Annotated in this window: 221 protein-coding genes, 2 tRNA genes and 1 pseudogene (2 of these 224 cut by a window edge); 123 read left to right on the top strand and 101 right to left on the bottom strand. The window is 65.1% G+C overall.

Annotated features, from left to right (window positions below):
• Positions 1–277: the 3' portion of a CopD family protein gene (locus tag SAMIE_RS16205; protein WP_066700762.1), read on the top strand. 164 nt of this gene lie to the left of the window's left edge; only the last 277 of its 441 coding nucleotides appear in the window; its start codon lies off the left edge, out of view; its stop codon occupies positions 275–277.
• A gap of 104 nt (positions 278–381) precedes the next feature.
• Here the strand turns inward: SAMIE_RS16205 and panC are convergent, their stop codons facing one another.
• Positions 382–1,227, bottom strand: coding sequence for a pantoate--beta-alanine ligase (panC, locus tag SAMIE_RS16200; RefSeq protein ID WP_066700801.1), 846 nt, complete (start codon positions 1,225–1,227; stop codon positions 382–384).
• 108 nt (positions 1,228–1,335) lie between these two features.
• On the opposite strand from panC, the gene SAMIE_RS16195 reads away from it, so the two are divergent.
• The 12 genes from SAMIE_RS16195 to SAMIE_RS16140 all read left to right on the top strand — a co-directional run bounded on the left by SAMIE_RS16195 (position 1,336) and on the right by SAMIE_RS16140 (position 14,295).
• The gene (locus SAMIE_RS16195; RefSeq protein WP_066700763.1) at positions 1,336–2,142 is read left to right on the top strand and encodes a division plane positioning ATPase MipZ; all 807 of its coding nucleotides are present in this window, start codon (positions 1,336–1,338) and stop codon (positions 2,140–2,142) included.
• The gene (locus SAMIE_RS16190) at positions 2,142–2,555 is read left to right on the top strand and encodes a DnaJ domain-containing protein (RefSeq protein ID WP_066700764.1); all 414 of its coding nucleotides are present in this window, start codon (positions 2,142–2,144) and stop codon (positions 2,553–2,555) included. Before SAMIE_RS16195 ends, SAMIE_RS16190 begins: the two co-directional genes overlap by 1 nt.
• On the top strand, positions 2,552–3,928 hold the full coding sequence (gene pgmG / locus SAMIE_RS16185) for a phosphoglucomutase/phosphomannomutase PgmG (RefSeq protein WP_066700765.1): 1,377 nt from the start codon (positions 2,552–2,554) through the stop codon (positions 3,926–3,928). Before SAMIE_RS16190 ends, pgmG begins: the two co-directional genes overlap by 4 nt.
• 392 nt (positions 3,929–4,320) lie before the next feature.
• Complete coding sequence (locus SAMIE_RS16180; RefSeq protein WP_066700766.1) at positions 4,321–5,622, top strand: OmpP1/FadL family transporter; 1,302 nt, start codon at positions 4,321–4,323, stop codon at positions 5,620–5,622.
• Positions 5,623–5,674: 52 nt separating this feature from the next.
• Positions 5,675–6,832: a flavodoxin-dependent (E)-4-hydroxy-3-methylbut-2-enyl-diphosphate synthase gene (gene ispG, locus SAMIE_RS16175; RefSeq protein WP_066700767.1), complete on the top strand. Its 1,158-nt coding sequence runs from the start codon at positions 5,675–5,677 to the stop codon at positions 6,830–6,832.
• Positions 6,833–6,848: 16 nt separating this feature from the next.
• Complete coding sequence (locus tag SAMIE_RS16170) at positions 6,849–7,745, top strand: DMT family transporter (protein ID WP_066700768.1); 897 nt, start codon at positions 6,849–6,851, stop codon at positions 7,743–7,745.
• Positions 7,742–8,239 (top strand): GNAT family N-acetyltransferase, encoded by a 498-nt coding sequence (locus SAMIE_RS16165; RefSeq protein ID WP_066700769.1) that lies wholly within the window; start codon positions 7,742–7,744, stop codon positions 8,237–8,239. The genes SAMIE_RS16170 and SAMIE_RS16165 overlap by 4 nt, the downstream gene beginning before the upstream one ends.
• A 227-nt stretch (positions 8,240–8,466) precedes the next feature.
• Positions 8,467–10,791, top strand: coding sequence for a DNA translocase FtsK (locus SAMIE_RS16160; protein ID WP_066700770.1), 2,325 nt, complete (start codon positions 8,467–8,469; stop codon positions 10,789–10,791).
• Positions 10,792–11,040: 249 nt separating this feature from the next.
• On the top strand, positions 11,041–11,676 hold the full coding sequence (locus SAMIE_RS16155) for a LolA family protein (protein ID WP_066700771.1): 636 nt from the start codon (positions 11,041–11,043) through the stop codon (positions 11,674–11,676).
• 260 nt (positions 11,677–11,936) lie between these two features.
• Positions 11,937–12,734, top strand: coding sequence for an exodeoxyribonuclease III (locus tag SAMIE_RS16150; RefSeq protein ID WP_066700772.1), 798 nt, complete (start codon positions 11,937–11,939; stop codon positions 12,732–12,734).
• Positions 12,734–13,795, top strand: coding sequence for a GTP cyclohydrolase II (ribA, locus tag SAMIE_RS16145; protein WP_066700773.1), 1,062 nt, complete (start codon positions 12,734–12,736; stop codon positions 13,793–13,795). Before SAMIE_RS16150 ends, ribA begins: the two co-directional genes overlap by 1 nt.
• Entirely contained in the window at positions 13,792–14,295 is a 504-nt protein-coding gene (locus SAMIE_RS16140; RefSeq protein WP_066700774.1) for a L,D-transpeptidase family protein, read from the top strand. The genes ribA and SAMIE_RS16140 overlap by 4 nt, the downstream gene beginning before the upstream one ends.
• Here the strand turns inward: SAMIE_RS16140 and SAMIE_RS16135 are convergent.
• Positions 14,292–17,054 (bottom strand): [protein-PII] uridylyltransferase, encoded by a 2,763-nt coding sequence (locus SAMIE_RS16135; protein ID WP_066700775.1) that lies wholly within the window; start codon positions 17,052–17,054, stop codon positions 14,292–14,294. The genes SAMIE_RS16140 and SAMIE_RS16135 overlap by 4 nt on opposite strands.
• 9 nt (positions 17,055–17,063) lie before the next feature.
• A complete protein-coding gene (gene mutS, locus SAMIE_RS16130) occupies positions 17,064–19,712 on the bottom strand; it encodes a DNA mismatch repair protein MutS (RefSeq protein WP_066700776.1) in 2,649 nt (882 codons plus the stop codon).
• Positions 19,713–19,855: 143 nt separating this feature from the next.
• Here mutS and SAMIE_RS16125 point away from each other — a divergent pair, with 143 nt between their 5' ends.
• The 4 genes from SAMIE_RS16125 (at position 19,856) to SAMIE_RS16110 (ending at position 24,931) form a co-directional block, all read left to right on the top strand.
• Positions 19,856–22,117 carry an NADP-dependent malic enzyme gene (locus tag SAMIE_RS16125; protein ID WP_066700777.1) on the top strand — a complete coding sequence of 754 codons (2,262 nt, stop codon included), beginning with the start codon at positions 19,856–19,858 and terminating at the stop codon, positions 22,115–22,117.
• A gap of 39 nt (positions 22,118–22,156) precedes the next feature.
• Positions 22,157–22,651: a flavin reductase family protein gene (locus SAMIE_RS16120; RefSeq protein ID WP_066700778.1), complete on the top strand. Its 495-nt coding sequence runs from the start codon at positions 22,157–22,159 to the stop codon at positions 22,649–22,651.
• Between the two features lie 85 nt (positions 22,652–22,736).
• Complete coding sequence (locus tag SAMIE_RS16115) at positions 22,737–23,717, top strand: polysaccharide deacetylase family protein (protein ID WP_066700779.1); 981 nt, start codon at positions 22,737–22,739, stop codon at positions 23,715–23,717.
• The gene (locus SAMIE_RS16110) at positions 23,714–24,931 is read left to right on the top strand and encodes a carboxylate--amine ligase (protein WP_066700780.1); all 1,218 of its coding nucleotides are present in this window, start codon (positions 23,714–23,716) and stop codon (positions 24,929–24,931) included. Before SAMIE_RS16115 ends, SAMIE_RS16110 begins: the two co-directional genes overlap by 4 nt.
• Here the strand turns inward: SAMIE_RS16110 and SAMIE_RS16105 are convergent.
• A complete protein-coding gene (locus SAMIE_RS16105; protein ID WP_066700781.1) occupies positions 24,897–25,448 on the bottom strand; it encodes an arsenate reductase/protein-tyrosine-phosphatase family protein in 552 nt (183 codons plus the stop codon). The two genes, SAMIE_RS16110 and SAMIE_RS16105, sit on opposite strands and share 35 nt — an antisense overlap.
• 200 nt (positions 25,449–25,648) lie before the next feature.
• Here SAMIE_RS16105 and SAMIE_RS16100 point away from each other — a divergent pair, with 200 nt between their 5' ends.
• Positions 25,649–26,947: a chloride channel protein gene (locus SAMIE_RS16100; protein ID WP_233423675.1), complete on the top strand. Its 1,299-nt coding sequence runs from the start codon at positions 25,649–25,651 to the stop codon at positions 26,945–26,947.
• A gap of 29 nt (positions 26,948–26,976) precedes the next feature.
• Here SAMIE_RS16100 and SAMIE_RS16095 read toward each other — a convergent pair.
• Positions 26,977–27,068, bottom strand: a tRNA-Ser gene (locus SAMIE_RS16095).
• Positions 27,069–27,297: 229 nt separating this feature from the next.
• Between SAMIE_RS16095 and SAMIE_RS16090 the strand changes: the two genes are divergently transcribed.
• Entirely contained in the window at positions 27,298–28,092 is a 795-nt protein-coding gene (locus SAMIE_RS16090) for a DUF1134 domain-containing protein (protein ID WP_066700783.1), read from the top strand.
• 4 nt (positions 28,093–28,096) lie between these two features.
• Here SAMIE_RS16090 and dinB read toward each other — a convergent pair whose 3' ends face one another.
• The 4 genes from dinB to SAMIE_RS16070 are packed head-to-tail and all read right to left on the bottom strand — an operon-like array spanning position 28,097 to position 30,972.
• On the bottom strand, positions 28,097–29,179 hold the full coding sequence (gene dinB / locus SAMIE_RS16085; RefSeq protein WP_066700784.1) for a DNA polymerase IV: 1,083 nt from the start codon (positions 29,177–29,179) through the stop codon (positions 28,097–28,099).
• Positions 29,180–29,223: 44 nt separating this feature from the next.
• On the bottom strand, positions 29,224–29,829 hold the full coding sequence (locus SAMIE_RS16080) for a hypothetical protein (protein WP_126516875.1): 606 nt from the start codon (positions 29,827–29,829) through the stop codon (positions 29,224–29,226).
• A gap of 49 nt (positions 29,830–29,878) precedes the next feature.
• Positions 29,879–30,406: a DUF177 domain-containing protein gene (locus SAMIE_RS16075; protein ID WP_066700786.1), complete on the bottom strand. Its 528-nt coding sequence runs from the start codon at positions 30,404–30,406 to the stop codon at positions 29,879–29,881.
• Positions 30,403–30,972, bottom strand: coding sequence for a ubiquinol-cytochrome C chaperone family protein (locus SAMIE_RS16070; RefSeq protein ID WP_232037283.1), 570 nt, complete (start codon positions 30,970–30,972; stop codon positions 30,403–30,405). Before SAMIE_RS16070 ends, SAMIE_RS16075 begins: the two co-directional genes overlap by 4 nt.
• Before the next feature lie 123 nt (positions 30,973–31,095).
• On the opposite strand from SAMIE_RS16070, the gene SAMIE_RS16065 reads away from it, so the two are divergent.
• Positions 31,096–31,611 (top strand): outer membrane protein assembly factor BamE, encoded by a 516-nt coding sequence (locus tag SAMIE_RS16065; protein WP_066700787.1) that lies wholly within the window; start codon positions 31,096–31,098, stop codon positions 31,609–31,611.
• Between the two features lie 81 nt (positions 31,612–31,692).
• On the opposite strand, the gene SAMIE_RS16060 is transcribed toward SAMIE_RS16065, so the two are convergent.
• The 3 genes from SAMIE_RS16060 to SAMIE_RS16050 form a co-directional block, all read right to left on the bottom strand.
• Positions 31,693–32,145 carry a MarR family winged helix-turn-helix transcriptional regulator gene (locus SAMIE_RS16060; protein ID WP_066700788.1) on the bottom strand — a complete coding sequence of 151 codons (453 nt, stop codon included), beginning with the start codon at positions 32,143–32,145 and terminating at the stop codon, positions 31,693–31,695.
• A gap of 121 nt (positions 32,146–32,266) precedes the next feature.
• Positions 32,267–32,569: a hypothetical protein gene (locus tag SAMIE_RS16055; protein ID WP_066700789.1), complete on the bottom strand. Its 303-nt coding sequence runs from the start codon at positions 32,567–32,569 to the stop codon at positions 32,267–32,269.
• A gap of 24 nt (positions 32,570–32,593) precedes the next feature.
• Complete coding sequence (locus SAMIE_RS16050) at positions 32,594–35,461, bottom strand: M16 family metallopeptidase (protein ID WP_066700803.1); 2,868 nt, start codon at positions 35,459–35,461, stop codon at positions 32,594–32,596.
• A 209-nt stretch (positions 35,462–35,670) separates the two neighbouring features.
• Between SAMIE_RS16050 and clpB the strand changes: the two genes are divergently transcribed.
• The 4 genes from clpB to tnpC all read left to right on the top strand — a co-directional run bounded on the left by clpB (position 35,671) and on the right by tnpC (position 40,936).
• The gene (gene clpB / locus SAMIE_RS16045; RefSeq protein WP_066700790.1) at positions 35,671–38,250 is read left to right on the top strand and encodes an ATP-dependent chaperone ClpB; all 2,580 of its coding nucleotides are present in this window, start codon (positions 35,671–35,673) and stop codon (positions 38,248–38,250) included.
• Positions 38,251–38,366: 116 nt separating this feature from the next.
• Positions 38,367–38,780, top strand: coding sequence for a transposase (locus SAMIE_RS16040; protein ID WP_062346444.1), 414 nt, complete (start codon positions 38,367–38,369; stop codon positions 38,778–38,780).
• Entirely contained in the window at positions 38,777–39,148 is a 372-nt protein-coding gene (gene tnpB, locus SAMIE_RS16035; protein WP_062346440.1) for an IS66 family insertion sequence element accessory protein TnpB, read from the top strand. Before SAMIE_RS16040 ends, tnpB begins: the two co-directional genes overlap by 4 nt.
• Positions 39,149–39,442: 294 nt before the next feature.
• The gene (gene tnpC / locus SAMIE_RS16030; protein WP_066522435.1) at positions 39,443–40,936 is read left to right on the top strand and encodes an IS66 family transposase; all 1,494 of its coding nucleotides are present in this window, start codon (positions 39,443–39,445) and stop codon (positions 40,934–40,936) included.
• An 84-nt stretch (positions 40,937–41,020) separates the two neighbouring features.
• Here tnpC and SAMIE_RS16025 read toward each other — a convergent pair whose 3' ends face one another.
• Complete coding sequence (locus SAMIE_RS16025) at positions 41,021–44,080, bottom strand: TonB-dependent receptor domain-containing protein (RefSeq protein ID WP_217998376.1); 3,060 nt, start codon at positions 44,078–44,080, stop codon at positions 41,021–41,023.
• A 327-nt stretch (positions 44,081–44,407) separates the two neighbouring features.
• Here SAMIE_RS16025 and SAMIE_RS16020 point away from each other — a divergent pair, with 327 nt between their 5' ends.
• The gene (locus tag SAMIE_RS16020) at positions 44,408–44,959 is read left to right on the top strand and encodes a hypothetical protein (protein ID WP_408641244.1); all 552 of its coding nucleotides are present in this window, start codon (positions 44,408–44,410) and stop codon (positions 44,957–44,959) included.
• Here SAMIE_RS16020 and SAMIE_RS16015 read toward each other — a convergent pair whose 3' ends face one another.
• From SAMIE_RS16015 to xseA, 3 genes are read right to left on the bottom strand one after another with little or no spacing between them, the layout of a single operon-like run.
• Complete coding sequence (locus SAMIE_RS16015; RefSeq protein WP_083952445.1) at positions 44,960–45,808, bottom strand: M23 family metallopeptidase; 849 nt, start codon at positions 45,806–45,808, stop codon at positions 44,960–44,962. It abuts the gene before it with no gap.
• Positions 45,805–46,017 (bottom strand): DUF2093 domain-containing protein, encoded by a 213-nt coding sequence (locus SAMIE_RS16010; RefSeq protein ID WP_066699798.1) that lies wholly within the window; start codon positions 46,015–46,017, stop codon positions 45,805–45,807. The genes SAMIE_RS16015 and SAMIE_RS16010 overlap by 4 nt, the downstream gene beginning before the upstream one ends.
• A gap of 19 nt (positions 46,018–46,036) precedes the next feature.
• Positions 46,037–47,515, bottom strand: coding sequence for an exodeoxyribonuclease VII large subunit (gene xseA / locus SAMIE_RS16005; protein WP_066699799.1), 1,479 nt, complete (start codon positions 47,513–47,515; stop codon positions 46,037–46,039).
• Positions 47,516–47,522: 7 nt separating this feature from the next.
• Here xseA and purD point away from each other — a divergent pair, with 7 nt between their 5' ends.
• Positions 47,523–48,800: a phosphoribosylamine--glycine ligase gene (purD, locus tag SAMIE_RS16000; RefSeq protein WP_066700021.1), complete on the top strand. Its 1,278-nt coding sequence runs from the start codon at positions 47,523–47,525 to the stop codon at positions 48,798–48,800.
• Between the two features lie 64 nt (positions 48,801–48,864).
• Positions 48,865–49,401 (top strand): hypothetical protein, encoded by a 537-nt coding sequence (locus SAMIE_RS15995; RefSeq protein WP_066699802.1) that lies wholly within the window; start codon positions 48,865–48,867, stop codon positions 49,399–49,401.
• 5 nt (positions 49,402–49,406) lie between these two features.
• On the opposite strand, the gene SAMIE_RS15990 is transcribed toward SAMIE_RS15995, so the two are convergent.
• The 7 genes from SAMIE_RS15990 to SAMIE_RS15960 all read right to left on the bottom strand — a co-directional run bounded on the left by SAMIE_RS15990 (position 49,407) and on the right by SAMIE_RS15960 (position 55,108).
• Positions 49,407–50,453, bottom strand: a complete 1,047-nt coding sequence (locus tag SAMIE_RS15990; protein WP_066699804.1) for a LacI family DNA-binding transcriptional regulator — start codon at positions 50,451–50,453, stop codon at positions 49,407–49,409.
• Positions 50,454–50,525: 72 nt separating this feature from the next.
• The gene (pal, locus tag SAMIE_RS15985; protein ID WP_066699806.1) at positions 50,526–51,041 is read right to left on the bottom strand and encodes a peptidoglycan-associated lipoprotein Pal; all 516 of its coding nucleotides are present in this window, start codon (positions 51,039–51,041) and stop codon (positions 50,526–50,528) included.
• A 98-nt stretch (positions 51,042–51,139) separates the two neighbouring features.
• Positions 51,140–52,474 (bottom strand): Tol-Pal system beta propeller repeat protein TolB, encoded by a 1,335-nt coding sequence (gene tolB / locus SAMIE_RS15980; protein WP_066699808.1) that lies wholly within the window; start codon positions 52,472–52,474, stop codon positions 51,140–51,142.
• Positions 52,471–53,448, bottom strand: a complete 978-nt coding sequence (locus tag SAMIE_RS15975) for a cell envelope biogenesis protein TolA (RefSeq protein WP_066699809.1) — start codon at positions 53,446–53,448, stop codon at positions 52,471–52,473. The genes tolB and SAMIE_RS15975 overlap by 4 nt, the downstream gene beginning before the upstream one ends.
• Before the next feature lie 18 nt (positions 53,449–53,466).
• A complete protein-coding gene (tolR, locus tag SAMIE_RS15970; RefSeq protein WP_066699811.1) occupies positions 53,467–53,943 on the bottom strand; it encodes a protein TolR in 477 nt (158 codons plus the stop codon).
• Positions 53,943–54,647 carry a protein TolQ gene (gene tolQ / locus SAMIE_RS15965; protein ID WP_066699813.1) on the bottom strand — a complete coding sequence of 235 codons (705 nt, stop codon included), beginning with the start codon at positions 54,645–54,647 and terminating at the stop codon, positions 53,943–53,945. Before tolQ ends, tolR begins: the two co-directional genes overlap by 1 nt.
• Complete coding sequence (locus SAMIE_RS15960) at positions 54,644–55,108, bottom strand: YbgC/FadM family acyl-CoA thioesterase (protein WP_066699815.1); 465 nt, start codon at positions 55,106–55,108, stop codon at positions 54,644–54,646. Before SAMIE_RS15960 ends, tolQ begins: the two co-directional genes overlap by 4 nt.
• 180 nt (positions 55,109–55,288) lie before the next feature.
• Between SAMIE_RS15960 and SAMIE_RS15955 the strand changes: the two genes are divergently transcribed.
• Positions 55,289–56,167 carry a 3-hydroxyacyl-CoA dehydrogenase NAD-binding domain-containing protein gene (locus tag SAMIE_RS15955; RefSeq protein ID WP_066699817.1) on the top strand — a complete coding sequence of 293 codons (879 nt, stop codon included), beginning with the start codon at positions 55,289–55,291 and terminating at the stop codon, positions 56,165–56,167.
• A 7-nt stretch (positions 56,168–56,174) separates the two neighbouring features.
• Here the strand turns inward: SAMIE_RS15955 and pspF are convergent, their stop codons facing one another.
• Positions 56,175–57,206: a phage shock protein operon transcriptional activator gene (gene pspF, locus SAMIE_RS15950; RefSeq protein WP_066699819.1), complete on the bottom strand. Its 1,032-nt coding sequence runs from the start codon at positions 57,204–57,206 to the stop codon at positions 56,175–56,177.
• A gap of 186 nt (positions 57,207–57,392) precedes the next feature.
• On the opposite strand from pspF, the gene SAMIE_RS23450 reads away from it, so the two are divergent.
• The 7 genes from SAMIE_RS23450 to SAMIE_RS15920 all read left to right on the top strand — a co-directional run bounded on the left by SAMIE_RS23450 (position 57,393) and on the right by SAMIE_RS15920 (position 59,830).
• Positions 57,393–57,566, top strand: coding sequence for a hypothetical protein (locus tag SAMIE_RS23450; RefSeq protein ID WP_162849078.1), 174 nt, complete (start codon positions 57,393–57,395; stop codon positions 57,564–57,566).
• An 86-nt stretch (positions 57,567–57,652) separates the two neighbouring features.
• Positions 57,653–58,321, top strand: coding sequence for a phage shock protein PspA (gene pspA, locus SAMIE_RS15945; protein ID WP_066699821.1), 669 nt, complete (start codon positions 57,653–57,655; stop codon positions 58,319–58,321).
• 4 nt (positions 58,322–58,325) lie between these two features.
• Complete coding sequence (pspB, locus tag SAMIE_RS15940) at positions 58,326–58,592, top strand: envelope stress response membrane protein PspB (protein WP_066699822.1); 267 nt, start codon at positions 58,326–58,328, stop codon at positions 58,590–58,592.
• Position 58,593: 1 nt separating this feature from the next.
• Complete coding sequence (pspC, locus tag SAMIE_RS15935; protein ID WP_066699823.1) at positions 58,594–58,968, top strand: envelope stress response membrane protein PspC; 375 nt, start codon at positions 58,594–58,596, stop codon at positions 58,966–58,968.
• Positions 58,969–59,007: 39 nt separating this feature from the next.
• The gene (locus SAMIE_RS15930) at positions 59,008–59,289 is read left to right on the top strand and encodes a hypothetical protein (protein ID WP_066699825.1); all 282 of its coding nucleotides are present in this window, start codon (positions 59,008–59,010) and stop codon (positions 59,287–59,289) included.
• Between the two features lie 25 nt (positions 59,290–59,314).
• Positions 59,315–59,566, top strand: coding sequence for a hypothetical protein (locus SAMIE_RS15925; protein ID WP_066699827.1), 252 nt, complete (start codon positions 59,315–59,317; stop codon positions 59,564–59,566).
• A 30-nt stretch (positions 59,567–59,596) separates the two neighbouring features.
• A complete protein-coding gene (locus SAMIE_RS15920) occupies positions 59,597–59,830 on the top strand; it encodes a hypothetical protein (RefSeq protein ID WP_066700023.1) in 234 nt (77 codons plus the stop codon).
• Positions 59,831–59,872: 42 nt separating this feature from the next.
• Here SAMIE_RS15920 and pheT read toward each other — a convergent pair whose 3' ends face one another.
• The 6 genes from pheT to rpmI form a co-directional block, all read right to left on the bottom strand.
• A complete protein-coding gene (pheT, locus tag SAMIE_RS15915; RefSeq protein ID WP_066699828.1) occupies positions 59,873–62,302 on the bottom strand; it encodes a phenylalanine--tRNA ligase subunit beta in 2,430 nt (809 codons plus the stop codon).
• Positions 62,299–63,390 carry a phenylalanine--tRNA ligase subunit alpha gene (pheS, locus tag SAMIE_RS15910; protein ID WP_066699830.1) on the bottom strand — a complete coding sequence of 364 codons (1,092 nt, stop codon included), beginning with the start codon at positions 63,388–63,390 and terminating at the stop codon, positions 62,299–62,301. The genes pheT and pheS overlap by 4 nt, the downstream gene beginning before the upstream one ends.
• A 5-nt stretch (positions 63,391–63,395) precedes the next feature.
• Positions 63,396–63,776, bottom strand: a complete 381-nt coding sequence (locus tag SAMIE_RS15905; protein WP_066699832.1) for a GIY-YIG nuclease family protein — start codon at positions 63,774–63,776, stop codon at positions 63,396–63,398.
• A 54-nt stretch (positions 63,777–63,830) separates the two neighbouring features.
• Positions 63,831–64,445 carry a LysE family translocator gene (locus SAMIE_RS15900; protein ID WP_066700025.1) on the bottom strand — a complete coding sequence of 205 codons (615 nt, stop codon included), beginning with the start codon at positions 64,443–64,445 and terminating at the stop codon, positions 63,831–63,833.
• A gap of 85 nt (positions 64,446–64,530) precedes the next feature.
• Positions 64,531–64,893: a 50S ribosomal protein L20 gene (gene rplT / locus SAMIE_RS15895; protein ID WP_066699834.1), complete on the bottom strand. Its 363-nt coding sequence runs from the start codon at positions 64,891–64,893 to the stop codon at positions 64,531–64,533.
• A gap of 13 nt (positions 64,894–64,906) precedes the next feature.
• Positions 64,907–65,110, bottom strand: a complete 204-nt coding sequence (gene rpmI, locus SAMIE_RS15890) for a 50S ribosomal protein L35 (RefSeq protein ID WP_066699836.1) — start codon at positions 65,108–65,110, stop codon at positions 64,907–64,909.
• A gap of 205 nt (positions 65,111–65,315) precedes the next feature.
• Between rpmI and SAMIE_RS15885 the strand changes: the two genes are divergently transcribed.
• A complete protein-coding gene (locus tag SAMIE_RS15885) occupies positions 65,316–66,188 on the top strand; it encodes a hypothetical protein (RefSeq protein ID WP_066699838.1) in 873 nt (290 codons plus the stop codon).
• 18 nt (positions 66,189–66,206) lie between these two features.
• Here the strand turns inward: SAMIE_RS15885 and SAMIE_RS15880 are convergent, their stop codons facing one another.
• Positions 66,207–67,013 (bottom strand): inositol monophosphatase family protein, encoded by an 807-nt coding sequence (locus SAMIE_RS15880; RefSeq protein WP_066699840.1) that lies wholly within the window; start codon positions 67,011–67,013, stop codon positions 66,207–66,209.
• Positions 67,014–67,089: 76 nt separating this feature from the next.
• On the opposite strand from SAMIE_RS15880, the gene SAMIE_RS15875 reads away from it, so the two are divergent.
• Positions 67,090–67,326: a hypothetical protein gene (locus SAMIE_RS15875; protein WP_066699842.1), complete on the top strand. Its 237-nt coding sequence runs from the start codon at positions 67,090–67,092 to the stop codon at positions 67,324–67,326.
• A 6-nt stretch (positions 67,327–67,332) separates the two neighbouring features.
• On the opposite strand, the gene SAMIE_RS15870 is transcribed toward SAMIE_RS15875, so the two are convergent.
• A complete protein-coding gene (locus tag SAMIE_RS15870; protein WP_066699843.1) occupies positions 67,333–68,268 on the bottom strand; it encodes a ribose-phosphate pyrophosphokinase in 936 nt (311 codons plus the stop codon).
• Positions 68,269–68,394: 126 nt separating this feature from the next.
• Between SAMIE_RS15870 and SAMIE_RS15865 the strand changes: the two genes are divergently transcribed.
• Together SAMIE_RS15865 and gltX are read left to right on the top strand one after the other, a co-directional pair.
• Positions 68,395–70,050 carry an NAD+ synthase gene (locus SAMIE_RS15865; protein ID WP_066699845.1) on the top strand — a complete coding sequence of 552 codons (1,656 nt, stop codon included), beginning with the start codon at positions 68,395–68,397 and terminating at the stop codon, positions 70,048–70,050.
• Positions 70,047–71,375, top strand: coding sequence for a glutamate--tRNA ligase (gene gltX, locus SAMIE_RS15860; protein WP_066699847.1), 1,329 nt, complete (start codon positions 70,047–70,049; stop codon positions 71,373–71,375). Before SAMIE_RS15865 ends, gltX begins: the two co-directional genes overlap by 4 nt.
• On the opposite strand, the gene SAMIE_RS15855 is transcribed toward gltX, so the two are convergent.
• From SAMIE_RS15855 to hemC, 4 genes are all read right to left on the bottom strand, one after another.
• Positions 71,372–72,118, bottom strand: a complete 747-nt coding sequence (locus tag SAMIE_RS15855) for an esterase/lipase family protein (RefSeq protein ID WP_232037282.1) — start codon at positions 72,116–72,118, stop codon at positions 71,372–71,374. The genes gltX and SAMIE_RS15855 overlap by 4 nt on opposite strands.
• 131 nt (positions 72,119–72,249) lie before the next feature.
• Positions 72,250–73,161 carry a hypothetical protein gene (locus SAMIE_RS15850; RefSeq protein WP_066699848.1) on the bottom strand — a complete coding sequence of 304 codons (912 nt, stop codon included), beginning with the start codon at positions 73,159–73,161 and terminating at the stop codon, positions 72,250–72,252.
• A complete protein-coding gene (locus SAMIE_RS15845; RefSeq protein WP_066699850.1) occupies positions 73,158–73,829 on the bottom strand; it encodes a uroporphyrinogen-III synthase in 672 nt (223 codons plus the stop codon). Before SAMIE_RS15845 ends, SAMIE_RS15850 begins: the two co-directional genes overlap by 4 nt.
• Positions 73,826–74,752 (bottom strand): hydroxymethylbilane synthase, encoded by a 927-nt coding sequence (hemC, locus tag SAMIE_RS15840; RefSeq protein WP_066699852.1) that lies wholly within the window; start codon positions 74,750–74,752, stop codon positions 73,826–73,828. The genes SAMIE_RS15845 and hemC overlap by 4 nt, the downstream gene beginning before the upstream one ends.
• 44 nt (positions 74,753–74,796) lie before the next feature.
• Here hemC and tsaD point away from each other — a divergent pair, with 44 nt between their 5' ends.
• The 3 genes from tsaD to SAMIE_RS15825 are packed head-to-tail and all read left to right on the top strand — an operon-like array spanning position 74,797 to position 78,365.
• Complete coding sequence (gene tsaD / locus SAMIE_RS15835) at positions 74,797–75,831, top strand: tRNA (adenosine(37)-N6)-threonylcarbamoyltransferase complex transferase subunit TsaD (protein WP_066699854.1); 1,035 nt, start codon at positions 74,797–74,799, stop codon at positions 75,829–75,831.
• A complete protein-coding gene (locus tag SAMIE_RS15830) occupies positions 75,828–76,799 on the top strand; it encodes an NAD(P)H-dependent glycerol-3-phosphate dehydrogenase (RefSeq protein ID WP_066699856.1) in 972 nt (323 codons plus the stop codon). Before tsaD ends, SAMIE_RS15830 begins: the two co-directional genes overlap by 4 nt.
• Positions 76,800–76,844: 45 nt before the next feature.
• On the top strand, positions 76,845–78,365 hold the full coding sequence (locus SAMIE_RS15825; protein ID WP_066699857.1) for a lipopolysaccharide biosynthesis protein: 1,521 nt from the start codon (positions 76,845–76,847) through the stop codon (positions 78,363–78,365).
• Positions 78,366–78,386: 21 nt separating this feature from the next.
• Here the strand turns inward: SAMIE_RS15825 and SAMIE_RS15820 are convergent, their stop codons facing one another.
• Positions 78,387–79,388, bottom strand: coding sequence for an adenosine kinase (locus tag SAMIE_RS15820; protein ID WP_066699859.1), 1,002 nt, complete (start codon positions 79,386–79,388; stop codon positions 78,387–78,389).
• Between the two features lie 108 nt (positions 79,389–79,496).
• Between SAMIE_RS15820 and SAMIE_RS15815 the strand changes: the two genes are divergently transcribed.
• Both SAMIE_RS15815 and SAMIE_RS15810 read left to right on the top strand, forming a co-directional pair.
• The gene (locus tag SAMIE_RS15815) at positions 79,497–80,156 is read left to right on the top strand and encodes an EI24 domain-containing protein (RefSeq protein WP_066700027.1); all 660 of its coding nucleotides are present in this window, start codon (positions 79,497–79,499) and stop codon (positions 80,154–80,156) included.
• A complete protein-coding gene (locus SAMIE_RS15810) occupies positions 80,153–80,518 on the top strand; it encodes a hypothetical protein (protein ID WP_066699861.1) in 366 nt (121 codons plus the stop codon). Before SAMIE_RS15815 ends, SAMIE_RS15810 begins: the two co-directional genes overlap by 4 nt.
• A gap of 165 nt (positions 80,519–80,683) precedes the next feature.
• On the opposite strand, the gene queG is transcribed toward SAMIE_RS15810, so the two are convergent.
• Positions 80,684–81,709 (bottom strand): tRNA epoxyqueuosine(34) reductase QueG, encoded by a 1,026-nt coding sequence (gene queG, locus SAMIE_RS15805; protein WP_066699863.1) that lies wholly within the window; start codon positions 81,707–81,709, stop codon positions 80,684–80,686.
• A 43-nt stretch (positions 81,710–81,752) separates the two neighbouring features.
• On the opposite strand from queG, the gene SAMIE_RS15800 reads away from it, so the two are divergent.
• From SAMIE_RS15800 to msrB, 3 genes are read left to right on the top strand one after another with little or no spacing between them, the layout of a single operon-like run.
• Entirely contained in the window at positions 81,753–82,727 is a 975-nt protein-coding gene (locus SAMIE_RS15800; protein ID WP_066699866.1) for an ABC transporter ATP-binding protein, read from the top strand.
• Entirely contained in the window at positions 82,724–83,914 is a 1,191-nt protein-coding gene (locus tag SAMIE_RS15795) for an ABC transporter permease (RefSeq protein WP_066699867.1), read from the top strand. The genes SAMIE_RS15800 and SAMIE_RS15795 overlap by 4 nt, the downstream gene beginning before the upstream one ends.
• A gap of 18 nt (positions 83,915–83,932) precedes the next feature.
• A complete protein-coding gene (msrB, locus tag SAMIE_RS15790; RefSeq protein WP_066699868.1) occupies positions 83,933–84,409 on the top strand; it encodes a peptide-methionine (R)-S-oxide reductase MsrB in 477 nt (158 codons plus the stop codon).
• Here the strand turns inward: msrB and SAMIE_RS15785 are convergent.
• From SAMIE_RS15785 to htpX, 11 genes are all read right to left on the bottom strand, one after another.
• Complete coding sequence (locus tag SAMIE_RS15785; RefSeq protein ID WP_066699872.1) at positions 84,396–86,150, bottom strand: hypothetical protein; 1,755 nt, start codon at positions 86,148–86,150, stop codon at positions 84,396–84,398. The two genes, msrB and SAMIE_RS15785, sit on opposite strands and share 14 nt — an antisense overlap.
• A complete protein-coding gene (locus SAMIE_RS15780) occupies positions 86,128–86,514 on the bottom strand; it encodes a GtrA family protein (RefSeq protein WP_066700029.1) in 387 nt (128 codons plus the stop codon). Before SAMIE_RS15780 ends, SAMIE_RS15785 begins: the two co-directional genes overlap by 23 nt.
• A gap of 16 nt (positions 86,515–86,530) precedes the next feature.
• Positions 86,531–88,075 (bottom strand): NAD(P)/FAD-dependent oxidoreductase, encoded by a 1,545-nt coding sequence (locus tag SAMIE_RS15775; RefSeq protein ID WP_066700031.1) that lies wholly within the window; start codon positions 88,073–88,075, stop codon positions 86,531–86,533.
• Positions 88,076–88,232: 157 nt separating this feature from the next.
• Positions 88,233–88,565 carry a UrcA family protein gene (locus tag SAMIE_RS15770; protein ID WP_066699873.1) on the bottom strand — a complete coding sequence of 111 codons (333 nt, stop codon included), beginning with the start codon at positions 88,563–88,565 and terminating at the stop codon, positions 88,233–88,235.
• Positions 88,566–88,734: 169 nt separating this feature from the next.
• Complete coding sequence (gene purH, locus SAMIE_RS15765) at positions 88,735–90,324, bottom strand: bifunctional phosphoribosylaminoimidazolecarboxamide formyltransferase/IMP cyclohydrolase (RefSeq protein ID WP_066699875.1); 1,590 nt, start codon at positions 90,322–90,324, stop codon at positions 88,735–88,737.
• Between the two features lie 97 nt (positions 90,325–90,421).
• Positions 90,422–92,188 (bottom strand): heparinase II/III family protein, encoded by a 1,767-nt coding sequence (locus SAMIE_RS15760; protein WP_066699876.1) that lies wholly within the window; start codon positions 92,186–92,188, stop codon positions 90,422–90,424.
• Positions 92,185–92,847, bottom strand: a complete 663-nt coding sequence (gene rpe, locus SAMIE_RS15755; protein WP_066699877.1) for a ribulose-phosphate 3-epimerase — start codon at positions 92,845–92,847, stop codon at positions 92,185–92,187. The genes SAMIE_RS15760 and rpe overlap by 4 nt, the downstream gene beginning before the upstream one ends.
• Positions 92,848–92,937: 90 nt before the next feature.
• Complete coding sequence (locus SAMIE_RS15750; protein WP_066699879.1) at positions 92,938–93,426, bottom strand: diguanylate cyclase; 489 nt, start codon at positions 93,424–93,426, stop codon at positions 92,938–92,940.
• 51 nt (positions 93,427–93,477) lie between these two features.
• Complete coding sequence (locus tag SAMIE_RS15745) at positions 93,478–94,779, bottom strand: RsmB/NOP family class I SAM-dependent RNA methyltransferase (protein ID WP_066699881.1); 1,302 nt, start codon at positions 94,777–94,779, stop codon at positions 93,478–93,480.
• A 25-nt stretch (positions 94,780–94,804) separates the two neighbouring features.
• A complete protein-coding gene (locus SAMIE_RS15740; protein WP_066699883.1) occupies positions 94,805–95,113 on the bottom strand; it encodes a hypothetical protein in 309 nt (102 codons plus the stop codon).
• On the bottom strand, positions 95,113–96,045 hold the full coding sequence (htpX, locus tag SAMIE_RS15735; protein ID WP_232037281.1) for a zinc metalloprotease HtpX: 933 nt from the start codon (positions 96,043–96,045) through the stop codon (positions 95,113–95,115). Before htpX ends, SAMIE_RS15740 begins: the two co-directional genes overlap by 1 nt.
• Positions 96,046–96,148: 103 nt before the next feature.
• Here htpX and SAMIE_RS15730 point away from each other — a divergent pair, with 103 nt between their 5' ends.
• From SAMIE_RS15730 to SAMIE_RS15720, 3 genes are all read left to right on the top strand, one after another.
• Entirely contained in the window at positions 96,149–96,322 is a 174-nt protein-coding gene (locus tag SAMIE_RS15730; RefSeq protein WP_083952449.1) for a DUF1674 domain-containing protein, read from the top strand.
• Positions 96,323–96,485: 163 nt separating this feature from the next.
• A complete protein-coding gene (locus tag SAMIE_RS15725) occupies positions 96,486–96,929 on the top strand; it encodes a hypothetical protein (RefSeq protein ID WP_066699889.1) in 444 nt (147 codons plus the stop codon).
• Positions 96,930–97,007: 78 nt separating this feature from the next.
• Positions 97,008–97,883, top strand: a complete 876-nt coding sequence (locus SAMIE_RS15720; protein ID WP_066699891.1) for a UTP--glucose-1-phosphate uridylyltransferase — start codon at positions 97,008–97,010, stop codon at positions 97,881–97,883.
• A 60-nt stretch (positions 97,884–97,943) separates the two neighbouring features.
• On the opposite strand, the gene ssb is transcribed toward SAMIE_RS15720, so the two are convergent.
• The 5 genes from ssb to SAMIE_RS15695 form a co-directional block, all read right to left on the bottom strand.
• Positions 97,944–98,525 carry a single-stranded DNA-binding protein gene (ssb, locus tag SAMIE_RS15715; RefSeq protein ID WP_066699893.1) on the bottom strand — a complete coding sequence of 194 codons (582 nt, stop codon included), beginning with the start codon at positions 98,523–98,525 and terminating at the stop codon, positions 97,944–97,946.
• 26 nt (positions 98,526–98,551) lie between these two features.
• On the bottom strand, positions 98,552–100,408 hold the full coding sequence (feoB, locus tag SAMIE_RS15710; protein ID WP_066699894.1) for a ferrous iron transporter B: 1,857 nt from the start codon (positions 100,406–100,408) through the stop codon (positions 98,552–98,554).
• Entirely contained in the window at positions 100,405–100,686 is a 282-nt protein-coding gene (locus SAMIE_RS15705) for a FeoA family protein (protein ID WP_066699895.1), read from the bottom strand. Before SAMIE_RS15705 ends, feoB begins: the two co-directional genes overlap by 4 nt.
• Positions 100,687–100,768: 82 nt before the next feature.
• Complete coding sequence (locus tag SAMIE_RS15700; protein WP_066699897.1) at positions 100,769–101,425, bottom strand: COQ9 family protein; 657 nt, start codon at positions 101,423–101,425, stop codon at positions 100,769–100,771.
• Between the two features lie 10 nt (positions 101,426–101,435).
• Entirely contained in the window at positions 101,436–102,317 is an 882-nt protein-coding gene (locus SAMIE_RS15695; RefSeq protein ID WP_066699899.1) for a DMT family transporter, read from the bottom strand.
• A gap of 73 nt (positions 102,318–102,390) precedes the next feature.
• Here SAMIE_RS15695 and SAMIE_RS15690 point away from each other — a divergent pair, with 73 nt between their 5' ends.
• The 8 genes from SAMIE_RS15690 to SAMIE_RS15655 all read left to right on the top strand — a co-directional run bounded on the left by SAMIE_RS15690 (position 102,391) and on the right by SAMIE_RS15655 (position 110,362).
• Positions 102,391–103,473: an alkene reductase gene (locus SAMIE_RS15690; RefSeq protein WP_066699901.1), complete on the top strand. Its 1,083-nt coding sequence runs from the start codon at positions 102,391–102,393 to the stop codon at positions 103,471–103,473.
• A gap of 44 nt (positions 103,474–103,517) precedes the next feature.
• Positions 103,518–103,991, top strand: coding sequence for a hypothetical protein (locus SAMIE_RS15685; RefSeq protein ID WP_174522218.1), 474 nt, complete (start codon positions 103,518–103,520; stop codon positions 103,989–103,991).
• Positions 103,988–104,980, top strand: coding sequence for a bifunctional diaminohydroxyphosphoribosylaminopyrimidine deaminase/5-amino-6-(5-phosphoribosylamino)uracil reductase RibD (gene ribD, locus SAMIE_RS15680; protein WP_267886505.1), 993 nt, complete (start codon positions 103,988–103,990; stop codon positions 104,978–104,980). Before SAMIE_RS15685 ends, ribD begins: the two co-directional genes overlap by 4 nt.
• Positions 104,981–105,013: 33 nt before the next feature.
• Positions 105,014–105,625: a riboflavin synthase gene (locus tag SAMIE_RS15675; RefSeq protein WP_066699905.1), complete on the top strand. Its 612-nt coding sequence runs from the start codon at positions 105,014–105,016 to the stop codon at positions 105,623–105,625.
• 70 nt (positions 105,626–105,695) lie between these two features.
• Complete coding sequence (gene ribB / locus SAMIE_RS15670) at positions 105,696–106,985, top strand: 3,4-dihydroxy-2-butanone-4-phosphate synthase (RefSeq protein WP_066699910.1); 1,290 nt, start codon at positions 105,696–105,698, stop codon at positions 106,983–106,985.
• A 10-nt stretch (positions 106,986–106,995) separates the two neighbouring features.
• Positions 106,996–107,421, top strand: a complete 426-nt coding sequence (gene ribH / locus SAMIE_RS15665) for a 6,7-dimethyl-8-ribityllumazine synthase (RefSeq protein WP_066699912.1) — start codon at positions 106,996–106,998, stop codon at positions 107,419–107,421.
• A gap of 333 nt (positions 107,422–107,754) precedes the next feature.
• Entirely contained in the window at positions 107,755–108,858 is a 1,104-nt protein-coding gene (locus SAMIE_RS15660) for a mannose-1-phosphate guanylyltransferase/mannose-6-phosphate isomerase (RefSeq protein WP_066699913.1), read from the top strand.
• Positions 108,859–108,871: 13 nt separating this feature from the next.
• Complete coding sequence (locus SAMIE_RS15655; protein WP_066699914.1) at positions 108,872–110,362, top strand: phosphomannomutase; 1,491 nt, start codon at positions 108,872–108,874, stop codon at positions 110,360–110,362.
• A 28-nt stretch (positions 110,363–110,390) separates the two neighbouring features.
• Here the strand turns inward: SAMIE_RS15655 and SAMIE_RS15650 are convergent, their stop codons facing one another.
• From SAMIE_RS15650 to SAMIE_RS15635, 4 genes are all read right to left on the bottom strand, one after another.
• Positions 110,391–111,074, bottom strand: coding sequence for an energy transducer TonB (locus SAMIE_RS15650; RefSeq protein ID WP_066699916.1), 684 nt, complete (start codon positions 111,072–111,074; stop codon positions 110,391–110,393).
• A gap of 186 nt (positions 111,075–111,260) precedes the next feature.
• Positions 111,261–112,526, bottom strand: coding sequence for a DUF445 domain-containing protein (locus SAMIE_RS15645; protein WP_066699918.1), 1,266 nt, complete (start codon positions 112,524–112,526; stop codon positions 111,261–111,263).
• A 65-nt stretch (positions 112,527–112,591) separates the two neighbouring features.
• Complete coding sequence (locus SAMIE_RS15640) at positions 112,592–115,753, bottom strand: efflux RND transporter permease subunit (protein ID WP_066699920.1); 3,162 nt, start codon at positions 115,751–115,753, stop codon at positions 112,592–112,594.
• A 72-nt stretch (positions 115,754–115,825) separates the two neighbouring features.
• The gene (locus SAMIE_RS15635; protein ID WP_066699921.1) at positions 115,826–116,995 is read right to left on the bottom strand and encodes an efflux RND transporter periplasmic adaptor subunit; all 1,170 of its coding nucleotides are present in this window, start codon (positions 116,993–116,995) and stop codon (positions 115,826–115,828) included.
• 254 nt (positions 116,996–117,249) lie between these two features.
• On the opposite strand from SAMIE_RS15635, the gene SAMIE_RS15630 reads away from it, so the two are divergent.
• Positions 117,250–117,498, top strand: a complete 249-nt coding sequence (locus SAMIE_RS15630; protein WP_066699922.1) for a GlsB/YeaQ/YmgE family stress response membrane protein — start codon at positions 117,250–117,252, stop codon at positions 117,496–117,498.
• Positions 117,499–117,570: 72 nt separating this feature from the next.
• On the opposite strand, the gene SAMIE_RS15625 is transcribed toward SAMIE_RS15630, so the two are convergent.
• From SAMIE_RS15625 to SAMIE_RS15615, 3 genes are all read right to left on the bottom strand, one after another.
• Positions 117,571–117,828, bottom strand: coding sequence for a GlsB/YeaQ/YmgE family stress response membrane protein (locus SAMIE_RS15625; RefSeq protein ID WP_066699923.1), 258 nt, complete (start codon positions 117,826–117,828; stop codon positions 117,571–117,573).
• A gap of 223 nt (positions 117,829–118,051) precedes the next feature.
• Positions 118,052–118,351: a CtrA inhibitor SciP gene (gene sciP, locus SAMIE_RS15620; RefSeq protein WP_009820412.1), complete on the bottom strand. Its 300-nt coding sequence runs from the start codon at positions 118,349–118,351 to the stop codon at positions 118,052–118,054.
• A gap of 104 nt (positions 118,352–118,455) precedes the next feature.
• Positions 118,456–118,755: a hypothetical protein gene (locus SAMIE_RS15615; RefSeq protein WP_066699925.1), complete on the bottom strand. Its 300-nt coding sequence runs from the start codon at positions 118,753–118,755 to the stop codon at positions 118,456–118,458.
• 162 nt (positions 118,756–118,917) lie between these two features.
• Between SAMIE_RS15615 and mnmA the strand changes: the two genes are divergently transcribed.
• The 6 genes from mnmA to thiL all read left to right on the top strand — a co-directional run bounded on the left by mnmA (position 118,918) and on the right by thiL (position 124,491).
• Positions 118,918–120,024 carry a tRNA 2-thiouridine(34) synthase MnmA gene (mnmA, locus tag SAMIE_RS15610; protein WP_066699927.1) on the top strand — a complete coding sequence of 369 codons (1,107 nt, stop codon included), beginning with the start codon at positions 118,918–118,920 and terminating at the stop codon, positions 120,022–120,024.
• Between the two features lie 86 nt (positions 120,025–120,110).
• On the top strand, positions 120,111–121,061 hold the full coding sequence (locus SAMIE_RS15605; RefSeq protein ID WP_066699929.1) for an alpha/beta hydrolase: 951 nt from the start codon (positions 120,111–120,113) through the stop codon (positions 121,059–121,061).
• Positions 121,062–121,113: 52 nt separating this feature from the next.
• Positions 121,114–121,776 carry an ATP phosphoribosyltransferase gene (gene hisG / locus SAMIE_RS15600; protein WP_066699931.1) on the top strand — a complete coding sequence of 221 codons (663 nt, stop codon included), beginning with the start codon at positions 121,114–121,116 and terminating at the stop codon, positions 121,774–121,776.
• Positions 121,766–123,055 carry a histidinol dehydrogenase gene (gene hisD / locus SAMIE_RS15595; protein WP_066699933.1) on the top strand — a complete coding sequence of 430 codons (1,290 nt, stop codon included), beginning with the start codon at positions 121,766–121,768 and terminating at the stop codon, positions 123,053–123,055. Before hisG ends, hisD begins: the two co-directional genes overlap by 11 nt.
• A gap of 21 nt (positions 123,056–123,076) precedes the next feature.
• On the top strand, positions 123,077–123,523 hold the full coding sequence (gene nusB, locus SAMIE_RS15590) for a transcription antitermination factor NusB (protein ID WP_066699935.1): 447 nt from the start codon (positions 123,077–123,079) through the stop codon (positions 123,521–123,523).
• Between the two features lie 53 nt (positions 123,524–123,576).
• Positions 123,577–124,491 (top strand): thiamine-phosphate kinase, encoded by a 915-nt coding sequence (thiL, locus tag SAMIE_RS15585; protein ID WP_066699936.1) that lies wholly within the window; start codon positions 123,577–123,579, stop codon positions 124,489–124,491.
• Between the two features lie 97 nt (positions 124,492–124,588).
• Here the strand turns inward: thiL and SAMIE_RS15580 are convergent, their stop codons facing one another.
• Together SAMIE_RS15580 and SAMIE_RS15575 are read right to left on the bottom strand one after the other, a co-directional pair.
• Positions 124,589–125,218 (bottom strand): DUF1345 domain-containing protein, encoded by a 630-nt coding sequence (locus tag SAMIE_RS15580; RefSeq protein WP_066700035.1) that lies wholly within the window; start codon positions 125,216–125,218, stop codon positions 124,589–124,591.
• A gap of 41 nt (positions 125,219–125,259) precedes the next feature.
• Positions 125,260–125,838, bottom strand: coding sequence for a peptidase S14 (locus SAMIE_RS15575; protein WP_408641243.1), 579 nt, complete (start codon positions 125,836–125,838; stop codon positions 125,260–125,262).
• Between the two features lie 131 nt (positions 125,839–125,969).
• On the opposite strand from SAMIE_RS15575, the gene ruvA reads away from it, so the two are divergent.
• The 3 genes from ruvA to SAMIE_RS15560 all read left to right on the top strand — a co-directional run bounded on the left by ruvA (position 125,970) and on the right by SAMIE_RS15560 (position 129,479).
• Positions 125,970–126,578: a Holliday junction branch migration protein RuvA gene (gene ruvA, locus SAMIE_RS15570; protein ID WP_066699938.1), complete on the top strand. Its 609-nt coding sequence runs from the start codon at positions 125,970–125,972 to the stop codon at positions 126,576–126,578.
• Positions 126,575–127,597 (top strand): Holliday junction branch migration DNA helicase RuvB, encoded by a 1,023-nt coding sequence (ruvB, locus tag SAMIE_RS15565; protein ID WP_066699939.1) that lies wholly within the window; start codon positions 126,575–126,577, stop codon positions 127,595–127,597. The genes ruvA and ruvB overlap by 4 nt, the downstream gene beginning before the upstream one ends.
• Before the next feature lie 139 nt (positions 127,598–127,736).
• Complete coding sequence (locus SAMIE_RS15560; RefSeq protein ID WP_066700036.1) at positions 127,737–129,479, top strand: AMP-dependent synthetase/ligase; 1,743 nt, start codon at positions 127,737–127,739, stop codon at positions 129,477–129,479.
• 4 nt (positions 129,480–129,483) lie between these two features.
• On the opposite strand, the gene SAMIE_RS15555 is transcribed toward SAMIE_RS15560, so the two are convergent.
• The 5 genes from SAMIE_RS15555 to SAMIE_RS15535 form a co-directional block, all read right to left on the bottom strand.
• Positions 129,484–129,804, bottom strand: coding sequence for a HigA family addiction module antitoxin (locus SAMIE_RS15555; protein WP_066699941.1), 321 nt, complete (start codon positions 129,802–129,804; stop codon positions 129,484–129,486).
• Positions 129,776–130,057: a type II toxin-antitoxin system RelE/ParE family toxin gene (locus SAMIE_RS15550; RefSeq protein ID WP_066699943.1), complete on the bottom strand. Its 282-nt coding sequence runs from the start codon at positions 130,055–130,057 to the stop codon at positions 129,776–129,778. Before SAMIE_RS15550 ends, SAMIE_RS15555 begins: the two co-directional genes overlap by 29 nt.
• A gap of 108 nt (positions 130,058–130,165) precedes the next feature.
• Positions 130,166–132,349: an excinuclease ABC subunit UvrB gene (gene uvrB, locus SAMIE_RS15545; protein ID WP_066699945.1), complete on the bottom strand. Its 2,184-nt coding sequence runs from the start codon at positions 132,347–132,349 to the stop codon at positions 130,166–130,168.
• A gap of 40 nt (positions 132,350–132,389) precedes the next feature.
• Complete coding sequence (locus tag SAMIE_RS15540; RefSeq protein ID WP_066699946.1) at positions 132,390–132,821, bottom strand: hypothetical protein; 432 nt, start codon at positions 132,819–132,821, stop codon at positions 132,390–132,392.
• Positions 132,808–133,815 (bottom strand): LysM peptidoglycan-binding domain-containing protein, encoded by a 1,008-nt coding sequence (locus SAMIE_RS15535; RefSeq protein ID WP_066699948.1) that lies wholly within the window; start codon positions 133,813–133,815, stop codon positions 132,808–132,810. The genes SAMIE_RS15540 and SAMIE_RS15535 overlap by 14 nt, the downstream gene beginning before the upstream one ends.
• 139 nt (positions 133,816–133,954) lie before the next feature.
• On the opposite strand from SAMIE_RS15535, the gene SAMIE_RS15530 reads away from it, so the two are divergent.
• A complete protein-coding gene (locus SAMIE_RS15530) occupies positions 133,955–134,503 on the top strand; it encodes a DUF3617 domain-containing protein (RefSeq protein ID WP_066699950.1) in 549 nt (182 codons plus the stop codon).
• Positions 134,504–134,652: 149 nt separating this feature from the next.
• On the top strand, positions 134,653–135,156 hold the full coding sequence (locus tag SAMIE_RS15525) for a DUF3617 domain-containing protein (protein ID WP_066700038.1): 504 nt from the start codon (positions 134,653–134,655) through the stop codon (positions 135,154–135,156).
• Positions 135,157–135,160: 4 nt separating this feature from the next.
• Here SAMIE_RS15525 and SAMIE_RS15520 read toward each other — a convergent pair whose 3' ends face one another.
• The 6 genes from SAMIE_RS15520 to SAMIE_RS15495 all read right to left on the bottom strand — a co-directional run bounded on the left by SAMIE_RS15520 (position 135,161) and on the right by SAMIE_RS15495 (position 141,668).
• Positions 135,161–136,336 carry an MBL fold metallo-hydrolase gene (locus SAMIE_RS15520; protein WP_066699952.1) on the bottom strand — a complete coding sequence of 392 codons (1,176 nt, stop codon included), beginning with the start codon at positions 136,334–136,336 and terminating at the stop codon, positions 135,161–135,163.
• Between the two features lie 137 nt (positions 136,337–136,473).
• On the bottom strand, positions 136,474–137,835 hold the full coding sequence (locus SAMIE_RS15515; protein WP_066699954.1) for a methyl-accepting chemotaxis protein: 1,362 nt from the start codon (positions 137,833–137,835) through the stop codon (positions 136,474–136,476).
• A gap of 103 nt (positions 137,836–137,938) precedes the next feature.
• The gene (locus SAMIE_RS15510; protein ID WP_066699955.1) at positions 137,939–138,994 is read right to left on the bottom strand and encodes a DUF3667 domain-containing protein; all 1,056 of its coding nucleotides are present in this window, start codon (positions 138,992–138,994) and stop codon (positions 137,939–137,941) included.
• Positions 138,995–139,063: 69 nt separating this feature from the next.
• Positions 139,064–139,303: a hypothetical protein gene (locus SAMIE_RS15505; protein ID WP_066699956.1), complete on the bottom strand. Its 240-nt coding sequence runs from the start codon at positions 139,301–139,303 to the stop codon at positions 139,064–139,066.
• 104 nt (positions 139,304–139,407) lie between these two features.
• A complete protein-coding gene (locus SAMIE_RS15500) occupies positions 139,408–140,928 on the bottom strand; it encodes a fumarate hydratase (protein WP_066700040.1) in 1,521 nt (506 codons plus the stop codon).
• Between the two features lie 80 nt (positions 140,929–141,008).
• Positions 141,009–141,668: a glutathione S-transferase family protein gene (locus SAMIE_RS15495; protein ID WP_066699957.1), complete on the bottom strand. Its 660-nt coding sequence runs from the start codon at positions 141,666–141,668 to the stop codon at positions 141,009–141,011.
• 446 nt (positions 141,669–142,114) lie between these two features.
• On the opposite strand from SAMIE_RS15495, the gene SAMIE_RS15490 reads away from it, so the two are divergent.
• Positions 142,115–144,052: a ribonucleoside-diphosphate reductase subunit alpha gene (locus tag SAMIE_RS15490; protein WP_408641242.1), complete on the top strand. Its 1,938-nt coding sequence runs from the start codon at positions 142,115–142,117 to the stop codon at positions 144,050–144,052.
• Positions 144,053–144,155: 103 nt separating this feature from the next.
• Positions 144,156–144,548, top strand: coding sequence for an endonuclease domain-containing protein (locus tag SAMIE_RS15485; RefSeq protein ID WP_232037279.1), 393 nt, complete (start codon positions 144,156–144,158; stop codon positions 144,546–144,548).
• Positions 144,549–144,559: 11 nt separating this feature from the next.
• Here SAMIE_RS15485 and SAMIE_RS15480 read toward each other — a convergent pair whose 3' ends face one another.
• On the bottom strand, positions 144,560–144,823 hold the full coding sequence (locus tag SAMIE_RS15480; protein ID WP_066700044.1) for a DUF2171 domain-containing protein: 264 nt from the start codon (positions 144,821–144,823) through the stop codon (positions 144,560–144,562).
• A 101-nt stretch (positions 144,824–144,924) separates the two neighbouring features.
• Between SAMIE_RS15480 and SAMIE_RS15475 the strand changes: the two genes are divergently transcribed.
• The 4 genes from SAMIE_RS15475 (at position 144,925) to SAMIE_RS15460 (ending at position 147,325) form a co-directional block, all read left to right on the top strand.
• Positions 144,925–145,977, top strand: coding sequence for a ribonucleotide-diphosphate reductase subunit beta (locus tag SAMIE_RS15475; RefSeq protein WP_066699960.1), 1,053 nt, complete (start codon positions 144,925–144,927; stop codon positions 145,975–145,977).
• Positions 145,978–146,061: 84 nt separating this feature from the next.
• Entirely contained in the window at positions 146,062–146,322 is a 261-nt protein-coding gene (locus SAMIE_RS15470) for a hypothetical protein (protein WP_066699962.1), read from the top strand.
• Between the two features lie 24 nt (positions 146,323–146,346).
• On the top strand, positions 146,347–146,535 hold the full coding sequence (locus SAMIE_RS15465; protein ID WP_066699964.1) for a hypothetical protein: 189 nt from the start codon (positions 146,347–146,349) through the stop codon (positions 146,533–146,535).
• Positions 146,536–146,815: 280 nt separating this feature from the next.
• Entirely contained in the window at positions 146,816–147,325 is a 510-nt protein-coding gene (locus SAMIE_RS15460) for a glycine zipper 2TM domain-containing protein (protein WP_066699966.1), read from the top strand.
• A 42-nt stretch (positions 147,326–147,367) separates the two neighbouring features.
• Here SAMIE_RS15460 and SAMIE_RS15455 read toward each other — a convergent pair whose 3' ends face one another.
• The gene (locus SAMIE_RS15455) at positions 147,368–147,715 is read right to left on the bottom strand and encodes a hypothetical protein (RefSeq protein WP_066699967.1); all 348 of its coding nucleotides are present in this window, start codon (positions 147,713–147,715) and stop codon (positions 147,368–147,370) included.
• A 140-nt stretch (positions 147,716–147,855) separates the two neighbouring features.
• Here SAMIE_RS15455 and SAMIE_RS15450 point away from each other — a divergent pair, with 140 nt between their 5' ends.
• The 5 genes from SAMIE_RS15450 to SAMIE_RS15430 all read left to right on the top strand — a co-directional run bounded on the left by SAMIE_RS15450 (position 147,856) and on the right by SAMIE_RS15430 (position 150,898).
• Complete coding sequence (locus SAMIE_RS15450; protein ID WP_066699969.1) at positions 147,856–148,236, top strand: RidA family protein; 381 nt, start codon at positions 147,856–147,858, stop codon at positions 148,234–148,236.
• A gap of 14 nt (positions 148,237–148,250) precedes the next feature.
• Positions 148,251–148,607: an ArsC family reductase gene (locus SAMIE_RS15445; RefSeq protein ID WP_066699971.1), complete on the top strand. Its 357-nt coding sequence runs from the start codon at positions 148,251–148,253 to the stop codon at positions 148,605–148,607.
• A gap of 38 nt (positions 148,608–148,645) precedes the next feature.
• On the top strand, positions 148,646–149,641 hold the full coding sequence (locus SAMIE_RS15440) for a glycerophosphodiester phosphodiesterase (protein WP_066699973.1): 996 nt from the start codon (positions 148,646–148,648) through the stop codon (positions 149,639–149,641).
• A 45-nt stretch (positions 149,642–149,686) separates the two neighbouring features.
• Positions 149,687–150,106, top strand: a complete 420-nt coding sequence (locus tag SAMIE_RS15435; RefSeq protein ID WP_066700046.1) for an RrF2 family transcriptional regulator — start codon at positions 149,687–149,689, stop codon at positions 150,104–150,106.
• A gap of 132 nt (positions 150,107–150,238) precedes the next feature.
• Positions 150,239–150,898 (top strand): MBL fold metallo-hydrolase, encoded by a 660-nt coding sequence (locus tag SAMIE_RS15430; RefSeq protein ID WP_066699975.1) that lies wholly within the window; start codon positions 150,239–150,241, stop codon positions 150,896–150,898.
• Positions 150,899–150,902: 4 nt separating this feature from the next.
• On the opposite strand, the gene SAMIE_RS15425 is transcribed toward SAMIE_RS15430, so the two are convergent.
• Positions 150,903–151,331: an MAPEG family protein gene (locus SAMIE_RS15425; protein WP_066699977.1), complete on the bottom strand. Its 429-nt coding sequence runs from the start codon at positions 151,329–151,331 to the stop codon at positions 150,903–150,905.
• A gap of 210 nt (positions 151,332–151,541) precedes the next feature.
• Here SAMIE_RS15425 and rpmF point away from each other — a divergent pair, with 210 nt between their 5' ends.
• The 5 genes from rpmF (at position 151,542) to SAMIE_RS15400 (ending at position 154,565) form a co-directional block, all read left to right on the top strand.
• A complete protein-coding gene (gene rpmF / locus SAMIE_RS15420; RefSeq protein WP_066699979.1) occupies positions 151,542–151,721 on the top strand; it encodes a 50S ribosomal protein L32 in 180 nt (59 codons plus the stop codon).
• 67 nt (positions 151,722–151,788) lie between these two features.
• Entirely contained in the window at positions 151,789–152,814 is a 1,026-nt protein-coding gene (gene plsX, locus SAMIE_RS15415) for a phosphate acyltransferase PlsX (RefSeq protein ID WP_066699984.1), read from the top strand.
• Positions 152,811–153,779, top strand: a complete 969-nt coding sequence (locus tag SAMIE_RS15410; protein ID WP_066699986.1) for a beta-ketoacyl-ACP synthase III — start codon at positions 152,811–152,813, stop codon at positions 153,777–153,779. Before plsX ends, SAMIE_RS15410 begins: the two co-directional genes overlap by 4 nt.
• A gap of 89 nt (positions 153,780–153,868) precedes the next feature.
• A complete protein-coding gene (locus SAMIE_RS15405) occupies positions 153,869–154,165 on the top strand; it encodes an integration host factor subunit alpha (protein WP_066699991.1) in 297 nt (98 codons plus the stop codon).
• A gap of 67 nt (positions 154,166–154,232) precedes the next feature.
• The gene (locus SAMIE_RS15400; RefSeq protein ID WP_066699993.1) at positions 154,233–154,565 is read left to right on the top strand and encodes a MerR family transcriptional regulator; all 333 of its coding nucleotides are present in this window, start codon (positions 154,233–154,235) and stop codon (positions 154,563–154,565) included.
• Between the two features lie 7 nt (positions 154,566–154,572).
• On the opposite strand, the gene SAMIE_RS15395 is transcribed toward SAMIE_RS15400, so the two are convergent.
• The 3 genes from SAMIE_RS15395 to SAMIE_RS15385 all read right to left on the bottom strand — a co-directional run bounded on the left by SAMIE_RS15395 (position 154,573) and on the right by SAMIE_RS15385 (position 156,200).
• Positions 154,573–154,977: a hypothetical protein gene (locus SAMIE_RS15395; RefSeq protein WP_066699995.1), complete on the bottom strand. Its 405-nt coding sequence runs from the start codon at positions 154,975–154,977 to the stop codon at positions 154,573–154,575.
• 61 nt (positions 154,978–155,038) lie between these two features.
• Positions 155,039–155,761: a hydroxyacylglutathione hydrolase gene (gene gloB / locus SAMIE_RS15390; RefSeq protein ID WP_066699997.1), complete on the bottom strand. Its 723-nt coding sequence runs from the start codon at positions 155,759–155,761 to the stop codon at positions 155,039–155,041.
• Positions 155,762–155,765: 4 nt separating this feature from the next.
• Positions 155,766–156,200 carry a VOC family protein gene (locus SAMIE_RS15385; protein WP_066700002.1) on the bottom strand — a complete coding sequence of 145 codons (435 nt, stop codon included), beginning with the start codon at positions 156,198–156,200 and terminating at the stop codon, positions 155,766–155,768.
• Between the two features lie 104 nt (positions 156,201–156,304).
• On the opposite strand from SAMIE_RS15385, the gene SAMIE_RS15380 reads away from it, so the two are divergent.
• A complete protein-coding gene (locus SAMIE_RS15380; protein WP_066700004.1) occupies positions 156,305–157,012 on the top strand; it encodes an SIMPL domain-containing protein in 708 nt (235 codons plus the stop codon).
• 3 nt (positions 157,013–157,015) lie between these two features.
• Here SAMIE_RS15380 and SAMIE_RS15375 read toward each other — a convergent pair whose 3' ends face one another.
• The 3 genes from SAMIE_RS15375 to SAMIE_RS15365 all read right to left on the bottom strand — a co-directional run bounded on the left by SAMIE_RS15375 (position 157,016) and on the right by SAMIE_RS15365 (position 158,997).
• Positions 157,016–157,261: a hypothetical protein gene (locus tag SAMIE_RS15375; RefSeq protein WP_066700006.1), complete on the bottom strand. Its 246-nt coding sequence runs from the start codon at positions 157,259–157,261 to the stop codon at positions 157,016–157,018.
• Positions 157,262–157,351: 90 nt separating this feature from the next.
• Positions 157,352–158,242, bottom strand: coding sequence for a tetratricopeptide repeat protein (locus tag SAMIE_RS15370; protein ID WP_066700008.1), 891 nt, complete (start codon positions 158,240–158,242; stop codon positions 157,352–157,354).
• Positions 158,242–158,997, bottom strand: coding sequence for an alpha/beta fold hydrolase (locus tag SAMIE_RS15365; protein ID WP_066700010.1), 756 nt, complete (start codon positions 158,995–158,997; stop codon positions 158,242–158,244). Before SAMIE_RS15365 ends, SAMIE_RS15370 begins: the two co-directional genes overlap by 1 nt.
• A 124-nt stretch (positions 158,998–159,121) precedes the next feature.
• Here SAMIE_RS15365 and SAMIE_RS15360 point away from each other — a divergent pair.
• The 3 genes from SAMIE_RS15360 to SAMIE_RS15350 all read left to right on the top strand — a co-directional run bounded on the left by SAMIE_RS15360 (position 159,122) and on the right by SAMIE_RS15350 (position 161,731).
• Positions 159,122–159,208 (top strand) — tRNA-Leu (locus tag SAMIE_RS15360).
• Positions 159,209–159,374: 166 nt separating this feature from the next.
• Positions 159,375–160,598: a tyrosine-type recombinase/integrase gene (locus SAMIE_RS15355; RefSeq protein ID WP_066700011.1), complete on the top strand. Its 1,224-nt coding sequence runs from the start codon at positions 159,375–159,377 to the stop codon at positions 160,596–160,598.
• Between the two features lie 122 nt (positions 160,599–160,720).
• Positions 160,721–161,731 carry a hypothetical protein gene (locus SAMIE_RS15350; protein ID WP_066700013.1) on the top strand — a complete coding sequence of 337 codons (1,011 nt, stop codon included), beginning with the start codon at positions 160,721–160,723 and terminating at the stop codon, positions 161,729–161,731.
• Here the strand turns inward: SAMIE_RS15350 and SAMIE_RS24160 are convergent.
• From SAMIE_RS24160 to SAMIE_RS15315, 6 genes are all read right to left on the bottom strand, one after another.
• Positions 161,728–161,928 (bottom strand): DUF6961 family protein, encoded by a 201-nt coding sequence (locus SAMIE_RS24160; RefSeq protein WP_408641241.1) that lies wholly within the window; start codon positions 161,926–161,928, stop codon positions 161,728–161,730. The two genes, SAMIE_RS15350 and SAMIE_RS24160, sit on opposite strands and share 4 nt — an antisense overlap.
• Complete coding sequence (locus tag SAMIE_RS23580) at positions 161,922–162,503, bottom strand: thermonuclease family protein (protein ID WP_174522214.1); 582 nt, start codon at positions 162,501–162,503, stop codon at positions 161,922–161,924. The genes SAMIE_RS24160 and SAMIE_RS23580 overlap by 7 nt, the downstream gene beginning before the upstream one ends.
• 200 nt (positions 162,504–162,703) lie before the next feature.
• A complete protein-coding gene (gene istB / locus SAMIE_RS15335) occupies positions 162,704–163,432 on the bottom strand; it encodes an IS21-like element helper ATPase IstB (RefSeq protein ID WP_054590669.1) in 729 nt (242 codons plus the stop codon).
• Entirely contained in the window at positions 163,419–164,933 is a 1,515-nt protein-coding gene (gene istA / locus SAMIE_RS15330; protein WP_030093251.1) for an IS21 family transposase, read from the bottom strand. The genes istB (SAMIE_RS15335) and istA (SAMIE_RS15330) overlap by 14 nt, the downstream gene beginning before the upstream one ends.
• 311 nt (positions 164,934–165,244) lie before the next feature.
• Positions 165,245–166,594, bottom strand: coding sequence for an IS1380-like element ISSp1 family transposase (locus tag SAMIE_RS15320; RefSeq protein WP_013039775.1), 1,350 nt, complete (start codon positions 166,592–166,594; stop codon positions 165,245–165,247).
• A 143-nt stretch (positions 166,595–166,737) separates the two neighbouring features.
• Complete coding sequence (locus tag SAMIE_RS15315) at positions 166,738–167,304, bottom strand: lytic transglycosylase domain-containing protein (protein ID WP_408641267.1); 567 nt, start codon at positions 167,302–167,304, stop codon at positions 166,738–166,740.
• Between the two features lie 162 nt (positions 167,305–167,466).
• Between SAMIE_RS15315 and SAMIE_RS15310 the strand changes: the two genes are divergently transcribed.
• The 9 genes and pseudogenes from SAMIE_RS15310 to SAMIE_RS15270 all read left to right on the top strand — a co-directional run bounded on the left by SAMIE_RS15310 (position 167,467) and on the right by SAMIE_RS15270 (position 178,370).
• Entirely contained in the window at positions 167,467–168,375 is a 909-nt protein-coding gene (locus SAMIE_RS15310) for a DUF7146 domain-containing protein (protein ID WP_066704285.1), read from the top strand.
• A gap of 74 nt (positions 168,376–168,449) precedes the next feature.
• Complete coding sequence (locus SAMIE_RS15305; RefSeq protein ID WP_126516872.1) at positions 168,450–170,669, top strand: strawberry notch-like NTP hydrolase domain-containing protein; 2,220 nt, start codon at positions 168,450–168,452, stop codon at positions 170,667–170,669.
• 90 nt (positions 170,670–170,759) lie between these two features.
• Entirely contained in the window at positions 170,760–171,992 is a 1,233-nt protein-coding gene (locus tag SAMIE_RS15300; RefSeq protein ID WP_066704301.1) for a site-specific integrase, read from the top strand.
• A complete protein-coding gene (locus SAMIE_RS15295; protein ID WP_066704304.1) occupies positions 171,989–173,344 on the top strand; it encodes a tyrosine-type recombinase/integrase in 1,356 nt (451 codons plus the stop codon). Before SAMIE_RS15300 ends, SAMIE_RS15295 begins: the two co-directional genes overlap by 4 nt.
• Entirely contained in the window at positions 173,341–174,345 is a 1,005-nt protein-coding gene (locus SAMIE_RS15290; protein WP_066704306.1) for a tyrosine-type recombinase/integrase, read from the top strand. Before SAMIE_RS15295 ends, SAMIE_RS15290 begins: the two co-directional genes overlap by 4 nt.
• A gap of 84 nt (positions 174,346–174,429) precedes the next feature.
• Positions 174,430–174,756: pseudogene (locus SAMIE_RS24155) on the top strand (strawberry notch-like NTP hydrolase domain-containing protein); the annotation flags it as partial.
• 145 nt (positions 174,757–174,901) lie between these two features.
• Positions 174,902–176,449 (top strand): tyrosine-type recombinase/integrase, encoded by a 1,548-nt coding sequence (locus SAMIE_RS15280; protein ID WP_016510927.1) that lies wholly within the window; start codon positions 174,902–174,904, stop codon positions 176,447–176,449.
• Entirely contained in the window at positions 176,443–177,357 is a 915-nt protein-coding gene (locus SAMIE_RS15275) for a tyrosine-type recombinase/integrase (protein WP_007015935.1), read from the top strand. Before SAMIE_RS15280 ends, SAMIE_RS15275 begins: the two co-directional genes overlap by 7 nt.
• Positions 177,354–178,370 (top strand): tyrosine-type recombinase/integrase, encoded by a 1,017-nt coding sequence (locus SAMIE_RS15270; RefSeq protein ID WP_126516871.1) that lies wholly within the window; start codon positions 177,354–177,356, stop codon positions 178,368–178,370. Before SAMIE_RS15275 ends, SAMIE_RS15270 begins: the two co-directional genes overlap by 4 nt.
• Here SAMIE_RS15270 and SAMIE_RS15265 read toward each other — a convergent pair.
• The gene (locus SAMIE_RS15265; protein ID WP_232037276.1) at positions 178,360–179,664 is read right to left on the bottom strand and encodes a hypothetical protein; all 1,305 of its coding nucleotides are present in this window, start codon (positions 179,662–179,664) and stop codon (positions 178,360–178,362) included. The two genes, SAMIE_RS15270 and SAMIE_RS15265, sit on opposite strands and share 11 nt — an antisense overlap.
• A gap of 312 nt (positions 179,665–179,976) precedes the next feature.
• Between SAMIE_RS15265 and SAMIE_RS15260 the strand changes: the two genes are divergently transcribed.
• From SAMIE_RS15260 to SAMIE_RS15250, 3 genes are read left to right on the top strand one after another with little or no spacing between them, the layout of a single operon-like run.
• Positions 179,977–181,668 (top strand): strawberry notch C-terminal domain-containing protein, encoded by a 1,692-nt coding sequence (locus SAMIE_RS15260; RefSeq protein WP_232037431.1) that lies wholly within the window; start codon positions 179,977–179,979, stop codon positions 181,666–181,668.
• A gap of 53 nt (positions 181,669–181,721) precedes the next feature.
• Complete coding sequence (locus tag SAMIE_RS15255; RefSeq protein WP_066704113.1) at positions 181,722–182,135, top strand: MbcA/ParS/Xre antitoxin family protein; 414 nt, start codon at positions 181,722–181,724, stop codon at positions 182,133–182,135.
• On the top strand, positions 182,132–182,866 hold the full coding sequence (locus SAMIE_RS15250; protein ID WP_066704115.1) for an RES family NAD+ phosphorylase: 735 nt from the start codon (positions 182,132–182,134) through the stop codon (positions 182,864–182,866). The genes SAMIE_RS15255 and SAMIE_RS15250 overlap by 4 nt, the downstream gene beginning before the upstream one ends.
• A 67-nt stretch (positions 182,867–182,933) precedes the next feature.
• Here the strand turns inward: SAMIE_RS15250 and SAMIE_RS15245 are convergent, their stop codons facing one another.
• The 5 genes from SAMIE_RS15245 to SAMIE_RS15225 form a co-directional block, all read right to left on the bottom strand.
• A complete protein-coding gene (locus SAMIE_RS15245) occupies positions 182,934–183,548 on the bottom strand; it encodes a DUF6933 domain-containing protein (protein ID WP_232037275.1) in 615 nt (204 codons plus the stop codon).
• A 123-nt stretch (positions 183,549–183,671) separates the two neighbouring features.
• Entirely contained in the window at positions 183,672–185,096 is a 1,425-nt protein-coding gene (locus tag SAMIE_RS15240; protein ID WP_126516869.1) for an SAVED domain-containing protein, read from the bottom strand.
• Positions 185,086–185,550: a Mov34/MPN/PAD-1 family protein gene (locus SAMIE_RS15235; RefSeq protein ID WP_066704120.1), complete on the bottom strand. Its 465-nt coding sequence runs from the start codon at positions 185,548–185,550 to the stop codon at positions 185,086–185,088. The genes SAMIE_RS15240 and SAMIE_RS15235 overlap by 11 nt, the downstream gene beginning before the upstream one ends.
• Complete coding sequence (locus SAMIE_RS23805) at positions 185,528–186,439, bottom strand: HesA/MoeB/ThiF family protein (RefSeq protein ID WP_232037430.1); 912 nt, start codon at positions 186,437–186,439, stop codon at positions 185,528–185,530. Before SAMIE_RS23805 ends, SAMIE_RS15235 begins: the two co-directional genes overlap by 23 nt.
• Positions 186,440–187,212: 773 nt before the next feature.
• Positions 187,213–188,295: an SMODS domain-containing nucleotidyltransferase gene (locus tag SAMIE_RS15225; RefSeq protein ID WP_197724640.1), complete on the bottom strand. Its 1,083-nt coding sequence runs from the start codon at positions 188,293–188,295 to the stop codon at positions 187,213–187,215.
• A gap of 294 nt (positions 188,296–188,589) precedes the next feature.
• Between SAMIE_RS15225 and SAMIE_RS15220 the strand changes: the two genes are divergently transcribed.
• Entirely contained in the window at positions 188,590–189,111 is a 522-nt protein-coding gene (locus tag SAMIE_RS15220) for a ParB/RepB/Spo0J family partition protein (protein ID WP_269472495.1), read from the top strand.
• 61 nt (positions 189,112–189,172) lie between these two features.
• Here SAMIE_RS15220 and istB (SAMIE_RS15215) read toward each other — a convergent pair whose 3' ends face one another.
• Complete coding sequence (gene istB / locus SAMIE_RS15215) at positions 189,173–189,955, bottom strand: IS21-like element helper ATPase IstB (RefSeq protein ID WP_126516718.1); 783 nt, start codon at positions 189,953–189,955, stop codon at positions 189,173–189,175.
• Entirely contained in the window at positions 189,945–191,468 is a 1,524-nt protein-coding gene (gene istA, locus SAMIE_RS15210; RefSeq protein ID WP_126516717.1) for an IS21 family transposase, read from the bottom strand. Before istA (SAMIE_RS15210) ends, istB (SAMIE_RS15215) begins: the two co-directional genes overlap by 11 nt.
• Before the next feature lie 223 nt (positions 191,469–191,691).
• On the opposite strand from istA (SAMIE_RS15210), the gene SAMIE_RS15205 reads away from it, so the two are divergent.
• From SAMIE_RS15205 to SAMIE_RS15175, 7 genes are all read left to right on the top strand, one after another.
• A complete protein-coding gene (locus SAMIE_RS15205) occupies positions 191,692–192,693 on the top strand; it encodes an NAD(P)H-dependent flavin oxidoreductase (protein WP_066701917.1) in 1,002 nt (333 codons plus the stop codon).
• A 2-nt stretch (positions 192,694–192,695) separates the two neighbouring features.
• Positions 192,696–193,331, top strand: coding sequence for a TetR/AcrR family transcriptional regulator (locus tag SAMIE_RS15200; protein ID WP_066701919.1), 636 nt, complete (start codon positions 192,696–192,698; stop codon positions 193,329–193,331).
• 447 nt (positions 193,332–193,778) lie between these two features.
• On the top strand, positions 193,779–195,098 hold the full coding sequence (locus SAMIE_RS15195) for an LLM class flavin-dependent oxidoreductase (RefSeq protein WP_232037274.1): 1,320 nt from the start codon (positions 193,779–193,781) through the stop codon (positions 195,096–195,098).
• 56 nt (positions 195,099–195,154) lie between these two features.
• Entirely contained in the window at positions 195,155–196,492 is a 1,338-nt protein-coding gene (locus SAMIE_RS15190) for an MFS transporter (protein ID WP_232037273.1), read from the top strand.
• Between the two features lie 22 nt (positions 196,493–196,514).
• A complete protein-coding gene (locus SAMIE_RS15185; RefSeq protein WP_066701926.1) occupies positions 196,515–197,258 on the top strand; it encodes a hypothetical protein in 744 nt (247 codons plus the stop codon).
• A 138-nt stretch (positions 197,259–197,396) separates the two neighbouring features.
• Positions 197,397–199,565 carry a TonB-dependent receptor gene (locus SAMIE_RS15180; RefSeq protein WP_083952566.1) on the top strand — a complete coding sequence of 723 codons (2,169 nt, stop codon included), beginning with the start codon at positions 197,397–197,399 and terminating at the stop codon, positions 199,563–199,565.
• Positions 199,566–199,608: 43 nt separating this feature from the next.
• Entirely contained in the window at positions 199,609–200,076 is a 468-nt protein-coding gene (locus SAMIE_RS15175) for a zinc-binding metallopeptidase family protein (RefSeq protein ID WP_066701935.1), read from the top strand.
• 104 nt (positions 200,077–200,180) lie between these two features.
• On the opposite strand, the gene SAMIE_RS15170 is transcribed toward SAMIE_RS15175, so the two are convergent.
• Genes SAMIE_RS15170 through SAMIE_RS15160 form a run of 3 tightly spaced genes read right to left on the bottom strand, consistent with a single transcriptional unit; the run spans position 200,181 to position 203,984 of the window.
• Positions 200,181–201,608: an aldehyde dehydrogenase family protein gene (locus tag SAMIE_RS15170; RefSeq protein WP_066701937.1), complete on the bottom strand. Its 1,428-nt coding sequence runs from the start codon at positions 201,606–201,608 to the stop codon at positions 200,181–200,183.
• Positions 201,609–201,631: 23 nt separating this feature from the next.
• Positions 201,632–202,936 (bottom strand): aspartate aminotransferase family protein, encoded by a 1,305-nt coding sequence (locus SAMIE_RS15165; RefSeq protein WP_066701939.1) that lies wholly within the window; start codon positions 202,934–202,936, stop codon positions 201,632–201,634.
• A gap of 55 nt (positions 202,937–202,991) precedes the next feature.
• Positions 202,992–203,984, bottom strand: a complete 993-nt coding sequence (locus SAMIE_RS15160; RefSeq protein WP_066701941.1) for a phosphotransferase — start codon at positions 203,982–203,984, stop codon at positions 202,992–202,994.
• Between the two features lie 245 nt (positions 203,985–204,229).
• Here SAMIE_RS15160 and SAMIE_RS15155 point away from each other — a divergent pair, with 245 nt between their 5' ends.
• The 5 genes from SAMIE_RS15155 (at position 204,230) to SAMIE_RS15135 (ending at position 211,924) form a co-directional block, all read left to right on the top strand.
• On the top strand, positions 204,230–206,341 hold the full coding sequence (locus tag SAMIE_RS15155; RefSeq protein WP_232037272.1) for a hydantoinase/oxoprolinase family protein: 2,112 nt from the start codon (positions 204,230–204,232) through the stop codon (positions 206,339–206,341).
• Complete coding sequence (locus tag SAMIE_RS15150) at positions 206,338–208,047, top strand: hydantoinase B/oxoprolinase family protein (protein ID WP_083952568.1); 1,710 nt, start codon at positions 206,338–206,340, stop codon at positions 208,045–208,047. Before SAMIE_RS15155 ends, SAMIE_RS15150 begins: the two co-directional genes overlap by 4 nt.
• Before the next feature lie 10 nt (positions 208,048–208,057).
• Complete coding sequence (locus SAMIE_RS15145) at positions 208,058–208,816, top strand: SDR family NAD(P)-dependent oxidoreductase (protein WP_066701945.1); 759 nt, start codon at positions 208,058–208,060, stop codon at positions 208,814–208,816.
• Positions 208,817–209,022: 206 nt separating this feature from the next.
• The gene (locus tag SAMIE_RS15140; RefSeq protein WP_066702017.1) at positions 209,023–210,759 is read left to right on the top strand and encodes an acyl-CoA dehydrogenase; all 1,737 of its coding nucleotides are present in this window, start codon (positions 209,023–209,025) and stop codon (positions 210,757–210,759) included.
• Between the two features lie 40 nt (positions 210,760–210,799).
• Positions 210,800–211,924, top strand: coding sequence for an MDR/zinc-dependent alcohol dehydrogenase-like family protein (locus tag SAMIE_RS15135; RefSeq protein ID WP_066702019.1), 1,125 nt, complete (start codon positions 210,800–210,802; stop codon positions 211,922–211,924).
• Positions 211,925–211,940: 16 nt separating this feature from the next.
• Here SAMIE_RS15135 and SAMIE_RS15130 read toward each other — a convergent pair whose 3' ends face one another.
• Positions 211,941–212,654: a TetR/AcrR family transcriptional regulator gene (locus tag SAMIE_RS15130; RefSeq protein ID WP_126516868.1), complete on the bottom strand. Its 714-nt coding sequence runs from the start codon at positions 212,652–212,654 to the stop codon at positions 211,941–211,943.
• A 54-nt stretch (positions 212,655–212,708) separates the two neighbouring features.
• Here SAMIE_RS15130 and SAMIE_RS15125 point away from each other — a divergent pair, with 54 nt between their 5' ends.
• From SAMIE_RS15125 to SAMIE_RS15090, 8 genes are all read left to right on the top strand, one after another.
• The gene (locus SAMIE_RS15125; RefSeq protein ID WP_083952570.1) at positions 212,709–213,173 is read left to right on the top strand and encodes a nuclear transport factor 2 family protein; all 465 of its coding nucleotides are present in this window, start codon (positions 212,709–212,711) and stop codon (positions 213,171–213,173) included.
• 2 nt (positions 213,174–213,175) lie between these two features.
• Positions 213,176–214,021: an ergot alkaloid biosynthesis protein gene (locus SAMIE_RS15120; RefSeq protein ID WP_066701951.1), complete on the top strand. Its 846-nt coding sequence runs from the start codon at positions 213,176–213,178 to the stop codon at positions 214,019–214,021.
• 24 nt (positions 214,022–214,045) lie between these two features.
• Positions 214,046–216,280, top strand: coding sequence for a TonB-dependent receptor (locus tag SAMIE_RS15115; protein WP_066701954.1), 2,235 nt, complete (start codon positions 214,046–214,048; stop codon positions 216,278–216,280).
• Positions 216,281–216,547: 267 nt separating this feature from the next.
• Positions 216,548–217,744, top strand: coding sequence for an acetyl-CoA C-acyltransferase (locus tag SAMIE_RS15110; RefSeq protein WP_066701957.1), 1,197 nt, complete (start codon positions 216,548–216,550; stop codon positions 217,742–217,744).
• Positions 217,745–218,008: 264 nt separating this feature from the next.
• Positions 218,009–218,728 carry a helix-turn-helix domain-containing protein gene (locus SAMIE_RS15105; protein ID WP_066701960.1) on the top strand — a complete coding sequence of 240 codons (720 nt, stop codon included), beginning with the start codon at positions 218,009–218,011 and terminating at the stop codon, positions 218,726–218,728.
• 355 nt (positions 218,729–219,083) lie between these two features.
• Positions 219,084–221,153, top strand: a complete 2,070-nt coding sequence (locus SAMIE_RS15100) for a TonB-dependent receptor (protein ID WP_066701963.1) — start codon at positions 219,084–219,086, stop codon at positions 221,151–221,153.
• Between the two features lie 88 nt (positions 221,154–221,241).
• Positions 221,242–222,588 carry a spinster family MFS transporter gene (locus tag SAMIE_RS15095; protein WP_083952571.1) on the top strand — a complete coding sequence of 449 codons (1,347 nt, stop codon included), beginning with the start codon at positions 221,242–221,244 and terminating at the stop codon, positions 222,586–222,588.
• A 65-nt stretch (positions 222,589–222,653) separates the two neighbouring features.
• On the top strand, positions 222,654–223,770 hold the 5' portion of the coding sequence (locus SAMIE_RS15090) for an alpha/beta hydrolase family protein (protein WP_083952572.1). It continues 140 nt past the right edge of the window; the window shows 1,117 of its 1,257 coding nt (coding positions 1–1,117); the start codon lies at positions 222,654–222,656; its stop codon lies off the right edge, out of view.

Below are 223,770 nucleotides of genomic sequence, written 5' to 3'. Positions count from 1 at the left end.
CCTGCTCAGGATCATCCTCAATCCCTCGCTGGTCCTCGTCTGGCTCTTCGGCCTCATGCTGATGGTGGAGATCGGCGCATGGCACTTCGGCTGGTTCCACCTGAAGCTGCTCTTTGTGCTGGGCCTGTCGGCCTATCATGGCTGGATCGCGGGCTATGCGAAGAAGCTGGCGCGGGGCGAACGGCCGCTCACCGACCGCCAGCTCCGGATGCTGAACGAAGTGCCGGGCATCGCCGCGGCCGTCATCGTCATCGCGGTGATCGTCAAGCCCTTCTGACCGCCTGTCCTAGCCGCACCCGTGCTGGTAAAAGGGTGGCACAGCTTTGCGATAGGATCGCGCCCGCGCAACTTTATGTCAAAACTTGCGGGAAATATGCGAAGCTAAGCGGGATCGACCGCGATATTGTCGATGAGCCGCGTCGTGCCCAGCTTGGCCGCGCCCAGCAGCCGGCCGGGGCGATCCGCGACATGCATCGGCTCCAGCGTCGTGGCGTCGCACAGCGTCACATAGTCTATGGGATCGAATCCATGCGCCGCCAGCGTCGCCACCGCTTTCGCCAGCGCGCCGTCCACCGGATCGCCCTTCTCGATCTGCCGCTTGGCCTCGCCCAGCGCCCTCGGCAGCGCGAGAGCCGCCTTGCGTTCGTCTTCGCTGAGATACGCGTTACGGGATGAGAGAGCGAGGCCGTCCTCGGCCCGCTGCGTCGGCAGGCCGACAATCTCGATCCCCATATCGAGGTCCGCCACCATCCGCCGGATCACCGCAAGCTGCTGATAATCCTTCTGCCCAAAGATCGCGACATCGGGCCGCACCTGGTTGAACAGCTTGGTGACGACCGTCGCCACCCCGTCGAAATGCCCCGGACGCGCCGCCCCGTCCAGCCCCTCGCTCACCCCTGAAACGCCGATATTGGTGGCAAAGCCCTGCGGATACATGACCTCCACCGGCGGCGCCCACAGGATGTCGACTCCTGCGGCGGTCAGCATCTGCGCGTCCTTCGCCTCGCGCCGGGGATAGGCGTCCAGATCCTCGTTCGGCCCGAACTGTTTGGGATTGACGAAGATCGACACGACGACATGCCGCCCGTGCCGCCGCCCTTCCTCGACCAGCGCCATGTGTCCGTCATGAAGCGCGCCCATGGTCGGCACCAGAACCAGCGGTTTTCCGTCGCTTTTGAGAGCCTCCACGGCGGAGCGGAGGGCGGGGACATCACGCAGCGTTTGCACGGGGAGAACGGCTCCGATAAGGGCAGGGGTCAAGGGGCTGTCCTGCTAAGGCATGGGCGGGCAGGACCGTCAACACAGATTGCGATAACAGGGATCATCAGGCGACCAATGGCCAACGCGCAGCCGCACCTCATCGTCTTCGCCAATGAAAAGGGCGGCACCGGCAAGTCGACCACGGCGGTCCACACCGCCATCGCGCTGACCGCGCTCGGGCACCGCGTCGGCATGATCGACCTCGATCCGCGCCAGCGCACCGTTACCCGCTATATGGAGAATCGCGCCGAAACCGCGCGGCGGCGCGGTATCGACCTGCCCGCGCCCGACTTTGCAGTGCTGAAGGGCGACAGCATCGACGCGCTGGAGGCGGAATCGGCGGCGGTCGGCGATAACAGGGACTTTCTGATCGTCGATACGCCCGGCCGCGACGACGCCTTCGCGCGCCATATGGCCGCGCGCGCCAACACGCTGGTCACGCCGATGAACGACAGCTTCGTCGACTTCGACCTCATCGGGCAGGTGGACGCCGAAACCTTCAAGGTCCGCCGCCTCTCCTTCTATTCCGAACTCATCTTCGAAGCGCGCAAGACCCGCGCCAAGGCGGACGGCGTCTCGATCGACTGGGTCGTGCTGCGCAACCGCGTCCAGCATCATGACGCCCGCAACAAGAAACGCGTGGGCGACGCGCTCATGGAACTGTCCCGCCGCGTCGGCTTCCGCGTTATTCCGGGGCTGTCGGAACGCGTCATCTTCCGCGAGCTTTTTCCCTCGGGCCTGACCCTGCTCGACAAGGGGCATCTGGGCGACCTTGGCGTCAGCCACATCGCCGCGCGGCAGGAACTGCGCGAGATGGTGTCGGGCCTTGCGCTGCCGACGCGCGAGGGCGCGTCCTCAATGGACCTGCTCGGCGCGGCCTGATGGGCCTGCTGGCGCTGCTGCTCGCGGGCCTTGCGGTCTGGCTGATCTGGACGGGGAAGCTCCAACGCATGAGCGCAAAGGATGGCATGGTGCTGGGGGCGGCGCTGGTCGGCGCGGTGATGGCGGCGAAGGGCAAGCCGGTGATCGGCGCGCCGCTGCTGCTCGGCGCTGCGCTCTTCTTCGCCAGGCAGGGCAGGCGCCGCATCGCACCTGCCGCCCCGCCCCGCGCCGACACCGTGGCGCAGGCGCGCGCGCTGCTGGGTGTCGCGCCCGACGCGAGCGCCGCCGCCATCCGCGCCGCGCACCGCCGCCTCATCGCGTCGGTCCATCCCGACAAGGGCGGCACCGAAGCGCTCGCTGCGCAGATCAACGCCGCGCGCGACATCTTGCTCGCCGACCGCGCGGAACCGTGAGCCATAGTTTCCATCCCACCCTGCTCCGCGAATATGATGTGCGCGGCACCGTGGGGAAGACGCTGCACGAGGCCGACGCATGGGCGCTCGGCCGCAGCTTCGGCACCGTCATCGCGCGCGCAGGCGGACGCCGGGTGGCAGTGGGCTATGACGGACGGCTGAGTTCGCCCATGCTGGAAAGCGCGCTGGTCGAAGGGCTGACGCAGACCGGCATCGACGTGCTCCGCATCGGCCTCGGCCCGACGCCGATGCTATATCATGCCGAAATGACGGGCGATGTGGACGGCGGCATACAGATAACCGGCAGCCATAATCCCGCCGACCAGAATGGCTTCAAGCTGGTGCACGCCCATGCGCCCTTCTTCGGCGCGGACATCCAGCGGCTCGGGCAAATGGCGGCGCAGGGCGACTGGGAAAGCGGGTCGGGTCGCGCAACCGGCGTCGACATGCTCGAAACCTATGTCGACCGGCTGATGCAGGGTTTCGATGGCCGTCCGCTTCGCATCGGCTGGGACACGGGCAGCGGCGCCGCCGGTCCGGCGGTCGAGCAACTGGCGCAGCGCCTGCCCGGTGAGCATCATCTGCTCTTCACCCGTGTCGACGGTCACTTCCCGCATCATCATCCCGATCCTGCCGTGGACGCCAACCTTGCCGATCTGCGCGCGCTGGTCCTCTCAAAGCGGCTCGATTTCGGAGTGGCCTTCGACGGCGATGGCGACCGCATCGGCGTGATCGACCATCAGGGCCGCGCCATTGCGGGCGACCGGCTGCTCGGCATCTTCGCCGCCGATATGCTGCAAAAGCACCCCGGCGCGGCGATCGTGGCCGATGTGAAGACCAGCCAGGCGGTGTTCGACCGCATCGCCACGCTGGGCGGGCGGCCCGACATGTGGAAGGCGGGGCACAGCCATATCAAGTCCAGAATGAAGCAGATTGGCGCGGCGCTGGGCGGCGAAACGACCGGGCATCTCTTTTTCGCCGACGATCATCCGGGCTATGACGACGCACTCTATGCCGCCGTCCGCCTGATCCGGCTCCTGTCCGCTGCGCGATGCCCGGTCGCGGCTCTGGCCGACGCGATGCCGACCGGCGCGATCACTCCGGAACTGCACATTCCCGTCCCCGACGAGGAGAAATTCGGCATCGTGGAACGCGTCGCCAGCCGGTTGCGAAGCGCGGGCGCGGACATGGTGGAGCTGGACGGCGTGCGCGTCCGCACCGCCGATGGCTGGTGGCTGCTGCGCGCGTCCAATACGCAGGGCGCACTGGTCGTGCGCGCGGAGGGCGATGATACCGCCGCCCTGATTCGTCTGCTGGCGGAACTCGATTCGCACCTGTCCGCCGTGGGCCTTTCGCTGCCCGACAGGCACTGAAAGAGGCAGGTCGAAAAGTCTTTCGCCGCAACTTTCCCTTACGGAAACCGGTAAATTGTAAAGTGATTGCAACAAACGCAACCGTGCCCGCACTTTTCGCATTTGCGGCGAAGCACGCTGCACCGCAAAAGGAACGGGCCTTTCAGGCATCCTCTCCTAAAACTTCAAGGCCGCCTTCCGAGGCGGCTTTTTTTTGCCTTTTTTCCGCGATCCTCCACGGCGCAGCCGTAGCGTAACTGTCACGGCGCTCCGGAAAAGCGGCATGTCCGCCCGGCACGGGCACTGGAAATTAACCTTATTTTTGCTAAGCGGCGGGCCATAGAACCGGGTCGCGCCCTTTCGACGCGCCACCGGACCGCACGATAAGAGTCGCCTTCAGCAGAGGATCTGCCATGTCCCTTCGCCACCGTTTCGTCCCCAGCCTGCTCGCCACGCTCGCGCTCGCCGCGCCGGGAAGCGCCCTCGCCGGCGGCTTCTACCTTCAGGAACAGTCGCCCATCGAAACCGGGCGCGCCCTGTCCGGCGGCGCCGCGGCGGGCGATGACCCCTCCACCATCTATTTCAACCCCGCCGCGATGACGCAGCTTCAGGGTATCCAGCTTTCGGCGGGCGCGTCCGCCCTGATGGCGTCGGCGCATCAGACCAATCGCGGCAGCTACCGGTCGATCCCCGGCCTGCCCGTGCGCGCTCCGATCACGGGCAATGACGGCGGCAACCCCTTCGACAGCGTCATTCCGGTCCCCAGCTTCTACGCCAGCGCGCAGGTCAGCGACCGGCTGTGGCTGGGCCTCGGCGTCAACGCGCCCTTCGGCCTGAAGCTTGAATATGATGACGGTTTCTTCGGCCGCTACGACTCGCTCTACACCGACCTCAAAACCTATAATATCCAGCCGTCCTTCGCTTATAAGCTGACCGATGGCCTGTCCGTGGGCGGCGGCGTCGACGTGCAATATGTGAAGGCGACGCTCACCAACGCCCTGCCGCAGCTTTCGCCGCTGGCGCCCGCCGACGGTTTCGCCAGCCTCAAGGGGCATGACTGGTCGGTCGGCTGGAACGCAGGCGTGTTCTACACCACCGGCGACACCAATTTCGGCGTCCATTTCCGCAAGGGCATCAATCAGCATCTGGAAGGGACGCAGACCGTTTCCGGGCTGCTCGGCCCGATCGCGGCGGGCAATGGCAGCTTCGCCGCCACCGCGCCGCTCAACCTGCCCGACATCGTCACCGTGTCGATGATGCACCGGCTGACGCCCGGCCTGCGCGCGATGCTGACGGGCAAATGGTATAACTGGTCGAAGTTCAGGGGTATCGCGGTCACATCGGCGACTGGCACCACCAACAAGGAACTGGACTATCGCGACAGCTATTCGTTCAGCGCCGGTGCCGAATATGATGTCAGCCCCGCGCTGACGCTGCGCGCGGGAACGATGTTCGACCGCACGCCCACCAATCCGCAGCATCTGACGACCCGCGTGCCCGATGGCGACCGCGTGTGGCTGACCGGCGGGGCGACCTTCAACATCTCGCCCGCCGCTGCGCTCAACCTCAGCTACGCGCATACCTTCGTGGAAAAGGCGAACATCATCCGCCCCGACAGCTATTATCCCGCGCCCGCCACCGTCACGGCGACGACGCTGGCACAGACCAGCGGCAACGCGGATCAGGTCGCGGCATCGGTGACGCTGCGCTTCTAATCGGCGGCGGGAATCTCTATAGGGGCTTCGTAGCTTACGGAGCCCCTTTTCCATGTCCGATCATAATCCCGGCCTTCGCCCCTGGCGCGACATTGCCCGCCGCCAGAGCCGTCAGATCATGGTCGGCAATGTGCCGGTGGGCGGCGGCGCGCCGGTCACGGTCCAGACCATGACCAACACGCTGACGCATGACGTCCGCGCGACCATCGACCAGATCCGCCGCTGCGAGGAAGCGGGCGTGGACATCATCCGCGTCTCCTGCCCCGACGAGGAATCGACCGCCGCCCTGAAACAGATCGTCCGCGCCGCCCGCGTCCCCATCGTCGCCGACATCCATTTCCACTACAAGCGCGCGCTCGAAGCCGCCGACGCAGGCGCGGCCTGCCTGCGTATCAACCCCGGCAACATCGGTTCCGAGGCGCGGGTCAAGGAAGTGGTGGACGCCGCCAAGGCCAATGGCTGTTCGATCCGCATCGGCGTCAACGCCGGGAGCCTCGAAAAAGACCTGCTCGAAAAATATGGCGAGCCTTGCCCCGAAGCGCTGGTCGAATCCGCGCTCGATCATATCAGGCTGCTCCAGGATCAGGATTTCCACGAATATAAGGTTGCGGTGAAGGCCAGCGACGTGTTCCTCGCGGTCGCCGCCTATATGCAGCTCGCCGAAGCCGTCGATTGCCCGCTGCACCTTGGCATCACCGAAGCGGGCGGCCTTATCGGCGGCACGGTCAAGAGCGCCATCGGCATCGGCAACCTGCTCTGGGCCGGCATCGGCGACACGATCCGCGTCTCCCTCTCCGCCGAACCGGAGGAGGAAGTGCGCGTCGGCTATGAAATCCTCAAATCGCTCGGAATCCGCACCCGCGGCGTCAAGGTCATATCCTGCCCGTCCTGCGCGCGGCAGGGCTTTGACGTGATCCGCACCGTGCAGGCGCTGGAAGAGCGGCTCCAGCATATCCACACGCCCCTGTCGCTCTCCGTCCTCGGCTGTGTGGTCAACGGTCCCGGCGAAGCGCGCGAAACCGACATCGGTCTCACCGGCGGCGGCGCGGGCAAGCATATGGTCTATCTTTCGGGCCTCACCGATCACACCGTGCAGAACGAAGGCATGATCGACCATATCGTCGCGCTCGTCGAAGCGAAGGCGGCGGAGATCGAAGCCGCGAAGCTCGAAGCCGAAACCACCGACGCGGGCAAGGTGGCGGCGGAATAAGGCCGCGTCCTCCACCATGTCCTCGCGCGGTTTCGCCATTCCCTTTGCCGTATGCTGTATCGGCGTTGCGCTGTTTTCCGTGATGGATGCGGCGATGAAGGGTCTCAGCCTCTCCATCGGCCTGTATAATGCGCTGTTCTGGCGGGCGGTCGCGGGCACGGTCATGGGCGCTGTGCTGATGCTGCTGGCGCGCCAGCGCTGGCCAGTCGCGGCGGTGCTGCGCATTCACCTGCTGCGCGGTGTCGTGGTGGCGGCAATGGCGCTGCTCTTCTTCTGGGCGATCATGCGCCTGCCGCTGGCCGAAGCCATCGCCCTGTCCTTCATCGCGCCGCTGATCGCGCTCTACCTCGCCGCGCTGTTGCTGGGGGAGAAGGTTGGCCGGCAGGCGATCGGCGCGTCGCTGCTCGGCCTGCTCGGGGTCGGAGTCATCCTGTCGGGCCGCCTGCAGGGCCGTTACGAACCGGACGCTCTGCTCGGCGCGCTGGCGGTGCTGGCGTCGGCTGTGCTCTTCGCGTGGAACCTCATCATCCAGCGGCGGCAGGCGCAGGTCGCGTCCCCCATCGAAGTCGCCTTCTTTCAGCATCTGGTGATGCTTGGCGCGTTCGCGCCGGGCGCGGCGCTGTTGCTTGCGCCGCCGCCGTTGAAATCCGTTCCTCTTGTCGTTCTGGCCGCCGCGCTCGCCTTCACCTCGCTCGCCTCGCTGGCCTGGGCCTATGCGCGGGCGGAGGCGCAGCGGCTCATTCCGGTGGAATATAGCGCTTTTCTCTGGGCCGCGATCATGGGCTGGCTGGTGTTTGGCGAGCGGCTCACCTGGACGACGCTGGCGGGCGCGCTGCTGATCGTCGCCGGTTGCCTGATCGCCGCGCGTTCGAAACCGGCGGATCTCGCCCATGTGGAGGCGGGGGCGGCATGAGCGGCGTCACGATCCGCGATGCGCGACCCGATGATCTCGACACGATCATCGCCTTCATCCGCGCGCTTGCGGACTATGAACGGCTTGCCCATGAAGCGAAGGCGGATCGCGATATGCTGGCCCGCCACCTGTTCGGCCCGCGTCCCATGGCGGAGGTGCTGATCGCGGATCATGAAGGCGCGGCGGTGGGCTTCGCGCTCTTCTTCCACAATTTCTCGACCTTCGAAGGGCGGCCGGGCATTTATCTGGAGGATCTGTTCGTCCGCCCGGAAGCGCGCGGTCTCGGCGCGGGGCGAGCGCTGCTGGCGCGCCTCGCGACCCTTGCGATCGAGCGCGACTGCGCCCGGCTCGAATGGTCGGTGCTCGACTGGAACGCGCCCGCCATCGCCTTTTACCGCGCTATCGGCGGGCGCGCCATGGACGAATGGACGGTGCAGCGGCTGGACGGCGAAGCGCTGGTCGCTCTTAGCTCTTCTGCCAATCCTCGACGCTGAGGGCGATCAGCGTTGCCGCAAAGAAAGCCAGCGCGGCAAGGACGAGGACGGGGTAGACAGTGGCGATCATCGGTCGGCTCCTTTGACGCGGGTCTACCGCCCGGCCCATGGTGCCGCGATACGCATTGTTACGGATGCCGCGACGAACCGCCCGCACCCGCACTTGACGGCGACTCCCGCCTCGGCGCATTGTGCCGGACAGAACATTTAGGGGACATGGGGCAGTTATGGCCGTCGGCCGCACCGTCAAGAGACAGCCGGAATGGCGCGAGATGCTCAAGCGCAGCCTCATTCGCAGCGGCGCGCTGATCGGCGCGCTGGCGCTGATCGCCGCGACCCTGTTCGTCGCGCTCGCGCTGCTCAGCTATGCGCCCAGCGATCCGTCGATGAACACCGTGGCGGGCGATCATGTCGCCAACATCATGGCGCAGCCCGGCGCGTGGGCCGCCGATTTCCTGCTCTGGCTGCTGGGCGTGCCCGTGGCGCTGATCCTCCCGCTGATGGCGATCACCGCGCGGCGGCTGTGGGGCGATCAGGACATGAGCGGTTGGAAGGGGCAGTTCGGCAAGAGCTTAATCGGCATCGCGCTTATCGGTATTGCGCTGGCTCTGTTCCAGACCGAGCCGCTGGTCGGCCTGCCCGCGGGCTGGGGCGGCGTCATCGGTCTCGTCACCGCCAAGGGGATCGCCAGCCTGACCGCGCAGGCGCCTGCCGCCGCGCCGTGGATCAGGGGCGCGCTCGTCATCGCCGCTCTGATCGCCGGTTTCTTCGTCTGGTATCGCAGCCTTGCGCTCGAAAAGCCGATCATCGCCCTGCGCCGACCCAGCCTCCCGCGCCTCGGCCTGCCGCGTCCGGCCCTTGCGCTGGCAGGCTCCCCGCCGCGCGACGATCTGTTCGACGAGGATGACGAACCGGCGGAGCGCGTCATCCCCCCGCGCAGGCAGGTGATGAACGAACCCAAGCCGCCGATCACGATCCAGTCGCCCAAGCCCGCCCCGGCGCAGCGCGCCATGGCGCCCGTCAGCCAGGACGATCTGTTCGGCCACAGCTCGCTGCCCTCGCCCGACCTCCTCAATCCGATTCCCGCCAATCAGGGCGGCAAGATCGACAAGGCCGCGCTGGAACGGAACGCTCGCCTGCTCGAATCGGTGCTCGACGACTTTCATGTGAAGGGCAACATCACCGAAGTGCGCCCCGGCCCGGTCGTCACCATGTATGAACTGGAACCCGCGCCCGGCATCAAGGCAAGCCGCGTCATCGCGCTGGCCGACGACATCGCGCGCAACATGTCGGCGCTGTCGGCGCGCGTCGCGACCATTCCCGGCCGCACCGTCATCGGCATCGAACTGCCCAACGCGCACCGGGAGGGTGTGTCCTTCCGCGAACTCATCACCTCCGAACAGTTCGCGCAGGAAGCGACGCTGCCGATCATCCTCGGCAAGAATATCTCGGGCGAACCGATCATCGCCGATCTGGCGCCCATGCCCCACCTGCTGATCGCGGGCACGACCGGATCGGGCAAGTCGGTGGGCCTCAACGCCATGATCCTGTCGCTGCTCTACCGCATGACGCCCGATCAGCTACGGCTCATCATGATCGACCCCAAGATGCTGGAACTGTCGACCTATGACGACATCCCGCATCTGCTCTCGCCCGTGGTGACGGAGCCGGCCAAGGCGATTCGCGCGCTCAAATGGGCGGTGGAGCAGATGGAGGACCGCTATCGCATGATGGCGTCCATTTCCGTCCGCAACCTCGCCAATTATAACGAAAAGGTCCGCGCCGCGAAGGCGAAGGGCAAGCCCCTGGGCCGCCGCGTCCAGACCGGCTATGACGGCGAAACCGGCAAGCCGATCTACGAGGAGGAGCAGCTCGATTTCCAGCCGCTGCCGCAGATCGTCGTGGTGGTGGACGAACTGGCCGACCTCATGATGACGGCGGGCAAGGAAGTCGAGTTCCTGATCCAGCGCCTCGCGCAGAAAGCGCGCGCCGCGGGCATTCACCTGATCCTCGCGACGCAGCGCCCGTCGGTCGACGTCATCACCGGCGTCATCAAGGCTAACCTGCCGACCCGCATCAGCTTCTTCGTCACGTCGAAGATCGACAGCCGCACGATCCTCGGCGAACAGGGCGCGGAGCAACTGCTGGGCAAGGGCGACATGCTCTACATGCACGGGGGCAAGGGGCTGATGCGCGTCCATGGCCCCTTCGTGTCCGATGACGAGGTGCGCGTGGTCGCCGATCACTGGCGCGCGCAGGGCCAGCCCGACTATATCTCCGCCGTCACCGAAGAGCCGGAGGAAGGCAGCTTCGCGCTCGATGGCGTCGATCTGGGCGACGACAGCCCCGACGCGCAACTGTTCCGCAAGGCCTGCCAGCTCGTGTTCGAGAACCAGAAGGCGTCGACGAGCTGGCTGCAGCGCCAGCTCCGCGTCGGCTATAACAGCGCCGCGCGCCTCATCGAAAAGATGGAGGAGGAAGGGCTGGTCGGCCCCCCCAACCATGTCGGCCGCCGCGAAGTTCTGCGCGACGAGAATGGCAACCCGCTCTGACGGGGCGATTGCACATTGCGCAACCGGAACGACGTTCTTCGCATTTGCGGCATGGCCGATGCCCGCGCATAAGGAACGGGCCTTTCAGGCATCCTCTCCTAAAAACTTTCCGGCCGGTCCTCGTGACCGGCCTTTTTTTGTCGCTCGGGTCGCCGAAGGAATGTTGTCGCAACGGAACGACCGGGTTCACAACGGGTTCAATCGCCACGACATAGAACCCGCTTTCTGAACAACATGGAGTCGATCCCGATGAAGCGCATGACCGCGCCCCTCCTGCTCGCGCTTGGCGCGCCCGCCCTGACGCTGGCAGGTGCCGCCATCGCGCAGCAGCAGACCCAATCCGATCTCGCGAAGGTGCAATCCTATATCCGCGCCGTCACCACCATGACGGCCGATTTCAGCCAGACCGACCGCAACGGCCAGACGCTGACCGGCCAGCTGACGCTGAAGCAGCCGGGCAAGATCCGTTTCCAGTATCAGAAGGGCGTTCCGCTCCTGATCGTGGGCGATGGCAAGGCGCTGACCGTCATCGACTATGAAGTGCGGCAGGTGCAGCGCTGGCCCATCGGCAATTCGCCGCTCGCCGCGCTGATCGACCCGTCGAAGGATCTGTCGAAATTCGGCAAGGTCGTCCCGACCGACGATCCTGCGATCCTGAGCGTTCAGGCACGCGATCCGCGCCGCCCGGAATTCGGCACGATCACGATGATCTTCCGGCGCGACGCGGCCAGCCCCGCGGGTCTTCAGCTCTACGGCTGGGTGGCGCTCGATTCGCAGAATAATCGCACCGCCGTCCGCCTCACCGGCCAGCGCTACGGCGTGCCCGTCGCCGATTCTGCGTTCCGCTGGACCGACCCCCGCCCGCGCGGCCGTTCGGCCGGATAGACGGAGCCTCCGGAAAGACGAACGGAAAAAGGGCGGTTTTCGTTCATCCAGCGCTCATACGAGTGGCGCTATTCAGATCTCCACGACGCGAGAGACCACCGGGATTTCCCCCCTGTTACCCGGTTTCCCCCTCCCGTCGCAAAGCGCTTCAAGGGCGCGATCGAGACCCCCGTTCCATGCCCCCGGAGCGGGGGTCTTACTTTGTCCCCTTCCCCTGCGACCGCTTGCGCAACGAAGCGCGCAACCCTAGTTGGCTTGGCATGGCCGACACGCTCTCCATCTGCTCCTGGAACATCAACAGCGTCCGGGCGCGCATCGACATTGTCGAACAGTTGCTGCGCGACGAAGCGCCGGACATATTGTGCCTTCAGGAAACGAAGGTCGTGAACGACATTTTCCCGGCCGCGATGTTCCGCCGCATGGGCTATGTGCATCAGGTGCTGAACGGCCAGCGGATGCATCATGGCGTCGCGATCCTGAGCAAGGTGCCGATCCACGAGGACGACCGGTTCGACTGGCAGGCCAATGGCGAGGCGCGCCATGTCGGCGTGCGGCTCGATAACGGCGTGCGGATCGAGAATGTCTATGTGCCCGCAGGCGGCGATGTGCCCGACCGCACCGTCAATCCGAAATTCGGGCAGAAGCTCGATTTCCTCGAACGCATGATCCAGTGGTCGGCCGCGCTCGACAACAAGCCGACGATTTTGACCGGCGATTTCAACATCGCCCCGCTCGAATGCGACGTGTGGAGCCACAGGCAGTTGATCGACGTGGTCAGCCACACGCCGGTCGAATGCGAAATCCTCGGCCGGCTTCAGGCCTCGAACGACTGGGTGGACATCGGCCGTCACTTCCACCCCGCGCCCGCGCGGCTCTACACCTGGTGGAGCTATCGCGCGAAGGACTGGGCCGCGTCCGACCGGGGGCGGCGGCTCGATCATATGTGGATGACGCGCGACGTGGCGGACAGGGCGGTCAGCCACCGCGTCGTCGAACCCGCGCGCAGTTGGGTGAAGCCGTCGGACCATATCCCCATCATCACCGATTTCGTCTTCTGATGAGCGGTCGCGCCGCCGCCCGCGCCATCGACGCGCTGCGCCGCGGCTGGCCGATCCGGCTGGCCGCGGATGACGGCGCCCTGCGGCTGATGGCGGTGGAGGGCGCGGACGCGGTGACGCTGGCCGGGTTCGACCCCACCGGGTGCGCCGACATCCTGATTTCGGCGGCGCGCGCCGAAACGCTCAAGCTCGCCAACCAGCTCGCCGCCGCCGATCCCGACCTTCCCGTGCTGGTCGAGCGGGCGCCCTGGATCGACGCCGATGTCGCGACCGCCATCTCCGACCCGGTGCTTGACCTCGCCTCCCCGCTCAAGGGACCGTTCCGCGCGCTGCCGCTCGCCGCGCCGGACGCCGCCAGGGCGGCGCTGCGCCTCGCCAGGCTGGCGGGAATCCTCCCCGCCTTCTTCGTCACCGCCGAAGACGGCCCGGTCGAGGCGGAGGCGAGCGCACAGGATGTCGCGGCCTATGACGATGCCGTCCACCTCGCCGTCGCCACCCGCGCGCGGCTGCCGGTCGACGCCAGCGAAAGCGCGGAGATCGTCGCCTTCCGCAGCCCCGACGAACCGCGCGAGCATGTCGCGCTGGTGGTCGGCAGGCGCGATGCCACGCCGCCCGTCATCCGCATCCACAGCGAATGCCTGACCGGCGACGTGCTGGGCAGCCTCAAATGCGACTGCGGGCCGCAACTGCATCAGGCGCTGCACCAGATCGCCGACGCGCGCTGGGGCATCCTCCTCTATCTGCGGCAGGAAGGGCGCGGCATCGGCCTCGTCAACAAGCTGCGCGCCTACGCGCTTCAGGATCAGGGGTTCGACACCGTCGACGCCAATGTCCGGCTGGGCTTCGCCATCGACGCGCGCGATTTTTCGGTCGCAGCGCGGATGCTCGACCTTCTGGGCGTGCGCGAAGTGCGGCTGCTCACCAACAATCCGAACAAGGTCGCGGGGCTGGAAGCGGCGGGCATCCGCGTAGCGGAGCGGCTGCCGATCATCCTGCCCGCCAATCCGCACAATGAACGCTATCTCGCCACCAAGCGCGACCGCACCGGCCACCAGCTATGACCATCGTTCAGGTGGAAAGCGCAGCGGGCCGCCTGACCTTCGGCGATCTCGTAATGCCCTGCGCCATCGGCCGGGGCGGGTCGTGCGCTGCCGACGCGAAGCGGGAAGGCGACGGCTGCACACCGCTCGGGCGCTGGCCGATCCGTGCCGTGCTGCTGTGTCCCGGCAAAGTCGCGCCACGCGAAATCCGCCTGCCATGGCGCTGGGTGCGGGTCGGGGACGGCTGGTCTGACGATCCCGCCGATCCCGCCTATAACCGCCCTGTCCGCCTGCCCCGCGCCTTCTCCGCCGAAAGCCTGATCCGCGCCGACGCCGCCTATGACGTGATCGTCGTCCTCGGCCACAACGACGCACCGCCCCGGCCCGGCAGGGGCAGCGCCATCTTCTTCCACCTGTCCGAAGGCCGGCCCACCGCAGGCTGCGTCGCCGTTGAGCGGGAAGACATGCTGCGCTTGCTGCCGATGCTGCGGCCCGGCGATGCGATGGAGATTATGGCCTAGGCCATCTCCAGCGCCTGCCCGACTTCGCCGCCCGCCGCTTCCAGCAGGCGCCGTTCCAGCGTCTGCAGCCGCGCCTTGCTCTCGATCTTTCCGCCGATGAGGTCGGTGACATAGAAGGTGTCGACCGCGCGCTCGCCATAGGTGGCGACATGCGCGCTGTGCACCGTGACCTTCGACTGGAACAGCGCGTTGGCGAGGCTGAAGAGCAGCGCCGGGCGGTCGCGCGCGTTCACTTCCACCACCGTGAACCGGTTCGACGCCTTGTTGTCGATCAACACATTGGGTTCGATGCGGAAGGCTTCGGCGCGGGTGCGGGGCAAGGGCCGCGCCGACAATTTGGTGATGAGGCGGTGGCGGTTCGACAGCGAATCCTCAATCGCGTTGCGGATGCGGTTGAGCTGTTCGGGGCTGTGAAACGCGCCACCGAACGGGTCCTGCACCAGGAAATTGTCGATGGCGACGCCATCGCGCGTGGTGTGGATGCGCGCGTCGATGATGTTCCCGCCCGCCAGATGGATGGCGCCTGCGATGCGGTAGAACAGGCCCGGATGGTCGGCGGCATAGACAGTGACGAGCGTCGCGCCGCGCTGCGGATAATAATGCGCCGCGATCGAGAGCGGCGCATCGCCCGACGCCAGAATATGCTGCGCATTGTGGATCAGAATGTCTTCCGGCTCGGCGATCCAGTAGGATTCGGGCAGCCGCGCGCTGAACGCGGCGAAGTCCGCCTCGTTCATGCCCAGCGCCGCGCGCAGCCCCTCCTGCTTGGCGATGACACGCTCGCCCCGGCCCTTCTGCTTGTGGCCGAGGCGCAGCACTTCCTCCGCCGATTCGAAAAGGTCGCCCAGCAACTGCCGCTTCCAGCTATTCCACACGCCCGGTCCCACCGCCCGGATGTCCACGACCGTCAGGCACAGCAGCAGACGCAGCCGCTCGGGGCTCTGCACCACGTCGACGAAATCGAGGATCGTCTTGTAATCGGCCAGATCCCGCTTGAATGCGGTCGCCGACATCAGCAGGTGATAGCGCACCAGCCACGCGACCGTCTCGGTCTCAGCGGGCGTCAGGCCCAGACGCGGGCAGAGATGTTCGGCCACTTCCGCGCCCAGCACGCTATGGTCGCCGCCCCGCCCTTTCGCGATGTCATGCAGCAGCACCGCGACATAGAGCACGCGCCGCGACAAGATCTTGCCCATGAGTTCGGTCGCGAGCGGGTGATCGGTGTCGAGGTCGCCCTTCTCGATCCGCGCCAGCAGGCCCACTGCGCGGATGGTGTGCTCATCGACCGTATAATGATGATACATGTCGAACTGCATCTGCGCGACGACGCGGCGGAAATCGGGCACGAAGCGGCCGAAGACGGTCGATTCGTTCATCCAGCGCAGCACCGTCTCGGGGTCGCGGGGCGACGTAAGCACGTCCATGAAAGCGGCGTTGGCGCGCGGGTCGCGGCGCACCTTTGCGGTGATGAGACCGGCGTCCCGGCTCGCCGCGCGCATCGCGCTGGGGTGGATCTGGAGGCCGTGGCGGTCGGCCACCGCGAAAATCTCCAGCAGGCGCACCGGATCGGTCTGAAAGAAATCCTCGCTCGGTAGCGCCAGCCGCCCCCGCTCCAGCACGAACCCGTCGAGCTTCTTGGGCCGGCGGAAGATGGCGGGAATGTAACGCCGTCCCTTCGGACCCATCTGGTCGTCGAGATGCGCGAGGAACACGGCGGTTAGGTCGCCCACCGTCTTCGCGTTCAGGAAATAATAGCGCATGAACCGCTCGACCCCGGATCGCCCCGCACGCGCGGTGAAGCGCATCCGGGTCGCGATTTCGAGCTGAAGGTCGAAGGTCAGCCGGTCCTCGGCCCGGCCCGTGATGGTGTGCAGATGACACCGCACCGCCCAGAGGAAATCTTCCGCCTTCTGGAACTGGCCTAGTTCGCTCTGCGTCAGCAGCCCCACATCCACCAGTTCGGCGACGGACCGGACGCGGTTCACATATTTGCCGATCCAGAACAGCGTGTGCAGATCGCGCAGGCCGCCCTTGCCTTCCTTGACGTTCGGCTCGACGACATAGCGGCTGTCGCCCATGCGCTTGTGCCGCTCGTCGCGTTCCTCCAGCTTTTCGGTGACGAAGGCGCGGGCATTGCCCTGCATGACTTCCGCGTCGAAACGGGCCGACGTTTCCTCGTAGAGCGCCCTGTCGCCCCAGACATAGCGCGCTTCGAGGAGAGCGGTGCGCACGGTAAGGTCGCTCTTGGCCATCCGCATCGTTTCATCGACCGAGCGGCTGCTATGCCCGACCTTCAGACCCAGATCCCAGAGCGAATAGAGCATGGATTCGATCACCTGCTCGGTCCATCCGGTGGGCTTCCACGGGGTGATGAAGCCGATGTCGACATCGCTGTGCGGCGCCATTTCGCCCCGGCCATAGCCGCCCACCGCGATCAGCACGATGCGCTCGCCCGTGCTGCGGTTGCCCGCAGGATAGAGGTGATGGGTCGTCGCGTCGTAGAGCAGGCGCAGGATCTGGTCGATCAGGAAGGCGAAGGCGCTCACGCTCTCGCGCCCGCGCGTCGGCCTGGCGTCCAGCCGCCGCGCGATTTCCGCCCGCCCTTCCTCCAGCGCGGCCTTGAGTTCGCGGACGATCAGGCCGCGCAATCGCATGGCGTCGCCCTCATGGTCCTGCGCGAGGGCGTTGATCCTGTCGGAAATGGCCCGCCGGTCGATGATGGCGCGACGCGCGCCGAGGGCGGGAAACTGCATGACCATGGACCTTATCTAGTCATGCTGCCGCTGCGCGACCAGTTGTTTCAGCCGATAGATGTGATCGAGCGCCTCGCGAGGCGAAAGCGCATCGGCGTCGATCGCGTCGATGGCGGCCAGCAGGGGGTCGGCCTTTTCCTCCTCCTGCGCGGCGGCGGCGGCAAAGAGGGGCAGGTCGTCCAGTCCCGCCGCGATACCGCCGGTCTTCGCCTTGCCCGCTTCCAGCCGCGCCAGCACGTCCTTTGCGCGCCTGAGCACCGCAGGCGGCAAGCCCGCCAGCCGCGCGACGGCAAGGCCATAGCTGCGGTCCGCCGGACCCTCCGCCAGTTCATGCAGCAGCACAAGGTCGCCCTTCCACTCGCGCGCGCGGACATGGTGGAGCGAGAGCGAGGGCAAAGTCTCGGCCAGCCGGGTCAGCTCGTGATAATGGGTGGCGAACAGGCATCGGCAGCGATTGACCTCGTGCACCGCCTCCACCACTGCCCATGCGAGCGCGAGGCCGTCATAGGTCGATGTGCCGCGACCCACCTCGTCCAGAATGACGAAGCTGCGCTCCGTTGCCTGTGCGAGGATCGCGGCGGTCTCCACCATCTCGACCATGAAGGTGGAGCGGCCCTTCGCCAGATTGTCCGACGCGCCCACACGGCTGAACAGCCGGTCGACCAGCGTCAGCGTCGCCGATCCGGCGGGCACATAGCCGCCCGCCTGCGCGAGAATGACGATCAGGGCGTTCTGCCGCAGGAATGTCGATTTGCCGCCCATATTGGGTCCGGTGACGAGCCACAGACGGTCGCTTTCCGACAGGCGGCAGTCGTTGGCGACGAAGGGTTGGCCCTCCCGCCGCAGCGCATCCTCCACCACGGGATGCCGCCCGCCCACGATGTCGAGGCACTGGCCCGCCCCGTCCGCAGCGACGAAATGGGGCCGCGTCCAGCCGCCTTCCGCCGCCCGTTCCGCCAGCGCTGCCGCCACGTCGAGCCGCGCCAGCGCGTCGGCGGCGCGGGCGATGTCGCTCTTGCGGTCGAGCACCGCTTCGATGAGAGTCTCCAGATGTGCGGCTTCGGCGACCAGCGCATGCGCGCCGGCCTGCGCGACGCGCCCGGCTTCCTCATGCAGGTCGATGGAGTTGAACCGCACCACCCCCGCCAGCGTCTGGCGATGGGTGAAGCCGCTGTCCGCCGCCATCAGCGCATCGGCGGCACGGGCGGGCACCTCGACATGGTAGCCGAGCACGCCATTATGCCGGATCTTGAGCGAGGAAATCCCCGTTTGCTCGCGATATTTCGCTTCCAGCGCCGCAATGGCTCTCCGTCCATCGCCCGCCATGCGCCGCAGTTCGTCCAGCGCGGGATCGAAACCATCGGCGATATAGCCGCCATTGCCGGTCTCGGTGGGCGGCGCGGGCACCAGCGCGCGGGTGAGCGCATCGACCAGCGCCCCATGCCCGTCGAGCGCCGGGAGCAACTGCGCCAGCAGCGGCGGCATATCGGGCAGCCGCCCCAGCCGCTCGCGCAGCAGCCGCGCTTCGCCAAGCCCGTCGCGCAATTGCCCCAGGTCGCGCGGGCTGCCGCGTCCCACCGCCACGCGCCCCAGCGCCCGCCCGATGTCGGGCAGCGACCGCAGCGCGCCGCGCAGTTGATCGCGCAGCCCCGGCTCGTCGTGGACCATCTGCACGAGGCCCAGCCGCGCCTCGATAAGCGGCAGGTCGAGCAGCGGCGCGGACAGATCCTGCGCCAGCAGTCGCGCGCCCGCGCCCGTCACCGTGCGGTCGATGGCATGCAGCAGGCTCCCGGCGCGCGTTCCCCCGGTCGTGGCGACGATTTCCAGACTCTCGCGCGTGGCGGCGTCGATGGCGACATGCGCGCCGTTCGCCTTGCGCAGCGGCGGCGCGAGGAAGGGGAGCGTGCCCTTGCCCGCATGGTCGAGATAGGCGACGAGGCCGCCCATCGCCGCCAGCTCCGCCCGCCCGAACTGGCCGAACCCGTCGAGCGTCGTCACCCCGAACAGCCGTCTGAGTGCCTCCTCGGCCCTTGCGCTCGAAAAGGCGGCGCGGTCGAACGGATGGCAGTCGGGCAGATCGAATGTCGATCCTTCCGCCACCACCGTTTCGCTGGGGCGCAGCCGCGCCAGTTCGGCGGCTAGGTCGCTGATTGGGCAGCACATGGTTTCGAACCGGCCGGTCGAAATGTCCGCCGCAGCTATTCCGACCTCGCCCGATCCGTCACCCCCCACCTGCGCCAGCGCCACGAGCAGATTGTCGCTCCGGCTGTCGAGCAGCGTCTCCTCGGTCAGCGTGCCCGCCGTCACATAGCGCACGATGGCCCGCGCCACGAGCGCCTTGCCGCCGCGCGCCTTGGCCTGCGCGGGCGTTTCGGTCTGTTCGGCAATGGCGACGCGGTGGCCGCTCCTGATGAGCCGCGCGAGATAGCTTTCCGCGCTGTGCGCCGGAACGCCGCACATCGGGATCGGTTGCCCCTCATGCTCGCCCCGGCTCGTCAGCGCGATGTCGAGCGTGGCGGCCGCCATCCTGGCGTCGTCGAAGAACAGTTCGAAGAAATCGCCCATCCGGTAGAAAAGCAGGCAGTCCCGTGCCTCCGCCTTCAGCGCCAGATATTGCGCCATCATCGGGGTGGGCTGTGTGCTGCTTTCGGACGGGGACGCCATGGGAGAAGGCCGATACCGCGAAGCGGCGGGCGAGGCCAGAGCCTCGGGGCCGCATGGCCCGCGAAATTTGCGCTTCTCGCACTTGCCCACAGGATGATCTTGCCGCTAGGGCCAGCCCCATCGTTCCGACACAGGGGTGCAGCATGACCGACACGTCCAGCGTGGAATTTTCCGAGCGCGAGGCGCTGTTCTTCCACTCGACAGGTCGCCCCGGCAAGATCGAGATCATCGCGTCGAAGCCGATGGCGACGCAGCGCGACCTCAGCCTCGCTTACTCGCCCGGCGTCGCCGTTCCCGTGCGCGCCATCGCGGCGGACCCGGCTACCGCCTATGATTACACGGCCAAGGGCAATCTGGTCGCGGTCATTTCCAACGGCACGGCGATCCTGGGCCTCGGCAATTTGGGCGCACTCGCGTCCAAGCCGGTGATGGAGGGCAAGGCGGTGCTGTTCAAGCGCTTCGCCGACGTGGATTCCATCGACATCGAACTCAAGACCGAGGATGTCGACCGCTTCATCGACGCGGTCGAACTGATGGAGCCGAGTTTTGGCGGCATCAACCTTGAGGACATCAAGGCGCCCGAATGCTTCGTTATCGAAACGACGCTCAAGGAACGGATGAACATTCCGGTCTTTCATGACGACCAGCATGGCACCGCGATCATCGCGGCGGCAGGTGTCCTCAACGCTGCGCTGCTGACGGGCCGCGACATGAAGGACATGAAGGTCGTGGTGAACGGCGCGGGTGCAGCGTCGATCAGTTGCACCGAACTCATCAAGGCGCTGGGCGTGCGCCACGACAATGTCATCATGTGCGACAGCAAGGGCGTCATCTATCAGGGCCGCACCGAGGGCATGAACCAGTGGAAGTCCGCCCATGCGGTAAACACCGACGCGCGCTCGCTCGCCGAGGCGGTGAAGGGCGCGGACGTGTTCCTCGGCCTTTCGGTCGCGGGCGCGATGACGCCGGAGATGGTGAAGTCCATGGCCGATCGGCCGATCATCTTCGCCATGGCCAATCCGGACCCGGAAATCCTGCCCCCGGTCGCCAAGGCCGCACGCCCCGACGCAATCGTCGCGACGGGCCGGTCGGACTTCCCCAATCAGGTCAACAACGTCCTGGGCTTCCCCTTCATTTTCCGCGGCGCGCTCGACGTGCGGGCGACTGGCATCAACGAGGCGATGAAGCTCGCGGCGGCCAAGGCCATCGCCGAACTCGCGCGTGAATCGGTGCCGGAGGAAGTGGCCAAAGCCTATGGCCGCGCGCACAGCTTCGGTCCGGACTATATCATCCCCGCGCCCTTCGACCCGCGCCTGATGGAAGTCGTCCCCGCCGCCGTCGCGCAGGCGGCGATGGAATCGGGTGTCGCGCAACGCCCGATCGAGGACATGGCGGCTTATCGCCAGTCTTTGAAAGCGCGGCTCAACCCCACCACTTCGGTGCTGACCAGCGCCTATGAGATCGCCAAGGCGCATCCCAAGCGCGTCGTCTTCGCCGAAGCGGAGGAGGAAGTGGTGCTGCGCGCCGCCATCCAGTTCCGGGAGCTGGGCTATGGCATCCCCGTGCTGGTCGGACGCGGCGAGGTGATGGACAGGCTGCGCGCGCTCGGCGTGCGCGATCCCGAGAGCTTCGAGCTGCACAACAGCGTCAATTCGCCGCTCGTCCCCGACATGGTCGACCTGCTCTATGCCCGGCTCCAGCGGCGCGGCTATCTGCGTCGCGACTGCGAGCGGATGGTGAACCGGGATCGCAACATCTTCGGCACGCTGCTGGTGAAGATGGGGGTCGCCGACGCGATGCTGACGGGCATGACGCGCCCCTATGCCCAGACCCTGCGCGAGGTGAAGCGGGTGATGGACCCGGCGGCCGGCCGCACTCCTTTCGGCATTCACGTGATGGTGGCGAAGGAAAAGACGGTGTTCCTTGCCGATACGACCGTCAACGAACGTCCGACCGCCGCCGAACTGGCCGACATCGCAGAAGGAACGGTCGCCGTTGCCCGGCGCATGGGCCACGACCCGCGCGTCGCCTTCCTGTCCTACTCCAATTTCGGCAATCCGCCCGGCAGCTTCCTCGACAATGTCCGCGATGCGGTGAAGATCCTCGACAGCCGCAACGTCGATTTCGAATATGAAGGCGAAATGACGCCCGACGCGGCGCTCAACCCCGCCGTCATGAAGAGCTATCCGTTCAGCCGCCTGTCCGGTCCCGCCAACGTCCTCGTCATGCCGGGGCTGCAATCGGCCAACATATCGGCCAAGCTGCTTCGTGAACTGGGCGGGACTTCGCTCATCGGGCCGCTGCTGGTGGGGATGGAGAAATCGGTGCAGATCGCCACCATGGCGTCGAACGCATCGGAACTTCTGACGCTCGCGGTGCTGGCGGCAGGCGGTATCGCGCTATAGAAGCGTCGGGCGCCGATAATTGAGCGTGCGGAGTGACATGTGAGCGAAGCGGGTTTCGACAGTGCGACCTTCCGGCGGGTGCTCGGCCATTATCCCACCGGCGTATGCGTCATCACCGCGGTGGAGGAAGGCGGCGCGCCGCTGGGCATGGTCGTCGGTTCCTTCACATCCGTGTCGCTCGACCCGCCGCTGGTCGCCTTCTTTCCGGCGAAAAGCTCCTCCACATGGCCCCGTATCGAAAAACTGGGCCGTTTCTGCGTCAACATCCTCGCGGCGGACCAGCTATCGCTCTGCCGCCAGATCGCCAGTCCGGGACCGGACAAGTTCCGCGACATCGCGCATCGCGCGTCGGCCAACGGATCGCCGATCCTCGACAATGTCGTCGCGTGGATCGACTGCACGCTCGATGCCGTTCACGAAGCGGGCGACCATCATATCGCGATCGGCCGGGTCGCCGCGCTGGAGGTCGACCGGGCCGAACGCCCGCTGCTCTTCTTTCAGGGCAGCTATGGCGAGTTCGCCTTGCTGGACTGACGCGATGCGGACATGGACCGGACATATTACCCGTCCTTAACCCTCGTGGAGTAAAGCAGGCGTCCGTCCGCTCCCGGAATCGTCCATGACCGCGCTCCTCGTCACCGTCGACACCGAATTGTCCGCCGCCTTCCAGCGGCGCGGCATGTCGCTTGAGGACAATCTGCGCCGGTCCATCCGGGCGGAGGCGGGCGGGCAGGAGACGGGCATCGGCTGGCAGATGGCGGTGCTGGAGCGGCACGGCCTCACGGGCGTCTTCTTCCTCGATCCGCTGCCCGCGCTGGTGCATGGTCGGGCCTTCCTGCACCCCATTGTCGATGCGATCCTCTCGCGCGGCCATGAGGTCCAGATGCATATCCACACCGAATGGCTCGAATGGGCGGCGGAGTCTCCGGTCGAAGGGCGACGGGGCCGCAACATCGGCGACTTCAGCCTGCCCGATCAGATCGCCCTGCTCGGCCTCGCGAAACAGTGGCTGGAGGAAGCGGGAGCGCCGCCGATCCGCGCCTTTCGCGCGGGCAATTTCGGCGCCAGCGACGACACGCTGCGCGCGCTCGCGCATATCGGCGTCACTTGGGACAGCAGCGTCAACCCCGCCTATCTCGGTCGCGAATGCACCATAGCCGCCGATCCCGCGCAGATCGCGCCGCAGCTTTTGCAGGGCGTCGTCGAACTGCCTGTCTCCGGCATCGCCGACCGTCCCGGCGGCTTTCGCCCGGCGCAGGTCTGCGCGATGTCGGCGGCAGAGATGCGCGCGGGCCTTGCCCACGCAATAGCGGAGCGGCATCCCGCCTATGTCGTCGTGACGCACAGTTTCGAAATGCTCTCGCGCGACCGGCGGCGGCCCAATCGTGCGGTGATGAACCGGTTCGAAAGCCTGTGCCGCAGCGCATCTGCGCTTCCCGGCGTTACCGGCGCGGGCTTTGCCGATCTCGATCCGCAACTGGCGAACCTGCCTGCGCGCCCGCTCACCCGCGCCGCGCCGAACGCGCTCCGCACCGCGATGCGGCAGGCGCAGCAGGCATGGGCGACATGGCGTTACGAACACCGGCTGGTGCCTGAGTGAGCCAGCATCCCGTCGCAATCCTAATCGGCATGGAAAACGCCATCGCGCTCACCGTCGTGCGCGAGCTGGGCGCGCATGGCGTGCCGGTCCATGGCGTCGCGCGCTCGCCCGATTCGATCGCGCTCGCCTCGCGACACTGCCGCGACTGGTCGCTGCGGCCGCAGGGCGATCCGGCGGACTGGCTGCCCGACCTCATCGCCCGCACCGGCGCACGGGCGGTGCTGGCGATTTCCGAGGGCGATCTCCTCGCTCTGTCCGCGCTGCCGCCCCGCATCGGCGATTGCCACATCCTCGTCCCCCGGGCCGAGCCGCTCGCCAGCGTCATCGACAAGCGCCGCACGCTCGACATCGCGCAGCGCATCGGCCTGCTCGTTCCCCAGACCTGGCAACCGCAGGCTGGCGAAGATTTCGCCGCCCGCGCAGAGGCGATGCGCTATCCGCTCGTCGCCAAATGGGCCAACCCCCCCGAAGTCATGGCCGATCTGGAGCGTGCGGGTCTGGAATGGGTCAAGACCGGCTATGTCCACACGCCGCGCGAACTGCTGGCGCTGCTCGACCGCTATGCTCCGATCGGGCGCTGGCCGCTTATCCAGCAATATTGCGGCGGTGTCGGGCTGGGCCAGATGCTGTTCATGGCCGAAGGGCACGCCACCCTGCGGTTCCAGCACCGCCGCCTGCACGAATGGCCGCCCGAAGGCGGCGTATCGACGCTGTGCCGTGACGAGCCGAAAGGCGATCATACCGCGCAGATGGACCTGTCCGAAAAACTGCTGCGCGCGCTCGACTGGAGCGGTCCGGCGATGGTCGAATATCGGCATGAGCCGGACACCGGCCGTTACTGGCTGATGGAAGTCAATGGCCGCTTCTGGGGAAGCCTGCCGCTCGCCCATCATAGCGGCGCGCATTTCGCGTGGGAAGCCTATCGCCGCGCCGTGCTCGGTCAGAAGGATGCCGCGCCTTCTCCGCGCGAAGGCGTCCGCGCCCGCTATATGGTGCCCGAAACAAAGCGTCTGGCGCGCGTGCTGCTGACGCCCGACCGCATCGGCGATCCCTTCTTCCGCCTGACGCCGCTCGCCGATCTCGCCGCCTATCTGCTGGGCTTCCTCGATCCGCGCAGCCGCTACTATGTCTTCGCCCTGTCTGATCCCCGGCCGTTTCTGCGCGACATCGTGCAGATGGTCAGGAAAGCCGTGCGCCGGGATAGTCGCGGATAAGCCGCTTCACCGCCCGTTCGATCCGCGCGAGGCATGTCGCCATGTAGCGGTCGTCGAGACCGTAGGGATCGTGCAGATGCGGCAGTCGCGGCTGCGCCCAGTGGCCCAGGAGCTGGCGCGGCAGGTGGCCAAGGCGCGGGTCCGCCGCCAGCCGGTGCATCTGCCGCACCTCCATCGCCAGCAGAAGATCGCCTTCGCACGGTTCGAAATCCATGCGATCGACCGCGCTATGACCCTCCATCTCATAGCCCAGCGTGCGGGCCGCGACGATTGCAGGACCGTGCGCGGGGCGACCCGTGTCCGTCGACAGACCGAAGGACGCGCTTTCCATCCCCTCTGCCTGCGCCACCGCGTCGGCAAAGGCGCTGCGGCAGATATTCCCCTGACACACGAACACGAGCCGCCGCACCGCCTCCGGCTCGGCCGGGGACAGGGCCGCCAGACCCCAAGCGGTCTGCGGGTAGGACAGCGCCAGCCGTACGAGTCCACGAAATGTGCCGAAGGAAGATCGCATCATCGCTGGTCAGAACCGGCCTTTTCTCATGTCTTGGGGAACCGCTCTAACATCTGCGCGGATCGGTTGCCATTGACGCTTTTGTAACCCCCGGCCTTGCAGCGGCGAGGTTTCATCTGCGGTCCCGGTGCGTTAGGGGGAAGGGCGCGCGATATCTGCTCGTCTCCCGTGATGAGCGAAGTCGGCGCATCCCAGGAAGGATGATGATGCGAGCCTCTCCGCACAAATTCGACCGCTTTCGCGTCCTGCTGCGCCGCCACGGTCCGCAGGCGCTGGTGTGGCGGCGGCGGATCGCGATTTTGGGCGGCGCGATTCTCGTCGGCCTCGTCGCTCTCCTGTTCGCGCGGCTGGCGGACGAGGCGGGGGAGCTGTTTCTGCGTTTCGCGCGCCGCTGGTGGTGGGCGCCCCTCGCCGTGACGCCGATCGGCTTTGCCGGTCTTGTATGGCTGACGCGCAGGATCGCTCCTGCCGCAGCCGGGTCAGGTATTCCGCAGGTGATGGCGGCTTCGCGCGATCCCGTTTCAGGACTTGATCGCCTCGTGTCGGCGAAGACCGTGATCGTCAAGCTCGCGCTCACCTTGTCGGCTCTGTTGCTGGGCGCCTCGGTCGGACGGGAAGGTCCAACGGTTCAGGTCTCCGCAGCGATCATGGCCTATGCTCACCGGCTGATGGGTATCCCGTTACGCGCCTCCGTCTATATTGCAGGCGGTGCGGCGGGCGTGGCGGCGGCGTTCAATACCCCTCTCGCCGGCGTCGCCTTCGCCATCGAGGAACTGGCCGCCGCTTATGAACAGCGTATGACGCTGCTGGTGATGGCGGCGGTGCTGATCGCGGGCATGGTCAGCCTCGGCGTTGCGGGGGACTATGTCTATTTCGGCGTGATGCATCAGACCCTGGGGGTACGCGAGGCAATAGTCGCAGCCCCTGTCGCTGGTATATTGGGCGGTCTGGCGGGCGGCTCATTCTCGCGCGCGATGCTGGCTGCGGGACGCGCGACATGGTCGCCTATTGCATGGCTGCGGGCGAGGCCCGTGCGTTTCGCCGGATGTTGCGGGCTGGTGGTGGCGCTGCTGGGCGTTTTCACCGGCCTCACATGGGGCACGGGCTATCAGACCGCGAACGCGATGATCGCCGGATCGGACGTGCCCTTCTGGTTTGGCGGCGCAAAGTTCGCCGCCACGCTGGCGACGGCGGTTTCGGGACTGCCCGGCGGCATCTTCGCCCCATCGCTATCGGTGGGAGCGGGCGTTGGCGACATGCTGCGCAGCATCTTCCCCTCCTATCCGCCCGGCGCGATCGTTCTGCTGGGCATGATCGGCTATTTCACCGGGGTGGTGCGCGCACCGCTTACCGCCGTCATCATCATATCGGAAACGACCGCCAGCCGAGGCCTGCTCCTGCCTCTGCTCGCGACCGCCCTGATCGCCGATTTCGCCGCGCAACTGGTGTGCAAGGACCGGCTCTACCACAGCCTGTCGCAACGGTTCGCGCCACCTGCGTAACCGGAAAATCAGAGGACTACGGAAAAAGGTGGCGGAGACGGAGGGATTCGAACCCTCGGTAGCCCCTTAAGGCTACGACGGTTTAGCAAACCGCTGGTTTCAGCCACTCACCCACGTCTCCGCACGGATTTGCCCGCAAGCGGACAGTGGCTAGGGCGCGGCTATAGCGGGGGCTTTGCGGCATGGCAACGGTCCTGCAATGCGATTTTTCATGGGCGGCCTCGACGGCAAAAACATCGGACCGGCGCAATCGCGACTCGGATCGGCTTTCGTTCATTGCGGTTTCAGCTTCCTTCCCGCTATTCTGCGGCGCAGGAATGACGAAGCGGGCTTTGCGGGGAGTAACGACAATGATGGGCATCACCGGGCGCGCGGGGTCGCATATGGCGCGGGCGGCACTCTGGGCAGGCGCGCTGGCGGGCCTTGCCTTCAGCCCGCTAGCGGGCGCGCAGGTGCGCACTGTCGATCCCAACACCGCCATCGACGCCGATCTCGCGCCGCCGCCCCCGGCACGTTCTGCGCCCACTGATCCGGGCGTCGATCCCACCGTCCGCCGCGAGCCTGCCGCTCCTGCGCCTCAGCCAGCACCTTCGGGCAGCGCCACCACTGCTACGGGCGCTCCGGTCACGCAGAATTCCCCGCCAGCCGCCATCGCGCCGGGCGATTCCTACCAGCAGGACGATCTGATCGGCGCAGCCGAAGGCGTATTCGGAAAGGGTGCGGAAGGGCTGGCGGGTATCATCGAGAAAATCCTGAAGGATCAGGGCCGCCCCAACGCCTATATCGCCGGGCGGGAGGCATCGGGCGCCTTCGTCGTGGGGCTGCGTTATGGCTCGGGCACGCTGACCCACAAGATCGAGGGCAAGCGGGAGGTCTACTGGACCGGGCCGTCGATCGGCTTCGATGTGGGCGGCAACGCGTCCAACACCTTCGTGCTCGTCTACAATCTCTACGACACGCAGGATCTCTACCACCGTTTCCCCGCAGCGGAAGGCACCGCCTATCTGGTGGGGGGCTTTACCGCCAGCTATCTGCGCTGGGGCGACGTAGTGCTGATCCCCATCCGTCTTGGCGTCGGTTACCGGCTGGGTGTCAATGCGGGCTATATGAAGTTCACCGAAAAGCGGAACTGGCTGCCTTTCTGACCGCCTAGAGCGAAAGGGCCAACTGCGCGCCCGCTTCTTCGGGCGCGTCCTCGCTCTCCAGATTGTGAACGCCGAGGCCCAGCAGCCGCGCACCCATGCGCAGCGGCAGTTGCGCCAGCAGAAGGTCCTGCCCCGTCTGCGCCAGCAGGTCCGGCGACCGCACCGGTGCTGGAAAGCTGCGCGACCGGGTGATGATGCGGAAATCGGCGAACTTGATCTTGAGCACCACGGTGCGGCCCCATGCCTCCGCTTTCTCGATCCGGCCCCACAGATTGACGGCGATCCGGTCCAGTTCGGCCGCCAGAGCGGCCCCGTCGGTCAGGTCGTCGAAGAAAGTATCCTCCACGCTCACCGACTTGCGCCCCTCGCGCTCGCGCACCGGGCGGTCGTCCTCACCCCGTGAGGCACGATAATAATAGCCTGCCGCGCTACCGAAATGCGCCTGGAGAAACGCCATGTCGCGCGCTCGCAAGTCCGCGCCCGTCTCTATACCCAGCGCCTGCATCCGCTGCGCCGTCACCGGCCCGACGCCATGGATGCGCCGCACCGGCATCGCAGCGATGAACGCCGCGCCTTCATGCGGACGCACCACGCAGATGCCGTCCGGCTTGTTCTGGTCCGATGCGAGCTTGGCGATCAGCTTGTTGTAGGAAACGCCCGCCGAAGCGGTGAGGCCGGTTTCCTCGCGGATCATCCGCCTGATCTCCTGCGCGACCTGCGTCGCCGATGCGATGCCCGGTTTGTTGACCGTCACGTCGAGATAGGCTTCGTCGAGCGAAAGCGGCTGGACGATGTCGGTGAACCGGCTGAAAATCTCCCGCACCTGATGCGACACCGCGCGATACACGTCGAAGCGCGGCTTCACGAACAGAAGCTGCGGGCACAACCGCCGCGCACGTCCGCCGGGCATGGCGGACCGCACGCCATATTTGCGCGCTTCGTAGGAACAGGTCGCCACCACCCCGCGCGGCCCGCCGCCGCCCACCGCGATGGGCAGCCCGCGCAGCGCCGGGTCGTCGCGCTGCTCGACCGACGCGTAGAATGCGTCCATGTCGATATGGATGATCTTGCGCGGGGCCGACTCCATGGCGCTTCTTCATGCCACAGCCGGGAACGAAAGGGAAACGTCGGTCAGCGCAGCAGCCGCAGATTGTCGAGCAGCGATTCCAGATGCGCCCGGCTGACCCGGCTCCACACATTATAGGTGCAGGTCTGCCCGCCAACCCGCAGATAGGCGACCGACTGCTGGCCGTAGCCCTCGGGATTGTCGGGCGGATAAGGCTCCGCGCCAGACAGGCCGTATCCGGCGAAGCTGGGCGGGGGCAGAGCCGGGACGTCCTTCATAAGCGGCCATTGCCGGGTCAGCCGCGCGCGCTGGATCTCCGCCGATGCTGCGTCGCCAGGCAGGATGCCCGGTCCTGCAAAGCCATAGGCGCTGCGCAGCCCCGGCCGGTCGAACGCCACGCCCCACCCGCCGCTGAAATCCGCCCGCCGCGCGGCGCCCCCGCCGCCCGCATCGCTGACGAGGGCCAGCGGCGCGCATCCGGCCCCGTCCGTCGCCTTCGCCCATTCGGCGCGCGCAATCCGTTCGCCGATCAGCGGTGCGGGTGCATCCGGGCGCGGGAGGGCCGGGGCCACGACGGAATTTTCAGCCGCCGGGGCCGGATTGCCGCCCGGTTCGTCACGCGCCGGGGGCGCCGCCCGATCGCAGGCCGCCAGCGCCATTATCATCGTCATCGCCCGCCACGTCATCCCCAAAGGACGCAGCGCGCGGCGTCGGGTTCCGTCAGCCCTTGTCCTTCAGCGCCAGCAGCGCGGCGAACGGACTCGCCTGCTCCTCGCTCAGCACGCCAGCGTCTTTCAGATAGGAGTCGGCGTCCGGGGCGCGGGGAAAGGGCGTCATCGCCAGCGCCATCGTCTCGGCGATGGCCTCGCCCATGTCGATGGCCTGACCGTCATAGCCGATCGTGTCGACATCCTGCGCGTCGAGTTCCAGTTCCTCGCCCTCGGGCAGGTCGTCACCCGTCTCCACGACGAAGCGCAGCGCGAAATCGGTGTAGATGGTTTCGGGCACCGGCTCTCCCGTCGCCACGCAGGGCTGGGCGAGGACGGCCCGCATACGCCCGCGCGCCAGTATCGCGTCCGTCTCCTCGGTCAGGCCATAGTCCGCTTCCAGACGGTCGAGCGAAGACAGGCCGAAACGCCGGGCCAGCGCTTCCCGCTCCGCCGCGTCGGCCGCGATATGCGTCTCGACGCTCATCCGCCGGACCTGATCCACCTTCACGATGCGGGAAAATTCGGGCGCGCCCGTCATCCTATGTCTCCCGCCAGCATCGCGTCGCGCGTCAGGCAGCCGAGCCGTGTCCAGCGGCTACGCAGCGCGCCTTCGACATGGTCGAGCGCATCCTGCGCCACCGGCGCGCCGCGGTAGAGGTTGCGGCGCAACGCGTCGGGCAAATCCCCGCCGCCCTCCAGCGCGGAACGATAGGCGCTGATGCGTCCGCCCAGCGCGCTCATCATCCGCCCGATATGCTTGCCCACGACCACGTCGCCAATTCCTTCCTGCCGCAACTGGCCGTCCATGTCGTCGACGAACAGTTCGGTCAGCCACACCGATTCCTGCGCCGCGCCCTGCTGTTCCAGCCGCATGAGCGCGAGCGACAGGACTGCGACGATCATGTCGAACCGCCCGTCCATCGTGTCGGGAACCGCGCCTTCGACATACCAGTGGGGCTGCCGTCCCTCGCGCACGACGGCCTCATAAAGCGGACGCAGCCCGCCGCGCGGATCGGCGCGACCTATCAGGCGCTGGAGGAAAGAAGGGGCGGACGGCATGGCGGACAACTTTTCGTCAGGGTTCATACAGGTGGCGCGGCGCATGGGACGGCCTGCCGCCCCTTGTGGGCAGCCGCGCAATTCCATATTGATCGCTGCGTCGCCCGATGCAATGGCGACATCGCAAGTTTCGCAAAGGACAGGCGGGCGCGCCCGCAGGAGACATTCATGCCGCAGTTCAGCCGCCATAGCCGCCACGGGCGTCTCTTGATCGCCGTCGGCCTCAGCGCGATGCTGCTCGGCACATCCGCCTGCACCCGCATCCGCACGCACCAGGGTTATCAGGTCGACAAGCTGCTGGTCGATTCGGTGCAGCCGGGCATCGACAACCGCGCGTCGGTCGAAGGAACGCTGGGCCGTCCCAGCTTCGTGTCGCAGTTCGGCGAGCAGGACTGGTATTATGTCTCGCGCACGATGCGCTCGCTCGCTTTCTCCAATCCCAAGCCGGTGGAACAGACCGTGCTGCGCGTCCGCTTCGATCCGGCGGGCAATGTCGCGGCGGTGGACCGGATGGGGCTGGAGCAGGTCGCGCGCATCTCGCCGTCGGGCGACAAGACGCCGACGCTGGGCCGCCATCGCAGCCTGTTCGACGAAATCTTCGGCAATATCGGTGCGGTCGGCGCGGGCGGCATGGGCGGCGCGGGCGGCGGCAGCAACACCGGCGGCGGTCCGAACGGCAGCTAGAGCATTTTCGAAGCGGACGGACTCGTCCGCTGGCTCGGAAAATGCGGCAAACAGGAACCCCGAGCGCGTTTCGCAGGAGGTTCAGGGCCGACCCTTGCGTTCGCGTTCCATCATGCGCGCGCCGATCAGGTCGAGCATGCCCGCGGTCAGCTCGACCGCCTCGTCGGGAACATCGCTCAGGATCGCCTCGCGCAACGCTTCCAGCTTTTCCTCGATACGCCCGACCAGCGCCTCACCCGCGTCGGTCAGGCCGATCAGGTTGGACCTTTTGTCCTCCGGATGCTGAACCCGGTGGATCAGCCCTGCGCCCTGCAACCGGTCGAGCGTGCGGACGAGCGAAGGCTGCGCCACGCCCAGCGCTTCGGCCAGCTTCGCCTGCCGCGCAGGACCGTCGTCCCGGATATGGACAAGGCACCATCCCGCGCTGTTGGACATGCCCAGTTCGCTGAGTGTCTCGTCTGCCAAGCGTCGCCATTGGCGCGCCACGGCGGTGATTTTGTGGCCGAGCAGGCGGCGGTGATCGTCGATAGCCATAATCATTAGGTAGCTAGCTAACGATTATCGTTCAATATGCGTTTGGCTGTCTACTTCGCTGTCTCAAAAAAAGCGCCCCGGCCTTTCGAACCGGAGCGCCTTGAACGCCGCAAGGGTAGGGTCAGGCCCGCCGGGTGCCGTTGAACGCCGACGCACCGAACGCGCCAAGCTGCATCGTGCCGCTGATCTGGTCCCCCGACACTTCCGCCTCGCATTCCAGCGTCATCGGCATCGGCATGGTCATTTCCATCTTCCAGGTCAGTCTGTTGCCCGTGACCTGACCATCGGTCACGTCGAGCGATCCCATCATGCCTGCAAAGGTGCCGTTGAAGCGATCCCCGCTGCTGATGACCGTGAACACGCCCTTCTGGTCGCCCATCGGAGTCTTCGCGACGCAATCATAGGCGCCATCGACTTCAGCCATGTCTCATTCTCCTTTACGTGGGCGTCAATCCGCCAATGTGCCCGTTTCCACCGGCAGGCCCACCGCGTCAAGCTGCGGCCGCACCAGCTTGGCGTCGCCCACCACGACCCAGATCAGCCGGTCGGGGTTGATCGCCTCGCGCGCCGCCCTGTCGAGGTCGGCGGCGGTCATCGCGCGATAGGTTTTGGGCAGCGTCTCGTAATAATCGTCGGGCCGCCCGATCAGGTCGTTGCGCATCATCGCCGACAGCAGCTCCGATGACGTCTCGAAACTGCCGGGCAGGGAAAGGATCTGGCTGTTGATCGTCTGGTTGCGCTCGGCCTCGGTCGTGCCCTTCGCGGTCAGAAACTCGCTGATGTCGTTGCGCGCGGCAACGATGGACTCGCCTGTCTTGTCGGTCTGCACCGGGGCGTAGACCAGCAGCGGGATCGTGTCCCTGACGCCCGGCAGCGCGGTTCCGGCATAATAGGCCCAGCCCTTCGTCTCGCGCAGGTCCATGATGAGCCGCGACGATGTCGAGCCGCCCAGCACCTCGTTCGCTGTCTGGAGCGTCACCGGATTGTCGGTGCCCTTCCTGTCGGTCAGGAGACCCGCGAGGATCATCGACTGCGGGCTTTGCGGCTTGTCGATAAGGACGATCCGCGCCGGGCGCATCATCCGGTCCATGCGGAACGTCTTGACGCCCTTCGCCTTCGCCGGCGCTTTCCAGTCGCCGAAACGCTTTTCGAGCAGCGGCATCAGTTCGCCGAGCGTCGTATCGCCCGCTGCGAAGATCGTCGCATTGTCGGGCCGCAGCCATGTATCGTGGAACGCGGTCAGGTCCGCCCGCGTCACCGCCTTCACCCCGGTTTCGGTGCCGGAGCCGGTGAAGGGGATGCCATAGGGGTGCGCCTGCCCATAGAGGAGCGGGGGCAGCATCCGCTGCGCGATCGCCATCGGCTCGGTCTTTTCCGCCGCGATCCGGGTCAGCACCTGCCCGCGCAGCCGTTCGACCTCCTCGGGCTTGAACGCCGGGTTGCGGATCACGTCCGCCAGCAGGCCCAGCGACGCGTCGAGATTGGGCTTGAGCGCGAACAGGCCGACCGTGGTGCGATCCATGCCATTCGCCGCGCTGATCGTCGCGCCCAGCCGTTCCTGCTCCTCGGCGATCTGCTTGCCGGTGCGGGTCGTCGTGCCCTCATCGAGCAGCGCGGTGGTGAGGCCCGCCGTGCCCAGCTTCGCCTTGTCGTCCGCCGCATTGCCTGCGTCGAACGCCACGGAAACGCGCACCGTCGGCACCGCAGTCCGCCGCGCGAACACGACCTTGATCCCGTTTTTGAGGGCAGCGCGCTCGACATCGGGGAAGTCCAGATCCTTGACCGGTTCGATCGCCGGTTCGGCGATCTTGGTCGGTGCGGGGGGTGTCGCTGCCGCCGGAGCTGGGCTGCCGGGCTGCTGGAAATAGGCGGGATGGTGCGTCGCATTTCCCGCCAGCGCATTGTCCGCAGCGCTTCTTTCCCCCGGAGCGACGGTCAGGCGCAGCACCGGGCGGCCCAGCCATTTGCGCGCCGCCGCGCTGACGCTTTCGGGCGTCGCGGCGGCGTAGATGGCGAGATCCTTCTTATATTTCGCCGGATCGTCGGAATAGACCGCCCCTTCGGCCAGCGTCACCGCCTTGCCGGAGAAGCCGCCGACCTTCTCCAGCCCTGAAATCGTCCCCGAAGCCTGACTTGTCGCCGCCCGCAGCACTTCGTCCGCGCCCGGCCCCTTCGCCAGATAATCGGCAAGCAACTGGTCCAGCCGCCTGCCGACCGCCACCGGGTCCGTCCCCGGCTTCACGTCCACCGTGATTTCGGCGATGGAGAGCTTCTCGAACGGCTGGATGCTGGCCTTCACGCCGACGGCGACCTTCTCGTCGCGCACCAGCACATTGTCGAGCCGCGAGGAGCCGAGACCGCCGAACACCGCCATCGCGATGTCGAGCTGCGGCAGGTCGGCCGAATTGACGCCCGGCACGATCCAGTTGCGATAAAGCCGCGTCGCCGCGACATTGTCGTGCATCGTGACTTCGGCATCCCTGGGCAGTGTCGGCACGGCGGCATCGACATCCCTGGGCGCGGGACCGGCGGGGATGTTGCCGAACCATTTGCCGACCTTCGCCTTAGCGGTCGCGACGTCGATATCGCCCGCCAGCACCAACACCGCGTTGTTGGGGCCGTAATGCGTCTTGAACCAGCTCTGCACATCGGCAAGGCTGGCGGCGTTGAGATCCGCCATCGACCCGATGGTCGAGTGGCGATAGGGGTGCCCCTCGGGCAGCAACGCGGCAAGCTGCGCATATTCGACGAGGCCGTAAGGCTCATTCTCGCCCATGCGCTTTTCATTCTGCACCACGCCGCGCTGGGTATCGAGCTTCACCTGCGTCACTGCGCCCAGCAGATGCCCCATACGGTCGGATTCGAGGAACAGCGCCCGGTCGAGTGCTCCGGTCGGCACGGTCTCGAAATAATTGGTGCGGTCGAACCAGGTCGTCCCGTTCCAGTCGGTCGCGCCAATGTCCTCCAGCCGCCCGAAAAAGGGACCGTCCGCATTTTCCGAGCCATAGAACATCAGATGTTCGAACAGATGCGCAAAGCCGGTCTTGCCCGCCGGTTCGAAGCGGGAGCCGACATGATACCAGACGGACACGGCGACGATCGGCGCCTTGCGGTCGGTATGGACGATGACGCGCAGCCCGTTGGACAGGTGAAATTCCTCATAGGGAATATCGACCTTCGACACGAGGCTGGAGAGCGGAGCGGGCGCGGCCGACGCTGTGGCGCTTTGTGCAAGCGCCTGCGTCACCGGTGTCAGGGCCAGCGCGGACAGGCCGACCGTCAGGGTGAGGCGGCGGGACAGGGGGGACAGGATCATGAAGGCCTCTTGCATCAGCGTGGGGACCGGCACGGCGACGGACGCGCCGTGAATGGCCGCAGCATAGCGGGGCCAGACGTCTGCGCAACAAGGATAAGTTTCCTCCGCCTTGCGGATCGCCGCCCCTGCGATCATTATCTTGCCCGGACCCTTGTGTTGTTTTTTGGCAACACTACATCCACGGCATTCCAAATCTGATTGGGACTGCGATGAACCTCGAAAAATTCACCGACCGCGCCAAGGGCTTCCTCCAGTCGGCGCAGACCGTGGCTATCCGGATGAGCCACCAGCGGATCAGCCCGGAACATCTGCTGAAAGCATTGCTGGAAGACGAACAGGGTATGGCGTCGGGCCTCATCAGCGCGGCGGGCGGATCGCCGCAGGTCGCGTTGCGCGATACCGATGCCGCGCTGGCGAAAGTCCCGTCCGTTTCCGGCAGCGGCGCGCAGCAGACCCCCGGCCTCGACAATGATGCGGTGCGCGTCCTCGATACCGCCGAACAGGTGGCGCAGAAGGCGGGCGACAGCTTCGTCACCGTCGAGCGGCTGCTGCTGGCGCTCACCCTCGCGACCACGACCGCCGCTGGCAAGGCGCTCGCCGCCGCCGGGGTGAAGGCCGACGCTCTCAACGCCGCGATCAACCAGTTGCGCGGTGGCCGCACCGCCGACACGGCGGGCGCGGAGGACCGCTACGATGCGCTCAGGAAATTCGCCCGCGACCTGACTCAGGCGGCGAAGGATGGCAAGCTCGACCCGGTCATCGGCCGTGACGAGGAAATCCGCCGCACCATCCAGATCCTCGCCCGCCGCACCAAGAATAATCCCGTCCTGATCGGCGATCCCGGCGTCGGCAAGACCGCCATCGCCGAAGGGCTGGCGCTGCGCATCGCCAATGGCGACGTGCCCGACACGCTCAAGGACCGCACCCTGATGGCGCTCGACATGGGGTCGCTTATCGCGGGCGCCAAATATCGCGGCGAATTCGAGGAGCGGCTGAAAGGCGTGCTCGATGAGGTAAAGGGCGCGGAAGGGCAGATCGTCCTGTTCATCGACGAGATGCACACGCTGATCGGCGCGGGTAAATCCGAAGGCGCGATGGACGCGGGCAATCTGCTGAAACCCGCCCTCGCGCGTGGCGAGCTGCACTGCATCGGCGCGACCACGCTCGACGAATATCGCAAATATGTCGAAAAGGACCCCGCGCTCCAGCGCCGGTTCCAGCCCGTGTTCGTCGGCGAACCCACGGTGGAGGACACCATCTCCATCCTGCGCGGCATCAAGGACAAATATGAGACGCACCACGGCGTCCGCATCGCCGACAGCGCGATCGTCAGCGCCGCGACCCTCTCCAACCGCTACATCACCGACCGATTTCTGCCCGACAAGGCCATCGACCTGATGGACGAAGCGGCAAGCCGCATCCGCATGGAGGTGGAGAGCAAGCCCGAAGAGATCGAAAATCTCGACCGCCGCATCATGCAGCTCCAGATCGAGCGCGAGGCGCTGCGCAAGGAAAGCGATCAGGCGTCAAAGGACCGGCTGGCCGCGCTGGAGGGCGATCTCGCCAATCTGGAACAGCAGTCAGCCGAACTGACGGCGCGCTGGCAGGCGGAAAAGGACAAGATCGCAGGCGAAGCGAAGCTCAAGGAGCAGCTCGACGCTGCGCGCATCCAGTTGGAGCAGGCGCAGCGATCGGGCGAATATGCCAGGGCGGGCGAGCTGCAATATGGCACGATCCCGACGCTCGAAAAGCAGTTGGAAGAAGCGCAGTCCGCATCCAAGGGCGCGATGCTGCGCGAGGAAGTCACGAGCGAGGACATCGCCGCCGTCGTCTCCCGCTGGACCGGCATTCCGGTCGACCGGATGCTGGAGGGCGAGCGCGAGAAGCTGCTCGCGATGGAGGCGGAACTGGGCAAGCGCGTCATAGGGCAAGCCGATGCGGTGAAGGCCGTGTCGACCGCCGTTCGCCGCAGCCGCGCTGGCCTGCAGGACCCCAACCGCCCGCTCGGTTCCTTCCTCTTCCTCGGCCCCACGGGCGTCGGCAAGACCGAGCTGACCAAGGCGCTCGCCGGTTTCCTGTTCGACGACGACAGCGCGATGGTGCGCATCGACATGAGCGAATTCATGGAGAAGCACAGCGTCGCCCGCCTGATCGGCGCGCCTCCCGGCTATGTCGGCTATGAGGAAGGCGGCGTCCTGACCGAAGCCGTCCGCCGCCGCCCCTATCAGGTCGTCCTCTTCGATGAAGTGGAAAAGGCGCATGGCGACGTGTTCAACGTGCTGCTTCAGGTGTTGGACGACGGCCGCCTGACCGATGGGCAGGGCCGGACGGTGGATTTCACCAACACGATCATCGTGCTGACCTCCAACCTCGGCAGCCAGTATATCGCGGCGCTGGGCGATGACGATCCGGTGGAGAAGGTCGAGGATCAGGTGATGGACGTGGTGCGCGCCCATTTCCGGCCCGAATTCCTCAACCGGCTGGACGAGATCATCCTCTTCCATCGGCTGGGCGCGAGCCATATGGCGCCGATCGTCGACATTCAGGTCGACCGCATCGGCAAGCTGCTGAAGGACCGCAAGATCAGCCTCGATCTGACGGAAGGCGCGCGCGCCTGGCTGGGGCGGGTCGGTTACGATCCGGTCTACGGCGCCAGACCCCTGAAGCGCGCGGTCCAGCGCTACCTGCAGGACCCGCTCGCCGACCTCATCCTGCGCGGCGAAGTGCCGGACGGATCAACGGTCAGGGTCGAGGATGGCGATGGGGCGTTAAGGCTGGAAGTGGTATAAAAAAAGGGCGGCTCCGGATGGAGCGTATCCGTCATCCCAGACCCACGTGGCGTAGATGGCCATGAGCTTTGAGTGTCCCGCGTGCATATCGCGTAATTTGATTCGGCGGGGTGACTGTGGAGCAAGAGATCGACGGCAGTGGCGGCGTGGAGAACGGGCGCCGACGGCGCTGGACGCTGGAAGAGAAGCGCGCGGTGGTGGAGCTGTCGCTCGATCCGGCGTGCAGCATGGCGGAGGTGGCCGCGTGTTTCGATGTCCTTCCGGCCCAGATATATGCCTGGCGCCGCGAGTTGCGCGAGATGGCGGAGGACGCGGCGCGCGAGGACAGGGCGATGTTCCTGCCGGCGGTCATCGAGCCGACATCGGTGCCGGCGGTGCTGCTCGAACCGGAGGCCGCGAACGCGCGGCTGCTGCCGGACGCGGTGGTGCAGGTCGCAATGGAAGTGCGCGGCGTGCCAGTGATGGTCGCCCACGGCGCAAGTTCGACGCTGGTCGCCTCGGTAATCGCAGCGCTGCTGAGGGCGCGATGATCGGGCCGGGCAGCGACGCCAAGGTGCTGATCTACACCAAGCCGATCGATTTCCGCTGCGGCATCGACACGCTGGTGGCCAAGGTCCAGCACGAGTTGAGCCAGGATCCGTGGCGCGGAGTCGCCTATATTTTTCGTTCCAAGAGGAAGGACAGGCTGAAGATTCTGTGGTTCGACGGCACCGGCATCTGGCTGATGACCAAGCGCGCCGAGGCCGCCGAAGGATTCGCCTGGCCGCCGGCGGTCGATGGCAGTTTTTCGATCACGGCGGCGCAGATGGCAGCACTCACCTCGGGCATGGACTGGCGTCGGCACCGCGCGCCAAGGCGCGTAAATCCGCCTAAAATCGAGGGTTTCGCTGATGCGTGAGATAGTCGCGACAGGCCGAGTCAACTGCGCTGGACGCGTCGTTACGCATGTGATTCGATGCCTGCCATGGACCCGCTGACGGCCTCCTGCAAAGACCCAGTTGCGCTGCTCGCGACCATCGCGAAGCTGACCGCCGAGGCGGCCGAACGCGACCAGCAGATCGTTCGCATCAACGCCGAGAACGAGGCGCTCGCCCGCGCTGCGGCCCAAGCTGAGGCGCGCGAGATCATCGCGCTCGCCACCGCGAAAGCGGCCGAACACGCCGCCGTCATCGCCGAGGCGAAGGCCGCCGAGATGGAGGACGCGCTCGCGGCCGCCCGCGATGAGGTCAAGCGCCTCAACGACATTCTCGACCAGTTCAAGCGCCACCGTTTCGGCCAGAGCGCCGAGCGGCTCGATCCCGACCAGTACCAGCTCGTGCTCGAAGAGCTCGAAGCTGCCTTGTCGCGCGCCGAGGCCGGGCTCGAAGCGCTGATCGACCAGGCTGACGCGACCGGCGAGACAAAGCGCCGCCGCCGCAACAACCGTGGAGCGCTGCCCGCCCATCTCGAGCGTATCGAGCAGGTCGTCGACATCGAAGACAAGCAGTGTGCCTGCTGCGGCAACGATCTTCATGTCATCGGCGAGGACGTCACCGAGCGCCTCGACGTCGTGCCCACCATCTTCCGCGTGCTGGTCACCCGCCGTCCGCGCTATGGCTGCCGCGGCTGCGACGAGGGCGGCGTCACCCAGGCGCCGGCGCCAAGCTTCATCGTCGATCAGGGCCTGCCCACCGACGCGCTCGTCGCCCAGGTCATCGTCGCGCGCTACGCCGATCACCTTCCGCTTTACCGGCAAGCCCAGATCTACGCCCGCCAGGGGATCGATCTCGACCGGGCAACGCTCGCCGACTGGGTCGGGCGCGTCGGATGGTGGCTGACTCCGCTCAGGCAGCATCTGCTCGCCGAGCTGCGAAGTTCGGTGAAGCTGTTCGCCGACGAGACGCGCATGCCCGTGCTGGCGCCCGGGACCGGCAAGACCAAGAGCGGCCAGCTGTGGGCCTATGCCCGCGACGATCGGCCATGGGGCGGACTCGCGCCGCCCGCCGTCGTCTACATGTACGCCGCCGGCCGCGGCGGCATGCATCCGATCGACCATCTCGGCGACTTCGCCGGGGTGCTCCAGGTGGACGGCTATGCCGGCTACAATGAGATCAAGCGCCGCAATGGCGTCACCCTCGCATTCTGCCTGCTTCACGCGCGGCGCAAGTTCTACGATTTCCGCGAAAAGGAGCCCGTTGCCGACGAGGTGCTCCGTCGCTTCTCGGCGATCTACAAGATCGAGGCGACGCTCAGGGACACCTCGCCCGAGGCGCGGTTCGAAGGGCGGCAGCTGATACTGAAGCCGCTGTTCGATAACCTGCGCGACTATCTCTCGAAGAACCTCGGCCGGTTCAGCGCCAAGGGCAAGATGGCCGAAGCGATCAACTATATGCTCAACCACTGGCAGCAGCTCACCTATTGCCTGCTCGACGGCCGCGTCGAGCTCGATACCAACACGGTCGAAAGAAGCATCCGCCCGATTGCCCTGTCGCGCCGCAACTCGTTGTTCGCCGGCAGCGATGCCGGGGCAGACAATTGGGCGGTGCTCGCCAGCCTTCTCGAAACGTGCAAACTCTCGGACGTCGATCCGCTCGCCTGGCTCACCGCCACCCTCACCAAGCTTGCCAACGGTCATAGCAACAAGGACCTCGATTCCCTCATGCCCTGGCACTTCCCCAAGATCGCCGGGCGCAACGCCCCCTCTTAAGACGCTTGACCGGCACGTTTCCGCCACGTGGGTCTGGGATGACGGATACGATGGAGCCGCCCCTTCGTCCGATCTTTAAGTTGCTTAGAACTTCACGCGGACGCCGGTGTAATAGCGGCGGCCGATGGGATCGTAGGTGCTCGCGTCGGTCTCCGCTCCCGTCGTGTTGAACGGCAGGCCGGTGATGATCGGCGGCGGCGAGGTATTCAGGAGATTATTCGCACCGAAGAAGAACTCGAAATTGTCGCCCGGGGTGAACTTGATCTGCCCGTCGAGGTAGAATTTCGACTTGATGCGATAATTGCTCGAGTGAATGTCCGTATCGCCCCGCGAACCGATGATGAACTGGTCATCAAGATAGGCCTTGCCGATATAGGTGCCGGTGAACGTGACGCCGAAATCCTTGTTGATCCAGCCCAGAGCGCCGGTTGCGCGATCCTTCGAAGCGCCGCTTTCGCCCGCAAAGTTGTCGCGGCCTGCACCGGGCAGAGGGATCACATAACCCTTGAACACATGGGTATAGGAAACATTGAAATTCGCCTGACCGCCCGCCACATTTTGCGAGTAGCCCAACGTCACGTCGAGACCAGAGGTCCGCAGGCCACCGCTGTTGAACAGTGTCGTGTCGATGAATTCCAGCGACCCGGCGCTATTCGCACCCGCAACGGCCTGACGACGCGTGATGAAGCTGCAATAGTCGTCATTGCCCGCATTATAGCACTGCGACAGGATGAACGAACGCGGCAACTGCGTGATCGCATCCTTGATCTTGATGTTGAAGTAATCGACCGTCAGCGTCAGGTTACGCAAAGCATCGACCGAGCGCGGATTGATCGCCACGCCTACCGTCCAGGACTTTGACTGTTCTTCATTCAGATTCGGGTTCGTATTGTTGAACCCGCTGATGCCCTGAATATCGGCCTGGTTGACCACAAACGAACCATTGGCAGCGATGTTGGCGCGAACACCTACATTGGCAAGGCACTGTGTCGCCAGCGTGCCCGTGCTGGTCGCAGTGATGCCGTCGCAGGGGTCGCTCAGATCGCTGGGGTAATCCTGGCCAGAGCCGCCGTAGAGTTCACTAACGTTGGGAGCACGGGTCGACTGGGAGTAGGTGCCGCGGAAGCGAATATCCTGCACCGGCGCCCACAAAGCGGACAGGTTATAGCTATACACCGTGCCGACCGTGGAATATTTCGACACGCGGCCAGCCGCGCTGAGTTCCAAACGGTGGAAGAAGGGCGTGTCCGCCAGAATCGGCAAGCGGATTTCGCCATAGCCTTCCCAGACATGGAACTGACCGTAGGTGTTGGCCAGCTTGTTGCCGCCGTTCAGGCCTGCGTTGGTCAGAGCGTCAAACACCTGCTCCGACTGTTCCTTACGATATTCGGCGCCGATGGCGATACCAATGTCGCCCGCCGAAAGGCCCGGCAGACTGCCCACGATGCTTGCACCGGCAACACTCTGGGTCGTGAGGCTGGTCACCGAGCTTGGCGCGATGATGTAATTGATCGCCTCGGGGCTGAGAGCGTTATAGCCGAAGATATTGGCAGGTGCGCAACCCTGGGCACGCGCCTGCGCATCCGCGCAAATGGCATCGGTGGTGCTGCCGTTGCCGTTCAGGTCGTAGACGTCCTGAACCGCATTCAGAGCGTTGGCGAAGTTGAGAACATTGACCTGTCCCTGGTTCTGCTGCGACTCGCGGGTTTGGCCGTAATTATAATAGGCCTCGTAATTCCAGCGATCCGACAGCGCGCCATTGACACCGGCCACAATGCGGAAAGTGTCGCGGTCGACGCTGCTGCCGCGGTTGCCGAACTCGGACAGTCGTTTGGTAAAGCCGATGTCACGCAGACCGTCGCCCGTCGTGTCCGTAGCGGCATTGTAGATCGCCAGCGGCACGAGCGGATTGCGGGTCAGAACCGAAGCGCCCGTTGCAGGATTGATCGACAGCCCTTCGATGTTGAAACGACCACCGGTCGCCGGGAAAATCCCGTTCGGTCCAGCCGAATCCATCGGGAATGGCTCAAGTTCCGTCCGCACCTTCGTGGAAGCGTAGTTGCCTTCGAGGAAGACATTGACCGAGTCCGAAATCTCATAATGAGCATTCAGGGCCAAGAGATAGCGTTCCGTCGGGATCGCGATGGTGCGATATGCCGAACGATTGAAGCCATCCGCCGCACGCGTGGCATTTCCGTTGGTCGAAAAGCCCTGAATCAGGTTGTTGTTCTTGTCATATGTAAACTGCTGGGCCTGAGTAGTCTGCGTCGCCTGCGGTCCGACGAAGAAACGGCCTTGAGGCGCGAAGCTCGAATAATAGGGCGCGTAAGGCTCGAAGATCTGATCGACATCGCAGTTTACATAAACACAACTGATCTGATCGATCGCCGAACGCGAGCGGCCGCGCGAGAACACTGCGCCCTGCTTCGTATAGCCGGCGTAAACCAGCACGTTGCCCTTATTGTCGTCGAAATTGCCACCCAGCATCAGGTTGAATTCGCGCTGCGAGTCATCGCCATGCTCCGAAATGCCGGTGCGCGCGCTGGCTTCGATTCCCTGATAGTCCTTTTTGAGCGTGATGTTGACCACACCAGCAACCGCGTCCGATCCGTAGACAGCCGAAGAGCCGCCCGTCAGGACGTCGACCCGATCGATGAACTGGGTCGGAATGCTGTTGAGGTCGACCGTCGAGGTACCGGGAACACCGGCGACGAACCGGCGGCCATTGACGAGAACCAGGGTGCGGTCCGACCCCAAATTGCGCAGATCGACCGTTGCAACGCCCGCGCTCGAGGTGGAGAAGTTTGAATTGTTACGGCTGATTGCAGGTGTGCCGAATGCCGGGTTGCGGAGCAGCGTTTCCTGAAGGTTGATCGCCCCGGTCGACCGGATGACTTGGTCGGTCACGACCTGAATGGGGTTGGGCGCATCGATAACGGGAGTCGCAATGCGCGAGCCGGTAACGACGATGGTGTCACTGTCCGCCGCATCCGCGCCTTGCGGTGCATCCTGTGCGAATGCCGCGCTGGCGATCAGCGACGCGCTCAGGATCGCCGGAGCGGCGCTGGCACGCAGAAGTGCCCTTTTCGAAAATGTTTTCACAGTCCAGTCCCTTGCTCTGGAGTTTGGCAGATGGTCTGCCACTTGAGTGGCCCAAATGGAGGGATTAAGGTGCCCGACAGCGATCCTCCCATATGGATCGGGCGAAACTGCAAGGGGTTCGACGCCCTGTAAAGCAGGCGAAAAGACCGTGGTCCGCTTTTGGGCAGCCATGTATCAAAAATGCAACAGCGGTCGCGCTGCCCCTATTGGGCTGCATCCGTAAGATAATTGCCCGGTCTGCCTACGCAATGTAGTAAAGATGCAGCAGCCGAGGGCATGATGATGATTGCTGAAATGGTTCTGCCGGATACGAGTTGACGCATTCACCGGTCGGTGCATTGTGGCATTCAGCTCATGTCGGGGGTGCAGATGATGAATAGAACGGGCCGGTTGGTAGCGGCGATAATGGTGGCCGTGGTTGCAACGGGCGGCGCGACCGCCGCACCCAAAACGCAGCAGCCGCGAGCGGCGATTTTTACGGACCTGCTCCAGTGCAGGGGAATAGCGGATAATGCCCAGCGCCTTGCCTGCTTCGACCGGCAGGTGGGAGAGATGGACGAGGCCGCCCACCGTGACGAAGTCGTCGTGCTCGACAAGACGGAACTGAAGAAGACGCGCAAGACCCTGTTTGGCTTTTCCTTCCCGAAACTGCCCTTCCTGGGGGGAGGCGAAGAGGATGAGGCGCAGGCGAAGGAAGAGGGCTTCAGTCATATTGAAGCGATGATCGGGTCACTACGCAGCCTTGGCTATGGCAAGTGGCAGATCGGGCTGGAAGACGGCGCTCAGTGGACAACCACGGAAGCGATTGCGGGCCCCACTCCAAAGATCGGACAGAAGATCGAGATTCGCCGCGCGACGCTGGGCAGCTTCCTGGGCAAGATTGATGGCGGTCGCGCGGTGCGGATGAAGCGGGTAGGCTGATTACCCGCTTTTCCCCATCGGCCCCGCCAACAGCATCGGGTCGATCCGCGCGTCGTTCCATTTCATGCCCCAGTGGAGATGCGGTCCGGTGGCTCTGCCCGTCGCGCCGATTGCGCCGATCGGCTGCCCCTGACGGACATGATCCCCGAATTTTACGTCGATCCGCGAAAGATGCAGGAAGGCGCTGTTGAGGCCATGGCCATGGTCGATCATCAGCAGATGGCCTTCCAGCGTGAAGGGCTTGTCGACGGCGGCCAGGATCACCACGCCATCGGCCGGGGCGACTACCGTTTCTCCTGTCGCGCCAGCCACATCGACGCCGCTGTGGTAGGCGCCGGGCGTTCCCTGATAGATGCGCTGCGATCCGAATAGCCCGGATATGCGCCCGATCCGCGGCCAGACGAAGGATTGGCGCCATCCCTGCGCATCGGTCACGATCCTGCGGGCGGACGCGATGGCGTCCAGTTCGGGCCGCCTCAGCGCCAAAAAGCTCTCATTGTCCTTCGTCGGAAGGAGCGGCGCGTCGATCCTTTCCAGACGCCACTCGCGAGGGGGAATGCCGATACTCTGGTCGAGCGTGCGCCCGTCCCGCAACCGGGCGCGAAGCCGCGCGACGGGCGGTGCATCGCGATCGAAGGCGATGATGAACCGGCCGTCGGCGGCCACCGGCACGGGTCTGTCGTCGAGCAGCAACTCCACGGTTCCCTCCGGTGCCTGGCCCGTCAGAACCGCGCCTTGCCCCGGCTCGCCGGAGAGGTCGAAAAGGTCGGCGCGCTGCTGCGGGAGAGCCGCGCTCGCTGGAAGAAGAAGGGCGAATGCGGCGGCGATGCCCAGGACGCCACGCTTCATGGGATCGTGCCGGCCTTCCGCTCCGCCTGCGTGGAGGCTTCGGCGCTGGCATAGGCCTCCTGTCGCGCCACGCTCCAGTAGCGCAACTGATCGAGCGCGATACGCTGGCCCGTCACGGCGCAAAGCACATGATCGCCCGCCTGTAGCACACGGAAGCTATAGGGCAGATAGTGGAGCCGGGCGGGCCGGTCGCGATTGGACATCAGCATGGGGCGGTCCTGGGGTGGGTCATCGAGAAAACAGGTCCTGCTGCGATTGATCGGGCCGGTCGGGCGGCCGGCGCGGAGGGCGGGGCGAAGCCGGAGAGGTGCGCGCCGCGCTGCCGTCCACCACCGCGCCGACGGTGCCGTCCTGAAAGTGCAGAGTCACTTCCCCCGCCGTCCGCGCCGCCCCGACGCTGCGCACCACATGGCCGCTCGCCATCACCCGCGCATAGCCGCGCCGCAACGGCAGGTCGGGGTCGAGCGACGCGAAATGACGCGACACCCGGTCGAGCGCGGTGGCGCGGTCGGCCAGCGCGCGGGTCAGATAATCCGGCCTCGGTTTCAGCCGGTCCAGCCGCTCGCCCGCCCGGCGCAGATACTGGAGCAGGAGTGGCGGCCGGAGCGCTGCGCCCGCCTCGCTCAGATGCGCACGGGCCTCGGTCAGCCGGTGGCGCAGCCCATGCTGTAACCGCAGGCTGGCGTCGTCGAGCCGCTGCCGCTGGGGGCTGAGCAGCGTTTCTGGCGTAGGCATCAGCCGCGCCTGCATCTCCAGCCGCTCGCGCGCCTGCGCTGCGTTCCGGCGGACGGCGCGACCCGCGCGCAGGCCCGCCTCGCCAAGACCCGCCAGCAGTTCCGCCCGCACCGGCACCGCCATTTCCGCTGCCGCTGTGGGCGTGGGCGCGCGCCGGTCGGCGGCGTGGTCGCACAGCGTCGTGTCCGTCTCATGCCCCACCGCCGAGATGATCGGAATCGTGCAGTCGGCTACCGCGCGCACCACGATCTCCTCGTTGAAGCTCCACAGATCCTCGATCGACCCGCCGCCCCGCGCGACGATCACCAGATCGGGACGGGGGAAGGGGCCGCTCCCGTCCATGGCGGAAAAGCCGCGCACCGCCGTCGCCACCTGTTCCGCCGCGCCCTGACCCTGAACCAGCACGGGCCAGAGCAACACGTCGGTCGGGCAGCGATCCGACAGGCGATGCAATATGTCGCGGATCACCGCGCCCGTTGGCGAAGTCACGACGCCGATGGTACGCGGCAGGAAGGGCAGCGGCTTCTTGCGCTCCGGCGCGAACAGCCCTTCCGCCGCGAGCTTGGCCTTGAGCTTTTCCAGTAGCGCCATCAGCGCCCCTTCGCCCGCCAGTTCCATGCGGTCGATGACGATCTGATATTTGGAACGGCCGGGATAGGTGGTGAGCTTGCCGGTGGCGATCACCTCGACCCCGTCCTGCGCCGCAAAGGCCAGCCGCTGCGCACCGCCCTTCCACATGACGCCGTCGATGACGGCATTGTCGTCCTTCAGGCACAGATAGAGGTGACCGGACGCCGCGCGCTTGAACCCCGAAATCTCGCCGCGCAGCCGGACATGGCCGAACCGGTCCTCGACCGTGCGCTTCAGCGATGCCGACAATTCGCTGACCGTCAACGGCGGCGCGTTGTCGCCGGGACGCTCCTCGGCTAACAGGCGGCCCGAACTGTCATAGGCATCATCATCCGGGGACATGGGCGAAATGAACATCCTTCTGCTTGGCGGCGGCGGCCGCGAACATGCGCTGGCGTGGAAGCTGGCGCAATCGCCCCGGCTTTCGACCCTTTATGCCGCGCCGGGCAATCCGGGCATAGCCCAGCATGCGCAACTGGTCGACCTCGACGCCACGGATCATCGCGCGGTGCTCGATTTCACCGTGCGTCACTCCATCGGTCTCGTCGTCATCGGCCCGGAAGCGCCGCTGGTCGATGGTCTCGCCGACAACCTCCGCACCATCGGCGTCCCTGTCTTCGGTCCCGGCAGGAAGGCCGCCCAGCTTGAAGGGTCGAAGGGCTTCACCAAGGATCTGTGTCAGCGCGCCGGCATTCCCACCGCAGCCTATATCCGCGTCACCAGCAAGGATGGCGCGATCGCCGCACTCGACGATTTCGCGCTGCCTGTCGTCATCAAGGCGGATGGGCTTGCGGCGGGCAAGGGCGTCATCATCGCCCAGACCCGCGACGAAGCGCTGGCCGCGCTGGACGAAATGTTCTCCGGCGCGTTCGGCGCGGCGGGCGAGGAAGTCGTGCTGGAGGAGTTCATGACCGGCGAGGAAGCGAGCTTCTTCGCTCTGACGGACGGCGCCTTCATCCTGCCTTTCGGTTCCGCGCAGGATCACAAGCGCGTGGGCGACGGGGACACCGGTCCCAACACCGGCGGTATGGGCGCCTATAGCCCCGCGCGCGTCCTGACCCCCGAACTTGAACGACAGGTCATCGACACGATCATCCGCCCGACGGTCGATACGATGGCGGCGGAAGGCATGCCCTATTCGGGCGTCCTCTATGCGGGCCTGATGCTGACCAGGGAAGGACCGAAGCTGATCGAATATAATGCCCGTTTCGGCGATCCGGAATGCCAGGTGCTGATGACGCGCTTCGACGGCGATCTGGTCGAGCTGCTGCTCGCGGTGGCGCAGGAGAAGCTGGCGGAACACGGGCCGGTGAAGCTGGCGGACCGCACGGCGCTCACCGTCGTGATGGCGGCGAACGGCTATCCCGGCACGCCCGAAAAGGGCGGCGCGATCGAAGGGATCGACGCAGCGGAAGCGACGGGGGTGAAGGTTTTCCACGCGGGCACCGCGCAAAAGGGCGGCGTGCTGGTCGCGAACGGAGGACGGGTGCTCAACGTGACCGCGAGCGGCGCATCGGTGGCGGAAGCGCAGGCCGCCGCCTATGCCGCCGTCGATGCCATAGATTTCCCGACCGGCTTCTGCCGGCGCGACATCGGCTGGCGCGAAGTGGCGCGCGAACGCACCTGATGCCCTTGCGTTGAGGCGCGCGACATCCTTAGATACCGAAGTAACGGACAAGGGGAGACGAGCGGTGCAGGAATTCTTCGTGGACTATGGGCTGTGGCTTCTGGTCGGCCTGCTGATCGTCATCGCCCTCGTCTTCCTGCTGTCGGGCAGGCGCAAGGATGAGGTCGCCTCCGAAACGCCTGCCCCCCCTGTCGATAGGGTGGAAGCGCCCGAAGCCGGGCGAGTGGCGGAAGCCGCCGTCACGCCGCTGACCGAACCGACGGTCGAGCCGGAGCCTGCGCCTGTCGCGGTTCAGCCCGAACCTGCCCCGGCTACCGCGCCCATGGCGGCGGCGGAATCCGTCCCTGCTCCCTCCAGCGACACGGTCGACGACCTGCTGAAGCTCAAGGGCGTCGGGCCGAAACTTCGCACACTGCTGATCGAGCTGGGCGTCACACGCTACGCCCAGATTGCCGCCTGGTCGGACGCGGACATCGCCGCTGTCGATGCGCGGCTCGGCAGTTTCAAGGGTCGCCCGGTTCGTGACCAGTGGGTCGATCAGGCAAAATATCTCGCCGCCGGCGACACTGCGGGCTTCGAGGCCAAATACGGGAAGCTCTAAGAGCGTCAGTGCCGGGCGGGGACTGCGTCCGACTGACGGCGGATGAGCTGATAGTCGAGCTTCACCTTGCCGATAATATCCTCCGCCCCGTCATCCTGACTGCGAAAGCGCATCGCGAGCAGGCCGATCGCTTCCCGGCTCATGTCCCGGATGGGCTGGCGGATGGTGGTCAGCGCTGGCCAGATCGCACTGGCGAGGGGCGTATCGTCGAACCCGCAGATGCTGATGTCGGCGGGCACGTTGATGCGCCGCTGATGCGCCACCGTGATCGCCGCCGCCGCCATGTCGTCGTTGCAGGCGAAAATGGCTGTGGGCCGCTGTTCCAGTGACATCAGCCGGTCTGCGGCATCCAGCCCCGAACGATAGCTGAAATCGCCCGGCACGATCAGGTCTGGGTCGAGGTCCAGCCCATGCTGGGCCAGCGCGTCGCGAAACCCCTGCACCCGCCGCGCATTGGCGCGGTGGCGGGGGTTGCCCTCGATGAAGGCGATCCGCTTGTGCCCCAGTTCGATGAGGTGCCGCGTCAGATCATAGGCCGCATGGCGATCGTCCGTCCCCACCGCCAGCATCTCGGGCGCGTCACGGTCCGGGGCGACCGACACGACGACGATGTCGCGCGCGCGCAGTCCCTCGACCAGTTCTTCCCAGTCGCAGAGGGGCGGGGGCAGGATCACGCCTGCGACATGCGCCTGCGCCACCTGATCCACGATCTCGCCCGCAAAAGCGCCCGGCGCGCATTGCTCGACGACCAGATGAAGGTGCCGGAGCGGTGCTTCGCTGAGCGCACCCAGCAGCAATTCTCCGAGATAGGCGGATGTCGTGCTGTTGCTGTGGAGCAGTGCGACGCGGCGGTCCGCGCTGCCGGCCAGCGCCCGCGCCGATGCGTTGGGCACATAGCCCAGCGCCCGCACCGCTTCCTCGACGGCTCGCCGCGCCTTGTCGCTCACCAGCGCCTTGCCGTTGATCGCGCGGGATGCGGTCATGACCGATACCCCCGCATGGGCGGCGACATCGCGGATCGTGGGGAGTTTGGCAGTCGGCGGCTTTTCCATCGCTCCCGTTCCTAGCGCGGAACGGGAGCGAGGCAAATCATCCTTGTGGATCGCGGGCGCGGGCGCGCCGGATCAATATTGAACCGTAACCGTCACGGCCCGGCGGTTCTGCGCCCAGGCGGCTTCATCCGACCCCAGCGCGGCGGGCCGCTCCTTGCCGTAGCTGACAGTGGTCATGCGGCTGGGCGCGACGCCGAGCGAGGCCAGATAATTTTTGGCAGCATTGGCGCGGCGTTCACCCAGCGCGATATTATAGTCGCGCGTGCCGCGTTCGTCGGCATGACCCTCGATCGTGACGCGCACGGATGGGTTCTGCTGCAGCCATGCGGCCTGACTCTGGAGCGTCGCCTGATCCTCGGCGTCGACATCATATTGGTCGAGGCCAAAAAAGATGCGGTCCGATGAGACGGAAGCCACGAAATCTTCCTGGCTGCCTTTGCGGACGCCCGTCGTCGTGCCCGATCCGATCGACGATCCGGCGCCAGCGGTATCGCCGGGCGGCGGCGGCAGTTCCTTGGGCGGTTTCTTGGAACAGGCGGCCAGCGCGACGATGGCGGTGGCCGCGATCAGGGTCCGGGACAATTTCATCGGGGTCTCCTCTTCAACATGGTGGCCGCCCGCAGGGACATGCCATCGTCGGCAAAATGCGTCGGGCGGTCAAGCCGCGCGGGGTGGTAGTCGTCGGTTCAGGGCAGCAACGGTCCCCACGCCGGGTCCGATCCGCTGAGCGGGGTCGGGATGCGCCGTTCGTTGACGCCTGTCAGGTCGACCTGCCACACCTGACTGCCGCCGTCCCGGCCGGGCGTGGTGCGGAAAAATTGCAGCACACGGCCATTGGGCGACCAGGTCGGCTGCTCATCCTGCCACCCATTAGTCAGGATGCGCTCATTGTCCCCGGTGGGGGTCATCACTGCGATCTTGAAATCGCCCGACAGCTTGGTGAAGGCGATCAGGTCGCCACGCGGACTCCATTCGGGCGTCGCATAGCGGCCGCCGCCATGGCTGATGCGCCGCTGGCTGGAGCCATCCGCGTTCATGATGTAGATCTGCTGTCCGCCCGACCGGTCGCTTTCGAAGACGATCTGGCTCCCGTCGGGGGAGAAGCTGCCGCCCACATCGATGCCTGGCGACGTCGTCAGCCGCACCGGCGTCCCGCCGCTGGCGGAAATCCTGTAGATGTCGGTGTTGCCCGCCACCGCCATCGAAAACAGGATCGTCCGCCCGTCCGGCGACCAGCGGGGCGCGAAGGTCGCATTGTTGCTTTCCGTCACCAGCTTCTGCTGGCCCGACCCGATGTCATAGATGTAGATGCGCACCCGGCTGCCCAGATAGCTCACATAGACGATGGACTTATAGTCCGGCGAAAAGCGGGGCGTCAGCGCGAGTGACTGGCCGTTGGTGATGAAGCGGTGGTTCGCGCCATCCGAATCCATGATCGCGAGCCGCTTGGTGCGGTTCCCCTTGGGACCGCTTTCGGCGATATAGGCGATGCGGCTGTCGAAGAAGGGGCTTTCGCCCGAAAGGCGGGCGTAGATGGCGTCGGCGCATTTATGCGCTGCCCGCCGCCAGTCGCGCGGCGAAACCACATAGCCCTGCCGCGTCAGTTCCTGCTTCAGGGCGACGTCATAGAGGTAACAGCCGACCGTGATGTCGGCTTCCCCGCCGCTCGTGCGCACGAAGCCCTGCACCAGCGCCTGATAGGCTCCCCATTTGTCATAGGCGGGGTTCGTCACCTCCGGGAAGGCGACGGCGGGAAGGCCGTCTGGCCCCGAAGGATCGAACAGCCCCGATCCTTTGAGATCCGACGCGATCACCTCGGCGATCTTGCGGCCCAGATCGGTGGAGCTTCCCGCCGGCGTATCCACTTCCTGCTGGGCGGGGAGCGGGGGGACCGCGATCTTGAGGTTGCTGTCGATCTCGCCGGTCACATCGACCGACAGTTGCGCCATGGCGGGCGCCGCGACCAGAGCGGCCAGCAGGGCGGCGGCCAGCGACAGGCGGTGCCAGAAATTGCTCTTCATCGGTTCAGCCTCGCGTCAAAGCGGAGTGGCCGCAGCCATTTCCATTTGTCATAAAATTCACCGGGTAAATTCCGGAAGGGCGACGCCAGTTTCACCGCCTGTATCGCGCGCTCGGCATGGAGCTTGGCCTGCGGCTGGTTGCTGGCGGTGACGCCCTGCTGGTCGATCACCTCGGGTGTGCCGATGACATTGCCACTCTGGTCCAGCCGCACTTCCAGCAACGTTACCAGCCTGTCCGCGTCGGCGCCCGATGGAGGGCGCCAGTGCGGTTTCAGTTGACGCCGGATTTCCGCGTCCAGCGCGGCCTTCTGCTGCGGTCCCATCGCCGCGGCGGGCGGTGGCGCGGCTTTGCGCGGCGCGTCGTCATTGGTGTCGATGCCCTTGAGGAAATCCTTGCCCAAAAGCGAACCGCGCGGCTTGTCGGCTTTCCCCTTGCCGGAGGGCGCAGCCGCTGCCTTCGGCGTCGGCTTCGCCTTGCTGTCGCTGGTCTTGGCCGGTGCGGAAGCCTTGGCATCGCTTTTTGCCGGTCTGGACGGAGCGGGTGCCGCCGCCTTTGGCTTATCAGGCGCGGGCTTTGGCTTTGCGGGAGCCTTCGCAACCTCCTTTTTCGGGGGAGCGGGCTTTTCCCTCGGCTTAACCGGCTCCTCCTTCACCACCTTTCTGGGCGGCGGGGGAGGGGCTGGCGTCGGTTTGGGCTGCGCCTTGGGCGGAACGGGCTGCGGTTCCGGCTCCGGAGCGGGTTTTGCGTCCTCGGTCGGTCCCTGCTCGGGCGCGACGCTTGGCGGCGGCGGCTGGGTCGAGACCTGGGGCGCAGTCGATTGCAGCGCCACATCGTCCACCAGACTGACGTCCATCGGCGGCGAATTGAGCCTGAGCGGATTGGGCGTCGCGAGGAACCCGGCCGACAGCAGCCCGAACAGCAGGACATGCCCCGCCGTCGCGACGCCCAGACCGATCTTTTCCGCGCGCTCCATCATTCCGACCTATGGCCCCTATTCTGAACCGCTGCTGACACCGCCGGATGCGCCGCCGCTCTCACCGCCGGTGCTGACCAGCGCGACCTTGTTGAGGCCCGCGCGGTTGAGTTCGCCCATCACGCGCATCACCCGTCCGTAATCGAGCGCAGTGTCGGCGCGCAGGAAGATCTGCGGCGGCTCGGCCTTGCCCGCGTTGGCGGCCATGATCTCGGCCAGCCGGTCGGGCAGGTCGGCATCGCTGATCTGCGCTTCGTCGATGAAGAGGCCGCCGTCGCGGTCGATCGACACCACGGTCGGCTTGGCGTCGGCATCCAGCCCCTTGGCGCGCGTTTCGGGCAGGTTCACCGGCACGCCCGTCACCAGCAGCGGCGCCGTCACCATGAAGATGATGAGCAGCACCAGCATCACGTCCACCAGCGGCGTCACATTGATGTCCGCCATCGGCGCGCGCCCGCGCCCTCGGCGGCTGGAGGGCGGTCCTGACATCGCCATCAGCGCTGGGCCTCAAGCTCGCGGCTGAGCGTCGCATAGAATCCGTCAGCGAAGCGCGTCAGCCCGGATTCAAGCCGATTGATGCCATGGCTGAACCGGTTGTAGGCGATCACCGCCGGGATCGCGGCGAACAGGCCGATGGCCGTCGCGAACAGCGCTTCGGCGATGCCGGGCGCCACGACCGCAAGGCTGCTGTTCTGCTCCGCCGCGATGGAGGTGAAGGCGCGCATGATGCCCCACACCGTGCCGAACAGGCCGACAAAGGGCGCGACCGATCCGATGGTCGCCAAGATGTTCAGCCGATCCGACAGCCGATCAACTTCCGCCGCAATGGCGCTCGCCATCGACGTGGAGAGCCGGTCGCGCGTGCCTTCCCGGTCGATCACCCGCTGCGCGGTCGAGCGCCGCCATTCGGTGACGCCTGCCGCCATCACCTTGGCCGCAGGAAAGTCCGTCTTGCCGCGCGTCTCGTAGAAGCGGTCAATGTCTTCCGCCTTCCAGAAATCGGCCTCGAACGCGCGGCTTTCCCTGCTGGCCCGGCGCAGGGTCACGGAAAAGCCGATGATGATCGCCCAGGTCCAGATGCTGGCGAGCAACAGACCGATCATCACGCCCTTGACGACGATGTCGGCCTGAAGAAACAGCGCAAGCGGGGAGAGGGTCGCGGCGTCGGTCATCGCGCCGGCGGGCAGGTGGAGGCTCATGGGTGGATGTCTTCCCCTTGGCAAAGGCGGGTGTAGATGTCGGTCCAGTCCCTGGGCTGACGCTGCGGGCGGCCCTGCGGCGTCAGCCAGGCTACGGTGATGCGGGCGTCGGTCAACTCTTCCTCACCGCGCATTACCGACTGCTGAATGGTGCAGATCGCTGCCTTCACTTCGGTCACGCGGCTGACGACGGTCAGGTCATCGTCCAGCCGGGCCGGGCGGCGATAGCGGATGGAGAGGTCTGCGACAGCGTAGACACCGCGCCCGCCCTCATGCTCCCCGCGCTGGTCGATGCCCGCAATGCGCAGCATGTCGGACCGCGCCCGCTCCATATAGCGCAGATAATTGGCATGGTAGACGAGGCCTGACAGGTCTGTGTCCTCGAAATAGACGCGCAGCGGGAAGTGATGCACTGCGGCCACGAAGCGTCCGGACGCGGGCATCAGGGTGGGCAGGGACATGCGGCGGCTTTTAACCATGGCGCAGGCATGACGCAAAGCGGGAAATCAACGAACTGGCGCGATCGACCGGCGCCTCGCCCGCTCTTCCCCCTCCCGAAACTGGCAGGGGCTTTGCCTCTGGCAGCCCGCCGTTCATCGCGCTATGGGCGGGCGCGACATGCAAATGAAGGGAGATACGGGATGGCGGATTTTCAGACGATCGGCGTGATCGGCGCGGGCCAGATGGGGATCGGCATCGCCCAGGTCTCCGCGCAGGCGGGCTATGACGTCATCCTGTCCGACATCGACCTGCCCCGCGCCGAAAAGGGCAAGGCGAATATCGCGAAGCTCCTGTCCCGCTCCGTCGAAAAGGAAAAGATCAGTCAGGCGGACGCGGAGGCAACCCTCGCGCGCATCACGCCCACGGGCGATGTCGCGCCACTCAGCGCAGCGCAGTTCGTGATCGAGGCCGCGACCGAGCGCGAAGAGGTGAAGCGCGCGATTTTCGGCAATGTGGGCAAGCTGCTCGGCCCCGACGCGGTGCTCGCAACCAACACGTCCTCTATCCCGATCACCCGGCTGGCGCAGGCCGCGCCCGACGCGGGCCGCTTCATCGGCGTCCATTTCTTCAATCCGGTGCCGGTCATGGCGCTGGTGGAAGTCATCCGCGGCCTTGCCACCACGCCTGCGACGGTCGCTGCCGTCGAAGCCTATGCAAACCGGATCGGCAAGACTGTCGTCCATGCCTTCGACGCGCCGGGCTTCGTCGTGAACCGCATCCTTCTTCCTATGCTCAACGAAGCGGTGTTCGTGCTGGGCGAGGGCGTGGGGAGCGTCACCGACATCGACCAGGGCTGCAAGCTTGGCCTCAATCATCCGATGGGACCGCTGACTCTGCTCGATTTCGTCGGCCTCGACACGGCGCTCGAAGTGCTAAACGTCCTTCGCGACACCACCGGCGATCCCAAATATCGCCCCGCGCCCCTGCTGGTGAAATATGTCGAGGCGGGCTGGTATGGCCGCAAGACCGGGCGCGGCTTCTACGATTATTCGGGAGCCGAGCCGGTCCCGACCCGCTGATCCCCGGTCACGCCGCGCTCAGGCCGTGTTTCTTCATGCAGTGGCGTAGCTGGTCGTAGGTGAGGCCAAGCCCCTTCGCTGTCGCGCGCTGGTTGTAGCGATGCCGTTCCAGCGCGGCGCGGACGATGGCAGCCTCGTGCGCGTCCACCGCCGCGCGCAGGTCGCCGATGGCGTCGAGCGTCGGGGGCACAGACGGCGTCGCTGACGATGCAGGAGCGCGGGCCGCAGATGGTTCGTCCCCGCGTGGCATCAGGGGCTTGGGCTTCCATGGCGACGCGAAGGGATCGAAGGTGATGTGGCTGATCGGGCGCGCCGGTTCGTCCCAGCGATAGACCGCGCGTTCGACCACGTTGCGCAGTTCGCGGACATTGCCCGGCCAGTCATGCGCTTCCAGTTCGGCGGCGCAGACGGCGGAAAAGCCGGGCCATTGCGGCCAGTTGAGTTCCGCCGCCATGCGCCGCCCGAAATGGTCGGCCAGCACGCTGACATCGCCTTCCCGCGCGCGCAGCGGCGGTAGCGTAATCACCTCGAAACTCAGCCGGTCGAGCAGATCGGGGCGGAAGCGTCCGGCGTCGGCGGCGGCAGGCAGATCCTCGTTGGTCGCGGCGACGATCCGCACGTCGACCGTCACTGGCCGCGATGCGCCGATCCGCGTCACCTCGCCATATTCGATGACCCGGAGCAACCGCTCCTGCGCTGCCATCGACAGCGTTCCAAGCTCGTCCAGAAAGAGCGTGCCGCCATCCGCCTCCTCGAACCTGCCCGGCCGCGCGCGCGTGGCGCCGGTGAAGGCGCCCTGCTCATGGCCGAACAGTTCCGCCTCGATCAGCGTTTCGGGAAGCGCGGCACAGTTCATCACGATCAGCGGCTCGCCCCAGCGCGGCGACAGGTGGTGCAGCCGCTCCGCGATCAGTTCCTTGCCGGTGCCCCGTTCCCCGATCACCAGCACCGGCCGGTTGAGTTCGGCGGCGCGCCCCGCCAGCTCGACCGCATCGAGGAACGCGAGGCTCTGCCCTACGAACTGCGTATTTTTCTCCATGGCCTAACTTATGGTGAAATTTCCCACTCCTTGGCAAGCGGCATCTTGGCATAGCGCCCTGTCGAGGTGCCAAAATGGCGGAAATCTGCGCTTTGGACGCAATTGGCACGGCGTCTGCAAAGCTATGGACAATCCGCACTGAAACAGCGGAACTCACATGAAGGCCAAGGTTCAGGGAGCAAGACTATGGAAAAGCAGACCCACAATGTTCGCGAAATCGGCCAGTTGATGTCGGTCGCCATCGCCGCCGTCCTGTTCGGATCGACCATGATCCTGTCGGCGGTCGGCCCGGCCCGCGCCAGCGAAACCCCCGCTCTCGCAAGCCATAACAGCCCGGCTTCCGTCCGCTATCTGGCGTAAGGAAGCAACCCCCGGCCGGGGCGGGAAGCCCCCTCTCGCCCGCCCCGGTACCCGACACGCAAGACACCATCAGGAGTGACGTTCAAATGGGTATTTTCTCCCGCACCCGCGACATCATCGCCGCCAATGTGACCGACCTTCTCGACAAGGCGGAAGACCCCGCAAAGATGATCCGCATGATCATCCTCGAAATGGAGGAAACGCTGGTCGAAGTGCGCGCGTCCGCCGCCCGCACCATCGCCGATCAGAAGGAAATGCGCCGCCACATCGCCAAGCTGACTGCGCTGCAGGATAGCTGGACCGACAAGGCGCAGCTTGCCCTCAGCAAGGATCGCGAGGATCTGGCCAAGGCGGCGCTGGTCGAAAAGCAGAAGGCCACCGACATGGCCGAGCAGCTCAACCATGAGATCGCGACGCTGGACGAGGCGCTTGCCGCTTCGGAGCAGGACATCGCCAAGCTCCAGGCCAAGCTGCGCGAGGCGCGCGCGCGCCAGAACAGCATCGTCACCCGGATGCAGAGCGCCGAAAACCGGCTGCGTGTGCGCGAGGCCTATGCGGGCGAGAAGGTCAACGAAGCCTTCGCCCGCTTCGACATGCTGGAACGCCGCGCCGACCTCGCCGAAGGCCGCGCCGACGCGCTGGGACTGGGCCAGCAGCCCAAGACGCTGGAAGAAGAGATTGCCGAGCTGAAGGCGTCCGACAAGGTCGATGCCGAACTCGCCGCGCTCAAGGCCAGCATGAACAAGGGAGCCTGATCCGATGGAAGACATACTGGTCCCCATCTTCATCTGCGGCATGCTCTTCATCGGCATGCCTTGGCTGATCTTCCACTATGTCACCAAGTGGAAGCAGGCGCCCAAGATCACCGACGAGGATGAGAAGCTGCTGGACGAACTCCACCTTCTCGCCCGCCGTCTCGAGGAACGGCTCCAGACGATCGAACGGATCGTCGCCGCCGACAATCCCGATTTCCGCCCTTCGCGTCCGCAGGAGACGGACGAATACAGCTTCGACCGGAGGAACTGACATGAGCGCCCGCCGCACCAAATTCTATCTCGACAAGGCTAATGGCAAGTTCATGGGCGTGTGCTCCGGCATCGCCGACTATACAGGGATCGACGTGGTCTGGGTCCGGGTCGCGATGTTCCTTTCCTTCTTCATCATCGGCTGGACGCTGCTTGCCTATTTCGCCATCGGCGTGATCGCGGACAGCAAGCCCACGGGCCTCTATGCCGACCGCGACGACCAGAAGTTCTGGCAGGGCGTGCGCGCCAATCCGGCGCGCTCCACCCGCGATGTCCGCGCCAAGTTCCGCGACATCGACCGCAGGCTGGCCGACATCGAAATCTATTACACCAGCCGCAACACGCGCCTCGCCGACGAGATCGACAGCCTGCGCTGATCGACCGCGACGGGGGGAGAATAAACAGGGAGAACGAGCATGAACTGGATGTGGCTTGTGCCGATCTGCGCGTCGATCGCGATAGGATCGGTGCTCAACACCTGGATCAGGGCGAGGCACGGCTATCCGCTGGAGGATAATGAGGGGAACAGCGTTCATCGAACCGACCCCGACGCCGGTCGAAAAATCGACCTTCTTGTCTGCGAAAACGAAAAGCTGACGGGCCGCATCGGCCGCCTGGAGGAACGGATCGCGGTGCTCGAACGGATCGCCACAGATCCCGCGGCCCGCACCGCCCGCGAAATCGACGCGCTGCTCTGAACTGGCGCGCAAGGGAGAAAGACATATGAACCCGTTTGAAATGGTCGTCGCCATCATCGCTATCGTCGGCATCGTTCAGGTCGTGAAGGCAAAGATGGGCGTCGTGCGCCGCGACAAGGGTGAGGATTTCATTCACCGTGGTCCCGATCCCGAAGCCGAACGTCTGCGCGCCGAAGTGAAGGCGCTAAAGGACCGTGTCGCCGTGCTCGAACGGCTCGCGACCGACAGTTCCACCGCGCTGGAGCGGGAATTCGACAAATTGCGCGACCGCGACTGACGGCATCGTGCATCTGACAGGGAGGCAATGATGCAAGACCCCTATCTCTACATCACTCTGGCGACCACCGGCCTTGCCGGCACCGCCATCGTTGCGGTCGCGGCGCTGCGGGGCTGGAATGGCTGGCTGGACTATAAGCGCGCCGAACTGGTCCGCTATCCGCAGGAAACTGCGCCGCCCTCGGCCGTCGCCCGGATTGAGGTCGCCGACCTCAAGGAACGTATCCGCAAGCTCGAAGCGATCGCCGCGGGCGTCGATCTCTGACCGGACGGGGGACACGCCCCCGTCCGGACCGGGAACGGGCGTTCAGGCCCGCAGGCTTCCGCCCAGCTTCTGCGCTGCCTTGACGATCGCAGCGCTGATCGCTTCCAGCTCGTCCTGACCGAAGCTCTTGTCGCCCGGCTGCAACGTCACCTCGACCGCCAGCGACTTCTGGCCATCCTCCACGCCCGGCCCCACGAACACATCGAACAGGCGCACGTCGACGATGCTCTTCTTTTCCGCGCCCCTGACCGCGCGGACCAGCGCATCGGCCTCCACATCGACGGGCAGGAGGAAAGCGAAGTCGCGCTTTACCGCCTGGAGTGCCGGGGGGGCATAGGGCGCGCGCAGCGATCCGCTCCGCCGTTTGGCCGGGACCGCGTCGAGGAAAATCTCGCCCGCCACCACCGTGCCGGTCAGCCCGAACTGTTTGGCAAGGCCGGGGTGCAGCACGCCATATTCGGCCAGCACCGCCTTTGGTCCCAGCCGCATCGTGCCCGACTGGCCGGGGTGATAGGCGGCCGAGGCTTCCCCGAAATTCTGGAGATTGGCGACCGGCGCACCCGCGGCGCTCAGCAGCGCGAGGATTTCACCCTTGGCGTCGAATGCGTCGAAGCCCTGTGCCTTGCCCGACCGCCAGCCGCGCGGAGTCTTTTCTCCCGCCAGCACGAAGCCGACGGTCGCCCGCTCGCCCTGCGCGAAATAGCGGCGGCCGACTTCGAACAGCCGCACCGACGATGCGCCGCGATCCATGTTGCGCCGCGTTGCCGACAGGAGGCCAGGCAGCAGCGAAGGGCGCATGACCTTCAGGTCTTCGGAAATCGGATTGGCGAGTGTCCAGTGACCGCCGCCGACGCTCTCCGCCTCCTTTTCGGAAAGGAATGACCAGTTGACCGCTTCGGCCAGACCGCGCGCCGCCGCCGTCCGCCGCACGCGCCGCTCGACAAGCTGCTCGGGCGTGGCGGTGGGGCGCGCGACGCCCGGAGCGCGGGGAAGGGGCGTGGAGGGCACATGGTCGAGTCCGACGATCCGCACCACTTCCTCGACAATGTCGGGCCAGCCATCCACGTCGCGCCGCCAGCTCGGCACGGTGACGGTCCAGTCGCCAGCCACGCTGACCGGCATCCCATCCTGATATTCGATGCCCGCCGCGTCCCCGCTGACGGCAAAGCCCAGCTTCTCGAGGATGCGCTTCTGCTCGTCGGCGGGCACGTCCACACCGGCGAGCGCGAGGCACTGGTCGGGCCGATAGGCGACGGTCTTCGGCGCCACCGGCGGGGCGCCCACGCGGGTCGCCTCGCTGGGCGTGCCGCCGCACAGATGCGTCACCAGGAAGGTCGCGATCGACAGTCCGTCGTCGAGGAAGGCGGGATCGACGCCCCGCTCGAACCGCCCGCGCGCGTCGGACGTGAGGCCGAGCTTCTGGCCTGTCACCGCGATTCGCTCCGGCGTGAAATAGGCGCATTCGATCAGCACGTCGGTGGTGCCGTCCTGCGCGCCCGAATGTTCGCCGCCCATGATGCCGCCGATGTCGTGCACCGCTTCGTCGTCGGCGATGACGGTCATGGTTTCATCGACGCTGTAGGTCTTGCCATTCAGTGCCAGCACCTGTTCGCCTGCGCGGCCCTTGCGAGCCACGAGGCCGCCCTTGAGAGTGCCGAGGTCGTAGACGTGCAGCGGCCGCCCGAGGTCGATCATGATATAGTTGGTGATGTCGACCAGCGCGCTGATCGGCTTCTGGCCGATGGCCTTCAGCTGCTTCGCCATCCATTCGGGCGACGCGCCGTTCTTCACCCCGCGCACGACGCGCGCGTAAAAGGCGGGGCAGCCTTCGGCGTCCTCGATGCGGATGTCGGGACCGGGGCCTTCGCCCGCAATCTCTGGCACGATGATGTCGTTGAGCGTGCCGAGACCTGCCGCTGCCAGATCGCGCGCGATGCCGCGCACGCCCATGCAGTCCTGTCGGTTGGGCGTTACCGACACGTCGATCACCGGATCGTCGAGGCCCGCCCACTGCGCATAGACCTGACCCACCGGCGCGTCGTCCGCCAGTTCGATGATCCCGTCATGATCCTCGCCCAGTTCCAGCTCGCGATAGCTGCACATCATGCCGTTGGATTCGACGCCGCGGATCGCGGTCTTCCTGAGCACCATGCCGTTGACCGGCACCACCGCGCCTTCGACCCCGAACACGCCGACCAGCCCCGCGCGCGCGTTCGGCGCGCCGCAAACGACCTGAAGCGGATTGCCCCCATTCAAATCAGTGCCATGATCGACGGTCAGCACCTGCAGCTTGTCCGCCTGCGGATGGCGCTCGGCCGTGAGCACCTTCGCGATCCTGAATGCGCCCAGCTTCTCGGCCGGATTCTCGACGCCCTCGACCTCAAGCCCGATGGCGTTCAGCGTCTTGAGGATCGTGGGCAGCTCCGCATCCGTGACGAGATGCGTCCTGAGCCAGCTCAGCGTGAACTTCATGCGCCCACTCCCCCGCTCAGCGTCGGCACATCCAGCGCCGAAAAGCCGTAATGGCGCAGCCAGCGCAGGTCGCCGTCGAAGAAAGCGCGCAAGTCGTTCATCCCATATTTGAGCATGGCGAGCCGGTCGACGCCGGTGCCGAAGGCGAAGCCCTGCCATTCGTCCGGGTCCAGCCCGCATGCCTCGATCACCCGGCGGTTGACCATGCCGCTGCCCAGCACTTCCAGCCAGCCGCCATCGGTCGCATCGCCGTCACCGCCGATGATCCGTTGCCCGTTGACGAGCGTATAGCCGACATCGACCTCCACCGACGGTTCGGTGAAGGGGAAATAGCTCGGCCGCAGGCGCAGGACGATGTCCTCCCGCTCGAAGAAGGCCTTGAGGAATGTCTCCAGCGTCCATTTGAGGTGGCCGAGGGTGATGCCCTTGTCGATCACCAGTCCTTCGATCTGGTGGAACATCGGCGTATGGGTGGCGTCGCTGTCGCTGCGATAGACGCGGCCCGGCGCGATGATGCGGATCGGCGGCGGCTGGCTCATCATCGTGCGGATCTGCACCGGCGACGTATGCGTGCGCAGTAGCATCTTGGTTCCGGTTTCATCGTCCGGGAAATAGAAGGTGTCGTGCATCGCCCGCGCCGGATGCGTCTCGGGAATGTTGAGCGCGGTGAAATTATGCCAGTCGTCCTCGATCTCCGGCCCGGTGGCGACGGAGAAACCCAGATCGGCGAAAATTTCCGCCATCTCGTCCATCACCTGACTGACCGGGTGGACGCTGCCCTGCGGTTCCGCATCGGCGGGGAGGGTCATGTCGACCTTTTCCGCCGCCAGCTTCGCGTCCAGCGCCGCCTGCTCCAGCGCCGCCTTCCGGTCCGTGATCGCCGCCGTCACGCTTTCGCGCAGATCCTGGATCGGCGGCCCCTTCTCCAGCCGCTCGTCGGGCGACATGGGGCCGAGCGTCTTGAGCAGGCCCGTGACGACCCCGTTCTTCCCCAACGCGCCCACCCGCAGCGCCTCCAGCGCGTCGAGCGTGTCGGCGGCGGCGATGTCGGCGATCAGGCCAGCTTTGAGATTGGCGATATCGTTCATAAAAGTCATTCCCGCGAAGGCGGGAATCCATCTCCCGCGCTATCCGATGCTGGCGGCGTTTGATCGGCGCGCCTGCTCCCTAATGGCTCAAAACCGAAATCAAGGGCCAAATCACGCCAATTGGGATTGTTCCGCTCGATCATGTTGATCTTCCACTGCCGATTCCATTTCTTGATCTGCTTTTCCCGCCTTATTGCCTCCTCCATGGAACCGCCGCTCTCGAACCATACCAACCGGTGCACGCCGTAGTCGCTAGTGAAGCCTTCAATCAAGCCGGAACGATGCTGGTGAAGGCGTTGAGCAAGATTTGACGTGACGCCGACATATAGCGTGCCGTTTTTGTGGCTGGCGAGCAGGTAAACGGTCGGATCGAAGTCGCTTTGCATGGTTAGGTCCGGAGATGGATTGCCGCCTTCGCGGCAATGACGATCATGAGGAGACTAAGCCCGCGCCCCCAGCAACGCGCCGCCAAAGCCGATGAAGAGCAGCCCTGTGCCCCGGTTGAAGAGCCGCTGCCGGTTGGCCGGCTCAAGCCAGCGGGCGAGGCGCGCGCCGCCCAGCGCGTAGACGCCGTACCAGAAGCTTTCGATCACCACGAAACTCGCTATCAGGATGGCGAGCTGAAGCCAGAAGGGGCGGTCGAGCACGATGAACTGGGGGAAGAGCGCGGCGGCGAAGATGATGAGCTTGGGATTGGAAAGCCCCGTCAGCAGTCCGGTCGCGTAGAGCGCGCGGTCCGACCGCACCGGCCTTGCCTCGACGCTCCCGCCCACCGGCGCGCGCCACGCCTTGATGCCCAGCCACAGGAGATAGGCGACGCCCGCATAGCGCAGCACGTCGAACAGGCGCGGCGAAGCCTTGAGCAGCGCGCCGAGGCCCAGCGCCGACGCCACAAGGCACAGCAGCACCGCGCTCATCAGGCCTGCCATCGTGCTTGTCGCCTTGCGCGGGCCATGGGCGATGCTCTGCGTCATGACATGCAGCATATTCGGCCCCGGCGTCGCCGAAATCAGGAAAACCGCCGTGACATATATCGACCAGAGATGCAGCGACATGGGTTTCCCCCCAACCTGCGATAACAAAAAGGGCGCCGGAAGCATCTGCCCCGGCGCCCCTTTGACGATCCTGCGACCGGTCCGGTCAGGCTGCGGGCAGCGCAGCCTTCGCCTGGGCGACGATGGCGCTGAACGCCTCGCCTTCGTGCATCGCGATGTCGGCCAGAACCTTCCGGTCCAGTTCGACGCCGGCCAGCTTCAGGCCGTGCATGAACTGCGAATAGGTCAGGCCTTCGGCGCGGACGCCCGCGTTGATGCGCTGAATCCACAGACCCCGGAAGGTCCGCTTCTTCACCTTGCGGTCGCGATAGGCGTATTGGCCGGCCTTTTCGACGGCCTGGCGCGCGACGCGGATGGTGTTCTTGCGACGGCCATAATAGCCCTTCGCCTGATCCAGAATCCGCTTATGCTTCGCCTTCGTGGTTACACCACGTTTGACACGTGCCATGGGTCAGAACTCCTTACTTGAGGCCGTAGGGCGCCCACAGGCGCACATGGCCGGCATCGGCGTCCGACAGGACGGACGTGCCGCGGTTCTGACGGATATATTTCGCGTTGTGGCTGATCAGGCGGTGACGCTTTCCAGCGACGCCGTGCTTGACCTTGCCGGTGGCGGTGAACTTGAAGCGCTTCTTCACACCGCTCTTGGTCTTCATCTTGGGCATTTTCGTCTCCTTTTTCAGCGCGACGATTACGAACAGCCACGGCAGCCCTAGTTAGCCGGGCGGTTCTTCCGAATATCGCGAAGGGCGGCCCTTAGTGGCCCTGTCCCCAAAAGGCAAGCGATTCGGACAGACTTCGGCCTTGTTTAGGCCTTGAAGCCCCTGAGGCCCAACGACATACTTGGCCAGACTTAAGGGGGGCGGGCATATGACGATCGTCAAATGGACAAGCATATTGATCCTTACGATCATCGCCGGAATCTTGCTAAGCCAATGGCTCATCGACGAATCCGTGCGGCAGGTTCCTGTCTGCGCGCGACTGGCAGACCCCGCCTTTGGTCGATGCCTGCAAAATGCCGAGTTGGCAGTAGCGCAGGGTGAATCGAGAATTACGGCGATCGGCATCGCGGTCGCTATCATTTCCACCGTGGCGCTCATCGTTACGATTGCCTTGACGGCGCAGGCTACCGCGGCGGCGACCAGAGCCGTTGAATTGGCCAATGAGGAAATCAAGCAGTCGAAATATGTCTCGAGCCTGGAGCTTCGCCCTTATCTCATCCTGGAAGACGTCGCGATCAGATATTATTGCGACATCGGCGGACCTGTCACCGGCTGGTCAGTGGCCATAAAAATGCAGAACGCCGGTAGCACTCCAGCCCGTTATGCCGTTTCCCGCACACAATGGCAGATATTTGATGTTAAGCCCCCGGGCAATTTCGCATTCCCTTGGAGCGGCGACGTCGAAGATTATTCGCTGGTCGGACCCGGGGGCAATATAACCGGAAACACCGAAATCATTCCCGCAGAGGTCATTGACCGCGTCATAAGGGGCGAGCAGCGTCTTCATGTGTGGCATTGGATCGAGTATCAAGGTTTCACGCCTAATGAACGGTATCGCACGGAAACCCATGTTCAGATGACGTTGTTTGCGGGCACGTCGCAGTCTCGCGATCTTAAATTCAACGCCAATCTCCATCCGCGCCACAACGGAATGGATGAAGATTGCACGTGTCCACTTGTCACTCCCTACGTCACCAAAGCCATGCGCCGTTCAACTCCGGTATCGGAACATACGGCCTGACCTATCTGGTTTCGGTGTTTAATGTGGCGCGTGCCCCGCGCTCTGGATCGCTTCGAGCACGTCCTCCAGCCGCGCCGGGTCGCCGAGCGCGAGCACATGGCCTTCGCTCTCCGCAGTCAGCGGCTCGCCATTCCAGTCGCACATCAGGCCGCCCGCGCCCTCCACCACCGGCACCAGCGCGGCGAAGTCGTAGCTCTGGAGGCCCGATTCGATCACGATGTCGAGGAAACCGGACGAAAGCAGCCCGTAATTATAGCAGTCTCCGCCATAGACCGGTCCCTGCCGCGGCGACCCGCCCGATATGGCGGCCACCAGTGCCAGATAATGCGGCACATCGGCGTCGGCGAACAGATGCGGGCTGGTGGTGGCGATGCCCGCGCCTTCCAGTTGGCGGCAGGCGCGCGTGCGCACGGGCTTGCCGTTGAAGGTCGTGGGCTGCCCGCTCATCCCGGCCCAGCGCTCCCGCCCGATCGGCTGGTCGATGATGCCGATCGTCGGCCAGCCGCCCTGGGTGAGGGCGATCAGCGTGCCGAAGATCGGCCGTCCCGCGATGAAACTGCGCGTCCCGTCGATGGGATCGAGTATCCACACCCGCTCCGCATCGGCGCGCACCGATCCATATTCCTCCCCGACGATGCCGTCGCCGGGCCGCTCCCTTTCCAGGATCGCGCGGATCGCCGCCTCTGCCGCACGGTCGGCCTCCGTCACCGGCGATTTGTCCGCCTTCATCTCGACATCGTAACGCGCGCGGAAAAAGGGGCGGATCGCTTCGCCCGCAGCGTCGGCAAGGCGGTTGGCGAGGGCAAGGTCGTCGCGGCTGGTCATGAGCCAACGCCCTAGCGGATCGGTTAAGCCTTCCGCAACCCGGCCGTTCTAGCGTCTGACGGGAAAGGGGCGGGCAATGGCGCTTGTCGGGTGGATATTGAGTTTCGCGGCGCTGTTCGGCGGGCTGGCGCTGCGGCAGGATATGCCGCTGGGCGGTTCCGACACGCTGTCGAACCTGCTCATCGGCCTGTCGGTGCTGTCCTGCCCGATGCTCTGGCAGGACAGGCCGCTGGGCGTTTCGCGCGGTCAGCGGATCGTCGCCGCGCTCATTCTCCTGTGCGCGACGCCGCTGCTGCTGATGCCGGCGGCCTGACGCGCCTCAGTCGAACAGGCTCGAAACGGAACTTTCGTCGGCGATGCGCTTGATCGCCTCGCCCAGCAGCGGGGCGATGGGCAGGTGGCGGATACGCTTCGCGCCGTTCACCGCGTCGGTGCCCTGAATCGAATCGGTGATGACGAGTTCGAGCAGGTCGGACGCCTCGACCCGAGCCACCGCCCCGCCCGACAGCACGCCATGGCTCACATAGGCAATGACGTCTTCCGCGCCCGCGCCCTTCAGCGCATTGGCCGCGTTGCATAGCGTGCCCGCCGAATCGACGATGTCGTCGATCAGCACGCAGAAGCGGCCCTTCACGTCGCCGATGATGTTCATGACTTCCGATTCGCCAGCCCGCTCGCGCCGCTTGTCGACGATGGCGAGGGGGGCGTTGTCGAGCCGCTTGGCAAGCGCGCGAGCGCGCACCACACCGCCCACGTCGGGCGACACGACCATCAGGTTGCGGTCACCGAAGCGCGCCTGAATGTCCGCCGACATGACCGGCGCGCCGAACAGATTGTCGGTCGGAATGTCGAAAAAGCCCTGGATCTGCCCGGCATGGAGATCGACCGACAGCACCCGGTCCGCGCCTGCCGTGGTGATGAGGTTGGCAACCAGCTTGGCGCTGATCGGCGTGCGGGGGCCGGGCTTGCGGTCCTGCCGCGCATAGCCGAAATAGGGGACGACCGCCGTGATCCGCTTGGCCGACGCGCGTTTCAGCGCGTCGATCATGATGAGCAGTTCCATCAGATTGTCGTTGGTCGGATAGGCCGTCGACTGAATGACGAACACGTCCTCGCCACGCACATTCTCGTGGATTTCGACGAACACCTCTTCGTCGGCGAAGCGGCGCACGCTGGCGTCCGTCAGGGGAATTTCGATATAGTCGGCGATGGCGGCCGCGAGCGGCTTGTTGGAATTGCCGGTCATGAGCTTCATGGCCAAGACTCCCCGAATGACGTGACGGATTGATGACGCTGCGCGAGACGCGGCCCCTTTAGCGGCGGGATGCCCGGGTGGAAAGGCGTTTTGCGCCGCTGTCGAAAATCGACTAGGGCGCGGCCCATGACCGACAAACTCGTGATCGCGCTGGCGCAGACCACTCAATGCGTGGGCGACCTCGCCGCCAACGCCGATGCGATGCTGGAATGGCGCGCGCGGGCGGTGGGCGCGGACCTCATCGTCTTTCCCGAACTGCAACTGATCGGCTATCCGCCCGAGGATCTGGTGCTGAAACCCGCGCTGGTGGACCGCGCGAACGCGGAACTGCACCGGCTGGCGCAGGCGACGGCCGATGGCGGCCCGGCGATGCTGGTAGGCACGGTGGTCGCCTCGCAGGGCGTGCTCTTCAATGTCGTCGCCCTGCTGGAGGACGGTGCCGTCACCGCGATCCGGCAGAAGCGCGAGCTGCCCAATTATGGCACGTTCGATGAGAAGCGCCTCTTTGCCCCTGGCCCGCTTCCTGCCCCGATTCCGTTCCGGGGCGTTCAGATCGGCGTTCCGATCTGCGAGGACATCTGGTTCCCCTTCGTCACCGCGCATCTCAAGGCGCAGGGCGCCGACATCCTCATCAGCCCCAATGGCAGCCCGTTCGAGGTCGACAAGGACGACCGTCGCCTCAACGCCGTCGCCGGAACGCGGGTGCGCGAAACCGGCCTCCCGCTCGTCTACCTCAACCGCGTCGGCGGGCAGGACGAACTGGTGTTCGACGGCGCGTCCTTCGTGATGAACGGCGACCTTGGCATCGCGCACCAGATGCCCGACTGGGAAGAAGCGCTGACCCTCACCCATTGGGAAAAGCGCGAGGGGGCGTGGACCTGCCTGCCGGGCGAGCGTCACGAACTCGATCCGCGCCCGGCCGATATCTACAACGCGATGGTTCTGGGCCTGCGCGACTATGTGAACGGCAACCGCTTTCCCGGCGTGGTGCTCGGCCTGTCAGGCGGCATCGATTCCGCCCTGTCCGCCGCCGTCGCGGTCGACGCGCTGGGGGCGGACCGGGTCTGGTGCGTCATGATGCCGTCGCGCTTCACCTCGCAGGACAGTCTGGACGATGCCGTCGAATGCGCGCGCCTGCTGGGTGTCCGCTATGACAGCATCCCCATCGAACCGGCGGTCGGCGCGTTCGATACCATGCTCGGCCCCCTGTTCGAGGGCCGCCAGCGCGACCTTGCCGAGGAGAATATCCAGTCTCGCATCCGGGGCGTGACGTTGATGGCCCTCTCCAACAAATTCGGCCACATGCTGCTCACGACCGGCAACAAGAGCGAGATGTCGGTCGGCTACGCCACCATCTATGGCGACATGGCGGGCGGCTATTCGGTGCTGAAGGACGCTTACAAGACCACCGTCTTCGACCTTTGCCGCTGGCGCAATGCGCATGTCCCCTCGCTCGGCCTCGGACCTTCGGGTCCGGTGATGCCCGAGCGCGTCATCACCAAGCCGCCCAGCGCCGAGCTGCGCGACAACCAGCGCGACGACGACAGCCTGCCGCCCTATGAAGTGCTCGACCCCATTCTCTACGGCCTTGTCGAAGAGGAGCTGTCGGTCGATCAGCTCGTTGCGCGCGGTTTCGATCGCGACACCGTCGCCCGGATCGAGCGGTTGCTCTATGTCGCGGAATATAAGCGCCGCCAGTCGCCCCCCGGCGTCAAGCTCGGCACGCGCAATTTCGGGCGCGACCGCCGCTATCCCATTACCAACGCGTTCAGAACGACATGACCGTCATCACCCGCTTCGCCCCGTCGCCGACCGGGCATCTTCATGTCGGCAACATCCGCGCCGCGCTTCACAACTGGCTGTGGGCGAGAAAGTCGGGCGGGCGTTTCCTGCTTCGGCTCGACGACACCGACCTTGAACGGTCCCGGCCTGAATATGCCGACGCGATCCGCGCCGACCTGACATGGCTCGGCCTGCATTGGGACGGCGAGGAAAGGCAATCCGATCGCTTCGCCCCCTATGAACAGAAGTTCGAGGCGCTGAAGGCGGCGGGCCGCGTCTATCCGGCCTATGAAACCGCGCAGGAACTGGACCTGCGGCGCAAGGTGCTGCTGGGGCGCGGCCTGCCGCCGGTCTATGACCGTGCGGCCCTGTCGCTGACGCCGGAGCAGATCGCGGCTTATGAAGCCGAAGGCCGCGCGCCGCACTGGCGTTTCCGGCTCGATCATGACCGGCCCATCGTCTGGACCGACCTCATCAGGGGCGAGCAGCGTTTCGATCCGAAACTCCTGTCCGATCCCGTGATTCGCCGCGCCGATGGCTCATGGCTCTATATGCTGCCCTCGGTGATCGACGATGTCGCCATGGGCGTGACGCATGTGCTGCGTGGCGAGGATCATGTGTCGAATACCGCGACGCAGATCCAGATGTTCGAGGCGATGGGCGCGCCGCTGCCATCTTTCGCGCACGAAGCGCTTCTGACCGGGAGCGAGGGCAAGCTGTCCAAGCGGCTCGGCTCGCTCGGCGTCGCGCATTTCCGGGAGCGGGGGATCGAGCCGATGGCGATCATTTCCCTGCTCGCGCGCCTCGGCAGTTCGCAGCCGATAGAGCCGTTCGCCGACCGGACGCCGCTGGTCGAGAGCTTCGACTTCGCCCATTTCGGCCGCGCGCCCGCCCGCTTCGACGAAACCGAACTTGCGACCCTCAACCAGAAGATCGTCCATCTGCTGCCTTATGAAGCGGTGGCGGATCGCCTGCCGCAGGGCATGGACGCTGCCGCATGGGACGCGATCCGCCCCAATCTGGAGACGGTGGCGGGCGCGGCGGACTGGTGGCGGATCGTCACCGGGCCGATCGACCCTCCGGAAGCGGAGGCTGACGATCGCGATTATCTGGCGGCGGCGCGGGACATCCTGTCTGAGGCATCCTTCGACGCGGACGTGTGGCGCCGTTTGACCGACGCGCTCAAGGATCGCACCGGACGGAAGGGCAAGGCTCTGTTCCTGCCGCTGCGCCGTGCGCTTACCGGACTCGATCACGGGCCGGACATGGCGCGGATGCTCCCGCTGATCGGCAGGGACGAAGCGCTGCGGCGGCTGTCCGCCTAGGCCATCGTCTCCAGCGCCCTGCCGACTGCAAGGATTCCCTCCGGCGCGGCGGCAAAGCCCATATGGGTGCAGTCGACCTCGATCGCCTTGTCCCGCTCCCCTGCGCGGCCTCTGGCGCATTCGGGTAGGATCACCCCGTCCCGTCGTGACCAGAGCGCGATGGTGGGCACGGGGGGCTTTTCCTCGCGCGTGCAGGGGAAAGGCGGACGGTCCACCGGAAAGCCCGAAACGAGCTGGTAGAGCCGCCATGCGTGATTGGCGCGCGGATCGCCTGAAAAGGGGGTTCCCATCGTCACCACGCCGCCGACCTTTTCCGGCGCGAACTTCGCATATTCGCGCGCATAAAGCCCGCCAAGGCTCCAGCCCACCAGAGTCACCGGCGCGCCGGTCCCCTGCCGGATCGCGTCCACGCGCGCGTCGATCTTTTCCAGACTGTCGGGACGCGGCCCGAAATTCCTGCCCATTCCCCAGTCATAGGCGTCGAAACCCGCCATGGTGAGGATATGCCGCATCCATCCCATCCGCTGTTCCGACGCCATGAGACCGGGGATTAGCAGCACCTGCCGCCCATCGCCCCTGATCTGCGAAGCCAGCGTCGCAGCCTGCGCGCGCGTGCGGGCAAGGTCGAAGGGCACGCCCAGATTGCCGATCAGATGCTGGACGGGCGGCACCAGCGTCGGGCGCGGTCCGCGCGCGAAGCGATCCTTCCAAAATCGGCTGGCATGTTGAACGGCGGGCAGCACGGCGACGACAGATCCTCATGACCCGTGCCTTGAGCGGGCGACGGGCAAAGATGACAATGTCGTGACAAACGCACCCTGCGTCCATCGGTTTCGGCGACCGCGATAAACGGTTCGTCGATTGTGACAGCGTTTTAAGGGGCGAGCGGTGAGGTCTGCGAAACTGCTGCGCCTTCGGCGCTCCGGAGCTGCCGGGGTTCCAATATGGCCGCCGTTTCGATGAGGTCGAGCGCCCGCCGCGCCTCCATGTAGCGCCGCGCCGCCTGCACCCAGCCGTCCGCGACGCGGCTTCCCGGCATGCGCTCCACTTCCGCCAGCGCCGCGCCGACGCGCCCGCCGTCGATGTAGCGCAGCGCGCGCTCCATCGCGACTTCGGGGCGGGGGGAGGGCGTGGCTTCGCGGCGGATCGTCATCAGCTCCCGCGCTTCCCTCTCCACCATGTCCCACCAGCTCGCGCCCGCCGGCGGCTTGGTCAGCCGGTCCGCGATGCCGGCCAGCCCTTCGCGCAGATCGGTGAGCGTGATCGGTTCACGTGCGGCATTGATGATCGCGGCGACCGCGCGGGGCTGCGCCTGCCCGAAGCGCAGCCGCAACTGCCCCTCGATATAGCCGAGCGGCTGCCCGCTATCGAGCGCGCGCCGGGCGGCGAAGGCGACCAGCAGCCCTTCGGCGCGGGCGGCATTACCAGACGCCGCCTGCGCTTCGACCATGATGCGGTTGAGCCTTTCCTCCAGTTGCACGACCCGCCCGTCCAGTATCTGCCCGGCCTCGGGCGACAGTGCCGCGCTGGCGGCGCTGCGCGCGGGGACGGCGGAGGGCGGCGAGGCGGGGGTGCGCTGGGCGGCGGCCTGCGGCTGTGCGCCGCGCTGCTTCTGGATGAGGGGCCAGACCCACAGGGTCGCGGCGACGCCCACGATGAAGGCCAGCAGCGTCAGGATGATGATCGGCACCGCGCTTCGCCTGCGTGCCGGGACGGCCACGGCAGCGCCGACAGCCTCCTCCTCCTCGCTCATGCCGACCCTTTCGTCACTCATCTGCTCAGTCATTCGCACAATCGGCGGGCAAGGGCCAGCATCTCGTCATCGCGCGGCCGGGCGGGGTGCGTCACGCTCGCCCAGCCGTCGCCGCAGACGCGGGCGGCCGCCGCGCCGATCGCTACGATGTGGAGACCGGCACGGGTCTCTTCGGGAAACTGCTCCGCCACCCGTTCCCCGGCGCGCGGGGAATGGACCAGCAGCACCGATCCCGGCACCGCGTCCGCTTTCAGAGCCGGGGCGGGCGGCAGCGCGATCATGCTGTAGACCGCCACGCGCGTTACATGCAGCGGCCCTGTTTCCATCGCCGCCACGGTGGTGCCCGACAGATGCAGCACCCGGCTGCGCCTTTCGTCGGCGATGCGGCGGGCTATGGCGCTGCCGTCTTCCGATCCGCTCGTCACGGCCGCAAAACCCGCCTCTTTCATCGCCTGCGCCGTCGCCTCGCCCACCGCATAGGCGGGCAGCGCCCGGTAGTGGTCGAGGCCCGCGCCCGCCAGCCGCACGCCATTGGCGCTGGTCAGCAGCAGTGCGTCGAAATGCTCGGGCGGCGGGGGTGTCCACGCGACCGCCTGCGGCGCGAAGAGCGGATGCACCGCCACGTCCAGCCCCATCGCCCGCGCCCCATCCGCCGTGCGCGAGGCGGCAGGCTCGGGGCGCAGGACGATGACCCGGCTCACCCCTCGAACAGCGCCCGCAGCGCGGGGCTTGCGCGGTCCAGCAGAGCGCGCCCGACCGCCTGCGCCGCGGCCCGGTCGGCGCGCGGCAGCCAGCATTCCTCGCGCACCGTCTCGGTCCCGTCGGGACTGATGATCTCTGCGCGCAGATGAACCTCGTCGCGCCGCATCAGCCCCAGCGCGGCGATCGGCGAATGGCAGGTGCCGCCCAGCGCCTCCAGCACCGCGCGCTCGCTCATCACGCAATCGAAAGTGTCGCCGTCGTTGATCGCGGCCAGCGCTTCCATCACCGCCCGATTGTCGCCCAGCGTCTCGATACCCACCGCGCCCTGCGACGGCGCGGGCAGCATCATTTCGACCGGGAGCGCGGCGCCCACACCCTGCTGCTCCAGCCGGTCGAGGCCCGCCGCCGCCAGCAAGGTCGCATGCACCTCTCCCGCCGCCAGCTTGGCGAGGCGGGTCGCGACATTGCCGCGGAACAGCGTGATGGTGGCGTCGGGCCGCAGCCTTTTCACCTGCGCGGCGCGGCGCGGAGAGCTGGTGCCGACCAGCGGCCGGTCTGGCAGCGCCTCGAAACTGTCCGCCCCGATCAGCCGGTCGCGCACGTCCGCGCGGGGCAGCATCGCGGCGATCCGGAACTCCGCCGGACGGATCGTCTCGACATCTTTCATGCTGTGCACGGCAAAGTCGATCGCGCCCGACACCAGCGCCCGGTCCAGCTCCTTGGTCCACAGCGCCTTGCCGCCGATGTCGGCCAGCGCGCGATCCTGAATGCGGTCGCCGCCGGTCTGAACCGTCACGATCTCGATGGCGTCCCCGCTCCAGCCATGGGCGGCCATCATCGCCTGTGCGGTCATGCGCGCCTGCGCCAGCGCGAGCGGCGATCCCCTGGTGCCCAGGCGCAACGGTCGGTCGGTGAAAAGCATATGCGGCTTGCTCTACTGCCCGGCGGCATTAGATGGAAGCGGCAATGACCGTCATTCTGGGCCTGGAATCGAGCTGCGACGAAACCGCCGCCGCGCTGGTGCGCGCGGACGGGCGCATCCTCGCGCACCGGCTCGCCACGCAGGAGGAAGCGCACCGTCCCTATGGCGGCGTGGTGCCCGAAATCGCGGCGCGCGCACATGTCGAGGTGCTGACCCCGCTGGTCGAGGCGGCGCTCGCCGATGCCGGGATGACGCTGGCAGACGTCGATGTCATCGCCGCGACGGCGGGTCCGGGCCTCATCGGCGGAGTGATGGTCGGCCTCGTCACGGGCAAGGCGCTGGCCCATGCCGCGGGCAAGCCGCTGATCGCGGTCAATCATCTGGAAGGCCACGCCCTCTCCCCCCGCCTCGCCGACCGCAGCCTGCAATTTCCCTATCTGCTGCTGCTCGTGTCGGGCGGCCATTGCCAGTTGCTCCATGTGAAGGGGCCGGGCAACTATACCCGCCTTGCCACCACCATTGACGATGCGGCAGGCGAAGCCTTCGACAAGACCGCCAAGCTGCTCGGCCTCGGCTATCCCGGCGGGCCGCTGGTGGAGAAGGCGGCGGCGCAGGGCGATCCCAGGGCGGTGCCGCTTCCCCGCCCGCTGGTCGGCACGGACGAACCGCATTTCTCCTTCGCGGGTCTCAAGAGCGCGGTGATGCGCGCGGCCCAGTCGGGCAAGTATCGCACCGAAGACATCGCCGCTTCCTTCCAGCAGGCGGTGATCGACTGCCTGATCGACCGGACCCGGCGCGCGCTGGGACGCAGCGAGGGCGTTACCGCGCTGGTCGTTGCGGGGGGTGTCGCCGCCAACGGTCCGATCCGCGCCGCGCTCGAAGCGCTGGCGGCTGGCCATGACCTGCCTTTCGTCGCGCCGCCGCTGTGGCTGTGCACAGACAATGCGGCCATGATCGCATGGGCGGGGGCGGAGCGTTATGTGGCAGGGCTGATCGACGATCTGACGGTCCCGGCCCGCCCGCGCTGGCCGCTCGACCCGGCGGCGGAAAAGGCGCGGGGAGCAGGGGTAAAGGCATGAAGGCAGGGGTCATCGGGGCAGGGGCGTGGGGCACCGCGCTGGCGCAGCTCATGGCGGCGGACGGACGCGATGTGGCGCTCTGGGCGCTGGAGCCGGAGGTCGTCGACGCGGTCAACGGCCGCCGGGAAAATCCGCTCTATCTGCCGTGCATCGCGCTCGCCCCCACGATCCGGGCGACCGGTGCGATGACGGACCTGTCGGACTGCGACCTGCTGCTCGTGGTCAGCCCGGCCCAGCATCTGCGCGCGGTCGTCGCGCAGGCTCCGGCGGGCCTGCCGCTGGTCCTGTGTTCCAAGGGGATCGAGGCGGGCACCGGCCTCCTCATGTCGCAGGTCGCGCAGGACGCGCAGCCTTCCTCGCCCATCGCCGTCCTGTCCGGCCCTACCTTCGCGCATGAGGTGGCGAAGGGATTGCCGACCGCGATCACGCTCGCCTGCGAGGATCGGGATCTGGGTCAGCGGCTCGCCGCGCGCATCGCCCGCCCGTCCTTCCGCCCCTACCTCTCCGACGATGTGATCGGTGCGGAGATCGGCGGCGCGGTCAAGAACGTCCTCGCCATCGCCTGCGGCGTCGCAGAGGGCGCGGGCCTTGGCCTCAACGCGCGCGCCGCGCTCATTTCTCGCGGCTTCGCCGAAATGACTCGGTTCGGGCTGGCGCGAGGTGCGCGGGCGGAGACGCTGGGCGGGCTTTCGGGTCTGGGCGACCTCGTCCTCACCTGTTCGTCCACCAATTCGCGCAACTTCTCGCTGGGGAAGGGGCTGGGCGAGGGGCAGAGCGCGGCGGACCTGCTCGCCAACCGCCGCACCGTGGCGGAGGGCGCGCATACCGCGCCCGTGCTGCGCGATGCCGCCCGCGCCGCCGGGGTCGAAATGCCCGTGGTGGAAGCGGTGTGCGCGCTGCTGGCCGATGCCGCGCCGCTGGGGCAGGTGATCGACGCGCTGCTCGCGCGCCCGCTGCGTCCCGAATAAGCCGTCGCGCATTCGCCCGAAACACCCTACAAGCCGTCCGCAGCGATGACCCAGGCAGAACAGCCCCTCACGGCGACGGATCGCACCCTTCCTGACGACCGGGACGATATTGCCGCACTGGCGAAGGGCGGGCGGACCAACATCTTCGGCTTCCTGCTGCGGCTGGCCGCGCGCCTGCCCTTCCTGTTCATCGCCGGACGCTGGTATGGCGCGGATGCGCTGGGACGCTTCGCCTATGCGGTGCTGGTGGTGGAGTTCGTGGCGCAGATCGCGACGCTCGGCCTCAAACGCGGCCTTGCCGGGGCGCTGGTGCAGACCGAGCGGCCCCATAGCCATGTCGTGACCGACGCCATGGTCGTGACGCTGCTTGCCGCGCTGCTGGGATCGGCGCTGCTCGTCGCCTTTCCGCAGGCGATGTTTCCGAACAGCGCGATCAACGGTCTCGACCGGCTGCTGGCGCTGACCGTCATCGCGGTCGCCGGATCGGACGTGGCGCTCGCGGCCTGCGCCTATCGCTTCGATGTCGGCGCGACCGTGCGCGCGCGCGCCGTGATCGAGCCATGGACGATCAGCATCGGCGCCTTCGCTTTCGCTTTCTATTCGGAGCGCGACGGCCTCATCCTCTCCTACGCCGTGTCGATGATCGCGGCGCTGGTCGCCTCGCTCATTCCGATGACGCGCCATTATGGCGTGCCGCGCGGCTGGCGGCCCGATCGTCTGCGGCTCTGGCGGCTGGCGCGGCGCAACCTGCCGCTCGCCGCCGCCGACGGGGTGGAGTGGGGATCGCGGCGGCTCGACATGGCGATCCTCGGCCTTTTCGTCAGTCCGGCGGTGATCGGCGTCTATTATGTGGCGCAGCAGGTCGCCTCGCTGCCGCAGAAGCTCAAGACCAGCTTCGACCCGATCCTCGGGCCGGTCATCACCCGCAACCTTGCCGAAAACAACCTTGCCGCCATCGCCCGGCAGGTCAGTCAGGTGGGCTTCTGGATCATCGCCGCGCAGGCGGGCATCGCGCTGGCGCTCGGCATTCCGGGCGAAGCGGTAATGGGCCTCGTCGGGCCCCATTTCGTCGGAGGCACGGGCGCGCTCGCCTTCCTGCTGCTGGCCGAAGTGGTCGCGGCGACGGCGGTGGTCAGCGAATCGGCGCTCGTCTACATCGCCCGGCACCGCAACCTCATGATCTCGCTCGTCATGATCGGATTGCAGGCGGCGTTCAGCTTCGCCCTGATCCTCGGCGCGCGGCGCCTGGGGCTGCCGGTCATGTGGATCGCCGCCGCGCCCGCGCTGGCGCTCTGCATCGCGCTCGGCATCAGCGCGCTGGTGAAAGCGCGGCTGCTCTCGCGCCTGCTCGACGCGCCGGTCAATGCGTGGCGCTGGCCGCTGCTGATCGCGGCGGGGGTCGCCTGCGTCGTCGGCGCGGCCTTCGTGTCCGTGCCGCCGCATTATGAGTGGGTCGAGCTTGTCTTCGGCGTCTGGGCAATCCTAGGCGCCTATGGCGTCGTCATCTGGCGCTGGGGCTTCGGCCCGGAGGATCGCACCCTGTTTCGCAAACAGAAGGCGGCGTAAGAAAGCCGCCCTCCCCTGTCGTCAGGCGAACAGGCGGTCGCGGATCACCACCAGATCGTCTTCGGGCCGCGCGCCCCAGTGCGAGATGACCTCCGCCGCCGCCGCAGCGCCGAGCGCGAGGCAGTCGGCGACCGGACGGCCGTCGATATGCGCGGCGAGGAAGCCGGACGCGAACAGGTCGCCCGCGCCTGTCGTATCGACGATCTGGCTGACCGGCGCGGCGGGCGCTTCGTAGCGAACGCCATCGACGATCGCGACCGCGCCCTGTTCGCCCCGGGTCGACACCAGCACCGGCACCTTGTCCGCGAAGCGCGCAAGCGCGGCGTCGAAATCGTCGACCTGCGCCAGAAAGCCGATTTCCCCTTCGTTCGAGAAGAGAATGTCGATCAGCCCCTGTTCGATGAGGGCGAGGAAGTCGGCGCGATGCCGGTCGATGACGAAATTGTCGGACAGGGTGAAGGCGACCTTGCGGCCCGCGCCCTTCGCCGCGTCGATGGCGGCGCGCATCGCGGCACGGGGCTGCTCGGGGTCCCAGAGATAGCCTTCGAGATAGAGGACGCCCGCCGAGCGGATCATGTCGAGGTCCAGCGCGGCTTCGGGCAGGAACTGCGACGCGCCGAGGAATGTGTTCATCGTGCGCTGCGCATCGGGCGTCACGAGGATGAGGCAGCGGGCTGTGGGCACGTCGCCCTGCATGACCGGCGTGTCGAACCGGATGCCGAGCGCGCGCACGTCATGCGCGAACACCGCGCCCAACTGGTCGTCATTGACCTGCCCGATGAAGCCGCACTTCTTGCCCAGCGCCGCAAGGCCCGCCAGCGTGTTCGCCGCCGATCCGCCGCTGATCTCCTTGGCCTGACCCATGTCGGCATAGAGGGATTCGGCCATCGCCGCGTCGATGAGCTGCATTCCGCCCTTGGTCAGCGCATGTTCGGCAAGAAAGGCGTCGTCGCTGCGCGCGAGGACATCGACGATGGCGTTGCCGATGGCGACGACGTCGAGAGTGGGGGCGGAAGCGGTCACGCAATGTCCTTCGGATGATGGCAGGAATTTTGCCGTCTCTATCGGCGGCGGCAGGTGGGCGCAACGCCGCTGATTGACGGCGGGGACGGGCAGGCGGATAGAAAGGCGATGGTTCTGAACGCTGCCCTGCGCTCCATCCCTTCGATTTTTCAGGGTGCGGCGCTGCGCCTGCTGGGCAAGACCTTGCTGCTGACGCTACTGCTGTTCGTGGCGCTGGCGGCGGGGCTGTGGGCGGCCGTCCACGAACTGCGCCTGTGGTTCGGCTGGGGCGGCGGCGGCGCGGCGGAGGCGACCGCCACGGCGGTGGCGCTGGTCGCGGCGGGCTGGCTGCTGTTCCGCGCGACCGCGATGGCGGTCATGAGCCTGTTTGCCGACGACATCGTCGAGGCGGTGGAGCGCGCCGACTATCCCCATGTCACGCCCCGCCCGGTGGGCTGGGCGGCCAGCATCCGGCTGGCGCTGCGGTCGGCGGGACGGGCTATCGGCTGGAACCTGATCGCGCTGCCTGCCTATATCCTGCTGCTGGTGACGGGCGTGGGGACGGTGGGGCTGTTCCTTGGCCTCAACGCCTATCTGCTAGGGCGGGACATGGCGGAACTGGTCGAGCCGCGCCATCCCGCACTGCCGCCCATCGGTCGCGGCAGCCGGTGGCTCATGGGCCTCGTTTCGGCGCTTCTGTTCCTCGTCCCCGTCCTCAACCTGCTTGCGCCGGTGTTCAGCGCGGCTATGGCGGTGCACATGCTGCTCGGGCGAAAGACACGGCCATGATCCCATTCCGGCTCCTGCCGCTGCTGGCGTTCAGCGCCCTCGCCGCCTGTGGCGGCGTCGTGCCGGAGCCGGGCTATACCCCGCCGCCCGCCGGGCCGCCCGCCAGCGCTTTCCTGAAGCAGGGGCCGCTGCTGGGATCGGATGCGAAGGCGCTGACCCACCTCTTCGGCCAGCCGCGCCTCGACATCCGGGAAACGACCGTGCGCAAGCTGCAGTTCGCCAACGGGCGCTGCGTGCTCGACGCCTATCTCTATGCGCCGGGCCAGGGGAAGGAGCCGGTGGTGACGCATGTCGATGCGCGCACGCCTGCCGGAGCCGATGTCGATCCGGCGGGCTGCGCGGCGGCGCTTCAGGCGAAATAGGCGGCGCCGACGCGACACTTGGCCGCGGCCGAAGTTCACACCGTTGTCGGGCTGTGCGGCGACGGAAAACCGCGCTTTTCGTGGGAGAACGCGCCTTCGACGCGCCACCCGCGCGCCGCCGAAGCACCATCGACGCGCCAGTGAAGCGACAGCGAGGCGACAGGATCAGGGCGTCAGCCGCTCCACCGCCCAGCGCGCGGCTTCGGCCACCGCCGGGTCGGGATCGGCGACGAGCGGCGCGAGGCGCGGGATCAGCGCGGGATCGCCGCTGTTGCCTGCGGCGATGGCGGCGTTGCGCACCATCCGGTCGCGCCCGATCCGCTTGATGGGGGAGCCGGAGAAAATCTCCCGAAAGGCCGCATCGTCGAGGTCGAGCAGGTCGGCGAGCGCGGGCGCGGCGAGCTCCGCGCGGCCAAGGAATGCCCGGTTCGCCGCGCCCATGTCCGCGAACTTGTTCCATGGGCAGACGGCGAGACAGTCGTCGCAGCCATAGACGCGGTTGCCGATGCCGGGGCGCATATCGTGCGGGATCGGCCCTTTATGTTCGATGGTGAGATAGGAGATGCAGCGCCGCGCATCGACGACATAGGGCGCGGGGAAAGCATCGGTCGGGCAGGCGCTCTGGCAGGCGGTGCAACTGCCGCAATGGTCGCTTTCGGGCGCGTCCGGCTCCAGCGCGATCTCGGTATAGATGGCGCCCAGGAACAGCCAGCTTCCGTGCGCGCGGCTGACGAGATTGCTGTGCTTGCCCTGCCAGCCGAGGCCCGCGCCCTGCGCCAGCGGCTTTTCCATGACGGGCGCGGTGTCGACGAAGACCTTGAGCGCCGTCGATTGCTGATCGACCAGCCAGCGGGCGAGCGCTTTCAGCGCCTTCTTGACGACATCGTGATAGTCCCTGCCCTGCGCATAGACGGACACGCGCGCGCGCTCGGGCACGTCCGCCAGCGCCAATGGGTCGCGGCCCGGCGCATAGCTCATCCCCAGCATGATGACGCTGCGCACATCGGGCCACAGGCCGCGCGGCGACCCGCGCTGCTCGGCCCGCTCCTCCATCCACAGCATGTCGCCATGATGCCCCGCGTCGAGCCAGTCGCGCAGCCGCTCCCCCGCGCCCGGCGCGGCGTCGGCGGGCGCGATGCGGCAGGCGGCGAAGCCCAGCCGCGCAGCCTCGCTTTTCAGCCGCTGTTCCAAGGTTTCTGTAGGCACGGGCACGGGTCCGGATTATCAGGATGGGATGATCGGCGATACCCCGGCCCCTGCGGCAGCCCCCTATTCCGGAAACGCGGTCGAAGGCCATGGCCTTGTCAAGAATTTCGGCAGCTTCCGCGCGGTGGACGGCATCGACATCGCGGTGCCCGCCGGCACCATCTACGGCATTCTGGGGCCGAATGGCGCGGGCAAGACGACTTTGCTGCGCACGCTGCTCGGCATCGTCGATCCGGACGAGGGGCATCGCACGCTGCTGGGCGCGGACCAGCCGCTGCGCATGGCGCGGCAGGTCGGCTATCTGCCCGAGGAGCGTGGCCTCTATCCGTCGATGAAGGCCTTTGAGGCGATCGCCTTCATGGGCGCGCTGCGCGGCCTGCCGCTTGCCGAGGGGCGCAGAAGGGCGAAGGCGATGCTGGAGGGGCACGGCATGGGCGCGTCCGTCGACAAGCCGATCCGACAGCTTTCCAAGGGCATGGCGCAGACGGTGCAACTGTTCGGCACCATCATCCACGAGCCGCGCCTGATCGTGCTGGACGAACCCTTTTCCGGTCTCGACGCCATCAATCAGGAGAAGCTGGAGGCGCTGATCCGCGAACAGGCGCGGCGCGGCGTCACCATCCTTTTTTCCACCCATGTCATCGCCCATGCCGAACGGCTGTGCGAACGCATCGCCATCGTCGCGGGCGGGCGCATCCGGTTCGAGGGGACGCCGGGGGAAGCGCGCGACCGGCTGCGTCCGCAGGTGCGGCTGCGCACCCGGACCATCGACGGCGCATGGCGGCGGGCGCTGCCGCCCGACACGATGGCGGAGGACGGCGCGTGGCATTTCGCCCTGCCCGACGAGGGGATCGAGCCGCTGCTGCGCGCCCTGATCGACGATTCGGCGGGGATCGAGAGTCTGTCGATCGAGCGGCCGGGGCTGCACGACGCCTTCGTCGCCATTGCGGGGGCGGACGCGGCGCGGGCGATGGATGCGCCGCGCGAGGGGGAGGACACATGACCGCATTGTGGCGCGCCGCCTTCGTCATCGCGCGGCGGGACTTCACCGCCGTGGTGTTTTCGCGCACCTTCCTCTTCTTCCTTCTGGGGCCGCTGCTCCCGATCCTCATCGGCTTCGCTTTCGGCGGATTGGGCGACAAGATCAGCAGCACCGACCTGCGCCCCGTGATCGGCGTCGCCATGCCCGCGCAGGACAATGCGGCGTTCGGCCGCGCGCACGGGCGGCTGGCCGAACGGATGGGGGATAAGGCTCTCGCGCGCATCCGCCTGCTTGCGCCGGCGAACGATCCGCGCGGTCTGCTCGCCCGGCCCGACAGCGGCGTGGTGGTCATCCTGACCGGCACGCTCGCCCGCCCGCTGCTGACCGGCAAGGCGGAGGATCTCGACCGGTTGCAGGGCGATGTCAGCCTGATCGCGACGGCGGCTCTGGCGGAAAGGACGCTGCATTTTGTTCCCGTCGCGCGGCAGGAGGTTGCGACCAGCATCGGCGCGCAGGCGCAGGGTCGGCTGCTGATCGGGCGGGTGGCGCAGGTCATCATGTTCTTCCTCACCATCCTGCTGGCGGGCATGATCCTGTCCAATCTGGTCGAGGAAAAGACCAACAAGATCATCGAGATACTGGCCGCCGCCGTGCCGATCGACGCGATCTTCCTCGGCAAGCTGATGGCGATGCTGGCGATGAGTTTCGTCGGTATCGCCTTCTGGGGCAGCGCCGCCTTCGCCGTTTTCGCGGCGCTGGGCGGGCATCCTGCTGCGCTGCCCGAACCTGCGGTGGGCTGGCCCGCTTTCCTGATCCTCGCGGTGCTCTATTTCGCGATGGCCTATACGCTGCTCGGTTCGCTGTTCCTCGGCATCGGGGCGCAGGCGGCGACGGTGCGCGAGGTGCAGACGCTCAACATGCCGATCACCATGGGGCAGATGCTGATCTTCTTCTTCGCGAGCTATGCGGTCGAGCATCCCGGATCGCATGCGGAAATCGCCGCCTGCATCTTTCCGTGGAGTTCGCCCTTCGCGATGATCGTGCGCGCGGGGCAGGAGTCGGCGCTGTGGCCGCACCTCGTCGCGCTCGTCTGGCAGGCGCTGTTCGTCGGCCTCATCATCCGGGTGGGCGTGGTCCTTTTCCGCCGCCATGTGATGCAGTCGGGCGGGCGCTGGTGGAAGAATCTGTTCAGGCCGGCGACAGGGTAAGTCGGGCATATCCGCCCGATGAACCGGCGGCATTTTCTGGCAGGACTGGCGGGCGGCGCGGGCGCGCTGGCGCTGTGGCAGGCGCTGCCGGGCGAGGCGCGCGCGGCCTTCCCCTATCGGCTGACGGACGCGGAATGGCGCAAAAAGCTCAGCCCCTGGGCCTATAAGGTGCTGCGCCAGCAGGCGACCGAATATCCCTATAGCAGCCCGCTCAACACGGAGCATCGCAAGGGCGTCTTTTCCTGCGCGGGATGCGGGCAGAAGCTGTTCGACGCGAAAACCAAGTTCGACAGCGGCACCGGCTGGCCGAGCTTCTGGGCGCCGCTGCCGCGCGCGGTGGGAACGAGCCGGGACTTCGACCTCGGCTACCCCAGGACCGAAGTCCATTGCGCGCGGTGCGGCGGCCATCTGGGCCATGTGTTCGACGATGGGCCAAAGCCGACGGGCCAGCGTTACTGCATGAACGGCGTGGCGATGGCGTTCACTGCTGCCTGATGCGGTAGAGGCGCAGGGGCGCTTTCACCGGCACCGGCTCCAGCCATTCGGGCGCCTGTCCCCGCGCCAGCGCGGCAGCCAGTCCGCGCGGATTTTCCTTCGCATAGCCGCGTAGCTCGGTGAGGCCGTCGCACGCCACGACATAGGCGGCGCCGGTGCGGCCGATGACGCCGCGCGCGGCATCCGGCGCATCGACGAAGCCGTCGATCACGGCGGTGATGCCCGCCGCGTTGCGATGATGCGCGGTGCCGATGACGCGGTGGCGCGTCTGGACGAGGATGTCCGGTCCCATGTCGAGCGGCGCGAACAGCGTCGCGGGCGGCAGGCCCTTAAGCGGCGCGAGCACGCGCGCAGCGCGGCAGTTGACCGCAGACTTGCCCGGATCGTCCTTCGCGGTGACGGCGGCCCATGCGGAGCAGAGGCCGACCGGCGTCAGCAGCATCAGCGCGACCGATCCCGGCACGCGCACCCAAGCGCGGCTGTCCGCCTGCGCGTGGCGGAAGGCCGTGAGGATGGCCCAGGCGATGCCGGGCAGCGCGAAGACATGGGCGACCGACAGCGCGCGCATCACCATGACCGACACGGCCGTCGCGCCCGCGAGGAGCGCGGCGACCACCAACCAGCGCGCGCGGCTTTCGCCCTGCGCGCGGTGAGCGGCGAGCAGCGTCGATGTCATGCCCAAAAGCGCGGGCAGCAGGATGACGCCCTGCAGCGCGCGGCTCTGTTCCCAGACCGGGCGGCCCTCCATGACCTGCAGATACCAGAGGCGGTAGGCGACCGGGCCGAGCGCGGCGAAGGGATCGCCGGTGAGGCAGGGGCCGCCGGTAATCGCGAAGAGCGCCAGCGCCGCGCCGCCGCCGAGCATGGCGACGGTCAGGCGGCGGGGGGCGCTGTGCAGCCCGGCCACCCTTGCGGCGAGCGCCACCGTCGCCGCCATCAGCGCGAGCGGCCAGACATAGGCGGCGGACAGGGCATCGCAGGCGCGGGTGAGCGCGGCGTCCGGCCCCCGCAGCAGGACGAGCAGCGGCAGAGCGCTCCCGCCCAGCGTGACGGCATAGGCGACGAAGCGCGGCGCTTCGTCCCGTGCGACCCAGTGGCGCAGCGCGAAGATCGCGCCGAACAGCGCCGCATAGGGCAGCGCCTCGCTGGAAATCTGGAGCCAGAGAGCGACCGCCAGCCCGGCGACGATCCCGCCGCGCCGGGCGCGCGAATCGAGTGCGCCCGCCAGAGCCACCGTCGCCAGCAGGATCTGCCAGCCATGATGGTCGATGCGCAGCGGCGTGAACTGGACGAGGACGGTCGGCGTCGCGCAGAGCAGAACGACTGCGCCCAGCGCGATCCGTTCCCCCGCCAGCCGCCGCGCGGCGACGAACAGCGCCGCCACAAGCCCGCCCAGCAGCAGCAGCGGCGTCAGGATGAGCGCGGCCAGTTCCGCTCCCGCGCCGCCCAGCAACAGGCGCAGCATCAGGATGAGCGCGGCGATGGGCATGTCGACGATGCGGCTCCAGTGCATCGGCCCGCCGAAGGGCGGATTGACCCGATGCTGGCTCACGTCCCAGAAGGCCTGTCGGCTGATCCAGTCGCGCACCTGCGCCAGCCGCATCGCATCGTCCGGGTCTTTGAAACCCAGCGCGGCATAATCGCTACGGAACAGCCACAGCATGACCGCGCAGCAGGCGAGCCACGCGATCAGCGCCCAGACGGCGGGCCTGCGAACCTCAGGCGCGGGCGAAGACGCCATAGCGGCGGATCGCATAGACGGCGAGGAAGCTGACCGGCACGGCCAGCGCCCTGGCGGTCGCGGGCGGCAGGCCGAGGGCGGTGAAGCCGCCGACAAGCAGGGTGGTGACGGCAAGGCCGACGAGCGCGCTGAGGGCAAAGCCGGCGCATTGCGCGGGCGAGGCGTCGCCGCCGCGCAGGAAGACGAAACGGACGCTCAGCAGCCAGTGGAGCAGCAGACCCGCGCAATAGCCCATCGCCGCCGCGCCCATCGGCCAGACGCCCGCACGGCTCATGCCCAGAAAGACGAGGAAATCGCAGGCCAGCGCGCAGACGCTCGCCATCAGATAGCGCGCGAAGATCATCTTCGGCAGCAGGATCGCCATCGCCTTCGCCATGGGATCAGGCGGCCCGGAGCCGCGCGGGCACGGCGCGCACGCTGTTCAGGGCAGCCTGCGCATCGGCGTCGGCCGCGATCTGGCCTTCATCGCCCGCCTCATGATATTCGGCGTCCTCGTTGACGCTCCATACATCGTGGATGCGCGCCCCTGCGACGATGTTGCGGACGGTCAGCATCGCCGTCATCATCGCATGGTCCTGATTATTATAGCGGTGCATGCCGTTGCGCCCGACCATGTGGAGCGTGGGATAGCGCGCCTCCAGTTCAGTGCGCATGGCGAGCACATTGGCGGCATAGGCGTCATCGTAGACCGGATAGGCCTTTTCCTGCCGCACGACCGCGCCGCCGACCACATCGCCGGGCTGGCACAGACCCAGCGTCGCCATTTCGCGCGTGGCGAGCGCGATGAGATCCTCGTCGGAAGAGGCCCACAGGCCGTCGCCTTCGAAGCAGAAATATTCAAGGCCCACGCAGGCGAGACTGGAGTCGGGCACCATTTCAGGCGACCAGCTCCGGAAATTCTGGATGCGGCCGACCTGCACCTTCGAATCGTGGATGTAGATCCAGTTGTCAGGGAAAATATCCTCGCCCTTCACCATCAGCGCGACGGTCAGGAAGTCGCGATATTTGAGGTCCATCGCTTCAGGCAGGGTCGCGGGCAGCGGATGGATGCGCGCGGCGAGTTCCCGCATCGGCGCGGAGGAGATGACATGGGCGGCGTTGATCGTCACGTCGCCGTCCGGTCCCTGCGCCACCAGCCGCCAGCGGCCGTTCGCCTGATCCTCTTCCAGCCGCTTGAAGCTGTGCGCCATCAGCACGCGGTTGCCGCCCGCCACCACGTGATCGCGCGCGGCGTCCCACATCATGCCGGGGCCAAGGCGCGGATAGCGGAAGGTTTCGAGCAGCGTCTTGGTCGCCATGCCGTCATTGGGCTTTTTGTTGAGGCCGAGGCTGCGCTTGAGCCCGTCCTTGACCGCGCCCCAGAGCGACAGACCCTTGATGCGCTGCGCCGCCCAGTCCGCCGACATCTCGTCGCAGGGCATGCCCCACACTTTTTCGGTGTAGGTTTTGAAGAAGATCGAGAAAAGCCGGTGACCGAAGGCGTTGACGGTCCAGTCCTGGAAGGAGCGGACATGGCGGTTGGGAAACAGCTTCGCCTTCGCGAAACTCGCCATGCAGAGGGTCGAGCGCCAGACGCCGAGGTTCCACAGCGCCTCGAACGCGCGCAGCGGATAGCTGTAGAATTTGCCCTCATAATAGATGCGGCTCATGCGCGGGCGCTGGATGAAGTCGTGCGGCAGGATCTCGTTCCACAGATCGACGACCTGCTGCGACTTGGAAAAGAAGCGGTGCCCGCCAATGTCGAAACGGAAGCCGTCATGCTCCACCGTCCGGCTGATGCCGCCGACATAGGTCGGGTCTTTCTCGATCACCGTGACGGAAAGACCCTGTTTGGTCAGGAGATAGGCGGCGGTCAGCCCCGCCGGGCCCGCGCCGATGATGGCGACATCCACGGCGGCATCCACGGGGCGTTCGGTGCGCGGCATGACAGGCTGGTCCTCGGGCTGGTCCTTCATGCCTGCCGGAGTGAAGGAAATCCTCTAAGGACTGGTTAATGGCCGGTAAGGATGGCGCGCTCGTCCAAAAGGAAAGGGCCGCTCCGCCGGTGCGGAACGGCCCTTGATCCTGCGCGAAGGCGCTGCTTCAGCCGAAGCGCTGCGCCAGCGTGTTGAGATCGCTGCGCGCGCCGCCGATGGCTTCGCCATAGCAGGTGCGGTAATCGTTGGTGACGGGCATGATCGAACCGCTGACATAGCCGCAGACCTGCTTCGACGCGCGGATCAGACGATAGTCGGCGCGGCGCAGATCGGACTGATTCGCAAGGTTGAGGTCGGTCAGCGACACGGTGACGGAGCGGGTCTGCGCGCCGGTGCTGCCATCGACGATCACGTCCATGTCGGTGCTGCCGGCGCTCGCGATGCCGGGAAGCGAAAGGGCGAGAGTGGCGGCCATCGCCACCAGCATCTTCTTGGTCATCCAAAATCTCCTGTCGAACGAATGTTTCGCCCCACGTCTGACATGGAAGCAGGGTCATGCCCTAAATAAGTGCACGCCCTGTGCTTGAAAAGAGGCCACTTTCAAGAAAATGGCGGTTTTCCGCGCTTTTTGCGCCTGCGAAGATTAACGGTGCAGGCGGATCAAGGACTTAGTGGCGGAAATGCCGCATGCCGGTGAAGACCATGGCGAGGCCCGCTTCGTCCGCCGCGGCGATCACTTCGTCGTCGCGGATGGACCCGCCCGGCTGGATCACGGCGGTGGCGCCCGCCTCGACCGCCGCCAGCAGCCCGTCGGCGAAGGGGAAGAATGCGTCGGACGCTACGGCCGAGCCGATGGTGCGCGGCTGCGCCCAGCCCGCTTTCTCCGCCGCGTCCTTCGCCTTCCACGCGGCGATGCGCGCGGATTCGAGCCGGTTCATCTGGCCCGCGCCGACGCCTGCGGTGCTGCCGTCCTTCGCATAGACGATGGCGTTCGACTTCACATGCTTGGCGACCGTCCAGGCGAAGAGGCAGTCGCTGAGTTCCTGATCGGTGGGCGCGCGCTTCGTCACTTGCCTGAGCTGCTCGCGCGTCACGCGGCCATTGTCGCGGCTCTGCACCAGCATCCCGCCCGCGATGCTCTTCATCTGGAGGCCGGGGCGTGCCGGATCGGGCAGGTCGCCGGTCAGCAGCAGGCGCAGATTCTTCTTCTTCGCGAAGATCGCCTTGGCGTCCTCGTCCGCGTCGGGCGCGGCGACGACTTCGGTGAAGATGCCGCTGATCGCTTCGGCGGTGGGGCCGTCGAGCGGGCGGTTGACCGCGATAATGCCGCCAAAGGCCGACACGCTGTCGCAGGCGAGCGCCGCCTCATAGGCTTCGATCAGCGTTTCGCCGGTGGCGACGCCGCAGGGATTGGCGTGCTTGACGATCACCACGGTCGGCGGCCCGTCGCGGAACTCGCTCACCAGTTCGAGCGCGGCGTCGGCGTCGTTGTAGTTGTTGTAGCTCAGTTCCTTGCCCTGCACCTGCCGCGCCTGGGCGATGCCGTTCGCCGAAAGGCCGACCGGCAGATAGAGCGCGGCGGACTGGTGCGGGTTCTCGCCATAGCGCAGCGTCGCGTCCAGCCTGCTGGAGACCGAGAGGCTTTCGGGGAAGGCCATGCCCTGATCGGCGAAGGCGAACCAGCTTGCGATCGTCGAATCATAGGCGGCGGTCGCCGCATAGGCCTTGGCCGCCAGCATCCGGCGGAAATCATAGCTGGTCGCACCGGCCTTTTCGGCCATTTCCGCGATCAGCCGGGCATAGTCGGCGGGATCGGTGACGATCGCCACGCTCTCGTGATTCTTGGCGGCGGAACGGACCATCGACGGCCCGCCAATGTCGATATTCTCGATGATCTCCTCGCGCTCCGCGCCCTTCGCGACGGTCGCGGCGAAGGGGTAGAGGTTGACGACGACGAGGTCGATCGCGCCGATTGCGTGCTCGTCCATCGAGGCGACATGTTCGGCATTGTTCCGCACCGCGAGCAGGCCGCCATGCACCTTGGGATGCAGCGTCTTGACCCGCCCGTCCATCATCTCGGGAAAGCCGGTGAGGTCGGAAATATCCTTCACGTCGAGACCCGCCTCGCGCAGCGCCTTCGCCGTGCCGCCGGTCGACACCAGCTCCACCCCGTGCGAGCCGAGCGCCTTGCCAAGCTCCACAAGGCCGGTCTTGTCGGACACGGACAGAAGGGCGCGCTTGATGGTGACGTCGGTCATGGAAGGGCTTTCTCCGGAGGGGCAGGCTGGCTTGCGCGGTCCCTTAAGGGCAGATCGGGCAAAAATACAGTCCCGGATGTGAGGGGACGGCCCCTCTTCACCCCATCCGCTTGAACAGCCAGCCGATGTTCGATCCGCCGGGCAGCGCTTCGCCGGTCACGACGAGCTGGCGCGTGGGATGGGGGCGCCCGTCGCCGTCGACCCAGAGGCTTTCCTCGACGCTCAGCACGCCCGCGCCGGTGCGGAACTGCCACATCACGCCCGAATCGATGCGCAGCACCGCGCCCTGACTGTCGGCGGTCAGCGTCGGCTCGACGCCGGGCGCAAGGTGGAAGCGGAGCTGCACCGGCTGGCGCTGCGGCTTGCGGCGGCGCTCGGCGGGGGTGAGCATGTCTTCGCCGCGCACTTCGCGCCCGTCGCCGCTCACCATCAGCAGGCGGCGGTGGACATAGCCCATGCGCCGGACATAGCCGTCATGGCTGATGTCGATGCGGCTGCCATTGTCGGTTTCCTGCCGCGTCAGTTCGACCTCGGTGACGCCCCTGCCCAGCGTGCCGTCGGGCAGCAGCGCGGTCGAATTGCTGTCGTTGAGCACGAGAGTGCTGTGCGCGGCGGTGGTGCGCAGCCCCTGCGCCAGATCGCGCGGCACCCATGCGCCTTCCAGCGCCGCGCCGCCGCAGTTGACGATGAGGCGCTGCGACCCGTCGCTGATCTCGACCGCGCCGGTCGAGGCGCAGCCCGCCGCCGCCAGATGCGCGACCGGCGGGGGCGCGGCATCGACCTGCACGACGGTCGCGCCCGCCGCGATCCGCTGATAGCCCCAGTCGCGCGCCTGCCGCAGCGGACGGGCGCGCACCCGGCTTGCCTCCACCACCGCGCGCACGATGTCCGGGGCAATCGCACCCGCCCCCTGCCAGCTTCCGAGGCCACCGTCGCCATGGGCGAGGCCGAGCAGCGCAGGGACCGCGCGCGTCAGCGCGTCGGCGATGCAGGGCGGCGGCGTTTCGCGCCGCACCTGATAGACCGCCTGCACCATGGTGAGCAGCATCACCGCTTCCATCTGCGCCAGCGGGGATCGCGACACGATGCCGCCATCGGCGTGGAAGCCGCTGTCGATGGCGCGCTTCATCCCCGCCTCGCCGAAGATGCGGCGCGCTTCGCCGCCGGGGATCAGCAGCGCGGCAGCGAGGATGCCGCCCCATGCGGCAAGGCGCGGCAGGCCCATCGGCGCCTTGTCGGCGCTGCGGTCGAGATGCCGGGCGGTGCGGGCGATGCAGTTGAGCACGAGCGAGCGGTAGACGAGATCGCCTGACGACAGGATCAGCGGCGCATGCGCGGTCCAGAACAGCAGTCGCCAGCCCGCATTGTCCGCCCGCCATGCCGGTTCGCTGGGCGTTTCATGATGCGCGTCGAGCCATTTGCGCATGATGCTTTCGGCGATGGGCGCGCCCTGCTCGCGGTTGGCGCTGGCCGCCAGATCGCGCAGCCAGCGGAAGCCGTGCAGATAGTCGGTAAAGGGGGCAGGCAGGTCGGTGCGGGCGAAATCGAGCGAGGCGATAATCTGCTTCTGCCCCCGGAACAGCAGGTAGCCCGCCCGCATCGCCGCGCCCGCGCGCGGGTCGCCGGGCACGGCGTCGTCGGGCACGGCCAGCAGCTTGAGCGGATATTTGCCCTTCAGGCGGCGGCCATGGATCGGCGTCTTCCAGCTCAGCAGGTAGAACTGGTTGGCGATCCGCTGCGCCAGCGACAGCCCCTTGTCATCCGCGACGCGGATGAGCCGCTTGCCCTGCTCGATGCCGTCCTCTTCCGGTTCGTCGGGAAGAGTGTGGCCCTTGCGGGCGGGGAGGCGGCGGGCTTCGTTCACCCGCCCCGCAGCGCCCGGATATTGTCGGCATAGGCCGATGGCCCGCCGCGGAAGGTGGCCGTGCCCGCGACCAGCACGTCCGCGCCCGCCGCGATGGCCTGCGGCGCGGTGATCAGGTCGATGCCGCCGTCCACCTGCAGGCGGATGTCGCGGCCCGACTTTTCGATCATTTTGCGGATCGCTTCGATCTTGCGGAGCTGGCTGGGGATGAAGCTCTGCCCGCCGAACCCCGGATTGACGCTCATGACGAGGATGAGGTCGACATCGTCGATCAGATAGTCGAGCATCTTGGCCGGGGTGCCCGGATTGAGCACCACGCCCGCCTTCACGCCCAGCGACCTGATATGCTGGACGGTGCGGTGGATGTGCGGTCCCGCTTCGGGATGGACGGTGATGATGTCCGCGCCCGCGCTCGCGAAGGCGTCGAGATAGAGATCCACCGGCGAAATCATCAGATGCACGTCGAACGGCTTTTTCGTGTGCGGGCGCAGCGCCTTCACCACCGCCGGGCCGATGGTGATGTTGGGCACGAAATGCCCGTCCATCACGTCGATATGCACCCAGTCGCAGCCCGCTTCGTCGATGGCGCGCACTTCCTCGCCCAGACGAGCGAAATCGGCGGAGAGGATGGAGGGTGAGATGAGGACGGGACGGGTCATGTGACCGTTCGCCTTAGTGCCCGTCCGGCACAAGGGCAACGGGGATTTTCGGCGATTCGAAAGGGGGCGGGCCGCGACCGGCCAACCTCTTCAAAGCATGACGAAAATGGTGGGGTCCAGCTTGTGCGACAGGTGCGCGTCGGGGGGCAGGAGCTGCTTGGCGCCATGCAGCGCGATCACCTCGCCCTGCGCGTCCAGCACCGGGGCGGCGACCAGCCGCATCGCGCAGCGTCCGCCGTCCGCCCGGTCGATGTCCACGTCCAGCGTGAAGCCGCGCCTGTGGCTGATCGCATAGGCGCGCAGCCGCTCCATCGCATCGCGCGAGTCCGGGGCGTAGAGGGACGCGGCATGGGCACGGGCGACCGGCGATCTGCGTTCCAGCCCGAACAGGTCGTAGACGCCCGCCGTCCAGCTCAGCCGCTCATCGGGCAGGTCGCAGCGCCAGAGGCCAAGGCCGCGCTCCGCCAGCGCCTCCTCATTCTCCGACACGTGCGGATCGAGCAGGGCGGTCGACAGATGCTCGCGCAGGTCGAACAGCGGCCAGCTATGATTGAGGGGTAGCGGCTCGACCGGACGCATGCGACTCCTTTCGTTACGGCTGCGATCATAGCGCAGTCGCGTTAAGAATCTCTATGGCTCTTTTGTCAGGGCAGCGATGAAGAAGCCGTCCGTGCCGCCCTGCGCCGCCAGCGTATCGGGCAGGGTGCGCAGCCAGCCCTCGGGTGTGGGCGCGATGCCGCCGGGCAGGGTGGCGGCGTCCGGCGTCGCCAGCGTAAAGTCGCTCCGGTTCTCGAGAAAGCGGGCGATCTGATCCTCCCCCTCCGCCCGTTCGAGCGAGCAGGTGGCATAGACGAGCCGCCCGCCCGGCTTCACCCAGTCGGCGGCGCGGGCGAGCAGTTCGGCCTGCAATTCTGCCAGCTCCGCGATCTGGCGCGGGCCGATGCGATGGAGCACGTCCGGGTGGCGGCGGTAGATGCCGGTGGCGGAGCAGGGCGCGTCGAGCAGCACCGCATCGACCGGCTCATCGGGCTGCCACTGGCGCAGGTCCGCCTGCACGACCTGTGCGGCAAGGCCGGTGCGCGCGAGATTCTCCGACAGCCGCTCCAGCCGCTTCTTCGACTGGTCCACCGCCGTCACCTGCCAGCCCGCCGCCGCAAGCTGCATCGTCTTGCCGCCCGGCGCGGCGCAGAGGTCGAGCGCGACGCGCCCCTCGCCCGCGCCCAGCAGCCGCGCCGCGCACGAGGCGGCGATGTCCTGCACCCACCAGGCGCCCTGCGCAAAGCCCGGCAGGTCGGGGATGGCGACGCCTTCGGGCAGGCGGACATGGCCGGCGGCGAAGGATGTGCCGCCCGTTTCGGCTGTCCACTTCGCTGTCTCGTTCATGTCGCGCAGGCCGATGTCGACCGGGGGCCGCACCGCGTAGGCGCTGGCTGCCGCCAGAGGCATCGCCGCGCCCCATTGCGCCGCCCAGCGTTCGGCAACCTGCGCCGGGAGCGTCGGCGGATCGGGCAGCAGCGGCTCCGCCCGCGTCACCGTGCCGAATACGCCATGGACGAGCCTGCGCGGCCCGCCGTCCACCAGCGGCAGTGCGGTCGCGATCGCGGCGTGGGGCGGGGTGTCGAGTTTCAGCGTCTGGGCGAGCGCGATGCGCAGCACCATGCGCGCTTTCGCATCGTCGGGCAGAGGCTGTTTGGTTGCGCCGTCGATCAGCGCGTCGAGATCGGGCAAATGGCGCAGCACCTCGGCGGCGATGGCGTGCGTGAGCGCCCGGTCCTCGCGCGGCAATCCCTGCGCCGCGCCGTGCAGCGCCAGTTCCAGCGCCTCCCCTCGGCGCAGCACCGCGTCGAGCAGCCGGAGCGCCGCACGCCGGGCGGGCAGGCCGGGAACATCGTCAGGGCGGGGAGAAGGGCGGCGGCGAGGGGGGCGGGGCATCGGCGGCCCCTACGCGCTTTCGACGTCAAAGAAAATGGGCGCCGCCCATGCCGATGGCGATGAACAGCGCGATCCAGATCAGGACGCCGATCACGAGCGCGACCCAATCCGATGGTTCGGGACGCGCCGCCTCGCCCTTGGGCACGGCTCGCAGCGAGGAGGGAATGTGCCATTGGCCCAATGTCCCGATACGGATGGTCCTGCGCCCTACGCCATGGAAGAAGCGGGCGGTGTGGCGCGAGAAAATATGGTCGAACGCCACCTCAACGACCAGCCCGCCCACCTGCCGGACGACGAAGTCCGCCGCTTCTGCGGCAATTTCGTCCAGCGGCATCAGCGCCCGTTGGGATCGAGCGCGCTGCGGCTGCGGCGCGCGGGGGCTGCGGGCGAAAGAGCCGATGTCCGCTGCATCGCCGTCGGAGGAGCGGCAGGCGCGCCCATGTCCGCTGCGATATCCTGCAACGCCGCGATGCGCTTTTCGGTCGCGGGATGGGTCGAGAAAAGTTCGCTCACATGGGTCGGCACGATGTAAAGCTGCGCGGTGGCGGGGTTGCGCTCCACCACCGGGTTGGGGATCGCCTGCGCCGCGCCGGAAATCTTCGCCAGCGCCGATGCCAGCGCGCGCGGATTGCCGCTGATCTCCGCGCCTGCGCGGTCCGCGCCATATTCGCGCGTGCGGCTGATCGCCATCTGCACGATCATCGCGGCGAAGGGGGCGACGAACACCGCCAGCAGGCTGGCCGCCATATTGCCATGGCCTTCGCGCTCCCCGCCGCGAAAGAAGAGGCCGAAATTGGCCAGCATCGAAATCGCGCCCGCGACGGTCGCCACCATCGTCATGATGAGCGTGTCGCGATTTTTCACATGGCCCAGCTCATGCGCCATCACGCCCGCGACTTCCTCGCGGCTCAGCATCGAAAGCAGGCCGGTGGTCGCGGCGACGGCGGCGTTTTGCGGATTGCGGCCGGTGGCGAAGGCGTTGGGCGCATCCTGGTCGATCACGTAGACGCGCGGCATCGGCAGCCCGGCGCGCTGCGCCAGTTCCTGCACCAGAGCGTAGAAATCCGGCGCGCTCGCGGCGTCCACTTCGCGTGCATTGTGCATGGAAAGGACGATGCGGTCGGCATTCCAGAAGGTGAAGAGGTTCATGCCCGCCGCCACCAGCAGCGCGATGACCGCGCCGCCGCTGCCGCCCAGCGTATAGCCCAGCGCCATGAACAGCGCCGTAAGCGCCGCCAGCAACATGGTCGTCTTCATCCCGTTCACTTGCAAAGCACTCCTTCCCCGCCCAGATAGCGAACCGACGATGAATATGGGGTTGATCGGCCCCGCCCGCAATCGACCCGCCCGCAATCGAAAGGCCGCGCTCATGGGAACCTTCAACGGCAAGCGCCCGGCGCATGTAAAGCCGCCCGCGCATCTTTCCAAAAGCCCGCCCGTCCCCGCCCCCGATCCGGTCGAGGCGCCCTCCCGCAATGCGGAAGAACTCAGCCCGACCCGCTATGGCGACTGGGAGCGGAAGGGAATCGCGATAGATTTCTGACACTTCCCGCCACGCTTCGCCGACGATTTGGCACGATTGACGATGGATCGTGCCGCGGGCGCGAGGAGCCTCGGGCCGCGCTCTGGCCATTTCCGCCCGCCGCTGTGCACACCGCCATCTGTCGAGGGAGGCGAAGAGCGTGGGTGTGCAACTGGTTCATGACATGACGACGAAGGCGGTTTCGGACTATGCGCCGGAAGACGCGGCGCTGCTGTGCGCGGTGGGGCGGCTGGTGTGTGCGTGGACGATGCTGGAGCAGAGTCTGGAAACCAAGATCGGGCTGATGCGCGATGCGATGGGCGACATCCGCACCGTGGGCGCGCGCACGCGGCCCAGCATGGCGAAGCTGATGACCGAACTGCGCACGATGGTCGCCATGCGCGACCGCCGCAACGCCAGCGCGCTCACCGAAATTTCGGAGATAGAGCGCGACATGCAGCGGATCGACCGCTTCCGCGCGCTTATAATCCAGGGATTTCACCAGCCCGCCGAGGGCGGCTTCACCTGCCGCGACGGACGCAACAACCTCCAGCATATCGCGCTGCACCAACTGGAGGCGGAGATCGCATCGCTCGAAACCATCGCCAGTCGCCTGCTCGCCGTCTGATCCGCCTGCTCCGGCCCGCTTGACCTTTTTCGCAGGTGCGGCAAAGACAGCGCAACTGCGTCTACAGGGGATTCGACCTTGACCAAGCCTATTCGCAAAGCCGTGTTTCCCGTCGCCGGTCTCGGTACGCGCTTCCTGCCCGCGACCAAGGCGGTGCCCAAGGAACTGCTGCCCGTCGTCGACCGTCCGCTGATCCAATATGCCGTGGACGAGGCGCGCGAGGCGGGAATCGAACAGTTCATCTTCGTCACCGGCCGTGGCAAGGGCGCGATCGAGGATTATTTCGACATCGCCTTCGAATGCGAGACGCTGCAACGCGAGCGTGGGAAGGACATTTCCGCGCTGGAGGGCACGCGGCTCGATCCGGGCAACGCTGTGTTCCTGCGCCAGCAGGAATCGCTGGGCCTCGGCCACGCCATCTGGTGCGCGCGCGACATCGTGGGCGACGAACCCTTCGCCATCCTGCTGCCCGACGAATTCATGAAGGGCGAAAAGGGCAATGGCTGCATGAAGCAGATGGTCGACGCCTATGAAAAGGTCGGCGGCAACCTCGTCTGTGCGCTGGAAATCCCGATGGACCAGACGCCGAGCTATGGTGTGATTGATCCGGGCGCGCGCGACGGCGCGCTGACCGAAGTCAAGGGTCTGGTCGAAAAGCCCAAGCTCGGCACCGCGCCGTCCAACCTCATCCTGCCGGGGCGCTACATCCTCCAGCCCGAGGTGATGAAGATCCTCGCGACGCAGGAAAAGGGCGCGGGCGGCGAGATCCAGCTTACCGACGCCATGGCCGCGATGATCGGAAAGCAGCCCTTCCACGGCGTGACGTTCGACGGCCGCCGTTTCGACTGCGGGTCGAAGGCGGGTTATATCGAAGCCAATCTGGCGCTTTCGCTGGAGCGCGACGACCTACGCGACCATATCCGCGCCTTCGCGGCGGAAGAACTGGCGCGCTGAGGCGGGCCGATTGAATCATCCTCCCCTTGAACGGGGAGGATTTTCAATCTCCGAAATCGTTCAGAACGGCACTTCGTCGTCCAGATCATTGTCGAAGTTCGGCCCGCCCGCGCGGCCGCCGCTGCCCTGCGAGCGTCCGCCGCCGAAGCCGCCGCCGCCCTGACCCCCGCTCTGGCCACCGCCCGATCCGCCGCCGAAATCGTCATAGTCGCCGCCGCCAAAGCCGCTCGACCCGCCGCTCCAGTCGGAGACGCCCTGGCCGCGCCCGCCGCCGCCGCCCTGACCGCCGCCCGCGCTGTCGAGCATGGTCAGGACTGCGCCCGGACCCTGCACCATCACTTCGGTCGAATAGCGGTCATTGCCGTTCTGGTCCTGCCACTTGCGGGTGCGGAGCTGGCCTTCGATGTAGATTTTGGAGCCTTTGCGCAGGAAGCGCTCGGCCACCCCGACCAGCCCTTCGCCGCCGATGACGACGCTGTGCCATTCGGTGCGCTCCTTGCGCTCGCCGGTCATGCGGTCCTTCCAGCTTTCGGACGTGGCGATGCGCAGATTGCAGATCTTGCCGCCGTTCTGGAAGCTCTTGACCTCCGGGTCCGCGCCCAGATTGCCGACCAGAATGACCTTGTTGACCGAGCCTGCCATGATTCCTCCGCTGCGTTGATCGGCCCTTATAGTCCCGCTGCGGTCGCGGTCCAGTAGGTGACGCCCGCCGCGACATAGGCGAGCGCGAAGAGGTAGCCGACCATGAACAGCGGCCATTTCCACCCGTTCGTTTCGCGCCGCGTGACCGCGATGGTCGAAATGCACTGCGGTGCGAAGATGAACCATGCGAGGAAGGCGAGCGCGGTGGGGAAAGGCCACTGGCGCTTGAGCCGGTCGCCAAGGCTCTGCGTCATCGCCGCCTCGTCATCGCCCGCGTCGATCGAATAGACGGTGGCGAGCGCCGAGACCGACACTTCCCGCGCCGCCATGGCGGGGATCAGCGCCAGCGAGATGTCGCGGTTGAAGCCGACCGGCGCCAGAACCACCTGCAGGCCGTTGGCGATTCGCCCCGCAATCGAATGATCGACCTGGCTTGTGGCATCGCCGTCGGGCACGCGCGGGAAGCTCAGCAGCAGCCACAGGATCATGGTGGACGCGAAGATGATCGTGCCCGCACGCTTGAGGAAAATGACCGCGCGCTGCCACAGGCCGAGCACTATGTCCTGCGGGCGGGGCCATTGATATTTGGGCATCTCCATCAGGAATCCGCCGCTCGCCCCTTTTGTGACGGTGAGGCGCAGCACCAGCGCCACCAGCATCGCGCCCACGATCCCCGCGAGATAGAGGCAGAAGAGAACGAAACCCTGCAGGCCGATGCCGTAACCGATGTCGCGCGCGGGGATGAACGCGCCGATGATGAGGGCGTAGACGGGCAGCCGCGCCGAACAGGTCATGAGCGGCGCGATCAGGATGGTGGTCAGGCGATCCCGCGGGTCGGCGATGGTGCGGGTCGCCATGATGCCGGGCACGGCGCAGGCAAAGGAGGAGAGAAGCGGGATGAAGGCCCGGCCCGACAGGCCGACCTTCGCCATCAGGCTGTCCATCAGGAAAGCGGCGCGGACCATATAGCCCGTCGCTTCCAGCATCAGGATGAAGAAGAAGAGGATCAGGATCTGCGGCAGGAACGCCACGACCGATCCCACGCCGTTGATGACGCCGTCCACCAGAAAGGACCGCAATATCCCGTCGGGCAGCGCGTCGCGCGTGGCCGCTGCGGCGCTGTCGGCCAGCCCCTCGATCATCGCGATGGGCGCTTCGGACCAGGCATAGACCGCCTGGAACATGATGAAGAGCAGCCCCAGCAGCAGGACGAGGCCCGCCACGGGATGCAGCGCCACCCGGTCCACCGCCGCCGTCAGCCGGCGCGAGGGGGTTTCGCGCACGACGGTCGCGCGGGCGATGCGGCGCGCTTCGCTGCGGGTCGCGTCGAAATCGCGCGCAGGCTGGGCCGGAGCGGCGGACTGCGCGCCTGCCAGCGCCGCGCCCAGTTCCTCGCGCAGATGGTCGAGGCCGCGCTTGCGCACCGCTACGGTCGACACCACCGGCACGCCCAGTTCGCGTGAGAGAATCGCCGCGTCCAGTTCCAGCCCGTCTCGCGTCGCCAGATCGACCATATTGAGCGCCACCACGGTCGGCAGGCCGAGCGCGATCAGTTCGAGCGCGAAACGCAGGTGATTGTCGAGGTTCGAGGCATCGACCACGATCACCAGCGCGTCGGGCCGTTTCTCGCCCGCCTGCCGTCCCAGCACCACGTCCCGCGTCACCTGCTCGTCCGGACTGCCGGGGGACAGGCTGTAGGTGCCGGGCAGGTCGACCAGTTCGACCGGGCGTCCATCGGCCAGCGCCAGCCGCCCCGCCTTCCGCTCGACCGTGACGCCGGGATAATTGCCCAGCTTCTGCCGTGCGCCGGTCAGCGCGTTGAACAGCGCGCTTTTCCCGGCATTGGGATTGCCGACCAGCGCGACCAGCGGGGTGGCGTTCACGCGGCCTGATCCTGCCCCTGGTCAGGGCGCTGCTCCTCGGCCCCGGTGCGCACGGTGATGGCCCCAGCATGGGCGCGGCGCATGGCGATGGTCATGCGGCCGATGCGGCAGGCGATCGGTCCCTTGCCCCACAGGCCGCCATGGTGCAGCGCTTCGACGCTCGCACCCTCGCACAGGCCGAATTCGCGCAGCCGCTGGCCTTCGGCGGGGGTGAGGGCCGACCAGTCGATCCGGTCGACATAGGCAGGGTGCCGCAGAGGCAGGTCAGTCAGGCGCAAGGGTCACGGACTCGCAATATGCTTCTGCGAGCGACTATCAATATCTTTAGCGATTGGCCAGCGCTATTCGCCGCGTCGCGTGTCAGACCACGGGATAGCGCAGCCGCCCGATGAAGCGCGACAGGCTGAGCCGTTCGCCGCCGCCCGCGCCCCTGACCTTCGCCTTCAGCTTCTCGAACCGCATCACATTTTCGACCCGGCGGGCGAGGAAGGCGCGGGTGTCGGCATGATCCTCGCTCTCGTCGTCGAGGAAGGCGAGCATCGTGGCGGCATAGAGCGCGGTCAGCGTGGCACGCTTGCTGTAATGATTGAGGTCGGTGGCGGTGTCGCCCGCCGCGCGCCACATCGCGTCCGCCGCCCGCCATGCGAGCTTTGCCGCGCGGGGCGCATTGACCGGCAGCGCGAGGATGGCGAGCGCCCTGCGCAGCGCGTCCCTGTCCGGCGCAACGATGGCGAGCCGCGCTTCGACCAGCGCGATAATTTTGGCCCGGATCGAGAGCGGGGCCAGCCTTTCGGGCGGCAGCACCTGCGCCATCGCCGCGTCGATGCTGGCGAACCACGCGTCGATCATCGCGACCGGGCCATCGGCGAAAGCGAGTTGCGCGACATCGGGGTCGATGCCCTTTTCGTTTGCCGCCATCGCGACAGCGGGCGCGCGCCAGCCATCGAAGGCGGCGTGGCGCGCAAGCACGGGTGCGAGGGTTGCGCGGATTTCGTCCAGAGTCAGGTCGTCGCTCATGCCCGCCAATCTAGGCGCGGGCGGGCAGGCGCACAAGCACCAGCGCCGCCGCCACCGCGCCTGCGCCCAGCCATTCCGCCGGGGTCAGCCATTCACCGAACAGCAGCCAGCCCAGCACGGCCGACACGATGGGTTGCAGCAGCAGGCTGAGGCCCAGAATCATCGGCGAGAACCACCCCACCGCATAGGTGAGCAGCCCCTGCCCGATGAGCTGGCTCGACAGCGCGAGGATGAGGAGGGGCGTCCAGTCGTGCGGCAGGATCGCTTCGCCCAGCGCGAGGGCGCACAGCAGCAGCGCCGGTGCGCTGAACGCGCTGGAAACCGCAAGCACCGACCAGCTATCCAGCCGTCCGCGCGCCTTCTGCACGATCAGCAGATAGACTGTATAGGAAAGGCCCGCGATCAGGCAGAGCAGATCGCCATGCAGGTTGCGGGCGGACAGTTCGTAGCTGCCGCCCATCATCACCAGAGCGCCCGCCGTCGCCAGCACCAGCGCCGCCGCCTGCGCGCGGGTCGGCCGCTGCCGCAACACCAGCAGCGCCCAGGCGGGCAGGAACAGCGCGCTCATATTGCCGAATATCGTTGCGTTGGCGACGCGCGTGTAGAGGATGCCGATATGCCACGCGCCCAGATCCACGCCGAAGATGATGCCCGCCAGCAGCAGCGCACGCCATTCGCCCCGCGTGGGCGGCGCGCGGCGCAGGCCCGGCAGCGCCAGCGCGATCAGCACCGGCAGGGCCAGCGCCAGCCGCCAGAAGCCCGCCGCCACCGGTCCCACGTCCGACAGGCGCACCAGCACCGGGCCGAGAGGCAGGAACAGATTGGCGAGCAGCAGCGCCGGAAATGCGAGCCGGGGCGTAGCAATTGCCGCAGTGGGGGTTGAAGTGGGCATCGCGGCTCCCTAGCTGGCTTTGCGCATCAAGTCCCGTTGCAAATTGCAACTATGATGACGAGGGAGACCCGATTTGACGACCCTGTTCGATCCCATCAAGCTGGGCGCAATCGACGCCCCCAACCGCATCCTCATGGCTCCGTTGACACGGGCGCGCGGCACGCGCGACCATGTGCCCACTCCGGTCATGGCCGATTATTACAGCCAGCGCGCGGGCGCGGGCCTCATCGTCAGCGAGGCGATCGGCATTTCGCGGCAGGGGCTGGGCTGGCCCCATGCGACGGGTCTTTGGAACCGGGATCAGGTCGACGGATGGCGGCGCGTCACCGATGCGGTGCATGACGCGGGCGGGCGGATCGTCGCCCAGCTCTGGCATATGGGCCGCCTCGTTCACAGCAGCGTGACGGGCCAGCAGCCGGTGGCGCCCAGCCCCGTCGCCGCGCCGGGCCATGCCCACACCTATGAGGGCAACAGGGATTATGAGACACCGCGCGCGCTTGCCGTCCCGGAAATTCCCGAACTGCTCGACACCTATGCGACCGCCGCGCGCAATGCGATTGCGGCGGGGTTCGACGGGGTGCAGCTTCATGCCGCCAACGGCTATCTGATCGACGAATTTCTCCGCAACGGCGTCAATGCGCGCACCGACGATTATGGTGGCAGCGCGGAAAACCGCGTCCGGCTGCTGCGCGAGGTCACGGGGACGCTGGTCGACGCCATCGGCGCTGAGCGCACCGGCGTGCGCCTGTCCCCCAACGGCAATACGCAGGGCACCGACGACAGCGATCCGCAGAGCCTCTTCCCCGTCGCGGCGCAGGCGCTCGACGCGCTCGGCATCGCCTTCCTGGAACTGCGCGAGCTGAAGCCCGACGGCACCTATGGCGCCAGCACCGTGCCGCCCCTGTCGCCGTTGATCCGCCAGCATTATAAGGGGCCGCTGATTCTCAACAGCGACTTCGACGGGGCGAAGGCGCAGGCGGCGCTGGACAGCGGCGTCGCAGACGGCATCGCTTTCGGGCGTCCGTTCATCGCCAATCCCGACCTTGTGGAGCGCCTCCGCACCGGCGCGCCGCTCAATCCGTGGGATGCCGCCACCTTCTACACGCAGGGCGCGGAAGGCTATACCGACTATCCCGTGCTGGAGACGGTCGCCTAAAAGCGCCTTTTGCATCGCGGATCGCCATGCCCTATATGCGGGGCATGGCGATCTTTCCCCGTCCCGTATCCCCCAAGAGCGCGCTCGGCGACTTCTGGGGCTATTTCAGGCAGCAGCGCCAGCATAAATGGCCGCTGCTGGGCCTGTCCGCCGCGCTGACATATGTGATCGTGTGGACCTTCGTGATCGACGCGAACACGAACACCATGCCTACGCGCAACAAGATCATCTATGTCGAAAGCTGGGACGCGAACCGGTCGGACGCCGCGATCATCCTCCAGCAGAAGATCGACTTCGCCAAGCGCGAAGCGGCGCTGGTCAGGCAGCAGCAGAAGATGCAGGGCTATGCCGACACTTTCGGCATCGAATGGCGCGACGAGGAAAAACGCAACAGCGCCCGGCGCAAGGAAGCGGTGAAGGCGATCGACGCCCTCCTCGACGAACGGCTGGCGAAAGCGGAAGCCGCCGACAAGGGCGTCAAGGCCGCCGACGCGAAGCCCGGAGTGGCGCAGCCCTGAACCCCGATCCCTCGCCCGCCGACGACCGGCGTCATATGGCCGCCGCCATCGCCCTGTCCGGGCGCGGGCGCGGCCTTTCCACCCCCAATCCCAATGTCGGCTGCCTGTTCGTGCGCGATGGGCATGTCGTCGGGCGCGGCTGGACGCAGAAGGGCGGCCGCCCCCATGCCGAGGCGCAGGCGCTGGAGCAGGCGATGGACCGCGCCCATGGCGCGACCGCCTATGTGACGCTGGAACCCTGTTTCCACCTTTCGCCGCGCGGGCCGCGCTGCGCCGACCTGATGGCGCGCGCGGGCGTCAGGCGGGTCGTCATCGCGCTGCGCGATCCCGATCCGCGCACCGACGGGCAGGGTGCGCAATGGCTGCGCGATCATGGCGTCATCGTCGAAATGGGGCTGATGGCCGACGAAGCCGCGCGCGCCATGAGCGGCTTCGTGCTGCGGCAGACGCTGGGACGGCCGCATGTGACGCTCAAGCTCGGCCTGTCGCTCGACGGGCGGATCGCGCTGGCGGACGGGCGCAGCCGCTGGATCACCGGTCCCGACGCGCGCGCCCATGCCCATGTCGAACGCGCGCGTCATGACGCCATATTGGTGGGCGGCGGCACGCTGCGCGCCGATGGTCCGCGCCTCGACGTGCGGCTGCCGGGGCTGGAGGACCGCGCGCCCCGCCGGCTGCTGCTGACGCGGGGCGACCCGCCCGCCGGGTGGGAGAAGATCGGCGCGCCCGAGGAGATCGCGGCGCTCGACCGTGTGGATCATCTGCTGGTCGAAGGCGGCGCGGGGACGGCGGCGGCGTTCCTGCGCGCCGATCTGGTGGACCGGCTGCTCTTCTATCGCGCGCCGGTCATCATCGGCGAAGGGCTGGCGGGCATCGGCGACATCGGCCTTGCCGATCTGGCGGCGGCGCACGGGCGTTGGCGCTCGTGCGACACGCGGATGCTGGGTGCCGACCGGCTTGAGGTTTACGAGCGGACGCGCAGCGCCTAGATCACGCCCCGGACGGCAGCAGGAAAGCAGATCATGTTCACCGGCATCATCACCGACATCGGCACGATCCGTGCTCATGAGCAGCGCGGCGACCTGCGGCTCGTCATCGGCTGCGGCTATGATATGGAGGGCGTTGCCATCGGCGCGTCCATCGCCTGTTCGGGCGCGTGCCTGACCGTGGTGGAAAAGGGCGCGGACTGGTTCGCGGTCGATCTGTCGGCGGAAACCGTGGCGCGCACCGCGCCGGGCCTTTGGGCCGAAGGCGGTCGGCTGAACCTCGAACGCGCGCTGAAGCTCGGCGACGAGCTGGGCGGCCATATCGTCACCGGCCATGTCGACGGCATCGGCACCGTGGTCGGCGTCTGCCCGGAAGGCGATTCGCACAAGGTCGGCTTTGCGGTCGAGGCGGCGCTCGCTCCGCTGATCGCGCCCAAGGGCAGCATTACGGTCGACGGCGTGTCGCTGACGGTGAACGAAGTGCGCGATGTCGAGGACGGGGCGCATTTCTCCGTCAACCTCATCCCCCACACCTGGGACGTGACGACGCTGGGGCGGCTGACGCAGGGCGCGCAGGTCAATCTGGAGATCGACGTGCTGGCCCGCTATCTGGACCGGATGCAGGGCGTGCGCAGCCGCACAATGTGATGCCCTCTTGCATTTATCACATTGCGATGTGATATGCCGCTCCGTCCCGCGATGGGAAGGAGTCGTTTTCATGTCGTCCGCGCTTCTCGATACCGTCCGCAGCCTCGTCACCGATGGCGGCATGTCCCGATCCGGCCTCGCCCGCGCCGCCGGCCTCCACGCCAATTCGCTGCGCAAGCTGGGCGAGCCGGACTGGAATCCGACCGCCGATACGCTGGGCAAGCTGGAAATCTATCTCACGAAGCGCGAGGGCGGCACCGCGCTCGCTTCTCCCGAGGAAATCATCAACGAAGCGCGCAACGGCCGCATGTTCATCCTCGTTGATGACGAGGATCGGGAGAATGAGGGCGACCTCGTCATCCCCGCGCAGATGGCGACGCCCGACGCGATCAACTTCATGGCGACGCACGGCCGCGGCCTCATCTGCCTCGCGCTGACGAAGGACCGCGTCGATACGCTCGGCCTCGACCTCATGAGCCGCAACAACGGCACCCGGCACGAAACCGCCTTCACCGTGTCGATCGAGGCGCGCGAGGGCGTGACCACCGGCATCAGCGCCGCCGACCGCGCCCGCACCATCTCCGTCGCGATCGACGGGTCGAAGGGGCGGGCCGACATCGTGACGCCCGGCCATGTCTTCCCGCTGGTGGCGAAGGACGGCGGCGTGCTCGTGCGCACCGGCCATACCGAAGCGGCGGTGGACGTCGCCCGGCTGGCGGGCCTCAATCCGTCCGGTGTCATCTGCGAGGTGATGAAGGATGACGGGACCATGGCCCGGCTCGACGACCTCATCCCCTTCGCCCAGAAGCACAGGATGAAGATCGGCACGATCCGCGACCTCATCGCCTATCGCCGCCGTCACGACCATATGGTCGAACGCCGCGCGGAAACGAGCTTCACGAGCAAGTGGGGCGGCGAATGGAAGGCGATCAGCTTCTATAATCGCGCCACCCGCACCGAACAGATGGTGCTGCAAAAGGGCCATGTCGTGCCCGACCAGCCGACTCTGGTGCGCATGCACCAGCTTTCGCTGCTCGACGACATCTATGGCGCGGAAGGCCGCCGCAGCGACCTGCTCGCCCGGTCGATGGAAATCATCGGGCAGGAGGGTTCCGGGCTGGTCGTTCTGCTCGCCGGATCGGACGACGGCGACTTTCTTTCCCGGTCGATTTCGCGATGGGCGGCCAAGGGCGCCGCGCCCGCTGACATGGACGAACTGCGCAATTATGGCGTGGGGGCGCAGTTGCTGGCGGAACTGGGCGTGCACGACATGATCCTGCTGACCAACAGCCACCACAGCCTGATCGCGCTTGACGGATATGACCTGTCCGTGGTCGACCAGCGCCCGATCGAACTCTGAAGGATTACCGATGGCCAAGTTCCTCATCGTCGAAGCGCGCTTCTACGACCATCTCAACGACCTGCTGATCGAGGGGGCGAAGGCCGCGCTGGACGAGGGCGGGCATCGCTATGAGGTGGTGACGGTGCCGGGCGCGCTGGAGATACCGGGCGCTGTCGCGCTGGCGGCGGAAACCGGGCGCTATGACGGCTTCGTCGCCATCGGCGTGGTGATCCGGGGCGAAACCTATCATTTCGAGGTTGTGTCGAACGAGAGCGCGCGTGGCCTGATGGCGCTCAGCATGGACGGCATCGCCATCGGCAACGGCATCCTGACGGTCGAGAATGAGGAACAGGCGCTGGTGCGCGCCCGTTCCGACCAGAAGGACAAGGGCGGCGAGGCAGCCAGGGCGGCGCTCGCGATGCTGGCGCTGCGGGAACGGTTCGGCGTCGCGTAAGGCGTGTAGCGCTCTTTCCGGCCGGAGGCGTTCCGCCGCTGGCCTGCGTTACCGGTGCGTGTCGCCTTCGGTGCGCCGCGGGGCGTTGGCGCGCCTCTGGCCTTGTGGATGGCGGGGCGTATACAGCTCTCGCGCCTGCCACCGGAACCGATCGGCGGCACGAACGTCTTGTCGATGCGCCCGTTCGGTGCAGACAGGACCGGGGCAGCCATTTGCCATTCACTTTCCGGCTTTCAACGATTTCCACGCCGGGTTTCCGGCGACTTTGGATGCTGCGCACGAAACTTTAATCAATTCGGTTAATCATGGTAAAACCTTTTCTTCAGGCGAAATATGGCCAACGATTCGATCAATATCGTTCCTGTCATCCTGTCCGGGGGATCGGGCACCCGCCTCTGGCCGGTTTCCAGACCTGAACGCCCCAAGCAGTTGCTGCCGCTGACGGCCGATGAGACCATGCTTCAGCTCACCGCCGTCAGAACGAGAGGGTTCAAGGCCGCTTCGGTGGACCGGCCCATCCTCGTGTCCAATGCCGCCCATGCGGACATCATCGACGATCAGTTGCGCCACAGCGGCGTCAGCGATCACCGGATCATTCTGGAGCCGGTCGGCCGCAACACCGCGCCCGCTATCGCGCTCGCCGCGCTGGAGGCGAAGCCCGACGACGCGCTGCTGGTGATGCCCAGCGATCATGTCATCGCCGACGTGCCCGCCTTCCACGCCGCCATCGAGCGCGCGCTGCCGCTGGTCGCGGACGGATGGCTCATCACATTCGGGATTACGCCCGAAGCGCCCGAAACCGGCTATGGCTACATCAAGATGGGCGAAACCTGCGGGACCGGGGTCAATCAGGTCGAGCGTTTCGTCGAAAAGCCGGACGTCGCCAATGCGGAACGGATGCTCGCGGAAGGGGGGCATGCCTGGAACGCGGGCATCTTCCTGTTCCGCGCCGACGCCTATCTCGCCGCGCTGGAACGGCATCGGCCCGACATGCTGGCGGCCGTGCGCGCCGCGATGGCGCAGGCCAAGCGCGAGGGCGCGCATATCTTCCCGGATGCAAAGGCATTCCATGCCTGTCCTTCGGATTCGATCGACTATGCGGTGATGGAGCGCGAAAGGAAGGTCGCCTGCGTTCCGGTCAGCATGGGCTGGTCGGACGTGGGGAGCTGGGATTCGCTGCACGCGGTCAGCGCCCGCTGCGCCGACGAGAATGCCGTGCGCGGCGACGCGCTGCTGCTCGGCGCGAAAAACTGCCTTGTCCACAGCGACGGACCGCGCGTCACACTGGTCGATGTCGACGATCTCATCGTCGTGGTATCGCAGGGCGACATCATGATCCTCAAGCGCGGCGAATCGCAGAAGGTGCGCAAGGTGACGGAGGCGCTCGCGGCGCTCGACGCTGCGAAGGCGGCGGGCGGATCGTCGTGCCCATCCTGAGAGCGGGACTATCATGACCCACACCGTTTCCATCGCCGATCTCATGGCCCGGTCGGGCGTGGCGTTCGGCACTAGCGGCGCGCGCGGCCTCGTTACCGCGATGACGGACGAAGTGTGCTTCGCCTACACCTGCGCCTTCCTCCAGCATCTCTCGTTCATCGGCCAGTTCGCGCCGGGCCGCCCCGTCGCGGTCGCGGGCGACCTGCGGCCGTCTACGCCGCGGATCATGGCCGCCTGCGCCGCGGCGATCCGGCACATGGACGGCAAGGTGGACAATTGCGGTTTCGTGCCCTCTCCGGCGGTCGCAGCCTATGCTTTTGCGCGAGGCATCCCGTCGCTCATGGTAACGGGCAGCCACATTCCCGACGATCGTAACGGCATCAAGTTCAACCGCACCGATGGCGAGGTGCTGAAACCCGACGAGCAGGGTATCCGCGCGCAGAGCGTCGATCTGCCCGACCTGTTCGATGGGGAGGGGATGCTGAAGGCAGCGCAGCCGCTGCCGCCGCCGGTCGACGCCGCGACGCCCTATATCGCGCGCTATGTCGACGCCTTCGGGCCGGAGGCGCTGTCGGGCGTGACGCTCGGCGTCTATGAACATTCGGCGGTGGGGCGCGACATCCTCGTCGCGCTGGTCGGGGCGCTGGGCGGCAAGGCGGTGCGGCTTGGCCGTTCAGACAAGTTCATCCCCGTCGATACCGAAGCGGTCCGCCCGGAAGACCAGCAGCTTGCGCGCGCATGGGCCGCAGAGCGGAAACTCGACGCAATCCTGTCCACCGATGGCGATTCGGATCGCCCGCTGCTCGCCGACGAGCGCGGCGCGTGGATGCGCGGCGACGTGCTCGGCATTCTGTGCGCGCGCGCGCTGGGGATCGGGGCGGTGGCGACGCCGGTGAGCTGCAACAGCGCGGTGGAGCTTTCGGGCCTGTTCGATGCGGTGCGCCGCACCCGGATCGGATCGCCCTTCGTGATCGAGGCGATGAACGCGCTGGCCGCCGAAGGGCAGACGAGCGTCTGCGGTTATGAGGCCAATGGCGGCTTCCTGCTGGCGACGCCGGTCAAGGTCGAGGGCCGCACGCTCGGCGCTTTGCCGACGCGCGACGCGGTGCTGCCGATCCTCGCGACGCTGGTCGATGCGCGGCGGCAGTGCGTGGCCCTCTCCGCGCTGCTGGCGCAACTGCCCGCGCGCTATACGTTCAGTGAGCGGCTGCAAAACTACCCCACCGCGCAGAGCCAGGCGCTGATCGCGCATCTGGAGCAAGGCAGCGAGACCGATGTGCTCCATCGCCTCACCGCCATGTTCGGCGGCATCGCAGGCGAAGCGGGCGGGATAGACCGCACTGATGGCCTGCGCGTCCATTTCAAGGGCGGCGATATCATCCATCTGCGTCCCAGCGGCAACGCACCTGAGCTGCGCTGCTACACCGAAAGCGACAGCAGCGAACGTGCGGCATCGCTCAACGAACAGGCGCTGGTGCTCGTGCGGGATTACCGGATCGGCTGACCCGCGCCCCCGAACGAGCGCCCGGACTTCACCGATCTGTCAGCGTGAAACGGACCGTCAGAACCTTGGTCGACGCGACCGGCACGCCGTCGCGCGTCGCGGGGCGGAACCGCCATTTGCGCAGGGCGTGGCGCTGCGTCGTTTCCCAGAAACTGTCGTCGCTGGCGCTGATCTTCTCGATGGCCGTGACGCGCCCGTCCGCGCCGATGCTGACCCGCACCGTCACCTTCCCGTCCAGACCCTGACGGATCATCGCGCCGGGATAGTCCGGCTGAAAGGCGGGCAGGGCGCGCGGGTCGATCTGCGCATCCGTCAGCACCGGGTCGGCTGGCGGCAGGGGCGGGGGGAAATAGGGCGGAAGCGGCTTTGACAGATCGCCGCCGCCTCCGGTCAGCCCTGCGTCGCGGGGCAGCGTGATCTCGGAGTCCGTGGCGGTCGGGCGCTGCGGCTGGGGTTGCGGCTGAACCGGCATTTTCGCGTCCACCGGCTTGTCGGGTCTGTTCTCCGGGGGCGGCGGGTCTTCCGGCACGGCATAGGTCGAGATTGGCGGGCTGGGCCGCACGATGTCGATCACCTCCTTGGGCAGCAGCAGAAATCCGGCCACCAGCAGCGCATGGACGGCGACCGTGCCGCCCAGCCCCAATGGCGAGCGGCGGCCCGCCCCATAGCGCGATTGTGCTTCCGCTCCCGTCCGTAGCCCGATTGACAGCATCGCAAGGCTCCTCTTCCCTGACCGGCATCCTCTCCTTCATGCGCTGCTGCCGATGATCCAATTCAACCGCATGATGTCATGATACAACATTATTTTATGATATGTTGCAACATCATTTTTCTGAACGCCGCCGATGCGTTTCAACTGTCTCTTTCGCTGTCTCCTTTGCTTGCTGCCGCCCGCCTTTCAGAGCAGCGTGTCGACCGCGTGGATGGCGAGGCCGACCAGCCCGCCGACCAGCGTGCCGTTGATGCGGATATATTGCAGGTCGCGGCCCACCGCGCCTTCGAGTCGCGCCGTCACCGTGCCTGCGTCCCAGCCGCGCACGGTATCGCTCACCAGCCGCACGATGGCGTCGCCATAGCTGGCGGTCGCGCCCACCGCCGCTCGCCGCACGAAGCGGTTGATGACGAGCCGCAGCCGCGCCTCCTGCTGCAGCGTGCCGCCCAGCGCGCGGAGCGCTTCGCCGAAGCGCCCCGCCATCGCCTTGCCCGGATCGCGCACCGCCCGGAGCAGTCCGGCCCGCGCCTGTTCCCACATGCCCTCGATCCACCGCTGCATCGCCGGATTGTCGAGGATTTCATCGCGGATCTTCGCGACCTTCGCCTGCATTTCGATATCGAACTGAAGATCGGTGGCCAGCTTCGCCATCCCTTCCTCGGCCTTCAGGCGCAGGCTGTGCTCCGGGTCGTCCGCCATGTCCGCCAGCATCTTGCGCAGCCCGGTCAGGATCGCATTGGCGAGATTTTCGTCGAGTCCGGTCCAGCGCAGCACCTTGCCCGCGCGCTCATGCACCATCTGCCGGATGAGATGCTCGTTCGCCTCCAGCGCGCGGTCGGCCCACTGGATCAGGCTGTCCATGACAGGCCCGTGCCGCCCGTCGCGCATCGCCGCCTCGATCGCCTGCCCGATCAGCGGCCCCATGTTGATCGCGCGCAGCCGCTGGCCGATCGCGCCCTTGACCATGCCGCCGAGCCGTTCCTGGTCGAGCGCTTCCAATATGTCGGCGGCAAGGCGCGAGGCTCCTTCGCGCAGCCGCCCGTCGCCTCCGGACGGACTGGCGAGGAAGCGTCCCGCTGCCGCCGCCACGTCCATATGCCGCATCCGCCGCGCGACCACGGCGGGCGTCAGGAAATTGTCGCGCAGGAAGGTCGCCAGCGTGTCGCCGATTCTGTCCTTGTTACGCGGGATGATCGCGGTGTGGGGAATGGGAAGGCCGAGCGGATGGCGGAACAGCGCCGTCACCGCGAACCAGTCGGCAAGGCCGCCCACCATCGCCGCTTCGGCAAAGGCCTGCACGAAACCGACGGCGGGATGGAGATGCGCCGTGGCCCGCGCCGCGACGAACAGCGCTGCCATCGCCAGCAACATGCCCGTCGCCACGATCCGCATCCGCCGCGCCGGGTGGGGCGCGGCAAACGGCGCGGGGCGGGGCAGGCGAAGCGGCGTCATCACCGCAGAACGGTTACGCGCCCGTTTCGTTCAGGCAAGCGCGATCTTTCGCCGCCCGCCCCGCGTCACTCCGCCGGCTGGACCGCGCCGCCGTCCTTATGCTCGGGCTTGTAGGTCAGCAGGCCGCGGCCCAGCTTCGGCCCGATCCAGCTTTCGAACCCGATGGCGAGGCTGAACACGGCGGGCACGATCACCAGCGTCAGGACGGTCGAAAGCAGCAGGCCGCCGATCACAGTGATGCCCATGGGCGCGCGCCAGGCGCTGTCGCCCGAAAGCGATATGGCGGTCGGCACCATGCCCGCGACCATCGCCACCGTGGTCATGACGATCGGCTGCGCGCGCTTGTGGCCCGCGTCGATGATCGCCTCATGCTTGGGCACGCCCTTCTCCATCTCCTCCAGCGCGAAGTCGATGACGAGGATCGAGTTCTTGGCGACGATGCCCAGCAGCATGAGCAGCCCGATGAACACCGGCATCGATAGCGGCTGCCCCGTGACATGCAGCGCGATAGCGCCGCCGAGCGGGGCGAGCAGCAGCGACCCCAGATTGACGAAGGGGGGCATCACGCGCTTGTAGAGCAGCACCAGCACCGCCAGCACCAGCAGCACGCCGGAAAAAACCGCGATGACGAAATTCTGCAACATTTCCGCCTGGAACTTGCTGTCGCCCGCGTTGATCTTCTGCACGCCCTGAATGCGGCCTTCGTTGATCGCCTTCATCGTGGGCAGCGCGTTCAGCTTGGTCATCGCCTGACTGGTGACGAGGCCCGGCGCAAGGTCGGCGCCCACCACCACGCGGCGGATCTGGTTATAACGGCGGATCTGCGTTGGCCCCGCGCCGAAACTGATGTCGGCCACGACGCGCAGCGGCACCGATCCGCCGTCGATGGTGGGAACGGGCAGGTTCTGGATCGTCGCGATGTCCTTGCGGCTATCCTCCGACAGGGAAACGCGGATAGGGATCTGCCGGTCTGCCAGCGAGAATTTGGCGGTGTTCTGGTCGATGTCGCCGATGGTGGCGATGCGGATCGACTGGCTGAGGGCAGCGGTCGTGACGCCCATGCTGGCGGCGAGGTCCATGCGCGGCTTGATGATGATTTCGGGCCGCTGCATGTCGCCCTGCACGCGTGCGTCGCGCAGTTCCCTGAGGCCCGCCATCTCCTTGACGAGCTGGTTGGCGGTCTTTTCGAGCAACACCGGATCGTCCGATCCGAACATCATGATGACGTCACGGCCAAAGCCGCCGCCCGACTGCGACTGGAAATTGACGCGCGCGTCCGCAATCGTCTGGAATTTGGGCGCGGTGCTGCGTTCCCAGTTGACGGACGACAGCGGCCTGTCCTTCTTCAGCGTCAGGAAGATGTCGGCGCCGGTCGGGGTGATGTCGGCAAAGGCGGCGTCGACCGTCGCGGTGTCGGCGGCCAGCATGTCCGCCACCTTGCGGGTGATCGCGGTGGTCTGTTCCAGCGTGCTGCCCGGCACGGTCTCGATCTTCACCTGACTGAAATCGGTGTTGATCGTCGGCTGGAAGGTCATGGGCAGCGTGGCGAAAGCGAAGATCGTCGCCACGAACGCCAATATGCCCACGCCGAGCGTCCACATGCGATGATCGGTGAACAGTCCGGCGACCCTGTTGCGGAAACCTCCGCGCGCCCGGCGGGCCTTTGCCCTGCCATTTTCCAGCGACCAGCGCAGCACGCCCATATAGCGGTCCATCAGCCAGCCTTCGCCATGGGTTTCCTCGCCATGGGCCTTGAGGAAATAGGCCGCGATCATCGGCGTGATGAGGCGGGCGACGGCAAGGCTCATCAGCACCGAAACGACGACGGTCATGCCGAACTGGATGAAGAACTGACCGGCAAGGCCGGGCATCAGCGCGACCGGCAGGAACACGGCGACGATCGCCATGGTCGTCGCCAGCACGGCAAGGCCGATTTCGTCCGCCGCGTCGATGGAAGCCTGATAGGCGGATTTGCCCATGCGCATATGGCGCACGATATTCTCGATCTCCACGATGGCGTCGTCGACCAGCACGCCCGCGACAAGGCTCAGCGCCAGCAGCGAGATGCCGTTGAGCGTGAAGCCCATCATGTCCATGAACCAGAAGGACGGGATCGCCGACAGCGGGATCGCGAGGGCGGAGATCATCGTCGCGCGCCAGTCGCGCAGGAAGAGAAACACGATCACCACCGCCAGCACCGCGCCCTCGATCATCGCCGACATGGCGCTGTGATACTGGCCACGCGTATATTCGACGCTGCTGTAGAGCTGCTTGTACTGGACCTTGGGATTTTCCTTCTTCAGCTTTTCCAGCACCTTCATCGCTTCGTCATAGACGGTGACGTCCGACGATCCCTTGGCCTTGGCCATGCTGAAACTCGTCACCTGCCGCCCGTTCATCAGCGAAAGGCTGCGCTGTTCGGCATACATGTCGCGCACGGTGGCAAGGTCGGAAAGCTTGACGGTGCGCCCGCCGGAGATCGCGATCTGCGTGTCTCCCAGCGCAAGGGCGTTGCGGGCGTTGCCTAGCACGCGGATCGACTGTTCCGCGCCTGCGATTTCGGTGCGGCCGCCCGCCGCGTTGATGTTCACCTGCTGCAGCTGGCCGTTCACCTGCGCGGCGGTGATGCCATAGGCTTGGAGCTTGGCGGGGTTCAGGATGACGCGGATTTCGCGGCTGACGCCGCCGCTGCGCTTGACCGCCGCCATGCCGGGCACCGACAGCAGGCGCTTGGCGACCGTATTGTCCACATACCAGGACAGTTGCTCCAGCGTCATGTCGGTCGCTTCGGCGCTGAAATAGGCGATGGGTCCGCCGTCGATGTCGATCCGCTGCACCTGCGGTTCGAGAATGCCCTGCGGCAGATCGCTGCGGATCTGGTCGACCGCATTCTTGACGTCATTGACCGCGCGGTCGACGGGCGTGCCGATCTGGAACTGGACATTGGTGAGGGACTGACCTTCGGATGCGAAGGAGGTGATGTCCTCCACTCCGTTGATGCCGCGCACCGCCGCTTCTATCCGCTGCGTCACCTGCGTTTCCAGCTCGGTCGGCGCGGCGCCGGGCTGAACCACCGTTACGCTGACCATCGGGAAGCTGACGTCCGGATTCTGGTTCACATCCATCCGCATGAAGCTGACGATGCCGGCCATCATCAGTGCTGCGAACAGCACCAGCGGCGTCACCGGATTGCGGATCGCCCATGCGGAGATATTGCGAAAATTCATGACGCGCTTCCTTCACCGGCCGCCATGGCGGTCCGCATTCTTCCTGCCGCGGCCTTCGTCACGCCCATGTCGTTACGGGCGCGTGGCCATTTCCGGCTTCACCTTCTGCCCGGGCGTCAGGAACGCACCGGCGGACGTCACGATCTTTTCCGCGCCCGTGATGCCGCTCGTCACCGCGACGCCCTCGTCGGACACCTGACCCACCGACACGTCACGCCGCTCGACCTGGTTCCTGCCGTTGATGATGTAGACGAAGCTGCCCCTGGCGTCGCTCTGCACCGCCGATTCGGGGAGCAGCGGCGCGCTGCCCGACCCGCTGGTGATGAGCGCGGACGCAAAGCCGCCGGGACGCAGCGCATCGTTGTAGGACAGGGCGATGCGCGCGATGCCCTGACGCGTCTGGGGATCGACCACGGGCGACACCTGCCACACCCGGCCCGCAAAGCCGCGCGTTCCGCCGATGGGCGTCACCACGGCGCTGTTGCCGGGCCGGATGCTGAGCAGGTCGGCTTCCGACAGCTGGGCGCGCATCTCCATCTCGCCGCCCTGTGCGAGGCGGAAGAGCACGGTGCTTCCGGCGCCGACGATCTGGCCCGGTTCGACCCCGCGCGTCAGCACGAGGCCGGCGGCGGGCGCGCGGATGTCGAGGCGGCCGTTGCGCGCCTGCTGTTCCTTCAACTGGGCGACGGCGACGTTCACGCGCGCCTGCGCGGCGTCGCGGGTCGCGGTGCGCTGGTCGATGTCCGCCGCGCTGATGAAGCCGCGCCCCACCAGAGCCTTCGCGCGGTCGAGCTGCGCCTGCGCGAGCTTGGCGTCGGCGCGCGCCACTTCGACCTGCGCGGCGAGCGAGCGGCCCTGTTCGATCTGGACCGAACGCTCGACCGTCGCGAGCACCTGTCCCGAACGCACCCAGTCGCCCGGCTGCACCAGCACGCGCGTCACCATGCCGCCTTCGCCCACCACGCCGACCGGCATGTCGATGCGCGCAGCGAGCGAACCCGTCGCGCTGATCGACCGCGCGACCTTGGACTGGCCGGGGCTGATGACGGTCACGACCGGTGCCGGTGCGGCCGTCGGCGCATCGGCTGGCTTGCCGCCACGCATCGAAATCCAGGCGGCAACAGCCACCAGAACCACCGCCACGCCAGCGCCGATCGTCAGCATCCGCCTGCGCCGTGCGCGCGCCGCGTCCTCGTCGATCGCGATCACCGCGTCCCCCGACAGCTGCGTTTCATAATTCATGCCGATTCCATCTTTCCGGCGCATGGCCCCTTGCTGCCAACTGTGTTATATGAATATATCACCGCGCTCAACCCCATTTAACATGGATGGCCGCGCGAAGGCAGTGGGCATGGGGCAGGAAAAGGTCGTAGCGCCAATCGACTGGCGACCGTCACGGATCGACGGACGACAGCTTCGTGACGATAGCGTATCGGGTTGCAAGAATCGCGCGGATATGGTGCTATGTGGACGCTACGGCGGCCGGAGGGAGGACCATGGATTTGCTTGCATGGATCTTTATTGGCTTGCTGGCCGGGGCGCTGGCGAAGCTGGTGATGCCGGGCCGCGATCCGGGCGGCTGCGTGGTCACGGTCCTGCTGGGGATTGCGGGCGCCCTGCTCGCCGGTTTCGTGGGGCGGCTGCTGGGCATCTACGCGCCGGGACAGAGGGGCGGGTTCGTCGCCGCCGTGCTGGGCGCGATCGCGATCCTCGCCGTCTATCGTTTCTTCACCGCAAGGCGCTGAGCGACCATGCTAAAAAGGGCCGCGCCATTGGTATGGCGCAGCCCTTTTGCATTTGATGGCGGATGTCGCGCGTTAGCGCACCGATCCGCGACGCACCAGATTGACGATCGCGAGCAGGATCACCGCGCCCACCAGCGACACGAGGAAGCTGTAGAGGGTCAGGCCCGCATTGTTGATCGAACCGCCGCTGAAAATCAGGCCGCCGATGAAAGCGCCCACGATACCCACGACGATGTTCAGCAGAATGCCCTGCTGCGCGTCGGTGCGCATGATCATGCTGGCAAGCCAACCAATGATACCACCGACAACAAGCCACAGAATGATGCCCATGTTACTCTCCTTGACCACGCCCCCAGCGGGTTGGGTGATCGGTTCAACGGAGAAGAGCGTCAGTCGTTCCATGGCGGCGAAATGATTCCGCGATGGAAACCATCGCCGCTTTGCGCCGTTTCGTCCCGCTTGGGCCGGAGCAAGCGCCGTCCGGAAAAGCAAAGGGGCCGCCGAACCCTCGTCCGGTGGCCCCTGATGCCGCGACGGCTGCCCGCGAACGGGGTCAGTATTTCTGCTGCCGTTCGTAAAGCGACTTGTAATATTGGATGCGGGTGACGCGCAGCCCGTGCATGCCCGAACGGTCGACCGCACGCTGCCAGCCGGCAAATTCCTCCAGCGTCAGATTGTAGCGCGCGCACGCTTCATCGACGCTCAGCAGGCCGCCGTTGACCGCGGCCACCACTTCCGCCTTGCGCCGCACCACCCAGCGGGTCGTGTCCCGCGGCGGCAGGCTGTCCAGGGTCAGGGGTTCCCCAAGCGGCCCGACGACCTGGGCGGGCCTGATTTTCTGGTTCTCTATCATTCTACCCTCAACTTTGCGGCGATGGCCTTGCCGAATTCGGCAGCGGAAACCTTTATGTGGATCAGCCCTGAAGATCGGCTAAAGCCCCACGGTAAACACTGCCTTCATCTTTCCCTGTCCCCGGTAAGTCGGTTTGCAATCAGCGGGTTGAAACTTCCCGCCAGTCGCGCGGCTTCGATCGTGCCGCCGGAACGCGGTGCGAAAATGCCCGCAAGTTCCTGGACCCAGTCTCCGTTACCATCCTGCCCCCGCAGAATGCCCGCCACGGCCTGCGCGGTCGGGCTGGCCGCCTGCGCCGCTGCCGTGGCAGCGCGCAGGAACGGCCAGACCGGCGTGCCGGCCAGATCGGCGGGGCGGGTTGATGCGGGCTTCAGCCCGCCACCCCGAAGGAAACTCAGGTCCATGACCCCCTCTGTAAGGGCAAATGGATAAGGCTCGGTAAATCAACACCGGCCCGATCAGGCCATTTGACTGATTTTCATCGTCAATTCGGCCATTTGCCCGCTCAGGGCGGTCACAATTTGTTAACTTTGCGCCGCGCGCCGCGCTGCACTATATGCGCGGTCATGCAGCCCCAGTTCCAGCTTGCCGCGCCGCTGTCGCAGCGGCGTATCGTGGTCGCCATGTCGGGTGGCGTGGATTCGAGCGTCGTCGCGGCGCTCGCGGCGCGGACGGGCGCGGAAGTCATCGGCGTCACGCTCCAGCTTTACGATCATGGCGCGGCGGTGGGGCGCACCGGCAGTTGCTGCGCGGGGCAGGACATACGCGATGCGCGCGCGGTGGCCGACCGGATCGGCATCGCCCATTATGTCTTCGACTATGAAAGCCGCTTCCGCGACTCGGTGATCGCCGATTTCGCCGACGAATATATGGCGGGCCGCACGCCCATTCCGTGCGTGAAGTGCAATATGGGCGTCAAGTTCACCGATCTGTTCCAGATCGCGCGCGATCTGGGCGCCGACTGCCTCGCCACCGGCCATTATGTCCGCCGGGTGGAAGGCTTGGCCGGAGCGGAACTGCACCGCGCCGCCGACCCGGCGCGCGACCAGAGCTATTTCCTGTTCGCCACCACGCAGGCGCAGCTCGACTATCTGCGCTTTCCTCTCGGGGGATTGCCCAAGCCGCTGGTGCGGGAAATCGCCGCCGAACTCGGCCTGTCGGTGGCGCTCAAGCCCGACAGTCAGGACATCTGCTTCGTGCCCGACGGCGATTATGCGAAGATCGTGCGCAAGCTGCGTCCCGATGCCGACGAGGGCGGCGACATCGTCCATGTCGATGGCCGGGTGCTGGGCCGGCATCGCGGGCTGATCCACTACACGGTCGGCCAGCGCAAGAGGCTGGAGATCGGCGGCCAGCCCGACCCGCTCTATGTCGTGCGGCTGGATGCGGAAGGCCGCCGCGTCATCGTGGGGCCGAAGGCCGCGCTGGCCGTTTCCGGCGCGGTCCTGACCGACATCAACTGGCTGGGCGGCGGCTTTGCGGGGCCGCTGACCGCGAAGGTGCGGTCGATGGCGAAACCCGTTCCAGCGCGGCTGGAGGACGACCGGCTGCTGTTCGACGCGCCCGAATATGGCGTCGCGCCGGGACAGGCGGCGGTCCTCTATGCAGGCGACCGCGTGCTGGGCGGCGGCTGGATCGCGAGCACGCAAGCGGCGATGGCGGACGCCGCCTGAGGGCGATCTACGACTCCAAGGCGGTTGCCGGGCATCGCGGCCCGATCCTAAGACTGGCGCATCGCTGGAACGAGGATGCCGGAACCATGAAGAGGATGCGCGCCACCGCCCTGGCCCTGCTGGCCTGTCTCGCCTCGCTCATTCTCTCGACGCCCGCCATGGCGCAGCCGTCCCCGTCCGCCCTGCCGCCCCGCGCGCCCCGGCCGCTGAACCCGCCGCCTCAGCAAGTCTTTGCTCTCTGGCCCGAAGGCGCGCCGGGCACCGACCCCGCCCGCCGCAAGGAGCCGGAGAAGGCGGAAAGCTATTATATCCGCAACATTCACGACCCCTCGCTGACCGCTTACCCCGCCGATCCGCGCCACGACAATGGCGCGGCGGTCATCGTCATTCCCGGCGGCGGGCACGGCTTCCTCGTCTGGAAGACCGAAGGCACGGACGTCGCCCTGCGCCTCAACCAGATGGGCGTCCACGCCTTCGTCCTCAAATATCGCCTCGCGCGCGAAGAGGGTTCGACCTACTCGATAGAGCGCGACGCCGCTGCAGACACGCGCCGCGCCATCCGTTACCTGCGCGCCAACGCCGCCAGCCTCGGCATCGACCCGCACCGCGTGGGCGTAATGGGCTTTTCGGCGGGCGGGGAACTGGTGTCGCTGGTCTCCGACAACCCCGAACCCGCGCGCGGGTGGAAGCCCGATGCCGTCGACCGGCAGGACGGACGGCCCGATTTCCAGATCCTCGTCTTTCCCGGACCGCTCGGCGTGCCGGACAAGGCAGCGAAGGACGCGCCGCCCGCCTTCATCACGTCCGGCTCGCTCGACGCCTGCTGCATGCTCCCGGCGCTCAACCTCTACACCCGGTTGCAGGCGCAGGGCGTGCCCGCCGAACTGCACATCTATGCGGAGGCTGACCATGCCTTCAATCTGGGAGAGCGGTCGGGCCTGCTCTCGCTCCAGCACTGGCCCGAACGGCTCGCCGACTGGCTGGCCGATGGCGGATGGCTGGACGGACGGGGCGGGAAGGCCGTTCCCCGGCGCTGACGCGGGTGCACAGCTTGCCCTTTCCCGCCTCGCCAAGTAAGGCGCGGCGGTCATGACTCGCCCGCTCACCTTCGCCATTCCCAAGGGCCGCATCCTCGAAGAGGCGCTGCCCCTGCTCGCCCGCGCCGGTATCGAACCGGAGGCGGAATTTCATGACAAGAAGAGCCGCGCGCTGCGCTTCGCCACCAACCGCCCGGACGTGTCGATCATCCGCGTGCGCGCCTTCGACGTCGCGACCTTCGTCGCCCATGGCGCGGCGCAGATCGGCATCGTCGGATCGGACGTGGTGGAGGAGTATAGCTACTCCGAACTCTACGCGCCCGTCGATCTCGACATCGGCCATTGCCGCCTTTCGGTCGCCGAACCTGCGGGTCTCGCCGACGAAGATCAGGCGGCGATGAGCCATGTGCGCGTCGCCACCAAATATCCGAACCTCACCCGCCGCTATTACGAAGCGCGCGGGCTTCAGGCCGAATGCGTGAAACTGAACGGCGCGATGGAGCTTGCGCCTTCGCTCGGCCTGTCGCGGCGGATCGTCGATCTCGTCTCCTCGGGCGCGACGCTGAAGGCCAACGGCCTCGTCGAAACCGATGTCATCATGCAGATTTCCGCGCGCCTGATCGTCAACCGCGCCGCCTACAAGATGCGCTCCGCCGACCTCACGCCGCTGGTGGAGGCGTTCCGCGCCGCCGTGGGGGTGAAGAATGCCGCTTAGGCTCGACACGGGGGACGCTGGCTTCGCCGCCGCCTTCACCGCGCTGGTCGATGCGCGGCGCGAGGCGGACGAGGATGTCTCGCGTGACGTGACCGCGATCCTGCGGCGCGTGCGCGCGGAAGGCGATGCCGCGCTCGCGGACTATACGCAGCGGTTCGACGGGCACGACCTCGATCGAAGCGGATGGGCCGTCACGGCGGCGGAAACGCGCGCGGCGCTCCATTCCACTCCGACCGACCTGCGCGACGCGCTGGAACTCGCCGCCGCGCGCATCACCGCCTATCATGAAAAGCAGAAGCCGCAGGACAGCGATGGCGTGGACGGCGCGGGCGTGCGCCTCGGCGCGCGCTGGACGCCGGTGGATGCGGCGGGCCTCTATGTGCCGGGCGGACGCGCCGCCTATCCCAGCTCGCTGCTGATGAACGTCATCCCGGCGAAGGTTGCGGGCGTGCGCCGCATCGCCATGGTGACGCCGACGCCGAAGGGCGAGATCAACCCGCTCGTCCTCGCCGCCGCGCAGATTGTGGGGATCGAGGAAATCTGGCGCGTGGGCGGGGCGCAGGCGGTGGCCGCGCTCGCCTACGGCACGGATCACATCCGGCCCGTCGATGTCGTCACCGGCCCCGGCAATGCCTGGGTCGCCGAAGCCAAGCGGCAGCTTTACGGCGTCGTCGGCATCGACATGGTGGCGGGACCGTCCGAGATCGTCGTCGTCGCGGACGGGCGGAACGATCCCGAATGGATCGCCGCCGACCTCCTCAGCCAGTCGGAGCATGACCCGACCAGCCAGTCTATCCTCTTCACCGACGACGCGGCCTTCGCCGATGCGGTGGCGCAGGCGGTCGACCGGCAGATCCCGGCGCTCTCCACCCATGCCGTCGCGCGGACGAGCTGGGATGCCAATGGCGCGATCATCCTCGTGCCCGACCTTGCCGAAGCGATGCCGCTGGTCGACCGGCTCGCGCCCGAGCATCTCGAACTCGCGGTCGACGATCCCGACGCCCTGTTCGCGCAGGTCCGTCATGCCGGTTCGGTCTTCCTCGGCCGGATGACGCCCGAAGCGGTGGGCGATTATGTCGCCGGGCCGAACCATGTGCTGCCCACGGGCCGCCGCGCGCGCTTCTCCTCGGGCCTCTCGGTGCTCGATTTCATGAAGCGCACCAGCTTCCTTGGCCTCGATACGGGTGCGATCCGCGCCATCGGCCCGGCGGCGGTCGCGCTGGCGCAGGCCGAAGGGCTGCCCGCCCATGCCGCATCGGTGGCGTTGCGCCTGCGGTAAGACCGGAGTAGGGGACCGCCGATGAACGATCGCTCCAAATCCCGTTCCGCCGCGCGCCTCGCCGCGGTGCAGGCGCTCTACCAGCTTGAGATGGAAGGGACGCCGGTTCCCACCCTGCTGCACGAATTTCACCAGCACCGCCTCGGCGCGACCATCGAGGACGTGACCTATGCGCAGGCGGAGGAAGCTTTCTTCGACGACATCGTGACCGGCGTGGACAAGCGCCGCGACGAAATCGACGCGCTGATCGCCGCCCGCCTGTCGAGCGGATGGAGCCTCGACCGGCTCGACCGGCCGATGCGCCAGATATTGCGCGCGGGCACTTACGAGCTGCTCGCCCGCAAGGATGTCGGCACCGGCACCGTCATCAGCGAATATGTCGATGTCGCCCACGCCTTCTATGACAAGCGCGAGGCGGGCTTCGTCAACGGACTGCTCGACGGCGTGGCGAAGGACGTGCGCGGCTGATCCTGCGCCGCAAGCCGATGGCGCGCGCGATGACGATGGCCTAAGGCCGGGGCATGGCGGACGAGCAACGCTTTCTCGATCACCTGCGCAGCCGCGCGACGCATGAAGCCGCGCGCGGGCTGCTGGACGATGTCGCGCTGCTGACCGTCGGCAACGCGCGGCTGATCCTGACCAGCGACACGATCGTCGAGGGCGTCCACTACCTCCCCGGCGACCCGCCGCAGGACATCGGCTGGAAACTGGCGGCGGTGAACCTGTCCGATCTGGCGGCCAAGGGCGCGCAGCCCCTCGCCTGCCTGCTCAACTACAGCCTGTCGGGCGCGGCGGAATGGGACGCGGCCTTTCTCGACGGCCTTCATGCCGCGCTCGAACGCTATGGCATGCCGCTGATCGGCGGCGACACGGTGAAGATGCCCGCGGGGTCGGCGCGCAGCTACAGCCTGACCGCCATCGGCGAAGCCACGGGCGACGTTCCGACGCGCGCGGGCGCAAGGGCGGGCCATCGGCTTTATGTGACGGGTCCGGTCGGGGATGCGGGCGCGGGGCTGGACCTGTTGCGCTGTGACGCGGGCGCGCAGGGACCGCTGATCGACGCCTATCGCCGTCCCCGCCCCCGTATTGCCGAAGGCGTGCTGCTCGCCCCGCTGGCCAGCGCGATGATGGACCTGTCGGACGGCCTCCTGATCGACGCCGCCCGCATGGCGCGGGCAAGCGGCGTTGCCATCCGCATCGACCATATCCCCCTGTCCCCGGCGCTGGAGCAGGCGCGCGGGGCGAGTCTCGCCACGCGGATCGCGGCGGCGCAGGCGGGCGACGATTATGAACTTCTCTTCGTCCTGCCGCCGGACGTCACGCCGCCGGTCCATGCCATCCCGGTGGGCGAAGTGGCAGAGGGCGCGGGCCTCTCACTCCGGATCGACGGCGCGCCTGTGCCTCTCCCCGACCGCCTCGGGTGGCAACATGGTTAGAGCGCGATCCGATCATACGGGATCGGATCGCGCTCCAGCTTCCTTTGTTTGCCGCATTTTCCGGGTCAGCGGACGATTCGTCCGCTTCGAAAATGCTCTAGCCCGCGCCGCCCAGCACGTTGATGGTGAAGGCGAGGATGCCGAGGTTGAACAGGAAAGCGGCGAAACAGTGGAACAGCGCCGTCCGCCGCACCGCCGTTCCCGTCATCGCCACGTCCGATGTCTGGAACGTCATGCCGAGGGTGAAGGCGAAGTAGAGGAAATCCCAGTAGCCCGGTTCCTTCGTTTCGGGAAAGTCGATGCCGCCGCCGTCATGCCCCTTCGCGTCGGGCAGGTAGAAGATATGCGCATAATGCATCGCATAGACAAGGTTGGAAAAGAGCCACGCGATCAGCAGCGTCGCCAGCAGCAGAGCGATGGAGGCGGCGTCCGGCCCGCCATGCTGGCTCACCGCCACGCCCACCGCGACGAGGATCACGAGGCACACGATCCCGGTCATCAGCAGCATCAACTGCCGGTTCGCGTCATTCTCCGCCGCCTTGCGCCGCATATCGTCCGGCTTCGCGCCGATCAGCGGCGCGACCGACACCATGAACGCCAGAGCCGCGACATCGAACCCGCCCATCACCGCCTCATGCCATGGCAGCGCGAGCGCCAGCGGCACGATGACGGCAAGCAGCGCCAGAAACATGCCATAGCGCCATGGGAGGAGGGGTTTTTTGCGCATCCGCCCATGAAAGGCGCGTTCGCGCGGCTTGGCAAGCGGCTTCACAGCACGGCGGCGACCAGCCCGCGCGCCTGCGCCTCATTGGCTTCGAGATACCAGTTCTCCGGCGCCTTTTGCAGCAACTCGTCCATCGTGATGTCCGATCCGGTGATGAGGTTCTGGAACCCTTCATTCTGGATTTCGATCGACGACCGGATTTCGTGCAGGCTGGCCTTCAGCGTCGCGATGCAGGTGCTGAGCGGGCCGGACAGGTCGATCGTCTTGGTGATGAGCCGTTCATGGATCATCACCCGCGTGCCCCGCGTCAGATAGCGGTTCTCCGCCGCGAAAAATCCCATGAAGGTCGCGCCCGCCGAATAGACCGCCGTCTTGCCGAGGAACACCAGCCGACGCTGCGGGCAGAGGTCCGAATGAAATCTTATGTCCTCCCCCATCATCCGCGCCACTTCGGGGTCGCCGCCCAGCGTGGACATCTCCACGACGACGAGGCCTTCCTGCGGCGCATTCGTCAGGCTGCTGCGGAAATGCAGATACATGGACTGGTCGACATTGCCCGACAGGCTGATGGCGGGAAACTGGAAGTCTCTGGGGCTGAGCAGCGGCGCGCTCGACGTGAACATGGACATATCCTTGGATTTTTGACGCGGGATCGGGCTGCACTACGCACGGGCGGGCGAAAGGTGCCGCGCTTTGTGCTGGCGCGACGCGCCACAGGCTGTAAAGAACAGATCATGACCAGGGGGCGGCGGGAATGATCGCGAAACTCAAAGGGCGGCTCGACAGCACGGGCACCGACCACGCCATCATTGACGTGGGCGGCGTCGGCTATCTGGTCGGCGCATCCTCCCGCACGCTGGCGGCGCTGGGACCGGTCGGGGAAGCCGTCACCATCCACACCGAAATGCTGGTGGCGGAGGATTCGATCCGGCTGGTCGGCTTCGCCCGCGCGGAGGAGCGCGACTGGTTCCGCCTGCTCACCCATGTGCAGGGCGTGGGATCGCGCGTGGCGCTGGCCATCCTGTCCGCGCTCGAACCGCTGGAGCTGCACCGCGCCGTCGCCATGGGCGACAGGGCGATGATCGCGCGCGCGAACGGCGTCGGGCCGAAACTCGCCCAGCGCATCGTCAATGAACTCAAGGACAAGACCGGCGCGGCGCCGGCGGGCGGTCCGGTCGGTGTGGGCGGCGCGGTGGCGATGCCCGCCGGCAGCCTCAGCGCCGACGCCCTCTCCGCGCTGCAAAATCTGGGCTTCAAGCCGGGTGAAGCGAGCAGCGCCGTCGCCGCCGCCGAAGAGGAACTGGGCGACAGCGCCAGCCTCGACGCGCTCGTCCGGCTGGCGTTGCGGAAGGCGGCGAAGTGACCGACGACGACCGCCTCCTCACCCCTTCGCGCCGTCCCGAGGATGTCGACGCCGCGCTGCGCCCCAAATCGCTCGACGAGTTTGTGGGCCAGCAGGCCGCGCGCGAAAATCTGCGCATCTTCATTCAGGCGGCGAAGTCGCGCGGGGACGCGCTCGACCATGTGCTCTTCTTCGGGCCGCCGGGCCTTGGCAAGACGACGCTGGCGCAGATCGTGGCAAAGGAAATGGGCGTCGGCTTTCGCGCCACATCCGGCCCGGTCATCGCCAAGTCGGGCGATCTCGCGGCGCTGCTCACCAATCTGGACGAGGGCGACGTGCTGTTCGTGGACGAAATCCACCGCCTCAACCCGGCGGTCGAGGAAGTGCTCTATCCCGCAATGGAGGATCGCGCGCTCGACCTCATGATCGGGGAGGGGCCGTCCGCCAGATCGGTGCGCATCGACCTGCCGCGCTTCACGCTGGTGGGCGCGACCACGCGGCAGGGGCTGCTGACGACGCCGTTGCGCGACCGGTTCGGCATTCCCGTCCGCCTCCAATTCTACACCGTCGAGGAGCTGGAGCTGGTCGTGCGCCGCGCCGCCCGCCTGCTCGATCTTCCCATCACCCCGGACGGCGCGGTCGAGATTGCGCGCCGGTCGCGCGGAACGCCGCGCATCGCGGGCCGCCTGCTGCGCCGGGTGCGCGATTTCGCCAATGTCGCGGGCGCGCCCAGCGTTGATCGCAAGGTGGCGGACGCCGCGCTTCAGCGGCTGGAGGTCGACCAGCTTGGCCTCGACCTCATGGACCGGCGCTACCTGATGATGATCGCCGACATTTATCGCGGCGGCCCGGTCGGCGTGGAAACGCTCGCCGCCGGTCTTTCCGAAGCGCGCGACACGATCGAGGAAGTGATCGAACCTTACCTGATCCAGCTCGGCCTCATCGCCCGCACCGCGCGGGGGCGCTGCCTCAACGGTCCGGGCTGGAAGCATCTCGGCCTCAACCCGCCACAGGGGGCGCAGGACGGCCTGTTCGACTGACGCAACCATCCAAAAGCCGTGGCCGTTACGGCAAGGGGCGGCTATAGCCGTTGCCAGCACAGGACGCGCAGCAGACGCGCCGTAAAACCGCAGGAGTCGAGCCTTGCAGGCGATCGAGAAATTCCCGAACCTCGTCACCATGTTCTTCGCGCGCGCCGCGCAGAAGGGCGACGCGCCTTTCCTCTGGCGCAAGGAAGCGGGCCAGTGGCAACCGCTGAGCTGGAACGAAGTGGCGCGGCAGGTCGCGTCCATCGCCGCCGCGCTGAAGGCGCAGGGGCTGCGGCCCGGCGATCCGGTGATGCTGGTGAGCGAGAACCGCCCCGAATTCTGCATCGCCGACCTTGCGATCATGGCGGCGGGCTGCGTCACGGTGCCGACCTACACCACCAACACCACGCGCGATCACCAGCATATCCTGACCGACAGCGGCGCGCGGGCCGTCATCGTCTCGACCGCCAAGCTCGCGCAGGCGCTGATGCCCGCCGTGGTCCGCTCCCAGGCCAGCTTCGTCATCGGCATGGAGCCGCTGCGCGGGGCGCAGGGCACATCGACCTGCCACCTCTGGAGCGACCTCATCGCCGGGCACCCGGCCGACGTCGCGGCCTGCGCGGCGGCGCAGACGGCGAAGCGCGAAGACCTCGCCTGCATCATCTACACCAGCGGCACCGGCGGCGCGCCGCGCGGTGTGATGCAGCATCATGGCGCGATCCTCCTCAATTGCGAGGGCGCGGCGGCGGTCGTGAACGAGGATTTCGGGGTCGGGGACGAGGTGTTCCTCTCCTTCCTCCCGCTCTCTCACGCCTATGAGCATAGCGGCGGCCAGTTCCTCCCCATGCTGCTGGGCGGGCAGATCTATTATGCCGAAGGTCTGGAAAAGCTCGCTTCCAATATCGAGGAGACGCGGCCCACCATCATGGTCGTCGTCCCCCGCCTGTTCGAAGTGCTGCGCGCCCGCATCATCAAGGCCATCGAAAAGCAGGGCAAATTTCCCGCCTATCTGCTCGGACAGGCGATGCGCATCGCCGCGAAGGAACAGGCGGGCCGGGGCAGCATCCTCGACGCGCCGATGAAACTGATCCTCTCGCGCACCCTGGTGCCCAAGATTCGCGCGCGCTTCGGCGGGCGGATGAAGGCGCTGGTGTCGGGCGGCGCGCCGCTCAATCCGGACGTGGGCCTTTTCTTCGACGCGATGGGCCTCACGCTGCTGCAGGGCTATGGCCAGACCGAAGCGGGGCCGGTCATCAGTTGCAACCGCCCCAGCGCCGGGATCGCGATGGAAACGGTCGGCCCGCCGCTCGACGGGGTGGAAGTCAGGATCGCCGAGGATGGCGAGATACTGGTGCGCGGCGAACTGGTCATGCACGGCTACTGGCGCAACCCGGCGGAAACGGAGAAGGCGCTGAAGGACGGCTGGCTCCACACCGGCGACATCGGCGAGTTCGATGCGAAGGGCCGCATCCGCATCACCGACCGCAAGAAGGACCTGATCGTCAACGACAAGGGCGACAATGTCTCCCCGCAGAAGGTCGAGGGGATGCTGACGCTCCAGAGCGAGATCGGGCAGGCGATGGTCCATGGCGACCGGCGCCCGCATCTCGTCGGACTGATCGTGCCGGACGCCGAATGGACGCGCGAATGGGCGGAGGCAAAGGGCATTCCCGTTGCACAGGCGGCGTCCGACCCCGCCTATATGGCGGCGCTGCGTGCGGCGGTGGACCGGGTGAACGACGACCTGTCGGTGATCGAACGCGTCCGCCGCTTCATCCTCGCGGACGAACCCTTCACCATCGAGAATGAACAGATGACGCCCTCGATGAAGATCAGGCGGCACGTGATCCGCAAGGTTTATGCGGAGCGGCTCGACGCGCTGTACAAGGGGTGAGCGGTCAGGCGGCGCGGGGGACGATGCGGTCGAGATCGTCCTTCAGCGCCCGCTTGGCTTCCAGCAGTTCATACTGATCCTGCAACCGCAGAAAGAAGCCCTCCGACATGCCGAAATAGCGACCGAGGCGAAGGTCCAGTTCACCGTCCATCGCGCGTTCGCCGCTGATGACGGCCGCCAGCCGATCAACAGGCACGGCAATCAGCGCAGCTATCTGTTCCACGGAAAGATCGAGTGGCTCCATAAATTCGGACAGCAGCATTTCCCCGGCATGCGCGTTATGCAGCCAGTCGGGATCAGTGATAATCGGCGATTTCGACGTCATGGGCATCATCGTCCTTCCAGACGAAACATATACGCCATTGCATGTTGATGGAAATGGAATGTTGACCCTGCCGATCGCCTTTCAGGGCGTGTAGACGGTTGCTTGGTGGATTACGCAAATCGTCGAGGCTCTCAGCGGCGTCGATCATCCTGAGGCGGACGTAAGCGCGCTGAGAGATGTCCGCCGGAAGCTTGCGACTGCGTCCACCGTTCCATATTTTCTCGGCTTCGGCATCGGCGAAGGAGCGGATCATTACGGCTTCCTAAATGAAAAAGGCTGACGGGCAAACTAGCCTGTCAGCGGCTAGTGCTTCCATTAGTCCTTTTCTACGGACGCCAGATTGGCCTTCGTGATCTGCTGCCTATCGCCCGAACTTCTTCTGCACCTTCCCGTATCGCAGCTTCCGCGTCCCCGGCTTGCCCTCGGTCGCGCGGCCCCTCGGCGCGGCGACCTGCTGCTCCGCCGGCAGCCCAAGCTCTTCCGCCTCCAGCTTGCGGATTTCGTCGCGGATGCGACCCGCTTCCTCGAACTCCAGATCGGCCGCCGCCGCGCGCATCTTCTTTTCCAGTTCCTCGATATAGGCGCGAAGGTTGTGGCCGACCATGTGCGGGCGGTCGTCGAGGCCCGTGTCGACCGTGACCTGATCCTTGGATGCCACATGGGCGATGATGTCGCCGATGTTGCGCTTGATCGTGGTCGGCGTGATGCCGTGCGCTTCGTTATAGGCCTGCTGCTTCTCGCGCCGCCGCGACGTTTCGTTGAGCGCGCGTTCCATCGACCCGGTAATACGGTCGGCGTAGAGGATGACGCGCCCCTCGACATTGCGCGCGGCGCGGCCGATGGTCTGGATGAGCGAGGTTTCCGAGCGCAAAAAGCCCTCCTTGTCCGCGTCCAGGATCGCCACCAGCCCGCATTCGGGAATGTCCAGCCCCTCGCGCAGCAGGTTGATGCCGATCAGCACGTCATAGACGCCCAGCCGCAGATCGCGGATCAGCTCGATACGCTCCAGCGTCTCGACGTCGCTATGCATGTAGCGGACCTTGATCCCCGCCTCATGCATGAACTCGGTCAGATCCTCCGCCATCCGCTTGGTCAGCGTGGTGACGAGCGTGCGGTAGCCCTGGGCCGCGACCTTGCGGCATTCGTTGATGAGATCGTCGACCTGATCCTCGACCGGCTTGATCTCGACCGGCGGGTCGATCAGGCCGGTGGGGCGGATCACCTGTTCGCTGAACACGCCGCCGGTCTGCTCCATCTCCCAAGGACCGGGCGTGGCGGAAACACTGACCGTCTGCGGCCGCATCGCGTCCCATTCGTTGAAGCGCAACGGGCGATTGTCGATGCAGGACGGCAGGCGAAATCCATATTCGGCCAGCGTGATCTTGCGCCGGTGGTCGCCGCGCGCCATCGCGCCGATCTGCGGAACGGTCTGGTGGCTTTCGTCCACGAACAGCAACGCGTTTTCGGGCAAATATTCGAACAGGGTCGGCGGCGGCTCGCCGGGCAGGCGGCCGGTCAGGAAGCGGCTGTAATTCTCGATCCCCGCACACGATCCTGTCGCCGCGATCATCTCCAGGTCGAAATTGGTGCGCTGCTCCAGCCGCTGCGCCTCCAGCAGCTTGCCCTCGGCCACCAGTTCCTTGAGGCGTTCGGCCAGTTCGAAGCGGATCGCCTCCATCGCCTGCTTGAGCGTCGGGCCGGGGGTGACATGGTGGCTGTTGGGGAAGACCTTGACGTAATCGAGCGACGCGATCTTCTTTCCGGTCAGCGGATCGAACTCAACAATCTCCTCGATCTCGTTGCCGAAGAAGCTGACGCGCCAGGCCGTGTCCTCATAGTGCGACGGAAAAATCTCCAGATTGTCGCCCTTCACGCGGAAATTCCCGCGCGCGAACCCTGCATCGTTGCGCTTGTACTGGAGCGCGACCAGTTTCCGTATGATCTCGCGCTGGTCCTCGATCCCGCCCTTCTTCATGCTGAAGGTCATGGCCGAATAGGTTTCGACCGACCCGATGCCATAGAGACAGGATACCGACGCGACGATGATGACGTCGTCCCGCTCCAGCAGCGCGCGGGTGGCCGAATGGCGCATCCGGTCGATGCTCTCGTTTACCGAGCTTTCCTTCTCGATATAGGTGTCCGACCGCGGCACATAGGCTTCGGGCTGATAATAGTCGTAATAGCTGACGAAATATTCGACGGCGTTCTCGGGGAAGAAGCTCTTGAACTCGCCGTAGAGCTGCGCCGCGAGGATCTTGTTGGGCGCGAGGATCAGCGCCGGGCGCTGCATCGCCTCGATCGTCTTCGCCATGGTGAAGGTTTTGCCCGAACCCGTGACGCCCAGCAGCACCTGATCCCGCTCGCCCGCCCGCGCCGCCGCGACCAGTTCCGCAATGGCGGTCGGCTGGTCGCCCGAAGGCTCATAATCGCTCACAAGCTTGAACGCCCGCCCGCCCTCGCTCTTCTCGGGGCGTGCGGGCCGGTGCGGGACAAAGCTCTGCCCGGTCTCCGGTTCGGACAGGTCGGTGCGGATTTGAATTGTCATGGCGGCAATATGGGGCGCGGAACGCGGGGCGCAATCGGCTTTACGGTTTCAGCTCGACCGCGGTTCCGGGCATGGGCGGGTAGACGACGGGCTTGTCGCCGAAGCGGGCGCGAACAGCAGCTTGGCGGCGTTCGTCATCCACGACCTCAACATCTACCTGATCGGGATATTTGAAACTTGCAGTGAACTTTCCGTCTTTGATGTCATATTCCATTACGGACCAGCGCTTGATGCCGCCCACCTTGGACTCGGCGTGCCATGCTTCCCAGAGCAGGTCCGTTATGGTCTCATCATTTGAATCATAATAGCGGATGACGTCACGATCGGCCTTGAAAATACTATAGCTGATCCATCTGTCGCCAATCTCTACATAGAGAAAAACGCCATTCGGATCGCCGCCAACTATATGAGCTAATTCACCTCCAATCTGATTAAAAATTGGTCCAAGTACGTCGAATTTATCTTTCGTCATTGTGAGCGCCCTTTGCTTCGTTTGCGAACCTCTTTGTGCTTTTATGCCCGTTGATTGTCCATGTGACATTAAGCTGATAAGGTCGTCTGGAAGCTCCTTGGTACAACGCGTCAATATCGATGGCCACCTTGTGCCCAGCGCGTAAAGCTTTTGCCCAATCGTCTTCTAGCTTGCGATAGGCGCCACGGTTGAAATTGCGATCCTGTGCGAAATGGTTGAAGCTGTCGCTGGGGCCATTGAAGCGAGCAGCGATGAAATGGCCGCCATCGTCCTTCCCTTGGCGGCGATCCGGCTTGCCGGCCTGTGCCTGATTGCTCCTTGAGCGCGGCGCGATTGGACCATCAGACAGTTCACCATGCACTTTGTGCGTGCGCGCAACAGGGTCGATATGGAAATCATAGCCATTCTTGCTTTCCTTTCGGCCCGGTCTATCCAGTATCTGGCTTTCCAGCGATGGCGGATGGGCGACGTTCGGCGGCAATTTACCGCCATGCGTGTCCATGTAATGGGACAGCGCCACGAACTTGTTCTTGGCCGACCGCCCTGCATCCAGATAAGCCTGATGCGGTACTTTGATTTGCTGGCCGACCTTGAGCGGCTGGTCGATCGGCTGCTTGTTGAGCCAGGCGAGGTCGGCTGCGGACAGCCCCTCACGCTGGGCTGCGATCCGCGACAGGGAGTCACCTGGCCGCACCGTGTAGATGGCGTAATTATCTGGATGGCGGGCACTGTTCCGACCGGGAACGGACATATTTTCCGCGCTGCCGTTCCCCGGCGGAGGAGGCGTCTTGACCTGCCGGGCCATGTTCGCCGTTTCCGGCTTCCCAGCCCCGCCCGCGCCGAAATAGCGCCCCTGCCCCGCAAAGGTGAAGCGACCATTCTCTTCGTCATGCCACGGATTGAACTTCACTTCGATCTCGGCAGCGGTGAGCCTGCGGCCGGTACGAAGATAGAGCGAGAAGGCCGCTCGCTGGCCAAAGGTTGATTGCTGCATTCAAACTTCCCCCAAAGTTGAACGGGCAATTAGCATATTGATCAGAACAAAACAAGAACAATAGGATTCCGTTACTCTCCATTGAACCCATGTTCGTGCCTGTTATGCTCGCCCCGTGGCGGAAACAGGGAGAATGGTCATGCGTGCGACAATGGCGACGGTGATGATGGCAACGGCCTTGCTCGCCGCCTGTTCGGACAAGCCGGGTGAAAAGGCGGGCAATATCGCCGCGACCGACGCCATGTCGAAGGCGGAGGTGAAGGCGCAGGTCGACAGGGTGCAGTTGAAGCCCGGCCAGTGGGAAGGGCGCTTCACCATAAAGGACATCGACATGCCGCAGATGCCCGAAGGGGCGAAGGTCGAGATGAAGCGCATGATGACCCGGCATGTGCTGCGCTACTGCGTCACGCCCGAACAGGCCGCCAACCCGAGCGGCGACATGTTCTCTGGGCAGGAGAACAGGGATTGCACCTATGGCGACTTCGCGGTTGCGGACGGGAAGGTGAAGGGCCAGCTTTCCTGCAGGAGCGACGGTGGCACCATGAACGCGGCGATGAGCGGCACCTATGCGCCGGAAAGCTACGCCATCGACATGGATATGAAGATGGAGGGCGGCCCGCACGCCATGGCGATGACCGCGCGGTCGGAAGGCAGGTGGATCGCGGCGGACTGCGCATCGCAGGATTAGGGCCGGCCGATCCGCCTGACGCGCTGGATCGCGGACAGGCCGCCGGACTTCCACGCACCCGTGCGCTGCCGCCGCTGATTTCGCTTGCGCTTTGACCCGGCCCGTTAGACCTTCCTCCCCGTTCCGAACGAGAACAGGGGAGAGGCATGATGCTGAAAATGCTGTGGGTGGCATTGCCGCTGACGGGTGTGATGGCTCTGGCGGCGTGCGGGAGCGATCCCGCGCCAGCGCCCGAGGCTGAGGAAAAGCCGATCGTCATGCAGGCGGGCCAGTGGGAACTGACGCGCAAGACCACCGGTTACAATACGCCCACCGTCACGCCCGCCCAATATCAGGAAGCGCTCAAGCAGGTGAGCGAGGACAAGGTCTGCATTTCCGTCGACAGGGACGGCCTGCCCACCCCCGACGCGATCGCGGGGACGGAGGGCAGCGACTGCACCTACAAGGACAAGCTGGCGCGCAAGGGCCGGCTGATCGCCACCCTTTCCTGCAAGGCAGGCAAGGGCACGTCCGAGATCGCGGTGGAGGGCAATTACACCGCCGACACGCTGACGCTCGGCGCCACCATGACGAAAGTCGAGGGCGGCTCGCCGGTGTTGCGCACCACGCATGACCTGACCGGGCGGCGCGTGGGCGACTGTCCCGCCGGATAGCGCCTCATTCGAGCGCGCGGAATGCGCGCTCGTCGCAGCTTTTGGGGCCGACGGTGACGGGGCGGACCGTCGGAACGCTGAGCATCTGTCCGATGCGCAGCGGGGCGAAGCGTTTCCGGTCGATCCCTTCGCACCGCAGCGCCAGCTCCAGCATGCGCGGCGGCGTGTCCCACTGTTCGTAGGACAGGCGGAATGTGCCCCAGTGGATCGGGATCGCGGTCGATGCGCCCAGCCGCCTGAATATCTCCACCGCCTGAACCGGGCCGATATGCGCGTCGGACTGCATCTGCCCCTTCCGGAAGCGGAACGCGCCGATGGGGATCAGCGCCAGCCGGATCGGGCCGTAGCGCCGCGCTTCATAGGGCCATGCCATGTCGCCCGCGCCAGTGTCTCCGGCGAAGAAGATGTTCCCCGCGCGCGTTGCGATGACGAAGCTCGACCAGAGCGCGCGATTGCGGTCGGCGCCCCAGCGGCTGCCCCAGTGATGGCTGCGCGTCACATGCACGCGATAGTCGGGGCAATGTTCGTAGGAGCCGCACTGGACCACTGCGTCGGGCGCCAGCCCGTTGAGCGCCGCGCCGCTCACCGACTGGCCCCAGTCCAGCGCGGTCGACGGGATGCCCGCCGCTTTCAGGATCGCGTCATTGCCAAGGCTGGTGACGATCTTCGGCCGGTCCCGCTCCCACAGCCGCTTAAGGGTCGGCAGGTCGAGATGGTCGTAATGATTGTGGCTGATGACGATCAGGTCGATTTTGGGCAGGTCGTCGAAGCGGATGCCGGGCTGCGCCACCCGCCTGGGGCCAAAGGGCGGGAAGGGGCTGGCATGGTCGGACCAGATCGGGTCGGTCAGGATGTTGAGGCCCGCTGCCTGCACCAGCACGGTCGCATGGCCGACCCATGTCGCGACCATCCCGCGCGGCGCGGCGAAGGGCGCGGGGCGGGCGGGCTTGACCGCAATCGCCTCGGGCCAGCGCGGCCGGCCGTCGTCCCCCAGCAGCCAGCGCAGGATGAAACCCTGTCGGCTCGCGCCCGTCGGCGCGGGCAGGCCGATCTCGCCATCGGGATTGAAGAAATGCGCGCCGTCATAATGGCCGCTGTCCGGCCCGCGATAATAGATGCGGTCGAGGAAGGGCGGCACGATCGTGACGGCCAGACACAGCGCGACGATCAGGAACAGCATCGCAACGCCAGCGCCGCGCGCAATGCGTATCAGGGGTGAAAGGGTCGGCGCGGCGCGGGTCACGGGACCGACATAGCGCGGCGGACAGAGCGGGCAAGGCTTCCTGCCCGATCGGGCCGCCGGATCGGGCGTCCGGATCAGCCCTGATCGCGATAGCCCAGTTGCAGGATGCCCCAGTGGCGTCCCTTGACGTGGATGGACGCGATCACCTGTTTCAGCAGGATGACGTCGCCATCGGCGGTCAGGCGGCGATAGGCCTTGATGCGGAACGGCTTGACCGTGGTGCACTCCACCCGCGTATCTTCCCCGTCGAAGATCGAACCCTGCCTCGAATTTTCGAGATTCCAGTTGATGTCGCCGGGGCGCTGGGGCTGGGAGCGTTCGGGCATGGCAATCGCGCCGAACGCGTTGCGGTCGGTGAACGTCATGCCGAACAGGCCGGGAAATTGGCGCGCCATTTCCTGCCGCGCTCTGGCGGCCGGCAGCATCACCGCCTGCACCGGATGCGAAAAGAGCGGCGGGTTGCTTCCGGCAATCGGCTCATATTGGGGCCGCAGCACGTCCTCCAGCCCGATGACGCCCGCGTCGATGGCCGCTTCTATCGCCCCGGCCACGGCGGCTGCGCTGTCGAGGCAGAAGCGGATATAGGGCGAATCGGGAATGTCGACGCCGCTTTCCGCCAGATATTGCAGCAGCTTGTTGGTGTCCTCGCTTGCCGTCAGCACGCGGCCGGACAGGCGCTGCAGGCCATCGGCATTGTCGCTCGATGTGCTGGCGAGCGCGCTCAGGCCCGAGCGGATTTCCCCGGCGGACCCGACCATGGAGGCGATCCGTTCGGCGACCGCCTCGCTGTTGCTCGACAGCCCCTGCATCAGCGCGCCGAGCCGGTCGACCAGCGCTTCGATATTCTTGGTGTCGTTGAGCGCGGTGCGGGCCGTCTGCGCGCCGTGGGTGATGCTGTCCAGCATCCCGCCCGCCTCGCCGGTCAGCGCCGCGATCGACTGTTCGATGGTGTGGGTGGCGGCGGCGGTTTCCTGCGCCAGCTTCTTCACTTCGGATGCGACCACTGCAAAGCCCCGGCCCGCATCGCCCGCCCGCGCCGCCTCGATGGTGGCGTTGAGCGCGAGGAGGTTGGTCTGGCTGGCGATGCCGCTGATGACGCTGGTCACATGCGCGACGGTCTTGAGCGCCTCGCCAAAGCCGTCGAGGCGGCTGTGGACGCGGTTCACCTGTTCGATGAGGTCGACGAAATTATGGTTGGCCGCGGACAACTGACGCCCCGAGTCGTCGATGATCGACCGCGCCGCGATGGCTTTTTCGCGCGCATCCTGTCCCGCGCGCGACACACTGTCGCCATCGTGCGATAACTGAGTCGCCGCGCCGCTGATCGCCTCGATGGTGCGGGCCTGCTGCGTCACGCGCTCTGCCAGCTCGCTGATGTCCGCCTGAAGATCGAGCGTGCGCAGGCCCAGATCGCCCGACAGTTTGGCGACTTCCATGACGGCCGTCGACACGGCGTTCGATTGCGCTTCGTTTCTCACCCGTTGCTGGCTAGACCAGCGTGGTAAAGGAAGCGTTAGCGGTGCGCCGAACGGAGCGGCCCTATCCCATCAGCACCAGCATGGTGAAGAACAGCGACAGCGCGATGCAGGCGAAGAGGTAGAGGAAGGGCAGCCGCACCAGCGTCCCCGTCCGGCCCAGCGCGTAGGCGTCCTTGAACTGCCGGTACATGTGCCACAGCGCGAACAGCAGCAGCGCGCCCGTCACCAGCCCCGCCGAAGCGCCCATAGCGCCCAGCAGCATCGAACCGGAAAAGAGCAGCGACATGAAGGCAATGGAATAGGTGATGTAGACCGCATGGTCATACATCTTGAACCTTCGGCTGAACGGGAAGAGCAGCCAGAGGAAAGGCAGGGAAATGAGGATCAGCGCCCAGGAAAATTTATAGGCGTTGGCCTTGAGCTTGTAATAGGCGAAGTCGGGATTTTCCGCGGCGGCGTTCACCGCCCGGCCCACCGTTCGGGCGACGCCGCCGGTCAGCCCTTCGGCTTCCAGCGACCGGCTGATGTCGCTCGCCACGCCCACCCCCTTGCGGTCGTCGCGCGCATCGTCCAGCTTTTCGGTGAGCGTCGCGCGCCGGGCCTGCGACAGGCCGGGCGCCGCCAGTTCCCGCTCCAGCTTCGCGATCCGCGCGTCGATCTTCGCCGCTTCCCGGTGCAGCTCGGCGGCGGCGCCCCGGTCCATCGCCGGCCCCTTGGATGGCTCCCCGCCATGATGGCTGGTGAGCGAAAAGATCGCGTACATGAGGAAGGCGGAAAAGAGGAACAGGGCGAAGGGCGACACGAACTTCGCCCGCTCGCCATGGATGTAGCGCCGCGTCAGCTTGCCCGGCCGCAGCGCCAGTTCGGGCAGCGTCGTCCAGATCTTGCCCTCGAAATGCAGCACGCCATGGGCGAGGTCATGGCCGATTGCGAAGAAACTGCGGTGCAGATGCGTCGCCTGACCGCATTGGGCGCAATAATTGCCGCTGACGGGCGCGCCGCAATTGAGGCAGCTCCCCGCGTGCGCTACGCCCGCCTCGCCATGGTCAGGCTCGACCGCCCGCGCCAGCATGGCCCCCGTGACCGCGTCACCCGCCGCTTCCATGTCCCCTGTCATGCAGGGGAGATTATCAGCGGTGTATGATCCTGACCAGACGCCTCATGGGCGCAACCTTGCGCTCTCCTGTCAGCTCGGCTTGATGGCGGTGACGCTTGCGGCGGGCCGCTGCGCATCGCGGCCCATCGTCCAGTTGGTCTGGAGCCGCACCAGCGGATTGGGCGCGCACCAGATTTCTCCGCTGTCCGAAAGGCCCGTCACCCAGATCAGATTATGTTCCTGCCCATAGTCGATCACGGCAAAGGCAAAGCCCTGCCCCTTCCCCTCGACATGGACGGGCAGCGGCGGATCGAGCTGGGTGAAGGACATGGGTTCGGCTCCACGAATAGGGTGCCGCAACAATGCCCTGGGGTTAGCCCGCGTTCCTCTGCCGCAGCGCGGACTAACCCAGATCAGCACGATTCCCGATCCGTTCAGGCCTTTTCCAGCAGCCCCTCGCGCCGGATCTTTTCCTGCCACACCAAGGGCGCGAGGCGGTGGACATTCTGCCCTTCGCTGTCGACCGCGACGGTGACGGGCATGTCCTCGACCGTGAATTCGTAGATCGCTTCCATGCCCAGATCCGCAAAGCCCACGACCTTCGATTCCTTGATCGCGCGGGCGACCAGATAGGCCGCGCCGCCGACCGCCATCAGATAGGCGCTCCTGTGCTTCGCGATGCTGTCCGTGGCCGCCGGGCCGCGCTCGGCCTTGCCGACGCAGGCGGCAAGCCCCTGCTCCAGCATCATGTCCATGAACTTGTCCATGCGCGTCGCCGTCGTGGGACCGGCGGGGCCGACCACCTCGTCGCGGACCGGATCGACCGGGCCGACATAATAGATGACGCGGCCTTTGAAATCGACCGGCAGGCTCTCGCCCTTCTCCAGCATGTCGGCGATGCGCTTGTGGGCGGCGTCACGCCCGGTCAGCATCTTGCCGTTCAGCAGCAGCCGGTCGCCATGCTTCCAGCTCTGGACGACTTCGGGCGTCAGCGTGTCGAGATCGACGCGGATCGCTTCCTTGCTCGGCTTCCAGTCGACCTGGGGCCATTCGCTGAGCTTTGGCGCTTCCAGATAGGCCGGACCCGACCCGTCGAGCGTGAAATGCGCATGGCGGGTGGCGGCGCAGTTGGGGATCATCGCCACGGGCTTGCCCGCCGCATGGCAGGGATAGTCGTAGATCTTGACGTCGAGGATGGTGGAAAGCCCGCCCAGCCCCTGCGCGCCGATGCCCAGCGCATTCACCCTGTCGAAAATCTCGATCCGCATCTTTTCGATGTCGTTCTGCGGCCCGCGCGCCTTCAGCTCGCCCATGTCGATGGGTTCCATCAGGCTTTCCTTGGCCAGCGCGACGGCCTTTTCCGCCGTGCCGCCGATGCCGATGCCGAGCATGCCGGGCGGGCACCAGCCCGCGCCCATCTGCGGCACCATCTCCAGCACCCAGTCGACGATCGAGTCGCTGGGGTTCATCATCTTGAACTTGGTCTTGTTCTCGCTGCCGCCGCCTTTGGCCGCGACATCGACGATCACCTTGTTCCCCGGCACCATCTCGACGTTCAGCACGCAGGGCGTGTTGTCCTTCGTGTTCTGACGCGAAAAGGCCGGGTCGCGCAGGATGGAGGCGCGCAGGCGGTTTTCGGGGTTGAGGTAGGCGCGGCGCACGCCTTCGTCGACGACCTCCTGCATCGAGCGGCTATTGTCGTCGAGGCGGCAGTCCATGCCCCATTTGATGAAGACGTTGACGATGCCGGTGTCCTGGCAGATCGGGCGATGCCCCTCCGCGCACATGCGGCTGTTGGTCAGGATCTGCGCGATGGCGTCCTTCGCCGCCGGATTGGCCTCCGCCTCATAGGCTTTGCCGAGCGCGCGGATATAATCCATCGGATGATAATAGCTGATGAACTGGAGCGCGTCGGCCACGCTCTCGATCAGGTCGGCGGTCTTGATGAGTGTCATCGTGCCCATTTTCCCTATAGCCGCCCGCCCTGCACGGCGGGTCTTCGCAAGGCGCGGCTATAGGGCTTTGGACCGGAGCGTCAATGCGCCGCCAGCGGCCCGTCGGCGAAGGGGAACATCGGCCAGTAAGGCTCCTTCTCCTCCAGCACCCGCGCAAAGCTCGGCCGCGCCTCCAGCCGGGCGAGGCAGGCGGTGAGCGCGGGATGGCGGTCGCCCAGCGGCACGATCCGGTCGGCGTAGAAGAGCGCGGGCGCCGCCGCGCAGTCGGCCAGGGTGAAGGCCTCGCCCGCCGCCCACGTCCGACCCCCGATGCGCGACTCGAGCAGGGCATAGGCCTTGCCCAGCAAGCCGCACGCCTGCTCCACCGCCACCGGATCGCGTTTTTCCTCCGGCCGCAGCCGGTCTGCCACCAGCGCCTGCATCGGCGTCATGACATATTGGTCGAACAGTCGGTCCATCAGCCGCACCTCCAGCGCCGCATCGGGATCGGCGGGGAGGGGGCGGAAGCTGCCCGGCTCATGATGGGCGAGATATTCGATGACGATGCTGGCTTCGGCGACGGTTTCGCCGCGCACCGGATCGCGCAGGATCGGGAACTTCCCCAGCGGCCAGAGCGCCTGCCACTCCGCCGCGACCCCTTCGTCCGCCAGCATCCGCCGCTCGAAGGGGATGCCGCTTTCATACAGGGCGATCAGCACTTTCCAGCAATAGGAGGAAAGCGGGTGATAATAGAGGATCATAGCGGCTCCATCGGCAGGCACCACAAGCCATGGTGTGTCACCGGAATCGGCCACGCACCCTTTTGCGTGGCAAGACCCAATTTATTTTTTCTTCGCGCAATCCCTCTTGCCTTTTCCGGGTGGCAGGAAAGTCCGCGCGTCGCTGCGCTGCGGGGCGACCAACCGAGTCATGCTGTCGATGAACCGAGTCCCTGAACCGTCATTTACCCTCTTGCGCCTTTAAGCGGCTATGGCACTATCCATGGTATCGGGTTAACGGGGGTTACCCAACAGATTGTGATTGCAACGTCAGGACATTATCTTGGCGAGTGGACTTCTGTCCCCTGCGATCCGCTCTGCTGGGCTTTTTCCGTCCCGGCGAGGTCCGGTTGATGATAGGATGCGCGGCACGATGTCGCGAGCCGCTTGACCGAATCGAACGAAACAGGAACATTCAGGGGCGGCGCATGGACTTTCGGGATAGTGGACAAGGTGGCGACGTGGCAACTGTGATGGACGATCTGCTGGAAGCGACGAAGACGGAGGCGCCGGTGCAGCCGGCTCCGGCCGAGCCCGCTCCTGAAATCTCCGCCTCTTCGAAGATCGAGGCGCGGCGCTTCCATGTCACGACCGACGCGGCGCGCGACGCGCTGCTGACGGAATTCGGCAAGGATACGCTGAACGACCGCTACCTGCTGCCCGGCGAATCCTATCAGGATCTCTTCGCCCGTGTCGCCGCCGCCTATGCCGACGACGCCGACCATGCCCAGCGCGTTTACGACTATATCTCGAAACTCTGGTTCATGCCCGCCACCCCCGTGCTGTCCAACGGCGGCACCGGGCGCGGCCTGCCCATCAGTTGCTATCTCAACAGCGTCGACGACAGTCTGGAAGGCATCGTCAACACCTGGAACGAGAATGTCTGGCTCGCCTCGCGCGGCGGCGGCATCGGCACCTACTGGGGCAATGTGCGCGGCATCGGCGAGCCGGTGGGCCTCAATGGCAAGACCAGCGGCATCATCCCCTTCGTCCGCGTGATGGACAGCCTGACGCTGGCGATCAGCCAGGGGTCGCTGCGCCGAGGCTCGGCCGCCTGCTATCTCGACATCTCCCACCCGGAGATCGAGGAGTTCCTCGAAATCCGCAAGACCAGCGGCGACTTCAACCGCAAGGCGCTGAACCTGCATCACGGCGTCCTCCTGACCGACGAGTTCATGGAGGCGGTGCGCGACGGCGCGGACTTCAACCTGCGCAGCCCCAAGGACCAGTCGGTGCGCGGCACCGTCAACGCGCGCGCCCTGTTCCAGAAGCTGGTCGAAGTGCGCCTCGCCACCGGCGAACCCTATATCGTCTTCAACGACACCGTGAACCGCATGATGCCCAAGCATCACCGCGACCTCGGCCTCAAGGTGTCCACATCGAACCTCTGTTCGGAAATCACGCTGCCGACCGGGCGCGATCACCTCGGCAACGACCGCACGGCGGTCTGCTGCCTGTCGTCGATGAACCTTGAAACGTGGGACGAGTGGAAGGATCACCCGACCTTCGCGGAAGACATCATGCGCTTCCTCGACAATGTGCTTCAGGACTATATCGACCGCGCGCCGCCCGAAATGGCGCGCGCCAAATATAGCGCGAGCCGCGAACGCTCGGTCGGCCTTGGCGTCATGGGCTTTCACAGCTTCCTGCAGGCGCGGAACATCCCGTTCGAAGGCGCGATGGCGAAATCGTGGAACCTGCGCATCTTCAAGCATATCAGCGCCAAGGTGAACGAAGCCTCGATGCTGCTCGCCCACGAACGCGGCCCGTGCCCCGACGCCGCCGATCAGGGCGTGATGGAGCGTTTCTCCTGCAAGATGGCGATCGCGCCCACCGCGTCGATCAGCATCATCTGCGGCGGCACGTCGGCTTGCATCGAGCCGATCCCGGCCAATATCTACACGCACAAAACGCTGTCGGGCAGCTTCTCGATCAAGAATCCCTATCTGGAAAAGCTGCTGGCCGCCAAGTCGAAGGACAGCACCGCCGTCTGGAACTCGATCCTCGAAAAGGGCGGATCGGTCCAGCATCTCGACTTCCTGACCCAGGAAGAAAAGGACGTGTTCAAGACCAGCTTCGAAATCGACCAGCGCTGGCTGCTCGAACTTGCGGCCGACCGCACGCCCTATATCGACCAGGCGCAGTCGCTCAATCTGTTCATCCCGGCGGACGTGGAGAAATGGGATCTGCTCATGCTCCACTTCCGCGCATGGGAACTGGGCATCAAGTCGCTCTATTATCTGCGGTCCAAGTCGGTGCAGCGCGCGGGCTTCGCCGGCGGAGTGGAAGCGGACAACACGATCGACGCGCCCAAGTTCGAAATCGGCGAGACCACTGACTATGACGAGTGCCTTGCCTGCCAGTGACGACGGCCGAGCGCGCCTTAATTCCTCTCCCCTTGTGGGAGAGGAAGGGGCCCGCGAGGCGAAGCCGAGTGGGAAGGTGAGGGGGCTGACCAGGCGCCAGCGATTGCCGGCGCTGACTGTCTTCCGGTCCCGCGAATTGCGGCAGAATGCGACGGAGGCGGAAAAGCGGCTATGGGCCATGCTCCGCCGGACGTTGCCGGCGGCGAAATTCCGACGCCAGGTTCCGCTCGGCCCCTATTTCGCGGACTTTGTTTCGCACTCGGCAAAACTGGTCGTGGAAGTCGATGGCGGTCAACATAGCGAAGAAGGCGATGCAGCGCGCACAGCCTTTCTTGGAGCAGAAGGTTACCGTGTGATCCGGTTCTGGAACAAGGATGTGATGGACAATATCGAGGGGGTCTTGACGCAGATCGCCGCGACGCTGACCCCTCATCCTCCCACTTCGCTTCGCGAAGCGGGCCCCTCCTTCTCCCACAAGGGGAGAAGGGAGAGGTGATCCGTGCTAATTCACTCTTCTTCTTCGAACGTCACCGCGACATCGGCATTGGCGGAAAGCCGCACCGTGCCGTCCCCCTCGACCTCCGCGATCAGGCCCTGGCTGATATAGTGATGATGCCCTTCATGGCTTCCGGTAGCGCCCTCGATCAGCGCCCCGCTGTCCTTCCTAGTCAGCTTGATGCGGTCGCCATCGACATGGTCGACGGTGCCCACATGGACGCCGTCGGCGCCGATGACTTCGGCATGTTCCTTGATTTGGCTCAGATCGACCATCATTGCTCTCCTGTTGCTAGGGGGACGGCGACTGAACGTCCCGCCCTCGGTCCGGTTGCAACCGCCCTTCATTCGTAACAAATTCTCCGGAGTAACCCGTCATGCCCCTTCTCCAAGCCTCCAAGGTCTACAAGCCCTTCGAATATCCCTGGGCCTATGAATATTGGAAGCGTCAGCAGCAGCTCCACTGGCTGCCCGAGGAAGTGCCCCTGGGCGAGGATTGCCGCGACTGGGCGCAGAAGCTCTCCGACCATGAACGCAACCTGCTGACCCAGATCTTCCGCTTCTTCACGCAGGCGGACGTGGAGGTGCAGGATTGCTACCACGAAAAATATGGCCGGGTGTTCAAGCCGACCGAGGTCAAGATGATGCTGACCGCGTTCAGCAACATGGAAACGGTGCACATCGCCGCCTACAGCCATCTGCTCGACACGATCGGCATGCCCGAAACCGAATATAGCGCCTTCATGCAGTATAAGGAGATGAAGGACAAACACGACTATCTCGCCCAGTTCGGCGTCGATACGGATGAGGACATCGCCAAGACGCTCGCCATGTTTGGCGGCTTCACCGAAGGGCTGCAGCTCTTTGCCTCCTTCGCGATGCTGATGAACTTCCCGCGCTTCAACAAGATGAAGGGCATGGGCCAGATCGTCACCTGGTCGATCCGCGACGAAACGCTCCATTGCGAAGGCATCATCAAGCTGTTCCACGCCTTCTGCGCGGAACGCGGCTGTCTGACCCCGGCGGTCAAGGATGATATCATGGACATGTGCCAGAAGACCGTCCGGATCGAGGACGCGTTCGTCGATCTGGTCTTCGAAATGGGGCCGGTGCCCGGCATGACGCCCAAGGACATCAAGAAATATGTCCGCTACATCGCCGACTGGCGGCTGGGGCAACTGGGCCTGAAGCCCATCTACATGATCGACGAGCATCCGCTCCCCTGGCTGACGCCGCTGCTGAACGGCGTGGAGCACGCCAACTTCTTCGAAACCCGCGCCACCGAATATTCGAAGGGCGCGACCCGGGGTCAGTGGAACGACGTCTGGGACGCCTTCGACCGCCGCCAGAAGATCAAGGGCACAGAAGCCGCCAACGCCGACGACGAAGGCCCGGACATGTTCAAGGCTGCGGGGATTGCGGCGGAGTAAGCGCCGGGACCGGATAGTTTCAAACGTCTCCGAAACGGATTCATCTCCCGCCAAAATGGTGGGAGATGTCTCTATGGTCGCGGCATGTCCGACCCAGCACCGACCCGCCACGCCTATATCTGTCACCTCTGCGGCAGCGATCATGTCGTGCGGGATGCCTGGGCGGTATGGGATGTCGTGACGCAGATGTGGGTTCTCGACACGCTGTTCGACCATGCCCATTGCCACCAGTGCCTCGCGGCGACGCGGCTGGAGCGGGTGGTGCTCAGCAGCCCCATGACCTTTGCCGCCCCGCCGCTGCCGCCATCGTCAGAGCCGGAGGCGATGCTCGTGACACATCCTTAACCGGCAAGGGGCTAGGGTGACGGCATGTTCGGCGTCCGCCTCCGCACCCTCTTCACCAGCCGCTGGTTCGCGCTGCTCTGGGCGGTGCTGGTGATCCTGACCGCGATTAACTATGTGGGGACGGGCGACGACAGGCCCGCCGACGCGGCTAACGGGACCGCCCCCGACGGCCTCACCAACGATCAGCGTGCCGCCATCGCCAACGCGCTCTGACAGCCCCGCTCGGGACCGCCCGTCCGCTGTCCTATCCCGTCCCTTTCATGGCACACAGGCTGTTGGAGAATGCTCCCGCCCGATGCCTCGCCCACGCAACAATGATGCGTGAATAGGAAAGAAAATGCGCAAACTTGCGGGAAATATGCGAAGCTAAGGGGTAAGCGCGCGCCCCGCACCCTCCCCTGACCGCCGCCTGAACAGGGGGTTTTGTTCCGTTCATGCAACATAGATCAAAGACGCGGGTTCTTGCCCTCACATCAGGAGCAAGGAGACCCTCATGTCCTTTTCGATGAAGCAGATGCTCGCTGCCCTTTCGCTGGGCGCGATGACGCTGACCGGCATCGCCGCGACCCCCGCTCTCGCCCAGCCCGGCCATGCTAAAGGCAAGCACGGCAATCCCGGCCACGGCCGCAACGACTGGAAGCATGGCGGCAAGCATGACGACCGCCGCGATGCGCGCCGTCCGGGCCGCGTCGTCTATAATTACGACTGGAACCGGCCCGATCCGCGCTACGGGCGCAACTACCGCCCCGACCGCTATTACCACACCGGCTACGATCCGATCCGGGTCGACCGCCGCACGCGCATCTATCGCGGCTATGACAACCGCTATTATTGCCGCCGCAATGACGGCACCACCGGCCTGATCGTGGGCGCGGCGCTGGGCGGGCTGCTGGGCAACCAGATCGCGCAGGGTCAGTCGAACCTGCTCGGCACGCTGATCGGCGGCGGCGCGGGCGCGTTGCTCGGCCGCGAGATCGACCGTGGCGGCGTAAGCTGCCGCTAAGGGGATGGCGGGGAGGGCAGCGCGCTCTTCCCGCCCGCACCCTCACCCGAGATCGTCGTCGTCCCCCGTGACCGTATCATAGAGGTCGTCGCCGTCATCCTCCTCCTCGGTTGCTCCAAGGACATCTTCCTCATCGTCCATCTGCGGTTCCCCGGCATAGGCGTCCATGTCGACATGGCCCGACCGGTTCATCGCATTCATCTTCTCGACCAGATCCTCCATGTCGTTGGGGACCAGTTGCGCGGGATCGGTCCGCCCGCCGCGCTCGCTGTCCTCGGCAGGATCGGTCTGGCGCAGCCGCGCGTCGTCCGCGACCTGCTGCGCCTGCGCGCCGCTGTCGTCCTGCTCGCTATTCTCTTCGATCTCGCGATCGGGGATCGGGCGCTCCATGGCCTGCTCTCCTTGAAAGGGGGTAGAGCACCTCAAACGGCCTGGACCGCCCGCTGTTCCGGCGAAAGCGCTGGACAGGGGGTTCCCCAGCGGCCAAAGGCGCGGACGATCCTTTCGCATCGCAGCAGGAATCCCCCGTCATGCCCCGCCAGCTCATTTCCTCCGGCTCGCCCTTTGAGGCTCAGGTCGGCTATTCGCGCGCCGTCGTCCAGGGCGACTGGTGCTTCGTCGCCGGCACCACCGGTACCGATCCTGAAACGAAGACCATGCCCGAAGACGTCGTGGTGCAGGGGCGCAACGCGCTTGCCGTCATCGGCAAGGCGCTGGAGCAGGCGGGCTTTTCCTTCGCCGATGTCGTGCGCGTCACTTACTATATCACCGACCCCGCTTACTGGGACGTGATGGGCGAAATCGCCGGGCCGGTCTTCGGCGACATCCGCCCGGCGGCAAGCTGCGTCATTGCAGGCCTCGTCAAGCCCGAGATGAAGATCGAAATCGAAGTCACCGCCTTCAAAGGGTAACAGGGGTTAGCATCATGATTACCATGTATGGCATCAAGAATTGCGACACGGTCAAGAAAGCCCGCAACTGGCTGGACAATGAACGCGTCGCCTACAGCTTCCACGACTATAAGGTGTCGGGCGTGGACAGGGACCGGGTGGAGGAATGGGTGATGGAGCATGGCTGGGAAACCATCCTCAATCGCTCCGGCACGACCTTCAAGGCGCTGGACGCGGGCGACAAGGCGCATATCGACGCGGACAAGGCGATTCTGCTGATGCTCGCCAGCCCCTCGATGATCAAGCGCCCGATCCTCGACACCGGCAAGGGCACGATCGTCGGGTTCAAGGCAACGACCTACGAGAACGCGCTTCAGGGCGTGAAGGCGTGAGGCCGAGGGGGCTGCTCCATGCGGGACTGTTTCTCCTCATGAGCCTCGCCCCCGCCGCCCCGCTGCTCGCCGCCGACCCGATACTCATCGCCCATCGCGGCGCGAGCGGGGAGCGGCCCGAACATACGCTCGCCAGCTATGAACGCGCCATCGACGAAGGCGCGGACTATATCGAACCCGACCTCGTGCTGACGAAGGACGGGGTCCTCGTCGCCCGGCACGAAAATGAGATCGGCGGCACCACAGACGTCGCCGACCATCCCGAATTTGCCGACCGCAGGACGACGAAGACCATCGACAGCGTCGCCGTAACCGGATGGTTCACCGAGGATTTCACCCTCGCCGAACTGCGCACCCTGCGCGCCCGCGAGCGTCTGCCCGACCTGCGCCCCGCCAATGTCCGCTTCAACGACCTCTATCTCATCCCCACATTCGAGGAGATATTGAAGCTGGTCCGCGCCAAGGAAGCCGAAACCCACCGGCGCATCGGCCTCTATCCCGAAACCAAGCATCCGACCTATTTCGCGAAGATCGGCCTGCCGCATCAGGAGGCGCTGCTGACGCTCCTGTCGAAATATGGCTATGAGACGCAGGCCGATCCGGTCTTCATCCAGTCGTTCGAGGTGGGCAACCTCAAGGCGCTGCGCGCCGCCACGCGCCTGCGCCTCATCCAGCTCGTCGCCGCGGAGGGCGGCCCCGCCGACCAGCCCGGCACCAGCTATGCCGACATGCTGACGCTTGCGGGGCTGAAGGATATCGCGACCTACGCCGACGGCATCGGCCCCGCCGCCACGCAGGTGATCGCGCCCGAAGGCCCGACCGCGCTGGTCGCTCGCGCGCACGAGGCCGGGTTGCAGGTCCATGTCTGGACGCTGCGGATAGAAAACGGCTTCCTTCCCGACCCATATCGCCGCCCCGACGACCCGCAGGGCCGGGGCGACTTTACCGGCTGGGTCCGCGCCATCGTCGCGGCGGGCGTCGACGGTTTCTTCAGCGACTTTCCGGCACAGGCAAGAGCGGCGCTCCAGCCCTGAGCTAAGCGCTTGCCAAAGCCCGCGCGCGGGGCGAATAACCAATATATGTTGTCCCAGAAGACCCGCTACGCCATCCGCGCGCTGCAACATCTCGCCGATCGCTACCGCCAGGGTCCGGTGCCGCTGAACGAGATCGCGACGCGGCAGAACATCCCCGCCAAATTTCTGACCGTCATCCTCTCCGAACTGTCACGCGAGGGGCTGGTCGCGACGCAGCGGGGCAGGGACGGGGGCTATTGGCTGGCGCTGGCGCCGGTCGACATCAGCTATGGCGACATCGTCCGGCTGACGCGCGGGTCGCTGGCGCTCACGCCCTGCGCCAGCCGCTTCGCGCATGAAAGCTGCACCAACTGCCTGCCCGAATCCGAATGCCGCCTGCACCGCGTGATGCTCAAGGTGCGGGACGAGATGGCAAAGGTGCTGGACGGCATCAGCCTTGCGGACCCGCTGGTGCTGGAGGGATGAACGGGTTGTTCGCTGTGTTCGGATCGCTGCAGGAAAGGTGAGGCCTTCGACCGGCTCAGCCGCGAACGGAGGAGAGGGCGTGCGGAAGATCGGGGGCTTGCGGATGGCTTGTCCCTCCGCCACATCCACCTCATGACCCAGCCGCCACTCAAAGCCGCCATCGTGCCCGTGACGCCGCTCCAGCAGAACTGCACGCTCTTCTGGTGCACGCAGACGATGCGCGGCGCGTTCGTCGATCCCGGCGGCGACCTGCCCGTCCTCAGGCGCGCGGCGCAGCAGCATGGCGTCACCATCGAGAAGATCCTCGTCACCCACGGCCATATCGACCATTGCGGGCAGGCGGGCATCCTTGCCGAGGAACTGGGCGTGCCCATCGAAGGGCCGCATGAGGAGGACCGTTTCTGGATCGACAAGCTCCAGAGCGATGGCGTCAAATATGGAATAGAGGGCCGCCCGTTCGAGCCGGACCGCTGGCTGGTCGATGGCGACCGGGTCACTGTGGGCGACCTGACGCTCGACGTCTATCACTGCCCCGGCCACACGCCCGGCCATGTCGTGTTCCACCATGCGCCCAGCAAGCTCGCCATCGTCGGCGATGTGCTGTTTCAGGGGTCGGTCGGCCGCACCGACTTCCCGCGCGGCAATCACCAGCAGCTCATCGACGCGATCACGGGCAAGCTCTGGCCGCTCGGCGGCGACACCGCCTTCGTGCCCGGCCATGGCCCGATGAGCAATTTCGCGCACGAACGGCGCAGCAATCCCTTCGTCGCCGATTCGGTGCTGGCGCGCTGAAAGCTCAGCGCTGCGCCATTGCGGGCGGCACGGGAACCTCCCGCGTGGCGCCATAGGCGATGGTCAGCGCGGCGACGGCCAGCGCCGCCGTGATCGCCCAGGTCAGGACGGCCCCGCCCGCCCGCCACAATGTCGTCGCATCCGCGTCCATGCCGAAGGCGTGGGCGATCCGCGCGGCCATATAGGCGAGCGCCGCGATCCACAGCCAGATCGACGCCCCCGCCGCCAGCTCGATCCCGCCGCACAGGATCAGCACGATTGGCGTATATTCGATGAAATTGGCATGCGCCCGCATCCGCCGCGCCAGCAGCGCGTGGCCCGCGTCGCCATGCATCACCTTGTCCCTGATGCGGAACCGCGCGCAGCGAATCGCCAGCCACAGGTTGAGCAGCGCGCAGGCGGCGGCGAAGGTCAGCGTGATCGGCAGCAGCATGGGTCGTCCATCTCCTCATATCGTCCGGAACACTCTAGGACCGCCGCGCCGCACGGCAAGGAAGCACTTGCGTGGCGGCCAAAAAGCGCTATAGGCGCAGGGCTTCGCGATCACCCGGGCCGCATGGGTCTGCGGCGCCGTTGGCGTCGGCATCTCATGGGACACCGGCCAGTCGCACAACCAGATCGAAATATGGAATAAGGTGCCGACATGGCTGTCCCCAAGCGCAAGACTTCCCCTTCCCGCCGCGGCATGCGCCGCAGCCACGATGCGCTCCGCGTCGAGGCGTATAACGAATGCTCGAACTGCGGCGAACTGAAGCGTCCGCACAATCTGTGCGACGCCTGCGGTCATTATAACGGCCGTGAAATCGTCGCCGTCGGGGCGTAAGTCTCTCCTCTACTCCGCAAAGGGGTGACATAAAGTGTCCAGCCAGCCGCGAATCGCCATAGACGCGATGGGCGGGGACGAAGGTGTGCGTGTGATGATGGCGGGGGCCGCGCTGGCCCGCCGCCGCCACGACGGCCTGCGGTTCACCCTGTTCGGCGACGAGGCGCAGATCAAGGCGGCTCTGGACAACCACCCCAATCTGCGCGCGGCGTCGGACGTGGTCCATGCCGACACGGTCGTCGACGGTTCGGACAAGCCCAGCGTCGCCATCCGCAAGAAGTCCAGCTCCATGAGCATGGCCATCGCCGCCGTGAAGGCGGGCGAGGCGGGCGCTGCCGTATCGGCGGGCAATACCGGCGCGTTGATGGCGATGGCGAAGCTGGCGCTGCGCACCATGAAGGGCGTCGACCGGCCCGCGCTCGCGGCGATGCTGCCGACGCTGGGCGACAATGACGTCATCATGCTGGATCTGGGCGCGAACACCGAATGCGACGCCCGCAACCTCGTCCAGTTCGCGGTGATGGGCGCGGCCTATGCCCGCATCGCCCTGGACCTCGATCGCCCGCGCGTCCGCTTGCTCAACATCGGGACGGAGGAACTCAAGGGCACCGACGAGATCCGCGACGCCGCCGCCGTGCTGCGCGCCGCCGACAATCTCTCGCTGCGCTTCGACGGCTTCACCGAAGGCGACAAGATCGGCAAGGGCGATACCGATGTGATCGTGTGCGACGGTTTTTCGGGCAATGTCGCGCTCAAGACGGCGGAGGGCACCGCCCGCTTCGTCACCGATGTGCTGCGCAAGGCGTTCACCAGCTCGCTGCGCTCGAAGATCGGTTTCCTCATCTCGAAGCCCGCGATGCACCTGCTCAAACATCATCTCGATCCCAACAATCATAATGGCGCGGTCTTCCTCGGTCTGAACGGCGTCGTCGTGAAGAGCCATGGCAGCGCCGATGAAAAGGGCGTGGCGAACGCCGTCCATGTCGCCGCCCGCCTGCTGGAAGAAGACATCACCCGCCGCATCGCCGCCGACATCGCCGACATCCAGTCGCTTTCGGCCGCCGCGTCCAGACTGGAGCAGCCCGCCAAGTGATCCGCCGCTCTCTCCTGCTGGGCACGGGGTCGGCCCTCCCCGCGCGCAGCGTCAGCAATGCCGAACTGGCGCAGACCGTGGACACGAGCGACGAATGGATCGTCGAGCGCACCGGCATCCGCAACCGCCATATCGCAGGCGACGGGGAAACGACCGCGACGCTGGCCGCCGACGCCGCGCGCCGGGCGCTGGAAGCCGCGGGTCTTGCCGCGCAGGACATCGACCTCATCATCCTCGCCACCGCGACGCCGGACCAGACCTTCCCCGCCGCCGCGACGAAGGTGCAGGCGATGCTGGGCATCGACGATTGCGTCGCCTTCGATGTGGCGGCGGTCTGTTCGGGCTTCCTCTATGCCGTCACCGTCGCCGACAGCATGATCCGGTCGGGCGCCGCCAACCGTGCGCTGGTGATCGGGTCTGAAACCTTCAGCCGTATCCTCGACTGGGAAGATCGCGCGACCTGCGTCCTCTTCGGCGACGGCGCAGGCGCGGTGGTGCTGGGCGCGGAAGAGAGCGCGGACGGCGCGCGCGGCATCCTCGCCGCCAAGCTCCATGCCGATGGCCGCCACAACCAGCTTCTCTATGTCGACGGCGGGCCTTCCACCACGCAGACGGTCGGCAAGCTGCGGATGCGGGGGCAGGAAGTGTTCCGCCACGCCGTCGTCAATCTGGCTTCCGTGCTGGGCGAAGTGCTGGCGCTCGCGGGCCTTGAGGTCGCGGACATCGACTGGCTGGTGCCGCATCAGGCCAATGCCCGCATCCTCGATGCCACCGCCCGCAAGCTGAAACTTTCCCCCGAACGCGTGGTCGTGACGGTGGACCGGCACGCCAACACCTCCGCCGCTTCGGTGCCGCTCGCCCTCGACCTCGCCATGCGTGACGGGCGGATCAGGAACGGCGATATTGTCGTGCTAGAGGCGATGGGTGGCGGCTTCACCTGGGGGGCGTGCGTCCTGCGCGTGTAAGCGCAAGCAAATACTTGCCAAATCCCACGAAATCCCGCAATATTCCTCTGTCGCGGGGGCGACGAGAGAATCGGTTTTTGGGGGTCGGAATGAGCGGTAACGGCACTTTGACACGGGCGGATCTGGCAGACAGCGTCAACCGTCATGTCGGACTTTCGCGGGCGGAGGCTGCGGCCTTGGTCGAATCCATTCTCGAACATATGTCGAGCGCGCTGGAACGCGGAGAAAACGTCAAGATTTCCAGCTTCGGCACATTCGTCCTGCGCGACAAGACGCAGCGCATGGGCCGCAATCCCAAGACCGGGATCGAAGTGCCGATCGAGCCGCGCCGCGTGCTGACCTTCCGCGCCAGCCAGACGATGCGCGACAAGGTCGCGTCCGCCTGACGCCTGTTCAAGGCGTTTTATGACAATCGGTTGACGGCCCCGGCTTCATGGGTGCACCATTGCGCCCATGAAGGAAGAGGGTGCTTTCCTGACCATCACCGAACTGGCCGGCGAGCTTGGCGTGGCTCCGCATATCCTGCGCTATTGGGAAACGCGCTTTCCCACGCTCCGCCCGCTGCAACGGTCGGGCAACCGGCGCTATTACCGCCCGGCCGATGTCGATCTGGCACGGCGCATCCACCGCCTGCTCTCGGTGGAGGGCTTCACCGTAAAGGGCGCGCAAAAGGCGCTGGAAGACAGCGACGGCCCGCCGCCTGCGGCACCGCCGGAGGAGGGCGCCTCGCTCCTCTCCCGGCTTCAGGCCATTCGCGACCAGTTCGCCCGCGCCATCGGCGACTAGGCGGGGGCTATTTGGCGGGGGCGCGATAGGGGATGAAGTCGCCCAGCGCGCACGCGCCCGTCTGCATGCCCGTCATCAGGTTCGCCGTGGTCGCGAAATCGCCCCGGCACATCTGCGACGTATAGCTGCGCAGGATCAGCGTATCGCCCGACGCCAGCCCGCTGCAACTGCCGATCAGCTCATTCTTGTAAACCAGCTTCCGGCTCACCCGATACAGCACCACATTGTTGCTGATGACCTGAAGGTTGGTCGACGGCTCCCGGTTGATGCAGCTCATCTTCTCGCCGGGAACCTTGCCCGCCAGCGCCTTGTCGAGTTCGGACGCCTGTTTGTCAGTCAGCGGCCGTGGTTCATAGCTTCCGGTACAGGCCGCGAGGATCATCGGGGCCGCCAGCATCGTCCATGCGCGCATCTGCTCTCTCCGTCTCTGTGCGCCCTTATGAAACAAGGACGCTGCTGTCGGCCCGAAACCGTCAGGCCGCGTCCTTCGCCGCCCGCCGCGCCGCCAGTTCATCGACGCTCGCGGCACGCAGGAAGATGTTGGTCGCGCGCTCCGCGCCGATGGTGGTCGGCACCGTCGCCTCGCCGACGGCGCGCAGAGCCTCCACCTGCGTCACGCGCCGGGCGAGGTCCGCATTGTCCGGATCGACGCTGAGGGCAAAGCGCCCGTTCGAGAGCGTATATTCGTGTGCGCAATAGACCGCCGTTTCGTCGGGCAGGCGCGCGAAACGCTGCATGTTGGCGAACATCTGCGCCGCCGTCCCCTCGAACAGCCGTCCGCACCCCATCGCGAACAGCGTGTCCCCGACAAAGATCATGGTTTCGTCCGCCAGATGATAGGCGATATGTCCTGCGGTATGCGCGGGCACCTCCATGACGGCGGCTTCGTGCCGGCCGATCCGCACCCGGTCGCCTTCGGCCACTTCGACGTCCAGCGTGCCGATCTTCTCGGCTTCCGCTGCCGGGCCGGTGATGGTGCATCCGGTCGCCGCCCTGATCGCCGCGTTGCCGCCGACATGATCGGGATGCCAGTGCGTGTTCCAGATCTGTCCGATCTTCCACCCCCGCGCCTGCGCCTGCGCCAGCACCGGTTCCGCCACAGCGGGATCGACGACGACCGTATCGCCGCTCTCCCCATCATGCAGCAGCCAGACATAATTGTCGGAAAGGACCGGGATGCGGACGACTTCGATCATCGGCTTACCATTCCCCGACATTGGGCATCGACGCCCAGGGTTCCGCCGGTTCCAGCCGTCCGTCCTGCAACAGTTCGATCGAGATATTGTCGGGCGTCCGCACGAATGCCATGTGCCCGTCGCGCGGCGGGCGGTTGATCGTGACGCCCGCGTCCATCAGCCGCTGGCATGTCTCGTAGATATTCTCGACCCGGTAGGCGAGATGGCCGAAATTGCGCCCGCCGCCATAGACTTCTGCCGTGCTGCCATCCGCCGCTGGCCAGTTATAGGTTAGCTCCACCTGCGCGTCCTCATCCCCCGGCGCAGCGAGAAAGACCAGCGTGAAACGTCCCTGCTCGCTGTCGAAGCGCTTCACTTCCCCAAGACCCAGCAGTTCGAAGAAATGGACCGTCGCGTCGATATCGGTAACGCGGATCATGGTGTGCAGATATTTGGGCAAGGCTCAAGCTCCGTTCGCCGCCATCAAGCGGCGGTTCATCCATGCGGTGGTAGCTATCCGCCAAGATAGTGCGGCGCAGCCCCGCGCGGAAGAGGAGCCGTAACATGGGATGGGAAACGCGCGACAGGATCATATTGGGCGGCGCGGCGGTGCTGGCGTTCGGCATGGTGGCGGGCGGCTATCTGCTGGGCGATGGCCTCACCCGCGCCAAGGCGGCGGATCGGTCCGTGACCGTGCGCGGCCTCGCCGAAAAGGATGTGACGGCGGACCTTGCGACCTGGTCGATCAGCTATTCCGCGACCGGCTTCGACCTCCCCACCGTGCGCGGTCAGATTGACGCCAATACGCGGGAACTGCGCGCCTATTTCGAAGGGCTGGGGTTCCGGCCCGAAGCGCTCACGCCCGTGGGCGCGGGCGTCAACCAGTGGCTCAATAACGGCGTCAATACCATCACCATCACCCAGCGCATGCTGCTGCGCACGAACGACATCGCCCGCGCCCAGCGCGCCGTCGCGCAGCAGTTCGACCTCGTCCGCCGGGGCGTCACGCTTCAGGAGGGGTCGGGAATGCGCTACAGCTTCACGAAGCTCAACAACATCAAGCCGCAGATGGTCGCCGCCGCCACCCGCGACGCGCGCGCAGCCGCCGAGCAGTTCGCCAAGGATTCAGGCGCGGGCGTCAGCGGCATCAAGAGCGCGACGCAGGGCTATTTCTCGATCGAACCCCGCGACGGGGAGGGTGGCGAGGGCGGCAGCGACACGCCCTTCAAGAAGGTGCGCGTCGTCACCACCGTCGACTTTTACCTGCGCTAGAAGTCAGCAGCGGCCCCGGCGGCGTTCACGGCGGGTGCAGCGGTCGCTATTGTCGCCGATGATCGCGCCCGCCGCGCCGCCGATTACAGCGCCCTCCGCCGTGCCGAGGCCCGTTGCGCTGCCCACGATCGCGCCGCCCGCGCCGCCGATCAGGCCGCCGCGCGTCGCTCCGCGCGAGCAGGCGCTCGTCGCCGCAGCGCCAGCGACCAATAATCCGATGGCGAGCGCATGTTTCAATCGGCTGTCCATTTCGCTGTCTCCTCTGTCATCCCGCTGCGGGGCGAACCGGCGGACGCAGGCCGATGTTCCGTGACAAAGTCTTGCTGAAAGCCAGCGGCTCTATTTTCCGGCAGGAGCGGGGGCCGCAAGCCGGGACAGATTGTCTGCCGCCGACCTGCCCGCAGGGCTGTCGGGCGCAAGCCTGACCGCGCGCTGCCAGGCGGAGCGGGCGACATCCTCATGGCTCGTCAGCACCGCGATATTGCCTTCCTCCAGCGCCACGCTGGCATCGTCCGGCGACAGTTGCACGGCGCGCGCGATATGCGCCTGCGCCAGACTCATCTCGCCCGATCGCCGCGCGAGCGTCGCTGACAGCAGCCAGGCGAGCGGGTCTTTGGGCGCATGGGTCAGCGCCGCATCGAGCGAGTCCCGCGCGCCCGCCGCATCGCCCAGCGCCACCAGCGCCCGCGCGCGGTCCAGATGCACCTCGCCCTTCTCGAACCCGTCGGGCAGGCCGCGCGCCAGCGCTGCGTCGAAATCCGTGCGCGCTTTGGCCGCGTCCCCGCTCGCCAGCGCGGCATTGCCCGCCTGCGCCCAGAGCCGCGCGCCCTGCGCAACCTCGCCGCCGCGCTCGGCCTCTTCCGCCGCCTGCTCGAACGCGACGATGGCGGGCGTCCAGCGCTCCGCCCGCGCATAGGCGAAGCCCATGCAATGACGCGCATAGAAGCTCCCCCCCTCGATCCGCCATTTCTGGGCGAAGGCGACGCCCGCATCCGACGATTCGATCGCGGCGTCGAGGCATTGCTGGAACGGGACGGCGAATTTTTCGGGCACCGGAATCCTACCATCCTCACGCGGTGCGGGGGCTGGCGACGCCTTGGCCGCCGCCTCCGCCGAAGCAGCCGATGCCGCTGCGGCCCGCTCCTCCTGCTTGCGCTGGCGGCTGCGGTTCATCACCGCCTCGATCTCCGGATCATAGGCCTGAAGCAGCAGGGGGAGAAAGAACGGCATCACAGGCTTTCCAGCAGAGCATCGACGGTGCGGATCAGCAGCGCGATATCCGTGTCGCGCGACAGGCGGTGGTCGCCGTCCTTAACCAGCAGCGTCTGCACATCCGATGAACGCAGCCGCGCCGCCGTGCGCACCGCAGTTTCCCACGGCACATCGGGATCGGCCTGACCATGCAGCAGCCGCACGGGGCAGTCGATGGCGATCTCGTCCTCCAGCAGCAGGTGGGCCTGCCCCGACTGCCAGAAGGCGAGCGTCGTCACATAGGGCCGGTCGGCATAGGGCGTCGGCTCCTCGATCCGCCCTTCGGTCGCCAGCAGCGCCTTGTCCGCATCGGTAAAGCCCCATTGCGTGAAATCCGGCGCCGCTGCGATGCCGACGATGCCAGCCACCCGCTCCGGCCGCGCGAGCGCCATGAGCAGCGCCAGCCACCCGCCCATCGACGATCCCGCCAGCACCGCCGGTCCCTGCGTCAGCCCGTCCATCAGCATGAGAGCATCGTCGCGCCAGCTTTCCAGCGTTCCGTCCGCAAAGCATCCCTCGCTCGCCCCGTTGCCCGCATAGTCGAGCCGCAGCATCGCCCGTCCGGTCCGCTGCGCCCAGTCATGCAGCGCCACGGCCTTCCCGCCTTCCATGTCGGACATATATCCCGGCAGGAAAACAAGCGTCGGCCCGCGCCCTTCGGAATGCCGGTAGGCGAGGCGCAGCCCGTCGGGGCGAACGAAACGGGCAGGCGGCGAAGCGTCGGTCATCGGCATCAGGCTCTTCTCATGAAAATAGCGGCTTCTCCTTAGCCTGCCCGCCGGTCGCGTCCCAAAAAAATAACCGCCCCGCGCGTTGACAGCCCCTACCCCACCGGTTAGAGGCGCGCTCCTACCCCGTGCCCAGATGGCGGAATTGGTAGACGCACCAGCTTCAGGTGCTGGCGATCGCAAGGTCGTGGAGGTTCGAGTCCTCTTCTGGGCACCATTTGTTCTTCTCGGAACATCCCAAAAAGTGTATTAAACCCGCAGAAATCCAAGGGAATTGGCCCTTGGATCGTGCCGGATCGTCCCGCCTTTTCTCGGGGGTTCCGCACATTTTTGCGGGCCTTTTGCGGGCTTTTGCAAAAACCACATTGGGAAAAGGCCCGCACATGCCTCTGACCGAAACTCGGCTTCGCGCGCTCAAGCCAAAGGACAAACCGTACAAGGTCGCCGATGATCGCGGATTGTACATCGAGGTCTCTCCATCGGGCGGCAGACTCTGGCGATTTCGCTATCGAATCGGCACCGTGGAGAAGAAGCTCTCGATCGGCTCCTATCCCGAAATCAATCTCAAGGACGCGCGCCAAGCCGCCTACGAGGCTCGCGTCAAAGTCGCGTCGGGCGGTGACCCGGCGATGGAGAAGCGCAAGCAGAAGATCCGTTCGGAATTCCTTTCCGCCCAGACATTCGAGGCGGTGGCACGCGAGTACATCGATGAGATGATGGTGCAGAACGGCCGGGCGGATGCGACGATCATCAAGGCGAACTTCTTCCTCGACCAGCTGACAGATGCCATCGGCAGTCGTCCGATTGACGAGATCGAGCCATTCGAGGTGCTGGCTCCCCTCAAGCGCCTCGAAGCGAAGGGCAAGCACGAAACCGCCAAGAAGACCCGATCCTTTGCGAGCCGTGTATTTCGCTATGGGGTTGCCACGACGCGCTGCAAAGGCGACCCTACGACCATGCTCCGCGGGGCGCTGATCACGCCCAAGGCAAAGCACTATGCCGCGATCCTTGAGCCGAAGGACCTTGGCGGGCTGCTGCGTGCGATCCAGGACTACACTGGCAACTTCATCACCCGGTATGCCCTGCTCATCGCACCTCATGTCTTTGTACGCCCTGGCGAGCTGCGGCATGCCGATTGGAAGGAGATCGACCTGGAAGAAGGCGTCTGGCGCATCCCGGAGGGCAAGATGAAGGCGCGCCGTCCTCATGCCGTGCCGTTGTCCACGCAGGTGGTCGGGTATCTCAAGGAACTTGCCGAGATGGTCGGTACCGAGGGCTATGTGTTCCCCTCCGCCCGTGCTTCTGTTCGCCCGATGAGTGAGAACACCTTGAATGCCGCCTTTCGCCGAATGGGCTTCACAAAGGACGAGGTCACCGCTCATGGTCTGCGGGCAACCGCTTCTACCATGCTGAACGAGAGCGGCCTCTGGAATCCGGACGCGATCGAACGAGGATTGGCTCATGGTGACAGCAACGCCGTTCGCGGCGTCTATCACCGTGGCAAGCACTGGGATGAACGTGTCCGCATGGCACAGTGGTGGAGCGACTACCTCGATACGATCCGGGAGGGCGGTAAGGTCATAAATGTGGCGTTCGCCAAGGGATAAGCTTAGTTTGACGGAGCTCGGTTCCAAACTGGCAAGCGATATTGTGGTGGGTTTCGAATTCCTCACGCTGGCGAACAAAACAAAAACACGATAGTCTTCCCCTGCATTCCGCGGAGGGCCGCATGTTCGATGAGCTATCCCGTATCATTCGTCAGTTGGACGGGCAGAAGATTACCGTCACGCCGGATATCGCAGTCGACGAAGACGGATACATCGACCGCGAGTGTCCTCACGACGACTGCATGTTCGAATTCAAGGTCCATGATCAAGATTGGCGTGAAATCGTGCGCGATGAAGTGGTGTTCTGCCCTTTTTGCGGACACGCGGCCGATGCTCAGAAATGGTGGACAACCGAGCAAATCGAGAAAATTCAGGAGCAGGCCCTCGCGCAGGTAAAAGGCAAAATCAACCAGGCGATGCGCCGTGATGCTGACGCCTTCAATCGGCGCCAGCGCAAAGGCAGCTTCATCACCATGAAAATGAAGGTCGATCGTGGCTTTCGTGAAGTTGTCCTACCCGCGTCTGCAGCGGAGCCGATGCGACTCAAGCTGACTTGCGAGGAATGCTCTTGCCGCTTCGCAGTGATCGGTTCTGCGTTCTTTTGCCCCTCGTGCGGACACAACAGCGCCGAACGAGTATTTCGGCAGTCGCTCGAAACAATCCGCGCTTCGCTTGACGCGATCCCGGCAATCCGGAGCGGGATCTCTGATGCCGATGCGTCAGAGAATACCATTCGCCTGCTCACCGAAGCAGGCCTTCAAAACGTCGTCATGGCTTTCCAGCGTTTTGCAGAAGCACTTTACCAGCATCAGCCAGATCCAATCAGAGTCCGACGAAACGCGTTCCAGAATCTCCCTGAAGGAAGCCAGTTATGGCGAACGGCCTTCGGAAAGGGCTTTGACGATCACCTGAGCACCTCGGAACTCACCGAACTGACACGCATCTTTCAGCAGCGGCATCTCTTGGCGCACCGCGAAGGCATTGTGGATGTAGACTATATTTCACGGAGCGGAGACCCGACCTACCGTGAAGGACAGCGCTTGGTCATCCGGGAGTCAGTTGTACGAAAGGCGCTGCAGCTCGTCGAAAAGCTTAGCGTAGGAATGGCAGCGGACGTCGCGCCCTCTGATTAGCTTGCCTGGCCTGCGTCCGGGGTGCTCCTCAACCGCTCGAAGCGATCAGCCACTTCGCGCCACATGGCGACACCACCGTCATCGTTTACAGACGTAAGGCGCTCGACCTGACCCGAAATGTAGGTCGTGCCTTGATCACCGTGGTTCTTCTCGACCCACAAAGCCACGGCCCAGAGTTCCTGGTCACGGTTCAACACCAAGGTTCGCGTCGTCCCGTCCAGGTGCGAGCAAGGCCTTCGCTAACGAGCTGATCTCCAAGTGATCGGCCGCCCCGAACGACAACCCGCAGCTTGCGACCAAATCGGTCTTCATCGCGATTTCCGATCGGCCGGACCTGGAAAGCGCCTTCGTTCAGTAGGTCGCGAAGCCGGTAAGTCGCTTTCATCCCAAGCTGGTATTCAGCGTCACACTTGGGTTCGCTGATCTCGGGGGTATCGATGTCTGCAATCCTGATCTTTTCACCCTCGAGCCAGAAGGTGTCGCCATCAACGACGCAAGTGTGGCGCGTGATTCCGCACAAATCGAAGCGCGGAGAGGTGCTTCCGGCCATCAGCGAAAGCTTAGGTGCAAGTTCTGAGGATGCGATCGAGGTCAGACCGGACATCGGCCAATTCAATGCCAGCATCCCGCCAACAAATACGATCGAAAACGCGCCTAATCCCAACATCCACTCCTTGCGCCGACGCTTGTCGCGCTGCTTCTTCAGCTTGTCCCGGAAATCGAAGCGAACGACATTATCATCCTTCGTGCCTCGATCTTCCTTTCGAGCCATCAAACTCGGCCTTCCCCACTCAAGCTGTCAATCGGCGTGCAAACGGGACCCCCTATCGGCGCGCAAAAGGGACCCCCTTTTCAAGATGGCGCAAGGTTGATCGGACACGCGCCCTTGCGCTGCGCGCGGCGTAGGGAGGGCGGAGCCCGACCGGAGGCGCGCGCAGCGCAAAGCATCTTAATCCCGGTGTGCAGCGGAGATCAGTTTCGGTTCTTGAAGCGCCAGCTGTCATTGCCGGTCTCGATGATGTCGCAATGATGGGTGACGCGATCGAGGAGCGCGGTGGTCATCTTGGGATCGCCGAAGACCGTGGGCCATTCGCCGAACGCGAGGTTGGTGGTGATGATGACGCTGGTCTGCTCGTAGAGCTTGCTGACCAGATGGAACAGCAACTGGCCGCCTGAGCGGGCGAACGGCAGGTAACCTAGCTCATCGAGCACGATCAGATCGAGACGGGATAGCTGGGCGGTGAGTGCGCCGCTCTTGCCGATCCTGGCTTCCTCTTCGAGACGGGTCACCAGATCGACGGTGTTGAAGTAGCGGCCGCGCGCACCGGAGCGAACGACATTGGCGGCGATAGCGATGGCCAGGTGGGTCTTGCCGGTGCCCGTGCCGCCGACCAGGACGATATTGCGCCGAGCGGGCAGGAACGCGCCGCTGTGCAATGAACGCACCAGCCCCTCGTTGATCGGTGTGCCCTCGAACCGGAACGCGTCGATGTCCTTCACGACCGGCAGCTTTGCGGCCGCCATCCGGTATCGGATCGACGCGGCATGGCGATGCGTCGCTTCCGCTCGGAGAAGGTCGGTCAGTATCTCCATCGTGGTGCGCTGACGCTGAAGGCCGGTGGTGACCGCATCATCGAACGCGCCCGCCATGCCCTTGAGCCCAAGCCCGCGCATCGCCTCGATCATGTCATGCCGCTGCATCGAAGGTCCTCAGCTGGTCGTAACGGGCGCAGTCGGCGATCGGCGGATGGCGCAGCGCGCTATCCTCGGAGGTGATGATCGTAAGTGGGCGCGGCGGCTCGCGGTGCCGCGCCAGGATGTTGAGGATCAGATCGTCGCTCGCCGTGCCGGTCGCCAGCGCTTCGCGCACGGCCGCTTCGACCGGATCCAGGCCATCGATCAGCACGGCCGACAGCACACGGACGAACCGGCGGTCGGCATCGTCGCCATTACCAAGCTTGCGGCGCAGGCGCGCCAGCGCAGGTGGCAGGTCCCAGTCCTGGAAGGGCGCGCCGTTCCGCAGCGCGCCGGGCTTGCGGGCCAGCACCGGCAGATAATGCCAGGGGTCGTAAATCGTGCGGTTACGCCCGAAGGTGCGAGGATGCTCGGCGACAACCTCCTCGCCGCAGCGCACGATGATGCGGTCGGCATAGGCACGGACCTGCACCGTGCGCCGCGCCATCGTCGAGAGAACCGAGTAGCGGTTGCGGTCGAAGCTGATCAGGCAGGTGCCCGTCACCGCATGCTCGCTCTCGTTGAAGCCGTCGAACGGCCCCAACATCGGTTGCAGTGCCGATCGTTCGATCTCCAGCGCCTGCGCTACGGTTAGCTCGCCCTGTTCAGGATGCGCCTGCCGTTCCGCCCAGCGCCGACACTCGGCCTCCAGCCAGCCATTGAGCTCCTCGAGGCTGGCGAACCGCAACCGGGGCTGGAAGAAGCGACCCCGGATCGTCTGCACCTGGTTCTCGACCTGCCCCTTCTCCCATCCCGCCGCAGGTGAGCAGGCGGTCGGCTCGATCATATAATGGGCGGTCATGATCAGGAACCGCCGGTTGAAGACCCGTTCCTTGCCGGTGAACACGCTCGTCACCGCCGTCTTCATATTATCGTAGATGCCGCGCCCTGGCACCCCGCCGAAGAAAGCAAAGCCGCGCGCATGCGCGTCGAACAGCATCTCCTGGCTCTCGCGCGGATACGCCCGGACATAGACTGCCCGCGATGCACACAGTCGCATATGCGCGACCTTCACCCGCATCGGCTTGCCCGCGATCTCCACATCCTCATGGCTCCAGTCGAACTGGTAGGCCTCGCCGGGCTTGAACATCAGCGGGATGAAGGCCGTGACACCATCGCCGGCATCCTTGCGCCGATCGGCCTTCCAGCGCGCCGCGTAGCGCCGCACGGCATCGTAGGAGCCCTCAAAACCCTCGCGCTCCAACAGATCATGGATCCGCGTCATCCGCAGCCGCTCGCGCTTGCCGCGCACCTCATTCTCTTCCAGCAGTGTGTTCAGGCGATCCTGAAACGGACCGATCCGCGGCAACGGCTGAACCTTACGCTGATAATCGAATGCGCCTTCCGGCGCCCGGATCGCCTTGCGGATCACCTTCCGCGATACATGCAAATCCCGCGCGATCGCCTTGATCGCCTTACCACCGGCATACTCGCGCCGAATCCGAACCACTGTCTCCAAAACCAACATCCCGATCTCGCCGCCTGATTATCCAGCCGGCTGCTTAAACCATCGAAATGAGGGGTCCCTTTTAGACGCCGATCACCCCGCTAACGGGGTCCTTTTTGCACGCCGATCCACACTCAAGCAATCGCTTCTTCTTTTAACCCTAGCCTCTCTTATTCACGACGCTCGGTTTCGGGCCCGCTCTGGGCATTTGCTGCGGCTGGCTGTATTGCGCGGACGACCGGCATCGCTGGCGTTTGTTTCACCGCATTCGGATTGATGGGCTTTTCGGGTTGAAGGGCTGGGCTCGGAGTTCTGCGGCGCTGCCGCATGGGCTACGTCGGCGCAGGCTTCAGCCGGAGAACGAGGGCGCGGAACAGGTCGGCATCCGGACAGGCGGAAGCGAAGGCAATGCGGATGCGGCTAGCACTTTCTACGACGCGCGCAGCGACCTTGAGCAGCCGCAGGCGCAAGGTGGTAAACTCCGCGCTTGCCAGAGCAGCGGTCCTGGGCATCGCCTGCTGGATGCGCCATAGCAGCCAGTATGCGGCAGTGTGCAGTATCAGGCGCATCTGATTGGCATTGGCCGAGCGGCACGAGGTTCGGTCGCTGGCGAGCTGGGACTTGTGGCGCTTGATCAGGTTCTCGGCCTGACCACGCGCGCAGTAGAGCGTGTCGTAGATGTGCTCGGCCGATCCTGTTGCCAACGAGGTGACGACATAGCGGATGTCCATGCCCAGCGTGCTGGCCTCGATCCGTGCAACGACGCGACGCTGGCACTTCCAGGTCTTTGCCCCATAGCGGGTCTCGGCATAGTTGCGCAGGACGGGACACTGACGCTGGGCGCGCTTGACCGCGCAGGCATCGGCGACCGCAACAATGGCGGGATCGGCGCGCAGCGCTGAATTGGTGGGCAGGCCGAACACGTAATCGACGCGGGCCGCATCGCAGTAGGCCATGACCTCGGGTCGACCATAGTGCCCGTCGCCGCGGATAGTGATGTGGGTATCGGGCCAATTACGGCGCAGGTGACGCACCAGGCGTCGGATGTGCCCCGCCGCCTCCTTTCCAGAAGGCGTCTTGCCTGTGCGCAGCAGCATGGCCACCGGCCTGCCGGTCGCGGTGTCGTAGATATGGATCGGTAGGAAGCAGCGCTCCCCATGATGCCCGTTCCAGAACGAGAGCTGTTGATAGCCATGCACGACGTCGCACGTGTCGTCGATATCCAGCGTGACCGCTGTCGGAGGGGCGGGATAGCTGGCGCAGTAGATGTCGATCATCGCGGCCATCATGCTGGCCAGTTCGCGCGTAGTCGGTGCATTTTCCCACCGGCTCATCGTCGGTTGGCTGGCCAGCCCCGCGCCCGATTCCGGCAGCTTGCCGAGCGCCAGGCGGAAGCCTGGATCGTCGCGCAGAGCATCGAGATCATCGGCATCCTCATAGCCGCACGCAATCGCGAACACACGGGCACGCAGAATGTCATCCAGGCGATGGATCACCCGCGCTGGATCGCGCGGATCGGCAATACAAGCCGCCAGGCGCTGGCAAATCCCCATCGCGCGCTCGGCCTGTGCAAGCAGTAGAACACCGCCATCCGAGGTAAGCCGGCCACCGTCGAACGCAGCTGTGATTTTCTTGCGGCCGACTGCTGGGAATCCAAATGAGCTTGCGATATCATCGTTCATGGCGGGTGTGGCCCGTGGCATTTTCTGCCCTGCGGCAGGTTCGGCTTAGACACCCAGTTCCTAATTCAGATCAGAGGCTTACGCCACTCCCGCCAACCCTTCAGGACACTTTTGGTGAATAAGGCGGGCTAGACGAACACCTTTCATATGCGCGAGCCAATTGCTTGCCATCGTTCAAGCACGCTGCGGACATAGCCAGGCGTCTCGCTGTTTCGGGGAATACCGCCAGCACGCAAAACCGCTCCAGGCCCTGCATTGTAGGCGGCGAGGGCGAGATGGATCTGCCCGAACTTGTCCAGCATCTCGCGTAGGTAGCGTGCCCCTCCATCAATGCTCGAGACAGGATCATGCCGGTTCGTGACGCCGAGGTAGCGAGCCGTACCCGGCATCAACTGTGCCAGCCCCGCCGCGCCGGCAGGGCTGATCGCCATCGGATTGAACCGTGATTCGGTCCAGATCAGCGCCTGTAATAGGCCCGGGGGAATGGCGTAGCGAAGCTCTGCCTCTCGGACGTTTGCCGAATAGATCATCTCGCGAAAGGTGGGCTCAAAGGCCGCCTTGCTCGGCCCCACATTCATCTGGCCCGGGGTCGGAAGGGCCGGCTCGACAGCCTCAGGCATTGCAGCTGTTGGTCGATGCTCGAAAATCGCAAAGGATGGCGCGTCCACCTGGGCCGAGACTTGCACCGCTGGAACGGCCGCCAGGAGCATCCCGATCATTCCAAATCTGCTCATCTTCCATCTCATCGCATTGCCTCGAATCGAAATGGAACGTATGGTGAACAAGGGGGTGTAGGAAAGCGTTTTGCGCGCGTGTCCAGGAGGAGAGTTCGCTCGCAAGAAGACGGTTTTTCGAGCTTGAGGAGCTTGCCAATGTCCCCTGCGTTCTCCAGTCCTGCCAACTCATCGCTTGCTTCAGTGGCAGTGCAGCTTTGCAAGGAGCTGGGAGGGCATTGGTCCGGCTCCAAGGGCATGGCGCGATGTCCCGCCCATGATGACCGAACGCCCTCGCTCGGCGTAACTCTGGGTCGGCACGCCATCCTCTTTCATTGTTTCGCGGGCTGCAGCCAGGATCAGGTCCTTACTGCGCTCGCCGCACAAGGTGTTTCGCAGGCAAGCATGTTTTCGGGGAAGGACGACACTGATGCAGGCGCCAGTGTCGGCAAACCCGCCTACCATGCGTTCGCACAGCGCATCTGGCGCGAAGCAAGGCCAATCGACGATACTGCCGCCAAGGCCTACCTTCAGGCCCGCGGCATTCGTGCGGTCTCCCGCGCCCTCAGATTTCACCCTCGCACTCCGCTCGGACCGAAGGGGAGCACGCAGTATCTGCCTGCTTTGATCGCGGCAGTGACGATGGACCATGGGCTGGTCGGAATTCACCGCACGTTTCTCAATCTGGAAAGGCCTGCAGTGGTACCTTTCGACAATCCCAAGCGCGCACTTGGGAGTTTGGCAGCGGGTGCCGTTCGCCTCTTCGATCCCGTCGATGGGCGGCTTGGCCTTGCCGAGGGTATCGAGAGCGCGCTTGCGGCCAAGGCGCTGACCCAGATCCCTTGCTGGGCTTCATTGGGCAATGAGCGTTTCGGACTTGTGTCTATCCCCGAGAGCGTGCGCGAGTTGCACTTGTTCGTCGACAATGATGCAGGTGGCGATCTCGCCGAGGAACGCGCCCGTAGTGCCTACATCAGTGAAGGCCGCAAGATTATCACGCGTCGCCCGCGCGCTCACGGAACAGACTGGAACGACGCATTGCAGGCTTGGCTGCAATCCAAGCTTTGAGCGGGAAAGAGGAGAGAAGGCCTTTGGCCTGATGAAGCCCGGCAAACGGCCTGGGCTTCGTCAGGAGGTTCCAAATGCTCAGTTCTGCTCCCGTCCTTTTGCTTCCCCCGCCATCTGAACCGCTGGTTTTGCTGGCCGGTCGCGCCATCGCCGCGGCCCTGGCATCCGGCGAGCCAATCACACGTCGGCAGTTACAGGCACTTTTGACCGATCATTTCGGCGGCACTGACGCCGAGGGGCGCTGGTCGGTGCGCGATGCGCATGTTGCGCTGGAATTGGCTCAAACCGCATGCCTGTTGGCCGACACACAGATCAGCTTGACCGCCACGGGGGCCAGCGCAGACCGAATGTTTGCGGCGCTGGAAAACATGGCTCCTGCCCAGACCAACCGCAGTGAAGAACAAATCGAATGGCAGCAGTTCGCGACGCCGCCGCGCCTTGCGTGGCTTGCCGCCCGGGCTTGCGCGCTAATTCCACGCGAGCTCGTGTTGGAACCCTCTGCCGGAACCGGGATGCTCGCTGTCGGGGCGGCCAAGGCTGGCACGCGCCTCGTGCTCAACGAGATCTCTCCGCTGCGCCGGGACTGCCTCAGTGCCTTGTTTCCGTGTGCCCGAGTGACAGGCCATGATGCCGAACTGATCGACGAATTGCTCGATCCAGCCATCGCGCCAAGCGTGGTGCTGATGAACCCGCCCTATTCGCACGGGATCGAGCGAGGCCACGACACCCGCACGGGGGCGCGGCACTTGCGCTCGGCATGGAGCAGGCTGGCAAACGGCGGCCGTCTCGTTGCGATCATGCCCGAATGGTTCGATTGCTCCAAGTTTCTGGCGGGTCTCAAGGGGCCGGCATCGTTGCGGCTCAATGCCGCGACCGAGCGGGCGTTCATCAAGCAAGGCACGGGAATCACCACACGGTTGCTGATCCTCGACAAAGTCCAGAACTCGGTCGAACCTGTCGCTGCCCGCACGAACGATTTCGTGCAGCTTGTCGACCTCGTCGATGCCTTGCCCGGTCGTGCTGGCATTGAGGATGCTCCCGCGCAATCGGGCCTTCCTGTGCGAACGCCGTTCCGTCTGGTCGTCTCGTCGCGCTGCCCGCCGAGCGCACCAGCAAAGCTTATCCCTGCAACGCCAATGGCTATCGGCCCGCTAACCTACCGAACGCTCGACGCACCCGCGCCGATCGCGCCGCAGGTTGGCCACTATCTTCCCTATCGCCCGAGCAGGATCGTGATCGACGGTGCGGCCGAGCACCCAACGCCCTTGGTCGAATCCGTCGCCATGGGCTCAATCGCAGCACCGATCCCAGGTGGCGTGCCTCAGATTCCCGATGGGCTGGTTGCCAAGGGGCTGCTCTCTGCTGCCCAGGCCGAGACCCTGATCTATGCTGCTAGTGCTCATGCTCGCGATCTTCCCGGCCGATATGAGCCCGAAGACAAAGGCTGCTCGCTCCAGGCATCGGCTGACGGCCGGGTCTATCGGCAGGGCTATTTCCTCGGGGACGGCACCGGTGCTGGTAAAGGCCGTCAGGTCGCGAGCGTCATTCTTGATCGATGGGTGCGCGGGGAACGCCGCCATATCTGGATATCGAAGAACGAGGCGCTCCTCGAAGATGCCCGCCGCGACTGGGCTGCGCTTGGCGGCCTCCCGATCGATATCCAGCCGCTGGCGTCCTGGAAACTCGGCTCCCCCATCGCGATGCGCGACGGAATCCTCTTCGTGACCTATCCAACGCTGCGTTCGGGCCGAAACGATGCAACCCGCCTCGACCAGATCCTCGCCTGGGCCGGTGAAGATTTCGATGGCGTGATCGTGTTCGACGAAGCGCACGCCATGGCCAATGCCGCGGGCGGCGAAGGATCGCGGGGCAAGGTCAAAGGATCCGAGCAGGGCATCGCCGGGGTGCGCCTGCAGAACCTCCTGCCCCGAGCAAGGGTGCTCTACGCCTCAGCCACCGGAGCGTCCGACGTCAACAACCTCGCCTATGCGACGCGCCTCGGGCTCTGGGGGCCGGAGACCGCCTTCGCCAATCGCGAGGCTTTCGTTGCCGACATTCGCGATGGCGGAATTGCAGCAATGGAACTGGTCGCGCGGGATCTCAAGTCGCTCGGCCTCTACACCGCCCGGGCCCTTTCGTTCGCCGGTGTCGAGTATGAGATCCTCGAGCATTGCCTGACCAAGGATCAGATTGCGATCTACGATGCCTATGCCGAAGCCTGGGCCATTTTATGCGCAGCTGCGCATAAGATCGCTTATCGCGAGGTAGCGATAATGCGCAGGAGCGCGGCATAGTCGCTGAATTCCTGCACTGTCGTGCGATCTTGCTGCACATTATTTTGATTGCGAACCTCGGTGGTCTCTGGACCAGCTGAGGAAACAATCATGTTGCAGACGCACGACGAATTGATCGCCGAACTCTCGAATTTGCTCACGGCGCAGAATTATAACCCGGTGGTTGTGGCGAACCATCGACTCTACGCGCGCGCATTTCTCGATTATCTGGCCGAGTGCGACATGCAGGTCGAGACTGTGACGCCTCAGCAGGTCGACCAGTATTTTTGCTATGCAATCCAGGATTTTCAGGCCCAGTATGGCCGAGTTCCCTGTCCGCGGTGGCACATGTTGCCCCGCACGTCAATCAACAAGCTCCTCCGGCTTGCTCAAGGCAAATGGCCGCCCGAGCCGGAGATAATCGAACCGGAAACTGTGTACCGGCAGGCGATCTGCTGCGAATACGAGGCATGGCTGCGCGACGAGCGCGGTCTGGCAAGCGCTACCATCGCGGCGCTTATGTGGGAGGCACGGAACTTCCTGCGATGGCAGTTCGAACGGAGCGGTGCTGCCAGCCTCGACACGTTGAGCATCGTGGAAGTCGATCTCTACATGGACATGCGCGCGCCTGGATTAAGGCGCAAATCATTGGCCGATGTCGCTGAGCGGCTCCGGTCGGTGGTGCGCTATCTGCATCGGACGGGACGCATCCCGACTGATCTCACGCCGCACATCATCGGCCCCATGCTTTACGCCTATGAAGATGTGCCCTCGACGTTGGACAAGAGCCAAATCGCCGCGGTGTTGGCGACGACGAAGAAGGACGGATCGCCGCGAGGAATGCGCGATTTTGCGGTACTTCAACTGCTTGCCACATATGGGTTGCGCGAAGGTGAGATATGCCGCCTTCGGCTTGAAGACGTGAACTGGCGCGGAGAATCCCTGCGTATCCGTCACACCAAGACCAATGCGTACTCCTACATGCCGCTATTGGCGCCGGTTGGTGAGGCGCTGCTCGACTATCTGCGTCATGGGCGCCCCCAGGTCGAGGGGCGGGAAATCTTCATCCGATCCTGCGCGCCCTACATCGCAATGACAAACCTGTACGGCATGATCCGCGGGCGGTTAGCAGCCGCAGGCGTCGAGCCGCCGGGAAAGCGAGGAGCGCATGTCTTCCGCCACGCGCGAGCGGTCGAACTACTGCGGGCGTCGGTCCCGCAAAAGATCATCGGCGACGTGCTCGGGCATCGATCAATCGAATCCACCAATGCCTATCTCAAGCTGGCGACAGATGATCTCCGAGCCGTGGCGCTCGAGGTACCCGGCTCGGAGATGCTGTCATGAGCGCCTGGCACGATCCCGATTGCACCGTTGTTGACGCCTTCCTGGAAAAATCGCAGTTCCGGCCGGGAAGCAGACCGACTTATCGCTGGTTCCTTCGCAGCTTCGAGGATGTAGCCCGACGTCATCCCGCGGTTGACCGGCAGATGCTCGACGTCTGGCTGAAGGAAATGGAAAAACGTTGGCGAATGCCGACGCTGCTCAACCAGGTCTGCATTGTCGATCGCTTCCTCGAACACCTCGTCGAAATCGGGCTGATCGCCGAGAATCCCGTTGCTGTGCTTCGTCGTCAGTACAACGCCAAACAAAACAAGCCGATCTGGCGGGCTCTCGCTTCCCCCAATCCCGACGAAGCCCTGGCCGCATTGCGACGGCCCGCGCCCTACGGCAGCGTGCTGGGGGACTTCATGCGCGAGCATGTCGCGTTGATGCGCAGCCGGGGCTATCAGTATGAGACCCAGGCTCACTGGCTATTGCGGTTCGATCGGTTCCTCCAGGCGAACCCCGAACTTGCCGGGGCATCGCTTGAGACAATGCTGGCGCGCTGGGCAACTGCCAAGCCGACCCGCAATCACGCGGCTGAATGTCAGAAGCTGGGGCGCATCCTGACCAAGGCGCGGTATCGCCTTGATCCCAGAATCCCGCCAAAACGCTTCAACGCCCGGCCAGAGCGGGAAGTGGCGCGCGAGCATCGACGGCCGCATATCTTCAGTCCGGCCGACGTCCGGCGGTTGCTCGATGTTGCCCGCTCGTATCCGTCGCCGGATGCTCCGCTGCGGCCTATGGTCCTCTACACGATGGTGGTTCTGGCCTATTGTGCCGGACTGCGCCGTAGTGAACTCGCCGGGCTTGATCTGGGTGACGTGGACCTTCAATCGGACACGATCACGATCCGGGAAACGAAGTTCTACAAGACCAGGATCTTGCCGCTAACCGGCAGCGTCATGGCCGAATTACGGGCCTATATCGATGCAAGGCGGCGCGCCGGCGCCCCGCAGGATCCGCGGTCCGGGCTCTTCTGGCACGAGCACTTCAATGATCGCTATACCCCCGTGACGGTCTCAACGATGATTACCAACGTCATGCGCCGCGCCGGGTTCAAGCCCCCGACGGGGCGGGCGGGACCACGCGTTCATGACCTGCGCCACTCGATGGTCGTGAACCGAATCCTTCAATGGTATCGATCCGGCGTCAATCCGCAGGACAAACTGCGCTTTCTCTCCACCTATATGGGGCACCGGGACATCAACTCCACGCTGGTCTACATCACTGTCACGCAGGACCTGCTGCATGAGGCAAGCGAGCGGTTCCGTACCGTTGGCGTCCGATGCCTCACAATGGAGGCGCGGCCATGACGAAGAGCAATCCGTTCCCCGCGTTGTTGCGGGCGTTCTTCCAGGAATGGTTGGCCGAGCAACGCAGTGCTTCGGTTCATACGATCCGGTCTTACCGCGACACCTGGCGATTGTTGCTTCGGTTTATCGCGGAGCGAAAAGGCGGCGGGGTTGCGCGGATCACGCTGGCCGATGTCTCGGCCGGCGAGGTGCGCGCGTTCCTCCATCATACCGAGCATGGGCGCAAAAGCACAATCGGCACGCGAAACTGCCGGCTCGCAGCGATCCGCAGCTTCTTCAGCTACGTGGCGGACAAGGATCCCGAATACATTGCGCAATGCGCCGAGGTCCTGACCGTCCCGCTGAAGCGGGAGCCCACCGCTGCACCCTGCTATCTCGAGACGGGGGAGGTCGAGGCGATCCTTGCTCAGCCCGACCGATCGACAATCGAGGGGATGCGCGACCATGTGTTGCTCTCGTTCCTCTACAACAGCGGCGCGCGCATCCAGGAAGCTCTCGACCTCTGTACCGACGCGATCCGGTTCGACGCACCGAACTTCGTGCGTCTTTACGGCAAGGGGCGCAAGGAACGCATCTGTCCGCTCTGGCCAGAAACAGTGACGTTGCTCCGGAAGTTGTTGGAACGCCAACCACGTGGGGCAGAAGAGCGAATCTTCGTGAATCGATACGGTGAGCCCCTGGGCGCCTCCGGGGTGCGGTTCAAGTTGGCCGCCTATGTTGAGGAAGCCGCCAAATCCATGCCGACGCTTCGGTCCAAACATGTGACGCCGCACAGCTTCCGGCATGCCACCGCCGTTCACCTTGTCGCTGCCGGGGTCGACATCACCGTCATCCGCAGTTGGCTTGGACACGTCAGCCTCGATACGACCAACCACTACGCACAGGCCAATCTGGAGACCAAACGAAAGGCGCTTGAACAGGTAGGCGCGCCGGCGGCGAGCAACGTCCCACCATCGTGGAAACGCGATGCCAGCCTGATGGAATGGCTCGACACCCTGTGAAATAATGCGAAGGACGTGGCGAAGTGTGCCGCCGCTTTGCGGGGCCGCGCCGCGCTCCTGCGCATTATCGCGACCTCGCGATAAGCGATCATCCACGCCAACCTGCGCGACGCGCTGGAAGCCACGCGGATCGTCGACAGCGAGACCGGGGGCACGCTCAACTCCGGGGCCAAGTCCGCAGCGCTGTCGATCTTCGAGGGAACCAAGCAGCGCTTCTTCGCGCAGCTGCTTCTGTCGATGAAGCTGCCGAGCCTGTTGCCAGCCATCGACAACGCGCTTGCCCACGGAAGCGCTGTAGTCGTCCAATTGGTCTCGACCGCCGAAGCCATGCTCAACCGCCGGCTTGCTGACCTCTCGGACGAGGAACGCGAAGCGCTGGAGATTGATCTGTCCCCGCGGGAATACGTGTAATGTTGAGCTCAACATTAGATCGCTTCTTTGCAGTCGCAGTTTATGTCGAGCGTGGTGGCGGGAGGCGCAGGTTTCCTTCGGTTTTCCATGATTTCACTCCAGATAATTACGGTTCCCTCGACCTCAACAAGTCGAAGGAACCAACATGCGATCAAGATCATCATTGCCGTTTCGAGCGGCCCCGCTCCGGGTCGAAGACCCGCCCAGTCACGGCGCCCTTCTCACCGCATTCCTCTCCTCTCTGTCGCTCGACGAGAAGTCAGGCTGTGCGGTTCTGTATGGCGCGGCGGTCCGCCATTTCCTGCATTGGCTGGGCCTGCATAAGATCGCGATCCGCACGATTGACGATCGGGCTGTCCGGCGGTTCGAGAAGCATGGGTGCCGGTGCCACCGGTATTCGGCGCAGCAAGCGCACTACAAGGCTGACCAAGCAGCAAGGGTCAGGCGCTTCGTCCGGTTCCTGGAAGATCAAGGCTACGTCGAAGTCGACGACGGGATCGACGATCTGCCACGGCACCTCGCCGACTATTCCGATGCGATCGATCGCCTGCAACTTGCCGAGGGACCGGCACAGGCCTATCGGTCCGAGGCCGAGCATTTCGTGGCCTGGCTTCGCATGGCGCGGCGCCAATGGATCGAGATCGATGACGCGATCATCGACCACTATGCAGCGCATGATTGCCGATGCCCGGTCTGGCGCAAGCGGGGCAAGCTGGTCGCAACGGGCACCAAGCGGCGGCGGCGATGCGCACGGCACTTCGTCGAGTTCCTGCGAGGCCGGGGCGCCATCCCATTGGTTGAACCGGTGGCGGACGATGACCCGCACATGTCGGCTTACTTGGCATGGCTCAAGCAACACCGCGGCGCCACGGACGAGACGATCCGGCGCTACCGGACTGATATCAGACGGCTCATGCCAATGCTGGGCGAGCCTGCGCAATGGGATGCCGCCGGACTCAGGAGCGCATTCCAACGACGAAGCAAGGAGACGCCGGGGTCGGCATCGCTGCTCGTCACGATAATGAGGAGCTACATCCGGTTTCTGGTCGTGCGCGGCGAGTGCCGGCCGGCTTTATTGCATGCAGTTCCATCAGTGCAGCGCTACCGCCTTTCGACGCTGCCGCGCCATGTCGACCCGGCAACGATCGAGAGGATCATTGCGGCCTGTCCGACAGATCGTCCGGTGGAAGTCCGGGACAAGGCCATCATTCTCCTGCTCGCCAGGCTCGGCCTGCGGGCTGCTGATATTCAGGACATGCGTCTCGACGACATCGACTGGCGATCTGGCCACCTGACGGTCAAGGGCAAGACGCGTCGACCGGACCGCCTGCCATTGCCGCAGGATGTTGGCGACGCGATCCTGGCATATCTTGCGGCAGCCCGCCCGAAGACCGCCGAAAAGCATCTGTTCCTGCGTGCACAAGCACCGTTTCGGCCATTCCGCTCGTCCGCTGAGATCGCGGGCATCGTCGCTCGTACGCGCGACCGCGGTGGGATCGAAGGAGTGCCGACCGGGTCACACATATTCCGGCATTCGCTTGCCACCAACCTGCTGCGCGCAGGCGCAGGCCTGGAGTCCGTCGGGACCATCCTGCGTCACAGCTCGCCCGAGACCACTGCCATCTACGCCAAGGTCGATCTGCCGATGCTCATGAAGATCGCGCAGCCCTGGCCGGGAGAACAGTCATGCTGAACATCCACATTTCCAGATACGTGGCGCTGCATCGCAGCCTCGGGCGGAAGTTCTCTGAACAGGAACGCATGCTGCGCCTGTACGCCGCCTACGCCGAAGGATTCGGCGACCGGCACATCCAAGTCCAGCGGATCTACGACTGGTGCCACACGGCGAGTTCGCAAAATGTGGCCCGCCGGAGGTTTGATACCGTTCGCAACTTCAGCCGCTTTATCCAAGCCGATGATCCAGTTTACGAGGTTCCGCCTGTCGGTGTCTTCGGTCGGGGCAAGCGGCCACGCCCGACCCCGACCATCATCGAACCGGAACAGGTCCGGGCGATCATGACCGCGGCGTTGGACGTTGCGTCCCAAGACACGATCAGCCCATACACGTACCATTATTTGTTCGGCTTGCTGGCGGCGACAGGTCTCCGGATTTCCGAGGCCCTCGCTCTTCAATGCAACGATCTGGTCGAGGATGGCCTGATCGTCCGCAACGGCAAGTTCGGCAAGCAGCGGCTGATTACCTTGCAGCCATCGACCCGTCAGGCGCTCGAAGCATATCTCGCCACCCGAGCAAGGCTTGGCGCCACGGGCAATGACCTGTTCGTGACCATTCGGGGGAGAGCACCACACAAGGTGCGCGCCCACGTGGTGTTCGTCAGGCTGGCCCGGCAGCTCGGATACCGCGGACCGACCGGAACGGCCGGGATGCGGTTACACGACCTGCGGCACACTTTCGCCGTGCGTTCCCTTGAGTCCTGTCCGCGCGACAGGGAAGCCATCGCACACCACATGGCCGGACTCAGCGTATATCTGGGGCATGCGTCGGTCGCCAACACCTATTGGTATCTCGAGGCCACTCCGGTGCTGCTGCGCGATATCGCTGTCGCCAGCGAGCAACTTTACCGGGGAGAAGCGGCATGACGGCACTCGCTCCGCATCTCTCGATCTACCTGCGTGAACATCTGCCGCGCGAACGTGCTGTCAGTCCGCACACGGTGAAGACCTATGCCAACTGCTTTGTCCTCCTGGTCCAGTTCGCTGCCGATCGGCTGAAGCGTCGGCCGACCGATCTCGAGATCGAGGATCTCGGCACCGACATGATCATGGCCTTCCTTGACCATGTCGAGAACGGTCGCGGCAGCTGTGTTCGGACCCGCAATGGCAGGCTCGCCGCGATCCGGTCCTTCTTCCGCTACATCGAGTATCGTATTCCGGCCTGCCTGGATCAGGCCCTTCGCGTCAGATCGATCCCTACCAAGAAGACCGACAAGGCGCTGATCGACTACCTCGACCGGGCAGAGATCAAGGCTTTGCTCGACGCCCCGGATCCCCGGACACGCCTTGGCACCCGCGATCGCGCAATGCTGCATCTGGCCTATGCTGGCGGGCTGAGGGTGTCGGAACTCGTAACGCTACAACTGCGCGATTTCCCGGACCGCTTCCTGTCCACCGTGCACATCATGGGCAAGGGACGGCGTGAACGGGTCCTCCCGCTCTGGAAGGAGACTCAGTTCGCATTGCGCGCGTGGCTTGCGATCCGCCCCGATGCGCAAGCTGTCGAGATATTCCTCAATGCCAGCGGGCAACCCATGACCCGCGACGGATTTGCGTTCCGTTTGGCGGAGCACGTCAAGCGCGCGGCAGAGAAGCAGCCGTCGATCCTTGGCAAGCGCGTAACACCGCACGTGCTGCGCCATTCCTGCGCAATGCACACGCTCGCGGCGACCGGGGACATTCGCAAGGTCGCATTATGGCTCGGGCACGCCAGCATCCAGAGCACTGAGACCTATTTGCGCGCCGATCCCGAGGAAAAGCTGCAAATTCTCGCGGCGCACGGCGCCCCTGCCATCAGGCCCGGGCGCTTCAAGCCGCAAAGCGACGATCTACTATCAATGCTTCAGGAAATACGTGCAGGAGGTCATGTCAAAATTTGACACAGTTCCGCATCGCAGTCCGAAGCGCCAGTGGCGCTCCCGCCAACAAAGCTTCGCCTTCGAGGCGGCCGTTGATGCGCAGCATAACCGAACCGTTTTGACGGAGAAGCATCGGAATGAGTTGGGAACCAGTGAGGTTGGCCTGCCAAAACGTGCTCTGAGCGTTAGCGCGGCCGGTCGGAATGTCAATTAATCGACCAGCAAAATTCCATGTAACCGTAACGCGCGGCACCGTCGCGGGCTTGTTAAGGAGCATGGCCATCATGGGGCGGTTGCCTTCACAAAACAGGCTAAACGACTTGATGTTTGGCGAAGCAGCTACATCTACATAGGCCATTGGGGCGCGACCTTGGACCGGCACGACCTCCCAAGCAGTCCCAGGCAGCGGCACTGCGTCCTCAGGTGGGCTGTCCATAAGCAGGCGAGCAATGTCCTGGGGCACGGGCAAGCGGCCTCCTTGAGGCGCATAGACCGTCAACTTTCCCTTTTCCCAAAGGCCAATTTGAACAGCACGGCGATTTGCATCAAGCAAAACATAGGCTTGCTCTACACCGCCTTGATGCGGCGCATTTCCGGTAACCCAATAGAGAAACCCTTGTCGCTGGAGACCGGATATCGCCGAAAGATTGCTGGCCAGCAGGTCTATTTTGCGGCCCAAACGCGAACGTATCGCGTCAGCTATCGGACCACTTGTCAAAAGATCTATTCCGTTGGGATCGGAATCACTTTGGAATTTCCCTACGGAACTGGCAAGATTGGTCCAGGTTAGCGGCGTCGGTTTTCCCAAGACTGGCCTTGCTTGCAGCGGTGCTTTTGAAGCAGCAGATGCCAGCCCAGACCCATTGCACAAGAGCAATGGGGATTGCGACACGAGCGCTGACTTGAACGGATCCAGGCGCTGTCCCGGCGCGACGTCTGCTTCAAGGCGGACTACGCCTCGCTTTTCGTCGTCATTGACCGTCAAGATCACGCGTCCGAAATCGTTGGCATTGACAGGAAAAGGAAAAAAGACCGCGCTAATGCCTTCATAGGTCGGGCCAAGAAACGAAGCCGCGTACTCAAACCGGGTGCTTTTTACAGTCTGACCAGACGCTTTGAAAGTAAAACCGGTTTCGTTGATCTCAAGGCTCGCCCCTCGGGAGCAATCGGCACGCGGCGCATACGAGCCATAGCTTCCTTCGAGATCCATGCCTTTTAATGACGTCAATGTCACTGCACATGCGACGCCGGGCAAGCCCAGAAAAATCCCTGCGAGAAAAACGATAATGGGGCGCTTGGGCAGTTTGCTCGGCATGGCATATCTCCATGGCGGACAGCCTTGCATCGGGACCTCAATTGAAAGCGACGAACGACTGCCTCGGGGATCTTCTACAACCTGCACCATTCCAGCGGTGCCGACAATCCTAACGGCCCCAGCATTCAACCTTGTCAGGCAATTATCTGGAGTGAAATCATGGAAAACCGAAGGAAACCTGCGCCTCCCGCCACCACGCTCGACATAAACTGCGACTGCAAAGAATATGTGATCGACTATCTGGCCAAGAGCTTTCCAGTCCGGCTTATGGCCGTCTTCACCGACGAAAACGGCAATCCTCGCTCCGAGCCGATGAGCGACGAGCTCGGGGCGCCAGTACTTTGCCGATCGGCACTCGCCGCGCGCGACCGGATGATCGAGCAGCTTTGCGCCTTGCCGCCGATTGCCACTGCGCTCGATGCCATCATCGAACGCTTCGGGGTCGACGAGGTGGCGGAAGTCACTGGCCGCACGCGCCGGCTGATCGTCGGCCGTGATGGTCGCCAGAAACTCCAATCCCGCTCGCCGCGCGCCAATGTGGCGGAAACACAGGCATTCATGGACGGTGCCAAGCGCATCCTGGTGTTCTCCGATGCCGGAGGAACCGGGCGCAGCTACCATGCCGATCTCGCCGCGAAGAACCAGGCTCGCCGCGTCCACTTCCTGCTCGAGCCGGGCTGGCGGGCTGACGCCGCAATCCAGGGGCTCGGCCGGACCAACCGCACCAATCAGGCATCGGCCCCGCTGTTCAGGCCCGTGACGACAGATGTGCGCGGCGAGCGCCGCTTCATCTCGACGATCGCTCGGCGCCTCGACAGCCTGGGCGCTCTGACCCGCGGGCAGCGCCAGACCGGTGGCCAGAACCTCTTCGATCCTGCCGACAATCTCGAAAGCATCTACGCCAAGGAGGCGCTCCATCGCTGGTTCGGCCTGTTGTTCACCGGCAAGCTTGAAGCCGTCAGTCTCGGGCGCTTTCAGGAGCTGACAGGTCTCCGGATCGAAGCGCCTGATGGTTCGATGGTCGACGACCTGCCGTCGATCCAGCGGTGGCTCAACCGCATTCTTGCGCTCCCGATTGCCTTGCAGAACGCGATCTTCGACGAGTTCATGGGGCTGGTCGAAGCGCGCATCGATGCCGCCCGGCAGGCCGGCACGCTCGATCTCGGCCTCGAGACGATTGCAGTCGAGGACTTCACGGTCCTGTCCGACATGCTGCTGCGCACCGATCCGGCATCGGGCGCGACGACCCATCTCCTCGAACTGGAAATCGCCAGGGCCCTGAAGCCGCTCACGCTGACGCGGCTCGAGGAGATTCACGGCATCACCGGGCAGCGGCAGCGCCCGGTTCGGAACGCCCGCTCAGGTCGAGTCGCCTTACTGGTGCCCGCCCGAAGCATCCTTGCCGATGACGGTATGCGCGTGACCCGCTTCGAATTGCTGCGCCCCCTCAAGCGCAGCCACATCACCGAAGATCAGCTGGCCGAGAGCAGCTGGGAGGTGATCTCCGTCGACGTTTTCCGCGAGGCCTGGGTCGCCGAGGTGGGAGAGGCGAGGAACAGCCACAAGCGCGAGCGCCTCTATCTCGCGACAGGTCTCCTGCTTCCGGTCTGGGACAAGCTGCCATCGGATTTCGTTAAAGTCAGCCGTATCTCGGCAGTGGATGGCCGTTCGCTCCTCGGCCGGGAGGTTCCCGCCCATTGCGTGCCCGAACTGTGCCGAGCGCTGGGTCTGGAACGCGAGCTGACGCTGTCCTCCGATGAAATCGTGCAGACCGTTCTAGCTACTGGCCGGGCTGTGGAATTTGCGGGACGCGAGCAGCTCATGGTCAAGCGCAGCCTGGTCAACGGCTCACAGCGAATTGAGCTCACCGGTTGGAGCGTAGCCCGCCTCGACTGGTACAAGGCCCAAGGCTGCTTCACCGAGATCATCCGCTACCAGACCCGGCTTTTCGTGCCGATCGAAGGCGCAGCGAGCGTGATTGCCAGACTGGCATCATCGGCATAGCTCCTTGCCAAATGGCATTAAACACCGTATATGATGCCATATGGAGAAGCGCCATGCTGGCTTTGCAACCCGTTGATACCGCCGCTACCGCCTTCCGGCCCGATCCGATTACCCAGGACGAGGCAGCTGCCATGTTCCGGGGAGTCCTCAATCTGTTCGGCAAATGGGAGCTGGCCGACGAGCAGGCGGCAACCTTGCTCGACATGCCGGTGCGCTCCTATCGCCGATGGAAGGCGGAAGGTCCCGGGCGCGTTTCGCGCGATGGGCGTGCGCGTCTCTCCAACCTCATGGGCATCCACAAGGCACTCCGGATCGTCTTCTCGGAGGCGACCCGTGGCTATGCCTGGATCAGGGCAGCAAATGATGCCTTCGGGGGCTCCAGCGCCCTTGACGTGATGCTCGGGGGCGAACTCACTGACATCATGCGGGTGCGTCGCTACCTTGACGCCGAGCGCAGTGGCTGGTGAGCGGAATAGCGGATATCCCCGTTTCTCGAGTTGGGTGGAAGGGCGCTGTCAGGATCATCCGCAGCGCCTTTCCGCCGATCGACCTGTTCGATGACATCGCTGATCCAGCCGACTGGCCGCTGCTGATCTCTGCCGAGCAGAAGACCAACCCCCGCATAATGGCGACAATTGGCAACCTTGACCTTGTTCCAGTTGACCGGCGGGTCGGGGGCTACGGCGCTTCCTATCTGATGGCGCCGTTCACACATGTCAGCACTGACCGCCCAAGCCGATTCACCGATGGCAGTTACGGCGTGCTCTACGTCGGCGACCGGTTCGAAACTGCGCTGTTTGAGACGATCCACCATCATGCCCGCTTCATGGCGCGGACGAAGGAAGCACCTGGCTGGACCTCGCAGTTCCGCGAAATCATCATGTCAGTCGATGCTGACCTGCATGATCTCCGATCTTCAGCGGCGGAACCGGCACCAGCGCTGGATTCTGACAGCTACGCGGCATCTCAAGCTCTCGCTACGAGCCTCAGGAGCGCGGGATCTGACGGCATTATCTACCCGAGCATTCGGCATGCTGGTGGCGAATGTATCGCGCTATTCTACCCCGACTGCGCGTCGGATCCCGTGCAGAGGCGACACCTCGACTACTACTGGAACGGGGAGCACGTTGACCTCGTCCGTGATGCTGGATCGGGGGCTGTTTACCGCGTTGTCGACTTGCCCGCCGATCCCGCCTGACGGCAGAAGCCCGGTGTAGGGGGCCAAGCGCTCTCAGACCGCCGAACTGAGTGAACTGCCAGCAGGGCTATGCCTGCACACCCGCTCGAACTAGTTCATGAAGAGCTTTGTCTGGCGAAATTGCGCCCTTGTACAGCGGGCTACATGGTGTCTCTGCTAGCTTGGCCGAAATCGCCAGGAGGTCATCATCATCGCCTTTTTCATAGGCATAGGCGGCCAGCCAGAACTCGGCCTGGCGAACGAACTCATTGAGGATACCCACGACGCTCCGGTTCGCCGTCTTGGCGTACTGGACCTTGTCCATCCGCCAGACTTCCTGTGCAATGAATTCGCTTGGGGCGCCGTGCTCTTTCAGGACCAGCGCCAGCTGCGCCGGGAAGCGTCGAGCGAGCGTGGCCGCTGGAGTTAGCGGCATGAGCACGGGAAGCAGCGTGCGCTCAGAAACCAGCAAAGCTACTTGCGGCTTCCAGAACAGGACGGTGGCGTACCAGTTGCCCAGCGCCGTGTCGCTTTGCCCCGGCACAGCGATTTCTGGTTTGATCCGATCAAGTAGCTTTTTGGTGCAATGGAGGTGGAACATCACGGCGGACGATAGTTTTCGCCGCTCAGCGAGTCCATTGACGCTAACGGCCTTGCCATTGGGATGGCAATCTCCGCGGCCATAGCGGTTGTCTAGCCGCATTTTTTGCGTCGTGTGAAACCCTCCCGTCTTTCATTTGCACGTCCGCCACCCGGGCGTTCGCAGGAGACCGAGTGGGCGAGCGAGCTATATGGCATGGGTCGAGATCTCGTCCGCCGATCCTGATCACAAGAGCGCAGTTGGCTCATAGTGCCGTTCGCTCGTCACATATTCGTGAAGCTGGGTGGGCGGCATCGCGTTCCAGCGGTGGCCAAGCGCGACGGCAAAGGCTGCGGGGCCGGCCAGATAGAGCCGTATCCGTCGTGCACCGAGCCGCGCGACAGCCGTATCTACCGTCCGCTTGACTAGCGAAACACTCGCCTGCGCCGCTCTACCCGAGGCTATCGCCTCGGGTATATGAAGGCCCAGCACCGCCTCCGCAGCGATTCCCGCTGAGGCCTCAAGGTCGGTGGACGGGTCGCGCAGCACCCCGACCGCGACGATGAGGGCGTCGCCTTCCAGTCGAGAGGGCTCCTGGATACGCCACGGCGGTGCAGGCTCGCCAGTCGTAGGGCGATCGTCGGTCGACCAGCTGCCGGCGCGTGTCTGGATTTCGAGCTCGAAACCCTGAGTGGACCGTAACGACCAGCCGACCGCTAGTGCTGTGCTGAGCCGGTAGGAACCGCTCAACGCGACTCTCGAAATAGCATGACCGCGCAGCCATCGCGCCGCGCGGTCAAGCGGACCAAGCAGCTTCTCGGCCCAGATGTCCGGGGGAGGGAAGCCGGCATCGCCGCCCGAGAACTGGCTCGCGTCCAATTCCAGCGCGGTCTCATCGGCTTCGTTGCGATCGGATCGGATGTGGAGCGCACAAGCTTGCCCGAGTGGAAGCGGCTTGCCCAACGCCTGCTCCATCGCTCTTCTTAGGTCTGAACGGCCGAGCGGGGTGCCAAGCGAATGGCGTGCGAGGGAGGATAGCACCTCGAACGTGTCGGCAACTCTGCGGGACGGTGCTTCCAGTGCCGGGAAGGCTTGGTCGAGCGCGGCGCCGAAGGTGGCGAGCGCGGTGGCGGCGTCGGGCAGGCTGCGCTCACTCACTTCGACCGCGGACGCGACGAATTCACCGAGTTCCAGGCCATAAGTTTCGACAAGACTATGACGTAGTGCCGCATCGCTCGCCGCCATGATGTCCGCGAAAGGCGCATAGAAGGGCCGTGCCCGGCGTACGCGAAGCGGGTCCCGAGCGAGCCAAGCGAGTGTTGGCGGCAACCGCGGCGTGACCAACGCGTGGACGCGCGTCGCGTTGGGAAACCGCTCTTCGAAGCCGTGAAAGGTCTTGAGTACGTCGCGGACCTCGCTTGGCGAAAGCGCGCCGGCCTTAGCCTGATAGCGTTCGAGCAGACGATGGCGGGGAGACTGGGGTGCGAAGAAGCGGGCTTCCAGATCTTCAAGTCCTTCGAAGATTATTTCCTCGAAGGCTGGGTTGGCGAGCCATGCGGGTAACCGCGCGAGGCCGTCCCAAAGCTGATAGTCGAAACCGCCTTGGGCGATCACGCCCCCCATGCCGCGGGCATCGGTCAGGGCCGGCGCGGGAGGTTTATCAGACAACATCCATCTCCAGATTGGCCTCGAATTCATTGCCCTGCGGATCAAACACCCAGCTGGCCGCCGAAAGTGTGTCGCCGTCAAGCCGAACGATCATTAGCACCGCGAAGCTGCCGGCGAAGCGGGCGTCACCCACCAGCGCCCGCATCGTCGCGAGGTCCGTGCCGCTTGGATGCACCGCGAAGCTCGGATGGCTGTGCCATTCGCCAATGTAATTGTAGCGTGTATAGCGATGCTCGGTGCGATCGAAAAAGTGCATCGCATCGCGTGCGGCCTGCAGCAGGTCGACCATAAAGCGCGCGAAGCTCCCGCGACGCGCCTGGATGGTGAGCTCGGTCACGTCGAAATCGGACGGCGCAAGCTGCTCACCGAACAGCTGTCCGCCGATCTCGCGCTTGCCGGCCTTCTCCAGCGCCGCGACGAGCCTGGCGGTCTGATCAACCGGCAGCCTTAGCCGCATCGAGCCATTCCTTGAATAAATCGAGTGCGAAGGCCCGGGCCTCGACATCCTCTCCGCTGGTGCCCGGACACCGTTCGCCGACGCTCAGCCGGATCGTGTGACCATGGCCGTCGAACAGCCAGTGCCTGCTGTAACCGAGAAGGAGCCAAGCGGAGTCGGGCGGAGCGGGCGCTCCGTCGAGGATGTCTAGGACGACGCGCGCCGCATGCCCGGCGGTCATGGTGACTGCGGCATCGTCCGCAACGATCGGCGCACCGTCGCCGGCGAGCATCTCGTAGCGCCGGGGACCGGGCTCTGGCGGGGCCACGCCTTGCTCATCGCACCAGGCGAGAAAGGTCGCCCGCCCATCGACGAACGGCGGATCTCGTTCGGGCAGCGCCGTCGCCACAAGCGCGCCAAGCCCGCCCTCGAAGACCTCGACTGACACGAACGGGCGCTCGTTCGCGTCGGCAAGAGCACCGAGGAAGAGCGCAGTTGCCGGATCGCCGGTGGCGTCGACGATGACACTGCAATCGGCAACGGCCTCGACCTGCCAAGCGTGTGATTTGGCCGATCGCTGCCAGTTGAGATTGCTGTCGACCACGCGGATGTCGGCGCCGGGCGCGATGGCAAGAAGGCGGCGCTTGAGGCCATTGACTTTGCGGAACCCTACGTCGCGCCACTCGAGCGCGTGCCGCTCGAGATTGTCGGGGAGGAGTACGTCGCCGTCGATTAGCGTCAGGAGGCCGAGGCCGGATCGGACCAGCGATTCGGCGAGCTTGGAACCGATAGAACCCGCGCCAACGATCGCGACGCGCTTGCACTCAGCCGCTGCCGATCTCGCGGACCGCGCACCGCTCTCGTCCGGAAGCACAAGAATCCGGCGACGGTGTGTGGCGCCATCCGCCATCAGGTGGAACCCGGCAATGTCCGCCTCGCCCGTGAAGAGAATGATGGCAGCGTTCGTTTCGAGGGCCAAGCTGGCCATGTCCGGCTGCAGGTCGGCAGCTGCCACCAGCGCGGCCCGATCTGGCACGCCTGCGGGCGCAGACCGGGCAGAGACAAATACCGGAATATCGAAACGCCAGTTGTGGATGTCCGCGCCTGGCGGCCGGCGAAGCAAGAGCCGGTCCTCGGCGTCATGGACGAGAATCGGCCAGACTTCGTCAGCCGCCATCCAGCGCAGTCCCACCAAGTCCAAGGCGATTCCCGCTCCTATCCGCTCGGCGCACCGTTGGCCGATCAGGACGGGATTGAGGTCCCAGTCATAGGCCTGGACCTGTCCAATCCGATGATCCGAAGGCGCGCGTTCGCCGCCTTCGCCCAGCGGATCCTCGGTCACGAGCAAATTGTGTGCGCTACGTAGCACATCGGCCCCGGTCGCTTCTGCCGTCCAATTGTCCGGTCGCAGCTCAAGGCAGAGCACGCCCTTGCCATATTGATGAGTGGACCAGCGCGCCTCATCCTGCGGCTCGACCCAGGGCGGGACCTGCGGAAACTGGTCAGGATAGATCAGCCGGACCGGATAGCGCTGCCCGTGGGCCGAGATGATGGCTTCGGCAGCGAACCGCGCGTCGTCGAACTTCCATCGGGTGAACTCCAGCCAGTCCTCGTCGCGCGCCAGCGCTTCGACCGCCGCGCGCTCGGCAGCGAGCCGGGCAGAGTCGGTGAGCCACCAGAACCTCAAGCGAAGCCGCGCGGCTTGGCAGGAGGCGCAGCCATCGCATTGGGGAAGGTGTATCCGGCGGCCACCGGTGCCGCCGCGGCGAACCCGCCATAGGTCGAGGCCTTGGCCGGCGTCGCAGTGGCCTTGAAGCGATCGCCGAACACCCGGCGCCACTGCCGTGTTGCTTCCTCGATATCGTCGGCGTCCTGCGCCCGGCGGGCGATGCCGGCATAGACGCGAACCTTCTCGATGAATTCCGTCCACTGGGCGACCGAGACCTTTCCCAGGATGTCGTTCGAGCCATCCGCGGGGTCGGCGATGAATGGCTTCTGGCCGATCGAGGCGTGATAGCCATAGGCGTCGTAGATATTCTCAAGCAGTTGAGCGAATGCCTCGCCGTAATGCGTCTCGCCGGTGGGCGCGTGCAGCCCGACGAGCACTTCGAGGACGAAGCCCTTGGGGCGCCGACCGGTTAGCGGGTTGATTCGGCGCCACCATTTGAACAGCTTCACGAGCGGCTTGAACCGGCCGCCGAACCGCGTGTTCTGCGCCGAACTCCAGCTGGTGTGGACCGGGGGATTGGTAAACTTCCAAGTGCCCGTGTCGCGGTCGGGAATCATGTAGCCGTTCCATGTCGATGCGACCGGAACGATGTCCATCTCCGCCTGCCAGGTCTCGACCCGCACCGAGCGTTTGTTGATTCGCTCGACCTCATAGCCGTCGCCGCCGTCTTCGAGGGCCTTGCAGACCTCCTTCAGCACCGTGTCGGGATGGTCGTCGGTCGAAAAGTTCGTCACGATGATGATGTCGACATCGGGCCGCTCCTGCCCGTTCGACGTCGAGCGCGGGCGGATGGCAGAGTCGCGAGCATAGCTTCCTGAAAGGAAGCTGGTCACATATCGGTCCTTGAACTTCGCCTGCGTGCGCAGATGGTCGCGGATGCCGGTGTGGCCGCCGGACGCGCGCGTTTTGGTCGTCGTGCTCGGCTCTATATCCTGCAGCAGTTCGCTGAATCGCGTATTCGGAACGGGCATGAATCCCCCAAGGTGTTCCCTATTCGTTTCAATATGGGAGTGCTCCTTTGGTCGCGCAAGATGCACGCTTCAAACTTGGTGGAAAGCTGTGGTGCACAATCGGGTAGAAGTTGCGGCTCAAGATTTTGCCTTGCTGCATCGCCCGACGGAGCAGTCGCGCATCGGCGAAATTAGGTCAGCTGAACGATTGGCGCGAAAAACATACAGTGCTCCAGAGTCCGCAACCATGGTCATTCGTCATTGCCCGCTACTATCGGCGAATTTGCTGCGAGCGCATGAGAGGGGAGTGGGCTTTGCCCTGATCGAGCCAGTTGGGCGTCGAAGGTCGATGCACCGGGCTCACAGTCAGGAGTGTGTCCCATGATCAAGTCGATCCCGCTGAACAAACTCGTCCAATCTCCCCGCAATGTCCGTCGTCACAGCGATCCGGCGGCAGATGCCGAACTCAAAGCCAGCATTGCAGCGCATGGATTGCTGCAGAACCTCATCGTCCGTCCCGCTGCCAAGGGCAAATTCGAGGTCGAAGCTGGCGAGCGTCGTCGCCGAGCGATGCTCGCGCTGGTGGACGAAAAGATCTTCGCCCGCGATCACGAAGTCACGTGTTTGGTCCTCGAAGACAGCGCCGAAGCCGCCGTCGAGACCAGCCTCGCCGAGAATTTCCACCGCCTCGCCATGAACGCAGCCGATGAAGCCCAGGCTTTTGCCGCGCTTGTCGCAGGCGGCGCGACCGTCGAAGACGTTGCGCGCCGTTTCGGCCTGACGGTCCGCTTCGTCGAGGGGCGTCTGCGCCTCGCTACGCTTGCGCCGGTCGTGTTCGAGGCGCTGGCCTCCGGGGAAATCACCCTCGACATTGCCAAGGTGTTGATTGCTGCTGAGAAGTGACCCGGGGTTTTCATCGAGAAGTGACCCACCTTGCGATTATGTTTCGGATGTCAGGGGTGGGTCAAGATGGGGTTTTCTCCTTCCGGGTTTTGGGCTGCTGAGCGGAGCTGTTCTTGAACCTGAAGCTGTCGTTGCCGGTCTCGAGGATGTGGCAGTGATGGGTGAGCCGATCGAGGAGCGCGGTGGTCATCTTGGCATCTCCGAACACGGTGGCCCATTCGCTGAAGCTGAGGTTGGTGGTGATGATGACGCTGGTGCGCTCGTAAAGCTTGCTCAGCAGATGGAACAGCAGGGCGCCGCCTGAGGCGCTGAACGGCAGATAACCAAGCTCGTCGAGGATCACGAGATCGGAGTGGGCAAGCCTTCCGGCGATCTGCCCTGCCTTGCCCTGCGCCTTCTCCTGTTCCAGCGCGTTGACCAGCTCGACCGTGGAGAAGAACCGCACGCGCTTGCGATGATGCTCGATGGCCTGGACGCCTAGGGCGGTGGCGATGTGGGTCTTGCCGGTTCCGGGTCCGCCGACCAGCACGATATTGTCGGCCACGTCCATAAACTCGCAGCGGTGAAGCTGGCGGACCAGCGCCTCGTTGACCTCGCTGCTGGCAAAGTCGAAGCTCGCCAGATCGCGATAGGCCGGGAACCGTGCGATCTTGAGCTGATAGGATACCGACCGCACTTCCCGTTCGGCAGTCTCCGCCTTCAAAAGCTGGGACAGGATCGGGACGGCCGCGTCGAACGCGGGCGCGCCTTGCTCCATGAGATCGGTGACGGCCTGCGCCATGCCATGCATCTTGAGGCTGCGCAGCATGACGATGATGGCGCCGCTGGCGGGATCATGACGCATGGCGGTTCTCCCCGCGCAGCGCATCATAGCGTTCCACATTGGCAAGGGGCTCGCTGACCAGCCTCAGCGCCTGGGGCGCCGTGATCGGCGGTGTCGTCAGCGGCTTGCCGTCGATCAGCCGGTGCAGCAAGTTGAGGATATGGGTTTTGGTCGGAACACCGGACTCCAGCGCCATGGTAACCGCGCGCAGTACGACCTGCTCGTCATGATGCAGCACCAGGGCAAGGATCTCGACCATCTCTCTGTCGCCGCCGGGAGCGCGCAACAGATGGCGCTGTAACCGCTGGAAGGCATCGGGCATCTCTAGGAACGGCGCGCCATTGCGCAGGGCGCCAGGCTTGCGCTGGACCACTGCCAGATAATGGCGCCAGTCATAAACAGTGCGTCCTGGCCCATCATGGGATCGTTCGATGATGCGCTGGTGTTCGCACAGCAACTGCCCCTCGGCCACCACGAGGAAGCGGTCGGGATAGAGCCGCACGCTGACAGGGCGGTTGGCAAAGGATGCCGGCACGCTGTAGCGGTTGCGCTCCAGATGGACGAGGCAGGTCGGTGAGACCCGCTTGCCATATTCGACAAAGCCGTCGAACGGCCTGCCCATCGGCATCAGGCTTGCCACCTCCTCGGCCCAGGCATCAGCGACAGAGCCCGGTTCGATCCCGTGCGGGATATCCTGCCACAGCGCCTTGCAGCGATCCTCCAGCCAGCTGTTCAGGGCGTCGAGCGTCTCGGTCTGGGGAACGGGCTGCCACAGGCGATGCCGCGCATCCTGGACGTTCTTCTCGACCTGCCCCTTCTCCCAACCCGCTGCCGGATTACAGAACTCTGCCTCGAACAGATAATGGCTCACCATCGTGAGGAAGCGGGCGTTGACGGTCCGATCCTTGCCGCGCCCGACCTTGTCGACGGCAGTGCGCATGTTGTCATAGATGCCGCGGCGCGGCACCCCGCCCAGCACGCGGAACGCGTGATTATGGGCGTCGAACAGCATCTCGTGGGTCTGGAGCAGATAGGCTCGAACGAAGAAGGCCCGGCTGTAGCTGAGCTTGAAGTGTGCAACCTGCAGCTTGGTGCGGACACCATCGATGATCGCCCAGTCCTCGCTCCAGTCAAACTGGAATGCTTCACCCGGTGCGAACGACAACGGCACGAAGGTGCCCTTGCCGCTCATCTGCTGCTGGCGGCGATAATCATCGCGCCAGGCACGAGCAAAGGCCGCGACACGGCCATAGGACCCGTCAAAGCCCAGGCTCACCAGATCGGCATGCAACTGCTTGATCGTGCGCTTCTGCTTGCGCGATCGGCCCATCTCTCGCCTGAGCCAGACCGTCAGCCGATCGACGAACGGATCCAGCTTGCTCGGCCGCTCGGGCACTTTGAACTGCGGCTCGACTGTGTCTGACCGCAGATATTTACGGACCGTGTTGCGGGATAGACCGGTACGCTTGGCTATCTCCCGGATCGACAGATGATCGCGGTAATGCCAGCGCCGGATGACGCTCAATAATGCCATGTCCAACACTCCATGGTCCCCCGCTCAAAGCCAGGGACGTGTTCAAACATGGGTCACTTCTCAGTGAAAATTACTGGCTTCCCCGGGTCACTTCTCAGCAGCAATCAACATGAAAGCGGATGAGCGAACGGCGTAGCCCGCCACAAAACATCCAAACCCCCTTGAGAAACACTGTTACTACTAGTAACGATGTTTCCGAAAACTGAGCGAGGGAGGTCGCATCATGCGCACGCGAATTACCAAACTGCTGAAGGTCGAGCATCCGATCGTGCAAGGCGGCATGCACTTTGTAGGCTTTGCGGAACTGGCTTCAGCGGTCTCGAATGCGGGCGGGCTGGGCATTATCACTGGTTTAACACAGCGAACGCCCGAGTTGCTGGCGAGGGAGATCGCCCGCTGCCGCGACATGACGGACAAGCCGTTCGGCGTGAATCTCACTTTCTTGCCGACTTTCTCCCAACCACCCTATCCCGAATATATCCAGGCGATCGCGGAGGGCGGCGTGACGATTGTGGAAACCGCCGGCCGCAGTCCCGAAGAGCATATGCCGACGCTCAAGGCGGCCGGCATAACCGTTATCCATAAATGTACATCGGTGCGCCACGCGCTCAAGGCAGAGGCCGTTGGCTGCGACGCCGTGAGCGTGGACGGCTTTGAATGCGGCGGCCATCCGGGCGAGGATGACATTCCGAACATGATCCTGTTGCCGCGAGCAGCTGAAGAGTTGCGCGTTCCGTTCCTGGCATCCGGCGGGATGGCCGACGCGCGCGGCCTGGTTGCGGCCTTGGCGTTAGGCGCGGATGGCATCAACATGGGTACGCGCTTCCTTGCAACGCAGGAAGCCCCGGTTCACGCCAATGTGAAGCAAGCGCTGCTCGACGCGACCGAGCTCGATACGCGGCTGATTATGCGTGCGTTGAAGAACACCGAACGCGTGCTCAACAACGACAATGTCATGCGTCTTCAGCAGATCGAAAAGGAAAAAGGAAGCAGCCTCACAATCGAAGACATTCATGACCAGGTTGCAGGCGTCTATCCAAAGGTCATGCGTGATGGCGATATGGACGCGGGCGCATGGAGCTGTGGCATGGTCGTCGGCCTTATCCGCGACATTCCCACTGTCGGAGAACTGATCAGCCGAATCATGGCCGATGCCGATCGCATTATCCGGCAGCGTCTGTCGAATTTCCTTGATGAAACCCTTCCCGATCAACAAACACTGTAGCTATGGCGATATCTGGCGCGACTGGCGACATTCGGGCAGCCCGATCAGCGATGGAGGCGGAGTGTCATGCCACTCTGCTGTCGGCTGCGGCGACATTATTGAGCGAAGAAGGTCCCGCAGCGTTGACGGTGCGCCGTGTCGCCGAAAGGGCGAATTCATCGACGAAGATGATATATACTCATTTCGGCGGCAAGGATGGGTTGCTCGAAGCGCTCTATCTTCAAAGCTTCGCTGCGCTCGAACAGGCATTCAAGGCACATGTCGCGGAGACCGATTGTGCGAAACGCTTGGCATCTATGCTGAATGCCTATCGTGCGTTTGGGCTTCGCGAGCCGGCGCTTTACAATGTCATGTTCGGCGACCTTGGCCGCGCATGGGAAGCGCCTGCGGACTGTCGGAAGCAGGCCTGGCGCAGCTTCGAAACATTGCGAGATGCAGTGCTGGATAATCTGCCCGCCGCACATGCGGTTGATGCGGAGCAAGTGACACATGCCTTGTGGTCTGCCGCCCATGGGGTGGTTAGCTTGGAGCTACGAAAGCTGATTGGGCCACGCTCCATGCCGGACCAAATATTCGACAATGTCATAAGCTCAATCTGTGCAGCCAATGGAATGGTTTGCAAGGTCGGAACCGCTTGAGCATGGACCGCTGGTCCCCCGGCGCCATTCGGTCGAGCGCGGCTCGGTGCGCAAATTTTTGATCAGGTGAGCATCTGAACCACTTTCCGGCTCGACTGGGGGTGCTCAGGGAGCGCAAGGGGTTGAGTCAACGGGGTCTTGCTACCCCGGTTTCTGGGTCGTCGGCCGCTTTCGCTCGCGTCCATCGTGTTAAGCGCTTTGCCCGCTCCTTTGATGCCCAAGCGGCTCCGGTCTCTCCTATCCTCAACTGGTCGCAAAGGGCACGGCCGGCGCCTGCGGCCCGCTGCGAAATCGGTGGCTGCAACGGATGTCTGGGATTCGCGAGGGGGGCAGAGCCGGTATCTTGACTTACCGATCCGTATATGTTCAAGCTTTGTCGGATAAGGGAATGGCTGAATCAGCCGATAGGATTTTCCCAATGTGGAGGATGGTATGCAGTCTCGTCAGATGAAATTTGGCGTGATCTTGGACGGGGTGGGCGGACCGAGCTGGGCCTGGCGGCGGGAGCATATCGAGCCGACGGCCAGCACGGATATCAACGCCTATATCGCCGAGGCACAGAGCGCCGAGGCGGCGAAGATCGACTTCGTCTTTATTGCGGACACCCTGTCGATCACGCCCAAATCTTCGCCGCATTTCCTGAACCGGCTGGAGCCGATGACGCTTCTGGGCGCGATCGCCGCGCACACGTCACGCATCGGCATGGTCGGGACATTGTCAACATCCTTTACGGAGCCCTTCACCGCCGCCCGGCAACTCGCCTCGCTGGATCGGATCAGCAAAGGGCGCGCCGGTTGGAATATCGTCACATCAGCTATCGAAAGCGCGGCGCACAACCATAGCCAGGATGCTCTGCCGCCGATAGACGACAGGTATCGCCGCGCGCTGGAGCATGTCACGGTCGTGCGAGCGCTGTGGGACAGCTGGGAAGACGACGCATTTGTGCCCGACAAGGTGAGTGGCCGGTTCTTCGATCAGTCGAAGCTGCATGCGCTCAAGCATAAGGGCGAGTTTTTCCGGGTGGACGGCCCGCTTAACATCGCGCGCTCGCCCCAAGGGCATCCGGTACTCTTTCAGGCGGGCGCGTCCGACGGCGGTCGCGACCTTGCCGCAAAGACCGGCGATGCGATCTTCGGTGTTGGGCGCACGCTTGAGGATGCCAAGGAATATTATGACGATATCAAGCGGCGGGCCAAAGCCTTCGGACGTGCGGCGGAAGAGATCGTCTTCATGCCAGGCGTGGATGCGATTGTCGCCGAGACACAGGAAGAAGCCGAGCGAAAATATGAGGAAGCCTGCGCTTATGTCAGTTATGAGGAAAGTCTGAGCTGGATGAGCTTCTTCTTCAGTTATCACGACTTTTCCAAATATGATCCCGATGAACTCTTCCCCGACGTGGGCGACGTCGGCCAGAATTCCTACCGCAGCGTCACCAATTATATCAAAGGCGTCGCCAGCCGCGAAAAGCTCACGCTGCGCCAACTGGCCCGCAGGTTCGCGATTCCGCGCACCGACTTCATCGGCGGCGCGGAACAGGTGGCCGATGCATGCGAGCGCTGGTTCAAGGCCGGCGCGGTCGACGGTTTCATGCTAAGCGCGTCCGTCGGCAGGTTGCAGGACTTCTACGATCTGGTCGTGCCCATCCTCCAGAAGCGGGGCCTGTTCAAGAAGGACTATGAGGCGGACACCTTCAGGGGCCATCTCGGACTTCCGCCGGTGCCCAACCGATACACGGTTGCCCGTGAAGGCGGTCGTGGACGCGACTAAGGCGGAAGGGGAAACAAATGTCATCGGCGCCTGCGATTGAACCGCTTGCTCGCGAAATGGGGCAAGGCCCACGGTCGGTCATCGATGCGGCGCTTGATGATCATGCCCCGACAACGGCGCATAGGCGGCTGTTCTGGCTGATCTGTGCCGCCTTGTTCGTGGACTTTTTCGACCTGACCATGGGCGGCGTGATCGCGGCCAGTCTCCTGCGCGAAGGGTGGACGACGCTTTCGCTGAACTCGATGTTCTTCTCGGCCGCGGGGCTAGGGGCTGCCGCCGGTGTCTTCGCGGCAGGAATATTGGCCGATCAGATCGGCCGGGTACGGGTCCTTCAGTTATGTCTCGGCCTCATGACCGTCGGAACATTGCTGTGCGCAGGGGCGCCGACCATGGAATTCCTGATCGCGGCCCGGGTTCTCGCCGCCATCGGCATGGGCGGGGTGCCGACCATCAGCTACGTCTATCTGAGCGAAGTGCTGCCGGCGCGGGTGCGCGGCGCCTGGATCAGCGGCGCCGGCGTGGCGGTCGCGATGTCCAGTACCGCAGCGTCGGTCACCGGCTATTATATGCTGCCGCTGGGAGGCTGGCGGCCCATGTTCCTGCTGCCGGTTGTTGCTGGTCTGCTCCTGATCGTCATGCTGGGGATGGCACCGGAGTCCCCACGCTGGCTGGCCGTTAGGGGGAGATGGCAAAGGGCAACGCAGGAACTGGCAAGAATCGCAGCCGCGGCGCCGACATTGATCGCGGCTTCACGGACTGTCGCCAATCCAGTCCCGGCCGCCGCCACGGGGCCGACGGCGGGGCCGGGCGCCTTGTTTCGCGCGCCACTGCTCAAGCGACTTCTGCTCGCCATGGGGCTGGCCATTGCCGCGACCGTGACCAGTAACAGCGCGGTGGCCTGGATGCCGACCGTGCTGATGGAAAGTGCGTCGGTCGAACGCGGCCTTGGCGACAATTTCGTCATCATGCTGGGCGCTCCGCTGGGCAGTGTCGTCGGCTATTTCATCCTGAGCCGCGTGAGCAGGCGCGGGGCGCTTGCCGTCACGTCGATACTGGGCGCAGGCATCGCTGCGAGTTGCGCCTTTATCGGCCGGGATGCGGGACTCATTCCGCTTGCCCTTGTGCTGATGGCACTGATCAATCTCGTCTGCACGATCATCCTCGGCGTCTATCTGCCGGAACTGTTCCCGACGGCGCTGCGGGCGCGCGGAAGCGCCTTTGCCCTGACAGCATCGCGGCTTTCCCTCATCGCGGCTCCCTTCGCCATGGCGGCGGTGCTGGCGGCCTATGGGCGGCCGGGGGTCATGTTGAGCCTGATGGCCTGTTTTCTGGTGGTGACGCTACTTGTCACCGCGCTTGGCGTCGAAACGGCGTCGGGACCGCTTCAGGACTGATTGCAATCCAAGGGGACATAATATGCGCGTAATCGATCCTGCCGACGTTGAGCCGACGGTGAACCCGGCGTCCGTGGAGCATCGTGAGGGACGTCAGGTTCATCGCCGTATTCTCTCGCTGATGACCGGCGGTCCGGCGAGCATTGATCTGGGCTACAACCGGACGGCGGAGGGGGTCGATTTCGCGATACCCTATGCCTATGATCGGGACGAATTCTGCTATACGGCGGCAGGATCGGCGCGCATGCAGAACGATGGCGAGACGTGGGATTTCGTCGCGGGTCAGTTCATGTGGCGGCCGGCTGGTGCTGCGACCCAGCGCATCACTGCCACATCGGCCTATAATTCGATTTGCGCCTTCGGTCCGGCACGAGTGGATGGCTGGAGCCATATATTGCCGGAAAGCTACCATCAGGCGGACGAGGGCGCCGCTGCGCGGCCACGGGTGCAGTTTCTGAATGCACTGGATGTTGCCCCCAGCGCCAATAGCGATGCAGGCGTTACCTACCGCCAGATATTCGACACGCCGCATATGGAAGTGGCGCATATCAGCCTTGATCACGGCGCACGCGCCGACTTGTCGCAGGCCGGGCGCGATCAGGTCTATTTCGTTGAAGCGGGCACTTTCGCGGCGGTGACAGGTCAGCAGGACATCGCCGTGCGTCAGGGCCAGTTTTTCATTGTCACGGCGACGGATCATTTCGACGCGCTGATTGCAGAGCAGGATTGCGTCCTCATCCGCTGGTCCGCACCCGGCCGCGACTGACCGGAGCGGTAAGGCCTGAGCGTACGCATATGCGGCATCTGTTACCGATCCGACAAAGGTTAATTGACTTACGGATCGGTATGGGTTAGCTCCGCTCCATAATAGGCCATCAGATATAATCATTCGGGGGAGTTATATATGACACGGTCCGTTGCGTTTACTTTGCTGAGTTCGACGGCCCTCGCGATCACGTCGCCGGGGTTAGCGCAGACAGGTGATGACAGCAGTGCGCCGGCAGCGCCGGCAAAAGTCGCGCCAGACGCTGGCGAAGGGCTGGGCGATATCGTGGTGACGGCCCAACGTCGCGCCCAGGCGCTCCAGTCGGTCCCGATTTCGGTGCAGGCGTTCACGAGCGAAAAGCTGGACGCGTCCGGCATCACGAACACGGCGGACCTTGCGCTGATTACGCCGGGCCTTGTGGTCGCGCGCGGTGTCGGACTCAGCTCGCCCTTCCTGCGCGGCGTTGGCAGTTCGAGCAACGGTCCGGGCGTTGAGAGCCCCGTCGCGACCTATGTCGACGGCGTCTATTACGGGTCCAAAGCGGATGCGATGTCGAGCCTCGCCAATGTTGAGCGCGTCGAAGTGCTGAAAGGGCCGCAGGGCACGCTGTTCGGGCGCAACGCCACCGGTGGCCTGATCCAGATTATCACGCGCGATCCATCCTCGACGCCCGGCATGAACGCCAGGGTTGGGTACGCTAATTATAATACGGTGACGGCCAGCGGCTATGTAACGGGCGGTCTTGCCGAAAATGTCTCCGCCGATCTTGCTGTCGACTATCTCGATCAGGGCAAGGGCTGGGGCTACAACACCACCAACGGCAAAGATGTGAACCTCACCAACAGCTTCCTGGCGCGGGCGAAACTCCTCATCCGGCCGAGCGACGATACCAAGATCGTCTTGGCAGGCGATTATAGCGAGCGCGATTCCGACGTGGGCGCGACAGTGCGGTTCCTGGACGGCTTCACCCCCGTCAGCGGCCAACCCTATACCGGGCCGCGCTATGGTGTGCAGAACGACGTCGATCAGTTCTTCCGCTCGAAGGCGCGCGGGGCGAGTGCGACGCTCACGCATGACTTCAACGACATTACGTTCACGAGCATCACGGCATATCGGCGCACCAACTACTCTCTTGCGCTGGATTCCGACGCCAGCCCGGCGCCGACGCTGCGCTTCGACACCAGCGTGCGGGAGCGTCAGTTCAGCCAGGAAGTGCAAATGTCGGGCGGCGCGCCCAGCTCGCTTGAATGGACTGCCGGCCTTTTCTACTTCAACGGCAACGGTCACCAGACCATTTCCTTCGCGGGCAGCTTCTACCGCAACTTGGCCGCCACGCAGACGACGCGTTCCTATGCCGCCTATGCGCAACTGACCTATCCGATCATGGAGAATACCCGTCTTACGCTCGGCGCACGCTATAATGCCGAGAAGCGGGCGCTTTCGGGACAGCAGTTCAACCTGACGGCGAATGGAACGGTACTCAGCACCATCACCGTGCCGCTCGGAACCGATGCGAAGTTCAACAAGCTGACGTGGCGTGTGGCCCTCGAACATGACCTTGCCGACGACGTGCTCGGCTATGCCAGCTATAATCGTGGTTTCCGGAGCGGCGGCTTTAATCCCAGCGGGCTGACCACTCCGGCATTCCGGCCCGAAGTTCTCGATGCCTTTGAGCTGGGCCTGAAGTCGAGTCTGTTTGACCGACGCCTTCGCCTCAACCTTGCTGGCTTTTACTACGACTTCAAGGACATCCAGCTGAGCCAGTTCGCGCTCGGTGTCCAGACCGTGCGGAACGCAGCGCGGGCGGAAGTGTACGGCGTCGATCTGGACATGGAGGCGCTGCTGACATCGCGGCTGCGCCTGACAGGCAGCTTCGAATATCTTAAGGCCCGGTATAAGTCGTTCCCGGGTGCCGCTATCGCATCGCCGCGTCCAGGGGGCGGCAACGTGATCATGATCGGTGATGCTTCGGGCAACGACATGATCCGCGCGCCCCGTTTCACAGTCAGTGCTGCGATGGACTATTCGCTGCCTCTCAACGCCGACACATCCGCTGATTTCAACGTCACCTATTCCTATAATGACGGCTATTTTGGGGAGCCGGATAATCTTCTGTTCCAGCCGGCTTTCTCGCTGGTGAATGCCAGGGCCACGCTCAATTTCAGCGACCGGCACAAGATATCTATCTGGGGCCGCAATCTGACCGATAAATATTATACGGCGATCCTTAACGCCGCGACGGTCGGGTCCGTCGGCTCACCGGGCGAACCCCGGACCTACGGCCTGACGTTCGAAACCCGATTCTAACGTATAGGGCGGCACAGGAAGTATTAGGAAGAAAGCGGCTTCGATGCCTCTCCTGATTGCTTCCGCCCTCGCGGCTGCGTCCGCAACGGCACCTGCCGCGCCGCTCGACGAGGGCGATGTGGCCGCCATCACGGAGTCGGTGGACCGGTCCGCGAGGCGTCTGACAGCGCTTGCCCGCGACATCTGGACTTATGCCAAGCCGCGCTTTCAAGAGACGAGGAGCGCTGCGCGGATACAGGCGGACCTGGAAGTGGCTGGTTTCAGGATTGAGGCGGGCGTGGCAAAGCTGCTGACCGCCTTTATCGCAAGTGCGGGCACGGGCGGGCCAGTGATCGCACTGATCGCCGAATATGATGCATTGCCGGGCCTTTCACAGTCCGCGGCGGCAAGCAGGCAGGCCGTGCCCGGCCATGTATGCGGCCGCAATCATGGTCGCCAAGGCATTGGCGCTGACTGCCGCGGACCTGTTCCGCAACACCGCCAGCCTGGCGGCAGCGCGTGCCGAGTTTGACGGCCGCCGGGGCGGGCTTCCAATATCGAGCGCTCATCGACGACCAGATCTCCGAAACGGCGCCGCGTTAGTCATCTGCCGCGCGGCTGCCCGCCTGTCGATGTTCAGGTTCGCCGGATGACCAGATTCCTGATCTCGGTCATGTCTTCCATGGCGAAGCGTATGCCTTCGCGGCCCAGCCCCGAGTCCTTGACGCCGCCGTAAGGCATGTTGTCGACGCGATAGGAGGGAACGTCGTTGATCACGACGCCGCCAACGTCGAGCCGATCCCAGGCGTCGAACATCTTGAACAGGTCGCGGGTGAAAATGCCGGCCTGCAGGCCAAATTTGCTGTCATTCACTTCTTCCAGGGCGGCGTCGAAGTCCGAGAATTTAGACAGCAGCGCCAGCGGACCAAATGCCTCTTCCCGGTAGGCGGCGGCGGCGCGGTCGACGCCTTCTAGCAATGTCGCCTCCAGCATCGCGCCCTCACGCCGCCCGCCACACAGCAGCGTCGCGCCGCCGGCGACGGCCTGCTGGATCCAGCTGTCCAGCCGCTTCGCTTCGCCTTCGGAAATCATCGGGCCGATGAAAGTGTTGCGGTCCTTTGGATCGCCCGCGACTAGGCTCTTCGTTTTCGCGACGAGCATGTCCCTGAAGCGATCATAGACCTGTTCGTGGATAAGGATTCGCTGCACGCCGATGCAGCTCTGGCCGGACTGGTAGAAGGCGCCGAAGACGATGCGTTCAAGGGCGTCGTCCAGGTTCGCGTCCGCGTCGACGATTACGGCGGCGTTGCCGCCCAGCTCCAGCACCACTTTCTTTCTGCCCGACCTGGCCTTCAACGCCCAGCCGACATCGGGAGAGCCGGTGAAGGAAAGGAGCTTCAGCCGGTCATCCTCGGTGAACAGGTCGGCCCCGTCGCGGTGCGCCGGCAGGATGGAGAAGGCGCCTTCGGGCAGATCGGTTTCCGCCAGTATCTCGCCCATAATGATCGCGCCCAGCGGCGTGCGGCTGGCGGGTTTCATGACGAACGGGCAACCGACTGCGATGGCGGGCGCGATCTTGTGCGCGGCCAGGTTCAGCGGGAAGTTGAAGGGGGAGATGAAGCTGCAAGGGCCGATCGGGACACGCTTCCAGATGCCCTGATAGCCCATGGCACGGGGGCTGATGTCGAGCGGCTGGACTTCGCCATAAAGGCGCGTCGATTCCTCGGCGGCGATACGGAATGTGTCGATGAGGCGCGTGACCTCGCCCTCGGCATCCTTGATCGGCTTGCCGGCCTCGACGCAGAGCGCGTAAGCAAGTTCGTCGAACCGTTCGCGGAAGCGGTTGACGCAATGGTCGAGCACCGCCTGGCGCTCAAAGCTCGCCATCCGCGCCATCGGTTCCGCCGCGCGCACCGCGCCCGCTATGCCCTCATTGATGGTCCGGGCGTCCGCCAGCGCCACGCGGAAGGCGACCTCGCCGCTATATTTGTCGGTGACCTCAAGGTCGGCATTGGGCTGATATGCCTTGTTGTTAAGGTAGAGGGGGTAGCTATCCTTGAGCATGACGTCTCTCTGCTTGGGCGGGGTCAGCGGGCCAGGTCTTTGAGCAGGCTATCGAGCGAATCGACGAACATGTCGACATGTTCCTGCTGCCAGATGAGCGGCGGCCGGATCTTGAGCACATTGCCATGAATGCCGGTGGTGCTGATCAATATCCGTTTGTCGCGCATGCCATTCACGACCCTGCTCGCGAGCGTGGCGTTGGGGATCTTGCCGTCCCGCGCGCTCACCAGTTCGAGGCCGAGGAAAAGCCCCGCCCCGCGCACGTCGCCGATACAATCATGACGGGTCATGAGCGTCTGTAGCCGCTGCCTGAAATAGGCGCCGACCTTGTCGGCATTGGCGGGCAGGCCTTCCTGCTCGATGACGTCCAGGGTTGCGGCCGCCGCCGCGCAGGATACGGTGTTTCCGCCGAACGTGTTGAAATAGCGGGCGCGTTCGCCGAACTGCGCGAGCAGTTCGGGCCGCATGATGGCGGCGGCGACCGGATGACCATTGCCCATGGGCTTGCCCATGGTGACGATGTCCGGGGTGACGCCGTGGCGCGCAAAACCCCACATATTTTCGCCCGTGCGGCCGAAGCCGGCCTGCACCTCGTCGGCGATGTAGAGGCCGCCCGCCGCCTGAACCGCCGCTGCCGCCCCCGACAGCAGGCCGCGCGTGGTAAAGACGCCATCGCTTGAGAATATCGTGTCGCACATGAGCGCCGCGACGCCATATCCAGCCGCCTCCAGTTCAGCCACGGCCTGCCGCGTCTGTGCCGCAAGCAGTTCGGCGATGTCGCCTTCCAATCGGTAGGTGTCGGGCGCTGCGATCGTGCGGACATGGGGCGGGCGTTCACCGCCAAAGCCCAGCGATGGCGACACTTCCGACACAGCCTGCGTCACGCCATGATAGGCGAGCTGGGTTACAATGACCCCCTTCCGATCAGTGCAATGCCGCGCGACCCGCAGCGCAAGGTCGTTTGCTTCGCTGCCGGTGCAGGTGAACATGATATTGCCAAGCGCGTCGGGCATGGTCGCAAGAATGCGCTCGGCATAGTCCAGGATGGAGTCGCCCAGATAGCGGGTGTGGGTATTGAGCACGGCCGCCTGCCGCGCGATCGCGTCGACGATATGTGGATGGCAATGACCGACCGAGACGACATTATTATAGGCATCGAGATAGCGCTCGCCGCTGGCATCGAACAGCCAGGGGCCTTCGCCGCGAACCATATGGATCGGCCTTTCATAGAAGAGCCGGTAAGCGGGGCCGAGCAGGGACTGACGACGCCGTATCAGCGTTTCGGTCATCTCGTCGACCGCGCCATCACCCGAATAAGCATTCAGCATTCCGGAAGCGTCGCGTATCATTGTCGTGTCTTTCATGTCGAACAGTGGCCGCCGCCTATGAAGCAGGACTTTGTGCCGCTGCTTCAAGCAGGCATTTGGCAAGAGGAACATTGCGCAGGAGATAGGCGTGATTGTCCGGATGCTGCGCGGCGCGCCAATGCGTGATTGCGACCACCATGGCCGCCCGCGCGCGCACGAGGATCGGCAGGATCGCTATTTCTTCTGGGGTCAGCGAAAGAGTATGATCGTAAATCTCGACGGCAGTGGCGATCAGCGCGTCGAAGCCGCCCGCAGGCTCCTGATAGGCGATCGCCGTTGCAAGGTCGCAAATGCGCGGTGCTTCGACTGCGTCGCCGAAATCGATGATGCCGCTGATCTGGCCGTCATCAGCGACCAGCAGGTTGGACGGATTGAAGTCATTGTGGATAACCTGGCGGGGCAGCCCCGGCAGGATCGGCGCGGCCCGGGTGCTCCAGTCGTCAACCGCATGCTCTACCAGGACACGAAGCGCGGCCGCCGGGATCGCGTCGGTCAGCGGCAGGATCTGGTCGGCGCGGGAGACGTCCCAGAGGAGCGATCTTTTCGCGCGGGGATGGGAAAAGCCCGACATTGATCGGTCAAGCCGCGACAGAAGCCGGAAAACGCGGTTTGGCATCTCCGGCGACGCAAGCGCGGCAAGCGGCTTTCCCGCCAGGAAGGTGGTGGAGAAGGCCGCGAACGGATCGCCGTGGACGGATGTCACCGCGACGACGGGGCTGCCGCCCGCGCTCCGCCGAATTCGGGGGACGGGCAGGTTGGGTTCCGTCGCTGCGATATGGTCGAGGACCGCCGCCTGCAGATCGGCGGTGCCGTCTCGGTTGTCGGTGATTCTGAGAAGATATTCTTCCCCGCTTGGCTCGGTCATGCGGAACACTGCATCGACCTCACTTGCGATTCTGCCGGCGGTCGCGGCACTGCCATAGACGGTTCGCCAAAGGGTTTCCGCCGCCGCGACGTCATAAAGCGCACCGGCATTTTTGGTTTGATTTCCAGAGCTTGCTGCGCCCATAGGTCGCGGTAGACGAACTGACATACTTGCTTCTTGCCTACGCTATTACCGATCCGTATCGTAGGCTTGCTGAACCGCCAAGTCAACGCGCTTCCGCTCGATACGAGCCATGCGGCGGCCGATATCGACTGTCATATCGCCCGGACAGTCAGCTCGATAACCCGCTCTTGACTTACCGAACCGCACACGTATATTACGGATCGGTAAGAGATTGCCGCGGCGGATATGCCGGGCGCTCAGTCAAAATGCGGACATGGATTGGGTTGGATTTTATGCGCCTGGCGTGTGACACTGGTGGAACATTCACGGATCTGATCGTCGAGGATGAGGCGGGTCGCCTCGACATGTTTAAGGCGTCGACGACGCCTGCCGACCCGGTGCAGGGTGTTATCAACGCGCTCGGGCTGGCAGCGCAAGACGCCGGCATATCGCTCGCTGAATATCTTGCGCGTGCAGATACTTTCATCCACGGCACGACTCACGCGATCAATGCAGTGATCACCGGGCGGACCGCGCGTACAGCGCTTCTCACGAGCGAAGGGCATCCGGATATTCTGGTCCTTCGCGAAGGTGGCCGGGCAGAACCGTTCAATTTTACTGTTGCCTATCCTGAGCCCTATATTCCCCGCGCCTTGACCTTTGAAGTGCCGGAGCGCGTGAATGCCGAGGGCAAGGTTGTAAAGCCGCTGGACGAGGCGGCGGTGGTCGCGATCTGTCAGAAGCTCCGCGACGCGCGTGTGGAGGCTGTCGCGGTCGCGCTGCTGTGGTCGGTGGCCAATGGCGACCATGAACAGCGCGTGCGGGATATCCTGGCCAAGCATCTGCCGGGTGTGCCCGTTACGCTTTCGAGCACGCTCAATCCGACGATCCGGGAGTTCCGACGTGCCTCTTCCGCAGCGATCGACGCATCGCTAAAACCGTTGATGGGCTCTTATCTGGGTTCCTTGTCGCAGCGGCTGAAGGATGCAGGCTTTGCCGGCCGCCTGCTAGTGCTTACGTCTCAGGGCGGCATGGTGGATGCGGACGAAATCGCCGCGTCGCCAATCCGCGCGATCAATTCCGGCCCCTCGCTCGCGCCGATTGCCGGCCGCTATTTTGGTGACCTGGCGAAGGCGGGCGCCGATATCGTCGTCGCTGACACGGGCGGCACCACCTATGACGTCAGCCTAGTCCGTGGCGGACGCATTCCGTTAACCCGGGACGCATGGATTGGCCAGCCTTTTCGCGGTCATCTGACCGGCTTTCCGTCGGTGGACGTGCAAAGCGTCGGCGCCGGCGGCGGCAGCATCGCGCATGTGGACAAGGGCGGCTTGCTGCGCGTCGGGCCGCAAAGTGCAGGTTCCACCCCAGGCCCGGTCTGCTACGGCCGGGGCGGGACCGAGCCGACCTTGACCGACGCCTGTGTGGCGCTGGGCTATGTCGACCCCGACTATTTCCTGGGCGGCAATATGAAGCTCGACCGGGACGGCGCGCGCAGAGCGATAAAGGACAAGGTCGCCGACCCGCTCGGCATGAGCGTAGAGGATGCTGCTGCTGCAATCGTCACGCTCGCGACGGAGAATATGGCGAGTGCCATTGCCGACATCACGGTCAACCAAGGCATCGACCCGCGTAATGCTGTACTGATCGGCGGCGGCGGCGCGGCAGGACTCAATTCGATCTTCATCGCGCGGCGCATGAACATTCCGCGCCTTGTCATCCCGGAAGTGGGCGCCGCGCTCAGCGCCGCCGGGGCGCTGATGTCAGAACTTGCCGCCGACTTCCGCGCGGTCGAATATATGGTCACGAGCAGTTTCGATGTTGCGCGGGCCAATGAAATTCTAGGCGATTTGAAACGCAAGGGCGAGGCATTCCTGGCCCAGACGGATGGCACCAGCTTCCACCAGCAGATCCAGTTTTCGCTGGAGGCCCGCTACGAGCAGCAGGTCTGGGAAATCGAAGTGCCGTTGCCGTTCGATCATTTCTCCGGCGCGGCTGAGATCGAGAAGCTCGCCGAGGCCGTGCACCAGTCGCATGAACGCATTTTCGCCTTCCGCGACGAAGGCTCCGCGATCGAGATCATTGGCTGGTCGGTACGCGCCAGCTGCCGGGTCCACGAACATATGATCGGACGCATGAAACCGCACCCGGAGGAAGCCGCGCGGTCCGGAACGCGGCAGGTCTATTTTGGCGGCACCGGTTTCTGCGACGCGGCCATCGTGCCGTTCGCCGGGCTTGCCGTCGACCAGAAGCATCACGGACCGGCCATCGTCGAATCGCCGTTCAGCAGCGTCGTTGCCGACCCCGGCTCGGTCTTCTGGCTGACGGCGGACGGAAGCCTTGTGATCGACACGTCCGTGCAGGGAGCAAATGCATGACCACCCAGACGCTCGATGGGGCGCAACTCGCAATCCTCAACAACCGGTTCGAGGGTGTGGCGCGAAAAATGGCGAACACGCTTCTGCGCGCCGGACGCTCCGGCGTGCTGAACCGCGCCCGCGACTTCTCCGCCTGTATCGTGACAGCCGATCACCAGCTTCTGGCGGCCGCGGAAAGCCTGCCGATCCATGTCCTTTCTGGACCTGACCTGATGGCGGCATCGATGCAGCGCTTCCATCCTAACCTGAAGCGGGGGGACGCATTCCTGCACAACTCGCCCTACCATGGCTGCTCTCACCCTGCCGATCACACCATATTGGTGCCGGTGATGGACGATGACGGCATCCATCGTTTCACGGTGGTCGCAAAGGCGCATCAGGCAGATATCGGCAACTCCATCCCGACCACCTATCACGGGACCGCGCGCGACGTTTATGAGGAAGGCGCGCTGATCTTTCCCGCGGTCAAGGTGCAGGAGGACTATCGCACCATCGAGGATATCGTGCGCATGTGCGAAATGCGTATCCGGGTGCCCAAACAGTGGAAGGGCGATTTCCTCGCAATGCTCGGCGCGGCGCGGATCGGCGAGCGGGAAATATTGGAGCTTGCGGCCGAGATCGGCTGGGACCAGCTCGATGCCTTCGAAAAGCGCTGGTTCGATTATAGCGAGCAAAGCATGATCGACGCGATCGGCAAGCTGCCGTCCGGCAAAGTTTCCGCGACGAGCACCCACGATCCCATCCCAGGAACGCCGCCTGAAGGGATCACGATCAAGGCTGAGGTCGAAGTGGACGCGGCGACCGGCACGATCATCGTCGATCTTACCGACAATATGGACAGCCTGCCGTGCGGCCTTAATCTCAGCGAAGCCTGCGCTCGTACCAGCGCTTTGATCGGGGTGTTCAACTCGATCGATCACAGCGTCCCAAAAAATGCCGGCGCCTTCCGGCGCGTCGATGTGCGCCTGCGCGAGGGCAGCGTGTGCGGGGTTCCGATCCATCCCACCAGTTGCTCGGCGGCAACGACCAATCTTGCGGACCGGGTATGCGCGGCAACCCAGTCGGCCATTGCGCAGGTCGCTGACGGCTTTGGGATGGCGGAGGTCGGCGCGGGTCTGTCACCTGCCAGCGGCGTCATTTCCGGCAATGATCCGCGTACCGGCAAGTCGTTCATCAATCAGCTCTTCCTCGGCGCGACCGGCGGCGGCGCGACCGCGCATAATGATGCGTGGATGACCTATCTGCATGCCGGCAATGGCGGCCTGTGCTTCATCGACAGCGTGGAACTGGACGAGCTGTGCCAGCCCATCCTGGTCGAAAGCCGTCGGCTGCTGAAGGATACCGAAGGACCGGGGCGCCAGCGCGGCGCCCCCAGCCTGGAAGTGACCTTCGGTCCTGTCGGTTGCGACGTCGATGTCGCCTTCGTGAGCGACGGCACGATCAACGGTCCGACCGGTGTGCGGGGCGGCGGCAGCGGCGGGCAGTCGCGGCAATATCTGCGCAAGGCGGACGGCAGTCTGGTCGAGACCGAACAAGTGAAAGTGCAGCGTGTCAGTGCGGGTGAGGCGATCATCTCCATCACCTGCGGTGGCGGGGGCTATGGCGATCCGCGGGAACGTGACCCGGCCAAGGTCCGTCACGATGTCGCGGAAGGCTGGATCAGCCCCGAACGCGCTGCGGAAATCTACGGCGTCAGCACAATCTGAAGGGGATAGTATGAGACTGAAGGACAAGGTAGCCATCGTCACGGGATCGTCGCAGGGCATCGGCGAGGCGGTAGCGAAGCGGCTGGCAAGAGAAGGCGCGACCGTTGCGATCAATTACAGCCGCAACGACGCGGCCGCGCAAAAAGTTGTCGCCGATATCGAGGCGGCTGGCGGCAAGGCCAAGGCGTTCCGGGCGAATTGCTCGAACGTTGCCGATATCAGTCGGCTGGTCGAAGAGGTCGGCGAGGTATTCGGCCGCATTGACATATTGGTGAACAATGCAGGCACTTTCCGGACCGTTCCGGTTTCGGAAACTACCGAGGAGATTTGGGACGAGCAGATCGACCTCAATCTGAAGGGCACTTTCTTCGCCGTTCAATCGGTGCTGCCTTGGTTCAGGAAGCAGGGCGGCGGCAAAGTCGTCAATTTCTCGTCGATCGCGGGCGTTGATGCATTCCCCAACTGTCCGGCCTATTGCGCGTCGAAGGGCGGGGTCTCACTGCTGACCAAGGCGCTGGCGTCGGAGCTGGCGAAGGAGAATATCAACGTCAACGCAATCGCCCCGGGCAATGTCGCAACGCCGATCAACGCGCATCTGCGCGGGCCGGGCAATGAGGAATATATGGCGCTAATGAGCAGCCGCACGCCCACCGGGCGCGCCTTCATGGATGTCGAGGATATGACCGGGGCCGTCGCATTCCTCTCCAGCGATGATGCCAAAGGTGTCCATGGTCTCATCATGCTCGTCGACGATGGCTGGTGCGCTTGAGGGATAAGCGGACAGGGTAAGGAGGAATCTCGACGAACGCGGGCGCGCGCATCCAGTGCGGGCGCTCCGCACCCGCTCAGGGGGCGATGTGGACGTCGTGACGCGGAGGCTGCCTATATCTATTCACGGCGCCGATGCCGGGGCTTCAGCGGCTGCTGCTCACCCGCGCCCCATCGAGAAACAACCCGGAAATTGCGGATCAGAACATGAGTGAAGCCACGCCTCTTATTCGGCGCGATGAGATTGATTTCCTTCTTTTTGACTGGCTGGGCTGCGGAGAGGGCGGCACGCGCGATGTCATAGAGGCGACGATGGATGTCGCGACGCGCCTTGCCGAAGATATGTTCGTGCCCTGTGCCGCCCGCTCGGACATCGTGGAACCGGAGCTGAAGGACGGCGCGGTTCATGTGCTGCCGGAAATCGCCGCCGCGCTGCGGCAGTATACGGAGCTTGGGCTTTTTTCCGCCAGCTTTGATGAGAGCCTTGGAGGGCTTGGCCTTTCCGCTCTCGTCTGCTCGGCGCTGTATGCGCAATTCGCCGCGGCCAATATTTCGGCCGCTGGCTATCCGATGCTGAGCAATGCCAATGCGCGTGTCATCGCTGCATTCGGTACGCAGGCGCAGATTGACAGCTTCGCGCGGCCCGGGATCGAAGGCCGCTGGTACGGCACGATGTGCCTGTCCGAGCCGCAGGCAGGTTCCAGCCTGGGCGACATCCGCACACGCGCGGTGAAGGATGGGGAGGATGCGCTGGGCCTGCGCTTCCGCCTCACCGGCAACAAGATGTGGATCTCCGGCGGCGACCAGGATATTTCGGAGAATATCGTTCATTTGGTGCTCGCCAAGGAGCCGGGGCCGGACGGCGCGCTGATCGAGGGCACGGCCGGAATCTCGCTGTTCATCGTGCCCAAGATTCTGCCGGACGGGACACGGAACGATGTGACCATTGCCGGGCTCAATCACAAGATGGGCTATCGGGGCGTGCCCAATTGTCTCGTCAACTTCGGAGAAGCGGGCGGCGCCGTCGGCTGGCGACTCGGAGAGGCGGGCTACGGCCTCAAATATATGTTCCAGATGATGAACGAGGCGCGCATCGCCGTGGGGACGGGCGCCGCGGCGCTTGCCTATCGCGGCTATATGCATGCCCTTCGTTATGCCGGGGAGCGCCTGCAGGGCCGCCGGATCGGAGAGCGGTCGGGCAATCCGGTTCCGATCATCGCCCATGCCGATGTCCGGGCGATGCTCTTGCGTCAGAAGGTCTATGCCGAAGGCGCGCTGGCGCTGTGCTTCTATTGCGCCGACCTTGCCGACGCGCACGGCGACATGGCCTTGCAGGACCTGCTCGGCCTGTTGACGCCCGTCGCTAAGTCATGGCCGTCCGAATTCGGCCTCATAGCCAATGACCTCGCCATCCAGGTGCATGGCGGATATGGCTATACGCGTGATTTTGAGGTCGAGCGGCTGTGGCGAGACAATCGCCTGAACCCCATTCATGAGGGGACGACCGGTATCCAAGCGCAGGATCTTCTAGGCCGTAAGTTGCTGCGCAGCGACGGGCGCGCGCTTCAGTTGTTGAGGGCGCGAGTGGAGGACACGGCGCGCAGGGTTGGCGCGGTCGCGCCCTTGGCGGAGCATGGCGCGGCGCTGCTCGGTATCTTCGACGATATCGACGAGACGCTGGCGGCGCTGGCAAAGGCCGATCCTGTCGGTGCCTTCGACAACGCCACATGGTTCCTGCGCGCCTTTGGTCACGCGGTCGTCGCATGGCTGTGGCTCGACATCGCGATCCTGGCGACCGGCGGCGTCGATGATGATTTTCGCCGAGGCAAGCTTAAGGCATGTCGCTTTTTCTTCGAAAGCGAACTTCCCCAGGCGCGCGCCTGGTTGCAGATTGTCAACTCGGAAAGCTCGGCGCACTCGGAAATGGCACCTTCGGAATTTTGACAGCGGGCTTCGGCACCGCTGGATGCAAATGGAGTGGATCATGAGCAACACGGGACGTGAGTTGCGGTCGCGGATCGACGCGGATGGGGCGATGACGCTCTCACTCGAGCAGGTGGCGATTGCCGAACCGGGCGATGACGAGCTTGTGGTCCGCGTGGAGGCGGCGCCGATCAACCCGACCGATCTCGGATTGTTGACCGGCCCGGCGGATCTGACGACGATGGAAGTGCTACAAGGCGAGAGGACCGGCATCGCGTTTACCGTGCCGCAGGAGCGGTTGCCCGCCTTTCGCGGGCGTCTGGGCCAGTCGCTTCGGGTCGGCAGCGAAGGCGCGGGAACCGTCGTTCGGGCAGGGCGCAACCTGGCGGGTCTCGAAGGCCGGCGTGTGGGCATGATCGGCGACGGGATGTATGCCGATTATCGGCTGATCGGCGGCCGGAACTTCATGCTCCTGCCCGATGGCGCGAATGCCTCCGACGGTGCGTCGATGTTCATCAATCCGCTGACCGCGCTGGGCCTGATGGAAACGGCGGGGCGTGAGGGGCATAAGGCCATCGTCCACACCGCCGCAGCGTCGAATGTGGGGCAGATGCTGCAGAAAATCTGTCTCGCTGACGGCATGCCGCTGATCAACATCGTTCGTTCCCAGGAGCAAGTGGACATTCTTCGCGGCCTTGGAGCGGTCCATGTGCTCAACAGCAAGAATGAGGCGTTTTCAACCCAGCTTGCCGAGGTGATTGCGCAGACTGGCGCCACAATCGCGTTCGATCCGATCGGCGGTGGCAAACTTGGTGGGAAAATATTGCAGGCCATGGAGCGGGCGGCTGTGGCGAAGATGCCCAGCTATGATCGCTATGGCTCATCGGTGTTCAAGCAATTGTATATTTATGGCGCGCTCGATTTATCGCCAACCATATTGAACCGTGCCGCCCTTGGCTTCCGGTGGAGCGTCTCGGGCTGGTTGCTCTGGCCGTTCCTGCATAGCGTCGGTCCCGAGGTCGAGGATCGGTTGCGCCAGCGTGTGATCGAAGAACTGACCACGACCTTCGCCACCCATTATACCCGCACGATCAGCCTGGCCGAAGCACTCGAGCCGGAGGTGTTGCTGGCCTATAAGCGGCTGGCGACGGGTGAGAAATATTTGATCGACCCTACCCGCGGCTAGGCTATGCCGATCGCTCTCAACAGGCCTTGAGCGCGCCGGCGATCGCCTTGGCAAATTTCGCGGCGAAATCGTCTGTCACGGGATCTTTCGTAATCATCAGGTGCCAGTAAAGCGGTCCGGCCATCAGGTCGAGCGCGAGCCCGCTGTCAGCTGTAGGGGGAACCTCTCCGCGCGCGATCGCCCGATCGATGATACGCATCGCCTGCTCGCGCTTCGGTTCCTGAAAATGGACCCGAATATGCTCGCTCAGCGCGGTGTTGCGGGCAAGCTCCCCATAAACATCCGGCAGAATCGCACGGGCCAGCCGCCGCTCCAACATGGCGATGCTGCGCTGCGCATATTCCTCCAGTTCGCGTTGCAGCGAACCCATATCCTCGACCGTGACGACGGAGATGCCGAAATGCAGCAGCATGTCCGCGACCAATTCGGGTTTGCCGCGCCACCGACGGTAAAGCGACGGCTTGCCGACATTGGCGCGGCGCGCGACCGCACCCAGCGAGAAGTTCGCATATCCATGCCGCGCCAGTTCTATCAGCGCTGAGCGCATGAGGGCGCCGGTCACCTTCGGCTGCAGCACGGCGGCACCGGCGGGCTGATGAGTGGATATGCGTTCGTACTTCATCGGTCGATCATAGAGCGAAAAACATTTGCGTTCCAGCGCCGATACGCATAGGTTGCGACGTAACGCATCGTAACGACGTATAGTAACGACGAACGCGAAGCGGCTCAACGGCAAAACATGGCCAATCCGTGAAGTCGTTGGTTAGGCAAATGGGACATCGAAATGAGCAGAACTGAGACGGGACAATATTCCGACCTACCGGCCTTGATGGAGCAGTACACAAATATGATCCTGACCAAGGACATGGCGGGATGGCTGGATCTGTGGGCTGATGAGGGCGTGTTTGAGCACCCCTATTCCCCGCCCGGCTACAAAAAGCAGGTCGTGGGCAAGCAGGCCATTGCCGAATATATGAGCGGCTTTCCCGAACGATTCGATATCAGCGAATTCAACATTGTCGGGCTTATCCCGAATGCCGAAGGCACTGAAGCCTTTGTCGAGATACGTTGCAAGGCCACCGCGCTACCGACGGGACGCCCCTATAACCAGCATTATGTCGGCTTCATGCGGGTCAATGAAGCCGGAAAGCTGGTGCTTTACCGCGACTTCTGGAACCCGCTCGTGGCCATCGAAACCTTTGGCGGGGCGGATGCGCTGGCGGATGCCTTCTCGGCGGGAGGGAATTGACGATGGCGGCGGCAACGAAAGTCCTGGTCACCGGCGGCACTGGAAAGACCGGCCGCAATGTCGTGGAAGGTCTGCGCGAGCGCGGCGTCGCCTGCCGGATTGCGGCGCGGAAGCCTCCGCAGACCGACACTGGAGTGCAGTTCGACTGGATGGACGAGAGCAGTTTCGACGCGGCGCTGACGGATGTGGACGGGGTCTATCTGGTCGCGCCTGTCGGCGTTCCCGATCCCCTGCCGGTCATGTCGACCTTCATCAATAGGGCAGTGGACAAGGGCGTAAGGCGCTTCGTTCTGTTGAGTTCCTCCGCGATTCCGATCGACGGCCCGGTGCTGGGCGGGGTCCATCGTTTCTTGGCGGACAATGCGCCCGAATGGGCCGTGATGCGCCCTTCCTGGTTCTTCCAGAACTTCACCGAAGCGCATCATGCCGAGACGATCCGGCGGGAGAACAGCCTCTACTCGGCCACCGGCGATGCCGCCATCGCGTTCATCGGCGCTGCGGATATCGCGAAAATCGCCGTCGCCTGCCTCTGCGCGGACCAGCCATTGAACGACGGAGTGATTCTGACCGGACCCGCCAGCCACAGCTACGATGAAGTGGCGGGGATCATATCCGCCCAGGCCGGACGGCAGATCAGGCATGTGCGGCTCGCCCCGCAGGACCTGGCCCGGAAATTCACCGAGTTCGGTCTGGACGAGGGCTACGCCCAGATCCTGGCGCAGCTCGACGGCTTTCTCGCCGGAGGGAGCGAAGCAAGAACCACCGACGCCGTCGAAAAGCTTACGGGCAGGCCGGCGCAATCGTTCAGCAGCTTCGCCGCAGCGCACAAGGCAAGCTGGAAACAATAGTGATAGTTCATATGGGAGGGTAGATTGAACAAGCTGTTCTGGGATCTGGTTTCATCCGTTTCTTGCCTTGCGGCCGTGGCCATGGCGGCGCCGGCGATGGCACAAACTGCGGCAGCGGGCACAGACGGACCAGAGGCTGCGGCCCTCGACGAAATCGTCGTGACTGCCCAGCACCGCTCTGAAAATGTGCAGACGACGCCTTTGTCCATCGCCGCCCTGGGCGGGGACGTGCTTGCCGCCCGTCAGATCGACAATGTTCAGGCGCTCGCTGCGGCAGTGCCGAACGTCAATTTCGGAACCTATAACGGATCGGCGCGGGTCAGCATTCGCGGCATTGGTGACGACGCCATTGCGCCAAGTTCCGAGGCGCGGGTCGCGTTTCACCTCGATGGCGCCTATCTGAGCCGGCCGCAATCGACGATGGCGAGCTTTTTCGACGTCGACCGGGTGGAAGTCGTGCGCGGCCCTCAAGGGACGTTATACGGACGTAACGCCACAGCTGGTGCAATCAATGTTCTGACAAGAGACCCTACCGACACGCTCGACGGCTATATCAGCGGAACCATCGGCAACTATGATCTGCGGAAGGGCGAAGCTGCGGTAGGCGGTCCGATCGCGGAGAATCTTTCTGCGCGCGTGGCCGGTCAGGTCGTGTCGCGCGGCGGTTTTGGCCGCAATATAACTGCGGGCGGCGCAGTCGATGATCAAGATACTTGGGGTGTCCGGGGCAAGCTGAAATATGACTTCTCGCCTGAAGCCAACATCATTCTCGCGGTCGATCATTCGGAACAGCATGACCACAGCGGTGGATGGAATTATTTCGGCCAGGGCAGCCCGTTCGTCACGCCCTTTGCGAACGCGCAGGGCGGCGTCGTGCTTGAAAACACCTACGATACTTCGGGAAATATTCCGTCGAAGACCGACCGCATAACCACCGGCATGTCGGCGACCCTCAACGTGGATATGGGTTGGGCCACGCTCACGTCGATTTCCGCTTACCGGCATCTCGATACGCGCACCGTGACCGACTATGACATGTCGAACCTGGATCTTGCGATCTACGACATCCGGGAAGCCTCCAAGCAATACAGCCAGGAGCTTCGCCTGCAGGGTGAATATGGGCGAGGCCACTGGCTTGTCGGCGCCTATTATTTCCGTGAGCGCGGCAACGGCTCGCTCGCGATCCCACTTGACCAGGCTCTGTATTTTGGGCCGCCGGGATATGTGCAGGGCTATTATATCGAGGGCAATTACGGCACCAACGCCTATGCAGTGTTCGGCCAGGCGGACTTTGAAATCGTTGACGGCCTTTCGATCGTTGTCGGCGGGCGCTACAGCAGCGAGAAGAAGACCCTCGATGAGGGGCTTGCGTTCGATACCGTGACGCCGTTTACGGGAACGATCGCGCCGGGACCGCTGTTCACCAACTCAGGATCTAAGAGGTGGAGCGATTTCACGCCGCGTGTGAGCCTGGAGTTCAAGCCGACTGACAATGTCTTCCTCTACGCGACCTTCTCGCAGGGCTTCAAGAGCGGCGGCTTCAACCTTGGCGGCCTTCAGGCACCGTTCAATCCGGAGAATCTGACCGACTATGAAGCGGGCATCAAGGCCGAGTGGTTCGACCGCCGCTTGCGGACGAACGTCTCCGTATTTGCATATGATTACAAAGATCTGCAGGTTTCAAAGGTTCTCGGGGCGCTGATCGTCGTCGACAATGCGGCGCGCGCCAAGCTTTATGGCGCCGAGTTCGATGTCACGGCCATGCCGGTTCAAGGATTGGAACTTGCGGCGAATTTGGCTTTGCTGCACAGCAAGTACACGGATTTCTGCAATCAGGACCCGGCGCGCCCGGGCGGACCTGCGGTGCCGCAATGTCCGGGTGACCCGCTCGCGTTCGATCTCAGCGGCAATAAGCTCAATCAGTCGCCGGATTATTCCATCTCGCTGAGCGCCCAATATGCAGCCCCCCTGCCTTTCGGAGAACTGACGCTGCGGGGTGAAGCCTATATCGTCGATAACTACTACTTCACGCCGTTAAATCAGGCTTTTGTCGGGCAAGCGGCATACGAGAAATATAATGCCTTTGTGACGTTCAAGCCCGAGTCTGGCAACTGGTCGCTTCAGGGTTATGTCCGTAACATCGGCAACAAACGTACGAAGGCCTCGTCCGTCGTCGGGTCCGGGCTGGCCGGGTTCCCGATTTCCGGAAGTTACGATCCGCCACGGACCTATGGTGTCGAGCTTCGCTATCATTTCTGATGCGCCTGAGATTCTTCGTGGGTGCGTCGATAACTGATCGGGAATTATCGTCGCTTCAGCTCAGGCGGCATGCCCGGCGCCCCAGCCGCGCCGTGGCGTGTCTCAGACCCGACTTCTGACGTGTCGCAGACAAGCGAGCTCACCGAAGGCAGTTGTTGCCTTCGGTGAGCTTTGCTATTACGGATCGGTAAGAATTGCTTCGCTCGCGCCGGGATCGATCCTGTCGCTACGGAGGGTTGGAGGACATCAAGTGAAGAATATGACGCTATGAGAGAAGCTGTTATCGTTTCGACGGCACGCACGCCGATCGGCAAAGCATATCGCGGCGCCTTCAACAATACGCCGGCGCCGACTTTGGCCGGGCACGCGATCAGCCATGCCGTCCAGCGGGCGCGAATAGACCCTGCGGAGATCGAAGATGTCGTGATGGGGTGCGCGCTCCAGCATGGCACTGCATTCATGAACGTGGCGCGTCAGAGCCTGATCCGCGCCGGCCTGCCGGTGACTGTGTCGGGCCAGTCGCTCGATCGCCAATGCGCCTCGGGCATGATGGCGATCGCGACCGCGGCTAAGCAGATCATCGTCGACGGCATGGCCGTTGCGGTCGCCGGCGGAGTCGATTCGATTTCCACCAATCAGGTGCCGAAGGCGTTCGTACAGCCCGATTCCTGGCTGATGGAAAACAAGCCAAGCCTTTACATGACGATGCTGGAGACGGCTGAAATCGTGTCGGAAAGATATGGCGTCAGCCGCGAGTCTCAGGACGCCTATGCCGCGCAATCACAAGCGCGCACTGCAGCGGCCCAGGCGGCCGGCCGATTCGACGCTGAAATCGCAGCGATGACTACGACAATGGCTGTGGTCAACAAGGAGAGCGGGGAAGTTTCGGAACACGCCGTGACACTGGCCGCCGATGAGGGCAACCGCCCGGAGACGACGCTCGCAAGCCTGTCTGCGCTCGCACCCGTCTTCAGGAACGGCCAGCAGGTGAAAGAGGGCAGGTACATCACCGCGGGCAACGCGTCCCAGCTATCGGACGGTGCCTCGGCATGCATTCTGATGGAGGCGAAGGATGCCGAGCGACGCGGCCTGCAGCCGCTGGGCGCCTATCGGGGCGTGGCTGTCGCCGGTCTGGAGCCGGAGGAAATGGGAATCGGCCCGATCTATGCCGTGCCGAAGCTCCTCAAGGCCAATGGATTGTCGATGGATGACATCGGCCTTTGGGAACTGAATGAAGCCTTTGCCTGCCAGGTCATCTACTCCCGCGATAAGCTCGGCATTCCCGACGAGCGGCTCAACGTCAATGGCGGCGCCATTTCGATCGGCCATCCCTATGGCATGTCGGGCGCACGCATGGTCGGCCATGCCCTGATCGAGGGTAAGCGCCGGGGCGTGAAATATGTCGTCGTGACCATGTGCGTGGGCGGTGGCATGGGCGCGGCTGGGCTGTTCGAGGTCTATTGAGCAGGGAGGCGGCGTATCGGCGGTCGCTTCGCCAAGGTGGCCGCCAGTTGCTTTGGTGAACTGGAACGACTGGTCCGGGTGCCCTGTCCGGGCGCAATCGCCCACGCCGGGCCCGCGTGACGTCAGTCTTGTTGTACGGATCGGTTGTTATATGGTCGAATTCTCCTCGTCAGTTGCGCGACGGCCTGCTAGGTGATGGCGATGAACTTGCGTGATATGCCCCTATGATATCCATTCGTTTGATATCCGGCCGAGGTTAGGCAGATGTCTTTCAACGAAGCCGACCGGGAACCCAAGGAAGACGGTGTCGCCGCGGAGCGTAGCGCGTGGCGCCGCGATGCCGGGGCGCAGGATATCAATGCGCGGCTGGGTCAGCGGATTCGCGAGCATCGCGAGGCGCTGGGAATGTCCCTCAACGCAGCGCATCGCCTGACCGGCATTCCGGCCGCGACGCTTTCCAGGATCGAGAATAACCGCATGGCCCCGACCATGCCGCTCGTGCTGAAGCTTCTCTACGGCTTGCGTATGAGCTGGGCCGACCTCACCGCGGACCTGCCTTTGCAGATTCAGGGATCGCAGATCAGCGTGGCAGCGTCGGGCGAGGGTGAGCGGATCGAAGTCAACGGCAATGTCTATACAATCCCGCACACAGACAGCAGGCTCCGCCGTCATATCCAGCCGGTGATCTTCGATATTGGCAGCCGGACCGTCGAAGAGGCGGGCGGGCTGCGTGGGCATGAAGGCACCGAACTTTGCTATGTTCTGTCCGGCGCCCTCTTGCTGTATTTTGTTGACCGCCCGCCCGTGGAACTGGGCGTCGGTGGCAGCACGCTCTTCAACGCGGAAATTCCGCATGCCTATGTCGCGAAGAGCCGGGGGAGAACCCGCGTGCTGCTCGCGAACATCGTCGATCCGCTGATGCACAATCCGGACGCACTCACGCCGCTGATATCGTCTCTCCGCAAAAATACTGCTGACGACTAGGGCCGCTGACCGCGCCACGCGGGACTGCATGACTTCGCGTTGGCCGAGAGATGCACCGCTCTCCGCCGACGTCGCCTTTGACGATCACCGATGCCGACTGTGACACGTGCTTGCGGAACGAACCCGCCGCCGCCTGCGACCGTCGCTGCCCCCCCGTTCGTTCAACCACCGTCGAGAAGCCGCTGGCAGCCTCGGGGCTGCTTTGGCGACCGCGCCCTCATAAATGGGGCCGACGATGCAATATCGCCGTTGACTTACGGAACGGTAATGCCCATAATAATGCGGATCGGTAATGGCGCGATGTGGGTGGTTGTTACCTCCGCTAACTGAAACTTCCGAATAGAAGGGGATCGGGATGATCAATTCGTCGAAATGGGGTCTGCTGGTGGGTGCGGCTTTCATAGGCCAATTGGTCCCCGCCACAGCATCGGCCCAGGCAGTCACCGATGCGGCCGCGAGCACGCCGAACGGCGAGTCGGGCGACATCATTGTCACGGCCCGCAAGCGCAACGAGCGTCTGATTGATGTGCCCGAGACTATCTCCGCCTTCTCGGAGAGTTCGCTGCAGAAGGCTGGCATCAACAATATCGACAAGCTCGGCCAGGCGGTGCCGAATGTCGTTCTCAATCGTCGCGGCGATAGCGAACCCAATGTGGTTATTCGCGGGATCGGCTCTTTCGGTAATGTTCAGGGCGTCGGCTTCTACATCGATGACGTACAGAATTTCACGGACCAGGCGAGCCGCCTTGTCGATCTTGAGCGCGTCGAGGTGCTGAAGGGGCCGCAGGGGACCCTTTATGGCGGAAGCTCCATCGGCGGTGCGGTGAAATATGTGACGCGCAAGCCGTCCAATGAACTGGAGGGCAGGGCGTCCATTGCAGTGGGTGAGCAGTCGACCTTCAACGTTAACGGCTCGATCAATGTGCCGCTGTCGGACATGGTCGCCATGCGGGTGTCCGCCTATACCGACAAGACCGATGGCTATCTGAAAAACAACATCACCGGCATCAACAACGACAAATCGAAGGAGCAGGGCGTTCGTGCTGCTTTGCGGTTCCGGCCTTCCGACGATACCGACATCAATCTGAGTGTTCGTTACAGCTATCTGAATAATGGCGGGAACGACTATTATCTTACGCCTGCCGCCAACGCATATCGCCTGAACTCGGACCTCGATCAGGATATTTTCAACCACCGCCGGGTGTTCGGCACCATTCTCAACATCGAACAGACGCTCGGCGATATCTCGTTGACGTCGCTGACATCTTATACGGAGCGCAAGAATCGCTTCCGCTGGGACCTGGATTATAGCGGCTTGGACGGCCTGACGGCTGTGCAGCCCGATCCTGTCAAGACGAAGGTTTTTACGCAGGAACTTCGCCTCCAGTCGGACAATGCCGAGGGACTGAACTGGCTCGTCGGCGGATATTATTCGCGCGTCCGAGATCGCTCGCTTGTGCTCAATCTCGACGCAGCATTCGGTGTCGATTTTGGCGGGCCGTTCTACATTCCGGACTTCCACGACAATACGACGCTTGAGCAGACCTATGCCGGTTTCGCGACAGTAAACTACAAGGCGGGGCCGTTCGAGGCTTCGGTTGGCGCGCGCGTCAATCACAACGACTTCTTCGGGTTCAATCGCCGTATCGACACCGGGCTGCATGTCAGGGACACAGTGATTCTTCCGAAGCTGACCCTGTCCTACAAGGTCGATCCGGCGGTGATGCTGTATTTCAACGCATCGGAAGGTTATGAACCTGGACGTTTCACACTGTTTAATGAAACGCCGCTGCTGCCGTACAAGCCGGAAAAAGCGTTGAACCTTGAGCTTGGCGCGAAGGGTCAGACTGAAGGCGGCCTTCTTTCCTACGAGGTTGCGGCTTTCTACATCAAGAATAAGAACCGCCAGCTCGAAACACTCGTGATCGACGAAACCGGCGTGCCGAATGAGGCCATCGGCAATGTCGGTGACGCGCGTACTTGGGGCGCAGAATTCTCCTTCACCCTGACGCCTACGCGCGGGCTTGCCCTCAGTGCCAATGGCGGCTGGATGAAATCTGACTTTACCGCAGGCGACTTTGACGGCCTCCGGGTGCCCTATGCCCCGCGATTCTCCGGCGGTGCGAGCATCGACTATACTACCGATCTCTCCTCCACTCTGAAGCTGTCGCTGCGCACCGACATCGTGCATAATTCCGGCTTCTTCTGGAACGCGACGAACAGCCTGAGGCAGGAGTCCTACGACATTGTCGGCGCTCGTGCGGCGATAGGGGCCATCGACGACAGTTGGGAGATCGCGCTGCGCGCCGACAATCTCTTTAACGAGAAATATCACAGCGAATTGCAGCCCTTTGACGAAGATAATTTGCTGGCCCGTCGTGGCCAGCCGCGGCTGGTCGTCGCAACGGGGACCGTTCGGTTTTGACCGGATTGCCTGGGAGGATGGGCGCAGCATCGCTGCTTCTCCCAGGCACCAAGACTTCTGAAGCTGATCCCCAGGCAATGCGGGAAAGATGATGAACGCAAACAGGCAAAATGCGAAAGCTGATATGGGCGCGGCCTACGCCTGGCGAAGCGAGGCTTATGCCTGGGGCGTCGTGGCATTGCTGGTTGTGGCGTTCATGCTGGCCATGGTCGACCGAATGATCCTCACGCTGCTGGTCGTGCCGCTGAAAGCGAATTTTCTGCTTTCCGACACGCAGATCAGCCTGCTTCACGGCCTCGCCTTCACGCTGCTCTATGTGATCGTCGGGCTGCCAATGGGGTGGTTGACCGACCGATTCAGCCGCCGGCTGATCGCGGGCGTCAGTATTGCCGCATGGAGCGTAGCGACCGCGCTGTGCGGCCTGTCGAGCAATTTTGTCCAATTGTTCCTGGCCCGGATGGGTGTCGGGATCGGTGAGGCGGGCATTTCGCCTGCTGCCAATTCGCTCATCCCTGATTATTTCCCACCGTCTCGTGTCGCCCTGCCCATCACCCTCTATTCGATCGGAGGGTCGGCAGGCTCGGGGCTGGCGTTGATCTTCGGCGGGGCGGTTGTCGACTATGTCACCGGCCTTGGGGCAATTGATATCCCCTTCATGGGGACGATCGCCGGCTGGCAGGCCTCTTTCCTGGTCGCGGGGCTGCCTGGAATATTAGTCGCTGCCGCCTTCCTTTTCGTCAAGGAGCCGCCCCGGCAGGGCCGGCGGGCCGCCGCGGTCGACGCGAACGTGCCGCTTGGCGACACGATCCGGCTGGTCATGGAAAAGCGGGCGTTTCTTTTCCCGCAATTCTGTGCGTCCGCCGCCTGTGCGCTGGTCGTCCTTTCCCTGCTGGCATGGATGCCGACCTATCTGATCCGGGCCTACGGCTATACCGCTGGGGAAGCGGGCCTGCACTACGGCCTCGCGGTAGTTATCGGCGGCGTTTCCGGGCTCATCATCAGCGGATCTATTACCAATCGCCTTGCTGCGGCCGGCCGTGCCGATGCATCGGTCATTGTCGCGCTGGGATCTACGCTGCTTGGCGTCGTTCCCGCCGTGCTGGCATCAATCGTTCCCAGCAGTACTGCCGCGTTGCTGCTGTCGGCCGTGTCGGTGTTCGGTTTCGCATCGGCCATCGCGCTGGCGCCGGTCGCATTGCCCATCGTCATACCCAATGAAATGCGCGGACAGGTTTACGCGCTTTACCTCCTGACGATTTCCATCCTTGGTTATGCCGTTGGCCCGGTGATCGTCGCCTTGATCACCGACGGCGTATTTCATGACGACGCGATGGTCGGCTGGTCCATGGCCATGGTTGCGCTGATCGCTGGGCCATTGGCCGCCGTCCTTTGGACGGTTTCACGCCGGCAGCTTCTGAGGCTGACCGGCGCCTGAAGTGCCGGCCGCCGGTCGGCATCCCTTCCAACAATCCAACTTTACGCAATCTTCTGGGAGACACCATGAGCAGTAGTGCAGTAGAAATCCGCATGGCGCCTGGCTACAAGCCGGTCGGCGAGTATCGACCTGTCGGATGGATGCAATGGCCTGACAATCCGGACTATTCCTTCCAGTTCATGCGCGTGCTCGGCGCGGCGCAGGAAGGCGCCAGCACCGTCAGCGAATGTTTTCAAGTGGGAACGCGGATCATACCGGGCGACGATGAAAGCTGGTATGGTGAGTGGACGGCCATGGGCCACCGTAACAAGAAGCGGGCCGAGGAAGCGCTCGCGCAAAATTATGTGCAGACGGCGCGCGACAACTGGCTGCGGGCGGCAAACTATTTCCGCTCGGCCGAATTCTTCCTGCACCATGACGATCCTCGCCGGCTCGAACTGCTCGACCTGATCGAGGGCTGTTCGTTCGAATATTTGCGCCGCATGGAGCCTGCCGGCGAAGTCATCAAAGTACCCTATGAAGATGGGGCGCATCTCGACGCCTATTTCCTTCGCGCGCCCTATGCGCTGGACCGGCATCCCGTGGTTATCTGCTTCGGCGGTCTTGACGAGTTCAAGGACGAATTGCTGCACGAGATCACGCGCCATGCCTTCGCCCGCGGTCTTTCGCTTCTGCTTGTCGATCTGCCCGGTCAGGGCGCGACGCTGCGACGTCAGAAGCTGACGGTGCGGGTCGATACCGAAGTGCCCGTCGGCGCCTGCGTCGACTATCTTCAGTCGCGCCCGGACGTCGATCCCGATCGTATCGCGCTTTATGGCGCGAGCCTTGGCGGCTTCTATGCGCCCCGCGCCGCGAGCTTCGAGCATCGGCTTAAGGCTGTCGTTTCCGACGGCGCGATTTGGAATTTGCAGCGGAGCGTGCAGTCTTCAAATTACGACCCGACGCGCATCGCCGTGCGCCATGCCCACTGGGTCTTCGGCGTCCCCGGATACGGGACGGAGGAAGGCCTGGCTGCCTTGATGAAGAAATTTGGTGAGTTGTCGCTGGAAGGTATTCAGCAGCAGATCCGGTGTCCCTACCTGATTGCCGAAGGCGAATGCGATTTCGCGGGTTTTGAATTCGCTGTCGAATCCTATGAATATTCCAAGGCACACGGCCAGGATGTGACATTCAAGGTCTTCA

Source organism: Sphingobium amiense, assembly GCF_003967075.1.
Taxonomy (GTDB): domain Bacteria; phylum Pseudomonadota; class Alphaproteobacteria; order Sphingomonadales; family Sphingomonadaceae; genus Sphingobium; species Sphingobium amiense.
Note: the sequence above shows the minus strand (reverse complement) of the source record. Positions and strands in the feature narration are given on the sequence as shown.

Bases quoted from the DNA above. Each gene is read 5' to 3' on its own strand.
- SAMIE_RS16190 (WP_066700764.1), top strand. From the start codon at position 2,142: ATGGGCCTGCTGGCGCTGCTGCTCGCGGGCCTTGCGGTCTGGCTGATC.
- ribH (WP_066699912.1), top strand. From the start codon at position 106,996: ATGGCCAAGTTCCTCATCGTCGAAGCGCGCTTCTACGACCATCTCAAC.
- SAMIE_RS15120 (WP_066701951.1), top strand. From the start codon at position 213,176: ATGGCGGCGGCAACGAAAGTCCTGGTCACCGGCGGCACTGGAAAGACC.
- SAMIE_RS23450 (WP_162849078.1), top strand. From the start codon at position 57,393: ATGGAAAAGCAGACCCACAATGTTCGCGAAATCGGCCAGTTGATGTCG.
- SAMIE_RS15870 (WP_066699843.1), bottom strand. From the start codon at position 68,268: ATGAAGCTCATGACCGGCAATTCCAACAAGCCGCTCGCGGCCGCCATC.
- ribA (WP_066700773.1), top strand. From the start codon at position 12,734: ATGAGCGGTCGCGCCGCCGCCCGCGCCATCGACGCGCTGCGCCGCGGC.
- SAMIE_RS16070 (WP_232037283.1), bottom strand. From the start codon at position 30,972: ATGCGCCGCGCCACCTGTATGAACCCTGACGAAAAGTTGTCCGCCATG.
- SAMIE_RS15275 (WP_007015935.1), top strand. From the start codon at position 176,443: ATGCTGAACATCCACATTTCCAGATACGTGGCGCTGCATCGCAGCCTC.
- SAMIE_RS15530 (WP_066699950.1), top strand. From the start codon at position 133,955: ATGCGTGCGACAATGGCGACGGTGATGATGGCAACGGCCTTGCTCGCC.
- istA (WP_030093251.1), bottom strand. From the start codon at position 164,933: ATGTTGGTTTTGGAGACAGTGGTTCGGATTCGGCGCGAGTATGCCGGT.
- SAMIE_RS15880 (WP_066699840.1), bottom strand. From the start codon at position 67,013: ATGACCAGCCGCGACGACCTTGCCCTCGCCAACCGCCTTGCCGACGCT.
- SAMIE_RS16060 (WP_066700788.1), bottom strand. From the start codon at position 32,145: ATGGCTATCGACGATCACCGCCGCCTGCTCGGCCACAAAATCACCGCC.
- SAMIE_RS15125 (WP_083952570.1), top strand. From the start codon at position 212,709: ATGAGCAGAACTGAGACGGGACAATATTCCGACCTACCGGCCTTGATG.
- SAMIE_RS15515 (WP_066699954.1), bottom strand. From the start codon at position 137,835: ATGGAAGTCGCCAAACTGTCGGGCGATCTGGGCCTGCGCACGCTCGAT.
- SAMIE_RS15630 (WP_066699922.1), top strand. From the start codon at position 117,250: ATGGATTTGCTTGCATGGATCTTTATTGGCTTGCTGGCCGGGGCGCTG.
- SAMIE_RS15830 (WP_066699856.1), top strand. From the start codon at position 75,828: ATGAAGGCAGGGGTCATCGGGGCAGGGGCGTGGGGCACCGCGCTGGCG.
- gltX (WP_066699847.1), top strand. From the start codon at position 70,047: ATGACCGTCATCACCCGCTTCGCCCCGTCGCCGACCGGGCATCTTCAT.
- sciP (WP_009820412.1), bottom strand. From the start codon at position 118,351: ATGATAGAGAACCAGAAAATCAGGCCCGCCCAGGTCGTCGGGCCGCTT.
- SAMIE_RS15165 (WP_066701939.1), bottom strand. From the start codon at position 202,936: ATGCTGAATGCTTATTCGGGTGATGGCGCGGTCGACGAGATGACCGAA.
- SAMIE_RS15695 (WP_066699899.1), bottom strand. From the start codon at position 102,317: ATGCCCACTTCAACCCCCACTGCGGCAATTGCTACGCCCCGGCTCGCA.
- SAMIE_RS15455 (WP_066699967.1), bottom strand. From the start codon at position 147,715: ATGGAGCGCCCGATCCCCGATCGCGAGATCGAAGAGAATAGCGAGCAG.
- tolR (WP_066699811.1), bottom strand. From the start codon at position 53,943: ATGGCGATGTCAGGACCGCCCTCCAGCCGCCGAGGGCGCGGGCGCGCG.
- SAMIE_RS15730 (WP_083952449.1), top strand. From the start codon at position 96,149: ATGGGAACCTTCAACGGCAAGCGCCCGGCGCATGTAAAGCCGCCCGCG.
- SAMIE_RS15145 (WP_066701945.1), top strand. From the start codon at position 208,058: ATGAGACTGAAGGACAAGGTAGCCATCGTCACGGGATCGTCGCAGGGC.
- SAMIE_RS15520 (WP_066699952.1), bottom strand. From the start codon at position 136,336: ATGCTGTTCCTGATCGTCGCGCTGTGTCTGGCCGTCACGATCGTGCCG.
- SAMIE_RS15205 (WP_066701917.1), top strand. From the start codon at position 191,692: ATGCGCACGCGAATTACCAAACTGCTGAAGGTCGAGCATCCGATCGTG.
- tolQ (WP_066699813.1), bottom strand. From the start codon at position 54,647: ATGAGCCTCCACCTGCCCGCCGGCGCGATGACCGACGCCGCGACCCTC.
- SAMIE_RS15370 (WP_066700008.1), bottom strand. From the start codon at position 158,242: ATGCCGTTCTTTCTCCCCCTGCTGCTTCAGGCCTATGATCCGGAGATC.
- SAMIE_RS15640 (WP_066699920.1), bottom strand. From the start codon at position 115,753: ATGAATTTTCGCAATATCTCCGCATGGGCGATCCGCAATCCGGTGACG.
- SAMIE_RS15850 (WP_066699848.1), bottom strand. From the start codon at position 73,161: ATGACTGAGCAGATGAGTGACGAAAGGGTCGGCATGAGCGAGGAGGAG.
- SAMIE_RS23580 (WP_174522214.1), bottom strand. From the start codon at position 162,503: ATGGCTCGAAAGGAAGATCGAGGCACGAAGGATGATAATGTCGTTCGC.
- SAMIE_RS16160 (WP_066700770.1), top strand. From the start codon at position 8,467: ATGGCCGTCGGCCGCACCGTCAAGAGACAGCCGGAATGGCGCGAGATG.
- rpe (WP_066699877.1), bottom strand. From the start codon at position 92,847: ATGACCCGTCCCGTCCTCATCTCACCCTCCATCCTCTCCGCCGATTTC.
- SAMIE_RS15925 (WP_066699827.1), top strand. From the start codon at position 59,315: ATGAACCCGTTTGAAATGGTCGTCGCCATCATCGCTATCGTCGGCATC.
- SAMIE_RS15500 (WP_066700040.1), bottom strand. From the start codon at position 140,928: ATGACACTCATCAAGACCGCCGACCTGATCGAGAGCGTGGCCGACGCG.
- mnmA (WP_066699927.1), top strand. From the start codon at position 118,918: ATGCAGCCCCAGTTCCAGCTTGCCGCGCCGCTGTCGCAGCGGCGTATC.
- SAMIE_RS15625 (WP_066699923.1), bottom strand. From the start codon at position 117,828: ATGGGCATCATTCTGTGGCTTGTTGTCGGTGGTATCATTGGTTGGCTT.
- SAMIE_RS15160 (WP_066701941.1), bottom strand. From the start codon at position 203,984: ATGGGCGCAGCAAGCTCTGGAAATCAAACCAAAAATGCCGGTGCGCTT.
- SAMIE_RS15930 (WP_066699825.1), top strand. From the start codon at position 59,008: ATGAACTGGATGTGGCTTGTGCCGATCTGCGCGTCGATCGCGATAGGA.
- SAMIE_RS16080 (WP_126516875.1), bottom strand. From the start codon at position 29,829: ATGACGATGATAATGGCGCTGGCGGCCTGCGATCGGGCGGCGCCCCCG.
- SAMIE_RS15295 (WP_066704304.1), top strand. From the start codon at position 171,989: ATGAGCGCCTGGCACGATCCCGATTGCACCGTTGTTGACGCCTTCCTG.
- SAMIE_RS15810 (WP_066699861.1), top strand. From the start codon at position 80,153: ATGATCCCATTCCGGCTCCTGCCGCTGCTGGCGTTCAGCGCCCTCGCC.
- SAMIE_RS15395 (WP_066699995.1), bottom strand. From the start codon at position 154,977: ATGCGCGCATGGACGATGCTGGCGGCCCCGATGATCCTCGCGGCCTGT.
- SAMIE_RS15540 (WP_066699946.1), bottom strand. From the start codon at position 132,821: ATGACGAAAGATAAATTCGACGTACTTGGACCAATTTTTAATCAGATT.
- SAMIE_RS15425 (WP_066699977.1), bottom strand. From the start codon at position 151,331: ATGCTGCTGCCGATCACGCTGACCTTCGCCGCCGCCTGCGCGCTGCTC.
- SAMIE_RS16055 (WP_066700789.1), bottom strand. From the start codon at position 32,569: ATGGCTGAAGTCGATGGCGCCTATGATTGCGTCGCGAAGACTCCGATG.
- gloB (WP_066699997.1), bottom strand. From the start codon at position 155,761: ATGATCGAAGTCGTCCGCATCCCGGTCCTTTCCGACAATTATGTCTGG.
- SAMIE_RS15900 (WP_066700025.1), bottom strand. From the start codon at position 64,445: ATGTCGCTGCATCTCTGGTCGATATATGTCACGGCGGTTTTCCTGATT.
- SAMIE_RS15270 (WP_126516871.1), top strand. From the start codon at position 177,354: ATGACGGCACTCGCTCCGCATCTCTCGATCTACCTGCGTGAACATCTG.
- SAMIE_RS15470 (WP_066699962.1), top strand. From the start codon at position 146,062: ATGTCCGACCCAGCACCGACCCGCCACGCCTATATCTGTCACCTCTGC.
- SAMIE_RS15510 (WP_066699955.1), bottom strand. From the start codon at position 138,994: ATGACAGGGGACATGGAAGCGGCGGGTGACGCGGTCACGGGGGCCATG.
- SAMIE_RS15095 (WP_083952571.1), top strand. From the start codon at position 221,242: ATGATGAACGCAAACAGGCAAAATGCGAAAGCTGATATGGGCGCGGCC.
- pspF (WP_066699819.1), bottom strand. From the start codon at position 57,206: ATGGAGAAAAATACGCAGTTCGTAGGGCAGAGCCTCGCGTTCCTCGAT.
- SAMIE_RS15260 (WP_232037431.1), top strand. From the start codon at position 179,977: ATGAGCGACGAGCTCGGGGCGCCAGTACTTTGCCGATCGGCACTCGCC.
- SAMIE_RS15240 (WP_126516869.1), bottom strand. From the start codon at position 185,096: ATGTTGTCTGATAAACCTCCCGCGCCGGCCCTGACCGATGCCCGCGGC.
- SAMIE_RS15175 (WP_066701935.1), top strand. From the start codon at position 199,609: ATGCCTCTCCTGATTGCTTCCGCCCTCGCGGCTGCGTCCGCAACGGCA.
- rpmF (WP_066699979.1), top strand. From the start codon at position 151,542: ATGGCTGTCCCCAAGCGCAAGACTTCCCCTTCCCGCCGCGGCATGCGC.
- pspA (WP_066699821.1), top strand. From the start codon at position 57,653: ATGGGTATTTTCTCCCGCACCCGCGACATCATCGCCGCCAATGTGACC.
- SAMIE_RS15645 (WP_066699918.1), bottom strand. From the start codon at position 112,526: ATGACGCCGCTTCGCCTGCCCCGCCCCGCGCCGTTTGCCGCGCCCCAC.
- SAMIE_RS15555 (WP_066699941.1), bottom strand. From the start codon at position 129,804: ATGACGTCGAAATCGCCGATTATCACTGATCCCGACTGGCTGCATAAC.
- ispG (WP_066700767.1), top strand. From the start codon at position 5,675: ATGTCCGATCATAATCCCGGCCTTCGCCCCTGGCGCGACATTGCCCGC.
- istB (WP_054590669.1), bottom strand. From the start codon at position 163,432: ATGCAGCGGCATGACATGATCGAGGCGATGCGCGGGCTTGGGCTCAAG.
- SAMIE_RS16170 (WP_066700768.1), top strand. From the start codon at position 6,849: ATGTCCTCGCGCGGTTTCGCCATTCCCTTTGCCGTATGCTGTATCGGC.
- SAMIE_RS15495 (WP_066699957.1), bottom strand. From the start codon at position 141,668: ATGATCCTCTATTATCACCCGCTTTCCTCCTATTGCTGGAAAGTGCTG.
- SAMIE_RS15405 (WP_066699991.1), top strand. From the start codon at position 153,869: ATGAGCGGTAACGGCACTTTGACACGGGCGGATCTGGCAGACAGCGTC.
- SAMIE_RS16010 (WP_066699798.1), bottom strand. From the start codon at position 46,017: ATGCTGATGTCCAATCGCGACCGGCCCGCCCGGCTCCACTATCTGCCC.
- rpmI (WP_066699836.1), bottom strand. From the start codon at position 65,110: ATGCCCAAGATGAAGACCAAGAGCGGTGTGAAGAAGCGCTTCAAGTTC.
- SAMIE_RS15975 (WP_066699809.1), bottom strand. From the start codon at position 53,448: ATGGAGCGCGCGGAAAAGATCGGTCTGGGCGTCGCGACGGCGGGGCAT.
- SAMIE_RS16050 (WP_066700803.1), bottom strand. From the start codon at position 35,461: ATGATCCTGTCCCCCCTGTCCCGCCGCCTCACCCTGACGGTCGGCCTG.
- SAMIE_RS15745 (WP_066699881.1), bottom strand. From the start codon at position 94,779: ATGCCCCGCCCCCCTCGCCGCCGCCCTTCTCCCCGCCCTGACGATGTT.
- SAMIE_RS15905 (WP_066699832.1), bottom strand. From the start codon at position 63,776: ATGCAAAGCGACTTCGATCCGACCGTTTACCTGCTCGCCAGCCACAAA.
- SAMIE_RS15300 (WP_066704301.1), top strand. From the start codon at position 170,760: ATGTTGCAGACGCACGACGAATTGATCGCCGAACTCTCGAATTTGCTC.
- SAMIE_RS16125 (WP_066700777.1), top strand. From the start codon at position 19,856: ATGACCGACACGTCCAGCGTGGAATTTTCCGAGCGCGAGGCGCTGTTC.
- SAMIE_RS15685 (WP_174522218.1), top strand. From the start codon at position 103,518: ATGGCGATCTTTCCCCGTCCCGTATCCCCCAAGAGCGCGCTCGGCGAC.
- SAMIE_RS15185 (WP_066701926.1), top strand. From the start codon at position 196,515: ATGCGCGTAATCGATCCTGCCGACGTTGAGCCGACGGTGAACCCGGCG.
- SAMIE_RS15955 (WP_066699817.1), top strand. From the start codon at position 55,289: ATGGCGGATTTTCAGACGATCGGCGTGATCGGCGCGGGCCAGATGGGG.
- SAMIE_RS15990 (WP_066699804.1), bottom strand. From the start codon at position 50,453: ATGGAAAAGCCGCCGACTGCCAAACTCCCCACGATCCGCGATGTCGCC.
- SAMIE_RS15660 (WP_066699913.1), top strand. From the start codon at position 107,755: ATGGCCAACGATTCGATCAATATCGTTCCTGTCATCCTGTCCGGGGGA.
- pheT (WP_066699828.1), bottom strand. From the start codon at position 62,302: ATGAAGTTCACGCTGAGCTGGCTCAGGACGCATCTCGTCACGGATGCG.
- SAMIE_RS15785 (WP_066699872.1), bottom strand. From the start codon at position 86,150: ATGGCGTCTTCGCCCGCGCCTGAGGTTCGCAGGCCCGCCGTCTGGGCG.
- SAMIE_RS15140 (WP_066702017.1), top strand. From the start codon at position 209,023: ATGAGTGAAGCCACGCCTCTTATTCGGCGCGATGAGATTGATTTCCTT.
- SAMIE_RS15430 (WP_066699975.1), top strand. From the start codon at position 150,239: ATGACCCAGCCGCCACTCAAAGCCGCCATCGTGCCCGTGACGCCGCTC.
- tnpB (WP_062346440.1), top strand. From the start codon at position 38,777: ATGATCGGGCCGGGCAGCGACGCCAAGGTGCTGATCTACACCAAGCCG.
- SAMIE_RS16150 (WP_066700772.1), top strand. From the start codon at position 11,937: ATGGCCGACACGCTCTCCATCTGCTCCTGGAACATCAACAGCGTCCGG.
- SAMIE_RS15400 (WP_066699993.1), top strand. From the start codon at position 154,233: ATGAAGGAAGAGGGTGCTTTCCTGACCATCACCGAACTGGCCGGCGAG.
- SAMIE_RS15150 (WP_083952568.1), top strand. From the start codon at position 206,338: ATGACCACCCAGACGCTCGATGGGGCGCAACTCGCAATCCTCAACAAC.
- SAMIE_RS15450 (WP_066699969.1), top strand. From the start codon at position 147,856: ATGCCCCGCCAGCTCATTTCCTCCGGCTCGCCCTTTGAGGCTCAGGTC.
- SAMIE_RS15605 (WP_066699929.1), top strand. From the start codon at position 120,111: ATGAAGAGGATGCGCGCCACCGCCCTGGCCCTGCTGGCCTGTCTCGCC.
- SAMIE_RS15490 (WP_408641242.1), top strand. From the start codon at position 142,115: ATGGACTTTCGGGATAGTGGACAAGGTGGCGACGTGGCAACTGTGATG.
- SAMIE_RS15550 (WP_066699943.1), bottom strand. From the start codon at position 130,057: ATGATCCGCTCCTTCGCCGATGCCGAAGCCGAGAAAATATGGAACGGT.
- hisG (WP_066699931.1), top strand. From the start codon at position 121,114: ATGACTCGCCCGCTCACCTTCGCCATTCCCAAGGGCCGCATCCTCGAA.
- SAMIE_RS15235 (WP_066704120.1), bottom strand. From the start codon at position 185,550: ATGCGGCTAAGGCTGCCGGTTGATCAGACCGCCAGGCTCGTCGCGGCG.
- SAMIE_RS16090 (WP_066700783.1), top strand. From the start codon at position 27,298: ATGATGGGCATCACCGGGCGCGCGGGGTCGCATATGGCGCGGGCGGCA.
- pspB (WP_066699822.1), top strand. From the start codon at position 58,326: ATGGAAGACATACTGGTCCCCATCTTCATCTGCGGCATGCTCTTCATC.
- SAMIE_RS16195 (WP_066700763.1), top strand. From the start codon at position 1,336: ATGGCCAACGCGCAGCCGCACCTCATCGTCTTCGCCAATGAAAAGGGC.
- SAMIE_RS15815 (WP_066700027.1), top strand. From the start codon at position 79,497: ATGGTTCTGAACGCTGCCCTGCGCTCCATCCCTTCGATTTTTCAGGGT.
- SAMIE_RS16020 (WP_408641244.1), top strand. From the start codon at position 44,408: ATGATGAATAGAACGGGCCGGTTGGTAGCGGCGATAATGGTGGCCGTG.
- SAMIE_RS16135 (WP_066700775.1), bottom strand. From the start codon at position 17,054: ATGGTCATGCAGTTTCCCGCCCTCGGCGCGCGTCGCGCCATCATCGAC.
- SAMIE_RS15320 (WP_013039775.1), bottom strand. From the start codon at position 166,594: ATGAACGATGATATCGCAAGCTCATTTGGATTCCCAGCAGTCGGCCGC.
- SAMIE_RS15170 (WP_066701937.1), bottom strand. From the start codon at position 201,608: ATGCTCAAGGATAGCTACCCCCTCTACCTTAACAACAAGGCATATCAG.
- tolB (WP_066699808.1), bottom strand. From the start codon at position 52,474: ATGAAGAGCAATTTCTGGCACCGCCTGTCGCTGGCCGCCGCCCTGCTG.
- SAMIE_RS15245 (WP_232037275.1), bottom strand. From the start codon at position 183,548: ATGCGGCTAGACAACCGCTATGGCCGCGGAGATTGCCATCCCAATGGC.
- SAMIE_RS15875 (WP_066699842.1), top strand. From the start codon at position 67,090: ATGGCGCTTGTCGGGTGGATATTGAGTTTCGCGGCGCTGTTCGGCGGG.
- SAMIE_RS15380 (WP_066700004.1), top strand. From the start codon at position 156,305: ATGGGATGGGAAACGCGCGACAGGATCATATTGGGCGGCGCGGCGGTG.
- SAMIE_RS15750 (WP_066699879.1), bottom strand. From the start codon at position 93,426: ATGCGTCCGGTCGAGCCGCTACCCCTCAATCATAGCTGGCCGCTGTTC.
- SAMIE_RS15740 (WP_066699883.1), bottom strand. From the start codon at position 95,113: ATGCCGCTGGACGAAATTGCCGCAGAAGCGGCGGACTTCGTCGTCCGG.
- SAMIE_RS15650 (WP_066699916.1), bottom strand. From the start codon at position 111,074: ATGCTGTCAATCGGGCTACGGACGGGAGCGGAAGCACAATCGCGCTAT.
- SAMIE_RS15525 (WP_066700038.1), top strand. From the start codon at position 134,653: ATGCTGAAAATGCTGTGGGTGGCATTGCCGCTGACGGGTGTGATGGCT.
- SAMIE_RS15190 (WP_232037273.1), top strand. From the start codon at position 195,155: ATGGGGCAAGGCCCACGGTCGGTCATCGATGCGGCGCTTGATGATCAT.
- ribB (WP_066699910.1), top strand. From the start codon at position 105,696: ATGTCGTCCGCGCTTCTCGATACCGTCCGCAGCCTCGTCACCGATGGC.
- istB (WP_126516718.1), bottom strand. From the start codon at position 189,955: ATGCGTCATGATCCCGCCAGCGGCGCCATCATCGTCATGCTGCGCAGC.
- SAMIE_RS15780 (WP_066700029.1), bottom strand. From the start codon at position 86,514: ATGGCGATCCTGCTGCCGAAGATGATCTTCGCGCGCTATCTGATGGCG.
- SAMIE_RS15290 (WP_066704306.1), top strand. From the start codon at position 173,341: ATGACGAAGAGCAATCCGTTCCCCGCGTTGTTGCGGGCGTTCTTCCAG.
- SAMIE_RS15960 (WP_066699815.1), bottom strand. From the start codon at position 55,108: ATGTCCCTGCCCACCCTGATGCCCGCGTCCGGACGCTTCGTGGCCGCA.
- mutS (WP_066700776.1), bottom strand. From the start codon at position 19,712: ATGGCGTCCCCGTCCGAAAGCAGCACACAGCCCACCCCGATGATGGCG.
- SAMIE_RS15635 (WP_066699921.1), bottom strand. From the start codon at position 116,995: ATGAATTATGAAACGCAGCTGTCGGGGGACGCGGTGATCGCGATCGAC.
- SAMIE_RS15350 (WP_066700013.1), top strand. From the start codon at position 160,721: ATGTTCGATGAGCTATCCCGTATCATTCGTCAGTTGGACGGGCAGAAG.
- SAMIE_RS16065 (WP_066700787.1), top strand. From the start codon at position 31,096: ATGCCGCAGTTCAGCCGCCATAGCCGCCACGGGCGTCTCTTGATCGCC.
- SAMIE_RS16015 (WP_083952445.1), bottom strand. From the start codon at position 45,808: ATGAAGCGTGGCGTCCTGGGCATCGCCGCCGCATTCGCCCTTCTTCTT.
- SAMIE_RS15445 (WP_066699971.1), top strand. From the start codon at position 148,251: ATGATTACCATGTATGGCATCAAGAATTGCGACACGGTCAAGAAAGCC.
- msrB (WP_066699868.1), top strand. From the start codon at position 83,933: ATGAACCGGCGGCATTTTCTGGCAGGACTGGCGGGCGGCGCGGGCGCG.
- SAMIE_RS15460 (WP_066699966.1), top strand. From the start codon at position 146,816: ATGTCCTTTTCGATGAAGCAGATGCTCGCTGCCCTTTCGCTGGGCGCG.
- ruvA (WP_066699938.1), top strand. From the start codon at position 125,970: ATGATCGCGAAACTCAAAGGGCGGCTCGACAGCACGGGCACCGACCAC.
- SAMIE_RS15100 (WP_066701963.1), top strand. From the start codon at position 219,084: ATGATCAATTCGTCGAAATGGGGTCTGCTGGTGGGTGCGGCTTTCATA.
- SAMIE_RS15220 (WP_269472495.1), top strand. From the start codon at position 188,590: ATGATCAAGTCGATCCCGCTGAACAAACTCGTCCAATCTCCCCGCAAT.
- clpB (WP_066700790.1), top strand. From the start codon at position 35,671: ATGAACCTCGAAAAATTCACCGACCGCGCCAAGGGCTTCCTCCAGTCG.
- SAMIE_RS15200 (WP_066701919.1), top strand. From the start codon at position 192,696: ATGGCGATATCTGGCGCGACTGGCGACATTCGGGCAGCCCGATCAGCG.
- purD (WP_066700021.1), top strand. From the start codon at position 47,523: ATGAACATCCTTCTGCTTGGCGGCGGCGGCCGCGAACATGCGCTGGCG.
- SAMIE_RS15135 (WP_066702019.1), top strand. From the start codon at position 210,800: ATGAGCAACACGGGACGTGAGTTGCGGTCGCGGATCGACGCGGATGGG.
- SAMIE_RS15725 (WP_066699889.1), top strand. From the start codon at position 96,486: ATGACGACGAAGGCGGTTTCGGACTATGCGCCGGAAGACGCGGCGCTG.
- SAMIE_RS23805 (WP_232037430.1), bottom strand. From the start codon at position 186,439: ATGGCGGATGGCGCCACACACCGTCGCCGGATTCTTGTGCTTCCGGAC.
- SAMIE_RS15195 (WP_232037274.1), top strand. From the start codon at position 193,779: ATGAAATTTGGCGTGATCTTGGACGGGGTGGGCGGACCGAGCTGGGCC.
- SAMIE_RS15180 (WP_083952566.1), top strand. From the start codon at position 197,397: ATGACACGGTCCGTTGCGTTTACTTTGCTGAGTTCGACGGCCCTCGCG.
- uvrB (WP_066699945.1), bottom strand. From the start codon at position 132,349: ATGACAATTCAAATCCGCACCGACCTGTCCGAACCGGAGACCGGGCAG.
- SAMIE_RS15365 (WP_066700010.1), bottom strand. From the start codon at position 158,997: ATGCCGATGACCGACGCTTCGCCGCCTGCCCGTTTCGTTCGCCCCGAC.
- SAMIE_RS15655 (WP_066699914.1), top strand. From the start codon at position 108,872: ATGACCCACACCGTTTCCATCGCCGATCTCATGGCCCGGTCGGGCGTG.
- plsX (WP_066699984.1), top strand. From the start codon at position 151,789: ATGGGCGGGGACGAAGGTGTGCGTGTGATGATGGCGGGGGCCGCGCTG.
- tnpC (WP_066522435.1), top strand. From the start codon at position 39,443: ATGGAGGACGCGCTCGCGGCCGCCCGCGATGAGGTCAAGCGCCTCAAC.
- istA (WP_126516717.1), bottom strand. From the start codon at position 191,468: ATGGCATTATTGAGCGTCATCCGGCGCTGGCATTACCGCGATCATCTG.
- SAMIE_RS15280 (WP_016510927.1), top strand. From the start codon at position 174,902: ATGCGATCAAGATCATCATTGCCGTTTCGAGCGGCCCCGCTCCGGGTC.
- SAMIE_RS15535 (WP_066699948.1), bottom strand. From the start codon at position 133,815: ATGCAGCAATCAACCTTTGGCCAGCGAGCGGCCTTCTCGCTCTATCTT.
- SAMIE_RS15465 (WP_066699964.1), top strand. From the start codon at position 146,347: ATGTTCGGCGTCCGCCTCCGCACCCTCTTCACCAGCCGCTGGTTCGCG.
- dinB (WP_066700784.1), bottom strand. From the start codon at position 29,179: ATGGAGTCGGCCCCGCGCAAGATCATCCATATCGACATGGACGCATTC.
- SAMIE_RS15105 (WP_066701960.1), top strand. From the start codon at position 218,009: ATGTCTTTCAACGAAGCCGACCGGGAACCCAAGGAAGACGGTGTCGCC.
- pspC (WP_066699823.1), top strand. From the start codon at position 58,594: ATGAGCGCCCGCCGCACCAAATTCTATCTCGACAAGGCTAATGGCAAG.
- SAMIE_RS15885 (WP_066699838.1), top strand. From the start codon at position 65,316: ATGACGATCGTCAAATGGACAAGCATATTGATCCTTACGATCATCGCC.
- SAMIE_RS15775 (WP_066700031.1), bottom strand. From the start codon at position 88,075: ATGCCGCGCACCGAACGCCCCGTGGATGCCGCCGTGGATGTCGCCATC.
- pheS (WP_066699830.1), bottom strand. From the start codon at position 63,390: ATGAACGATATCGCCAATCTCAAAGCTGGCCTGATCGCCGACATCGCC.
- SAMIE_RS15770 (WP_066699873.1), bottom strand. From the start codon at position 88,565: ATGACCAAGAAGATGCTGGTGGCGATGGCCGCCACTCTCGCCCTTTCG.
- SAMIE_RS15310 (WP_066704285.1), top strand. From the start codon at position 167,467: ATGTCCCCTGCGTTCTCCAGTCCTGCCAACTCATCGCTTGCTTCAGTG.
- purH (WP_066699875.1), bottom strand. From the start codon at position 90,324: ATGACCGACGTCACCATCAAGCGCGCCCTTCTGTCCGTGTCCGACAAG.
- SAMIE_RS15155 (WP_232037272.1), top strand. From the start codon at position 204,230: ATGCGGACATGGATTGGGTTGGATTTTATGCGCCTGGCGTGTGACACT.
- SAMIE_RS15305 (WP_126516872.1), top strand. From the start codon at position 168,450: ATGCTCAGTTCTGCTCCCGTCCTTTTGCTTCCCCCGCCATCTGAACCG.
- nusB (WP_066699935.1), top strand. From the start codon at position 123,077: ATGAACGATCGCTCCAAATCCCGTTCCGCCGCGCGCCTCGCCGCGGTG.
- SAMIE_RS15505 (WP_066699956.1), bottom strand. From the start codon at position 139,303: ATGTCCTTCACCCAGCTCGATCCGCCGCTGCCCGTCCATGTCGAGGGG.
- SAMIE_RS15440 (WP_066699973.1), top strand. From the start codon at position 148,646: ATGAGCCTCGCCCCCGCCGCCCCGCTGCTCGCCGCCGACCCGATACTC.
- SAMIE_RS15825 (WP_066699857.1), top strand. From the start codon at position 76,845: ATGACCCAGGCAGAACAGCCCCTCACGGCGACGGATCGCACCCTTCCT.
- hemC (WP_066699852.1), bottom strand. From the start codon at position 74,752: ATGCTTTTCACCGACCGACCGTTGCGCCTGGGCACCAGGGGATCGCCG.
- SAMIE_RS15255 (WP_066704113.1), top strand. From the start codon at position 181,722: ATGCTGGCTTTGCAACCCGTTGATACCGCCGCTACCGCCTTCCGGCCC.
- thiL (WP_066699936.1), top strand. From the start codon at position 123,577: ATGGCGGACGAGCAACGCTTTCTCGATCACCTGCGCAGCCGCGCGACG.
- SAMIE_RS15920 (WP_066700023.1), top strand. From the start codon at position 59,597: ATGCAAGACCCCTATCTCTACATCACTCTGGCGACCACCGGCCTTGCC.
- SAMIE_RS16140 (WP_066700774.1), top strand. From the start codon at position 13,792: ATGACCATCGTTCAGGTGGAAAGCGCAGCGGGCCGCCTGACCTTCGGC.
- SAMIE_RS15480 (WP_066700044.1), bottom strand. From the start codon at position 144,823: ATGGTCGATCTGAGCCAAATCAAGGAACATGCCGAAGTCATCGGCGCC.
- SAMIE_RS15575 (WP_408641243.1), bottom strand. From the start codon at position 125,838: ATGTTCACGTCGAGCGCGCCGCTGCTCAGCCCCAGAGACTTCCAGTTT.
- tsaD (WP_066699854.1), top strand. From the start codon at position 74,797: ATGACCGTCATTCTGGGCCTGGAATCGAGCTGCGACGAAACCGCCGCC.
- SAMIE_RS16155 (WP_066700771.1), top strand. From the start codon at position 11,041: ATGAAGCGCATGACCGCGCCCCTCCTGCTCGCGCTTGGCGCGCCCGCC.
- SAMIE_RS15675 (WP_066699905.1), top strand. From the start codon at position 105,014: ATGTTCACCGGCATCATCACCGACATCGGCACGATCCGTGCTCATGAG.
- SAMIE_RS16105 (WP_066700781.1), bottom strand. From the start codon at position 25,448: ATGATGCGATCTTCCTTCGGCACATTTCGTGGACTCGTACGGCTGGCG.
- SAMIE_RS15615 (WP_066699925.1), bottom strand. From the start codon at position 118,755: ATGGACCTGAGTTTCCTTCGGGGTGGCGGGCTGAAGCCCGCATCAACC.
- pal (WP_066699806.1), bottom strand. From the start codon at position 51,041: ATGAAATTGTCCCGGACCCTGATCGCGGCCACCGCCATCGTCGCGCTG.
- SAMIE_RS15375 (WP_066700006.1), bottom strand. From the start codon at position 157,261: ATGGACAGCCGATTGAAACATGCGCTCGCCATCGGATTATTGGTCGCT.
- SAMIE_RS15315 (WP_408641267.1), bottom strand. From the start codon at position 167,304: ATGCTCCTGGCGGCCGTTCCAGCGGTGCAAGTCTCGGCCCAGGTGGAC.
- SAMIE_RS15580 (WP_066700035.1), bottom strand. From the start codon at position 125,218: ATGCGCAAAAAACCCCTCCTCCCATGGCGCTATGGCATGTTTCTGGCG.
- SAMIE_RS15795 (WP_066699867.1), top strand. From the start codon at position 82,724: ATGACCGCATTGTGGCGCGCCGCCTTCGTCATCGCGCGGCGGGACTTC.
- SAMIE_RS16165 (WP_066700769.1), top strand. From the start codon at position 7,742: ATGAGCGGCGTCACGATCCGCGATGCGCGACCCGATGATCTCGACACG.
- ssb (WP_066699893.1), bottom strand. From the start codon at position 98,525: ATGGCAGGCTCGGTCAACAAGGTCATTCTGGTCGGCAATCTGGGCGCG.
- hisD (WP_066699933.1), top strand. From the start codon at position 121,766: ATGCCGCTTAGGCTCGACACGGGGGACGCTGGCTTCGCCGCCGCCTTC.
- SAMIE_RS16180 (WP_066700766.1), top strand. From the start codon at position 4,321: ATGTCCCTTCGCCACCGTTTCGTCCCCAGCCTGCTCGCCACGCTCGCG.
- SAMIE_RS15560 (WP_066700036.1), top strand. From the start codon at position 127,737: ATGTTCTTCGCGCGCGCCGCGCAGAAGGGCGACGCGCCTTTCCTCTGG.
- rplT (WP_066699834.1), bottom strand. From the start codon at position 64,893: ATGGCACGTGTCAAACGTGGTGTAACCACGAAGGCGAAGCATAAGCGG.
- SAMIE_RS16115 (WP_066700779.1), top strand. From the start codon at position 22,737: ATGACCGCGCTCCTCGTCACCGTCGACACCGAATTGTCCGCCGCCTTC.
- SAMIE_RS15800 (WP_066699866.1), top strand. From the start codon at position 81,753: ATGATCGGCGATACCCCGGCCCCTGCGGCAGCCCCCTATTCCGGAAAC.
- SAMIE_RS15355 (WP_066700011.1), top strand. From the start codon at position 159,375: ATGCCTCTGACCGAAACTCGGCTTCGCGCGCTCAAGCCAAAGGACAAA.
- SAMIE_RS15265 (WP_232037276.1), bottom strand. From the start codon at position 179,664: ATGCCGAGCAAACTGCCCAAGCGCCCCATTATCGTTTTTCTCGCAGGG.
- SAMIE_RS16100 (WP_233423675.1), top strand. From the start codon at position 25,649: ATGATGCGAGCCTCTCCGCACAAATTCGACCGCTTTCGCGTCCTGCTG.
- SAMIE_RS15110 (WP_066701957.1), top strand. From the start codon at position 216,548: ATGAGAGAAGCTGTTATCGTTTCGACGGCACGCACGCCGATCGGCAAA.
- SAMIE_RS15865 (WP_066699845.1), top strand. From the start codon at position 68,395: ATGACCGACAAACTCGTGATCGCGCTGGCGCAGACCACTCAATGCGTG.
- SAMIE_RS16075 (WP_066700786.1), bottom strand. From the start codon at position 30,406: ATGACGGGCGCGCCCGAATTTTCCCGCATCGTGAAGGTGGATCAGGTC.
- SAMIE_RS15435 (WP_066700046.1), top strand. From the start codon at position 149,687: ATGTTGTCCCAGAAGACCCGCTACGCCATCCGCGCGCTGCAACATCTC.
- xseA (WP_066699799.1), bottom strand. From the start codon at position 47,515: ATGTCCCCGGATGATGATGCCTATGACAGTTCGGGCCGCCTGTTAGCC.
- SAMIE_RS15700 (WP_066699897.1), bottom strand. From the start codon at position 101,425: ATGAGCGACGACCTGACTCTGGACGAAATCCGCGCAACCCTCGCACCC.
- SAMIE_RS15475 (WP_066699960.1), top strand. From the start codon at position 144,925: ATGCCCCTTCTCCAAGCCTCCAAGGTCTACAAGCCCTTCGAATATCCC.